The following is a 228759-nucleotide window of genomic DNA, read 5'->3' on the forward strand; positions in this document are numbered from 1 at the left end:
CGACTTCCTCCGGCTCGCCGATTCGGCCCAGCGGCGTGCGCAGCAGCACTTCGTCGAGGTAATCCGGATCGGCCAGCTTGTCCGACGTGCGGCGCGTGCGGATGTACCACGGCGCGACCGCGTTCACGCGGATGCCGTCCTCGGCCCATTCGACCGCGAGGTTGCGCGTCATCTGGTGCATCGCCGCCTTGCTCATGCCGTACGGCGCGCCGGTGCGCACGTGGGTCATGCCCGACACGCTGCCGACGTTGACGATGCTCGACGCGGCATGGCGGGTGAGCAGCGGATGCGCGTAACGCGAGAGTTCGAACGCCGAGAACAGGTTCACTTCGAACACCTGCCGCCACTCGTCCTCGGTGTAGTCGGTCGACGGCTTGCTCACGTTGCCGCCGGCGTTGTTGACGAGGATGTGCAGGCCTTCGCCGAAATCCTCCACCCAGTCGAGCAGTTCGCGGCGCTGTTCGTCATCGGCGACGTCGGCGACGAAGCCCTGCACCTCGCGGTCGGGGAAGTCCTCCAGCAGCTCGGTCCTCGCCGCGTCGAGCGCGGCCACGTCGCGCGCGGCCAGCAATACGTCGGCACCGAAGCCGAGCAGCTCGCGTGCGATCGCGCGGCCGATGCCGGCGCTGCCGCCGGTGACCAGGGCCAGCTGACCGTCCAGCCGCCAACGCTTGGGATCCATCGCAGCTCTCCGTCGAATGCATCCGTGATGCAGGGCACAGGGTCGTGTCGCCGCGCGCGTCGGCCGCGCTAGCATAGCCGCCGGACCCGCCGAGGATGCCTGGAATGTCGCGAATGCTGCGCTGTGTGATGCCGATGCTGGTCCTGATCCTGCTGGCGGGCTGCTCCGCCCCCAAGCCACCCGAGAAGGAGCGGCCGGTCGAACCGCAGGCGACGGAGCTGCGCGACGCGATCCAGCAGCCGATCGACCGCGCGAAGAAGGCAGGGGAACAGATCGAGGATGCGGCCCAGGCGCAGCGGGACGCGATCGAGGCGGCCGAGTCCGGCAACTGATGTTCCGGCGGCACCAACGAAAACGCCCGGCGCGAGCCGGGCGTCGTCGTGTGACCTTCGCTGATTCCGCCCGGGCTTACAGCCCGCAGAAGCAGTAGGCCAGCGTCTTCACCGGCACGCCGCGGGTCGGCGTGATCGTGCCTTCGATGAAGCGCAGGTCCGCCGCGGCCTGCGGCGAAGCCTTCGCCAACAGCCCGCGCGCGACGTCGGAGTGCTGCACCCACGACGCACCGATGCGGCTTTCCACCATGCCGGTGAAGAAGCGCTCGAACGGCGTGGCCTGCTTCTCGATGTAGCGCACCTGGTAGTCGCCGCGCTTGCCCAGCTTGGCGCGCGCGGCGACGAATTCGACCGCCTGCTGCATGCCGCCGAGTTCGTCGACCAGGCCGCGTTCCTTCGCCTGCGCGCCGGACCACACGCGACCGCGCGCGATCTCGTCGACCTGTTCGACGGGCTTGTTGCGCGCGGTGGCGACGCGACCGGTGAAGTCGCGGTAACCCTTGTCGATAACCGACTGGATGACCTGCCCCACTTCCGGCTGCAACGGACGGGTGATGTCGAACGCACCGGCGAAGCGCGTCGTCCCGACGCCGTCGCTGTGCACGCCGATCTTGTCGAGCGCGCGCGGGATCGTCGGAATCAGGCCGAAGATGCCGATCGAACCGGTGATGGTGGACGGATCGGCGTAGATGCGGTCGGCGTCCATCGAGATCCAATAACCGCCCGACGCGGCGAGGTCGCCCATCGACACCGACACCGGCTTGCCGGCCTTCTTCAGGCCGACGATTTCGCGGCGGATCTGCTCGGACGCGAACACTTCGCCGCCCGGCGAATCCACGCGCAGCACCACGGCCTGGACGTTCTCGTCCTCGCGCGCCTCGCGCAGCAGGGCCGCGGTCGATTCGCCGCCGACCGTGCCCGGCGGCTGCTCGCCGCCGCGGATTTCGCCCTCGGCCACGATCACCGCCACCTGCGGACGCGGATCGACCGCACGCAGGCCGTTGTCGAGGTGGGCGAGGTATTCGTCGAGCGACGCCTGGCGGAATCCGCCCTCGGCATCCTCGTCGGCGACGCCGCGCTTGAGCAGCAGGTCGTCCACTTCCTCGCGCGTCTTCAGGCCATCGACCAGCTTGTTCTGCAGCGCGAACCGGGCGAGGTCGCCCTGCGCGCCCTCGATGCCGGCCGGCATCTCGTCGATGCCCTTGGCCAGCGCGGCGGCGTCGAGCTTGCGCGCCTTCGCCACATCGCCCAGGTAGCGCTGCCACACGTCGTTCATCCAGAACAGGTCGGCTTCCTTCGCCTCCGGCGACGCCGCGTCGAGCACGTACGGCTCGGCCGCCGACTTGTACTCGCCGACCTTGAACAGGTGCACGTCGACGCCGAGCTTGTCCTGCAGGCCCTGGCGGTAATAGGTGCGGTAACGGCCCAGGCCCTCGAGCAGCATGCTGCCCATCGGGTCGAGGTAGACCTCGTTCGCCTGCGCGGCGAGCAGGTACTGCTTCTGGTCCATCGCCTCGCCGAACGCGACGACCTGCTTGCCGGCCGCCTTCACGCGCGCGACCGCCTCGGCGACTTCGCGCAGCGAGGCCATGCCGCCGCCTTCGAACTTGTCCAGGTCCAGCACGACGCGTTCGATGCGCTCGTCGCGTGCAGCCGCGTCCAGTGCGCGCAGCAGGTCGCGCAGCTGCACTTCGCCGCCACGTTCGCCCAGCGCCTTGCCCAGCGCGCGCGTCAGCGGATCGCTGCTGTACTGCTCGACGAGGTTGCCTTCCGGCGCGATGACCAGCGTGGTGCGGTCCAGGATCGGCGCGGTGCGCGGACCGGCGCCCAGGATCATCAGGAACACGAACAGCAGGAAGAAGAACAGCAGGTTGAGGATCAGCCTGCGGGTGAAGTTCATCGCATCCCACAGCCCGACGAAGAAGCGGGCGATGGGTCCACGACGCGGTGTGTCGTTCATAGGGACTCCAGGCTCAGGCTTCCAGCCTAAACGCTGACGGCTGCGGAATCACCCGCCATTCGTAACACGCACCTGTTTCTGTCCACGTGAGGAATTCTCAGGGTCCGCGCATCATCAGCCGGTCCGGGTGGCTGGAACGCACGAAACGCATGCACAGCAGGACCGCGGCGAAGGTCAGGCCGGCGATCAGGCCGACCCACATGCCCTTCGGACCCCAGCCCAGACCCAGGCCCAACCCGGCCCCCAGCGGCATGCCGACGCCCCAGTAGGCCACGGCCGCCAGCACCATCGGCACGCGCGTGTCCTTCAGTCCGCGCAGCGCGCCGGCCGACAGCACCTGCACGCCATCCGGGAACTGGAACGCCGCTGCGTACAGCAGCAACGACGCGGCCAGCGTCGCGACCGCCGCGTCGCGCGTGTAGAAACTCACCAGCAGGTCGTTGCCGGCCAGCAGGACGATGCCCGACAGCAACTGCGTACCCAGCACGATCGCGTAGCCAGCCTTGGCCGCGCGGCGCACGCCGTGGAAATCGCCGCGTCCGAGCGCATGGCCGACGCGCACCGTGGTCGCCTCGGCCAAGCCCATCGGCACCATGAAGCACAGTGCCGCCAGGTTGATCGCGATCTGGTGCGCGGCGGCCGGGATCTCGCCCAGCCGGCCCATCAGCAGCGCGGTGGTGATGAACAGGCCGCCCTCCATCAGCACGGTCACGCCGATCGGCAGGCCGGTCGCGAGCAGGCCGCGGATGGTCGGCCAGTGCGGCAGGTCGAAGCGTTCGAACAGCTTCAGGTCGGCGAACCGGCGCGAACGCTTGAGCACGATGTAGAACCCGATCGCCTGCGCCCACAGCATGATCGCCGAGGCGAAGCCGAGCCCGCCCGCGCCCATCTCCGGGAAGCCGAACTTGCCGAACGTCAGCGTGTAACCGATCGGCAGCAGGATCAGCAGCCCGCCCGCGCTGAGCAGCAGCGTCGGCAGCGTCCAGTGCAGGCCCTCGCTGAGGTAGCGCATGCAGAAGAACAGCGTCAGCGCCATCACGCCCCAACGGATGCCGTGCAGGAACGCGGTCGCGCCGGGGACGATCTCCGGCGCGATGCCCATCGGCAACAGCGCATGCGGGATGAAGGTGAGGAATGCGAACAGCAGCACGCCCAGTCCCGCCGCCAGCCACAGGGCCTGGCGGAACAGCGAACCGATGTCGCCGCGACGGCCCGCGCCATCGAGCTGCGACACCGACGGCGGCACCGACAGCAGCGTGCCGATCGGCACCATCATCGGCAGCCACCACAGCGCGGTGCCGATGGTGACCGAGGCCAGCGTGGTGGTGCTGTGGTGGCCCGCCAGCACGTTGTCGACGAAGCCGATCAGGCCGGTCGAGACATGGCCACCGACCAGCGGCGCGGCGAGCAGGGCGGTGGTGCGGACTTCGCCCAGCAGGCCGGAGCGGCCCGGGGCGGGAGCGGGAATCGGGGGAAGCGACATCGGATGCAACCAGACGCACGACTGCGGCCGCGCGACCGCATCCATTGTCGGGCGCTGGCGCCGGGTCGCGGCGGACGGCTATCTTACTGACCCGGCATGAACAGCCGGTTTGCCGCTTTCGCCGTCCGCCCTGTCGCGCCGCGACGGTCGGCATCCATCGAAGTTCCATCCGGCATCGCCGCACACGCGGGATTGCCGCTGCCGCGGCGCTCTGCCGCGGCCACCCGGGGAGAGGTTGCAGGACCGTGAGCACATCCGCTGGACATGCCGTTCCCACGCATTGCGAAAACTGCGGCGCCCCGCTGCAGGGCCACTACTGCCAGGACTGCGGGCAATCGGTGGTCAATCCGATCCGCGACACCGCGCACGCGGTGGAGGAAGTGTTCGAGGCCTTCTGGCATCTCGACGGACGCATCTTCCGCACCCTGCGCGACCTGCTGTCGCCGGGTCGCGTGGCGGTCAACTACCTCGCCGGCCAGCGCGCGCGCTACGTCGCGCCGCTGCGCCTGTTCGTGGTGCTGAGCGTGCTGACGTTCTTCGTCGCGCAGCTGGTGATCCACGTCGACAGCGACAGCGCGGCCAAGCCAATGGTCGAGCTGGAACAGGGCGTGTCGAGCAAGCCGCAGGGTTCGGCCAAGGAGAGCAAGCGCTTCGCCGAGGCCGACACCATCGCGCAGGTCGAGAAGCTGCGCCGCCGCGAGCTGGACGATCTGGCCGAGGCGCGCGACGCGATTCCCGCCGTGCTGCCGCACGCGCGCAAGGCGATCGACGTGGCCGCGAACGACGTCAACCTCGCCGCCGACCGTCGCGTCGACGTGCTGCGCATCGAAGGCGGCCTGACCGCGGCGCAGGTGCTCGAGCGCCAGCAGGAAGCGCGTGCGGAGTTCGAACACAAGGACGCGGAAACGCGTGCGATCCCGAGCATGGAGAAGGCCACCAGCCTGGCCGACCTCGAACGTCTGCGCGACGTGCGCCTGAAAGAGCAGCAGGCGAAGCTGGTCGCGATCCCACAGGCGCAGGCCGCGGCGCGCACGCGCCAGCTCGGCGAGATCCGCGAGACCAACCAGGCCGCGGGCTGCCGCGCCGCGCAGCTGCAGATCGCCGTCGCCACCGCGACCGAAGGCGGCCGCCACCGCAAGGCGACCGAGGACTCGCGCATCTACGGCGATATCGACTGCGACGGCCGCCTGACGCTGTTCGGCAGCGAGGAGCCGTGGGACGAGGAAACCAATCCGCTGACGTTCTCGTGGGCGCCGTCGTTCTTCAACCGCTGGGTCAACAAGCAGATCGCGCACGGCAAGGAGAACCTCTCGCGTGCGCAGAAGGACCCGAGCCTGTACGTGCGCGCGCTGCTCGGCGCGGTGCCGTCGGCGCTGTTCCTGCTGGTGCCGGTGTTCGCGCTGCTGCTGAAGATCGCGTACCTCGGTTCGGGCCGGCTGTACCTGGAACACCTGGTCGTGGCGCTCTACAGCCATGCCTACATGTGCCTGGCGATACTCACGCTCTTCCTGCTGATCGGGCTGGACGGCGCGATCACGCCGCACTGGTCCGCGTTCGGCTGGATCGCCGGCACGCTGGAAACCCTGCTGTGGCTGTGGCTGCCGGTGTATCTGTGGCTGATGCAGAAGCGCGTCTACCGCAACGGCTGGCTGCTGACCACGGTGCGTTACCTGGTGATCGGCAACCTGTACTTCATGCTGCTGGGCTTCGCCGCGGCGTTCCTCGCGCTGGCCAGCATCGTGCGGATGTGACGGAGCCGATATGAGCACGGGCGACGACGCGCGCGTGGTGTACGAGGTCAGCCTCGACCTGGATGCGTCGATCGCCGATGCGTACCGCGCGTGGCTCGACGCGCACGTGCGCGAGATCCTCGCGTTGCCGGGCTTCATCGATGGGCGCGTGTCGGAGGTGATCGATCCGGCCGCCGCCGAGGGCCGCGTCGGCTTGTGCGTGCATTACACGCTGCGCGACGCGGCCGTGCTCGACGACTACCTGCGCGAACACGCACCGCGCATGCGCGCCGAAGGCCAGGCGCGGTTCGGCGGGCGGTTCCTGGCGCAGCGACGGGTGATGCGCGTGGTGTCGGACGTCGGCGTGCGCTAAGCGCTGCCGTCGACCCGCGACCCGCCCGACGGGCCACCGTCATGTGTAGCCCGGGTAAGCGCAGCGCACCCGGGATCCAGTCGTGTCGAAGCCCCGGGTGCGGCCTGCGGCCTTACCCGGGCTACGGACCTGTCGGGTTCGCGACGCCGTGACGCAACGGCTCTGCGGCTAGTGCTGAAGCCGGTTCCAGAGCCAGTCGGCGCGATCGACCGGACTGACAGCGAGCAGTTCGCGTCGCAGCGCTTCGCGGCCGGTCGGCGGCGTGCGCTGTGCGAGCACGCCGAGTTCGCGTCGCTGCTGCGGCGTCATCGCACGCAGCGTCGCCAGCAACTTCGCGTGCTCGGCCTCGGGCACCTGTGCCAACAGCGGTTGCAGCAGCGCGTAGTCGGCGCCGAGCGCGGGACCGAGCAGCCAGCCGCGGCGTTCGCTGCGATCCAGCGCATCGAACTGCGCGCGCCAGGCGTTCTGCACGTCGGGTGGTAGCGCGGCGAACTGTGCGGCCGCGGCCTGCACCTGCACCTGTTCGGCGGCGGGCAGCGCGCGCCAGGCGAGATAACCCTCGCGCGTCGCATCGCGTTGCGCACGCGGCAGCGCATCCCACTGCGCGACACGTGCACGGAAGTCGGCCTGGCCGGTGGCGTTCCATCCCTGCCAGCGTTCGGCGTTGCGGCGCAGCTGCGACTGCGCGACGGGCGGCAGGCGTTCCAGCAGCTCGGCCAGTCCGGCCGGCGCGGCGACGGCGCCGGTCGCGCACAGCAGCGCCAGCAGCGTCATGCGGCGCAAGACATCACGGCACATCGGCGGTCTCCGCCCCGGTCTCGGGACCGGTTTCGGATGCGATCGGCGTCGGCGCCACCGTGTCCTGCACCGGCTGGTCCGCAGGCGGCGTCGGCTGGGTGACGCCCGCCGCCTGCTGCGCGGCGAACCAGCTCTCAAACGCGAGGTCGCGCGCCTGCGCCGCGCCTTCCGGATCGGCGATGAGTTCGAAATCGCGATGCGCGACCAGCGCCAGTTGCTCGTCGTAGCGCGCGGCGGGCGCGTCCTCGGCAGGCAGCGGCTCGACGCGGACCCGATGCGCGACCGAGAACCCCTCCGACGAGCCCCACGGCCAGAACGTCGCGGCCAGCCCGATCGCGCACGCCGCCAGCAGCACCCACAGCAGCGGCATCAGCCAGCGCGGGCGGGAGCGGGCCGGCGCAGCCTGTGCGGGCGCCGGCGCGGCCGTCCCGCCGCCACGCAGGACCGCTTCGCGCGCGTTGCTCAGCCGGACCAGGCGGTCGGGCGGAAGGGTCTTGATGCGGCGGTGGATCTGTTCGCGCAGCTGCTGCCAGGCGACCGGATCGGCGCGGCCGTCCTCGTGGTGCGGCAGGGCGCGCTGCAGGGCCAGCCGGTAGCTCGCCAGCGGCACGCCGAGCACCTGCGCCGCCTCGTCGTCCGACAGCCCCGCCGCGACCCGCAGGAGCAGCGCCGCGCGCGGACCGCCGCCGAGCTCGCCGAGGCGGTCGGTCGCTTCGATGGGGATCGCCACCTCGGTGCGCTGGCGCAGCTGCGGCTGGGCCAGCAGCCCGCTCCAGAAGCGCTCCGGCCAGGCGGCCATCGGGGTGGATTCGGCCGCTTCGCGGAACTCGCGCATGGCGGCGACCAGCGCGGCGTCGCCGGCCCGGTCATCGCCGGCCTGCAGCTCGGCCAGCACCGCGCCGCGTCGTTCGACACCACGAAGGAAGGCCGACAGCGCAGGCGGCGCGGGACGGACGGAAGGGGGGGAAACGCTCATCGCGACTGCATCACCATACGCCGCATCATAGCGATGCCTTCGCTCTGCAAAACCGCTTGACAAGGCGCGCGCAGCCGCTCCGTCAAGCGTGGCGCGGGCTGCACCGAAAAAGCGGTTGTGCACAGCAGTAACGGGACCGTCACGCAGCCCCGCCTGAATGGAGGGCGTGACCGAGTGACAACCATGTTTCACAGTCAACTCATTGATTCTGAAGCAAATATCAGCGTTGGCACTTTTTTCACCAACCTGTGCCGAAGGCTTGTTTCTGCGTGATCGCGCTGTTCTGCCGACACGCCATGCACAGATTTATCCACAAGCGATGTGGATAAGGACGTTTTTGCTTTGCCATCCGCAACTTGCGTGACTTTTGTCACAAACCCCAAAGCTATCGACGGCAAGTTTCCCTGGCACGTTCGCTGCCGGCCGGACGGTAGACTGCGCCGATGCCCGACCCCTCCTCGTCCCCGCCGCCGGTCTGGCGGCTGGCCCTGCCGGTGCCGCTGCCGCGGCTGTTCGACTACCGGCCACCGGACGGTGAGACAGCGGTCGCCGGCGATGTCGGCAGCCGGGTGCGGGTGCCGTTCGGGTCGCGCGAGCTCATCGGCGTGGTCGCCGAGGTCGGCGCACCCGAGGGCGGCACGGAGCTGCGCAGCGCGCTGGCCCGGCTCGACCCCGAGCCGCTGTTCCAGGGCGAACTGCTCGAGTCCCTGCATTGGCTGGCCCGCTATACCCACGCGCCGCTCGGGGAAGTCCTGGCGACCGCCCTGCCCGCCCCGCTCCGCCGCGGCGAGCCTCTGCCGGACACCCACGCCTGGGCCTGGCAGCTGACCGAGGCCGGCAAGACCGCACGGGAGCGCCTGCGCGCCGGCAAGCCGCGCCGTCTGGCCGATCGCCTGCATGACGGCCCCTGTGATGAGGACCGCCTCGACGACGAGCTCGACGACTGGCGTAGCGCCGCCCGTGCCCTCGCCAAGCGCGGCCTGGCCGAGCGCATCGCCGTGCCGGCCCTCACCCTTGCGCCGCGTGCGCAGCCCGGCCCTGCCCTGAACGCCGAACAGCAGGTCGCGGTGGACGCGATCCACGCCGCCCGCGACGGCTTCGCCGCGCTGCTGCTCGACGGCGTCACCGGCAGCGGCAAGACCGAGGTCTACCTGCACGCCATCGCCGACTGCCTGGCGCGCGGCAAACAAGCGCTGGTGCTGGTGCCGGAGATCGGCCTGACCCCGCAGACGCTGGCGCGCTTCCGCGCGCGTCTGGGCGTGCCGGTGCATGCGCTGCATTCCGGGCTGAGCGACGGCGAACGCGCGCGCACATGGACCGCGTTCGCGCGCGGCGAGGCGCGCGTGGTCGTGGGCACGCGCTCGGCGGTGTTCCTGCCGCTGCCGGAGGCCGGACTGATCGTCGTCGACGAGGAGCACGACGGCAGCTTCAAACAACTCGACGGCATCCGTTACCACGCGCGCGACTTCGCCCTCGTGCGCGGCAAGGCGCTGGGCGTGCCGGTGCTGCTCGGCAGCGCGACGCCCTCGCTGGAATCGCTGCGCAACGCGCTGACCGGGCGCTACACGCACCTGCGCCTGCAACAGCGCGCGGGCCAGGCGCAGCCACCGAGCGTGCGCATCTGCGACGTGCGCAAGCGCCCGCTCGAAGCCGGCCTGTCGCCGGAACTGTTCGATGCGGTCGCCCGTGCGCTCGATGCCGACGGCCAGGTGCTGGTATTCAAGAACCGTCGCGGCTACGCGCCGGTGCTGCTGTGCCACGACTGCGGCTGGAGCGCGCAATGCCAGCGCTGCGACGCGCCGATGACCGTGCACGGCGGCGGTCGACGCCTGCAATGCCACCATTGCGGCGCGCGCCGGCCTGTACCGGATGCCTGTCCCGACTGCGGCGGCCTCGCGTTGCAACCACAGGGCGCGGGCACCGAGCGCATCGAGGAAGTCCTCGCCGCGCGCTTTCCCGACGTCCCGGTGCTGCGCATCGACCGCGGCACCACGCAGCGGCGCGACGCGCTCGAACAACACCTCGCGGCGTTCGGCACGCAGCGCGGCATCCTCGTCGGCACGCAGATGCTCGCCAAGGGCCACGACCTGCCCAACCTGACGCTGGTCGCGGTGGTCGGCGTGGACGAGGGCCTGTTTTCCGCGGATTTCCGCGCGCCGGAGAAGCTGGCGCAGCTGCTGATCCAGGTCGCCGGCCGTGCCGGCCGCGCACAGCGCGCGGGCGAAGTGCTGCTGCAAACGCACCATCCCGGGCATCCGCTGCTGGCGACGCTGATCGCGGGCGGTTACCACGCGTTCGCCGACAGCGAACTGGAACAGCGCGAAATGGCGGGCTTCCCGCCGTTCGCGCACATGGCGATGCTGCGCGCCGAAGCGCAGCAGGTCGACGCCTGCGACGCCTTCCTGCGCAGCGCGCGCGACGCCTTGCGCGACACCGGTGCGCCGCTAGACGTTCACGGACCGCTGCCCGCGCCGATGCCGCGCCGCGCCGGCTTCCAGCGCATGCAACTGCTGCTGTCCGGCGCGGACCGGCGCAGCCTGCACGCTGCGCTCGACGCCGCGCTGCCCGCGATCTACGCCGCGCCCGAAGCGCGCCGCGTGCGCTGGTCGCTGGACGTGGATCCCGTCGACCTGTACTGAGCCGGCCACACCCACGCGGCGAACAGGTACAGCGCCAGCGCAAGCAGCAACGTCGCGCGCAGGCCGATGGCGATCGCAAGCAGCAGCGCGAGGATCGCCGCGATCACCGATGCACAACCGTTGAGGCCCCACGCCCACGGCACGAACGCCGGCGCGCTGCGCGCCAGCCGCGCCAGGCCGAGCGGGAACGGCATGCCCATCGCGAATGCCAGCGGCGCGAGACCGCACAGCCCCAGCAGAACGCGCAGTCCCACCGGCCACGCAGACGCGTAGGTGTACACCAGCGTGAACACGACGAACTGCCACAGCAGCCCGAACACTATCAGCCGCGTCGACCAGACGATGCGCCGCGCAATGCGCGCGTCGCCGCCGCCGTCGCGCGTGAGCCAACGTTGCGCCTGCAGGCTGCCGAGGCCCGCGAAAAGCAGTGTCGCTGCGAGTCCGACATTCGCAGCGAGCAGCGGATGCCCGGTCACCCAGGTCAGGCGCGACAGCATCGCGATTTCGATCAGCAGGAATGCGAGACCAAGTGCGAGGAAGTACAAGCCCGCGCGTAGCCGAGTTCCGGGTATCGCACCTGCTTCGTCTGCGCGCGGCAGCGCACGCAGCGGCATCAGCACCAGCAGAAGCGCCAGCGGAACCGCTTGCAGCAATGCCGCGACCAGCAGCAGGTAGCCCGAGTCCAGCAGCACCGCACTGCCCTGCGCGCGCAACCGCAGCAATTCCGGCAAGCTGCGCCAGCGGAAGAAGTGGCCGAAGTACGGGCGATCATCGGTGGTCGGCGCGATGTCGAAGCGGTAGTCGCGCAGGTAGCGGCGCGATTCCGGCGACAGCAGTGCGCGCACGCCGTCGAACAGGTACGGCGGATCGAGCTGGTGGAAACGTTCGTGTGCCGCACGCGCGCCCGGCGCCTGCACCACGTCGAAACCCTGTGCATCCGAGAAGCGTTGCAGCGACGTCACCGCGTGCGGCGTCAGCGGCGCGCGCGCGATCAGCCACGTGCTCGCATCCCAGTTTCGGATCGCGGCGAGTTGCCGTGCGGGATCCAGGACGCCGTCCTCGCGCAGCGCACGCACGGCGGTGGCGAACAGCTTGAGTTCGTCGCGCGGCGGCTGCTTGCTCCAGCGCGTGGCGACGATCGCACCGTCCGGCGTGAGTCGTGACAGGTACTCGCGCATCGCCTCGACCGTGAGCGCGTACTGCTCGCTCGCCGACTGCACGCCGGCACCACCGCTGGCGAAGGATTCGCCACCAGCGAGCACGATCAGGTCGTAGCGCTGCGGGCTGGCGCGAACGAAGGCGCGTGGCTCGGCGACGATCACGCGCACGCGGCGATCACGGAACAGGTCACCCGCATACCTCGCGTACGTGTCGCGCACCCATTGCATGCGTTGCGACGACAGCTCCACCGCATCCACCCGGCGTGCGCCCAGGCTCAACGCCTGCAGCACTTCCACGCCACCGCCCGCGCCGAGCACGAGCACCGAGTCGGGCACGCGCAGGCGATACGGCAACGCGGACGTACTCGCCTCCAGCCAGCGCCATTGCGCGCTTCCGTCCTCGCGGGCGATCACCGTCGGTGCGTCGCCGTCGGTGTAGACGGCGAGCTGTTCGGGCGGTTCATCGGTGTACGACAGGCTCAGCCCCGGCGCATGGCGCAGCGGCACGCGCGGACTTGCGACGACCGCGAGCCAGCCGTAGGGACCGGACTGCTCGGCGATCACCCGCGCCTGCGGCAGCAGCAGCGTCTTCGACAGATCCTTGAACTCGTTCGTCCGTGGCGCCATCAGCTGGGTCGGCCACAACGCGAGTACCGACACCAGCGCAAGCACGCCCGACCATCGCGCCGACGCGCGCGTCGCCAACGGCAGCACCGCGAGCACGCCGCACGCGGCGGCGAGCAGCAGCCCCCGCTGCACCGGCAGCCACGCCATCGCGAGCGCCGCCAACGCGCCAACGCCCGCGCCTGCGAGATCCGCGCCGTACAGCATCGGAATGCGCCCACCATGCCTCGCGAAGGCCAGACCGAAGCATGCGGCGGCGAAGAAGAACGGGACCGACAGCAAGAGGTACAGCGCGCTGAGCCACATCAGCTGGCGCGGATTCCACACCAGCTCCAGTCCGTTGAACGGAATCACGCGTGCGGCGATAGGCGCGAGGATCGCCGACGCCGCGAACATCAGCGCGCAGGCCACGAAGATCCGCTCGAAGTTCGCCGCCAGCGTCGCGCTTCCGTGGCGACGCAGCCACAAGCTCAGCCACGTACCGCTGGCGCCGTGTCCCAGCAGTGCGAGGCTGATGATCATCACCGCGAACGGATGCCAGTGCGCGATCGCGAGCCAGCGCATCAGCAGCAGCTGATACGCCAGCGCACCCGCGGAGACGAGTGCGATCGCCAGCGCCAGACGCAGCGGACGCACTGCGTCGCGCTCGACGTTCGCTGCGGTAGCGTGCACGGCGGCGGGCGTGGTCGCGGCCATCAGCCCGGTCCGCCCGTCAGTGGCACGAAGCGCACCGGCAGGACCTGGCGCGTGCGCACACGTCCCTGCGGGTCCTTGTGCACCAGCAACAGTGTCTGGGTGAAGAAGCTGCTGCCGACCGGGATCACCATGCGCCCGCCGGGGCACAGCTGTTCCAGCAGTGGCGGCGGGATCGAGGACGCGGCCGCGGTGACGACGATGGCGTCGAACGGGGCGTGTTCCTTCCAGCCGTAGTAGCCGTCGCCGGTGCGCGTGCCAACGTTGGGATAGCGCTTGAGTCGTTGCGCGGCCTGCGCCGCGAGCGGCGCGATGATCTCGATCGAGTACACCTGCGCACCGGACTCGGCGAGCACTGCCGCCTGGTACCCCGAACCTGTACCGACTTCGAGGATCTTCAGCCCTTTCTTCGGCGCCGCCAGCGATGTCATCAACGCGACGATGTAGGGCTGCGAGATGGTCTGTCCGTAGCCGATGGCGAGCGGGCGATTCTCGTAGGCATCGTCGCGCTCCGAGGCGGGCACGTACTCGTGGCGCGGCACGCGCGCGAGCAGGTCGAGCGCGGTCCGTTCGATGCGTGCGGCCGAACCTGCGTCCGCGCGTGCTTCGGCCTGCAGTTCGGCAATCAGCGCACGGCGCTGCGCAAGGTAAGGATCGGCTGGCTGGCCGAATGCGAAGCCGCCCGGCAGCAGCGTCAGCAGGATCGCCGCTCGGACCCGTCCCCTGGCGATGGCGACCTCGCCGGACATGGCGGCGAGTCTAGGACCGGCGGCGTTAGCGCCCCGGCAAGGGTCGCGGCCTCATTTCTTCGTCGCGGCGCGAGCGCGGCGCGGCTTGAAGCGCACCCACACGATCTGTTCGTCGCGCTTCACTTCGAACAGCCCGCTGGCCTCGATCAGGTCACTGAGCTTGCGGTAGCCGTAATTGCGCGAGTCGAACGACGCCTGGTTGCTGATCTGGTGCCCGACCGCGCCCAGGTGCGCCCAGCCATCGTCGCCTGCGGCCGAATCGACCGCGCTGCGCAGCATCTGCACCAGGCGCGTATCGCCCTTGAGTTCGCCCGCGCTGGCGGGCTTGGCCGCGACCGGCGCCGTCGTTTCGCTGCTGGCCTGCACCAGCGCTTCGAGGTAGGTGAACTTCGAGCACGCGTTCACGAACGGCAGCGGCGTCTTCTTTTCGCCGAAGCCATAGACCTTCACGCCGTCGGTGAGCAGACGCATCACCAGCGGGGTGAAGTCGGCGTCGCTGGAGACGATCGCGAAGCCGTCCAGGTTGCGCGCGTAGAGCAGGTCCATCGCGTCGATCACCATCGCCATGTCGGAGGCGTTCTTGCCGCTGCTGTAGGCGAACTGCTGGATCGGGCGGATGGCGTACTCGTGCAGGGTCGCTTCCCAGCCCTTCAGGTGCGGGCTCTTCCAGTTGCCGTAGGCGCGGCGCACGTTGGCCACGCCGTGGCGGGCGACCTCGGCGAGGATCACGTCGATCTTGCCCGGCGGTGCGTTGTCGGCGTCGATCAGCAGGGCGATGCGGCGTTCGGGTTCGGGCATGATGCGATCTCCTGTCCGGCAGCCGTCGGAGCCTAGCGCACGATCACGGACACGGGCATGACGGCGCGGGCGCAATCCCCCACAATGGGGTCGAACCCGACCCCCTATCGCCATGACCAGCCAGCTCGAACAACTCCGCACCCTGTCGGCGGTCGTCGCCGACACCGGCGACATCGACGCCATCGCCCGCTTCCATCCGCTCGACGCCACCACCAATCCGTCGCTGCTGCTCAAGGCGGCCTCGCTGCCGACGTATGCGCCGCTGATCGACTCGGCGATCTCGCAGGCACGCGGCACCGACCTGCCCGCGCGCGTGGCGGACGCCGCCGACCTGCTCGCGGTGACGGTGGGCGTGGAAATCCTCAAGCTGATCCCGGGCCGCGTCTCGACCGAAGTCGACGCACGCCACAGCTTCGACACGCAGGCCACGCTGGCGCAGGCGCGCAAGCTGGTCGCGCTGTACGAGCAGGTCGGCATCGGCCGCGAGCGGCTGCTGATCAAGATCGCCTCGACGTGGGAAGGCATCCGCGCCGGCGAGCAGCTCGAGCGCGAAGGCGTCAACTGCAACCTGACCCTGCTGTTCTCCTTCGCCCAGGCCGTGGCCTGCGCGGAAGCGGGCGTGTTCCTGATCTCGCCGTTCGTGGGCCGCATCCTCGACTGGCACATGTCCAACGGCGGCGAGAAGCCGGCCACGCCGCAGGACGATCCGGGCGTGCAGTCGGTGACGCGCATCTGGCACCACTACAAGCGCCACGGCTTCAACACGGTCGTCATGGGCGCGAGCTTCCGCAACACCGGACAGGTGCTGGCGCTGGCGGGCTGCGATCGCCTGACGATCTCGCCGGACCTGCTGGCCGACCTCGCCGCGAAGGAAGGCGGCGTCACGCGCGCACTGACGGACAGTGGCGAGCGCGCCGCGGCACTGCCGCGCCTGACCGAATCGGCGTTCCGCTGGGAACACAACGAGGACGCGATGGCGACCGACAAGCTCGCCGACGGCATCCGTCGTTTCGCTGCCGACCAGCGCAAGCTCGAGACCATGCTGGCGCAGCGACTGGCGGGCTGAAGCCCGGTCGCAGTCCGCATCGAAAGCCTGGCTCCGGCCGGGCTTTTTCGTTTTTGCAGGTGATCGTCGACTGCGACGACGCGCTGCTTCAGGCAAACTGGTGCGCATGGATGCCACCGTTCCGATGACACCCGCCCGCCGCCTGCGCAGCATCTTCAGCGGTTCGGTCGGCAACCTGGTGGAGTGGTACGACTGGTACGCGTATTCGGCGTTCGCCATCTACTTCGCACCGCACTTCTTTCCCAAGGGCGATTCGACCGCGCAGCTGCTCGACACGGCGGCGGTGTTCGCGGTCGGATTCCTCATGCGCCCGGTCGGCGGCTGGCTGATGGGCCTTTACGCCGACCGCCACGGACGCAAGGCCGCGCTGATGGCGTCGGTACTGCTGATGTGCGCCGGCTCGCTGATGATCGCGCTGGCTCCGGGTTACGAGCGCATCGGCCTGGCCGCGCCCGCGCTGTTGGTGTTCGCGCGCTTGCTGCAGGGACTGAGCGTCGGTGGCGAGTACGGCACCTCCGCGACGTATCTGAGCGAGATGGCCGACTCGCGGCGTCGCGGCTTCTGGTCGAGCTTCCAGTACGTAACGCTGGTGATGGGCCAGCTGCTCGCGCTGGCGCTGCTGGTGCTGCTGCAGCGCGCACTGCTCACCGAGGAGCAGCTGCACGATTGGGGCTGGCGCATTCCGTTCGTGGTCGGCGCTCTGTGCGCGGTTACCGCGCTGTACCTGCGCCGTGGCATGGAGGAAACCGAATCCTTCGCGGTGGCGCGTACGCGTGAGCGCCAGCAGCGCGGCAGCCTGCGCGTGCTGTTGCAACACCCGCGCGAAGTGCTGACGGTGATCGGCCTGACGATGGGCGGCACGCTGTCGTTCTATACCTTCACCACGTATCCGCAGAAGTTCCTGGTCAACACCGGCGGCTTCAGCAAGGCCGATGCGACGCTGGTGTCCGCGGCTTCGCTGCTGGTGTTCATGCTGCTGCAACCGCTGGTCGGCGCGCTGTCCGATCGCACGGGACGGCGTCCAATCCTGATCGCCTTCGGCGTGCTCGGCACGGCGTTCACGTACTCCATTCTCAGCGGGCTGGCCTCCGCATCCACCGTGGGCAGCGCGTTCGCATGGGTGATGGCGGGGTTGCTGATCGTCAGCGGTTACACCTCGATCAACGCTGTGGTGAAGGCGGAACTGTTCCCCGCGCATATCCGCGCGCTTGGCGTCGGCCTTCCATACGCAATGACCGTGTCGCTGTTCGGTGGGACGGCCGAGTACGTCGCGCTGTGGTTCAAGCAGATCGGACGCGAGTCCGACTTCTACCTGTACGTCACCGCCTGCGTCGGTGTGTCGCTGCTGGTGTACGTGTTCATGCGCGACACCAAGCACCACTCGCGCATCGACCGCGATCACGACATCGCCGACGACCGCGACGCCGACATCACCCTTCCGGACCGGACACCCATCGCATGAGTTCGCACGACGCACGCCCGCACGTGGTCATCGTCGGCGGCGGATTCGGCGGGCTGTGGGCCACGCGCGCGCTCGCCGGGCGCGCGGTGCGCATCACGCTCATCGACCGCCGCAACCACCACCTGTTCCAGCCGCTGCTGTACCAGGTCGCCACCGCAGGATTGTCCGCGCCCGACATCGCCGCACCACTGCGCCACATCCTGCGCAACCAGCGCAACGTCGAAGTGCGGCTTGGTGAAGTGGTCGGCCTGGACAAGCAGGCGCGCGCGGTGACGCTCGCCGACGGCGACGCGATTGCGTACGACTATCTGCTGATCGCCAGCGGCGCGACGCACGCATACTTCGGCCACGACGAATGGAGCGCCGACGCGCCGGGCCTGAAGACGCTCGACGATGCGCTCGCGATCCGGCGCCGGCTGCTGCTCGCATTCGAGCGTGCGGAAGCCTGCGACGATCCCGCTGAGCGCGCGGCATGGCTGAGTTTCGCGGTCGTCGGCGGCGGCCCGACCGGTGTCGAGCTGGCCGGGACGTTGGCGGAGATCGCGCGCCACACGCTGAAGCGCGAGTTCCGCAACATCGATCCCTCGCACGCGAAAGTGCGCCTGCTCGAAGCCGGCCCGCGCGTGCTTTCGTCATTCCCCGAGTCGCTTTCGGAGAAGGCGAAGCAGCAACTGGAACGTCTCGGTGTGGAGGTCGTCGCCGGCACGCCGGTCGGCGCGATCGACGAACGTGGCTACACGCTCGGCGACATCTTCGTTCCCGCGCGCACGGTGTTGTGGGCAGCGGGCGTGGCTGCGTCGCCACTGGGCGCGTTGCTCGATGCGCCGCGCGATCGTGCGGGACGCGTCGCGGTATCGCCGGACCTGAGCGTGCCCGGCCATCCGGAGATCTTCGTCGCCGGCGATCTGGCCAGCGTGCAGCAGGACGGCAAGCCGGTGCCCGGTGTCGCCCCGGCGGCCAAGCAGATGGGCGCGCATGTCGCGACGGCGATCGCGGCGCGGCTCGCCGGCAATCCCGCACCTGCGTTCCGTTATCGGGACTACGGCAACCTGGCCACCATCGGGCGCATGGCCGCGGTCGTGGACGTGCACGGATTCCGCTTGTCGGGACTCATCGCGTGGTGGTTCTGGCTCGCCGCGCACGTGTTCTTCCTGATCGGCTTCCGCAACCGCATCATCGTGCTGATCAACTGGGCCTGGGCGTACTGGAGTTACCAGCGGCACGCGCGGATCATCTTCGGCCCGCTCGATCGATGAAGACGGCAGCCGCGAGCGCGGCTGCCGTCGGATGCATCAGGTCCAGATGTCGATGTACTCGGCCGTCGCGGTGACGGTCTTGGTCGCGCCGGTGGCGACGTCCTGGATCGTCACGGTAACGGTGACCGGCTGCCCGCCGCTGGTGTCTTTGCGGATGGAACGGTTGCACCACGACGCGGTCGCGCCGCAGCCCGTGACCGACCACTGGAAGGTGTAGCTGCCCGGCGCGAGGCCGATCACCTCGAAGTGCGCCGTCGTCGGATTGGGCTGGCCCGGACGCCAGCCGCTGGAACAGAAACCGGACGTCAGCTGGTCGAACGCCGACGTGTCCACGTAGCACGCGAGCGTCGCATTGCTCACGTCTCCCGCCTTCGCCGCGGGCGCATACGTCCCCAGCATCGAACCGCACAGCACCAAAGCCGCCATCAGAAGCTTCGCACTCATCCTGAGTCTCCTTGCGTTGGGTTCACCCTTCCCTGTCACCGCACCGCGCGGTGGCGGAGGGCCCGCGCACGTTCCGGGGCGCGCGATGAAGACGATGTGAACTCGACCGCGTTGTCGGGAGTCCCAAACGAAAACGGCCCGGAAATCCGGGCCGTTTCGTGAGTCGTGCGGATGCGCTGGATTACGCCGCGAACAGCGCGCGCATCTTCTTCAGTGCGTTGGCTTCGACCTGGCGAATGCGTTCGGCGCTGACGCCGTACTCATCGGCCAGTTCCTGCAGCGTGACCTTGCTGTCGGCATCGAGCCAGCGACGCTTGATGATGTCGCGCGAACGCTGGTCGAGACCGGACAGACCTTCGCGCAGCAGCGCCAGGTGGCTGTCTTCCTCGTCCTCACGCTCGTACGCCTGCGACGGATCCTCGGCATCGGCGCGCAGGTACGCGGCCGGCGACGGCGGCGCGTTGTCGTCGTCGGCATCCGGTGCATCGAAACCGATGTCTCGGCCCGACAGGCGCGATTCCATCTCAAGCACTTCGCGCTCGGAGACGTTGAGGTCGCGGGCGACGGCGCTGACTTCCTCGGCGTTCATCCAGCCCAGACGGGTCTTGGACTTGCGCAGGTTGAAGAACAGCTTGCGCTGCGCCTTGGTCGTGGCGACCTTCACGATGCGCCAGTTCTTCAGGATGAACTCGTGCATCTCCGCACGGATCCAGTGCACGGCGAAGGACACCAGGCGCACGCCCTGTTCGGGATCGAAGCGCTTGACCGCCTTCATCAGGCCGATGTTGCCTTCCTGGATCAGGTCGCCCATCTGCAGGCCGTAGCCGTTGTAGCCACGAGCCACGTGGACGACGAAGCGCAGGTGCGAATGGACCAGCTCACGCGCGGCGTCGAGGTCTTCGCCGTCGCGGAAGCGACGCGCCAGGGCCTGTTCGTCCTCGGCCGTCAGCACCGGGATGCGGTGCACGGCATTGACGTAGGCATCCAGCGAACCGAGCGCGCTCGGGACCGGAAGGTTGTTCGGAACCAGGGGGAGATTGCGGCTGTTCTGGGTCATGGGCAGCATATTAGCAGTCGAAATGGTGGTCTGCTAAAGGTCGAAAGGGCCTCAGTGTTTCATGGATGGGACAAAGGCCGGTGCCCGGGAAATACCGCCGCCTGCGACTGAATCTTTACGAATCAACCACTTGGGCAGCCCTGGGCGGGCGACCATCGCAAATGCCGCCAGGATTGTGGCGGCCCTTCATAGACCGGCTCATGGGCCGAAAGTTCAGGGGCCCCGTTCAGGCCTGCAGCGAAGCCCGGGCGGGCAGCGACCAGTCGATCGGCGGCTGCCCGTGACGAGCGAGGTACTCGTTGGTCGCAGAGAAATGCCCGCAGCCCAGAAAGCCGCGGTGCGCCGACAACGGCGAAGGATGCGGCGCCTTCAGCACCCGGTGCCGACGCGGATCGATCACCTTGCCCTTGGCCTGCGCGTAGCTGCCCCAGAGCAGAAACACCAGACCGTCGCGTTCGCGGTTGAGGGTTTCGACGACGTGATCAGTGAAGCCTTCCCAGCCCTTGCCCTGATGTGCGCCGGCGCGGCCTTCTTCGACGGTGAGCACCGCGTTGAGCAGCAAGACACCACGACGCGCCCACGGCAGCAGGCAGCCGTGATCGGGACGCGGAATGCCGAGGTCGCGCTGGATCTCCTTGAAGATGTTGTCCAGCGACGGCGGCACCGGCACGCCGGGCAGCACCGAGAAGCACAGCCCATGCGCCTGCCCGGGCCCGTGGTACGGGTCCTGGCCGAGCACCACGACCTTTACGTCATCGAACGGCGTCGCGTCGAACGCGGCAAAGATGTTCTGCCCGGGCGGATAGATGCGCGCGCCGGCAGCCTTGCGGTCGCGCAGGAACGTCGACAGCGACTGCATGTCGGGTCGTTGCAGGTAGTCGCCGACCTTTTCCTTCCAGGACGCTTCGAGGCGGATGCGCTCCGGACTGGCCGCCGCGTCGTTCATGCGTCCAGCGTCGCCGGCTCCGCCAGCCGTGCCAGCCGCAGCTGGAACAGGGTCTTGGTGACCAGCAGGCGCTCCTCGATCGGCTTGAGCACCAGATCGTTCGCGCCCGCGCGCAGCAGCGCACTCTGGTTGTCGGCATTGCCGTCGCCGGTCATCACCAGCACCGGCAGGCGACGCTTGCCGTAGTTGAAATCCTCGCGCAGGCGCGCGAGCAGGTCGTTGCCGCTGAGCGCGCCCTTCAGATAAACGTCGGTGAGCACGAGGTCGCAACCGACATCGTCCTGGCCGCGATGCGTCTCCAGGTACTCCAGCGCTTCTTCCACGCCGACGAAATGCAGCACGGTGAGGCCGTGGCGTTCGAGCATGCGCTTGGTCGCCAGCGCGACGACCTTGCTGTCCTCCACGTACAGCACGCGGGCGCCGGGGATCGGCTGCGGCTGCACGTAGCCGCGGATGAACGCGGCCAGCGCGGTGTGGCCGAGCGCCTTGTCGAAGTAGTCGGTGACGTCCTCCGTGAAGCGGCGCGATTCCAGGTGCGACTGCGCATCGCCGGAGACGACGATGATCGGCACGTAGGCCTGCCCCGCGGATTCACGCACCGCGCGCGCAAGCGCGATGCCGTCGCCGTCGGGCAGCACCAGCGAGGTGGTCACCAGGTCGACCGCGCCGCTGGCGAGCGCATTGCGCGCCTCGGCGATATCGGCGCACGGCACGACCACGGCGTCGGACAGCTCGCGCTTGAGCACGTCGCCGATCAGCTTGCGCACCAGCTTGGAGCCGTCCACGACCATGATCCGCGGCGCGTTGCTGGCGAGATGGCGGAGATCCTGGCTCATGCGGTCGGTCGATTCTGTCGCAGATGATGGCCGGTGACGAAGCCCGCGCCGAGCCAGCCGAGCAGGCCCGACGCGACCGTGATCGCCACCGCGTACGGCAGGTCGAAACCCTGCAGCGAAAACTGGCTGCCGTAGCTGCGGGCGAGATCGTGCAGCGGCGCGCGCAGCGCGTGTTCGGCAGCGGTCAACAGCGCCAATGCCAGCGCGCCTGCGACAACACCGTAGCTCGCGCCCAGGTAGAGGAACGGCCGGCGGATGAAACCGTCGGTGGCGCCAAGCTGCTGCAGCACGGTGATTTCCTCGCGTCGCGACTGGATGTCCAGGCGCACGGTGTTGCCCACCACGAGCAGCGCACCGAGGCCGAGCAGCACGCCGAGCACCCACGCCAGGCGGATGCCGAACCGCAGCCAGCTGTCCAGGCGCTGGCGCCATGCGGCGTCGTGCTGGACGACGTCGACTTCGGGCAGGTGGCTCAGCGAATCGGCCAGCAGCGTTTCATCGCCCTTCGGCGACACGATCAGCAGGCTCGGCAGCGGATTGCCGTCGACGGCGGAAATCGCATCGCCCAGCCCGCTGCTGCGACGCAGTTCTTCCATGCCCTGCTCCGGCGTGCGCAGCTCGATCGCGGCCACGTCGGAACGGCCACGCAATTCTTCGGTCAGCGCGCGGGCGCGGGCGACGGCGACATCGGTCTTCAGGAACAGGCTGATCTGGCGCGACTCCTGCACCGTTCCGGTGAAGCGCTCGACGTTGCCCAGTGCCGCCCACAATCCCAGCGGGAGCGCGATCGCCACCGCCATCACGCCGATGGTCAGCGCGGTGGCCCAAGGCTTGCGCAGCATGCGGCCGACGCTCGCCACCAGACTGTAGACGTGGTGGTCGAACCAGGTACCCAGCCGCGAGCGCGAGCGGGCTGGCGCGGTGGACGCGCCCTGCGTCTGCGCGCTCATTGGGCCAGGTCCTCCGGCGAGATGTCGTCGACGAGCCGCCCCTGGTTGAGCACCAGCACGCGCTTCTTCATGCGCCTGACCAGTGCGAGGTCATGGCTGGCGACGAGCACGCTGGTGCCGCGCTCGGGCAGCGATTCGAACAACGCCATGATCTCCGCCGACAGGGTCGGATCGAGGTTGCCGGTCGGTTCGTCCGCGACCAGCAGGCGCGGCTCGCCGACGATGGCGCGGGCGATGCCCACGCGCTGCTGTTCGCCGGCCGATAGCTGCGACGGCAGCGCATTGGCGCGCGCGCCCAGGCCGACCTTGTCGAGCACGCTGCGCACGCGCTTGCCGATGTCGCCGCGGCGCATGCCGCGCAGGATCAGCGGCAGCGCGACGTTGTCGGAGACGCTGCGGTCGGCAAGCAGGCGGTGATCCTGGAAGACGATGCCGACTTCGCGCCGGTGCAGCGCGATACGGCGTCCGCGCACCTTCAGCAGGTTCTGCGAACCGAACAGCACCGTGCCACGGCTCGGGCGTTCGGACAGGTGGATGAGTCGGAGCAGGGTGCTCTTGCCGGCGCCCGAATGCCCGGTGACGAACAGCATTTCGCCCTGCGCGACTTCGAAGCTGACTTCGCTCAGCGCGTCGTGGCCGCCGCCGTACCGCTTGCTGACATTGTCGAAGCGCAGGACGCTCATCGCTCACCGTTGCTCACACGTGCCGCCAAGTATCGGCGGCGCGGGCAAGGAAGGCTAGGGCGAAAACCGCTGTCGCGCACATTCCGCGATGCGGTCCGACCGTCGGCGCGCGCAATCCCGCGCCGACGCGGTGCGGGATCAGTGCTGGCTGCGCGGCGAACGCGAGATCAGCGACTTCAGGCCGCGGCCGATGCGATGCAGCAGGCCGAGCTTGTCGCCATCGGCCTTGGCCGGCTTCTGGGCGTGCACCTGGGTCGGGTTGCGCGGCGTGGACGCGGCGGACGCGGCCTCGGGCGCACCTTCGATGCGGCGACCGCCACGACGGCGACGGCGCTTGCGTGGCGCGCGATCGGTATCGGTCTCCAGGCCCGCGATCGGCGCAGGCGCAGGCGTCGGTGCAGTGGCGACGGCATCGGCCGCCTGCGGCTGCGGGCGCGGCTTGCGTTCGCCGCGCGGCGCGCCATCGCGACCGCCTTCGCTGCGACGACCGTCGCGACGCTCGCCACGACCTTCGCCGCGACCACCACCGGAACGACCACCACTGCTGCGACCGCGACCACCGCCGCGACGCTCCTCGTCGGCGGCGCGCTGCTCGCGCGCTTCCTTGAAGATCGCGCCGATGCTCTCCTGCTCACCCTCGGCACCTTCCGGCACTTCGCGCGGCGCGCGCGGCAGCGCGACCAGCAGATCGGCTTCGACCGTCGCCACCGGCAGCTTCTGCTCGATGTAGGACTCGATGTCCGGCAGCGACATCGCATAGCGCTCGCAGGCGAAGCTGATCGCGTCGCCCTCGGCTCCGAGGCGCGCGGTGCGGCCGATGCGGTGGACGTAATCCTCCGCGTCGAACGGCAGGTCGTAGTTGTAGACGTGGCTAACGCCGTCGATGTGCAGGCCGCGCGCGGCCACGTCGGTGGCGACGAGGATCTCGAGCTGGCCCTTCTGGAACTTGTTCAGCAGCGTCTCGCGCTTCTTCTGCGGCACGTCGCCGGAGAGCACGCCGACGCGGTAGCCGCCCTTCTCCAGCGCGCGCGCGACGCGCTCGACGAAGGCCTTGGTGTTGACGAACACCATCGTGCGCGCGCCCTCGCTGCGCGAGAGCAGGCCCAGCAGCAGCGGGATCTTCTCGTCGTCGGCCGGGAAGTAGACCTTCTGGCGGACCTTGGCGGCGGTGATGAACTCGGTCTCGACGACCACCTTTTCCGGCTCGTTCATGTGCTCATAGGCCAGCTCCAGCACGCGGTGGCTGAGCGTGGCCGAGAACAGCAGGGTCTGCCGCTCGGTGCGGATCGGCATGCGCCGAAGCAGGAAACGGATGTCCTTGATGAAGCCCAGGTCGAACATGCGGTCGGCTTCGTCGAGCACGCAGATCTCGCAGGCGTGCAGCGACACGACCTTGTGCTGCTTGACGTAGTCGATCAGGCGGCCGGGCGTGGCGATGATGACGTCCGCACCCTTCTGCAGCAGCTCGCGCTGTTTGTCGTAGTCGACGCCGCCGTAGACCAGCGCGAACTTCAGGCCCAGGTCGGAGCCGAACTTCACCGCGTCCTTGTGGATCTGGATCGCGAGTTCGCGGGTCGGCGCCAGGATCAGCGCGCGCGGGTCTTCCGGTTTGCGCTCGGCGAGCGCCGGGCGCGTGAGGAGGCGGTTCATCACCGCGACCAGGAACGCCAGCGTCTTGCCGGTGCCGGTCTGCGCCTGGCCCGCGACATCGCGGCCCTGCAATGCGATCGGCAGCGTCAGCGCCTGGATTGGCGTGCAGCGCGTGAATCCGGCGGCTTCGAGGCCCGCCAACAGGCTCGGATGCAGGTCGAAGGAAGAAAAGGAAACGTCGGTTAGGGGCTTGTCGCTCATCTGCTGGAGTCGTCCGCGCGCGCCGTACAGTTGCGGCATGCAATGTTGCGTTGGCGCGCTTGCGTGGGTGGCGTCCGCCATCGCAGACTGCCGGGGCCGGTCCGGTCGTTCGCCGGCCCGGTCAGGGTGTCGGGCGGACTTGAAGTCGCCCCGAAACGCCCCAGTTTACCGTAACGCCCGATCCGGCAACGCCGGGGCCGGGCCAGAACCCCGTCGGGCGGGGGCGGCCTCCGCCCGGCCCGCGATCCAAATCCGCAGGAGATCCCCGTGAGCGAGAAAATTTTGCACGTCGGCGATGCCGATTTCGACGCCTCCGTGCTGCAGTCGTCCGAACCCGTGCTGGTCGATTTCTGGGCCGAATGGTGTGGCCCGTGCAAGATGATCGCCCCGGCCCTGGACGAGCTCGCCAAGGAATTCGAGGGCAAGGCCAAGATCGCCAAGGTCAACGTCGACCATAACCGGGCGACGGCCATGAAGTACCACGTGCGCTCGATCCCGATGCTGCTGCTGTTCAAGGACGGCCAGGTCCAGGCCACCCAGATCGGCGCCGTCGGCAAGGCGCAGATCAGCCAGATGATCGCCAAGGCGCTCTGACGCCTCCGGATCCGGCGCCTCGCCGGTCCATCGGCCGCGCCCGCCCTGCGGGCGCCGGCCCCGCGGGGCCGCCCCGGCCACGTGAACGCCCCATGTCCGGCCGCTTGCCGGCGCGCAAAGGCAGTGCTAGTTTCATCCCACCCGGCTTCCTTGACCGTCTGCGACATGCCGTCGAAAGACCCGTCCTGGGCCGCACCCCCTCTTGAAACCCGTCCCTGACGTTCCGCTCGCCGCATGCGAGCGCTCGCCGCTTAGCGAGGATTCCCTGCTTGTCCGATAACACCCCAGACGCTGGCGACACCGCCGAGAAGCGCGTGCGCAAGCCGCGCGTCAGCAAGGCCGCCGACAACGCGCCGGCCGCCGTCGCCACCGACAACGCGCCCCGCGCCGAGGCCACTGCGCCCGCGCCCGCGCCGGCCCCGGCCGGCGAACCGGCCGCTTCCGAACCCCGCGCCGACGGCGCCTCCGCCCAGGGTGGCGAGGGTGGCGGCCAGGCGTCGCGCGAGAACCGCGACAATCCCGATGGCCGCGGCAACCGACGCGACCGTTTCCGCAACCGCCGCGACCGTCAGCGCGAGCGCTACCGCGACCAGAGCGGCGGCATGCAGGACGACGGCGGTAACGGCGAGCAGTTCATCGCCCGCCCGCACCCGCAGGTGCCGGAAGGCTTCCCGCTGTACTCGCTGGGCGACCTCAAGCGCATGCCCACGCCGAAGCTGCTCGACGTCGCCGACCAGCTGCAGATCCAGGAAGGCGTCGCCCGCGCCCGCAAGCAGGACGTCATCTTCGCGGTCCTGAAGGTGCTGACCCGCCACGGCGAAGGCGTGGCCGCCGACGGCGTGCTGGAGATCCTGCCGGACGGCTTCGGCTTCCTGCGCGCCGCCGAGGCCAGCTACCTGGCCGGCCCGGACGACGTCTACATCTCGCCCAGCCAGATCCGCCGCTTCAACCTGCGTACCGGCGACCACCTGTCCGGCCGCATCCGCTGGCCGAAGGACGGTGAGCGCTACTTCGCCCTGGCCGTGGTCGACACGATCAACGGCGAGCCGCTGGAAGCGAGCAAGAACAAGGTCCTGTTCGAGAACCTCACCCCGCTGTTCCCGCGCCGCAAGTTCCGCCTGGAACGCGGCGACGGCTCGACCGAAGACATCACGGGCCGCATCCTCGACCTGATGGCGCCGCAGGGCAAAGGCCAGCGCGCGCTGATCGTCTCGCCGCCGAAGGCCGGCAAGACGATGATGATGCAGCAGGTGGCCACGGCCATCACGTCCAACCATCCGGACGTGCACCTGATCGTGCTGCTGGTCGACGAACGACCGGAAGAAGTGACCGAAATGCAGCGCACCGTGCGCGGCGAAGTGGTCTCCTCCACCTTCGACGAGCCCGCCGGCCGCCACGTGCAGGTCGCCGAAATGGTGATCGAGCGCGCCAAGCGCCTGGTCGAGCACAAGAAGGACGTCGTCATCCTGCTCGACTCCATCACCCGCCTGGCCCGCGCGTACAACAACGTCGTGCCGTCGTCGGGCAAGGTCCTGACCGGTGGTGTCGACGCCAACGCCCTGCATCGTCCGAAGCGTTTCTTCGGTGCCGCGCGCAACGTCGAGGAAGGCGGTTCGCTGACCATCATCGCCACCGCGCTGATCGACACCGGCAGCAAGATGGACGAGGTGATCTACGAAGAGTTCAAGGGCACCGGCAACTCGGAAGTGCACCTGGACCGCCGCATCGCCGAGAAGCGCGTCTACCCGGCCATCAACATCAACCGCTCGGGTACGCGTCGCGAAGACCTGCTGATCGAGCCGGAACTGCTGCAGAAGATCTGGATCCTGCGCAAGCTGCTGCACGGCATGGACGAGATCGGCGCGATGGAGTTCCTGCTGGACAAGATGAAGACGACCAAGTCCAACGACGAGTTCTTCAGCTCGATGAAGCGCTGAGTTTCGTTCGACTGGCAGCAACGAAAAACGCCCCGCACTGCGGGGCGTTCTTTTTGGGGCATGAAGATGCCCGCTCAGCGAGGGGAACAGGTCGTCGTGTGATCGACCGGTTTCGTGGCCACACCATCAGCATCGACAAGGGTCGTCCGCCACTTGAAAGTGGCCGCTGGCGTGGTCGACTGTGCTGTGCAATAGAAGTTGGAGGTCAACGGCGAAGGCACCACCCTGGCGTAACTGGTGGACTTGTTACTGCACGTCCACCCACTAGGACAACTTACATTGGTCGTCTTAAGCGTTACGGGGAATCTTGGGTAGCCCGTGAAGTAGTACTTCACCGGGAAGTCCTGGTAATACTTTCCGGGAGAGGAAGGAATACTGCTGATTGCAAATGGCGTACAGCCCGTCCTCCCTTCGGAGTTGAGTCGATAGCCTTTTTCAACCCCGCGCATCGCGGCAGACCGGAAAGTAGCGTTCTGAAGTGCGGCCGCATCGGTCGGATTGGTGTGGAATCCGACCTCGACTATTACGGACGGCATTGTGGCAAGCCGATTTTCGCCGTAGTTGTCGTACTGCGGCGCCGTTTGCACTGGGAATGCTGTGTACGCTGGAAGCGATTGAATCTGCTCTCTCATGTAACAAAGAATGCTCGCACCGAGCTGGGCATCCGCAATGCGCCCTTCTTGAATGAAAACTCGCGTCCCGCGCGCCAAAGGATCGCCAGCATTCGTATGGACGTGAATAAGGGTGCTAGCGCCGACATGATTCGCGAAGAGCGGCCTGCTGCGTATATCCTCATCCCGTTCTCGCAACCCGTCTGTCGATCCAGGCAACGAATGCCATATCTCTGGATTACCTGGATATTGCCCCTGCAAGCTATAGCGAGCGAGCGCCCATCTTCCACCACGACTGCCCGCTCGGCGAATGAAGGACCCCGCTGGTCGACCTTGGGTTCGCCACAACGACACCGCTCCTCGACGCGAGGAATGCCCCAAGCTCCGTGACGAATGTCGGCGTAATGAAGTCCTCCGTGACCCCATTACTGGGATCACGCTGTGGACGCCAATCGTTGAACCCATGATGGAAGTACACGCCATGACCGGCCGAGACAGCCACCTTCCTAGGTTGCACCGACAGTACGCGGGCGCGATGACTCGCGGGCGGCAATACATCTGGGATGTAGTACTCGATCGGCCGTCCATCGAACCGATACCTGACGCCGTCGATGGAAATGATGTCCCTCAGGAGCTCCAAAGCAGCCGTACTCAGTTCGTGCTGAAGATCCTCGAAGGCCGCTCCGTTGAACTTTGGAACGTAGCTCTTGCTCAGATTGATGATCAACGCTCGACTATTTGTGTCCAGCGTGACGTTGACCGACGCGTACTTCGCTTGCCCTTCGATGCGCTCTTGGCGATCCACGATTTTCTGAAGCTCGACGCTGAGCATCCTCTCGATCGCCACCCTGTTCTTAGCCGACAACGCCCTCGCCGGAACTTCGCTGGCCTTCACTTGGGGCAGAGCCGACATGCTGGCGGCGGCCAGCGCTACAGCAAGCACGATTGATCTGGCCAATATGCCCTTGAATGCTTCCATTCTTGCCTTCCCGTGCAGTAGGTGAGTGGTCTTTGCATACGGCCGTGGCGTGCAACTAATGAAGTCCGTGCACGGCAATGCCGCCTGCCGGACAACGCTGCCTTGGACCCCATCAAGGAGCCATAAGACAATTCCCCAATCGGCGCGCATAATTTCTACACGGAGGTTTGAATGCACGGCGGCGGTCTCGAACTGGCACTCGTTTTCCTGCTGGCCGCGGTGATCGCGGTGCCGGTGTTCAAGCGCTTTGGTCTCGGCGCGGTGTTGGGCTATCTCGTCGCGGGCGTGATCCTCGGACCGTACGGCCTGCGTTTCGTCACCAATGCCGACAAGGTGCTCGCCGCGGCCGAGATCGGCGTGGTGATGCTGCTGTTCGTCATCGGCCTGGAACTGTCGCCGGCGCGACTGCGCGTGATGCGCAAGCCGATTTTCGGCGCGGGCGGTGCGCAGGTGGTGTTGAGCACGCTCGTGCTGGGCGGCGCGGCGATGCTCGCGGGCATGACCTGGGAAGCGGCGCTGGCGGTCGGCATGGGTCTGGCGTTCTCGTCGACCGCGGTGTGCCTGCAGCTGTTGTCCGAGCGCAAGGCGATGACCAGCGACCACGGCCGCCTCGGCTTCGCGATCCTGCTGTTCCAGGACCTCGCGGCGATCCCGTTGCTCGCCGCCATTCCCCTGCTCGGTCGCGGCGCAGCGGTCGATACGGAACTTAGCTGGCAGGAAGTCGTCAAGGCGCTCGGCGCGATCGCGATCGTGGTCGTCGGCGGACGCGTCGTGCTGCGCCACATGTTCCGCGTGGTCGCGCGCGCGCAGATGCCGGAAGTGTTCACCGGCGCAGCGCTGCTGGTGGTGCTGGGCACCGCGTGGATCATGCAGGGCGCGGGGCTCTCGGCGGGCCTGGGCGCGTTCCTTGCCGGCGTACTGCTGGCCGATTCCGAATACCGGCACGAACTCGAATCGCAGATCGATCCATTCAAGGGCCTGCTGCTCGGCCTGTTCTTCATGGCCGTTGGCATGAGCATCGACCTGCAGCGCGTGCTCTCGGAGCCGTTGCTGATCGTCGGCCTCGTGCTCGCACTGGTGGTGGTGAAGTTCATCATCCTTTATGGCGTCGGCCGCGGTCCCGGCGGACTCGGCTCGCGCGAATCCCTGCGGCTCGGCGCGGTGCTCGCGCTCGGCGGCGAGTTCGCCTTCGTGATCTTCCACGAAGCGGTGAAGTCGGGGCTGATCGACGACCCCACGCGCGACCGCCTCGTCGCCGCGGTCGGCATGTCGATGGCGATCACGCCGTTGCTGGTGATCGCCGTCGCACGCATGCTGGCGAAGACGCGCGAAGAGGAAACGCGTCCGTTCGACACCATTCCCGATCATCAGCCCAAGGTGCTGATCGCCGGCTTCGGCCGCTTCGGCCAGATCGTCGCGCGACTGCTGGTCGCGCAGAAGACGCCCTTCATCGGCATCGAGCACAGCGCCGACCAGGTGGATTTCGTGCGCCGTTTCGGCAACCCCGTGTACTACGGCGATCCCGCGCGGCCCGACCTGCTGCGCTCGGCCGGCGCGGCCGGCGTGCGCGTGTTCGTGGTCGCGATCGACGGCGTCGAGGAAAGCCTGCACACCGTGCGCACCATCCGCCGCCTGTATCCGGACGCGACGGTGTTCGCGCGCGCACGCGATCGCCGGCATGCATGGGAGCTGATGGACCTCGGTGCGCGCGCGGTGCGCGAGACCTTCTACAGCAGCCTGAGGATGGGCGAGAAGGTGCTGGTGGAGCTGGGCATTCCGGAAGACGTCGCGCGCAACCACGCCGAAACGTTCCGCGACCACGACCAGCGCCTGCTGCGCGCGCAGTACCTGATCCGCGACGACGAGGATGCGCTGCTGCAATCCACACAGGATGCGCGGCGCGAACTGGAAGAACTGTTCAACGCCGACTTCGGCACGGGCGTTCTCGGCGAGATCGCCGATGCGGCGCGCAAGGAAGCGGTCGACGAAGAGGAATGACGCAGCGCCGGCCATCTGCCGGCACGCGATGCGTATTCACGGGTTGCGAAGGCACCGCGCCTGTCCGGCGCGGTGCGGTGCTCAGCGCGGATCGCGCAGGAAGCGCGCCATCGACACGTTCTGCCCCGGCGCCGGCGGCGCGAATTCCGCGGCGATGTCGATGAAACCACGCATGACCGCGATCTCGCGCGGCGTGCGGTTGAGCGAATCGCGCAGGTCCGGATCGGCGCCCGCGCGCAGCAGGAACTGCACCACGCGCAGCAGGCCGTGCAGCGCCGCCAGGTGCAGCGGGCCGAAGCCGCGCGGGTCCTTGGCGTCGAGCGAGGCTTCGTGGTCGATCAGCAACTGCAGGCCGGCGATCAGCACGTCCTCGTCGGCCGCGCTGCCGGGTTCGGCGCGCGCGCCGAGCAGCAGCAACAGCGGCGTCGCGCCGGCCGCGGGCTGGTCGGCATCGACGCCGGCCAGCAGCAGCGTGTCGAACAAAGCAACCAGACGCGAACGTTCGCGCGCGTTGAAGCCGTACATCGCCGCGCAATGCAGCGCCTGGCGTCCCTGCGAGTCGCAGGCCTGCACATCGGCACCTGCGGCGAGCAGGCGCGCGGCGAGGTCGGTGAGACCGAGCGCGCAAGCCACCATCAACACCGTGAGATCGCCCGGCAGTCGCTGTTCCAGCGGCGCGCCCGCGGCGATCAGGCGATCGACGATTTCGGCGTGGCGCATGCTCACCGCCGCCGACAGCGCGGTCGCACCGGAATGCGCGGCAAGTTCGGGATCGGCGCCGCGCGCGAGCAGCAGGTCGACCACGGCGCGATGACCGCCACCGGCCGCGCGCAGCAGCGCCGTGCAGCCCTGTGCGTCGACGGCATCGACCGGAAGGCCGAGGTCAAGCAGACGGCGCACCGCGTCCGCATCACCGACGATGGCAGCGGCCGGTACGTCCTGCGCGTGCAACGGACGCCGCGGCAGCGGCCAGCCGCGCCAGTCGAGCCAGTCGGCGAGATCGCGGCGACCCGATGCCAGCGCCACGCCGAGCGGGGTCTGGCCGTCCGCGGCGAGCAGGTCGGGCGCGGCGCCTTCCGCGACAAGACGCTTGAGCATGCCGTCGCGACCGAGCGCGGCGGCGAGATGGAGCGCGCTCATGCCGTGGCTGTCGCGTGCGTTGAGGTCGGAGCCGATCGCAAGCAGACGATCCATCACGCGCGTCCACGCCAGTCGCACCGACAGCGCCAGCGGCGGATCGCCCGCGGGCGAGCGTCCGAACGGATCGGCGCCGCGTTCGAGCAGCTCCACCGCGAGCGATTCGAGGTTCTCCACGTCGCGACCGCTGGCGTGACACGCGGCGAGGAAGCGCGCCAGACCGCCGGCACCGGCCGGCGAGACGCCGTGGCGCAGCAGCGCGCGCACCGACGGCTCGGCTTCGGGACCGCGCGCGAGCAGCGCCTGCATCGGCGTATCGCCTTCGCTGTCGCGCACTTCCGGGTCGGCGCCCTGCGCGAGCAGCCATTGCACGCGCTCGGCGGAGGCAACGGCGTCCTCGTCGTGCAGAAGCGCCCCGCGTTCGCGCGCGCTCAGCAGCTGGGCGAGTCCGCCGAGTTGTTCGGCGCGTCCGTCGCGCAGACCATCGCGCAGCAGCACGGTGGGTGCACGGTCGGGCAGCGGCGCGTCGTCCTCGACGTCCCCGCTCAGCGCGGCCGGCAGCGGATATGCGCGATCGAGCGCGGCGACCAGCGACCAGCGACCGGCCTCGGCGGCGCGATCGATGGCGCGCTTGCCTTCGACGTCGCGCTGCTCGGCATCGACGCCCAGGTCGATCAGGCGCTGCACCAGTTCCGGCGACGGCGCTTCGGACATGCACGCCAGCACCAGCGCATTGCGACTGCGCGCATCGGCGCTCGTCGCTGCTTCCGCGCCGCGGCGCGGGAGGTGCTCGAGTAGACGCTCGATCACCTCGAGGCGACCACCGCGCGCGGCTTCGAGGAACGGCGTGCGTCCGTCTTCGTCGCGGATGCCCGCGTCGGCACCGGCCGACAGCAGCGTCGTCACGACTTCGAGATGTCCGGCGAACGCAGCCTCATGCAGCGCGGTGCGACCGCGGCGATCGCGCGCATCGACCTTGGCCTTCTGCTTGAGCAGCAGGCCGACGCCGGCTGCATCGTCTTCCTCACCACCGGCGGCGGCGAGCAGCGCCGGCTGGCCGCCCGCGGGCTCGGGGCGCGCGCCGCGTTCCAGCAGGAATTTCGCCAGCCGCCAGTTGCCGACCGCGCAGGCCACGCCGAGCGGCGACTGGCCGTCGCGATTGAGCGGATCGAGGTCGGCCGCGGCATCGCGCAGCAGCGCGGCCACGCCGGGGTCGGAACTGCGCGCGGCGTGGTGCAGCGGCGTGTTGCCTTCCGCGTCGGTCAGGCGCGGGTCGGCGCCGTTGGCGAGCAGGGTCATCACCGCGTCCGGCCGGCCGTGCCAGCTGTCGCGGGTGGCGGCCAGCAGCGGCGTCACGCCGGCGTGGCTGGCATTGAGGTCGATGCCGTGCGCGATCAGCGCACGCAGCAGGCGCAGGTCGGGCAACACCGCGGCAAGTACGGCGAGATTGCGCTGGTCGCGGTCGTCCGCCGGCGGCGGTGCAGTCACGTCGGCGCCGAGTTCGATCAGCTCCATCGCGCGTTCGACGCGGCCGGCACGCGCGGCGGCATAGAGCGCCGGGGCCATCGGCTCGCCTTCGGCGACGGCGATCGCGGGCTCTTCGTCCTCGTCGTCGTCCTCGTCGTCATAGGCGAATCCGGGCAGCGGTTCGGCCGGTTCGGTCTGTTGCAGCAGCGCGTGCAGCGCGGGCGCGGCGAGCGCGAACAGCGCGGCGAGCGTCCAGCGCGCGCCGGTACCGAGCAGGCCCGGCCACGCCAGCAGCAGGACGACCAGCGCCGCGGCCAGCACGATCGCCGCCACGCCGAGTCCGCGCCACGCGCCGAGTTCGAGTTCACCGAGCGCGTGCCAGTGCTCGCGCAGCGGGCCGCCTTCGCGTTCCAGGCCCAGCCACAGCGGCCACACGCGCCACAGGCCGAGCAGGACCACGCCGACCACCGCGCTCAGGCCCAGGGCCGCGGCGAGCGAGCCGGTCCCAAGCAGCGACGACAGCGGCCATGCGACCACCGCGGCGAGCACGGCCGTGGCCGCGACCCAGGCCAGCAGCAGCGAACCGCCGTCGCGAAGGAGATCGCGGCGTGCGGGCAGGCCGCCGTCGCGCCAGGCGCGTACGCCGAGCGCGTTCAACGGTTGGGCTAGGACGGCAGCGACGGCCGCGACCGCACCGCCGAGACCGGCGAGCAGTCCGAGCACGACGCCGCCCGCAAGCAGCGCACCGGCGCGCATCGGCAAGGAAGCCGGCGCGCCCGGCCGGCGGGAGGACGTCGTCGGCTCAGGCATCGGTGCCCCAGTCCTCCTTCATCGGATCTTCCACGGTCGGCGGGAACTGCAGGTGGAACCCGCGTTCGACGAGGTTACCGCGGACCACGGTGGCGTCCTCGCGGGCGAGTCTGCGCTCCGGCGTGAGGGCGACCTCGAGCACGAACTGCAGCGTGCCCAGCTGCGTGCGCAGCGGTTCGGGCAGGCGAGCGAAGTCGTCGCGCGTGGCGAGATAGACGTAGGTGTCGGCCTTGCGGAGGCTCTTGTATACGTAGGCTTGCATCGGTCGGGGCAGCGGCGCGCTGGGGGAAGGCGCGGCGAAATGTTCGCCACAGCATACCCGCGCAACGAGCAGATTCGGCAACCGCGATTCGGCCTGCGTAAAGGCCGTGTCCGAGCACCCCGTCGCGGCCGCGCAGGGCGCGGCCGGATCGCGGGCGGGTTCAGTGATAACCGGCGTCGGGCGCGACCTTGCCCTTGAACACGCTGTACGACCAGTACGTGTAGCCCAGGATCGCCGGCAGCAGCACGATCAGGCCGACCAGCACGAAGCCCTGCGAGGACGGGTGCGAGGCCGCATCCCAGATGGTCAGGCCCGGCGGCACGATGTTCGGCCAGATGCCCAGCACCAGGCCGGCGAAGCCCAGCGCGAAGAAGCACAGCGTCAGCACGAACGGCGCCGCATCGCGGCCCTGGCGCATCGCCGCGCGCCACAGCGCGAACGCGTTGAACAACGCCAGCAGCGGCACCGGCGCCAGCCACCAGAAATTCGCGCCCTCGAACCAGCGCGCCATGATCCGCGAGTCGAGGAACGGCAGCCACGCGCTGACCAGCCCCATGAACGCGACCACCACCAGCACCAGCGGCCGCGTCAGTCCGCGCGCGATCTGCTGCATGCGCCCTTCGGTCTTCAGGATCAGCCAGGTCGAGCCGAGCAGCGCGTAGCCGAACACCACCGCCACGCCGGTCAGCATCGAGAACGGACTGAACCAGCCGAACGCGCCGGCCATGTACTTGCCGTCCTGCAGCGGCATGCCTTCCACCAGCGCGCCCAGGATCACGCCCTGCGCGAACGCGGCGAACATCGAACCCAGCGCGAACGCCGCGCCCCACGCCGGCTTGGCGCGCTGCGCCTTGAAGCGGAACTCGAACGCGACGCCGCGGAACACCAGCGCGATCAACATCAGCAGCACCGGCAGGTACAGCGCCGAGAGAACAACCGCGTACGCCTTGGGGAAGGCCGCGAGCAGGCCCGCGCCACCGAGCACCAGCCAGGTTTCGTTGCCGTCCCAGATCGGCGCGGCCGTGTTCATCATGTGGTCGAGCTGGTGCTCGTCCTCGGCGAACGGCGCGAGGATGCCCAGGCCGAGCACGAAGCCGTCGAGCACGACGTACATCAGCACGCCGAAGCCGATCACGCCGAACCAGATCACCGGCAGTACGGTCGCCATGTCCATCAGACGCCCTCCTCGAGGTTCTCGCCCGCGGCCGAGAGCGGACGCGCGGGTGTCTTCTCGCCGCCCGCGGTGTGCTGCGGCGGCTCGTGCGGCAGCGGGCCCTTCTTCACCAGACGCGTGAGGTACCAGATGCCGGCGCCGAACACGATCGCGTACACCACCGCGTACACGATCAGCGAGGTCAGCACGCTCGATGCGGCGAGGATCGGGCTGACCGCATCGGCGGTGCGCAGCAGTCCGTAGATCACGTACGGCTGGCGGCCGATCTCGGCGACGTACCAGCCCGAGAGGATCGCGACGAATCCACCCAGCGTCAGCAGGCGCCAGCCGTGCAACGCCACGCGCGATTGGTACAGCCGGCGTCGCCAGAACAGATACAGCGACCACAGCACGAGCACCAGCATCAGCGTGCCGACGCCGACCATCACGCGGAACGCGTAGAACACCGGCTTCACCGGCGGTCGCTCGCTCGCGGGCACGGACTTGAGCGGTGGGATCTCGCCGTCGAGCGTGTGCGTGAGGATCAGGCTGCCGACCTGCGGGATGGCGATTTCCAGATCGTTGCGCTCGGCCTTCTCGTTGGGCACGGCGAACAGGATCAGCGGAATACCCTCGCCCTTGGGCTGGTGTTCCCAGTGCCCTTCCATCGCCGCGACCTTGATCGGCTGGTACTCCAGCGCCTTCAGACCGTGCTGGTCGCCGACGAAGACCTGCGCCGGCACCGTGATCGCGGCGAAGATCACCGCCGCCTTGAGCATGCGTTTGCCCGCATCCACGTGCACGCCACGCAGCAGGTACGACGCACCGACGCCGCCGATCACGAAGCACGTGGTGATGAACGCCGCCAGCACCATGTGCGCCAGGCGCAGCGGGAACGACGGATTGAACACGATGTCCCACCAGCTGTCGGGCTGGAGCACGCCATCGACGATCGTGTAGCCCTGCGGCGTCTGCATCCAGCTGTTGGCGGAGATGATCCAGAACGTCGAGATCAGCGTGCCCAGTGCGACCATCAGTGTCGAGACGAAATGCATCTTCTCGCTCACGCGGCCCCAGCCGAACAGCATCACGCCGAGGAAGGTCGCTTCGAGGAAGAACGCGGTCAGCACTTCGTAGCTGAGCAGCGGACCGAGGATGTTGCCGGCCTGCTCGCTGAGCGTCGCCCAGTTCGTGCCGAACTGGAAACTCATGACGATGCCCGACACCACGCCCATGCCAAAGGACACGGCGAAGATCTTGATCCAGAAGAAGTAGAGGTCCCGCCAGAGGGTGTCGCGGGTGCGCAGCCAGCGCCATTCGGCGAAGGCCAGCCAGCTCGCCAGGCCGATGGTGAAGGCGGGGAACAGGATGTGGAACGAGATCACGAAACCGAACTGGATCCGCGACAACAGCAGGGCATCCACGGCGTTACTCCGGTGCTAACCACGCTGAGGCGGCATTGTGCGCCGCGTCATGTGAAGAGGAAAGGCCGACCATGACGCATGACCCGATCCGGCAAAGCTCGGGACTGATACGCTGCGCCGGTTTTGTCCAATCGTGCCGGTACGAACTCATGCCATCGCGTCCCATCCGTTTCGCTCCCGCCGCATCCGCCTTCGCGGTGTCCGCCCTCTTCCTGGCCTGCGCCGCGCATGCGCAGACGCCGGTCACCCTGACCGAAACGATGGCCGATCCGGACTGGATCGGTCCGCCGGTCGAACAGGCCTGGTGGGCTTGGGACGGTCAGCGCGTGCAGTACCAGCTCAAGCGCGAAGGCGCGGCGATCCGCGACACGTGGCAGCAGGGCATCGCCGGCGGCTCCGCGGCGAAGCTCGATGGTGCCGCACGCGCGGACCTCGACGCGCCGCGCGCGCAGATCGACGCCGCACGCACGCGCATGGCGTTCGTGCGCAACGGTGACGTGTTCGTACGCGACCTGCGCAACGGCGCGCTGACCCAGGTCACGCGCAGCAACGAGGACGAGGCGCAGCCGCTGTGGAGCAGCGACGGCAACCTCATCTTCCGCCGCGGCAACGACTGGTTCCAGTGGCGTGCCGGACAAGGCACGAGCGAAGCGGCGATCGTGAAGGCTTCGATGGATCCCAACACCGCGCCGAAGGCCGACGATCTGCGCGATCGCCAGCTGGCGATGGTGACCACGCTGAAGACCGACCGCGACCAGCGCGAGGCCGCGAAGAAGCAGCAGGAAGCATGGCGTCGCGCCGATCCCTCGCGTGCTCCGTCGCCGGTGTACCTCGGCGACGACGTGGCGATCGACGACAGCGCGCTTTCGCCCGACGGCAAGTGGCTGCTCGTGGTGACGACGACCAAGGGCGCCGACGCCGGCAAGGGCGGCAAGATGCCCAAGTACGTGACCGAGTCGGGTTACGAGGAATTCGAGGACGTGCGCACGCGCGTCGGCCGCAACGCGCCGCTGCCGCACAAGTTGTGGCTGGTCGATGTCGCCAACGCGAAGGCCAGCGAGGTCAAGTTCGATTCGCTGCCGGGCATCAAGGACGATCCGCTCGCGGCGATGCGCAAGGCGGCGAAGCAGGACCCGATCAAGGGCGACCGCGCGGTGCGCATCGAAAGCGACGGCGACGGTTCCGGCCCGGCGATCCACTGGAGCGCCGATTCCAGCCAGGTCGCGCTGCTGGTGCGCGCGATCGACAACAAGGACCGCTGGATCGCCGGCGTCGATCTCGCCAACGCGAAGCTGGTCACGCGAGATCGCCTCACCGACAACGCGTGGATCAACTGGGGTTTCAACGAGTTCGGATTCACCGGCGACAATGCGCTGTGGTTCCTGTCCGAACGCAGCGGCTACTCGCACCTGTACGTCAACGAAGGCGGCAAGTCGCGCGCGCTGACGTCGGGCAAGTGGGAAGTGTCGTCGCCGACGCTGTCGGCGGACGGCCGCACGTTCTACTTCACCTGCAACCGCAAGTGGCCGGGCGACTACGAAGTGTGCGCGGTCGACCGCAGTGGCGGCGACGTGCGTGAAGTCACCTCGCTCGACGGCGTGGAGGACTTCTCGCTCTCGCCGGACGGTTCGAAGGTGCTCGTGCGCCATTCGTCCAGCTACATGCCGCCGCAGCTGTCGGTGGTGAATGCCGCCGGTGGTGCCGCCACGCAGCTGACCGACACGCGCAAGCCCGAGTTCAAGGGCCGCGAATGGATCCAGCCCGAATACGTACAGGTGCCGAGCAAGCATGGCGCCGGCGTGGTGTGGGGCAAGTTCTACGGTCCGAAGAATTACGAGCCGGGGAAGAAGTATCCGATCGTGATGTTCGTGCACGGCGCGGGTTACCTGCAGAACGTGTCGGAGCGTTACCCGAACTACTTCCGCGAGCAGATGTTCCACAACCTGCTGGTGCAGCAGGGCTACGTCGTGCTCGACCTCGACTACCGTGCGTCCGAAGGTTACGGCCGCGACTGGCGCACGGCGATCTATCGCCAGATGGGTCATCCGGAACTCGAGGATTACCTGGACGGCCTGGACTGGCTGGTCGCCAACAAGCAGGGCGACAAGGATCACGCCGGCATCTACGGCGGTTCCTACGGCGGCTTCATGACCTTCATGGCGCTGTTCCGTTCGCCGGGCACGTTCAAGGCCGGCGCCGCGCTGCGCCCGGTGGCGGACTGGTCGCAGTACAACCACGAGTACACCAGCAACATCCTCAACACGCCTGAACTCGATCCGCAGGCCTACAAGGCGTCGTCGCCGATCGAGTACGCCGACAAGCTGCAGGACAACCTGCTGATCGCGCACGGCATGATCGACGACAACGTGTTCTTCAAGGATTCGGTCGTGCTGACCCAGCGCCTGATCGAACTGCGCAAGGACAAGTGGGAGATCGCGCCGTACCCGCTGGAACGCCACAGCTTCACGCGTTCGGACAGCTGGTACGACGAGTACCGTCGCATCCATGAGCTGTTCGAGCGGACGCTGAAGTAAGCGCTTGCTTCTCCCTCCAACGTTGCGCCGTCCCTCTCCCCTTGCGGGAGAGGGACAGACCGCCGAAGGCGGTCAGGGAGAGGGCTGCCGCACCGCCCTCCCCTCTCCCTCGGCCGCTTCGCGGCCTTTCCCTCTCCCGCAAGGGAAGAGGGATGTCAGTCAGGGCGTCGCCGCCGCTGTCGCCGTCGCCGGCGTCGCATCATCCTTCGCTTCAGTCCAGCTGCTGTCCGGATCGAACGACTTCATCGCCTTCGCCTGCGCTTCGCCGTTCGGACCGAGATCCTTCTCGAACACCTGTCCGTCGGTGCCGATCATGAAGCTCATCACGCCGGTGTCGTTGTACTTCGCCGGCCATGCGACGAGCGCGAATCCGCGCGTCATGCGGTTGCCGATGCGATAGTCGTGCGCGCCGCCGGGCGCGGACGCCCCCTGTGCGGTGAGGATGCGGTAGCGGTAGCCGAGGTAATCGCCCTTGGGCAGTTCGTCGCCGAACAGTGGCCCGAGCGGACTCACGTCGCTGCTGTCGTCGTCGGGCCAGTAGAGGCCATCGTGCTCGCCGTCGCTGCTGAGGATGCGCTGCGCGTATTCGAGGACGCCATCGCCATTGTGGTCGGTCTCGGCGTAGTCGAGCTGCGCATCGCGATAGGCCTGTACCGCCTGCAGCACAGCGAGCTCATTGCGACCAATGCGGCGCACGCGCATTTCCTCGCCGCCGGCCTTCGTGTCGAAGCGCCATCCCGCCTTGTCCTGCTTTAGCGGGATCGGCAGTGTCCATCCCTCGTTGCCGACCGCGACCTGCGCCTTCGCGCCGTCGGCGACGACCCGGTGCGACGCCTTCCACTGCGCGAGGAACGCATCGACGTCCTCGCGGTCGATGCCTTCGGTCGGGATGTAGTCGCGCCACGTGGCGCCCAGCACCTTCTTCATCGCCGCCTCGTCACGACTCTGCACCGCGGCGGTGAACGCGTCGGCGGCGGCTTCGGCGGTCGGAAACGCGTCCTGCGCGAAGGCGGACGCGACCGGCAGCAAGGCGAACAGGGCCAGCGTGATCTGGATCGGACGCTTCATCGACATTCCTCCTGATCTTCCGTCAACCGCGACGATGTCCGCCGCCGCCACGCGACTGCCGCTGCACCTGATGCCCGCCCGATCGCGAGGCCTGCGGACGCTGTGCAGACTGTCGACTGGCCTGCCCGCGGTTCGCCTGGGCGCGCGCTTGCTGCGGATGGCTCGCTCCAGCGAAGGCGTTGTTGCGCGAGACATCGTGAGCCCGTGGTTGCGCACGCTGTTGCTGCGGTCGCGGCGTGTGCGTCTGCGAACGCGGTTGCGCACGCGCCTGCTCTGCATGACGCGAGCGAGCCTGCTCGCGCGCCTGCGTGTTGGCGTGTGAGGTTCGTTGACCGCTGCCGGCCCGCGCGCCGTCGTGGCGCTGGCCCTGCGTGCGCGCGGCCGCCGTCTCGCGTGCGCGATCGCGCTGTCCCGCCTGCCCCTGCGTGCGGTTCTGAGCGACGTCGCGCGCGCGATCGCGCTGCGCCTGCGTGCCTGCACCGCCCTGTCCGGGACGCGAGTCGAGCCCGCCCGGACGTTCGCGTGCTTCGCGACCGGCTTCGCGCGCACGGTCCTGCGCCTGGCGGTTGCTCGCCGCCGGCGCCTCGAAGCCGCGCCGCTGCATTTCCTGGCGTGCACGTTCGCGATTGGCCTCGTGCGCGGCATCGTTGCCTCGGAACGCCTGTCGATTCTCGGCGCCGGGCATGCGCTGTTGCCCGAACTGCTCGCGACTGCGCGAATCGCGATATGGCGTGCCGCCACGGAAGTTGGAATCGTGCCGCCAGACGTTGCGGTCGGAACTGATCTGGCGATTGGTATTGATGTTGTTGTAGCGGTTCACGTCGATATCGACGTCGCCGCCGTGCCAGTCCCAGTCTCCCCACAGCGCGTCGGCGACCGCGACACCGGTACCGAAGGCCAGGCCGGCGACGATCGCGCTGCCCGGATACCACGCCGGCGACGGCGGGTAATACGGCGGCGGGTACGACGGATACGGCCAACTGCCGTAGACCGTGGTCGGGTTGTAGCTCGGCACGTAGACCACTTCGGGATTGGTCGGCGCGATCTCGATGATCGTGTCGCCGCCCGCGGGCGGCGGTGGCGGCGCGGCGCTTCCCTCGACTGGTGCAGGCGCGGGCGCGGCCTGCGCCGGTGCGACTGTCACCGTCTGCTGCGGCGTCGATTGCAGGTTGCCCGCAGCCTGTGCCGCGCGACGAAGGCGCTGCACGGCGTCCATCACGTCGCCCGGCTGTGCAAGGAATGCATCGCCCAGACGCTGCACCCAGCCCGGATCCTGGCCGAGCGTGTCGAGTACCTGCGGGAACGCCACGAGCGACTGCACGCTCGGATCCCAGGGCTGATCGGCGACGAGTTTCACCGCCGCGTCGCCCTTCGAGTCGGGATGCGCCTTCGCCCACGTCACCGCATCGGCGACATTGCCCGGATAGGTCGCCGCCATCAGCACCTGCGTCAGCAGCGGATCGGGATACAACGCGATCGGCGCGACCATCTGGTCGAGCTCTTCCTGCCCGAACACCTTCTGCGCCGCCGCCTGTGCTGCGGGCGCGGGGGCCGTCGCGGGCACCGTGGCCGGCGGTTTTGCCGGCGTGGCGGGCTCCGGCGTATCGCGCGAGCACGCGGACGCCAGCAGGATCGACACGGCACAGCACAGGCGAAGCATGCGCATGGGGCCTCTCCATTTGCCCGCGACGGCCGAAGCGACGGCCCCGAATGGGCGGCGGCTATGATGCGCGCCATCCCCGCTACGTTCCTGTGAACATGACCGAGCCTGTCCCCGGCTTCGATGCCGTCCGCGATTACCTCACCGGCCTGCAGGACCGCATCTGTGCGGCCATCGAAACGGCCGACGGCACTGCGCGCTTCCGCGAAGATCTCTGGGAGCGCGCCGAAGGCGGCGGCGGGCGCACCCGCGTGCTGCGCGATGGCGCGGTGTTCGAGCAGGCCGGCATCGGCTTCTCCGACGTTTCAGGCACGAAACTGCCGCCGTCGGCGACCGCGGCACGGCCGGAACTCGCCGGCGCTTCATGGCGCGCGGTCGGTGTCTCGCTGGTATTCCATCCGCGCAACCCCTACCTGCCGACGACGCACGCGAACGTGCGCCACTTCCGCGCGATCCGCGACGGCGAGACGGTGGCGTGGTGGTTCGGCGGTGGCTTCGACCTGACTCCGTTCTATCCCTTCGACGAGGACGTGCTGCACTGGCATCGCGTCGCGCGCGAACTGTGCGAACCGTTCGGCGGGCAGTCGCGCTACGACAAGCACAAGCAATGGTGCGACGAGTACTTCTTCCTCAAGCATCGCAACGAGACGCGCGGCGTCGGCGGACTGTTCTTCGACGACCTGCACGAGGACGCGACGCGGGACTTCGATTACCTGCGCGCAGTCGGCGACGGATTCCTCGACGCCTACCTGCCGATCGTCGAACGCCGCAAGCACACGCCTCACGGCGAGCGCGAGCGCGATTTCCAGCTCTACCGTCGTGGCCGCTATGTCGAGTTCAACCTGGTGTTCGACCGCGGCACGCTGTTCGGCCTGCAGTCGGGCGGACGCACCGAGTCGATCCTGATGAGCCTGCCGCCGCTGGTGCGCTGGGAGTACGGCTTCGCGCCGGAACCCGGCAGTGCCGAGTCGCGCCTGGCCGATTACCTGCGCCCGCGCGACTGGCTGGTCGAACTGCGCTGACCCGCGCGACTCACACGCGCTCGTCGTCCTTCGCCTCGTCGCGCACGACGATGGTGATGTGGCCGTTGGTTTCCAGCAGCGCGAGGTGGATGCGATCGACCTCGCTGCAACCGGCCTCGCGCATCGACTTGGCGAAATCGTCGCGGCTGACCAGCTCGCGCCGCAGCACTTCCTGGTAGACGTGGCCGTTGCGCGCGAGTACCACGGGCACGCCTTCGAGCAGTCGCTCGGCGCGCTTGTTGCGCGCGGTGACGAATCCGACGATCCAGTTCAGCACGATCAGTGTCGCGGCCAACAGCAGGCCGCCCGACATCGATGTGTCCTTGCCCAGCAGCGCGTTCTGCACCGCGTTGCCGAGCAGCACGATCAGCAGCATGTCGAACGCGGTGAACTGCCCCATCGTGCGCTTGCCCGACAACCGGATCATCGCCAGCAGCACCACGTACACGACCACCGCACGCAGCACGAACTCCCACCACGGCATCGACATCTCGAACATCGCACGCCTCGCCAGCTACGGTTTGGCAGACGCTAGCCGCTGGCGGGCGCATTGGTAAGCCCCGACGGCGATCGCGGTCGAAGATCGCGGGGGGAGAGGCGAAGCGCGCGCACCGAACCCGTCCGGAGCACCAGCCCCCTTGGTAAGGGGGCGCGGCGGCAGCCGCGGGGATCGGAAGCGCATAGTGGGGCCCGAAGTTTTGCGCAGCGAAACTTTGGGTTTTTATTGCCCTGCGTAAAACGCAGGCAATAAAAAGCCCCGCAGGCAGGGGGGGCCGGCGGGGCTGGGGAGCGGGACCTGGGGAGGGGTCTTCGCTCCGGGATCACTCCAGGGGAGGGAGAGATCAGCGACAGGCGTTGCACCTGTCGCGACCTATATGACCATTCCGCACATGGATGGTTCGTGAAGATAACCGTTAACAAAATGTTGGATTCAGGAAGGATTCATGCGTTTGGAAACGTTTTTTCCCGGGATTCCCGTTCAGACAGGAATGGCCCCGGTGATGGCATGAAACCTGTCGGACCTGAATCCGACGAACGGTAGGCGCAGGCGTCAGTGCGCCTCGTCCCAGTTGGCGCCCACGCCGCTGTCCACGACCAGCGGAACCCGCAGGCCGGCCGCGCTGGACATGCGCTCGCGCGCTTCGGCGACCAGTGTATCGACGAATCCGGCCTCGACCTCGAACACCAGTTCGTCGTGGACCTGCAGCACCATCAGCGCGCGATCAGCGTGGTCGGCCAGCCAGCCGTCGATTGAGATCATCGCACGCTTGATGATGTCGGCGGCCGTGCCCTGCATCGGCGCGTTGATCGCGGCGCGCTCGGCGCCCGCACGCAGGCCCGCGTTGCGCGCATGGATGTTGTCCAGGTACAGGCGGCGGCCGAACACGGTCTCGACGTAGCCCTGGTCGCGCGCCTGCTGGCGGGTGCGTTCCATGAAATCGCGCACGCCCGGATAACGGCTGAAGTACAGCGCGATGTAATCCTGCGCCTCGCCGCGCGCGATGCCGAGCTGGCGGGCCAGTCCGAACGCGCCCATGCCGTACATCAGCCCGAAGTTGATCGCCTTCGCGGCCCGACGTTCGTTGCTGCTCACGTCATCCATCGCCTTGCCGAACACTTCCGCCGCGGTCGCGCGGTGGATGTCCGCGCCCGACTCGAACGCGCGCAGCAGGCTCGGGTCCTCCGACAGGTGCGCCATGATGCGCAGCTCGATCTGCGAGTAGTCGCAGGCGACGATGCGGCGGCCTTGCGGCGCGACGAACGCCTGGCGGATGCGGCGACCGTCCTCGGTGCGGATCGGGATGTTCTGCAGGTTCGGATCGCTGGACGCCAGCCGTCCGGTCGCCGCGCCCGCCTGGTGGTAGCTGGTATGCACGCGACCGGTATCGCGATTGACCATCTCCGGCAACTTGTCGGTGTACGTACTGCGCAACTTCGACAGACCGCGGTACTCGAGGATCACGCGCGGCAGTTCGTGGTGCTCGGCGATCGCCTCCAGCGCTTCCTCGTTCGTCGACGGCGCACCGGACGGCGTCTTCACCAGTGCCGGCAGCTTCAGTTCATCGAACAGCAACTGGCCCAGCTGCTTGGGCGAATCCAGGTTGAAGGTGCGTCCGGCGAGTTCCGTCGCCTTCTGCTGTGCGGCGAGCATGCGCTTGCCGAGATCCGCCGACTGCCGGCGCAGTTCGTCGGCGTCGATGCGCACACCGTTGGCTTCCACGCGTTCGAGCACCGGCACCAGCGGCATCTCGATCTCGCGGTAGACGTGCGCCAGGCCGGATACCGCCTCCACCTTCGGCGACAACACGCGGTGCAGGCGCAACGTGATGTCCGCATCTTCCGCGGCGTAACGCGTGGCGTCCTCGATGGACACCTGCGAGAACGGAATCGACTTCGCGCCCTTGCCGGCGACGTCCTCGTACTTGACCGTCTCGTAGCCGAGATAGCGGCGAGCGAGCGAGTCCATGTCGTGGCGCGTGGCGGTGGCGTTGAAGACGAAGCTTTCCAGCATCGTGTCGTCGGCGTAGTTGCGCACCTCGATGCCGTTGCGACGCAGTACGTGCAGGTCGTACTTGCCGTGATGGCCCATCTTCTTGCGCGCCGGATCGGCGAGGAGCGGTGCGAGTGCGGCCAGCGCCTCGGTACGGTCGAGCTGCTTGGGCGCGCCCGGATAATCGTGCGCGAGCGGCAGGTAGGCGCCGCTACCCGGCTCGACCGCAAAGCTGATGCCGACCAGGCGCGCCTGCATCGGATCGAGCGAATCGGTTTCGGTGTCGAACGAGAACTCCTCTGCTGCGCGCAGGCGTTCGAGCCAGCGATCGAACTGTTCGCTGGTCAGCACGGTTTCGTATTCGCCCGGCGCGGACAGCGCGGGATCGGTCGCGTCGGCCGGTGCTGTGGCGCTGCGCGCATAGCCGGCCGCGGTGTTGCGCACACCGGACGGACTGCCGGGATGGTCTTCGACCACCGCGCCCGGGCCTTCCAGCTCGCGCAGCGCCTGCTTGAAGCCGTAGCGCGCGTACAGCGTGCGCAGCGCGTCGACGTGGCGCTCGCGCAATACAAGATCGGTCGGACCGCGGTCGAGTTCGACGTCGGTATGGATGGTCGTGAGCGTGCGATTGAGCGGCAGGCGCGGCAGCGCGGCGCGCAGGTTCTCGCCGATCTTGCCCTTGATGCCGTCGGCATGCGCGATGACGGCGTCGAGCGTGCCGTACTCGCCCAGCCACTTGGCGGCTGTCTTGGGCCCGCACTTGTCCACGCCCGGAATGTTGTCGACGCTGTCGCCCATCAGCGCCAGCAGATCGACGATCTGGTCCGGCCGCACGCCGAACTTCTCTATCACCGCCGCGTCGGAATCCAGACGACTACCGCTCATCGTGTTGACCAGCGCGATGCCGGGGCGCACCAGCTGGGCGAAATCCTTGTCGCCGGTGGAGATGGTGACGTCGATGCCCTCGCCCGCCGCGCGCAGGGCGAGCGTGCCGATCACATCGTCGGCCTCCACGCCGTCCACGCGCAGGATGGTCATGCCCAGCGCCTCGACGATCTCGCACATCGGCTGCACCTGCGCGCGCAGGTCGTCGGGCATCGCGGCACGGTTGGCCTTGTATTCGGGATACAGATCGTCGCGGAAGGTCTTGCCGGGCGCGTCGACCACGAAGGCGACGAACTCCGGTCGTTCCTTCAGTGTCGCGCGCAGCATGTTGACCACGCCGAACAGCGCGCCGGTCGGCTCGCCGGCATCGTTGGTCAACGGCGGCAGCGCGTGGAAGGCGCGGTAGAGGTAACTGGAACCGTCGATCAGGACGAGACGGCGCGGCGCGGTCGGGGCGGGATTGGACATGGCGGGATTCTACGACGCGATCCGCGCACGTCCGTCACCGCCGCGTCCACGGCAAGCGCGTATGCTGTGCGTGGGACCCCCACCGCTGCACCCTGGCCAGGAGATCGCCATGCGTCCGTTGCTCACCGCCCTGCTGCTCCCGCTGTTCCTGTACGGCTGCGCGACGATGGGCGGCGCGGACGACCCGACCGCGGGCCTGGTCAATCCCGAAGTCCGTTCGCGCACCGTGAGCGGCGGCGACGCGATCGACGAGTACTACGTCGCCGGCCAGCTGCGCGTGGTGAAGATCACGCCGGCGCGCGGCCCGGTCTACTACCTCGTGGACAACAACGCCGACGGCATCCTCGACAGCAGCAAGGGCGAGGGCCCGATTTCGCCGGTGCAGTACAAGCTGCTGACCTGGTGACGCCGCGCTGAGCGCGCGAAACCGCCGCACGATCCGGATATCGGGGATGCCTGCGCATCCCTAGAGTCGATCGCGTTGCTTCCACGGGAGAACGCGATGAACACCAATGGATCCGATCGTTTCGCGGCGCTGCGCTTCGCCATAGGCGAGAGCTCGCTCGGCCTGGTGCTGGTCGCCGAGGGCGAGCGCGGCATCCGCGCGATCCTGCTCGGCGACGACGCCGGCACGCTGGTCGAGCAGTTGCAGGCGCAGGCGTCGGATGAGCCGCTGTCGATCGATGCGGGCGGCGTGCAGGACACGCTCGCCGAGGTGATCGACTGCATCGAAGCGCCGCACCTGCCATTGGAGCGCCCACTCGACCTGCGCGGCACGCCGTTCCAGCAGGCGGTGTGGCAGGCGCTGCGGACGATACCGCCGGGCACGACGCTCAGCTACGGCGAACTTGCGCGACGCCTCGGCCTCCCGCGCGCGGCGCGCGCGGTGGCCGCGGCCTGCGCGGCGAACGTGCTCGCGGTGGCAGTGCCGTGCCATCGCGTGATCGCGGGCAACGGCGCACTGTCGGGCTATCGCTGGGGCGTCGCACGCAAGCGTGCGTTGCTCACCCGCGAGGCGCGCGCATGAACGCCGTGTTGCGCTCCTCGCGCGATGCGCTGCTGCAGCGCCTGGCGTGGTTCGACTGGGACGGCATCGCGCGCACGCTCGACCAGCAGGGCCATGCACGCCTGCCGTCGGTGCTCGAGGACCCGAATGCGCGCGGCTGGCCGCGCTCTACGATCGCGCCGATGGCTTCCGCAGCCGCGTGGTCATGGCACGACACGGGTTCGGTCGCGGCGAGTACCGCTACTTCGACTATCCACTGCCGGATACGATCGCGCTGCTGCGCGAGGCGGTCTATCCGCACCTGGTCGCGACCGCGAATCGCTGGAACGCGACGATGGGCATCGACATGCGCTACCCATCGACGCACGCGGCGTTCATCGCGCGGTGCCACGAGTCCGGACAGCGGCGACCGACACCGCTGCTGCTGCGCTACGACCGCGACGACTACAACTGTCTGCACCAGGACTTGTACGGCGAGCATGTCTTTCCGCTGCAGATGGCGATCCTGCTGTCGCAGCCGGAGCGCGATTTCGAAGGCGGCGAGTTCGTGCTGACCGAGCAGCGGCCGCGCATGCAGTCGCGCGCCGAGGTCGTGCCACTGCGCCAGGGCGATGCGGTGGTGTTCGCCGTGCATCACCGGCCGGTGCAGGGAACGCGCGGTGCGTATCGCGTGAACATGCGGCACGGCGTGAGCCGGATTCGTTCAGGTCGACGTCACACTTTGGGCATCGTCTTTCACGACGCACTGTAGTTGCGCGCCATAGTCTGGCGGCCAAACCCGCATTCGATGCGCGGCGCTCAAGTCAGGGCGCACGCATGCCGTTAACGGCATGCCGCGTCGCCTGCGACGCGCCCGCGACGAAAAGAGGAAGCCCTGGAGTGTCAGGCACAGAACGACGCAAGACCCAACCCACGCTGGACACCGAAACGCTGCGCAAGGGCCTGACCGAGCCGCAGCGTCGCACGCTGGACGAACTGGAACACTTCCAGTGGTCGCTGGAGTTCGTGCGCCGCCCGATGTTCCAGGATCCGGTGCCGGTGCTTTACGACCGCGAGCGCAAACGCTGCGTCGCGCTCTTGCCCGACGGAACCCTCGACGAGGCGCCTAAGCTGCGCAACGCAAAGGGCTGAGCGCACGCCCCTCTCCATTGGCGAACGAGGGGTTCCGGCAAGAAGCGGGAAGGTTTTCGCTTCCGTCTTAGCTGTCATCCCCGCGAAGGCGGGGATCCACCGTTCCGAACCAGTTCCGGCCTCCGGCGAGTGTGGTGCTCGCAAAGTTGGATTCCCGCCTTCGCGGGAATGACGAGCAGGAACGTCGGAGCACGTCTGGAGAGCGCACGTCCAAGCCAGCGAACTTGAACCGGCTTGTTCAAGCCGGCTGCAGGTTCGCATAAGCCAGCACCAGCCATTTGCTGCCGGCGTCGTCGAAGTTCACCTGCACGCGTGCGTGCGCGCCGCTGCCTTCGTAATCGGTGACGGTGCCCGTCCCGAACGAAGGATGGCGCACGGTCGAACCCAGCTTCACCGGCGGCGCTTCGATCGCCGCATGGCCCATGTCGCGTCGCGGTGCGCCCCCGGAGTACGGGCGCGATACCTGCACCTTCGGCCGCACCTCGTGCAGCAATGTCGCCGGAATCTCGCGCAGGAAGCGCGACGGCACGCCGTACATGTCCATGCCGTGGATGCGGCGCGTTTCCGCATACGCGAGGATCAACTTCTGCCGTGCACGGGTGATGCCGACGTAGGCGAGACGACGTTCTTCTTCGAGCCGCCCGGATTCCTCGGTCGACCGACCGCTCGGGAACACGCCCTCTTCCATGCCGACCAGGAACACCAGCGGGAATTCCAGGCCTTTGGCGCTGTGCAGCGTCATCAGCTGCACGCCTTCCTCGCCGGACTGCACCTGGCCTTCGCCCGCTTCCAGCGCGGCATAACTGAGGAAGGCCACCAGCTCCGGCATCGCCGCGGCGTCTTCCTCGTCGTTGTGCGTGAAGCGCGAGGCCACGGACACCAGCTCGTCGAGGTTGTCCACGCGCGAATCGAGCTGGCCGCGGGATTCGTTGAAGTAGTGGTCACGAAGACCCGAGCGGATCAACACGTGGTCGATCTTCTCCGGCAACGTCATCGTCCCCACTTCGTTGTCGACATCGTCGATCAACGCGAGGAAGCCGGCGACGGCGTTGCGTGCGCGCGCGGCGAGGCCGTTCTCGGCGACGACGCGACGCCCCGCTTCCCACAGCGAGACGCCGTCGGCACGTGCGCGGCGACGCACTTCATCGAGCGTGCGCTCACCGATGCCGCGCGCCGGCGTGTTGACCGCGCGCTCGAACGCCGCGTCGTCCAGGCGCGAGGCGATCAGGCGCAGGTAGGCCAGCGTGTCCTTGATCTCGGCGCGCTCGAAGAAGCGCTGACCGCCGTACACGCGGTACGGCACCTGTTCGGACAGCAGCGATTCTTCGATCGCGCGCGACTGCGCATTGCTGCGGTAGAGCACCGCGACCTCGCCGTAGCTGCCACCGTCGCGCACCCACTGGCGCAGGCGTTCGACCACGAAGCGCGCTTCGTCCATCTCGTTGTACGCGGCGTACAGGTCGATCGGATCGCCGTTGCCGCTGTCGGTCCACAGGTTCTTGCCCAGACGGTCCGGGTTGTGCGCGATGACAGCGTTGGCGGCTTCGAGGATGTTGGCGCTGGAGCGGTAATTCTGTTCCAGGCGGATCGTGCGCGTGTCCGGGAAATCCTTGAGGAAGCGCTGCATGTTCTCGACCTTGGCGCCGCGCCAGCCGTAGATCGACTGGTCGTCGTCGCCGACCACGAACACGTGCCCACTGTCGCCGGCCAGCACGCGCACGAAGGCGTACTGGATCGCGTTGGTGTCCTGGAACTCGTCGACCAGGATCTCGCGGAAGCGATGGCGGTAATGCGCCAGCAGCGCCGGGTTGTCGCGCAGCAGTTCGTGCGCGCGCAGCAGCAGCTCGGCGAAGTCCACGAGGCCGGCGCGCTCGCAGCGCTCCTGGTAGGCCTCGTACGACTTCAGCATCACGTCCGCCCACGGGTCGTTGCCCGCGGGCTGGATGTTGCCCGGGCGGCGACCTTCGTCCTTCTGTGCGTTGATCCACCAGGCGATCTGGCGCGGCGGGAAACGCGCTTCGTCGAGTTCCAGCGCCTGCACGACGCGCTTGACCAGTCGCAGCTGGTCGTCGGAGTCGAGCACCTGGAAGCCTTCGGGCAGCTTCGCTTCCTGCCAGTGCAGGCGCAGCAGGCGATGGGCGAGGCCGTGGAAGGTGCCGATCCACATGCCGCGCGCGCCGTAGCGCAGCTGCGCGTCCACGCGCGCGCGCATCTCGCCCGCGGCCTTGTTGGTGAAGGTCACGGCGAGGATGCCGTGGGTCGGCACGGCGTGGACCTCGTTCAGCCACGCGATGCGATGGGTGAGCACGCGGGTCTTGCCGGAGCCGGCGCCGGCGAGGACGAGGTAGTGACCGGGCGGGGCGCTGACGGCCTCGCGCTGCGCTGGATTCAGCGCGTCGAGCAGGTGGGAGACATCCATGCGGGTATTGTAGCGGCGGCGGTCTCAGGACCTGCTCCGCGACTGGACGAGGCTATGGCTGAATGCGCACGCTCGCGATCCGCTGCCGATGGTTGTGCCCGCTCGTGCTGGCGTTCGCCGGTCTCGCGCCCGCATGGGCACAGGACGAAGAGCGCACGCTGAGCGCGGGCGGCAACACGCTGGAGGTCACCGTCGTCGACGTGGACGATCCGGCCCGCCGCGCCGAGCTGCAGGGCTGGCTGGCGGAAGTCGCCGCCGCGACCCTCACCGCCTATGGCCGCTACCCGCTTGCGCAGGCGCGGGTGCGGATCATGCAGATCGACAGCGACGACGACAGCCCGGTGCCGTGGGGCCAGACTCGCCGGCGCGGCGATGCGGCGGTGCTGCTGTACGTGCGCCGCGACGCGAGCCTGTCCGAACTGCGCGCGGACTGGACCGCGATCCACGAACTCTCGCACCTGTTCCATCCCTACCTCGGCGACGACGGCCGTTGGCTGGCCGAAGGCCTGGCGAGCTACTACCAGAACGTGCTTCGCGCCCGCGCCGGACTGGTCGCGCAGGACGAAGCATGGCGCTTGCTGGAAGCGGGCTTCGCGCGCGGCCGGCGCGAATCCAGCGGCACGCCGCTGGTGGAACTGAGCCGTCGCCATCGCGGCACCATGCGCGTTTACTGGGCCGGCGCGGCGTTCTGGCTGGAAGCGGACATCGCGCTGCGTCGCGACCATCGCAGCAGCCTGGACCAGGTGCTCTCGCGCTACTCGACCTGTTGTCTGCGCGGCGTGGGCGAAGTGCCGCCGCAGGAATTCCTCGCGTCGCTGGACGAACTCTCGCGCAGCCGCGTGTTCTCGGAGTTGTACCGTCGCTACGCGGATTCGCGCGCGTTCCCGCCGCTGGAACACGCGTATCGCGCGCTCGCGATCGAGGAAGACGCGGACGGCAAGCTGGATTTCCGCGACGGCCGCGCGGCCGCGTTGCGGCGCTCGATCATGGCGCCGCCGGCGTCGAAGCCGACGGCGCCCTGACCACACGGGTCAATGGCCGTTCTTGTGCGCCTTGGCGACGCCCGCCATCAGGTGGTCGGTCCAGGCGATGCCGATGGCCGACAGGATGAAGACGCAATGGATGATGGTCTGCCACATCACGCCGGTCTGCGTGTAGGCGCTGTCGGGCGAGCCGAGGTTGCCGATCGCGATGAAGGTCTTGAGCAGGTGGATCGAGGAGATGCCGATGATCGCCATCGCCAGCTTCACCTTCAGCACGCTGGCGTTGACGTGGCTCAGCCATTCCGGCTGGTCCGGGTGGCCCTCCAGGCGCAGGCGCGAAACGAAGGTCTCATAGCCGCCGACGATCACCATCACCAGCAGGTTGGAGATCATCACCACGTCGATCAGACCGAGCACCGCGAGCATGATCAGCTGCTCGCTCAAGGTCGTGGCATGTGAGATCAGGTGCCACAGTTCCTTGATGAACAGCACCACGTACACGCCCTGCGCGACGATCAGGCCCAGGTACAGCGGCAGCTGCAGCCAGCGCGAGGAGAAGATCAGGGAGGGCAGCGGGTTGAGCGGGCTCGATCGGGTCTCGGACATGCGAAAAAGGCTCGGCGACGAAACGGCGGGCTAGGGTAGCGGGCCGCCCCCCGCGACCGCCACCGCGCGAGTCCGCCGGGTTGGGAATCCGCACGGCGGAAGGCCGGATCGGGCAAAGGGGTCCTGCCCTTACACTGGGCGCCCCCACCCCGCCGGAGCCGCGTCCATGATCGACCTGCATTACTGGCCCACACCCAATGGCCACAAGATCGCGATCTTCCTCGAGGAAGCGGGGCTGGACTACACGATCCATCCGGTCGACATCGGCGCCGGCGACCAGTTCAAGCCGGACTACCTGAAGATTTCCCCCAACAACAAGATGCCCGCCATCGTCGACCGCGATCCGGGCGACGGCGGCGCGCCGATCAGCGTGTTCGAATCGGGCGCGATCCTGGCCTACCTCGCCAACAAGACCGGCCGCTTCGTGCCGGCCGACCTGCGAGGCCGCACCCAGGTCAGTCAGTGGCTGCACTGGCAGATGGGCGGGCTGGGTCCGATGACCGGCCAGTACGGCCACTTCCACGTCTACGCGCCGGAAGACCTGCCCTACGCCAAGGACCGCTACCAGCGCGAAGTGCTGCGCCTGCTCGGCGTGCTCGACCGCCAGCTCGAAGGCCGCGAGTTCATCGCCGCCGACGTGTTCTCGATCGCCGACATGGCCGCGCATCCCTGGATCAATCCCTACACCAAGGCACCGTTCGACCTGACCCCGTTCGCCAACGTGCGCCGCTGGCACGCGGCCATCGCCGAACGTCCGGCGGTCAAGCGCGCCTACGCGCTGGCGGACAAGTACGGCGCCAAGCGCGAAATGACCCCCGAAATGCACAAGATCCTCTTCGGAACGCCAACCACCACCGCATGAACAAAACCACCCTTCGCGGCCTCGCCGCCTGCGTCTTCGCCATGTCGATCGCCACCACGTCCCTCCACGCCCAGCCGCCCGCCGCCGCACCGCAGAAGCTGACGCTCGAAGCGCTGGCCGGCGACGCGCCGCTGTCCGGCCCGAGCCTGATGAAGGCGAAGATCGCGCCCGACGGCAGCCGCGTGACCTTCCTGCGCGGCAAGGACAGCAACAAGAACCGCCTGGACCTGTGGGCCTACGACATCGCGACCGGGCAGACCGCGAAGCTGGTGGATTCGGACGACATCCTGCCGGGCGACGAAGTGCTCAGCGACGCCGAGAAGGCGCGCCGCGAACGCCAGCGCATCGCCGCGCTGAGCGGCATCGTCGATTACCAGTGGTCGCCGGACAGCCGGACGCTGCTGTTCCCGCTGGGCGGCGAGCTGTACATGTACGACCTGTCCAAGTCCGGCAAGGCCGCGGTGCGCAAGCTCACCAACGGCGGCGGCTTCGCGACCGACCCGAAGATCTCGCCGCGCGGCGGCTTCGTCAGCTTCGTGCGCGACCGCAACCTGTGGGTGATCGACCTGTCGGGCGGCCAGCAGGTCCAGCTGACCCGCGACGGCAGCGACACCATCGGCAACGGCGTGGCCGAATTCGTCGCCGACGAGGAAATGGACCGCCACACCGGTTACTGGTGGGCGCCGGACGATTCGGCCATCGCCTTCGCACGCATCGACGAAACCCCGGTGCCGGTGCAGAAGCGCTACGAGGTCTATCCGGACCGCACCGAAGTCGTCGAACAGCGTTACCCCGCCGCGGGCGACCGCAACGTGCTGGTCAAGCTGGGCGTGATCAAGCCCGCCGCGAACGCCGCGACGAAGTGGATCGACCTGGGCAGCAACCCGGACATCTACCTCGCGCGCGTGGACTGGCGTGATGCGCAGCGCCTGACGTTCCAGCGCCAGTCGCGCGACCAGCACACGCTCGAACTGGTCGAGACGCAGCTCGCCAACGGCAAGCAGCGCACGCTCGTCACCGAAACCAGCACCACGTGGGTGCCGCTGCACAACGACCTGCGCTTCCTCAAGGACGGTCGCATCCTGTGGAACAGCGAGCGTAGCGGTTTCGAGCACCTCTACCTGCTGTCGGAAGACGGTGGCAACGCGACCGCGCTGACCTCCGGCGCATGGCCGGTGGACGGCGTGCTCGCGGTGGATGAAGCCGCGGGCCAGGTGTACTTCGCCGCCGGCAAGGATTCGCCGCTGGATTCGCAGGTGTATCGCGTGCCGCTGGCCGGTGGCGCGATCGAACGCCTGTCGAAGACCGACGGCACGCACAGCGCCAGCTTCGCCAAGAACGCCAGCGTGTTCGTCGACAGCTGGTCCAACCCGGCCACGCCGCCGCAGCTGGAGCTGTTCCGCAACGACGGCACCCGGATCGCCCCGCTGCTGAAGAACGAGCTGTCCGATCCGCAGCATCCGTACGCGAAGTTCGCCGCCGCGCAGCAGCCGATCGAGTTCGGCACGCTCAAGGCCGCCGACGGTGCGACGACGCTGCACTACAGCGTGCTCAAGCCGGCCGGTTTCGATGCACGCAAACGCTACCCGGTGGTGGTGATGGTCTATGGCGGCCCGGCCTCGCAGACGGTCAAGCGCGCGTGGGCACCGGACTTCAACCAATACCTCGCGCAGCACGGTTACGTCGTGTTCTCGATCGACAACCGCGGCACGCCGCGTCGCGGCGCGGCATTCGGCGGCGCGCTGTACGGCAAGCAGGGCACGGTCGAAGTGGCCGACCAGCTCAAGGGCGTGGAATGGCTGAAGTCGCAGTCGTGGGTCGATGGAAACCGCATCGGCGTGTACGGCTGGTCCAACGGCGGCTACATGACGCTGATGCTGCTGGCCAAGGCCTCGAACCAGTACGCCTGCGGCGTCGCCGGCGCACCGGTCACCGACTGGGGCCTGTACGACACGCACTACACCGAGCGCTATATGGGCCTGCCGAACGCGAATGTCGACGGTTACCGCGAAGCGCGCGTGCTCGAGCACATCGACGGCCTGACGTCGAAGCTGCTGCTGATCCACGGCATGGCCGACGACAACGTGCTGTTCACCAACTCCACCGCGCTGATGAGCGCGTTGCAGAAGCGCGGCCAGCCGTTCGAGCTGATGACCTACCCGGGCGCGAAGCACGGCCTCAAGGGCGCGGACAACCTGCACCGCCTGCGCCTGACCGAGGACTTCTTCGCCCGCTGCCTGAAGCCCTGATCGCGCGCGTCATTGCGGGACGGAAAAAAAGCCCGGCGAAAGCCGGGCTTTTTCGTTGCCTCGCGATTCGCCGATCAGCGCCGCGAACGCACATACAGGCGCTTGGCCAGGTACAGGAACTTGCCGGCGAGACCACTGTCCTGCGCCTGCAGCAGTTTCGCGATCTCTTCCTGCTGGTCGCGGATGTAGGCATCGCGTTGTTGCAGCAGGCCCTGCAGTTCGTGGATGTCGTGCTCGCTCAGCGCGTGGCCGGCGTGCAGGTGCGCCGGCAACTGGCGCTTGACGTAGTGCGTGGTGTGGCGGCCGGCGGTCTGCTCGACCGGGCGGTCCTTGCTGTAGAAGTACAGCGCGACCGACTTGCGACTGAGGTCGCGCTTGTCTTCGGGCAGCTGGATCGGATCGAACGCGTGCCAGCTGTGCTCGGTGGTCTCGAAGATCACACAACGGTTGAACGCCGGCACCACCGACACTGACGGCGTGCGGTCGGCGTAGGGATCGCGGAACAGCTCCAGCGAACCGCCCCACTCGTGCTGCCATTCGTGGTTGAGGTAGACGATCAGGTTGAGCCGGCGATGCCAGCGCTCGCTGGGGTGGTAGTTGAAGTCGATGTGCGGATCGAGCGCCGCGCCATGACGGTTCTCGTGCGTGCCGCCACCGAGGTAGAACGGGTCGTAGATCAGCTCGGGGATGTCGGTGATGCGGCCGACCAGATCGAGGAACGGCCGATTCTGGATGGCGTCGTCGAGCGCCGCGAATTCCGGGCCGAGGCCGCGGATGCGGTCCAGCGTCGACTTGCCGCCGGGACGCCCGTCGTCGCCGATGTAATTGCCGCGCTCGAACGCCGGGAACGTGCGCAGCAGCGCCTGCGCGTAGTCGGCGTCGAAGAAGTCGTCGATCACCACATGGCGGAACGGCTGGGCGCTGGCGAAGCGCTCGCGCCAGGCTTCGGCCTGGGCGACGACGGCGGGATTGAGCAGGGCGAGCGAAGAAGGCACGGCGGACACGGGTACGGCGGACATCGGATCGTCCATGAAAGCGAAGCGGCGATTATGCGGCAGGCGCGGTGCGGGCCGGAATTCTTCCCGCGGCCGCGCGTCACGGATCGCGCGCGCCGATGCCGTTCCATGACCTTCGGCGCTGGCCGCGCGGGCCGCGGCGACGCAATGCTGGCGCACCTCCTCCGTGCCGGATCACTCGATGAAGCCTCTCGTCCTTGCCGTCGCCCTCGCGCTGGCCGCCCCGTTGCCCGCCCTCGCCGCCCACGCGGCCGCCAAGCCCGCCGCCGCCGCGGCGAAGCCCGCGCCGGCATGGGTGGCCACCAGCAACGAGTACGCGCAGATCCTGATCAAGGCCCAGGCCGAGTTCGCGCCGGAGCAAATGTCCTTCCTCGGCGTGCCCGGCTACGACGAGCGCATCGCCGACTTCAAGCCCGACAACAGCAAGCGATTCCGCGACGCCACCGCGAAGGCCAAGGCCGGACTGCAGGCCAAACTCGCCACAGAACGCGACCCGAACGTGCGCCAGGACCTGGAGATCATGATCCAGGCCGCCGACGACAGCATCGAGACCAGCGCGCTCAACGAGCGCCTGACCCTGCCGTGGAACGACGTGCCGCAGGTCATCTTCACCGGTCTGCGCGCGCTGCTGTCCGACCAGACGCCGCCGGAGCGCCGCGCATATGCGCTGGAACGCCTGAAGAACTACGTCGGCCAAGGCAAGGAAACCACGCCGATCACCGAGCTGGCGATGGCCCGCTACACCGAACGCGCGAAGGACGGCGCGCTGCTGCGTCCGACCAGGCTGGAGGTCGAACAGGCGCTGGGCAACATCGACACCTACGGCGCAGGCATCCGCAAGCTGTTCGCGCAGCACAAGGTGGCCGGTGCCGACGCCGCGCTGGCGGCGCTGGACGCGCAGCTGAAGGCGTACGGCCAGTGGGCGCGCACCACGGTCCTGCCGGAAGCGCGCACCGACACGAAGCTGCCGCCGGAGCTGTACGCCAACCAGCTCAAGCAGTTCGGCATCGACATCGATCCGGCGCTGCTGGTGCGCCGTGCGCAGGTCGAGTTCATGGAGACGCGCGCGGCGATGGCGCAGCTCGCTCCGCTGGTGGCGAAGGACAAGGGCCTGAAGGTCGCCGATCCGCACGATTACGTGGCCGTGATCCGCGCGCTCAAGCAGGACAACATGCCCAACGACCAGCTCGAGTCGCGCTACCGCACGGTGATCGACGCGATCGATCCGATCATCCGCAAGGAGCGCATCGTCGACGTGCCGAACCGCCCGATGGTGATGCGCCTGGGTACCGAAGCGGAGTCCGCCGCGCAGTCCGCGCCGCACTTCCTGCCGGCGCCGTTGGTCGGCAACACGGGCCAGCAGGGCCAGTTCGTGCTGCCGGTGTCAGTGCCGACCGCCGACGGCAAGGCGCTGCAGTACGACGACTTCAACTTCGACGCGGTGCGCTGGACGCTGTCCGCGCATGAAGGCCGTCCGGGCCACGAACTGCAGTTCACCGCGATGGTCGAGCGCGGCGTCTCGCTGGCGCGCACGATGTTCGCGTTCAACTCGGTCAACGTCGAAGGCTGGGCGCTGTACGCCGAAGCCGAGATGGTTCCGTACGAGCCGCTCGACGGCCAGCTGATCGCGCTGCAGTTCCGCCTGATGCGCGCCGCACGCGCGATGCTCGACCCGATGCTCAACCTGGGCCAGATCGATCGCGAGGCGGCCGGCCGCATCCTGCGCGACAAAGTCGGCCTGTCGGAGGCGATGACCAAGCAGGAGCTGGACCGCTATACGTTCAACGCCCCGGGCCAGGCCGGCAGCTACTTCTACGGCTACACCCGCATCCTCGAGCTGCGCATGGAGACGGAAGTCGCGCTGGGCGAGAAGTTCGACCGCCTCGCGTTCAACAACTTCCTGCTCGACCAGGGCCTGCTGCCGCCGGACCAGCTGGCCAAGGCCGTGCGCGAGACCTTCGTGCCGGCGCAGCGCAGCCGCAAGTAAGCGCACCACGGCCCTCTCCCGCGCGGGAGAGGGCTCCGCGGCGGCCCGCGCCCCTTCACCCCGCTCCGACACTTCCGGCCCCGGCCTGAACGATCCGGCCCGGGTTCCCGCACGGGAACCGGGGATCGGTAGGCGCTGGCTATACTTTCGCCGTTCGTCGAAAGAGAGTCCTGCGTGCCGTCCACGCTCAGTCCGTCCACTGTCGCGCCGATGGCGCCCCTCGCGATCCGTGCCAGCACCGCCACCAGCGCGGTCGGTGCCGGCCGCGACGCGCTCGCCGCGGCCCTTCGCGAATCCCGCAGCGGCCTGCGCCGCAACGACTTCGGCCGCGATCCGCTCGACTGCTGGATCGGCCGCGTCGACGGCCTCGAAGACGTGGTCCTGCCCGAATCGCTGCAGCCGTGGGATTCGCGCAATCACCGTCTGGCGTGGCTCGCACTGGGCCAGGACGGCCTGCGCACGGCCATCGACGACGTGGTCGAACGCTTCGGCGCGGACCGCGTCGCGGTGGTGGTCGGCACGTCGACGTCCAGTATCGGCAGCACCGAGGACGCCTACGCGAGCCTCGAAGACGGCGCGTTCCCGGATACGCACGCGCGCCAGCTCGTACACACGCCGCATTCGATCGGTGAGTTCGTGCAGTTGGCCACCGGCCTGCGCGGGCCCTGCATCACCGTCGCCACCGCGTGCTCTTCGAGCGCGAAGGTGTTCGCGCAGGCCGCGCGCCTGATCGCGGCGGGCCTCGCCGATGCGGCGCTGGTCGGCGGCGTCGACACGCTGTGCGGCAGCGTGCTGTTCGGCTTCAACTCGCTGCAGCTGGTCGCAAGCGAGCCGTGCCGCCCGTTCGACGCGGACCGAACCGGGCTCTCGCTCGGCGAGGCCGGCGGCTTCGCGCTGATCGAGCGCGCGCAGCCCGGCGATCGCGGCCTGCAGTTGCGCGGCTACGGCGAATCCAGCGATGCGCACCACATGTCCTCGCCGCATCCGGAAGGACTCGGCGCGCGCCTGGCGATGCGCGATGCGCTCGCGCGTGCCGGCATCGACGCGGCGGACGTGGGCTACCTCAACCTGCACGGCACCGCGACGCCGGCCAACGATTCGATCGAAGCCGCGGCGGTGGCTTCACTATTTCCGGACACGCTGCACGCCAGTTCCACCAAGGGTTGGACCGGCCACACGCTGGGCGCGGCGGGCATCGTGGAATCGGTGATCGCGCTGATCGCGCTCGAACGCGGCGAACTGCCCGGCACGCTCAACAGCGCCACGCCCGATCCGGCCTGCGGTCCGCAGATCCGTTTCGCGCCGCAGCGCAGCGACATCCGTTACGCGATGAACAACTCCTTCGGTTTCGGCGGCAACAACTGCTCGCTGGTGTTCGGTCTGGCATGAACGCATTGCAGGCGCGGATCGAGGGGATCGGTTTCTGGACGCGCGGCCTGCCCGGGTGGGCGGCGGCGCGCGATTACGCGCTCGCCGGCACCGCGCCGGGCGATGCGCCCGCGCGGCCTTCGCCGCAGTTGCTGCCCGCCAACGAGCGCCGGCGCGCACCGGAAACGGTCGCGGTCGCGCTCGACGTCGCCCTGGCTGCGTGCCACGACGCGGGACGCGATCCGGCCTCGCTGCCGTCGGTGTTCGCCTCGACGCATGGCGACCTGGCGATCACCGACTACATGTGCGCCACGCTGGCGCAGGAACCGCGCGCGCTGTCGCCGACGCGCTTCCACAATTCCGTGCACAACGCCGCGGCCGGCTACTGGACCATCGGCACCGGCGCGATGCAGCCCGCCAGCGCGATCAGCGCGCACCTGGCGAGCTTCGCGCAGGGATTGATCGATGCGCTCGCGCAGCTCGCCGACGGCGCCGAGGCCGTGCTGCTGGTCGCCTACGACGGCCCGGCGGTGGGTCCGCTGGCGCAGGTCGCGCCGAGCGACGGCCTGCTCGGCGGAGCGCTGGTGCTCGCGCGCGACGGCACCGGCCCGCGCCTGCACGCACGCATCGTGCCGCGCGAAGATCCCTCCGACGCGCCCGGCCCGCTCGCACGCTGGTCCGCCAGCAACGCGATGGCGCCGATGCTGCCGCTGTTCGATGCGCTCGCACGCGGCGAAGGTCGTGCGGTGCTGCCCGCCGGCCCCTTGCACGCGCTCATCGTGGAGGTGACCCGTGACTGAGACCCTGCGCGCCACGCGACCGCTCACCCGCGACGAGCTCGTGGTGGTGATCCCCGCACTCAACGAATCGCTGCGCATCCGCGACGTAGTGACCGGCGCGCTGGCCGAATGCCCGAACGTGGTGCTGGTCGACGACGGTTCCGACGACGGCACCGCCGAGTGCATCGCCGACCTGCCGGTCACGGTGCTGCGCCACGAACGGCGCATGGGCAAGGGCGCGAGCCTGCGCGACGGTTTCGCCGAAGCGCTGCGCATGGGCGCGCGCGCGATCGTCAGCATGGACGGCGACGGCCAGCACCTGCCGGCCGACATCCCGCGCCTGCTCGCCGCGGCCAACCGTCATCCCGACCACATCGTCATCGGCGCACGCCTGCGCCGGCGTTCGCAGCAACCGCTGTACCGACGGCTGGCCAATGAATTCGCCGACTGGGGCATTGCCTGGGGCACCGGCTATCAGCTCGCCGACAGCCAGAGCGGGCAACGCCTGTATCCGGCGGCGGTCGCGGCGCTGCAGGACGTGCCAGGCGAGGACTTCGTGTTCGAGGCGCAGATCCTGATCTCGGCCGCGCAGCAGCTGGGCACGCGCTGCGTATCGGTGCCGATCGAGTCGCGCTACAAGAGCGTGCACGAGGACGAATCCTTCCGTCCCAGCCATTTCAAGCCGCTGCGCGACTTCTCGCGCATCACCAGCCACGTGGTGTTCGGCGTACTGCGTCGCGGCGGCGTGCCGGAGATGTTCCGGCGCATCCGCGCCAACCCGACGCTCATCGACGACCCCAGCGGCGAGTTCGCACCGCCGCCGATGGTCGAGCCGCGCGCCTCGCGGATCAGTTGACCGGCTTGGGCGGCGCAGGTTGCGGTTGCGGCGGCATCGTCGACGCCGGCGGTAGCGGCATCGGCGGAGGATTGGTCACGTAGATCGCCACGCCGTGCGCGTACTTCTTGGTCGGGGTGATGTTCACGCCGATCCCGCCGGAGCTGAAGCTGCCGCCGCGGTAGCCACCGTAGCTGCCGCCACCCGCGCCCACGCCGATGCTGCTGCCGCCGTAGCTGTCCTCGGTGCCGACGAACAGCACGCCGTTGGCGCCGAGCTTGGCCGCCTCCATGCGCAGGTTGTTGAGCACGTTGTCGAGCTTGTTCTGCTCGCCGTAGGTGAAGCTGCCGCTCGCCGTTTGCAGGCGTGCGATTTCCTCGTATCCGCCCGGAGGCGCCGAGTAGTAGATGCGTACCTGGGCCGGATCGATCGGCGCGCGCGGCGTGCCGGTGACGAGCTGGGATGTCGAGGAACAGCCGGCCAGGACGGCCAAGGCCGATGCCAGGAGGAAGAGCGGGACGATGCGGCGCATGGCGGCACTTCCGGTGGGAGTCGCCGGCATCGTACGCCAGCGCGGGTCGAGCGGAAGCGAACGGCGTCGCCGACCGTTCAGCTCATGCCGCCGTCGATCCCGATGACCTGCCCGTTGATGTAGCCGGCGGCGTCCGAGCACAGGAATCCGATCAGCGCGGCGACCTCGTCCGGCCGGCCGGCGCGACCGGCGGGAACCAGCTGTTTGATCGCCTCGGTCGGGAACGCTGCGTCGGCCATGCGACCCTCGACCACGCCCGGCGCTACCACGTTGCAGGTGATGCCACGGCTGCCCATCTCGCGCGCCAGCGACTTTGTCGCGCCATGCAGCGCGGCCTTGGCCGCCGCGTAGTTGGCCTGGCCGCGGTTGCCCAGCACCGCCGCCACCGACGACACACTGACCACGCGACCCCAGCGCGTGCGCGCCATCGGCAGCAGCAGCGGCTGGGTGACGTGGAAGAAGCCGTGCAGCGACACGTCGATGACGCGCTTCCATTTCGTCTCGCTCATGCCGGCCATCGGGCCGTCGTCGTGGATGCCCGCGTTGTTGACCACGATCTGCACCGCCCCACCCTGCAGCAGGTCGGCGATGGCGGCCTGCGCCGCCGCGCCGTCCGCCACGTCGAACGCGACCGCGCTGGCGCGGCCACCGTCGGCCTGGATCTGCGCGACGACCTCCTGCGCACGTTCCAGGCGCTGGTTGGCGTGCACGATCACCTCGACGCCGTCGGCCGCGAGGCGACGGCTGATCGCGCTGCCGATGTCGCCGCTGCCGCCGGTGACCAGTGCGCGTCGGATGGCGGTGCTGCTCATGCGGATTCCTCTCCCGGTAGCGAATGCAGCACGGCGGCGCGGCCGTGGGCGAGGACGCGTCCCTCGCAGGTGATGCTGAAACGGTACTGGCTGCCGGCGTCGCCGGCGAGCAGCCGGTGGGCCTCCACTTCCAGAGCGTCCGACAGGTCGTCGATGCGCGCGACGGCGATTTCCACCGCGCGCAGCGCCACCAGCATGCCCGGTTTCATGGCCTCGCCCGCATCGCGCGCGAGCAGCCCGCCGTGCACGGCCATCGCCTGCGCGCCGTACTCGCACAGGTGCACGCCGTGCAGGCGGTCGCGATGACGCAGCGGATGCGCCGGATCTCGGTGGTTGTGCGCACGCAGGCGGATCGTGTCCGCGTCCCAGTCGACGACCTCGTCCCACAGGCACATCGCGCCCGCGTGCGGGACCAGCGACAGGATCGCATCACGCGACAGCATCGCGCGGCTCCCTCACCGGCGCGCGCACGATCAGCAGCGCGAGCACGAAATTGAACGCAACGCCGAGCGCCACCGTGCCGCCGATCGCGCGTAGCACCGGGATGCTGGACGCGGCGAGCAGCGCGAATACCAGCAGCGTGGTCAGGCTGCACACGATCACCGCGTGCAGCGTGCGCAGCTGTTCGGCGCGCTCGTCGCCGGCGTGGTCGAAGAACAGCGCGTAGTCGAGGCCGAGACCCGCGGCGAGGATCAGCGACACCAGATGGAACAGGTTCAGCTCCACGCCCAGCGCGCGCAGCACGGCGAGGATCAGCAGCGTGGTCAAGGTCATCGGCGCGAGCACCCGCAGCACGCGGCGCGGCGAGCGCAGCGCGAACCACACCGCCGCCGCGAGCAGCACCGCCGCCAGCGCCAGCGCCCACAGCACGCGTTCGCGATACTCGGCGACCAGCGATTCCGACGCCTGTTTCAGGTCGAGCAGCTGCGCGCCGTGCGCCTGCGCGACACGCGCGACCGCACCGGGATCCTGCAGGCCGCTCAGCGCAACCAGTGCGGTGGCGTGGCCTTCGCGCGCCAGCAGCAGGCCTTCGATGCTCGCCGCCAGCGGCGTGCCGGCGAGATCGCGCGGAGACAGTGGCGTGGCTTCGCGTGCGCGCGCCACGTCGGCGAGGAAGTCGTCGAAGGCGTCGTCGTTGAACGCACTGCCCTGCAAGGCCGTTCGCAACGCCGCCTGCAGTTCATCCGGTGCCGGCAGATGCGACTGGCGCGCACGCTGCGTGGCGATGCTGGGCAGGTAGCGCGCGGCGAGATCGAAGCCGTCCACGACACCTTCGTCGCGCAGTCGCTGCAAGGCGGGCAGCAGGCGCTCGGACGCCTGCAGCGCGTGCTCCGAGTCGTCGGCCTGCAATGCGATCACGTAACGCACATCCGGCGCGCCCAGTTCGCTGCGCAGCTGCGCATCGCGCGCGAGCGCGGCCGGTGGCACCGGGGTGAGTCGCGCCAGGTCGTTCTGCCAGAACGCGCCGGGCGCGAAAACCACGACCGCCAGTGCGAGCGCGGCGACCACGAGTCCTCCGCTTGCACCCAGTCGCGGCCAGCGCGCGAGGCGCTCCCATGCACGCGCCAGCCAGCGCGAATCGGCCGCATCGCGCGGTGCGGGATCGATCAGCGCGGGCAACAGGAAGCGCGTCGCCAGCGCCGCCGTCGCAAGACCGACCACGGTGAACACCGCCAGCTGTTGCAGGCCATCGACGCCGGAAACCAGGAACGTCGCGTAAGCAATACAGGTGGACGCGACACCAGTGCCCAGCGTCGGCCACAGTGCACGCGCACTGGCCCACGGCGACACACCCGCTCGCTGGTGGCTGAAGAGATGGATCGGATAGTCCTGCACCACGCCGATCAGGGTGAAGCCGAATGCGATGGTGATGCCGTGTACGCCGTCGAAGCACAGCGCGACCGCGCCGAGTCCGATCAGACCCGCGCTCGCGAGCGGCAGGCCGCCGAGCAGCGGCGCCTTCCAGCTGCGGTACGCGACCCACAGCAGCAACACGAACACCAGCGAATCGATCGTGCCGATCAGGCTCGCCTCGCGCGCGGTGCGACCGCCGATCTCGACCGAGAACGCGCCCGGCCCGGTCAGCGTGAGCCGGGACTTCGTGTCGCCTTTCACGGCGGCGAACGCGGCATTGATCGCATCCACGGCGGCCTGCTGACCTTCGGGATCGAAGCCCGCCGCGTGCGTCTCCACCGCCAGCAACGCTTCGCGGCCGGCGCGGTCGAACCACACGCCGTGCAGGCGTTGCGGTGCGTTGGCGGGTTGCCACGCTTCGGCGAGCTTCAGCGTTTCCAGCGTGGGATCGGACGGCAGCAGCGGTTCGATCATCGCCGCCGCGGGCGAGCCTAGATCCTGCACGCGCGCGTCGAGCTCGGCGCGAAATCGCTCCGCATCGAAACGCTGCGTGTCCAGCGTCGGCGACAGCAGGTAGCGATACGGACGCAGGTGCTCGGGAATCGCATCGAGCCCCAGGTCCGCGCCGTTGGCGACGAGCTTGAACGGGGTTTCGCCGGTTGCGGGTTTCGCGGTCAACCGCGCCTGCAGCGCCTGCGACTGTACGGCGAGCGTTTCCGCGGATTCGCCCGACAGCGCGAGCAGCAGCAGGCGCGAGCCCGGACCTTCGCCGAGTTCATCGATCAGCAGCTTCTGCGCCGGCGTCTGCGGCGCGGGCATGAACTTGCGCAGGTCGCCGCTGAGCTGCACGCGCGGCGCGATGAACGCGGCAAGCAGCGCGAGCGCTGCCAGCCACAGCAATGCGAGGACGAGACGCCGGCTGGCGCTCATCGGGCGGGATCGCCGTGGCAGAGCGCGGCCAGTCCCGCATCGGCAACCGAGGCGGCCTGCTGCGCGGCGCCGCCGAGCAGCGTGCGCTGCACATCGCCGCGCGTGCCCGCGCGCGTCTCGATGCAGCGCAGGTCGCCGTCGCGGCCGGTGAGCGCGATCGACTGCACCTTCGCGGCGAGCGCGGCGTCCTTCGGCGTCAGCGTCAGCGTCCAGCGCTCGCGCGTGCCATCGGCCTGCAGGCGGTAATGGCGCTGCAGCGACGCACTGTCTCCGGCGAGCAGTGCCCCGAAGCTGCTCTGCAGGCCGGCGAGTTCAGGCGCGCGAGACAACGCGAAGCGGCGCGGCGACTGGCCGGCGCGTTCGATCAGCGCCTCGCCCGCACGCAGCGTGGTCGTTTCCGCATACGGCGCGCGCACTTCGCGCACCAGCGTGTCGGCGTCGGGACGGCGGTACTCGCCGCTCAGGCGCAGCGGTGCCTTGAGCAGCCTCGATCCGCGCACCTCGACGAAGGCCGTGCGCGCCGGCACCGGCTGCGCGATGCGCGCGAGGATCCAGTCCGCGTCGAGGCCGCCGTCAGCCGGCGCGGCCTGCGTCGCGCTGGCCAGCAGCAGCGCCGGCAGCATCGCCCAGCGGAGGAAGATCGCTTTGGTGGTCCCGCGTCGCGTCGTCGGCATGCCAGAAATCGTAGAAGTTGAACCAGTTGAGGGGCGCGCGCAGCAGATGGTGCTGCAGCCGCGCGGCGTAACGTCCGACCAGCACAGCCACCGCGTCTCGACGATGCTGGCGCGGGATGTCCAGCCCGGAGCTGAATTCCTCGAACACCAGCTGGTAGCGGTTGCCGCCGCGGTACAGGCCGAAGGCGAGCACGACCGGCACTTTCAGCGTCGCCGCGAGCAGCCACGGCGTGGCGGGGAATGGCGCATCGCTTCCGAGCAGCGGAGCGGTCACGGGCGTGTCGCCGGGTGTGGCGCGATCGACCAGCAGCGCGACGAGTTCACCGCGCGCGAGCGCCTGCTGGATCTCCAGCACGATCGACACGCCGTCCCGGCCGGCATCGATGACATCGCGCGCGAACTGCGGGTTGAGCGCATCCAGCAGCCGGGTCACGGCCGGGTTGTGGCCGATGTCGAGCACTACGCGCACGCGCAGCTGCGGCCGCGTCAGCGCGAGCACGCGCAGCGCATCGAAACTGCCCAGGTGCGAACCGAACACCAGCACGCCTTCGCCACGATCGACGCGCTCGGCCAATGCGGGCAACCCATCGACGCGGATATCGAAGCGCGACAGTTCGCCGGTCAGCAGGAACACGCGGTCGAGGATGGTCGCGGCGAAGGTATGGATGTGGCGCGCGACGTCCCACAGCGATGCACGACGTCCGAATGCACGCGTCAGGAACGCACGCGAGGCGCGACGCTCGGGGCCGCGCACGATCAGGAAATACAGGGTGATCGGGTACAGGCACGCGCGCGCGACGCCACGACCGCCGTAACGCGCGATGCTGCGGATCAGCCACAGCGCGAACACGCCGCCGCCCTCGGGGCGCTGCTTCCATTGCGCGCTCATGCCGTCGCCTGCCCCGCGTCGGCGACGATCTCGCCGCTCGCCAGCACAATGCCGTCGCGCAGCACGCGGAAGCGCCAGCGCGGCGGTGCGCCGTCGAGTTCGATCGTTGCTTCCTCGTCCGGCAGCAGCGGTCGCAGGAACTTCACCTGCGGCAGGCGCAGGCCCGCGACCGGTCCGTGCGCGGCTTCGATGGCCTCGACCACGCGCTCCAGCAGGACCACGCCGGGCACCAGCGGCCGACCCGGGAAATGGCCGGGCAGGCAGGGGTGGTCGGCGGAAATCGCGAAGGGCATGCGTGGCGGCGGCGTCGCACGGAGGGCGGTCAGGATAAGCCACCGGCGCCGGCCGGAAGATGTCGGCGGGCGGTCAGTCGAACAGGCCCCGCCAGAAGCGCGGGCCGAGCGCGGCCATCTGCCGCAGGAAGTCGAAGAAGTGCCGGTACGGGCGGTGCGGGAACAGGTGGCGGCGCATCGCGTATTCGCCGACGAAGAAGCCGCCGACGATGCCGTAGTTCAGCAGGTTGGCGAACAGCGACCACGCCTCCTGGCCGATGCTCACCGGCGGGGTGTGGCCGAGCCGGGCGAGCACGCCGTCGGGCACGGCGATCATCGCCAGCGCGCCGTTGGCGAGCGCGAGCACCGCCAGCAGGATCGCCCACGACGCGGTCAGGCGTCGCGAATAGCGGTACAGCTCGCGCGGCAATTCGGCCGGTTCGCAGCGCTCCATCGCAGCCACGATCCGGGTGATCAGCGCCTCGCGCGGCGCTCGCAGGCTGCGCGCGAACATCCACGCGACCAGGCCTACGAACAGCATCGGCGGCGCCAGCAGCAGCATCTGCGCGAACGGCGTCTGCGCCACCCATACCAGGGCCGCCGCCGACACGGACGCCAGCGCCCAGGCCCAGACCTGTCCGTGCAGCATCGGCGCGACCAGCACCAGCGCCATCAGGTCGGCCATCGCGATCGCCGCCGGCACGCCGCCGCCGTCGTGGCTGGCCCAGTGCGCGAGCAGCGGATAGGCCACCGCCAGCACGATGGCGAGCACGGGTGCCGCGGCGTTGCGCGGGGCGGAAGCGTTCACGCGGGGGCCTCGACGACTCAGGCGGCTCAGGCGGCGCGGCGTTGCTCGATGTGCGCGGCCAGGGCGCGCAGCGAGGCGAAGATGCGGCGGTTCTCGTCGCTGTCGGAGCGCAGCTGGAAGCCGTACTTGCCGGAGATGGCCAGGGCCAGCTCCAGGGCGTCGATCGAGTCCAGACCCAGGCCTTCGCCGAACAGCGCCGCCTCGGGGTCGATCTGCTCGGGCGTCACGTCCTCGAGGTTGAGGCTCGACACCAGCAGCTGCGCCAGTTCGCGTTCGACGGGGCTTTGTTCAGACATCGGGGAATCCAGGACGGTACTTCGAGAGGACGCAACGATCCGGCAAAGGGCGGCCCGGTGCAACCGGGTCCGCGCGGCCGTGCCCGGAGCTGGGGCGCCACGGAGCCTCGCCGGCCCTTCCCTTATCATTCGCGGCATGACCGAATCCGCTTCTGCGACCGGGCCGGCCCGAACCCCGGCCGAGCTGAACACGCCCCCGGCCGAACCCGCCCACCTCGACACCGACGTGCTCGTGGTCGGCGGCGGCCCCGCCGGCACCACCGCCGCCACCCTGCTCGCCCGCAAGGGCTGGAAGGTGTTGCTGCTGGAGAAGGACGCGCATCCGCGCTTCCACATCGGCGAATCGCTGTTGCCGATGAACCTGCCGATCCTCGAACGCCTCGGCGTGCTGGAACAGGTGAAGGAGATCGGCACGTTCAAGCCCGGCGCCGAATTCCCGATCGTCGACGAGCACGGCATGCCCGCCACCGGCGACGACTACAACACCTTCCGCTTCGACCGCGCGCTCAACCCGCGCTTCGGCTACGCCTACCAGGTCAAGCGCGAGGAGTACGACCAGCTGCTGTTCCGCAACGCGCAGGCCAGTGGCGTGGATGCGCGCGAGCGGCACAAGGTAGAGCGCGTCGATTTCGGCGCCGACGGGTGGCCGTCGATCGTGCACGCGCGCGATGCGGATGGCGTCGCCCTCACGGTGCGTGCGCGCTACATCGTCGACGCCAGCGGTCGCGACACGTTGTTCGGCAACCAGCTCAAGCTCAAGAAGAAGAACACGCTGCACCAGTCGGCGGCGATCTTCAGTCACTTCACCGGCGTGGAGCGCCGCGCCGGCGAGGACGCGGGCAACATCACCGTGCAGCGCTTCGCGCACGGCTGGATGTGGCTGATCCCGCTGCGCGAGGGCGTGATGAGCGTGGGCGCGGTGTGTTTCCCCGAGTACCTCAAGACGCGCCGCGGCGAGAACGAAGCGTTCCTGATGAAGACGCTCGAATCCGAACCGCAAGTGCGCAAGCGCATGCAGGAGGCGCAGCGCGTGGCACCGGTGCACGTCACCGGCAATTACTCCTACACCTGCACGCGCATGCACGGCCCGGGCTGGGTGATGGTGGGCGACGCGTACGCGTTCGTCGATCCGGTGTTCTCCTCCGGCGTGTACCTGGGCATGAACAGCGCCGAGCAGGCCGCGCAGGTCGTCGATGGCGCGCTGCGCGATCCGTCCAGCGAATCGCGCCTGCAACGCGAAATGGACACGCGCCTGCGTCGTGGCCTCAAGCATTTCCAGTGGTTCATCTACCGCTTCACCACGCCGGTGATGCGCCACCTGTTCAACCATCCGCGCAACGTGTGGCAGGTCGAGCAGGCGGTGATCTCCATGCTCGCTGGCGACGTGTTCGACAATCCGGCAGTGCTGCGCCGTCTGCGCCTGTTCCGCTTCATCTACACGATGACCGCGATCAGCATGGCGCCGCAGGCGCTGCGCGGCTGGCTGCGCCGTCGTCGCCAGGTGGGCGTGGATGTCGGCCTCGCCGGCAACGCCGACACGCTGCAGCCGGGCCCGGAGACGCGCTCGTGAGCGCGGTTCATCCGCTGCCGCTGGCGCCGCGCTGGACGGTGGACTACGTCGACACGACGCCCGAAGCAGCGCTCGCCAGCGAGGACACGCTCGCGGTGATCGGCTTCGGCCGCAACGCGCCCGTGCACGACGATCCGCGCTACCTGCGCGTCGCGCTGGAACCGTTTGGCCCGGCGCCGCTGGAAGTCTGGCGCGGCAGCGGTCCGGTCGCGCGCGGCCGAGATGGCGACCTCGCCTGGGCCGAGGACGGCGCGCTGCAGTTCGGCGCGATCGAACTCGACGAGCGCGAAGGCGAAGACGGCGGCAGCGACATCGAGGCGACGGCCGATCGCCTGTACCGCCGCTTGTCGGACGTACTCGCGCAGCGCGGTTACCCGCACCTGCTGCGCGTGTGGAACTACCTCGACGGCATCACCCTCGGCGAAGGCGATGAAGAGCGCTATCGCCAGTTCTGCGTCGGCCGTGCGCGCGGACTCGGTTTGGTCGACACGCAGACGCTGCCGGCCGCGACCGCGATCGGCCGCGTCGACGACGCTCGCCGCCTGCAGGTGTACTGGCTCGCCTCGCGCGCGCCGGGCACGCCGCTGGAGAATCCGCGCCAGATCAGCGCCTACCGTTATCCGCGCCAGTACGGCCCACAGCCGCCGAGCTTCGCCCGCGCGATGCTGCCCCCGGTCGGCAGCGCGATGCCGCTGATGATCTCCGGCACCGCGGCCATCGTCGGCCACGAATCGCAGCACGCCGGATCGGTGCTCACCCAGCTCGGCGAAACGCTGGCGAATTTCGACAGCCTGCTCGCCGCGGCGCGCGCGCAGTGGCCGTCGCTGCCGGCGCAGTTCGGCCCGCAGTCGCACCTGAAGGTGTACGTGCGCCACGTCGATGAGATCGAGGCGGTCGCGCGCGAACTCGACGCGCGCTTCGGCCCCGACGTCCCGCGTGTGCTCCTGCATGCCGCCGTGTGTCGCCGCGAACTGCGCGTGGAGATCGACGGCGCGCACGCGTGACTTGAGCCGCTCTCCTTCGGGAGAGCGCGTGGCGCGTCCTACAGCCCGCCCGACACGTCCACCAGGCTGCCGGTCATGTACGAAGCCTCGTCCGAGAGCAGCCACACGATCGCGCGTGCGATCTCGTCCACTTCGCCGCCGCGCTGCATCGGGATGCGCGCTTTCACCCGGTCCACGCGCCCGGGCTCGCCGCCGCTGGCGTGGATCTCGGTGTAGATGGACCCGGGACGCACCGCGTTGACGCGGATGCCCTCGGCGGCGACTTCCTTCGCCAGGCCCAGCGTCAGGGTGTCGATCGCCGCTTTCGACGCGGCGTAGTCGACGTACTCGTTCGGCGATCCCAGCCGCGACGCGACCGAAGACACATTGACGATCGCGCCGCCGTGGCCGCCATAGCGCGTGGACATGCGCCGCACCGCCTCGCGCGCGCATAGGAAACTGCCGACGACGTTGGCGTTGAACACGCGCGTGAGGCGCTCGGCGTCCATCTCCTCCACCCGCATCTGCCGTTCGAGGATGCCGGCATTGTTGACCAGCGCGGTGACTTCGCCGAAACGGCGATCGACGAATTCGAACAGCCGCAGCACGTCGGCCTCACGCCCGACGTCGGCCTGCACCGCCATCGCCTCGCCGCCTTCGCGCTCGATCTCCTGCACGACGGCATCGGCCGCATCCTGTCGGTTGAGGTAGGCGACGCAGACGCGATAGCCGCTGCGCGCCGCGCACAACGCGGTCGCCGCGCCGATGCCGCGACTGCCGCCGGTAACGATCACGATCCTGTCCATGCGGGCCTTCCTTCGCGCAGGAATGTCGCGTTACAGCCGCTTTCGGTAGACGTGCTGGGTCTTGGTGCGGGTGAAGCCCGCGCCTTCGTAGAACGGATGCGATTCGGTGCGGACGATGTTCGAACGCACCATCACGTCGGCCACGCCGAGTTCGCGCGCCCAGTCCTCGGCCGCGCGCACCAGCGCCTGGCCGATGCCGCGACGGCGCGCGCGATCGTCCACGACCAGTCCGACGATTTCCACGCGTTCGCCGAGTTCGAGCATCAGGCGATGCTCGATCGCGACGAACCCCAGCAGCGTGCGATCGTCGTCGGTCGCGACGATCACCGGATGGTCGGCGGAGACGAGCAGGCGGCGCAGGCGCGATGCGAAGGTCGTCTCCTGCTGTGGATAGCCCAACTGCGCCGACAGACGCGCGAGTTCGGCGGCATCGTCCAGCCGCGCGCGACGCAGCGTCGCCGCCGCGTCGTGCCGTCGCGCATCGCCGGTCATCGGCTTATGCGCCTTCGCGCAACCAGCGCGCTGCGTCGAGTGCGTAGTAGGTCAGAACGCCGTCGGCGCCGGCGCGCTTGAACGCGAGCAATGCTTCCATCGCGGTCATGCGCTCGTCGAGCCAGCCATTCTGCGCGGCGGCCTTGAGCATCGCGTACTCGCCCGACACCTGGTACACGTACGTCGGCACGCGGAACTCGTCCTTCACGCGACGCACGATATCCAGGTACGGCATGCCCGGCTTCACCATCACCATGTCGGCGCCTTCGTCGAGGTCGAGCGCGACTTCCGTCAACGCTTCGTCCGAGTTGGCCGGGTCCATCTGGTAGGTGTACTTGTTGCCCTTGCCCAGCGCCGCGGCGGAACCCACCGCGCTGCGGAACGGACCGTAGAACGCGCTGGCGTACTTGGCGCTGTAGGCGAGGATGCGCGTGTTGATCAGTCCTGCTTCTTCCAGCGCGCCGCGGATCGCGCCGATGCGGCCATCCATCATGTCGCTGGGCGCGACCACGTCGGCACCGGCCTGCGCGTGCGAGAGCGCCTGCTTCACCAGCGCGTCGACGGTGATGTCGTTGAGGATGTAACCCGTGTCGTCGATCAGGCCATCCTGGCCGTGCGTGGTGTACGGATCGAGCGCGACGTCGGTGATGACGCCCAGCTCGGGGAAGCGCTGCTTGAGCGCACGCACCGCGCGCTGGACGATGCCGTCTTCGCGCCATGCGATCGCGCCGTCGGCGGTCTTGCCGTCGCCGGGCACGCCGAACAGCGTCAGCGCCGGTACGCGCAGCTCGCTGGCCTGTTCGGCCACGCGCAGCAGTTCGTCGATCGACAGGCGCTCCACGCCTGGCATCGAAGCGACCGGTTCGCGGCCATCGCGCTCATGCACGAAGACGGGATAGATCAGGTCGTTGGTGGTGAGGACGGACTCGCGCATCAGCCGGCGCGAGAACTCGTCGCGGCGCATCCGCCGCGGGCGTGCGTGGGGGTAGCTGCTCATGGCGCGACATTGTACGCCCGCACCCTCTCCCTGGCCGCCTGCGGCGGCCTGTCCCTCTCCCGCAAGGGGAGAGGGAACACGTTCCACCTCTCCCCTTGTGGGAGAGGTCGACGCGCATCGCGCGTCGGGAGAGGGGTGCTTACGCCGAATACACCCGATACCGCAAAGGTTCCAACCCCAACACGCTGCCCGGCGCGGGCGTGGTCAGACCCGGCGTGGCGACGGAGTCCAGCTCGACCGGCCGCGACTGCCCCGCCACCGCCAGCTCCAGCGTGATGCGGTCGGCCAAGCGGTGGGCGGCGACCACGCGCGCATCGATGCCCGATCCCGCCTCGCCCAGCGCGAAGTCGTGCGGACGCACGAACAGACGCGCCGGACCATCGGCGACATCCTCGGCCGGCAATGCCAACGCGTGGCCGTCGAGCACGAAGCGCCCGCCCTCCACGCGCCCGTCGAGCACGTTCGCGCGGCCGATGAAGTCGAACACGTAGGACGACGCCGGCGCGCTGTAGATCTCATCCGGTGTGCCGACCTGTTCGATGCGCCCTTCGCGCAGGACGACGATACGGTCGGCGAGCTCCAGCGCTTCTTCCTGGTCGTGGGTGACGAACAGCGTCGTCTGTCCGGTGCGCTCATGCAGTTCGCGCAGCCAGCGGCGCAGTTCGACGCGCACCTTCGCATCGAGAGCACCGAAGGGTTCGTCGAGCAGCAGCACGGTCGGATCGATCGCCAGCGCGCGCGCCAATGCGACGCGCTGCTTCTGTCCGCCCGAAAGCTGCTCGGGATAACGGCCGCCGAACTCGGGAAGCTGGATCAGGCCGAGCAGTTCTTCGACGCGTCGCGCGATCGTCGCCTTGTCCGGACGCCGACGACGCGGACGGCTGCGCAGGCCGAAGGCGATGTTCTCGGCCACGGTCATGTGCTTGAACAATGCGTAGTGCTGGAACACGAATCCGACGTTGCGTTCGCGCAGGCTCAGGCGCGTGGCGTCGTCGCGGCCGAACAGCACCTGGCCGGCGTCGGGATGCAGCAGGCCCGCGATCACGCGCAGCAGCGTGGTCTTGCCCGAACCCGAGGGGCCGAGCAACGCGACCAGTTCGCCCGCGGCGACGTCGAGGTTCACGCCATCGAGCGCGGCGACGCCCGAGTAGCGCTTGCTCAGCTGGCGCAGGTGCAGGTCCATGCCGCTCCGGGTCGGATGCCGCACGGTGGCGGCGGACGCGCCGAGGGTGCCAGAGTCCTGCGACGCGGTCGAATGCGGCGCCGTCACGGCGCTGCGATCGGTGCGTCGCGGGCGTTCGGCAATGCCGGCGGTGAAGGACGGGTCAATGCCGACGGTGGGATTTCGCAAGGGCGTCGCCATGACGTGCCTCCAGCCAGAACTTCAGGATCAGGGTGATCAGCGCGAGTCCGGTCAGCAGCGACGCCGCAGCGAATGCGGCCGTGCTGTCGAACTCGTTGTAGAGGATCTCGATATGCAGCGGCAGCGTGTTGGTCAGGCCGCGGATGTGGCCAGACACCACGGACACCGCGCCGAACTCGCCCATCGCGCGCGCCGAGCACAACAGCACGCCGTACAGCAGGCCCCACTTGATGTTCGGCAGCGTCACGCGCCGGAACATCGTCCACGCGCCGGCACCGAGCGAACGCGCGGCGAGCTCTTCGTCCGCGCCCTGCTGCTGCATCAGCGGGATCAGTTCGCGCACCACGAACGGGAACGTGATGAACAACGTCGCCAGCACGATGCCGGGTCGCGCGAACAGGATCTTGACGTCGTGTTCCTGCAGTAGCGATGCGAACCATCCGCTGGAACCGAACAGCAGCACCAGGCACAGACCCGCGACCACCGGCGACACCGCGAACGGCAGGTCGATCAGCGACAGCAGCAGTTGCTTGCCGCGGAACTCGAAGCGCGTCACCGCCCACGCGGTGAACATGCCGAACACCGCATTGACCGGCACCACTATCGCGACGGTGAACAACGTGAGCTTCAACGCCGCCACCGCGTCGGGCTGCGTCAGCGCTTCCAGCCATGCCTTGAAACCATCGCCGAACGCCGCGCCGAGCACCATCAGCAGCGGCATCACCACCAGCGCGGCCATCACCAGCATCGCCAGACCGATCAGCGTCCAGCGCAGCCATGCGGGTTCCTGCAGGTCGCTGCGCGCGCTCATGTGGATACCTCGTGACGTGCGAACTCACGCATCGCGGCGCGCTCCCTTGCGTTCGTGCGCGAACAGCGACGGGATCGCGTTGATCGCGAGCAGGCACACGAACGACGCGGCCAGCAGCAAGGCCGCGATGGCGATGGCGCCGGCGTAGTCGTATTCCTCCAGGCGGATGGTGATCAGCAGTGGCGCGATCTCGGTCTTGTAGGGCAGGTTGCCGGCGATGAAGATCACCGAGCCGTACTCGCCGAGCGCGCGCGCGAATGCGAGCGAAAAGCCCGTGAGCAGCGCGGGCAGCAGTTCGGGCAATACCACGCGACGCAGCGTGGTCAGGCGCGAGGCGCCGAGCGAGGCAGCCGCTTCCTCCTGCTCGTGGCCGAGCGCTTCCAGCACCGGTTGCACCGTGCGCACCGCGAACGGCAGGCCGATGAAGATCAGCGCGATGACGATGCCGATGGGCGTGTAGGCGATCTTGATGCCCATCGGTTCCAGCCAGCGACCGACCCAACCATTGGCCGAGTAAATCGCGGTCAGCGCGATGCCGGCCACCGCGGTCGGCAATGCGAAAGGCAGATCGACGAGCGCGTCGAGCAGGCGTCGTCCCGGGAAGCGATAGCGCACGATCACCCACGCCACCAGCGCGCCGGCCAGCGATGCCACCAGTGCCGCGACCAGCGATGCGCTGAAGCTGAGCTTCAGCGACGCCTGCACGCGCGGGTCCTGGATCGCGCGCAGCCAGCCGTCCATGCCCAGTCCCGCCGCGCGGATCGCCAGCGCCGCCAGCGGCAACAGCACGACCACGCTCAGCCATGCCAGGCCGAGGCCGAGGCTCAGGCCGAAGCCCGGCAGCGGCCGGCGGCCCCGGCGCGCGAGTGGGAGCGGGAGGGAGAGGGTCGACATTTCAGTGCGCGTGGACGATGAGGTTGTGTGGCCAGGCCGCTGTCATTCCCGCGAAGGCGGGAATCCAGGCTTCCGGCGCATCACACCGTCCGGAAGCCGGAGTGTCGCCGGGCCGTTGGATCCCCGCCTTCGCGGGGATGACAGCATTGCGACGAACGTGCACCGCCATCACCGCGGTCGGTAGATCTTGTCGAAGAAGCCGCCGTCGGCGAAGTGCTCCGCCTGCGCCTTCTTCCAGCCGCCGAATGCGGTGTCGATCGTCACCTGCTTCACCTGCGGAAAGCGGGCGAGTTCCGCGGCCGGCACCTTGTCGGGCTCGGACGGGCGATAGCCGTGCTTCGCGGCCAGGCGCTGTCCTTCCGGCGAGTACAGGAACTGCAGGTAGGCCTCGGCCTGCTTGCGCGTTCCGTGGCGGTCGATGTTCTTGTCGACCCATGCCACCGGCGGCTCGGCCTTGATGCTCAGGCTCGGCACGACGATCTCGTACTTCGCGCGCGTGTCGGCGTCGGACAAGGTGAGCAGCGCTTCGTTCTCCCACGCCAGAAGCACGTCGCCGATGCCGCGTTCGACGAAGGTCGTGGTCGCGCCACGCGCGCCGGTGTCGAGCACGGGCACGTTCTTGAACAGGCGCGTGAGGAAATCGACCACCTTGTCGCCGTCGCGGTATTCCTGCGAGGCCCAGGCCCATGCGGCGAGGTAGTTCCAGCGCGCGCCGCCGGAGGTCTTCGGGTTCGGCGTGATCACCGCCACGCCCGGCTTCACCAGGTCGCCCCAGTCGCGGATCTGCTTCGGGTTGCCCTTGCGCACCAGGAACACGATGGTCGAGGTGTAAGGCGAGCTGTTGTGCGGCAGGCGCTTCTGCCAGTCCGTCGGCAACAGCTTGCCGTTGGTGGCGATGGCGTCGATGTCGGCGGCCAGCGCGAGCGTGACCACGTCGGCCTCGAGGCCGTCGATCACCGCGCGCGCCTGCTTGCCCGAACCGCCGTGCGAGGCGCGGATGTTGAGCGTCTCGCCGCTCTGCTGCTTCCACTGCGCGGCGAAACGCTGGTTGACGTCGGCGTAGAACTCGCGCGTGGGATCGTACGAAACGTTGAGCAGCTCCACGTCCTTGGCCGATGCCGCGCCCGCGGCGAGCGCGAGCGTGAGGCCGAGCAGCACGTTGCGAAGATGGGTTTTCATGGCGCTTCCCTGGGGTCGGAATCGGAAGGGTCAGAACGAGAACTGGGCGCGCGTGAAGAACGCCTTCTCGTCTTCGCGGTCCGCGCCGGCCGGCGCGCCACCGTCGAATTCGGTCTGCGTGAAATTGGCGACGAGCTTGAAATTGGCGTTGAGGTACCAGTTCACGCCCAGGCCCCAGGATGTCGCGTTGCGCGCGACCGCGTTCGGGTCGGCGAACACGGGGAAGGCGTCGTCGTCGATGTCCAGCTCTCCGTACCTCGCAACCAGTTCCCACGCCCCCCAGCCTGCACTGCCGACCGTAAAAGGATGGTTAGGCCGCGCCACGCCGCGGTATCCGGCGTCTTCGCCGGTGAGCACGTAGCCGGCCACGAGCTGCCAGGCGCGATGATCGAGCGATTCGCGCGCGCCGCTGGCAGGCAGCAGTACTTCCTGGCGCGAGCTGATGTATTCGCCGATCACACCGAACGCGTTGCGGTACCAGTAGGCCTGCGGCGACCAGCGTGTGTGTTCGCCGTCGGCAAGCACTGCGCTGCGGTAGTTGAAGAACTGCACCTGTCCCGGCGTGCGGTAGCGCGGCAGGAAGTTGTTGCCGGTGCCTTCCTTGTCGCCGCTGCTGCCGGCGATGCCGAAGCCCAGGCCGGAGAATGCGTTGGAGTCGTTCTTCCACGGCTCGACGAACACGCGTCCGGCGAATTCGAAATTGTTGTCGGGATTGGTCGTCACCGCATCGCGGCCATCGACCGTGCCGTTGTAGACGCCGAGTGCATAGTTGACCGTCGAGCCGGCGAATTCGCCCTGCAGTTGCAGGCCGATGTCGCGGCCGGGCGCGAGTTCGCCGGGCAGGCCCAGCTCGATCAGTTCGGTCGCGCCACTGGCCTGCAGGCGCTCCAGTCCGACCGGGCTCTTGGTCTTGCCGATGCGCAGCGTCGCGCGCGGATCGAACTTCACGTCGATCCATGCATCGAGCAGCGTCACGCTGTCGCCGGCGAGTTCCGGCGTGAGGCGGAACGCGAGCAGCGGGCCCCAGTTGCCTTCGAGGTTGAGCTGGGCGCGACGCCACAGGAAAGTGTCGTTCTGCGGTACCGCGTCGTCGTCGATGTAGAAGCGACCATCGGCCTGCACCAGACCACGCAGGCGCAGCTCCACGTCGCCCGGCGGCGGCGATTTCACCGCCAGGCCCTTGCTCGCGCTCAGGCTCACGGTCGGCGTGCTGGCGGCCTTGGCCTCGGCTTCCTCGGCCTGCAGTTCGAGTCGGCGTTCGATCACGCGCAGGCGCTGGTCGAGATCGGCCAGTCCGTTGGCGTCGGCGGGCGCCGGGGTCGCCGAGGCGGTGCCAAGGCGCTGTTCGATCGCCTGCAGGCGGCGCGCGAGCTCCTCCACCGTCGGCGGTGCGGACTGCGCCTGCACCGGGCCCGCCAGCGCGCAGGCGAGCGCGCTTCCGGCCAGCAGGGGGACGGACGATCTTCGCGTTCGGTCATTGCGCATGGGTGGGGCTCCGTTGGGGGGAGGATCAGCCTCCGGGAATCCGGCGGCACGCGGCGAATGTCGCCGCCGCCCGCCGTGAACGGAAAGGCGGGCGCGTCATGCGCTCATGCCGAAGCGGCATGAGCGCGGGGCGAAGCGAAAGATTTCGTGAAGCCAGGGGCGAAGATGGCAGCGCCCGCGGACCCGCGCCTTGCCGTGGGTCAAGAAAAGACCGGCGCCTTGCGGCGCCGGTCCGAGTGGAACGCACAACGATGCGGTTACGGCTTCAGGTTGGTCGCCGTGCACACCAGGATCGCCGCGCCCTGCAACGGATGGATCAGCTTCGCGTTGCGCAGGCGGTGCTGCAGATCGACCATGCACTGCACGTACTTGCCCGGGTTCTTGGCCGAGACCTTGCACAGGTTGTTCCAGGCCTGCACGTTGGCGCCGACGATGAAGCCACCCGGTTCGAGCAGATCGACCGTGGTGTTGCACTTGCCGATCTTCGCCGCGCCGTTGTTCACCTTCCAGCCCATGTCGCGGTACAGCGCCGGCGTCAGGTCGACGTTGTACTGCGCCTGCACCGTCGGCGTGTCGAACGGCTCCATCAGCGCGTTCGGCGCGAGTGCGGTGTCGTAGTGCGAGAAGGTGGAGCCCGGTGCGACGACGCTGGGCGCATACAGACGCACGCGACCGGTGTCGTCGGCACCCTGCAACAGCACCGGATCGACCTCGAACGTCACGTTCACCGGCAGGTTTGCCTTGAACGTGTTGCCGTCGGCCAGGGTGATGCGGATCGCCGGGATGGTGATGTTCGGATCGCTGCCGCCCAGATCCGGCGGTGGCGAACCGGCCACGTTGTCGGCCACGACCATGCCGATGCCACCGGCGGCCTGCACGTTCGCGGCCTTGATCACGAAGCCGCAGGTGCCGCGATCGACCAGCACGAACTTGCCGGCCACGGCCGCCGCATTCGTCAGCGCCGAGCACGCGTCGGTAGTGCTCGGACCGGCCGCATCGGCGGCATCGGCTCCCAGCACGACCTGCCCGGTGAAGTTGGCCGGCGATACCGGCGGGCCGAAGCTCGCGGTGCCGTACAGGTAACGCCCGGCGATGCCGGCGGGCGCGGTCACGGTGAGGTACTGGCGGTTGTCGAGCACCAGCGCCGCTTCGTTCTTCACCCGATTGCCCGACCACACCAGTCGTCCGGCAGTCCGCATGGCGAGTGCGCGCTGTGCCGGCGTGCTGGCTGCGTTGTTGAAGCCGATGTTGGTGACGTTGTCGAACGCGTTCTGCGTGTATGCATCCGAACGCGGACCGGTGCCGTCGAAATCGAGGAACTGGCCGGTGGACTTGTCGAGGAAGCCCTGGAAGCCAAGGCCGTGCCCGATTTCGTGCATCACCACGTTGAGGAAGTTGATCCCGCCCGTCGGTGTCTTGCCGTCGAGACCGTAGTACCACGTGGTCCCCGCGAGGCAGTCGGGCTTGCCGAGATCGCCGTTGAAGCGCGAGATGATGTCGGCCGGATCGGCCGGATCGGGATCGAGGTCGACGCCGGCCAGCGAATCGGCAAGCGCGGCGTTGTACCAGATGCCCGCGATCGGCGCGTTCGGGAAGTCGCGATCGACCCAGTTCGCGCCGGCCGAGCCGAGCGTGGCGCCGGTGGCCGTGCAGTTGAGGCGCTGGAACGTGGCGCCGACCTTGATCGGCACGTCGCTCTTGAGCACCGAACCCCACAGGTCCATCGCGAAGCGGTAGACGATCTGACGCTGTTGGCCGACCGTCGTGCCGGGGTTGAGCCCGACCGGCGTGGCCGGCGTCGGATCGTCGAGACCGAGTCCGGTACCGGCATCGCCGTTGAGGAGCACGAGCTGCGCCGCGTTGGCGCTGAAGGTGAGTGCACCGGCCACGGCCAGCGCGCAAGCGAGAAGGTGCTTTCTCATTTCAGCAGCTCCTCGTTGTTGGCGGTGTCGTGGCTGGTGTCGTCGGCATGCGCTTCGCCGACGTGTTCGACGACGATCTGTCCCGAGGCATCGCGATGCGCGACGACCGAAGTCATCTGCGACTCGGGCACCTTCACCGACACGCCGCCGTGCGCATTACGACGCGCGGTCGCACGCGCCGCGGCCGCATCGGTCGGCGCACTGAACGTCTTCGCCATCGCTGGCGCGACCCTGGCGTGCTGCCCCTGGGTGAGCGCCTGGTCGAGCTGCGCGCTCTCGCTCGCCGTGAGCGGGCGCAACTGCCCTGTCTCGGCGTCGATGCCGACCTTGACGCCGGCGTAAGTCACTTGATGCGTAGCGGACTGTGCATCGGCGGCGTGGGCGTTGAAGCAGAGCCCAAGCGCGATGCCTGACAACCAAAGCGCGGATCCGATCCTTTTCATGGGTCAAGTCCCGATCTGAAGGTGATGGAACACCCCCGCGATTGACCATCGCGATGATTCGACCGTGGGGATGCAATCTGGGCTTCCCCCTTCAGCCCGCGTCGAGTGTGCGCCCGCGTGCGCGCACGCCACAAGCCCGCGCTGCAACATCGCGCGGCGCTACGTATTCAGGCGAAAAAAGCGGTCACGCGCATGCGGCGCGTGACGACGGCGTTCACATGGCCGGCTTCAGATGATGCCGCCGCCGATGCCGAGCCGCACGATGCCGACGATGATCACGATGCCGTTGAGCACCAGGCCGGTCTTGGCGCGACCACGATTGCCCGCGCTGGTGAAGAGGATGCCGATCGCGGCGATGATCGCGCCGACCGCAGCGAAGGGAATCAACAGCCAGTTGCCCCAACCCAGCAGCGGAATCAGGGCGATCACCATCCAGATCATGGCGACGATGCCCCAGAGCAGGCTGATCAGACCCATTGCGAGTTCCTCGTGAGTGGCCGGCCAGGTGGACGGCTTCGACTGCCGAGATTAGTGATCGCGACGGCGCGCGAACAGGGCGCTCCGACGAAACGCCCGAATCCGCCCCCGAATCGGCGATCCGGGTTGCCGGACGGCACCCAGCCCGACTCACCCCGCGCAACCGCCCTTCCCTTGCGCTGCCGGTGCCTTCATCCGGTAGAGGTCCATCTTCCCCGCACGCGGCGCCTTGGCCGAGCCGCTGACGAGCAGTTCGCCGGGCTTGTTCCAGTCCAGCGCCGGACCGAGCGTGGTGCCGTCCTCGATGTTGAACGACAGCGCCAGCGGACCCGCCTCGTCGTAACGCGCGCCGTCGCAATGGGCGACGAACAAACGCACCGGTTTCGTCGCCGGGTCCTGCGAGCGCGCGAACACCAGCGTGCGCCCATCGCCAAGCCATGCGGCGTCGAATTCGTCCGCCTTCGTGTTGATACCCGCAAGCGGCTGCGGATCGACGAAGGCCTTGCCGTCCCAGCGCGCCGAGAGCAGATCGTGTCCGCCCTTGCCGCCGTGTCCATCGCTGGCGAACAACAGGCGCTGGCCGTCGCGGCTCGGCGTCGGCGCCCATTCGTCGCCGCGCGTGTTGACGCCGCGACCGAGGTTCTCGACCGCGCCGAAGCCGTCGGCCTTCACCGACGCACGGTAGAGGTCGTCGCCGCCCATGCCGCCGGAGCGGTTGGAGAAGAAGTAGAGCCACTTTCCATCCGCGCTGAACAGCGGATCGAAATCGTTGGCCGGCGAGTTGATCGACAGCGGCTTCGCGTCCTGCCAGCGGCCATCCTTCAGCCGCGCCTGCCACAGGTCCCAGCCACCGGCACCGCCTTCACGGTCGGTACTGCCCCAGACGATATGCTGTCCGTCCGGACTGACGCTGCCGCGGATCTCGCTGGCCCTGGTCGATACCACGCCCATGCCTTCGATGCCGAACTCGGACAGGAAGGCCGACGCAGGCCCGGACAACACGACGACACCGACGACGCCCGCCGCCAGTACTACACTCGGAACCAAGGCCGACTTGCGTCGCATCGTGCGTCTCCTGTCTTTGTGATCCCCAGTCTATGCGAGGGCCCACCGTGTCCAACTTCGCTTCCGTCGCAAATCCGGCCGTCGTGAAACGCTTCGCCGTCATCGGCCATCCGGTGGCGCACTCGCTGTCGCCGCGCATCCACGCCGCGTTCGGACGGCAGACCGGGATCGCCCTGGAATACACCGCGATGGACGCGACGCCGGAGCTGTTCGACGCGATCCTGGCGGAGTTCGCGGCCGAAGGCGGTGTCGGCGCCAACGTCACGCTGCCACACAAGGGCCGCGCCGCCGCGTCGTGCACGACGCTGAGCGAACGCGCGCGTCGCGCGGGCGCGGTGAACACGCTGGTACGCACCGCGACCGGCTGGGAAGGCGACAACACCGATGGCGTCGGCCTGGTGCGCGATCTCACCGAACGCCACGGACTGGACCTGCGCGCGCGCCGCACCCTGCTGATCGGCGCCGGCGGCGCGGCGCGCGGCGTCGCGCCGGCGCTGCTCGATGCCGGCATCGGCGACCTGTTCATCGTCAACCGCACGCCCGAGCGCGCCGACGCGCTGGCCGACGCACTGTCGATGCCGGGCCGCGTGCATCCGCGCTACCTGCGCGACATCGGTTCGCTCGGCACCTTCGACCTGATCGTCAACGCCACCTCCGCCGCGCGTGCGGACGGCCTGCCCGCATTGCCGATGGCATTGGCCAACCCACGCACCGCCGCCGTGGACCTGAGCTATGGCGAAGTGGCGATTCCGTTCCTCGCCTGGGCGCGCGCCGCCGGTTCGCGCGACTGCATCGACGGACTGGGCATGCTGGTCGAACAGGCGGCCGAGAGTTTCCAGCGCTGGCACGGCGTGCGCCCGGAAACCGACGAGGTCTTCGAGGAACTGCGCGAACACCGCGCGGAACTCGTCACCGCCGACTGAAACGACGCTTCGTCATGGACTGCCGCGCCCACTGCGGCGCGTGTTGCATCGCGCCTTCGATCACCTCGCCGATTCCCGGCATGCCGCACGGCAAACCGGCAGGAATGCCGTGCGTGCAACTCGACGACGACTATCGCTGCCGGTTGTTCGGCCGTCCGGAGCGCCCCGCGTTCTGCGCGTCGCTGCGGCCGTCGATGGAGATGTGCGGCCCCTCGCGCGAGGCCGCACTGGAATCGTTGGACCGGCTGGAACGACTGACGCAGCCGATCCCGGCGTAGCTCAGGACTCCGGCACCCACACGAAGTTATCGCCGTCCTTCTTCACGTGGCCGATTCCAGGGAACGGGAAGTGCACCGCGTACACGCGCACGTTGCCATCGGCCGCACGCTGCAGCAGCGCACGACGGCTGGCCTGCGCGACCGGCGCTTGCTGGTCCCACTGCACGGTCCACTCCGGACGTTGCACCGAGATCACGTGGTGGTGTGCGGTGTCGCCGATGTAGAGCAGGCGTTCGTTGCCCGAAGCGATCTCGTACGCGCTGTGGCCCGGCGTGTGGCCATCGACGGCGACCGCCTTCACCACGCCCGGGACGATCTCCGCGTTCGGCGCGAACGTCGCGACCTTCGGGGTGATCGCCGCGACCAGCTTCGCGGCGCCGGCATCGACCTTCAGCGCGTCCCACTCCGGCTGGGAGACGTGGATGGCGGCGTTCGGGAATGCGAGCGTGCCTTCGCGCGTGAGCAGTCCGCCCGTGTGGTCGGGATGCGCATGCGATAGGAAGATGTCGGTGACCTGCGCGGGTTCGACGCCAGCGGCGCGCAGCGCATCGGCCAGATGTCCGGCACGCGCGAACGAAGCGTCGCCCGCGCCGGTGTCGAACAGCAGCACGCGCGCGTCGCTGCGCACCAGCAGCGGCTGGATGCTCAGGTGCATGGCGTCGGTCGGCTGGCCGGCGGCGGTCAGCAACGCGTTCACGTCGGCAGCCGGCTGGCCGATGGCGAACGTCTTGCCGTCGTTGGCGACGTCGATCGTGCCGTCCTTCAGCGCGACGGCATCGAGCGTGCCGATGCGGAAGCGGAACAGGTCGGACGCACTCGCGGGCGCGGGTGCGCTCGTCGTGGTCGTTGGCGGGGCCGTGGTTGCCGACGCGTCGGTGGCGGCGGGCGGGCGATCGGAACAGGCGGACAGCGTCGCGCCGGCGATCACGGCGGCGACCAGAACGGAAAGGCGGTTGCGGATCATCGTGACGATGCCTTGTATGGAAAGGATGGGGGTCCGCTCCGCGCGACGCGCGGTCGGCGACGTCATGCTGCGCCCTCCGCGTCCGCGCGCCAAGGGCGCGGACGCACCGGAATCACAACAGACCGTCGCGCTTCACCGACAGGTATTTCTCGACCAGCGACGCGGCGAGCTCGTCGCAAGACACGTCGAGGACCATCACACCGTGGCCGCGCAGCGCTTCGTGCGCGGCATTGCGCTGTTCGAGGTACTGCGCGGTGGCGCCGGCACGGATCGCTCCATGCAGATCCTGCACCGGCTCGGCGAGCGCGCCATCGAGCGCGGCCTCGCGCAGGCTCGCTACGCACACGAGGTGTCGCTTGCGCAGCATGCGCACGGCGGCGAGCACGTCGTCCATGTCCTCGTCGCGCAGGTTGGTCACCAGCATCACCAGCGAACGGCGGCGCTGGCGCAGCGTGAGTTCGGTGGCGGCGGCGAGGAAATCCGTCGCGACCGGGCGCGGCTGCAATGCATAGCTCGCGCGCAGCAGTTCGTCGATCGCGCCGACACCGCGACGCGGCGGCACCCACGCGCTTTCGCCACCGCTGGCGAGCAGGCCGACCGCGTCGCCCTGGCGCAGCGCGAGGTAGGCCACCACCAGCGCCGCATCGAGCACGTGGTCGAAATGCGCGAGTTCGCCATCGCGGGCGAGCAGGCGGCGGCCGGTGTCGAGCAGCAGAACGAGCTGCTGGTTCTTCTCGTCCTGGTATTCGCGCGAGATCAACCGACGCGCGCGCGCCGTCGCCTTCCAGTCGATCTGGCGCAGGCTGTCGCCAATGCGGTATTCGCGCATCTGGTGGAAATCGGTGCCTTCGCCGCGACGACGACGCAGATGGGCACCGACCAGGCGCGAGGCCTGCTCGGCACTGAACATGGCGAAGCGTGCCAGCGGGGCGAAGTTCGGGAACACGCGCACCTGCTGCGGTGCGCCGGCCACGCGCGACTGCCACCACAGGCGCAGCGGCGAATGCAGGCGAAGCTGCACTCCGTCGAACCGGAAATCGCCGCGCGCATTGGCACGCAGGTGGTAATCGAACGACGCGACCTCACCGGCGCGCAGGCGCACGCGTCGCGGCAGGCCCTGCATGGGCCAACCGCCGGGATGCAGGTCGAACACGTCCACGCGCTGACCGTTCGCGGCCTCAAGATCCAGCGTGACGGCGCGCTCGATGCCGACCGGCCAGGTTTCCGGGATGCGCCGCGCGACCTGCGGCGTGGCGCGGCGTACGACCGCCGCCGCATCGGCCAGCAACATCAGCGCCAGGCCCGCGCCGGCCGCGTACCAGGCCCACGATTCGATGCGTTCGAACACCACCGCAAGGCCAAGCAGCGACCACAGCACGAGCAACGCCAGCGTCGCCGGCGCGGGGCGCGGCCAGCGGCGTGGCGAGGCGAGCCCGTCTTGCGGCGCGCTCACTGGCGCGGCGCCTCCACCTTCGACAACAGCGCGTGCAGCACGTCGTCGGGCGACTGGCCTTCGATCTGCAGTTCCGGCGCGAGCGCGATGCGGTGGCGCAGTGCCGGCTTGGCGATCTCGCGCACATCGTCGGGCGTGACGAAATCGCGACCCGACAGCACCGCTTGCGCGCGCGCCGCGCGGATCAGCGCGAGGCTGCCGCGCGGGCCTGCACCAAGCGCGATGCCGGCCCAGTCGCGCGTGGTGGCGACGATGCGCACGGCGTAGTCGATCACGGCCTCGTCCACCGCGGTCTGCGCGGTGCCGGCCTGCATCGCCACGATGTCCTGCGGGCCGATCACGCGCGCGACCTGCGACAGGTCGAAGTCGGACGCGCTGCGGCCCTGGCTCACCGCCGTGACCATGCGCTTCTCGTCGGCGCGCGAGGGATAACCGATCAGCACCTTCAGCAGGAAGCGGTCGAGTTGCGCTTCCGGCAGCGGATACGTGCCTTCCTGCTCGACCGGGTTCTGCGTGGCGAGCGTCAGGAACGGCGGCGAGAGCTGGAAGCTGTGGCCTTCGATGGTGACCTGCAGTTCCTGCATGGCCTCCAGCAGCGCGGACTGCGTCTTGGCCGGCGCGCGGTTGATCTCGTCGGCGAGCAGCAGGTTGGTGAACACCGGGCCGCGACGGATGTTGAACGTCTCGGTCTTCGGGTTCCACACCGCGTGGCCGCTGATGTCGCTGGGCATCAGGTCGGGCGTGAACTGCACGCGCGCGAAGCCGCAATCGAGCGCGCGCGACAGTGCGCGCACCAGCAGCGTCTTGCCGAGTCCGGGCACGCCTTCGATCAGCACGTGGCCGCCGGCGAGCAGCGCGATCAGGATCTGGTCGAGTACGTCGGCCTGACCGATGAAGGCCTTGCCGACTTCCTCGCGCACGGCGGCGGCGCGTTCGGCCAGCGCATCGCCGGTGATCGGGACCAGGGGCACAACGGTGTCAGCGTTCATGGCGAAGACTCTGGGTTGCTGGGTCGAAGGGAGTTGCGCATGCGCACCAGCAGCGCGATGCGCTGGCGGAATGCGGTGCGGTCGCGCGGGTCCGGCGTGGACAGCGCATCGCGGATGTCATTGGCGTTCAGGCCGAAGCGTTCGGCGAGCATCGCTGCCTGCACGTCGCCGCCCTGGGCCGCGGCCTGCGGATCGCGCCGGCGCAGGCGTGCGAGGAACGCGGTGCGCGCGGCCTCGTACAGTACGTCGCCATAACCGTAACGGTGGATGTGCTCGCCGCTGGCGACGATGTGCTCGATCAGCGAGCGCCGCTCCGCTGGCGGCGACGGCAGCAGCGGGCCGAAGCGCAGTGCGCGCCGCCACAGCCATGCGAACAGTGCAAGCAGCAGCGGCAGCCACACCATCCAGCTCTGGCGCAGCAGCGTCGACCAGAACGACGGCATGTCCGCCGCGTAGATCAGGTGCACGGTGCCATTGCCGTAATTGGGTGCGAGCAACTGCCGCGTCAGCGCGATGTGCGGCACGTCCTTGAGCTTGTCGTTGGTCAGGAAGTCGAATCCCGACACGACGTCGATCACGCCCTGCCCGTGCTTCATGCGCGCGAAGACGTAGTCGCCGGCCTCGTTGACCCATGCGCGCAGCGGTTCTTCGCCGTCGAGGGTGAACGCGCGCGCCTGGCAGAACTCGACGTGCCGGTCCTCGCCTTCGACCTGCAGGCCGACGCATTGGGGCGCGGCCTTGGCCGGCGTGATGCCCAGCGACGACAGCACCGGCACGCGTTCCTTGCCGGCGCCACTCGCCGGCACGCGCACCAGCAGGTGTCCGCCGGTGGCGACCCACTCCATCAGCGCGTCCGCGTCGGCCGTCGGCAGCGTGCGCGGATCGCTGTAGAGCAGCACGGTGTCGCTTCGGCCGAGGGTGAAACGGTCGCGCTGCAGGCGCTGGCGCGCTTCGGCTTTCACGCCGTCGGCGCGCAACGCGAGCTTGAGCACGTACAGCGGATTGGTGCGCGCCTCGCCGGTACGCGGGATGTCGACGAATTCCTCCGTGCGCACGTAGGTGCGGTTCCACCACCACACGGCGAGTGCGACGGCCGCAGCGAGCGCGAGCACGCCGAGTCCGATCAGCAGATTGCGACGCGTGTTGGTCATGGCGTCGCTCCGCGCGGCATCGCCGTGGACCAGGCGAAGCGTTCGGCCAGTTCGTGCAGCAGGCGTTCGAAGTCCTCCGCGCCCGGGAATCGCTGCGCGTACGCGGCGTATTGCCACGCACGCACGGCGCGCGCGAAGGCGTCGCGCTCCTCGGCCAGCGGCAGGCGGCGCGACACTCGCAGGACTTCCGCCTCGGTCGCACCGGGCACCAGCACGGCCTGCGTGCGGGTGGCCATCGACTCGACACTGGCGCGGTACATGAGCGCCAGCGCCTCGCGCTGCCGTCCTTCACGCCAGAGCCGGCGGATCGCCGTGGGCACATCGTCCGGCAACGGCGCCTGCGGCTCGTCCGCATCGCTGCGCCGCACTTCATCCGACTCCCGCGGCGCGCGCGTCAGTCCGCGACGGAACCAGCGCAGCCAGCGCGGCGAGGTGAGCAGCAGGATCAGCACGATCACGCCCACCACCGCCCACAAGCCGTACTCGCTGACGAGCGCGATGAACGCGCCAAGGCCGGCGAGCGGCGGGACCTTCGGCTTCTGCGGCGGCTTCTTGGGTTCCTCGGCGCGTGCCTTCCAGGTCACGATCTTGCGCTTGGGCGTCACCGTGGGATCGGCATAGGCGCGCTTGACCGCATTGCGCAGACCGCGATCGTCGGCGAGGCCGGTGCCGTTCCGCGCGGTGCGCGTGCCGGTGGACGCATTGCCGGCCGTGCCGGCGGTGGCCGTCGTCTCGACCGGCGGCTCAGCAGGCTGCGTCTTCTGCGCATCGATGCCGTCGCGCAGGCCGCTGTCGTCCTCGACCGTGCCGAAGATGTCGTGCAGCGTCGCCGCAGGGATGTCGTCTTCTTCGTCTTCGTCTTCCGCCTCGTCGGCGGCGGTGCCCGACTGCTCCGCACCTTGCGCCGGCTGCGGCGGTTCCTGCGCGCGCGCTGGCAACGCCAGGGCGATCGCCAGCAGCAGCACCAGCGGCGCGGCCGCCTGCAGCAGGCGTGTGCGCATGCGGCGCAGCGCGAGTTCGATGTCCCAAGCTTCGATCTCGGTACGGCGGTTGAGGTACAGGCCGAAACCCGCGCCGACGTAGAACGGGCTGATCAGCGCCCATGCCATCCATGCCAGCAGGTTGGACAGCAGCGTGATCCAGACCGGCGCTTCCTGCAGCAGTTTCCACACGCGGTTGCCGAACTGTTCGAGATATTCGTTCGGCACGAACATCACCGCGATGCCGGCGAATCCCAGGTACAGCGCGAGTTCGAAGTGCACGCACACCAGCGTCAGCAGCGTGCCCACGCCGTGCACGGGCGAACCCAGCGCGCGGCGGCGCTGCCGCGCCTGCGCGCCTTGCGCGCCTTCGAGCAGATCGACCGGCAGGTACAGCGAGCGTACCGGGCTGAGGCGACGCCACGTCAGGTAGGCCGGCATCCAGCGCAGCCCCCAGCGCAGCTGCGCGTGCAGTGTCTGCCGCGTCGTCGGCACTTCGCCGAAGACCGCGCGAGAGAGCACGAACAGCGGGATGCGGTCGAACAGCGGCTTCAACCACCACACCACCAGACCGGCGAGCCACAGCACGTCGAACGACCACGCCAGCAGGTTGACCAGCGCGAACATCGGCAAGCTCAGCAGCAGCCACGGTTTCCAGATCGCAGCCGCATGGCGGCGCGTAAGCGCGGTGCCGAGTTCGACCGCTTCCCAGGCCGAGCGCGGACGCAGTGCGACGGTGAGCGCTTCGATCTTCATGCGCTCGCGTCCTCGTGCGCGCGGTCGCGTCCGCCCAGCAGCAGCCACGCCGCGGTCAGCGTCCACAGCACGCCGCCGACGGTGTACTTGATCCACGCCGGCATCCACGCGATCGACGACCAGAACGCTTCGACGAACGCGGCGAACACGAGCATCGCCAGCACGCCCACGCACAGCAGCGCACCGCGCCGGCCGCCCTCGAGCAGCGAATCGATCCGCCGCTTCTGCCCCGGCGCGACCAACGACAGGCCCAGGCGCAGGCCCGCGCCACCGGCAATCACTATTGCGGTCAGTTCCGGCGCCGAATGCCCGGCGACGAAACGCCAGAACGGATCGCCGTGGCCGACCGCCTGCAGGTGCCCGGCGATGCCGCCGATCATGATGCCGTTGGTGATCAGCACGACGATCGCGCCGACGCCGGCGATCAGGCCGCTGGCGAAGGTCCGGAAACCGATGCTGACGTTGTTCCAGACGTAGTGGCCGAACATCGCCAGGTCGGTGCCGCTGTCGCGGCCGAGCTTGCGCGCCGGATCGGCCGGGTCGTACATGTGCTCGAACTCGCGCAGCTGCATCGGTTCGAACAGCGACGAGGACAGGTCAGGCGTCCACACGATGGCCGCGAACACGACCAGCAGCGGCAGCCAGAACAGCACGAACGAAGCGAGCATGCAGCCGCGTTCGGCACGCACCAGGCGCGGGAATCCGGCGACGAGGAATTCCACCGCGCGACGCCAGCGCGGTGCGGGCGTGCGATAGAGCAGGCCGTGGCCGCGCTGCATCAGGTCCTGCAATCGCTCGGTCACGACCGGGCTGTAACCGCGCCGGCGCGCGAGCGCGAGCTGCTGGCAGAGGCGGCGATAGCGCGCGGGCATGTCGGCGTCGGCCAGTCCGTGCCAGCCGCGCCGCGACTTGCGCGCCTCACGCGCACTCGCGCCACGCTCGTCGAGCCACTGCTCGAAGGCGTTCCATTCCGGCTGGTGGCGCTGGACGAACAGTTCCTGCTTCATGTCAGCGTCGCCCCAGCAGCCAGTTGGCGATGCCGTACAGGCGCGTGACCGCGGCCGTCCCGCGTGCGCCGGTCAGCGGCTCGGCGAGGTCGGCGAGTTCAGCCTGGCGTGCTTCGGTGAGATGCGGCCCGCGTTCGCCGAACGCGACCAGCGCGGCCTGTTCGTACGGCCGCAGCGCCACCGATGGCGCCAGCGCGTGCTTGACCGGCGCAGGCGACGGTTCGTGCGGACGCGCGTCGTGCACGACCAGCGTGCCGGCGACCATGTCGCCCAGGCGCCGTCCCCACGGATCGAGCAGTCCCGCCACCAGTCCGGTGGCGTAACCGAACGGCAGCATGTCGACCACGCGCAACAGGTTGCGCGAGAACGCCGCCAGCCAGCCCACCGGCGCGCCATTGTTGGCGATCACGCGCAGCCCGAGCGCGCGCTTGCCGGGCGTGCGGCCGTTCCACATCGCCTCGAAGAGCACCGGATAGAACCAGTACACCAGGAACACCATCACCGCCTGGAAGCCGAATCCGCCGCGCCCGAGCAGGCCGAACACGATGCCGGAAACGAACACCATCGCCATGCGGATGAGGAAGTCGATCACCCACGCCAGCGCACGCGGCACGGGGCCGGCGGCGGGCAGGTGCAGGGCGACGCCCTCGGGCGTCACGACTTCCCGGTACGTGTCGAGCATCAGGCGTCCGTGCCGCTGGATGCCGGCGCATGCGCAATGCGGTCCTCGAAGCCTTCCATGTCCCCCGTTCCCGATCGTGTGCGGCCCGCGACCCCCTGTCGCGACTCGCGTACTACCCGGCCATGCCGAGGTAGCGGTCCTTCAATCGTACATAGTGCTCGGCACTGTAATGCAACTGCTCGATCTCGCGCTCGCCCAGGCGGCGCACGAAGCGCGCCGGGTTGCCGACCCACAGTTCGCCCTCGCCGACTTCCTTGCCCGGCGCGATCACCGCGCCGGCGCCGACGAAGCCGTGGCGATGCACGCGCGCGCCGTCGAGCACCTTCGCGCCCATTCCGATCAGGCAGAAGTCGTCCAGCGTGCAGGCGTGCAGGATCACGCCGTGACCGATGGTCACGTCGTTGCCGACCACCGTGGGCAAGCCGCCCGGTCGCGTGAACGGACCTTCGTGGGTGACGTGGATGATCGTGCCGTCCTGCACGTTGGTGCGCGCACCGATGTGGATGCTGTTGACGTCGCCGCGGATCACGCAGCCCGGCCAGATCGACGCGTCGTCGCCGATCGTGACCGCGCCGATCACCACCGCCGAGGGATCGATGTAGACCCGCTCGCCGTGGACGGGGAAGGTGTCGAGGTAGGGACGCATCGTCATGCCTCGATTTTACCGCGCCGCCGCGCGCAGCCGTCGCCGCAGGGCGCGAGGACGCGCTGGAGGCCCGTCCGCGACGCCCCCCGTCGCCGCCGTTTTCGCCCCTGCGTGGCGCGACGCGACGGGTCTACACTCCGCCGTATGGACATCACCGCCGACACCCCGCTGGACGAACTGGCCGCCACCCGCGAGCAGCTGCGCCGCGCCTGGCAGGCCCGCAAGCCCGACTTCGCACAGCGCCGCGCCGACCTGGAGCGCCTGCGCGAGGTGTTCCGCGCGCGTATCGGCTCGATGGACGAAGCGATCCGCGCCGATTTCGGCCATCGCAGCCAGCACGAGAACCTGCTGTCGGAAGCGATGATCGTGCTGGCGGAGCTCGACCACGCGCTGTCGCACCTGCGCCGCTGGATGCGGCCGCGCCGCGCCGCGGTGGGCTGGCGCTTCTGGCCGGCCAGTGCGCGGATCCGGCCGGAGCCGGTCGGCGTGGTCGGCATCCTCTCGCCCTGGAACTACCCGGTGAACCTGGCGCTGGTGCCGGTGGTGTCGGCCATCGCGGCGGGCAACCACGTCTACCTGAAGCCGTCGGAACACACCCCGCGCACCAGCCGCTGGCTGCGCGAACTGCTGTCGGAGGTCTTCCCGGCCGACCGTGTCGCCGTGGCGCTGGGCGGACCGGAAGTCGGCGCGGCGTTCGCGGCACTCCCGTTCGACCACCTGCTGTTCACCGGCTCCACCGCGGTCGGCCGCAAGGTCATGGCCGCGGCCGCGCCGAACCTGACGCCGGTGACGCTGGAACTGGGCGGCAAGGCGCCGGCCGTCGTGTGCCCCGACTATCCGCTCGAACGCGCCGCCGCGCGCATCGCCACCGGCAAGTGGTTCAACGCCGGGCAAACCTGCATCGGCGTGGACTACGTGCTGATCGACGCGCCGCGTCGCGATGCCTTCGTCGAAGCGCTGCGCCGCGAACTGCATGCGCGCTATGGCGACTTCAGTGCGCCGCACGACTACACCCGCATCATCAACGACGGCCAGTACGCACGACTGCGCCATTACGTCGACGACGCGCGCGCACGCGGCGCGACCGTCATCGAGCCGCTCACCGGCGACGCTCCCGACGATGCGCGCTCGCGCATGGCGCAGGACCGCATCTTCCCGCCGACCCTGGTGCTGGACCCGCCGATGGACTCGGAAGTGATGCGCAACGAGATCTTCGGCCCGATCCTGCCGGTGGTGTCGTACCGCACGCTCGACGACGCGCTCGCGCGCATCCACTCGATGGACCGCCCGCTGGCGCTGTATCCCTTCAGCGATGACGGGCGCAGCGTCGAGAAGATCGTCTCCGGCACGCTCGCCGGCGGCGTCACGGTCAACGACACGCTGCTGCATTTCGGCGCGCACGACCTGCCGTTCGGCGGCATCGGCCCGAGCGGCATCGGCGCGATCCACGGCCGCACCGGCTTCGACACCTTCAGCAAGCTGCTGCCGGTGTTCCGCCAGCGTCGCTGGGCCGGCAGCGACCTGCTCAAGCCGCCGTACCGCGGTTTCGTCGATCGCATGGTGCGCCTGCTGGCGCGCTGAACCGGCGCTCGAAACCCATCGCCACGTAGCGATTGCCACGCCATCCACGGCGGGGTTGCACTGCATCCAGAAAAAGTCTGATTGAGCCGGACGCACCGCGCGTCCTAAAAGCTCTGTGGTCGAGCCTGCTCGACATCCGCAGGGCCGATCCGCACAGCCAGTCCAGACGATTGCCATTCCCTGGCGACGGTGGCGACGCCTTGTCCACACACTCCAGGGACCTTCCATGCACCAGAAGCGACTCGCGACGGCGATATGCCTCGCACTGCTCTGCACCGCCACTGCCGCCCACGCGACCGATGACGATGTCACCGCGATCGACACGGTCACCGTGACCGGCACGCGCATCTCCAACCCCAACGTCGTTTCGCCCACGCCGATCAGCGTACTGACCGCCGAGGACATCAAGGCCGTCGGCGCGGTCAACATCGGCGACCTGCTGACCACCATGCCGCAGCTCGCCACCACCTTCACGATGGGCAATTCCGGCCGCTTCATCGGTACCGCCGGCGTGGCGATGCAGGACCTGCGCAACCTCGGCACCGCGCGCACGCTGGTGCTGGTCAATGGCCGCCGCTTCGTGGGTTCGTCGGCGGGTTCCAGCGCGGTGGACACCAACCTGATCCCGGCCGACTGGGTCGAGCGCGTGGAGATCATCACTGGCGGCGCGTCAGCCGTGTACGGCGCGGACGCGGTCAGCGGCGTGGTCAATTTCATCCTCAAGCGCGAATACGAAGGCCTGAACCTGCACGCGCAGCTCGGGACGAGTTCGAGTGGCTTCGACAAGCAGCTGCTGTCGGTCACCGCCGGCACGCCGTTCGCGGACGGCCGCGGCCACTTCGCTGCCTCGCTCGAACACAGTCGCCAGGACGCGCTGGAGTTCCGCGACCGTTTCGGCCACCAGGCCTGGCGCGAGATCCGCACGCCCGGCTACAGCACCGACAAGGTGTTGATGCCCGACGCGGGCAGCTACCTGATCACCTATGGCGGCACGTTCGCGCTCGGCCCGAGCACCGACATCACACGGCGCTATGTCTTCGATCCGGACGGCAGCGTGCGCAAGCAGCGCTTCGACGGCATACGCGATACCGCCGGTGGCTGCACCGATTGCGACCGTTCCGACAGCAATCGCACGCTGCAACTGCAGCCGAAGTACCAGCGCACGTCCGTGAGCAGCGTCGCCAGCTTCGACCTCGACGCGGAGCATCGCCTGTACTTCGAAGGCACCTGGAGCCAGGTCGATTCGAAGACGCAGTCCTCACCGGCGTTCGGCAGCGCGACCACCGGCTCGCCCTACATCGTGATGCCCGACAACGCCTACATCCGTCCGGATCTCGCGGCGGTGATGAAGGGCAAGTCGATCAAGGTCTCGCGCAGCGATCTCGACGCCGGGCGCCGCGGCGAGGACACGGAGCGCCGTACATGGCGCACGGTGTTCGGTTCCGACGGCATGCTGTGGTCGGACTGGCAGTACGACGTCTCGGCGGTGTACGGGCGCACGGACGAGGCGCGCGACAACCTCAACAATCGAATCAACGAGCGCTTCTACGCCGGCCTCGACGCGGTGCGCGATCCGGCCAACGGCAACGTCGTGTGTCGTTCGCGGATCGCTCTGGGCTCGGTCAACCAGAACCTCCTCGCCTACACCGACAGTCCGGACGGCATCGTGTCGCCGGACGTGGCGCAGGGCTGCATTCCCTTCAGCATCTTCGGCGAAGGCGCGATCGATCCGTCCGCGGCGCACTGGTTCAACACGACGACGCGTACGACCTCGCGTCTCACCCAGTTCGTCGCCAACGCGTCGCTGACCAACAACCACCTGATCGAGCTGCCGGGCGGCTCCGCCAGCTTTGCGACCGGCGTGGAATACCGCCGCGAGACGAGCCGGCAGGACACCGATCCGCTCGACGTGTCGGGCCAGACCTTCCTCAACGCGATCCCGAGTTCGCACGGTGCGTACGACGTCGGCGAGCTGTTCGCCGAAATCGCCCTGCCGCTGGTCTCCAGCGACGCGTTCGGATCGCTCTCGTTCGATGCGGCGGCGCGCGTGTCCGACTACAGCACTGTCGGCCACACCACCGCGTGGCGCTACGGACTGGACTGGGCCGTCAACAAGAGCCTGCGCCTGCGCGGCACGATGTCCAGCGCGGTGCGCGCGCCGAACATCGACGAGCTGTTCGGCGGGCAATCGCAGAACTTCTTCTCGGTGACCGATCCGTGTTCGGTCGTGGAACTGAAGAACGGCAAGAACCCCGCGCTGCGCGCCGCCAACTGCGCCGCGCTGGGCGTGCCGAACGGCTTCGTCGCGCAGAACATCGGCACGATCGAAGGACTGTCGGGCAGCAATCCGGACCTGGATCCCGAGACCGGCCGCAGCTGGACGGCGGGCTTCGTGTTCACGCCGGATTTCCTCGAGGGCTTTGGCCTGAACGTGGATTACTGGAACATCAAGCTCTCCGACGCCATCACCTCGGTCTCGGGCAGCGCCACCGCGCAGCGCTGCGTCGACTCGCCCAGCGGTATCGACAACGTCTATTGCACCAACGCCACGCGCGATCCGGTCACGCATGAGCTGACGTTCATCCGCACGCTGCAGCAGAACATCGCCGCGACGAACACTGACGGCGTCGACATTGGCGCGAGCTACGCGCATGACCTCGGCGCGGGCCGGCTGAAGCTGGACCTCAATGCGACCCGCGTCCTGCACTACACCGACTTCCCCTTCCAGGAAGATGCGGACGAGTCGGTCGAGCAGAACCGCACGCTCGGCTTCCCGGAATGGAAGGCGACGCTGCGCGTGGGCTACGCGCTGGCGGGATGGAACTTCGACTGGAGCACGCGCTACGTGTCGGAAAGCCTGCGCGTGAGCAACGACAGCTACCACTCCAACCCGACCTCGACCGCGCCGATCTGGGCGGGCTCGGGCGTGTTCCACGACCTGCGTGGCAGCTACCGATTCGACGGCGGCTGGCAGGTGTACGCGGGCATCACCAACGTGTTCGACTCCGATCCGCCGGTGAACCTGTTCGGTACCGGTTTCGGCTCGGGTCTGTACGACGCGATGGGACGCTCGTACTACGCGGGGTTCAACTACAGGTTCTGAGGCGGAAAGCGACGGGGCCTGCGGGCCCCGTCGTCCGCGCGGCGCATCACAGCATGCGCCGCAGCGTGTCGTCGCGACGGACGTAATGGTGGTACAGCGCGGCGACCACGTGCAGGCCGATGACCCAGTAGAAGAACTCGCCGATGCTGCCGTGCAGGTCCTCGAGCCGTTCGGCGAGGGCCGGATCCGGCGCCATGAGCGCGGGCAACGCGATCTGCGAGAACGGCACGTACAGCACCTTGCCGTCCGTCCATGCCGTCAGCAGTCCGAGTACAGGCATCGCGATCAGGAACGCGTAAAGCAGCAGGTGCAACAGGCCTGCCGGCAACGCCTGCCACAAGGGCAACGCCGGATGGATCGGCGGCGCGCCGTGGCGCACGCGCAACGCGAGGCGCCACGCCACCAGCACGAATACGGACAAGCCCAGCCAGAAATGCGTCTGCATCATCGCGGCGCGTTCCGGCGAACCGCGCTGGAACAGGCCGCGCTGTTCGATCGCCACGTAGACCAGGAGGATCAGCACCGCCATCAGCCAGTGCAGCCTGCGCAGGCCGGGGGTGTAACGACGGACCTTGCCGAACATGGTGTCTGCTCCCGGAATGGTGCGGCTTTATCGCGTACCGGCGCGCCCGCGCCTTTGATCCTGATCAGACCGCACGGCTCAGCCGACGGACGCGAAGGCCCGCAAGGCCTGGACCGTGCGCGCGGCGCCTTCGTCGTCGATGTCGAGGTGGGTGACCAGGCGGATCGCCGGTGTGTAGCCGATCGAGACGCGGATGAAGGCTTCGTCCATCGCGCGACGCAGCGCGTCATGGCGTTCCACCGGCACGTCGATGAACACCATGTTGGTGTGCTGGGCGACGACGGTGAGGCCATCGAGCCCCTGCAACTGCGCCGCGATGCGTGCGGCACGGGCGTGATCGTCCGCAAGCCGCGCGACGTGGTGGTCGAGCGCATGGGAAGCGCCGGCGGCCAGCAGTCCTGCCTGGCGCATGCCGCCGCCGACCACCTTGCGCCAGCGCGTGGCGGTGGAGATCAGCGCGCGCGTGCCGAGCAGCACCGAGCCGACGGGCGCACCGAGGCCCTTCGACAGACACACCGAAACGCTGTCGAAATTCTTCGCGATCTCGCGCGGTGCCACGCCCAGCGCGATCGCGGCGTTGTACATGCGCGCGCCGTCCAGGTGCAGCGACAGCCCACGTCGGTCGCACAGCGCGCGGGCGGCAGCCAGGTAGTCGAGCGGCATCGACCGGCCATGCCAGGTGTTCTCCAGGCACAGCAGGCGCGTGCGCGCGAAGTGCGGATCGATCGGCTTGATCGCGCGTTCCACCGCATCCAGCGGCAGCGAGCCATCGGCGGCGTGCACGATCGGCTGCGGCTGGATCGAGCCGAGCACCGCCGCGCCGCCGCCTTCGTACTTGTAGGTGTGCGCGTCCATGCCGACGATGTATTCGTCGCCACGCTCGCAATGGGCCATCAGACCAAGCAGGTTGGACTGCGTGCCGCTGGGCACGAACAGCCCCGCCTCGAAGCCCAGGTCGTTGGCGAGCCGCTGCTGCAGCGCGTTGACCGACGGATCCTCGCCGTACACGTCGTCGCCGACCGGCGCACGCATCATCGCCTCGCGCATGGCGGCGGTGGGCTGGGTCACGGTGTCGCTGCGCAGGTCGATCCAGTGCATGGGAGGCGTCGTGGTTGCGTCGCTCCCGAGTATGCCAGCGAGGCACGGCGGGCTGGCAGGGCCATGAGGGACGGCTACACTGCGCGGCATGAAGATCGCCAGCTGGAACGTCAACTCGCTCAACGTCCGCCTGCCGCACCTGGAACAGTGGCTGGCGCAGGCCGCGCCGGACATCGTCGCGCTGCAGGAAACCAAGCTGGAGGACGAGCGGTTCCCCGACGACCCGTTGCTCGCCGCGGGCTATCGCAGCGTGTTCGCCGGACAGAAGACCTACAACGGCGTGGCCGTGCTCTCGCGCGAATCCGCGCGCGACGTGCAGATCGGCGTGCCGGGCTTCGAGGACGAGCAGAAGCGCGTGATCGCGGCCACCGTCGGCGACCTGCGCATCGTCAACCTGTACGTGGTCAACGGCCAGGACGTGGGCACCGACAAGTACGCCTACAAGCTGCGCTGGCTCGGCGCGGTGCACGACTGGCTCGAGCAGGAGCTGCGCGCGCATCCGCGCATGATCGTGCTGGGCGATTTCAACATCGCGCCGGACGAGCGCGACGTGCACGATCCGGTGGTCTGGAACGACGACCACATCCTCACCTCGCGCGCCGAACGCGAAGCGCTGCAGAAGCTGTATTCGCTCGGCCTGCACGACGCGTGGCGCGCGCTCAATCCGGACGAACGCCAGTTCAGCTGGTGGGATTACCGGCAGGCGGGTTTCCGCCGCAACCTCGGCCTGCGCATCGACCTCACCCTGGTGTCGGACGCGTTGCGACCGCACTGCGTGGCTTCGGGCATCGACCGCGAGCCGCGCAGCTGGGATCGTCCGAGCGACCACGCGCCGGCGTGGGTCGAGCTAGCGTGATCTGAACGCGATCGCGCGTCGCGGGATCGCCGCGCGCGATCAGGCGTGCGCGGCGTGCAAGAGGTCGTGCAGCGCCTGGCGCGGCAACTTGCCGGTCTCGTTGCGCGGCAATGCGGCCACTCGTCGCAACGGGCGCGGCAGGAACACCGGATCGAGCTGCTCGCGCAGCGCCTGCAGGATCGCGTTCTCTTCCAGGCCCGGCGCGACCACCAGCGCGGCGATGCGGCGCACGCCGATCGCGTCCGCCTCGTCGAGCTGGAACACCACCCCGTCTTCGACGCCCGGCACCGCGAGCAGCTTGCGGGTCAGGTCGCCCAGCGACGCGCGCTTGCCGGCGATGTCGAGCAGGTCGGCGTTGCGGCCTCGCAGTTCGAAGCGGCCGTCGGCGTGCACGTCCATCAGGTCGGCGAGCACGACCGGCTCGGACAGGTGCGGCGCATGCACTGCGGTGCCGTCTGGCTGGGGCGCCAGGCGCACGCCCGGCAGCGGCGTCCACGCGGCGTCGCGGGCGGTGCGGCGACGTGCGAACACGCAGGTTTCGGTCGAACCGAACACCTCGCGCACTTCGCAGCCGAAGCGCGTTTCGGCCTCGGCGGCCAGTTCAGGCGGCAACGGCGCGGTGGCCGAGACGATTCCCGCCAGTGGCGGCAGTTCGAGCCCGGCAGCGACCAGCGCACGCAGGTGCACCGGCGTGGTGATCAGCAATGGCGGCGTGGGCGAGTCGTGCAGCGCACGCGCCACGTCGGCCGGGAACAGCGGTCGCGCCGAATGCACGGCGACCGGGCCGAGCAGCGGCAGCAGCACGGTCATCTCCATGCCGTACATGTGCTGCGGCGGCACGGTCGCGACCACGCGGGTCACGTCATGGTCGGCGATCAGGCCGGCGAACGCGGCGAGGTTCTGCGCGGTGGAGGTACGGAAACTCTGCCAGGTCTTGGCATAGGCACGCGGCTGGCCGGTGCTGCCGGAGGTGAAGCCGATCGCTGCCAGTGCGTCCTCGTCGATCTGCAGCGGGCCGCCGTCGAGCTCGTGCAATTCCGCCGGCAACTGCACGCAGTGCGGCGGTGCGGGCGACAGCGCGACGTCGGTGAGGCAATAGCTGTCGCGGTAGTGCGCCTGCACGTGCTCGATCTCGGCCGGCGCGCGCGAGGACGGCATCAACGTGGTCTGCCCGCGCACCGCCGCCGCGCAGAAGGCGACGAGATAGCGGTAACGGTCCTCGCACAGGTTGATCGCATACCGCGACGGCGGCAGCGATTCGGCCAGCGCGCGCACCTGCCGCTCGAAACGGGCCAGGTCGATGGTCTGCGCCGCATCGAAAGCGATGGCGCGCGCCCGATCCCCGCACGTGAGCGGCACGGGCACGGCATGGACGATGAGGCTTTCGACGACCGCGGACATGGATTCCAGTGTGTACTGCGGCTTCGCCGCTTCCCCTGCCACTAGCTTACGCTGGGCGCCGTTCACGAGCCCACACGACTGATTCATGTCCCTGTCCGCTGGCCAAACCGTGCCGCCCGGCGACCTGCCGCCCGGCGCTGTGCGCTGGTCCTGGCAGCCGCACGCCCCACGGGTCCCGGCCGAGCCGCTGGCGCGGGCGTGGCTGGCGCAGGCGCTGGACCTGCCGCCACAGTCGGTCCCGCTGGAACGCGACGCCCGCGGCCGGCCGCGTCTGGGCGGCGCGTACGCCGGCTGGGACTGCAACTGGAGCCACAGCGGCAACGGCCTGCTGGTCGCCATCGGCCGCGACGTGCGGGTCGGGATCGATCTGGAACGCGTGCGCCCGCGCGGACGCGCGCTCGAACTGGCGGCCCGGTTCTTTACCGCGCCCGAGCTGGTCTGGCTGCATGCGGCGCCGTCCACGGCGGTGCGCGACCACGGCTTCCTGCGCCTGTGGTGTGCGAAGGAGGCGGTATTGAAGGCGCATGGCCACGGCATTTCCTTCGGCTTGCACCGGCTGCGCTTCGCCGACCTCGACGGCAGATTGCAGCTGGTCGAGTGCGACCCCGAGCTCGGCGCGCCATCTGACTGGCGGCTCGACGAACTGCAGCCGGAGCCGGACTACCTCGGCGCCCTCGCCTGGCGGCCCACGTAGGGTTCACGCGGCTGATCGGCATCCCGACATCGGCGATACTGCGCGCCGCATGAATACCCCCGCTCCCCTCGATCCGTCGCTGCGGCAAGCGCTTACCGACGGCCTGCGCGCGCTGGCGCTGGACCCGGCCGTGGCCACGCCGCTGCTGGATTACCTGGCGCTGCTGCTGCGCTGGAACCGCACCTACAACCTCACCGCCGTGCGCGATCCGCACGAGATGGTGACCAAACACCTGCTCGATTCGCTGGCGATGCATCCGTTCGTGGACGAGCTGGCCGCGCGCGGCGGGCGCCTGGCGGATCTCGGAACGGGTCCTGGGCTTCCCGGGATTCCGCTGGCGATCGTCAAGCCCGGGCTGAAGGTGACGCTGGTCGAGAGCAACGGCAAGAAGGCGCGCTTCATGCGCGAGGCGATCCGCCAGCTCGGGCTGAAGGATGCGCGCGTCGCCGAATCGCGGATCGAGGCGCTGGACGAACCCGGCGCCTACGACGCCATCACTGCGCGCGCACTGGCCACGCTGCCGCTGATCCTGGAACTGGGCGGGCACCTGCTCGGCCCCGACGGTCGCCTGCTGGCGATGAAGGGCGTGTACCCGGCCGACGAGATCGCCGCCCTCCCCGCGGGCTGGGGCGTGCAGGCGTCCCATCCGCTGCGGGTGCCCGGGCTGGACGCCGAGCGCCACCTGGTCGTGATCGGCCGCACGGCTTCGTAAACCGATCGGAACCGTCCGTCCGGACGGCAACCCCGCAAGTGATTGATCCGCCGCCCGCTGGCGGCAATGGCGGCATGGGATCGCCCAGACAGGTAACGGCGAGGGCGCGCGCGTCTTTGCATCCGGGCATAATCCACGGTCCGGCCCCACGCCGGCCTCATTCCGCTTACAGCCAGGACGAGCCGCATGGCCCGCATCATCGCCGTCGCCAATCAGAAAGGCGGGGTCGGCAAGACCACCACCGCCGTCAACCTGGCAGCCGCCCTCGCGCGTACGCCCAAGCGCGTGCTCCTGGTCGACCTCGACCCGCAGGGCAACGCGACGATGGGCAGCGGCATCGACAAGCGTGAGATCGAGAATTCGATCTGCGACGTTTTGCTCGGCGAAACCGATGCCGCTTCGATCCTCAAGCGCACCGCCGAGGATTTCGACCTGCTGCCGGCCAACATCGAGCTGACCGCGGCCGAAATCAGCCTGATGAGCGAGTCGGGCCGCGAGCAGCGCCTCAAGACCGCGCTCGCACCGCTGCGCGCCAATTACGACTACATCCTGATCGACTGCCCGCCGGCTCTGTCGCTACTGACGCTCAACGCGCTGACCGCCGCCGATTCGATCGTGGTGCCGATGCAGTGCGAGTACTACGCGCTGGAAGGCATAAGCGCGCTGCTCGACACCATCGACGCGCTCAAGGCCAACCTCAATCCCGCGCTGGAGATCGAAGGCGTGCTGCGCACCATGTTCGACGTGCGCAACAACCTCGCCAACGCGGTGTCGGCGGAACTGACCAAGCACTTCGGCGATCGCGTGTTCCGCACCATCGTGCCGCGCAACGTGCGCCTGGCCGAGGCGCCCAGCTATGGCCAGAGCATCGTCGGTTACGACCGCGCCAGCCGTGGCGGCATCGCCTACATGGGCCTTGCCGGCGAAGTGCTGCGCCGCCAGCGCGAGCGCGAGCAGGCCGCCAAGGCCGCGCGCACGGGCGAAGTGAAGGAGACCACGGCATGAGCGTAGCCAAGAAGCGCGGCCTGGGCCGCGGCCTTGAGGCATTGCTGGGCCCGAAAGCGGCCGCGGAAGCGCCCGCGCTGGAAGCGGTCGAAGGTGACGTGCTGCGCCACCTTCCCGTGGACGCGCTGACCCCGGGCAAGTACCAGCCGCGCAAGCACTGGGACCAGGAAAAGCTGGCCGAACTGGCCGAGTCGATCAAGGCGCAGGGCGTGATCCAGCCCATCGTCGTGCGCGACCTGGGCGGCAAGCGCTACGAGATCATCGCCGGCGAACGCCGCTGGCGCGCCTCGCAGCTGGCCGGGCTGAGCCAGATCCCGGTGGTGATCCGCGAAGTCGACGACCGCACCGTGGTCGCGATGGCGCTGATCGAGAACATCCAGCGCGAAGACCTCAATCCGCTGGAAGAAGCCAACGCGCTGCAGCGGCTGATCGACGAATTCGACCTGACCCACGCGCAGGCCGCCGAAGCGGTCGGCCGTTCGCGTGCGGCGGTGTCCAACCTGCTGCGCCTGCTGGAACTGCCGGCCGAGATCCGCGTGCTGCTGGAAACCCACTCGCTGGAGATGGGCCACGCGCGTGCGCTACTCGCGCTGACGCCGCAGGCGGCGATCGCGCTGGCGCGCCAGGCCGCCGAACACGGCTGGTCCGTGCGCGAGGTCGAACACCGCGTGCAGCAGCTGTCGGCGGGCCAGATCCCGACCAGCGCCGCCGCCCGGGCCAAGCCGGCCAAGGTCAAGCCGCAGGCCGACATCGTCGCCCTGGAGCGCGAGCTGTCCGAGTCGCTCAACACCAAGGTCAACGTCCTGCACGGTCGCGGCGGCAAGGGCCGCCTGGTGATCCACTACACCGACGTCGACTCGCTCGAGGGCGTGCTCGAAAAGCTGCGCGGTACCGTCACCGAGTAACCGGGGCGCGGCCGGCATGAACCCGTACCGTTATCGCGTCACGCTGCGCGCCATCCATCCGCGCGACGATATCCGCCCGCTGTTCGACCAGCTGGGCCTGACACCCGAACGCGCCTGGCGCGCGGGCGAGCCACGCCGCACGCCCAAGGGCACGCCGCTGGACGGTCAGTACCGGGAAAGTTACGCCTACACAAATCTGACATCCGGTTCGCGAAACTGGTCGGATGAGGATTTGCAGGACTACCTGCGTGGCGTGCAGCAACGGCTGGCCATGCATCGCGAGACTCTGCAAACATTCTTCGTCCGCGGCGGCCGCTGCGGGTTGGTCATCGGTCTTTCTGGCGAGAGCAACTTCGGGTTCGAACTCGACCCGTCGCTCAGCGCCGGCCTGGCCGACCTCAAACTGACACTGGGCTTCGATATCAATCCGGGCCCGGACTGATCCCACATCACACAAGACAACCGATGGCTGAACCCTCCCCCGGCACCATCCTCGTCACCGGCGCCGCCGGCTTCATCGGCGCATACACCTGCCGCGCGCTCCGTACGCGGGGCGCGCGCGTCGTCGGCCTCGACAACTACAACGACTACTACGACCCGCGCATCAAGCGCGACCGCGTCGCCGCGCTGTGCCCGGACGTGGACATCCGCGCGCTCGACCTCACCGACCGCGACGGTCTGGCCGCCCTGTTCGACGAGGTGCAGCCCACCCACGTGATCCACCTGGCCGCGCAGGCCGGCGTGCGCTATTCGCTGACCCATCCGCACGCTTACGTCGACAGCAACCTCACCGGTTTCGTGAACATGCTCGAGCTGTGCCGCCATCGCGGCGTGCAGCATCTGGTGTACGCGAGCTCTTCGTCGGTGTACGGCGATTCGGCGACGCCGCCGTTCTCGGAAGACCAGCGCATCGACCGGCCGCGCTCGCTGTACGCAGCGACCAAGGCCGCGAACGAGCTGATGGCGCACACCTACGCGCACCTCTACGGCCTGCGTTCGACCGGCCTGCGTTTCTTCACTGTGTACGGCCCGTGGGGCCGGCCCGACATGGCGCCGCTGCTGTTCTCGCGCGCCGTGCTGGCGGGACGTCCGATCGAGGTGTTCAACCACGGCAAGATGCGCCGCGACTTCACCTTCGTCGACGACATCGTCAACGGCGTGCTCGGCGCGCTCGACCATCCGCCATCGGCCGACGTGGCGCCGCCCGCGGTGCCGCACCGCGTGTTCAACCTGGGCAATCACACGCCGGTGGAGCTGGAGCGCTTCATCGCGGTGATCGAACAGGCGGCCGGCGTGACGGCGCAGAAGGTGTACAAGCCGATGCAGCCGGGCGACATGGTCGAAACGATGGCCGACACCCAACGCGCACACGACGCGTTCGGCTTCGAGCCGGCGACGTCCATCGAAAGCGGCCTGCCGCAGGTCGTGGCCTGGTGCCGCGAGTACTTCGGCGACAGGGCGTGAGCGCCGACATGAGCGCGACCCCACAGATCTCGGTCGTCGTTCCGGTGTTCAACGAGCGCGACAACATCGCGCCGCTGGTGCACGAGATCACCGCTGCGCTGCGCGACGTGGCGGAGTTCGAGATCGTCTACGTCGACGATCATTCGCGCGACGACACGCTCGCCGTGCTCACCGCGCTCAAGTCGCAGGTGCCCGAGCTTCGCGTGATCCAACACCTGAGGCAGAGCGGCCAGAGCACCGCGATCCGCACCGGCGTGAAGGCCGCGCGCGCGCCGTGGATCGCCACGCTCGATGGCGACGGCCAGAACGATCCGGCCGACATCCCCAAACTCATCGCACAGCGCGCGAACGGCGACGACAGCATCAAGCTGTTCGCGGGGTGGCGCGTGAACCGGCGCGATAGTGGCAGCAAGCGCTGGGCATCGAAGTGGGCGAACGCGATCCGTGCGCGCATGCTGCGCGACGACACGCCCGATACCGGTTGCGGCATCAAGCTGTTCGAGCGCGCGGCGTTCCTCGACCTGCCCTACTTCGACCACATGCACCGCTACCTGCCCGCGCTGATGCAGCGCGCCGGTTGGAAGACGGTGAGCGTGCCGGTCAACCACCGCCCGCGTTCGACCGGCGTATCCAAGTACAACAACCTCAACCGCGCACTGGTCGGCATCAACGACCTGCGCGGCGTGTCCTGGCTGATCCGTCGCAACAAGATCACCGGCACACGCGAGGTCTGAACCCACCGTCGGCCTTGCTACCCGGCCGTCACACCCGCAGGGCACCGGCCCATCGGATCGCGTCATGGAATACGACTTCATGAACCACCCCATCGCCTGGCTCGAATGGACCGGGCTGCACATGTCGCCGTGGAAGATCATCGGCCTGACGGGCGCCATCATGTTCGGCGGGCGCTGGCTGGTGCAGTTCCTCGCCTCGCGCAAGTACGGACGGCCGGTCATCCCGCGCCTGTTCTGGTACATGAGCCTGCTGGGCAGCGCGATGACGCTGAGCTACTTCGTGTTCTCGCAGAAGCAGGACTCGGTGGGCGTGATCCAGAACCTGTTCCCGGCTTTCACCGCCGCCTACAGCCTGTACCTGGACATCAGGCACCGCGGCTGGAAACGCGATCGCGCCAGCCATTGAACCGGACGCCGGCGTATGCCCCGCCGGTCGGCCCGGGGCTGTGACGCGGCCCCACCAAACTGTCTTATCAGCCAACCACGGCATGGTCCGGGATGCGAAGATCGGCGCTTCGTCACCCAGGTTCCCGCCGTGAAACGACTGCTCCTCACCGCCGCGCTGTCCGCCCAGCTCGCCCTGATCTCCACCACGGCCTTCGCCGGCCCGGTCGACGATCGGTTCCAGGCCATCTACACCAAGGAATGGCAGTGGCGGCAGGACGAGATGGGGATGTCCGACGAGGACAACGACGGCTCGGGCAATCGCCATAACCTGCCGTCGGTCGACGCCGCCACGCAGAAGGCGCGGTTGAAGGTGTGGGACGACGTGCTGCGCCAGCTCGACGGCATCGACGCCACGAAGCTCGATGAGCAGAACAAGGTGAACTTCGCCGTCTATCGCGCGCAGGTCGAGAACCTCGCCGCCGAGGTGCGCCTGCGCGGCTACGAGATGCCGTTCAATTCCGACTCGTCGTTCTGGTCGAACCTGGGCTTCATGGCGCGTCGCCCGCTGCGCACCAGCGAGGACTACCGCGCCTATATCGACCGCCTGCGCGACGTGCCGCGCTACTTCGACCAGAACATCGCGAACATGCGCGCCGGCCTGTCGCGCGGCTTCAGCGTGCCGCGCGCGGTGCTCGACGGACGCGACGGCTCGATCAGCGCGGTGGCGGACCTGAAGGATCCGCAGGAATCGAAGTTCTACGATCCGTTCAAGCGCATGCCGGCGACGATTCCCGCCGACGAGCAGGCCAAGCTGCGTGCCGACGCGACCGACGCGATCCGCGACAAGGTCATTCCCTCCTACGCGAACCTGCTGACATTCTTCCGCAAGGAATACGTGCCGAAGGCGCGCACCACGCTCGGCGCCGAGCAGATGCCCGACGGCGAGGCGTTCTACCGCCAGCAGATCCGCGAATACACCACGCTGGACCTGGATCCGGAGCAGATCCACCAGATCGGCCTGGACGAAGTCGCGCGCATCCAGGCCGAGATGGACAAGATCATCCAGCAGGTCGGCTTCAAGGGCAGCTTCGCGGACTTCCTGAAGTTCCTGCGCACCGACAAGCAGTTCTATGCGACCACGCCGCAGCAGCTGCTCGATCGCGCGGCCTGGATTTCCAAGCGCGTGGACGGCGAGATCGGCAAGTACATCGGTACGCTGCCGCGCGGCCGCTTCACGATCGTCCCGGTGCCGCCGGACATCGCGCCGTTCTGGACCAGCGGCCGCGGCGGCGCGGGCACGTACTGGGTCAACACCTACGACCTGCCCTCGCGCCCGCTCTACAACCTGCCCGCGCTGACCCTGCACGAGTCGGCCCCCGGCCATGCGCTGCAGGGTTCGCTGGCCAAGGAACAGGGCGAACTGCCCGCGTTCCGCCGCGAGACGTACATCTCCGCCTACGGTGAAGGCTGGGGTCTGTACAGCGAGAAGCTCGGCGTGGAGATGGGCATCTACGAGACGCCGTACGAGGACTTCGGCCGCCTGACCTACGAAATGTGGCGCGCTTGCCGCCTGGTCATCGACACCGGCGTGCATCACAAGGGCTGGACCCGCGACCAGGCGCTGGCCTACCTGCGCGACCGGACCGCGCTCAGCGAGCATGAAGTCTCCACCGAGGTCGACCGCTACATCTCCTGGCCGGCCCAGGCGCTGAGCTACAAGCTGGGCGAGATCACCATCGTCCGGCTGCGCGCTGAGGCCGAGAAGGCGCTGGGATCGAAGTTCGACGTGAAGGCCTTCCACGATGCCCTGCTCAGCGAGGGCTCGGTGCCGCTGCCCGTGCTGGAGGAGCAGGTCCGCGCCTTCATCCGCAAGTCGGCGACCGCGACGGCCAAGGCGGACTGAGCCCGAGGCCGGCGCCGGGCCCTCGCCCGGTCCGGCACTGTGGATAAGTGCTTGCCCGGGGCCGGGTTGCGCGGCATAATTGCCGGCTCGCTGCGTCCGGTCTGCCCTTCGGGACACGACCGGGCGGGGTCCGGAAGCACGATTCCGTCCCGCCACCGGCAGCCAGGTTTCCACACCCGTATCGTGCGCCGCCTCCGGAGGTCCGGAAGCGGAGGGGCCGCCGCCTCCCTGGCCAAGGGAGACACCATTTACCTTTCGAGGTGCGTATGGCCCGTGTATGCCAAGTAACCGGCAAGCGAACGACGACCGGCAACAACGTCTCGCATGCCATGAACAAGACCCGCCGCCGTTTCCTTCCCAACCTCCACGAGCGCCGCTTCTGGGTCGCTTCGGAAAACCGTTGGGTGAAGCTGCGTGTTTCCAGCGCCGCCCTGCGCACCATCGACAAGAACGGTATCGATGCCGTCCTCGCCGAGCTGCGTGCCCGCGGCGAGAAGATCTGAGGAGAACTGACCCATGGCTTCCAAGCGCGACAAGATCCGCCTGATCTCCTCGGCCGGCACCGGCCACTTCTACACCACCGACAAGAACAAGAAGAACACGCCGAACAAGATGGAGGTCAAGAAGTACGACCCCGTCGTTCGCAAGCACGTGACCTACAAGGAAGGCAAGATCAAGTAAGCCGCCTTCCGGCTTGTCGGATGCAATACCGGAAACCCCGCCGAAAGGCGGGGTTTTTGTTTGTGCGTACGTGAGTCGCCGTGCCCGTGTTTGCGGATGACGATCCTGCAAAACACTACGGCCCCGAAGGGCCGTAGTGGGTGTTGCGACTTGCATGCAGCCGATCAGAAGCGCTGCTGGTACTTCAGGTAGTAGAAGCGACCAATATCGAAACCACCGTAGTAGTCGAAGTCGCTGTTCGGATCGCCGTAAGTGACCGGCCCCTCATGCCCGAACACATTGTTCGCGCCAAGCGAAACCGTGGCATTCCACGGCGTGCTATAGCGGAACTGCATATCGTGGAACGTGTTGGACCCGCGCTGATGGGAAGGTTGTTCCAGCGTGTACGCAGAGACGAAGTCCGGCATGTTGCATTCCGAACCACCCTCCAAATCGTACGCACACGCTTCCTTCATGCCCGAGTAGTAACGCGCCGTCCACGAAGCCCCGAAGTCACCCTTGGACCAGTCAAGCGTCAGATTCGAGCGGATACGGAAGTTCGAATCCCACCCAGTGTACTGGTTGATCGGCGTGACCTCTTCGTTGTCACGCTTGTACTCGAGGTAGTCGATATAGGTCGACTTCCAGTCGAATCTGAACTGACCGAAGGCCGTTTCCGGGAGCTTGTATCCAACGTTGAAGTCGTAGCCGGCCGTTTCCTGGTAACCACCATTGACCAGAATGCGGGTGGCGTCCACCACCTGACCGCTCACCGCATCACGCTCGAAGCGGCCGCAGGCACCATCGATGCCCTGCACATAGCACTGATTCAGGATCGAAGTCACCGTTTCCGAAGCAATGACATCGTCGATCCGGATCTTCCACCAGTCGAGACTGACATCCAGCCCTTCGGCCCAACTCGGGCTGTAAACGAAGCCAAAGGTGTAGGACTTGGAAGTCTCCGGGGTCAGGTGCGAATTGGAGCCCGACAGGTACGTGTAATTCGACTGGGCACCCGGTCCGCTTGCCGGAGAGCCGCCCGACGCCTCCTGACGGAAGCCAGCGGGCACATCACCGGTGCAGCGCGCTGCAACGCCTGCATTGCGAATTGCAGTGCCGAACATCGTGTCGCACGGATCGGTGTAGTTGTCGAACGTCTCGCTCGTGCCACCGTACAGATCGGCCACAGTCGGCGCACGGAAGCCAGTGGCGATGGTTCCGCGCACGAGCAGATCTTCAATCGGACGCCACTTCAGACCGAACTTACCGTTCACCGTATCGCCGAAGGTGTTGTAGTCGGAATAGCGGCCGGCAATGTCGAAGGAGAGTTCCTTTGCACCGGGGACGTCAGCAAGAACCGGCACGCTGAACTCGAGGAAGAGTTCGTTCAGCGAGTAACCGCCTGCCGTCGGACCACCCGACAGATCCGTCGAGAGACCCGACTGGTTCAACGCGTCCGGGTCGTAGTGTGCTTGCTCACGGCGGTGCTCATAACCGACCGCCATGCCCAGGTCGCCGGCCGGCAGGTTGGCGAGGACGCCACTCAGGTTGGCGCTGTAAACCGTCGTGGAAGTCTCAGAGGTGTCATGGCTGGGCAGGAACAGGTACGCCTGCAACGCCGGATCCGAGAGATTGCCCGGGTCGTTTGCGCCGTACGGCGAAAGCGGATTCCACGGTATGCAATCTTCGATGGGCTTGCTCGAAGTACCGCACTTGACCACTCCATCGGTGTCGAGGAACGAGGGACCGACCGCACTACGCACATTCGGAATGAACAGGTTGCCCGTTCCGGTCTTGACGCCCTTGTTCTCGTTGTAAACGTAGCCGACATCCCAGTCCCACGGCTTGTCGGCGATGTCGAACGTGCCCTCAAAACCGCCACTGAAGCGATACGTGGTCAGTTCGGAAAGGGTCTGACGCGGAACTTCCCAGGTGCGGCGCTGGAAGGTGATGCTCTTGTCCAGCGGATTGAAGTAGCTGGTTGCGGAAAGCGGGGTGGCGTAGGCCGAAGAACGGTAGGGGTAGCCCGCGATCTGCTGCAGCGTCTCACGATGCGTGTACAGCGCGTCAGCCGTGAAGCGCACGTTATCCGTGAGGTCAAAGCTTCCATTGGCAAACACCGAGCGACGCTCGATGCCCGTCTGCAGAAGCATCTGCTGGTTCGAGTTGGCGAAGTCGCCCGCGTTGGTGGGGTGATAGTCCGCAAAGTTGGTCGGGTCACCACCGGCATCCACCGTCCAGCTCCGGCCAAGCCCCTCGCCACAGAAATCCTCCGTGGTCGGGCTCATCAAACCACCTCCGCAAGGGCCGTTCGAGATCACACCCCGCTGCGAAATGCCGCTCCACCCATTGGAGGCGACGGAGCTGCTGGTCAGGTCATAGGGAGCCGGGTGATACGGGCCCTGTCCGGTAGCGCTGAACGGACGGTCCTTCGCGTAAACCGGATCTTCTTTGGTGTACTCAACGCCCAGCGCGACCGAACTGCGATCTCCGGTACTGCCAATGAGGAAGTTGTAGATCTGCTTGGTGCCATCGCCCTGGCCATACTGGCCGATGTAGGCACCCGCCTCCGCGCCATCGAAGCCCTTGCGGGTGATGATGTTGACCACGCCAGCAATCGCGTCCGAACCATAGAGCGCCGAGGCGCCATCGGTCAGAACTTCGATGCGCTCGACAACGGAAGTCGGGATCGAGGCAAGGTCGGAATAGCCGCCCGAGCTGATACCCATGCGCTTGCCGTCGATCAGCACCAGGGTGCGCTCCGGACCAAGGTTGCGCAGATCGATGTACTGACCGCCGACTTCCTCACCCGACGCCAGCGCATCAGCGCGGCTGATGGACGGCGAGCCCGCAGCGCTGATGTTCTGGAGGATGTCAGCGACGCTGGTGAAACCCTGCTTCTGGATGTCAGCACGACTCAGGCTGATGACCGGCTGTGCGGTTTCCAGGCTGACCTGACGAATCCTCGACCCCGTCACCTCGATCCGGTCCAGCGTCGTGGCGTCCTTCTCCCCGGATTCCGCCGCGCTGGCGACCACCGGCGACAGTGCGGCCGCGATGCCGAGCGGCAGCATGCCGATGCGCACGACGGCGCGCTTGTTGCGTTGTTTCATCTTTCTCTCCCGCCACGTTATGGGCGCGTTAAACGTCCAGTCACGTTAGAGTTGGAGAGGGAAACAGCGTTTTCCCCGGTGTATCGGAGCGCATCGCGTACACCGGCGATGTGGTTTGCGCGCGAGGTTCCGCAGGTTTGCGAAATCAGTCGTGGCTGGCCGGAGCTGCGGAAGTCGCTCGCGGTCATGCCAAAGCGCGCACGGAAACTGCGGGCAAGCTGCAGTTGTTGTCGAAGCCGCTTGCGACGCCGACTTCGCCGATCGTCATCGGCGTGGATACGAGCAGGTTCGCCGCGTGCTCCAGCCGCAGCACTGCGGATGCGGACTGGGGGCTTTGTCCGTAGAGGCGGTGGAATACCTTCGAGAAGTACCAGACCGAGAACTGCGTGCGTTCGGCGAGCTCGCCGACACGGACCATGCGATCGCAATGGCCTTCCATGTACAGGCGCGCGCGCTGCATGCGCTCGAAGACCTGGCGCTTGCGTCCGTGCGACGGACCGGGGCAGCGCTGCAGGGCCGTGCGATATTCGCGCTGCATGCCTTCAAGGTTCAGCATCAGCGAGCGCAGGTTGGCATCCATGCGCGCCGATTGCGGCAGCGCCAGCGAACGTGCGAGCCGATGCCACAGCTTCACGTTGTTGCGAAGTTCGGGCAGCGTCAGTCGTCCCCGGCCCACGTATAGGCCGAATTCGGAGAACTGCGCCATCGCCTTCACCGCGTCCTCGGCGATGCTCAGGCCCAGGCAGAGGCCGCGCGCATCCGCCTGCACGACGGGGTGCGAATCCTTGGCGAAGGCGACCCAGTCGCCCGGGCGCAGATAGAACCGTCCTTCCTTCGCTTCGATCCAGGCGTGACCGCGGACCTGCACCCACACCGAGAGCTCCGGCGCGGTCGACGCGACGCTGCCCAATCGCGACACCGCCAGACATCGCGCCCACGGACCGTTCGGAACCGGCCCCTCGTGCAACTGGCGCTCACCGTCGGCCCACGTCCACTTCGCCTGTTTCATAAACATTTCGTTTGAGTTGGAAAGAGGACAGAGGCTCGCTTCGGTGTAGGAACGAATCCATAAGACGACTCTCAATTCTTGGCGCCACGTGGCAATCAGGCATGCGGCGGCCGCCCGTGTCCCTTCGCCACGTGCTCCAATGCAGGCATGCCCGACGACCTGAGTCCCGGCTATTGGTTGTTCCTGCTGGACTGGCTGATCCGGCTGGCGGCGCTCGCGTGGATTCCGGTGCGCAGCGCGCCCGCGGCCGCGCGCAGCTGGCTGTTGCTGGTGGGATTCGTGCCGTTGCTCGGGTTGCCGTTGTATCTGGTGCTCGGCCACCCGTGGCTCGCGCGCATCCGTCGCGAACGGCAGGCGCGTGCGTCGCAGCTGATCCGTGAACGCCAGGTCGGCCTAGGCGAGCTGCGCTGGACGCCGCCGGAATCCGGACCCGTGCCCGATGTCGCGCGCCTGGCCGAACGCCTCGGCGATTTCATGCCAATGCACGGGAACGAAATCGTCCTGCTCGACGATTACGACGCCTCCATCGCCGCGCTCGTCGCCGACATCGACAGTGCGCGCGAGGAAGTCCATCTCCTGTACTACCTGATGTTCGATGACGAGATCGGTCGCTCCATCGCCGATGCATTGGCGCGCGCGGTCGCGCGCGGCGTGCGGTGTCGATTACTGCTCGATGCGGTCGGCGCCAAACCCGGGCTGCGCGCGTTCGCGAAGCCGTTGCGCAAGGCCGGGGTGGAGGTCCACGCGATGCTGTCCGGCGGTCTCGCCTGGCGCAGCCTCTCGCGCATGGACCTGCGCAACCATCGCAAGCTCGCGCTGATCGACCGTCACTGCGGCTACATCGGTTCGCAGAACCTTGCCGATGCGGCATTCGTGCCGGATCGACCAAACCGCGAGCTCGTGGCGCGCGTGCACGGGCCGGTGGTGCGGCAGATCGCGGCGCTGTTCGCCAGCGACTGGTTCATCGAGACGGGCGAGATCCTCACGCTGGACACGTCCATCGATAGCGTTGCCGGCGACATGGCCGCACAGGTGCTGCCCAGCGGGCCTGCGTATCCGTTCGAGAACGCGCGCAACGTCGTCGTCGCGCTGGTTCAGCGCGCGCGTCGAAAGGTAGTGCTGGCGACGCCCTACTTCGTGCCGGACGACATGACGTTGGGCGCGCTGCGCGTCGCGGCGCTGTCAGGCGTGGAAGTGCAGCTGATCCTCTCGCTGAGCAACAACCAGCGACTGACGCGCTGGGCGCAGCGTTCGTACTACGACGAACTGTTGCAGGCGGGCGTGCGCATCGCGCTGTATCGTCCGCACTTCCTCCACGCGAAGCACCTGAGCGTGGACGACGACATCGCGTTGATTGGCTCGATCAATCTCGACATCCGTTCCTTCGCGCTCAACGCCGAAGCCGGCCTGCTGTGCTACGACCGCTCGGTGGTGGCTCGGCTGCATGCCATCGAGGCCGACTATCTGGCCGACGCGGAGATCCTCCAGCTGTCGGGCTGGCGCGGCCGGCCGCGCTGGCGGCGCAGCGTCGAGGGCATCGCACGGCTGGCGGATTCACTGATCTGACCTTTCCGGCCCGGGCCGGCCGAGCCCATCGGCCGCCATCGTTCTACACTCGGACATGGATCCGAACGAGGACGACCACCGGTGATTCCGGGCTGGATTCTTCTGCTGGTGTCGGCGGGCTACGTCGGCGTGCTGTTCGTGGTCGCCTACTACGGCGACCAGCGCGAGACCACGCCGAAAGCGCGCTGGATGCGTCCGGCCGTGTATTCGTTGGCGCTGGCCGTGTACTGCTCGTCGTGGACGTTCTACGGCGCGGTCGGCACGGCGGCGCGCACCGGGCTGGGCTTCCTGCCGATCTACCTCGGCCCTTTGCTGATGCTCGCCTTCGGCTGGCGCATCCTCGAACGTCTGGTGCTGATCTCCGGTGAGGCACGCATCGTCTCGATCGCCGACTTCCTGTCCTCGCGCTACGGTCGCGCGCCGGGCCTGGCGGCGCTGGTGGCGGCGGTCGCGCTGACCGCGGCGGTGCCGTACGTGGCCCTGCAGTTCAAGGCGGTCGCGATGAGCGTGGAAGTGCTGGCCGACGTGCCCAGCGACGCCGGCCTGCTGTCCGATCCCGCCTTCTACGTCGCCCTGCTGCTGGCGGTGTTCGCGATCCTGTTCGGCACGCGCCAGATCGACGCGACCGAACACCATCGCGGCATGGTGCTGGCGGTCGCGCTGGAATCATTGGTGAAGCTGCTCGCGTTCGTCGCCATCGGCGTGTTCGCACTGATGCACCTGCCCGGGACCGGCAACCTCGTCGAACGCATGATCCAGGCCGCGCCGGTGGTGACTGCGCCGGGCCTGCCGGCGGGCTTCGTCGCGCAGACACTGCTCGCCTTCACCGCGATCGTCTGCCTGCCGCGCCAGTTCCACGTGGCGGTGGTGGAATGCCAGGACCCGTCCGACCTGCGCTCCGCGCGCTGGCTGTTCGGCACGTACCTGGTGCTCATCTCATTGCTGGTCGTGCCGATCACGCTGGCTGGACAGAGCCTGCTCGCCGGCAGCGGCGCATCGCCGGACACCTTCGTGCTCGCCCTGCCGCTGGCGCTGCAGCAGGAAACACTCGCGCTGATCGTCTACATCGGCGGCTTTTCGGCCGCGACCGGCATGGTGATCGTGGCCAGCGTGGCGCTGTCGACGATGGTCAGCAACGACCTGATCATGCCGCTGCTGCTGCGCTCCGGTGCGCTGCGCGAGAGCCAGGGCATCGACAAGCAGGTGCTGTGGGTACGCCGCGCGACGATCTTCGGCCTGGCGATGATGGCCTATGGCTATCACCGCGGCTCTGCCTATTACGGTGCGGGCGAGGACACGCTGGCACAGCATGGCCTGCTCGCCTTCGCGGCGGTCGCGCAGTTCGCCCCGGCGCTGATCGGCGGCCTGTACTGGCGCGGCGCGAGTCGCTCGGGCGCGTTCGCCGGGCTGTTCGCTGGCACCGTGCTGTGGCTGTACACGCTGCTGTTGCCGGCGCTGGCACGCGGCGGCTGGTTCGCCACCGGGTGGATCGAGCAGGGCCCGCTCGGCGTCGACTGGCTACGGCCGGAGCAGTTGTTCGGCCTGCACGGCTGGGATCCACTCACGCACGGCACGTTCTGGTCGCTGCTGTTCAACGTCGGCGTGTTCCTGTTCGTGTCGGTGCGACAGCGCCCGCGACTGCAGGAGCAACTGCTCGCCGCGCCCTTCCTCGATCCCTACGTGCAGCGTCCGGCGCTCGGTCCCGGCGGCTGGGCCGGCAGCGTGCGCGGCGGTGAGCTGCTCGCGCTGGCCGAGCGCATTGTCGGCGAACGCCATGCGCGTCGTGCGTTCGAGGAATACGCGCAACAGCAGGGCCGCGCATGGCAACCCGAACAACCCGCGGATCGCGCGCTCGCGCAGTTCACCGAACGCCTGCTCGCGTCGGCGATCGGCGCAGCGTCGGCGCGACTCACCCTGACCAGCGCATTGCGCGGCTCTGGCATGGAGCTGGGCGAAGTCGTTGCGCTCCTGGACGAAGCGAACCAGGAGCTGCGCTTCAACCGGCAGATCCTCTCGACCACACTGGAGAACATCAGCCAGGGCGTGAGCGTGGTCGACGCGGAGATGCGCCTGGTCGCATGGAACCGCCGCTATCAGGAACTGTTCGACTACCCCGACGGCATGCTCTACGTCGGCCGACCGGTCAGCGACCTGATCCGCTGGAACGCCGAGCGCGGCGAGATGGGTCCGGGCGACATCGAAGGCCAGGTGCGCCGTCGCCTCAGGCATTTGCGCGCCGGCGCGCCGCACGTATTCGAGCGCGTGCGCGCGAACGGACAGGTGATCGAGATGCGCGGCCGTCCGCTGCCTGGCGGCTACGTCACCACCTACAGCGACGTGACGGATTACAAGCGCGCCGAGCAAGGCCTGCGCGAAGTCAATGAAACCCTGGAACAGCGTGTCGAACTGCGCACGCGCGAGGCGGAGGCTGCACAGCAGTCGAAGACGCGCTTCCTCGCGGCGATCAGCCACGACGTGCTGCAGCCGCTCAACGCGGCGCGGTTGTTCGCGAGTGCGTTGCGCGAAGCCGGTGATACCGGCGAGCAGGCGCGGCTGGCCGAGCGCGTGGACGCGTCGCTGCGCGCGGCCGAGGATCTGCTCGACGGACTGCTCGACATCTCGCGCCTCGACGCGGGCGCGTTGCGCGTGGACATCACCGACTTCGACGTGAACGAGCTGCTGCGCGAACTCGTTGCGCAGTACGCGCCGGTCGCGGCCGGTCGCGGCCTGCAGTTGCGTGTGCGTGCGCCGGATCGTCCACGTCCCGTGCGCAGCGACCGTCGCCTGTTGCGCCGCGCGTTGCAGAACTTCCTCGCCAATGCGCTGCGTTACACGCGCGAGGGCGGCGTACTGATCGCTGCGCGCGTGCGCGAAGGTGCGATCGAGTTGCAGGTGTGGGACACCGGGCCCGGCATCTCGGAGCACCACCTCGCGCAGATCTTCGACGAGTTCCGTCGCTTCGATCAGCCCGGCATCGGCGGCGAGCGTGGACTTGGTCTCGGGCTGTCCATCTGTCAACGCATCGCGCGCACGCTCGAACACCCGCTGCGCGTGCGTTCGCGCATCGGCGTGGGCAGCGTGTTCTCGATCACTGTGCCGTTCGGCCGCGCGATGTATGCCGCGCCGCTTCCCGAACCGCATCTCGTGGTCGGCGGCGATTCGCTGGCCGGCCTGCGCGTGCTGTGTGTGGACAACGATCGCGAGATCCTCGATGGCATGCGCAGCCTGCTGCAACGGTGGGGCGTGGTCGCGTTCACCGCGGCCAACGCGGACGAAGCGCTGGCGTTGCTGTCGCAGCAGCCCGACGTCGCGCTGGTCGACTACCACCTGCACGATCGCCTCGATGGCCTTGGCGTGATCGACGCGTTGCGCGCGCAATGCGGCCGGATGCTGCCAGCGGCGTTGCTCACCGGCGATGGCAGCGATGCGCTGAAGCTCGCCGCGCGCGAGCACGGATGCCGCGTGTTGACCAAGCCGGTACGGCCGGCATCGTTGCGTGCCTTCCTCGCCGCGCAGCGGCAGGCCGTGCAGGCCTAGCGCGTCGCCACCGCAGGTGCGCCGGCGACCCGCCAGACGGTGTTGCCGACGTCGTCTGCCACGAGCAGCGCGCCGTCGCGCGCGATCGCGACGCCGACCGGTCGGCCGCGCGCGTTCTGCTGTCCATCGATGAAACCGGTGAGTACGTCGACCATCGCACCTTCGGGCTTGCCATCGTGGAACGGCACGAACACCACCTTGTAGCCGTTGAGCGGATCGCGGTTCCACGAACCGTGCAGGCCGATGAACGCGCCTTCCGCGAACGCGCGGCCGAGCCGATTGCCCTGCGCGAATGTCAGGCCGAGTGGCGCAACGTGCGAGCCCAGCGCGTAGTCCGGGATACGCGCGGATGCGGCGCGATCGGGCTGCGCCGGAGTCACGCGCGTATCGACGTGCGCGCCCCAGTACGACCACGGCCAGCCATAGAACGCACCCTCGTCGACACGCGTGAGGTAGTCGGGCACCAGGTCGTTGCCCAGTTCGTCGCGCTCGTTGACCACGACCCACAGGCGTGAGCTTCGCGGCTCCCACGCCAATCCGACCGGGTTGCGCAGACCGCTCGCGAAGATGCGACGCGTGCCGGCGGCAGGATCGATCTGCAACACGTTCGCGCGCTCGACTTCCGCTTCCAGTCCGTTCTCGGCGATGTTGCTGTTGGAGCCCACTCCGACGTAGAGACGCGTTCCGTCGGGCGAGGCGACCAGGCTCTTGGTCCAGTGATGGTTGAGCTGGTCGCCGCCACCGGGAAGATCGACGACCTTCTGCGGCGCGCCCCCGGCCTGCTGCTGTCCCGCCGCATACGCAACGCGCACGAGCGCATCGGCGTTGGCGATGTAGAGCGTGTCGCCGACCAGCGCCATGCCGAACGGCGAAGTGAGCCCACTGGCGAACACGCTGCGCGTCTCCGCGACCCCGTCGCCATCGGCATCGCGCAGCAGGGTGATGCGGTTCGCGCTTGGCGCACCAGAGCCGGCCTTCTTCATCACCGACCCCATGATCTTGCCCTTGATCCCACCGATGCCGCGCTTGCCCGGCGGCGCGTTGCTCTCGGCCACGAGCACGTCGCCGTTCGGCAGCACGTAAAGCCAGCGCGGATGGTCGAGGCCAGTGGCGAACGTGCCGACCGACAACCCCCTCGCGGGCGTCGGCTTCTCGCCCTTCGCCCAGCCTTTCGCCGGTGCGATGTTGAGCGTGGGGATGGCCGAGGTCTGCGGCGACGCGATCACCGGCGATGGTCCGGTGTCCTCACCGGCGCGCAGACGGGCTTCGCCTCCGCAGCCGCCGAGCGCGACAAGAACGGCGGCGACGCACAGCGCCGTCGCCGCTCCCGACATGCCTTCTCGACGTGTCCCGCTCATGCAACCACCAAGTACGACACGCGCCGTGCAACGCACGTGATCGACGCAAGGCGACGTCGAATCCGCGTGATGCCGGCGTGATCGATCAGCAGGGGCCGTCCGGCGAAGCGGTCAGCGTGGCGAAGCGGCGCTGCATTTCCGCGGCGTCGACCTCCTCGATGCTGTGTCCGATGTTCCATCGATGGCCGGCTGGATCGCGCACGACGCCGGAGCGTTCGCCGTAGAACTGGTCGCGTGGCGGCATCACCAGCGTCGCGCCCGCATCGAGTGCGCGCTTAATCGTCGCATCCGCATCGTCGACGTGGACGTGAATGGTGACATTCGTTGTGGACGTCGGATCGGGCGGAACGATGCCGTACTCCGGATACGGTTCGCACAGCATCAGCGTGGTGCCTGCGATCGACACCTCCGCATGACCGATGCGACCGCCCGCCTCGACCAGGCGCAGCGTCTCCTGGGCGTCGAAGACATCGCGGTAGAAGGTCATCGCAGCCTGCGCATCGGGCACGCACAGGTAGGCGAACAGTTCTCGGGTGGACATGGGCGGCCTCGCGGTGTGGGACGTGGACGCAGCCTATGCCGGTGCGCCGGACCGGTCTTGAACGAAATTGACCGCGGCCACGTGCACCTGGGCACGCGCGCCGGCGCGTCGGTACTCGCGTGGCGTCATGCCACACATCGCGCGGAACTCGCGCTGCAGGTGCGCCTGGTCGGCATAGCCTGCATCCAGCGCGACATCGCCGAGTGCGTGTCCCTGCGACAGGCCACGCAGTGCGCGGCGCAGACGCCGCACGCGTGCGTACTCCTTCGGCGCCAGACCCGTCGCAGCACGAAATCGCGCGATGAAATGGCGATGGCTGCACCCGCTTACGGCGACGGCAGTGCGGACCGCCTCGCCTTCGCCCAGCGACTGCAAGGCCTGCGCGATCGCGGGGTGCATCGCGTGGATCGGTCGAAGACGCGCGAGCAGGGCCGACTGCAGCACGTCGATGCGAGCCGACGCGTCCGCGGCTTCGCTCAGGCGTTCCTGCAGGCGTTCAACTTCGCCCGCACTCCAGATATCGCACAGCGCGACATGCCGGCCGGCGAGCACGTCCGCGTCGCAACCGAGCAGGGCCCGGGCTGCGCCAGCGCGCAGCATCACGCCGACCGACGCCGTCGGTTGCGCGAGCTTGGTGTAGAACCGTGTGCGCGCACCGGCGACAACCGCCGCGGCGAGGCGTTCGCCGATGGCGTCATCGTCGTTGCGATACAACCGCAACGACGTCGCATCGAGACGGATCGCCAGGTGCATCGTTCCGCAAGGCAGCACGTGTTCGCGCGTCGCAGGCGACGGCGCGCCATCGCTCGCCCACAGGGCTTCGACGAAGGGACGCAGTGCGGCGACGGGCCGATGCAGGCTCATGCGCGGAGCCTACACCCGTGGACGGGACGGTGCTGTTACTCGGCTTCTTCCGGCGGCGGCACGATCGCGCTCGGGTCGAGCGCGAGGCGGCCGGCGATCAGCACGGCCTGGGTGCGGTTGCTGGCGCCTAGCTTGCGCAGGATCGCGGTCACGTGCGCCTTCACCGTCGCTTCCGACACGCCGAGTTCGTAACCGATCTGCTTGTTCAGCAGCCCCGCGCCGAGCATCTGCAGCACGCGGAACTGCTGCGGCGTGAGGTCGCGCAGGCGCTGCGCGGCGTCGTGTTCGTCTGCGTGGGCTGCCGGCGCGGACAAGGCGACCGATGGCGCCCAGCGGTCGCCGTCGAGCACGCGCGTGATCGCCTCGCCCAGCGTCGCCGCATCGGCGGATTTGGGGATGAAGCCGACCGCGCCGTGATCGAGCGCGCGCCGCATCACAGTGGGCTCTTCGCGCGCGGACACCACCACGATCGGCAGCTGCGGATGCAACGCGCGCAGGTGCACCAGCGCGCTGAAACCCTGTGCGCCGGGCATGTTGAGGTCGAGCAGCAGCAGGTCGGCGTCCGGCTCGGCCTCGACCAGCGTGTACAGCGCCTCGACACTGTCGGCCTCGCGCAATTGCGCCTGCGGCAACACGCGCGCGACCGCGCCGCGCAGTGCTTCGCGGAACAGCGGATGGTCGTCGGCGATGAGGAGTGTGGGCATGGGGTTATGTCGTCATTCCCGCGAAGGCGGGAACCCAAGTGTCCGATACATTCCGCCTTCCGGCGAGCATGATTCGTTCAAAGTTGGATCCCCGCCTTCGCGGGGATGACATCGGTAGAGCGGAACAGCTGCGGGGTCTGCTACGCCGCACGGCGCTGCCGCACCGGAACTCGCCCAGCCCGGGTTGGGCGCGCATCACGGAACGCGACGTTCCTTGACCAGCGAATCCACCACGCTAGGATCGGCCAGCGTGCTGGTGTCGCCGAGCTGGTCCGGCGCGTTCTCGGCGATCTTGCGCAGGATGCGGCGCATGATCTTGCCCGAACGCGTCTTCGGCAGGCCCGGCGCCCATTGCAGGTGGTCGGGCGTGGCGATCGGCCCGATTTCCTGGCGCACGTGCGCGACCAGCTCCTTCAGCAGTGCGTCGGTCGGCGCTTCGCCGGCGATCAGAGTGACGTAGGCGTAGATGCCCTGGCCCTTGATGTCATGCGGGAAACCGACCACCGCGGCCTCGGCCACCTTCGGATGCGACACCAGCGCGCTCTCGACCTCGGCGGTGCCGATGCGATGGCCGCTGACGTTGATGACGTCGTCGACGCGGCCGGTGATCCAGTAGTAGCCGTCGGCGTCGCGACGGCAGCCGTCGCCGGTGAAGTAGTTGCCCGGGTACGTGCGGAAGTACGTATCGATGAAGCGCTGGTCGTCGCCGTAGACGGTGCGCATCTGACCCGGCCACGAGTCGCGCAGCACGAGGTTGCCTTCGGCCTCGCCTTCGAGGACGTTGCCGTTGGCGTCGACCAGTGCGGGCTGCACGCCGAAGAACGGCTTCGTCGCGGAACCGGGCTTGAGGTCGATCGCCCCCGCCAGCGGCGTGATCAGGATGCCGCCGGTCTCGGTCTGCCACCACGTATCGACGATCGGGCAACGCGCGTCGCCGACCACGTCGTAGTACCAGCGCCACGCTTCGGGATTGATCGGTTCGCCAACCGAGCCCAACAGGCGCAGCGAGGCGCGCGAGGTCTTCTTCACCGGCTCGTCACCGTCGCGCATCAGCGCGCGGATGGCGGTCGGCGCGGTGTAGAAGATCGTGACCTTGTGCTTGTCGATCACTTCCCAGAAGCGCGACACGTTCGGGTAATTCGGCACGCCCTCGAACACCAGCGCGGTCGCGCCGTTGGCGAGCGGGCCGTAGACGATATAGCTGTGGCCGGTGACCCAGCCCACGTCGGCAGTGCACCAGTAGATGTCGTCGTCGCGCAGGTCAAACACCATCTCGTGCGTGTAGCTGGCATACACCAGGTAACCGCCGGTGGTGTGCAGCACGCCCTTCGGCTTTCCGGTGGAACCGGAGGTGTAGAGGATGAACAGCGGATCTTCCGCGTTCATGCGCTCGGGTGCGCATTCGGTCGGTTGTTCATCGACGACGGCGTCGTACCAGCGGTCGCGCGGCATCTGCATGTCGACCGCGCTGCCGGTATGGCGCACGACCAGCACCGTTTCCACGGTGTTGGTGCCGGGCATCTTCAGCGCCGCATCGACGTTGGCCTTGAGCGGGACCTTCTTGCCGCCACGCAGGCCTTCGTCGGCGGTGATGATGAGCTTGCTCTGGCAGTCGGCGACGCGGTCTGAGATGGAGTTGGGCGCGAAGCCGCCGAACACCACCGAGTGGATCGCACCGACGCGCGCGCAGGCGAGCATCGCGACCACCGCCTCCGGGATCATCGGCAAGTAGATGGTGATGCGGTCGCCCTTGCGAACGCCGAGCGAGCGCAGTGCATTGGCGAGCTTGCACACGCGTGCGTGCAGTTCGCGGTAGGTGATGTGCTGCGCCGGCTTCGACGGATCATCCTGCTCGAAGATCAGCGCGGTCTTGTCGCCGCGCGTGGCGAGGTGACGGTCGAGGCAGTTGACGCTGGCGTTGAGTTCGCCGTCCTCGTACCAGCGGATGTGGAAATCCTCGAGCGCGTAGCTGACGTCCTTGATCTTCGTCGGCTTGCGGAACCAGTCCAGGCGATCGGCGACCTTGCCCCAGAAACCGTCCGGATCCTTCACCGACTCGGCGTACTGGCGTTCGTACGACTCGCGCGTGATCCGGGCCTTGGCGGCGAACTCCGGATCGATCGGATAGACGGTGGCGGGATGGTTCATGGCGTGCTCCGGGACTGCGTCGGTCAAGGGCGTACCGGCCGCGAAGGGGCCGGCAGGCCAGTGTGCCGCATTCACCGGCGCGCCTCATCCGGGCCGGTGTAGACGTTAGTCGTAAATGCCCTGTCGCAGGCTCTCGACTACGACCAATGGGGAATGGTTGTGCAGTGCGGTGGCCCAGCAGGCTGGGTCGAGCCGAGCATGGGGCCCGGCGTTCCTTTGGGAGGGAATCATGTCCGCAAGCATTGCCTCGATGTCGAGCGCACCGGCGGCTCCGCGTCGCCGTCCGCTCGCCGCCGCATTGCTGGTCGCGCTGGCGTTGCCGGGGATGGCCTTCGCGCAAACCGCGAAAGAGAAAGAGCTGGAAGCGCGCGTCGCCCAGCTCGAAGCCATGGTCAAGCAACTGGTGTCGCAACAGCAGCAGCAACAGACCCAGATCAGCGAGGTGAAGACCGCGCAGACCACGGCTCCAGCGGCACCCGCCGCGGCGGCGCCTGGCACACCGGCCAAGCCGACCATCCAGAGCGCTCCGATCATGGCCACGGCCAACCCGGGCACGCGCTTCAGCTATGGCGGCTTCATCAAGCTGGATGCGTCCGTCACCGACACCAACGACGGCGACATCCCCGACGGCACCGTCGGCCGCCTGTTCTACGTGCCCAAGGCGATTCCCGTTGGCGGCGGCCGCACTGCCGAGGGCGGCACCGACACCGACATGGGCGTGAATTTCTCGCGCTTCTGGTTCGGCGCCGATACCGACCTCGACAGCGGCGACAAGCTGAAGGCGTACCTGGAGTTCGATCTGTTCGGCGGCGGCAGCACGGCCTTCACCGGCAACGAGATCGCCACCAACACCTACGCGCTGACCCTGCGCCAGGCCTACGTGCAGTGGAACAACTGGCTCGCCGGCCAGACCTGGACCAACTTCCAGGACACCGCCGCGCTGCCCGACACGGTCGACTTCCTCGGCCCAACGGAAGGCACGGTGTTCGTGCGTCAGGCGCAGTTGCGCTACACCAACGGTCCGTGGTCGTTCTCGATGGAGAACCCGGAGACGGTGTACACGCCGTTCAACGGCAACATGGCGCAGGTCGCTGGCGACGACGGCCCGTCGCCGGACTTCACCGGCCGCTATACCGCCAAGGGCGACTGGGGCCACTTCGGCATCGCCGGCCTCGTGCGGCAGCTGAAGTACCAGAACGGTCCGCTCAACCAGGACAACGAGAGCACCGGCTACGGCCTGAGCGTCTCGGGCAAGTTCAACCTCGGCAAGAGCGACGACATCCGCTACATGGTCACCGGCGGCAGCGGCATCGGCCGTTACATCGGCCTGGCGCTCAACAACGACGCCGTGCTCGATTCGACGGGCGACCTGGACAACATCGACGTCATCGCCGGCTTCGTCGGCTGGCGCCATGTGTTCTCGCCGAAGCTGCGCACGAACCTGTTCTATTCGCGCGCGGATTACGACCAGGACACCGATCTCACCGGCCTTGGCATCACCAAGGGCGCGCAGTCCGCACACGTCAACCTCATCTACACCCCGTTGCCGAAGCTCGACCTCGGCGCGGAGCTGATCTGGGGCCAGCGTGAACTCGAGAACGGCGACCGCGGCGAACTCAATCGCCTGCAGACGCACGTCAAGTACAACTTCTGAGGACGACGACCGTGTCCACCATCACCGCAAACACCCCGAAAGAGGGGACCCTGAGCCAGGGGCACAAGAAGGTCATCTTCGCCTCCAGCCTCGGCACCGTGTTCGAGTGGTACGACTTCTACCTGTACGGCTCGCTCGCGGCGATCATCGCCAAGCAGTTTTTCAGCGGCCTCAACGAGACCAGCGCCTTCATCTTCGCCCTGCTCGCTTTCGCCGCCGGCTTCGCCGTGCGTCCGTTCGGCGCGATCGTGTTCGGCCGCCTGGGCGACATGATCGGACGCAAGTACACGTTCCTCGTCACGATCGTGATCATGGGCATCTCGACGTTCCTCGTCGGCATCCTGCCCAACTACGCCTCGATCGGCTTCGCCGCACCGGCCATCCTGATCATCCTGCGATTGCTGCAGGGCCTGGCACTGGGCGGTGAGTACGGCGGCGCGGCGACGTACGTGGCCGAGCATGCGCCGCACGGCAAGCGTGGCCTGTACACCAGCTTCATCCAGACCACCGCGACGATCGGCCTGTTCCTGTCGCTGCTGGTGATCCTGGGCGTGCGTACGTACCTGGGCACCGAGGCGTTCGAGGCATGGGGCTGGCGCATTCCGTTCCTGCTGTCGATCATCCTGCTCGGCGTGTCCGTGTGGATCCGCATGCAGCTCAACGAATCGCCGCTGTTCCAGCAGATGAAGGCCGAGGGCAAGCAGTCCAAGGCGCCGATCACCGAAAGCTTCTTCTCCCGCAACGGCAAGATCGTGCTGCTCGCGCTGCTCGGCGCCACCGCCGGCCAGGCCGTGGTGTGGTACGCGGGCCAGTTCTACGCGATGTACTTCCTGACCCAGTCGTTGAAGGTCGATCCCACCACGACGTGGCTGCTCATCGCCGCGGCGCTCGCGATCGGCACGCCGTTCTTCGTTGTGTTCGGCTGGCTCAGCGACAAGATCGGCCGCAAGAAGATCATCATGGCCGGCTGCCTCATCGCCGCGCTGACGTACTTCCCGCTGTTCAAGGCACTGACCCACTACGCCAACCCGGCGATCGAGGAAGCACGCACCAACTCGCCGGCCGTCGTGCACGCCGATCCGTCGACCTGTTCGTTCCAGTTCGACCCGGTGGGCAAGAAGGTCTTCACCAACTCGTGCGACATCGCGACCGCGGCGCTGGCCAAGGCCGGTGTTCCGTACACGATCCAGCCGGCTGCTCCGGGCACCGTCGCACGCGTCACCGTCGGCACCACCGAGGTGGCGAGCTATGAGGGCGCGGGTCTGGCGAAGGAAGACGGCAAGGCCAAGGCCGATGCGTTCGGCGGCGAGCTGAAGGCGGCGCTGACTGCCGGCGGCTATCCGGAGAAGGCCGATCCGGCGCGCATCAACAAGCCGATGGTGCTGGTGGTGCTGACGATCCTCGTGATCTACGTGACGATGGTGTACGGCCCGATCGCGGCCTGGCTGGTCGAGCTGTTCCCGACCCGTATCCGCTACACCTCGATGTCGCTGCCGTACCACATCGGCAACGGTTGGTTCGGCGGCTTCCTGCCGACCATCGCGTTCGCCCTGGTCGCGGCCACCGGCAACATGTACTACGGCCTGTGGTACCCGATCATCATCGCCTTGATGACCTTCGTGATCGGCTCGCTGTTCCTGCGCGAGACGAAGGACGTGGACATCACCAAGATCTGACGAATCCCGCGTCGTGAAGTGCAGCAACGCCGGCCTCGTGCCGGCGTTGTTGTTCTAGGCGGTGCAGTTCGTCGCCGCGCTGCGACGACGGATGTGGGATCAGTCCTTCTTCGCCTTCGCGAACGCCGCCGCCAGTGCGTTGTTCATCGGCGGCGGGGGCGTGACGCCACGGTTGCCGGTGTTGCGCGAATCGCGCCCGCCATCCCGACGCGGTGCACCGCCACGCGAATCACGTTCCTCGCGCGGACCACGCGGTGCAGGCGCGCTGTCGTCGAGGCGACGCGTCAACGCGATGCGCTTGCGTGCGACATCGACCTCCAGCACCTTCACCTTGACGATGTCGCCCGCCTTCACCACTTCGCGCGGATCCTTCACGTACTTGTCCGACAGCGCGGAGATGTGGATCAGGCCATCCTGGTGCACGCCGATGTCGACGAACGCGCCGAATGCGGCGACGTTGCTGACCACGCCTTCCAGCACCATGCCTTCGCGCAGGTCCTTGATGTCTTCCACGCCGTCGGCGAAGCGCGCCGCCTTGAACTCCGGACGCGGGTCGCGGCCCGGCTTTTCCAGCTCCTTGAGGATGTCGCGGATCGTCGGCACGCCGAACGTGTCGTCGACGAACTGCTCCGGCTTCAGCGTGCGCAGCAGCGAGGCATCGCCGATCAGTTGCTTCACCTCGCGTCCGCACTGTTTGAGGATGCGCTCGACCACCGGGTATGCCTCCGGATGCACGGAGGAGGTATCCAGCGGCTGGTCGCCGTCGGCGATGCGCAGGAAGCCCGCGCACTGCTCGAACGTCTTGTCGCCAAGACGCGGCACCTTCAACAGTTCCTTGCGCGACTTGAACGCACCGTTGGCATCGCGGTAGACGACGATGTTCTCCGCCACCGTCGAAGACAGGCCGGATACGCGCGTCAGCAGCGCGGCGGACGCGGTGTTCACGTCGACGCCGACCGCGTTCACGCAGTCCTCGACCTTCGCGTCCAGCGCGCGCGCCAGCTTGAACTGGTCGACGTCGTGCTGGTACTGGCCGACACCGATCGCCTTCGGTTCGATCTTCACCAGCTCGGCGAGCGGATCCTGCAGGCGTCGCGCGATGGACACCGCGCCGCGGATCGACACGTCGAGGTTCGGGAATTCCTTCGCCGCGAATTCCGACGCCGAGTACACCGATGCGCCGGCTTCGCTGACGACGACCTTCTGCATCTTCGACTCGGGCGCGAGCTTGATGAGATCGCCGGCTAGCTTGTCGGTCTCGCGCGAGGCGGTGCCGTTGCCGATGGCGATCAGTTCGACCGAGTGCTTCGCGCACAGCGCGCGCAGGATCATCAGCGACTGGTCCCACTGGCGCTTGGGTTCGTGCGGATAGATCGTCGCGGTGTCGACCAGCTTGCCGGTGCGATCGACCACGGCGACCTTCACGCCGGTGCGCAGGCCGGGATCGAGGCCGAGGACGGCCTTCGGGCCGGCCGGCGCGGCCAGCAGCAGATCCTTGAGGTTGTCGCCGAACACGTCGATCGCTTCGCCCTCGGCCTTCTCGCGCGCCTGCGCGAACAGGTCGAGCGTGAGATGCAGATGCAGCTTGGCCTTCCACGTGAGGCGGCAGCAGTCGATCAGCCACTTGTCGGCGGCACGGCCCTGCGCCTTGATGCCCGCGTGGAACGCGACGCGGCCTTCGGCCTGCAGATGGCCCGCCTCGGCTTCGTTGCCCGGATCGAGATCGATGAACAGGAATTCCTCGCGACGACCGCGGAACAGCGCCAGCAGGCGATGCGACGGAATCTTCGACAGCGGTTCGGCGTGGTCGAAGTAGTCGCGGAACTTCTCGCCGGCGACTTCCTTGCCTTCGGCCACGCGCGAACGGATTACGCCGACTTCGCCCAGCCACGTGCGCAGCTCGCCGACCAGCGCGGCGTCCTCGCCCCAGCGCTCCATCAGGATCGCGCGTGCGCCGTCCAGCGCGGCCTTGGTGTCGGCCACGCCCTTCTCCGCATCGACGAAGCCCGCCGCGAATTCCTCCGGTACGAGCGCCGGATCGGCGACCAGTCCGTCGGCGAGCGGTTCCAGCCCGGCTTCACGCGCGATCTGCGCACGCGTGCGGCGCTTGGGCTTGTACGGCAGGTACAGGTCTTCCAGGCGCGCCTTGCTGTCGGCCGATTCGATATCGGCGCGCAGCTCGTCGGTCATCTTGCCCTGCTCCTCGATGCTCGCCAGCACCGCGATACGACGGTCCTCGAGTTCGCGCAGGTAGGACAGGCGCGTTTCCAGGTTGCGCAGCTGGGTGTCGTCGAGGCCGCCGGTCACTTCCTTGCGGTAGCGCGCGATGAACGGAACGGTCGCGCCTTCATCGAGCAGGCCGATCGCGGCCTGCGCCTGCTGCGGCTGGGCGCCGATTTCCTCGGCGATGAGACGGGCGATCTTCGCGGCGATCTTCACGCCAAACTGCTTGGAGTCCTGCATTGCTTCCAATCGTGTAGCCCCGGCGAATTCCGGGAGAACGTCGATTGTCGCAACGCGCGCGGCGGTGCGGTACCCGTTGACATTCGGCGCGCCCGCGACGCGGCGGTCGCGCTCAGTCGACCAGATCGAGCACCGGCAGGCCGAGGCGTTGGCAATGGTCGCGGTACGCCTGCAGTTGCGTCGCGGCCGACGCGCGCGAGCGGACGGCGCCCGCGGCATCGATGAACTCGACCTCGCCCATCACCACCACCAGCGCGATCATTTCCTCATCGCCAGTGACCTTCCACCAGTCGGCATTGCCGGGCGGCTCGTAGACATAGTCGCCGGGACCGATGACCTCACCCGTGCACAGCGTCCGCGTGCCTGTGAGGTTGTAGGCGTGGATCTCACCAGTGTGTCGGTGCAGCGGCATCAGCGCACCGGGCGACATCCGCAGCAGCTCGACAAAGCCGCGCCCATCGGCGAAGAAGCGCAGCGGCTTCCAGGACTTCTCCGCGTTCATGGGAATCCACGGCGTGGCCGAGGCCGGGGCGACGCGGCCGGGGAGGAAGTCCTGCACGAAGGGACGGGCTACGGTCATGTCGGTTCCAGGCGGCTTGGTGGTCCGTGGGCGATACCGTAGGCTGGCGACTGGCCCCTTGGTCGGACCAGTTGCGATGACTTCGCGGGAACCAGTTTTCGAATTTCCCCTCAACCTTGGCGCGGGCGAAGGTCGCACCCGGCAGCTGCACGAGCAGCTCCGTGCGGCGATCCTCGACCACCGGCTTCGCGCCGGCAGCCAACTGCCGTCCACCCGCCGTGTCGCCGATGCGTACGGGCTCGCCCGCAACACGGTGAACGCGGCCTACGACCTGCTGGTCGCCGAGGGTTACGTCGTCACCCGGACCGGCGCGCGTGCCGTGGTCGCCGATGTCGCCGCGCGTCCGGCCTCGCGACCGCCACGATTCGATGACGGTCGCCTGCGTGGTGCGTGGACACCGCCGACATGGAGCAGTGCGGTGGCGACGGGCGATGCGTGGGCGTCGACGTTCCGCCTCGGCGTTCCCGACCATCGGCAAATACCTTTCGAAGTGTGGCGCCGGCTGCTGTCGCGGGCGTTCCACCCACGCCACGGCGCGGCATTCGGCTACCAGCCACCGCATGGACGACCGCGCCTGCGCGAGGCGATCGCCGGGCACGTGTCGTTCGCCCGCGCGGTTGCCGCACGCGCGGACGACGTGATCGTCACGGCCGGCGCGCGCCAGGCGTTCGATCTGCTCGCACGCTTGCTGGTCGAGCCAGGCAAGACCACGGTCGCGGTGGAGGATCCCGGTTATCCGACCGTGCGCGATGCCTTCATCGGCGCGGGTGCGCGTGTGGTCGCGGTGCCGGTCGACGATGAAGGACTGTGCGTGGATGTGCTGCCCGACGATGCGCGCATCGTCTATGTGACGCCTTCGCACCAGTACCCGACCGGCGTGGTGATGTCGATGGCGCGTCGTCGCGCGCTGCTCGCGTTCGCGCACGAGCGCGACGCGCTGGTGATCGAGGACGATTACGACGGCGAGTTCCGCTACGGCACGCGCCCGCTCGATGCGCTGCAGACGCTCGACCGCGCCGGTCGCGTGGTTTACGTCGGTACGTTCTCCAAGAGCCTGTTCCCGTCGCTGCGCATCGGCTACGTCGTCGCCCCGGCATGGCTGCACGGCGCGCTGGCCGCGGCGAAGGAGCATGCGGACACCTGCGGCAATGCGCAGCTGCAGGACGCGCTGGCTGATTTCATCCTCGAAGGCCATCTCGCGCGACATGTCAGACGCATGCGCAAGGTCTACGCGGGGCGTCGCGACACCTTGATCGCGATGCTGGACGGACCATTGTCGCGCTGGCTGCAACCTGTCGCGGCCGAAGCAGGCATCCACGTGGCCGCACGATTCCACGATGCCGATGCGATGGCCGCGCTGATGCCACGCCTGCGCGAGCATGCCGACGGCGTCATCCCGCTGCGCGCACTGGCGCAGCGCGAGGACGCGATCGACGGCATCGCATTCGGCCTGGGCTGCATCGACGAGGACGGCATCCGTACGCGACTGCAATCGCTCGCTCGAGCGATGCAGCGCTGACTACGCCGCAACTGCGGCGAGATGACGGTCGAACGACGCATCCACTGCCGCACGACCGCCACCGAGGATGTTGCGCCCCCAGGTGTAGCCATACACATCGTCGTACTCGAAGCCGCGCAGACGATCGCGCATTGCGTGCACGTCGGCGGTCTTCATGGGAATGTAGTTCGGATAGCTGTACATGAAGGTGACATGGCGACGATCCAGCACCACCTGCAGCGCGTCGCCAGGAAACAGTGCGCCACCTGCACGCGGTCCGTCGCTCCAGTGCAGCGCGGTGCTGCCTGTGAAGTGTCCACCTGCACGAATGAGGACGACGTCGTCCGACAGCCGCAGCGTGTCGCCGCGCCAGTGCTCGATGCGCGGCGACGGGCGCATCACCCATTCGCGGTCGGCCTCGTGCAACAGGATCGGCACGCCGCCGAGCGCTTCGCTCCATTCGACCATCGCGCTGTAGAAATGCGGATGCGAGATGACGATGCGATCCACTCCGCCGCGCGCGTTCAATGCGGCGATGGCTTCATCGGTGACCAGGCTGACGCATTCCCACATCAGGTTGCCCGCGCCGGTCGGCAGCAGCAGCGCGCGTTGCGGGATCGCGAATTCACCCGCGATGCCTATGCCGAGCAGGCCCGCGTCGTCCTCGATGCGCAGGCGATGGTCCTGCGCGAGTTGCGTGTGCGTGGTCCACGACTGGCCATTCCAGCCGACATATTGGCGTTCGTCCTCGCAGATGGGACACCGCGAAGGCGCTGTCGCGCTTTCGGCGTACTGGGTGCCGCAGGTCTCGCAGAGGAAGCAGGGCATGGTGGCGCTCCGGCGGGGCGATGGCCCCGGACGACACCAGCGTAGGAAGGGTCGGTATCGCGCGGCGGAACCAGTCTGCGCGGATCCACGGGATCCAGTTCGATTACTGCGGCGGGGCCTGCAGTTCGCGCGCGTCGAGGAAACCGTCGCGGTTGCGGTCCTGGCGGACGAAGCGTTCGGCCAGGGTCTGTCGATGTTCGGCCAGGCTCACCGGCTGGCCGCGTCCGCCGGGGAGTTCGTCGGCCGACAACACGCCGTCGCGGTTGGCGTCCATGCGAGTGAAGGCGTAGCTCAGCCAGTCCTGGTATTCGACCGGCGAGATGCGGCCGTCGCGATCGGCGTCCATTCGCGCGAGGTAATCGGAGCCGGCCTCCACCGCGGGACGTTCCTCCGGCGGCGATTCCGGCGCGGCCGTCGCGGGCGTGCGGGTGGACAGGTGCATGGGGATCGATTGCGCGGTGGCGCTCGCGCTCCACATCAGCGCGATGCACAAAACGAAGCCCGCGCGTTGCGGCGCGGGCTTGCGTGTACGCGTGCGATCCATCGCGGTCGAACGGATCAGGCGGCGCGCGCCGGCGCCAGGGCGTAGCCCTTCAGGCGCGCGGAGAACGCCTGCAGCGCCTGGATGCCGCTGGCTTCCGCCTCGGTGCACCACGCGTGCAGTTTCGACAGCGTGGCCTGCGCGTCGTGCGAACGGTCGTCGAGCACGTGCGCGAGGCGCTGGCGGAAATCGGCCAGCGTGGCCATCTTCGGCCGCTCGGCCAGCCACGCCTGCAGCTTGGCGCGCTTGTCGTCGTCGAGCCAGCGACCGCCATCGGCGAGTCCGTGTCGCATCTTGCGCGGCAGCTTGAACTTGGCCTCGCGCAGCGCCGGCAGCGTGACGCTGCGGTAATAGTCGGTCATCGCCTGGAACCGGATCGCCAGCAGCGCCTTCAGCGTCTCGCCGTCGGGCATGGCGATGTTGGGGCGCACATCGAGCGTCGGCGCCACGCGCAGCACCTTCGCCAGGCGCACCTTTTCCAGCAGCTTGATCGCACTCCAGCCGATGTCGAACTCCCACTTGCGCAGGGCGAACTTCGCCGACGACGGGAACGCGTGGTGGTTGTTGTGCAGCTCTTCGCCGCCGATCCAGAAACCCCACGGGGTGAGGTTGGTCGCGGTGTCGGTGGTTTCGAAATTGCGGTAGCCCCACCAGTGGCCGAGGCCGTTGACGACACCGGCGGCCCAGAACGGGATCCACACCATCTGGATCGCCCACGCGGCCACGCCCATGAAACCGAACAGCGCGAAGCTGATCGCCAGCATCAGCACCGGACCCATCGTCGCGTGCGGCGTGTACAGGTGACGCTCGATCCAGTCTTCCGGGCAGCCCTTGCCGTACTTCTCGATGTCCTCGCGCTGGCCGCGCGCTTCACGGTAGAGCTCGACGCCGCGCCACATGACGGTATCGATGCCCTTGAACTGCGGGCTGTGCGGATCTTCCTCGGTCTCGCACTTGGCGTGGTGCTTGCGATGGATCGCCGCCCACTCGCGCGTGATCATCGAGGTGGTCAGCCAGGTCCAGAAGCGGAAGAAGTGGGCGAGCACCGGATGGAAGTCCACGGCGCGATGCGCCTGCGAACGATGCAGGTAGAGCGTGACGGAGAAGATCGTCAACTGGGTGACGACCAGCAGCCAGACCAGCAGTTCGCCCCAGCTGGCCTGGAGCAGGCCACCGGCGAGGAAATCGAGGAGGGAAGCAGACATTCGTGACTCCGGGGGGAAACGGGCCGGGCGCATCGCGCACGGTCCATCGGCAGATCATGCCAGCCACGCAGCACCGTTCGCGCCGGTATGGCCTTGATTTGTGATGGGGTCGTTCAGTCCATCCTGCAAGGCCGATCTTCACGAAACCGAACGACCGGCGATGCGCCTTCGCAGGCGTCCCAGCGCCGCATCGGCGTACTTCTTCAAGGCTTTCCGATCGACATTGCTGAATGGGGAATCCTCACCACAGTGCGCCAGCAGCAGGCTCAGGTCCTGCGCCTCGCCCAGGCGTTCGGCGGTGCGCTTGTCGAACGCATCCGGCGCGTCGTGCACCGGCAGGCCGATGGCCGTGAGCGCATGGCGTTGTTGCGAGGCTCGACGCGCGCGGCGTCGCCAGCGGTGCCAGTCGCGGTCGTCGCCGGTGCGCTGCGCGCGTTCGCGCGCCTTGTGCACGCGGACGTCGGCGTCGGCGATGGCCATGCGCATGGCGCTCGCACTGACGCGCTCCCACGCGAGCGCGGGCAGCGCCGCGCGCACCACCGCGATCAGCGACCGACGTCGCTCCATCGCCGGATCCACCAACAGCGCCGCCGCGCCGGTCGCGTCGCGCGCGGCGACCGCGGCGGCGTGCGCGCGTTCGAGCAGTTCGCCGCTGGCCTGCGAACGCTTGCGCTTGCGCAGGCGTTCGATGGTTTCGACCAGCGCATGCGCGTCGCGCAGCGCGGACATGCCTTCATTGAGCCGGCGCAGTTCGCGGTCGAGCAGCGCTTCGCCGGGACCGAGGATGCCGTCGCCCAGTGCGAGCATCGAACGCACGCGGCGCAGCGACTTGCGGGCACGGTGCACGCCCTCGTGCAGGTCGGCATCGGCCAGCGCGGTGCTGGCGGCGTCGAGTTCGTCCAGCGCATGCAGGCCCAGCGCCGCGCCGGGCGAGATGCCCGTCACGGGGTCGGTCGCTGCGGCCTCGGCGGGCTTGCCCATCGTGGGTGGCGATCCCATCTGGTGCGGACGATCGAATAGTACGCTGGCCCCCATGCCCGAGCTGCCCGAAGTCGAAACCACCCGTCGCGGCCTGGCGCCGCACGTCGAAGGCCGCCGCGTGATCGGGGTGACTCTGCGCCGGCCCGACCTGCGCTGGCCGATCCCGGAGGAGATCACCCGCGACCTGCCCGGCCAGCGGATCGACGCCGTCCGGCGGCGGGCGAAGTACCTCCTCCTGGACACCGCCGTCGGCAGCGCCCTGCTCCACCTGGGCATGTCGGGCAGCCTGCGGGTGATCCCGGCCGACACGCCGCTGCGCGCACACGACCACGTCGATATCGCCCTGGAAGGCGGCGGCAAGGCCGGACGCGTGCTGCGCTTCAACGACCCGCGCCGGTTCGGCTGCCTGCTGTGGCAGGCACCGGGGGAAACCCACGAGCTGCTCGCCGACCTCGGCCCGGAACCGCTGGCGGACGACTTCGACGGCGACTATCTGTTCGCGATGAGCCGCGGTCGCAGCGCGCCGGTGAAGACGTTCCTGATGGACCAGCGCGTGGTGGTCGGGGTGGGCAACATCTACGTGGCCGAGGCGCTGTTCGCGGCCGGAGTATCGCCGTTGCGGGCGGCGGGCAAGGTCTCGCGTGAGCGCTACCGCCAGCTGGCACAGGAGATCCGCCGCATCCTCGGTCACGCGATCCAGCGTGGCGGCACCACGCTGCGCGACTTCATCGCTCCGGACGGGGCGCCGGGGTATTTCGAGCAGGAACTGTCGGCCTACGGGCGGGGCGGCGAACCCTGCCCCCGTTGCGGTCGGCCGCTGAAGCAGGCGTCGATCGGCCAGCGCACCACGGTCTGGTGCGGGCATTGCCAGCGGTAAATGTCAGAAATTTCTGAAGCTCGTACGCGTTGCTTTCCGATGCGCCTTTTTCGGGGTTGACGTCACAAAAGCGGTATAGTCCCGACCACTGCGCATGGGGTCGCCAATGTCCGAAACCGCGGATATCACCTTGCTGCTCGACGCCGCACGCGACGGAGATCGCGGTGCGCTCGACCGCGTGCTCGCCACGCTGTACCAGGAGCTGCACACGATGGCGCGGCGCCAGCTGGCCGGCCAGCATGGGCAGACCCTGGACGCCACCGCGCTGGTGCACGAGGCCTACCTCAAGCTGATCGGACGGCGCGAAGCGCAGTTCGACGATCGCGCGCACTTCTTCGCCTACGCCGCCTCGGCGATGCGCAGCGTCGTGGTCGACTACGCGCGCCAGCGCCTGGCGCAGAAGCGCGGCGGCGACTTGCACCGCGTCACCGAATTGCCCGACGACGTCGAAGGCGGCCTGCGCCTGGACGAGGACACGCTCGGCCTGGACACGGCGCTGACCAAGCTCGCCGCGGTCGATCCGCGCCTGGCCCAGGTGGTGGAGCTGCGCTATTTCGCCGGATTGTCGGAGCTGGAGATCGCCGCCCTGTTGGAGCGTTCCGAGCGCAGCATCCGCCGCGACTGGCAGAAGGCGCGGCTGTTCCTGCTGGCCTCGCTGAAGGAGTGAGCGCAGGGAAGTGAGAGGTGAGCGATGACAGGCTCACGTCCGCCCGGCTCGCTTCCCACTCTTTCCTACGCACTCCTGCCACATGGATCCCGAGCGCTGGCAACGACTCTCTCCACTGCTCGACTCGCTGTTCGAGCTGGAGCCTGACGCCCGCGCACACCGGTTGCAGCAGTTGCGCGACGAGGATCCCGTCCTTGCCGACGAACTGCAGACGCTGATCACCCTCGACGAAAGTCACGAGGATTTCCTTTCCGAACCGCTGGTCGCGCCGCTGGCCGGCCTGCGCGCGGGCGCGGAGGTCGGACCGTACCGGCTCGAGCGCCTGCTCGGCGAAGGCGGCATGGGCCAGGTATGGCTGGCCGCGCGCGCCGATGGCCTGTACCAGCGCCGCGTCGCGCTGAAACTGCTGCGCCCCGGCCTGGCCGACAGCAACCTGCGCATTCGCTTCTCGCGCGAGCGGCAGATCCTCGCGCGCCTGGCGCACCCGCATATCGCGCGCCTGCTCGACGCGGGCATCAGCAGCGACGGTTTGCCGTACCTCGCGCTGGAGTTCGTCGAAGGCGAGCCGATCACCGACTACTGCCGCAACCACCAGCTACCGCTGGAACAGCGGCTGCGGATGTTCCACCAGATCTGCGACGCGGTCAGCCACGCGCATGCGAACCTGATCGTGCATCGCGACCTGAAGCCGTCGAACATCCTGGTCACGCCGAGCGGCGACGTGCGCCTGCTCGATTTCGGCATCGCCAAGCTGCTCGATTCCGAAGCGCCGATGGTCGAACAGACGCGCACCGGCGTGCGCGCGTTCACCCTGCACTACGCCGCGCCGGAACAGGTACGCGGCGAGCCGGTCACGACGATGACCGACGTCTATTCGCTCGGCGTGGTCCTGTTCGAACTGCTCACCGACACCAAGCCGTACCGGCTCAAGCGCCAGACCGATGCGGAGTGGGAAGAAGCGATCCTCGCCGCCGATCCGCAGCGCCCTTCGCAGACGGTCCTGCGCCGCACCGAGGACAGCGGCGCCGAGGTTCATGCACTGCGCCGACAAGCGCGGCAACTCGCGGGCGATCTCGACAACATCGTGCTGAAGACGTTGTCGAAGCGGCCGGAGCATCGTTATCCGTCGGTCGAAGCGCTTGCACTCGACCTCACTCGGTACGAGGCCGGACGCCCCGTGCAAGCGCGCCCGCAAAGCGTGGGTTACCGCTTCGGCAAGTACCTGCGCCGGCATCGCTGGTCGCTCGCCACCGGTGCTCTGGTGGCGGTGGTGCTGAGTACGTCGCTGACGATCGTCGCCTGGCAGGCACGGCAGGCGGTGGCCGAAGCCGGCCGCGCGCAGGCGATGCAGGACTTCATGGTCGGCGTGTTCGAAAGCGCGCGTGGCACGCCGGAAGGACAGGCGCTGGACCTGCGCGGCCTGCTCGACGGCTCGCTCGAACGCGGCAACCGCGAACTCGCGCGGCAGCCGCGTGCGCGTGCGGAGCTGTTCGGCGTGATCGCGCGCCTGCGCATCGGCCTTGGCGATTACCGCGAGGCGCTCGGCCTGCTCAACCGGCAGGCGGCGATCCTCGCCAGCACCGACGAAGTGCCGGTGAGCCTGGAACTGGAATCGCTGACCCAGCGCGGCCAGGTGTTGCGCCTGCTCGGCGCGTCGCGCGATTGCATCGCGCTGATGCAGCCGGCGCTCGCCACCGCGCGACGCGAACAGGCGCAGCTGCCGCCTCAGGTCAGCGAGTTCTACTCGCAACTCGGCCGCTGCCGTCGCGATAACGGCGAACGGCAGGGCGCACGCCAGTTGTTCGAGCGTTCGCTCGGGTTGCGCCGCGACGATCGCGACGAAGTCGGCACGGTCGAGAACCTCATTGATCTCGCCAACCTGCAGGCCGACGCCGGCCAATCCGGTGCGGCGTTGCAGGGCTATGCGCAGGCGCGCGACCAGCTGCGGCAGAAGGTCGGCGAACGACATGCGCTGCAGGTGGAGATCGGTTCGCGCGTGGCCTCGCTTCGGCAGGGACTGAACCAGACCGACGCGGCCGAGCGCGAGGCCAGCGATGCGTTCGCGCTCGCGCTGGAAATTTACGGCGCGCAGCATCCGGCCACGCTGTCGCTGCGGCGCCAGCTCGCACTGCTGCACATCGACCAGGGCCGTTATGCGCAGGCCGAGAAGGAACTGCGCGAGGCGATCGCGATGCAGCAGCGGCGCGTATCGATCGGCGATGGCGATCCCGCCGAGATCGCGCGCGGCACGCGCGACCTGGGCCAGTTGCAGCGCCGGCTCGCGATGGTCGCGTGGGAGCGTGGCGACAACGCCAGCGCGATCGCGGCGATGCAGCGCGCGGTGACGCTGGCGCGCAAGCAGGAGGATCGCGCACAGCTGGCCGACGCCCTGTTCGAGCAGGCGCGCCTGTTGCACGCGACCGGTCGCGACCGCGCCGCGCTCAAGGCGATCGATGAATCGCGTGAGCTGCGTTTGGACCTGCTCGGCCCGCGCCATCCGCTGATGGGCGATACCGATCGCGTGCTCGGCCTGGTCGAACTGTCGCTCGGCGACCACGACCGTGGCATGGCCCACCTCGCCCAGGCGGTCACGCTGACACGCAATGGCTACGGCAGCACGCATCCGAACACGCGCGAAGCCGAACTCACGCTGGCGCGACAACAGGCACTGGACGGCGACGACACCGCACTGACGCGACTGGATGCCCTGGCCGGCTTGTCGCAGACCGACCTGGAGCTGCGCCGTACCGCATGGCGCGCGACCGCGTACGCCGCGCAGCTGCGCTGCCACGGACCGGATCGCGATCCCGCGTTGGCGCGGTTGGCGATCTTGCAGGAACAGCTGCTCGCGACCCAGCCCGACGGCGGCGCGATCCCGCGCGAGGTCGGCTCGATCGTGCGCGGTTGCGGTTAACCCAGCGGGAGCGGCGGCTGCGAGGGTTCGATGGTGCCTTCGCCGCGCATGACCTTCTTGTATTCGGCGCGCGATACCGAGACGTAACGGTCGTTGCCGCCGATCTCGACCTGCGGGCCTTCACGCACGGCGCGGCCCTGCTCGTCCACGCGCACCACCATCGTCGCCTTCTTGCCGGTGTGGCAGATGGTCTTGATCTCGCTGAGTTCGTCCGCCCACGCCAGCAGGTACTGGCTGCCTTCGAACAGTTCGCCGCGGAAATCGGTGCGCAGGCCGTAGCACAGCACCGGGATGCGCAACGAATCGACCACTTCACTCAGCTGCCACACCTGCGCTTTCGTCAGGAACTGCGCTTCGTCGACCAGCACGCAGTTCAGCGCGCCGCTGCGCGCGATGTCGCGGTGGACGATCGCTTCCAGGTCGTCCTCGCGTTCGAAGGCGATGCCGTCGGCGCGCAGGCCGATGCGCGAGGCGACGGTGCCCGAGCCGGCGCGATCGTCCAGGCGCGGGGTCAGGATCGCCACGCGCATGCCGCGCTCGCGATAGTTGTGCGCCGACTGCAACAGCGTCGTGGTCTTGCCGGCGTTCATCGCCGAATAATAGAAATAGAGCTTTGCCATGCGCCCAGTTTAAACGGTCGCGGCGCGCTCGCTGCCTTGCGCGATGCGTTGCGCGCGGGCTTTCGCCGCCGTGGCCCAGCGCTGCGCCATCGCCGGCGAGGTTATGCACACCGCGTCGAAAGTCACCGTGGTGACGGCGCGTTCGAGCAACTGGATGTCGGCTTCGTGCTGGCGCGCGACATGCGGGTCCTCGAAGAAGATCGCGCGCTGGCACTGGCGCTCCAGCACCAGGTCGGCGATCTGCGCATCGCCACCCATCGGGCCGCTCTCGAAACGATGGGCCCAGGCCTGCCCCTGTGGCCAGCCGCGGCTCCAGGCCAGCTCGTTGAGGCGCAGGCCGGTGGTGCCGGTAGCGACGCGGCGCGAAAAGCGCGAGAGCAGGTCGAAATGCTCGGCGGCGTAGGCCAGCATCTGCGGCTTCATCGCGTCGTGCGCGATCAGCGCCAGCGTCTGCGATTCGAAGGCGTGCAGTACGTCCACGCCCGGGTCCGGTGCGAGCCCTGCGTGGATGCGTTCGACCTCGATCCAGTCGCGTGCCGAAGCGACGGTCGAAATGAACGGCTTGCCGTGGATCACGCACTGGCGCTTGAGTGCCACCGCTTCCGGAAACACCGAAGACGGATCGACCGGATCGATCAGATAGATCGCGCCATCGAGCGTGCGCTCCGCGCTGCCCAGGCCGACGACTTCGGCGACCAGCTTCATCAGTCCGCCCTCGCGTCCGTACGGATAGCGGCGCAGGCCGGTGTAGCCGGCCAGCATGCCGGCCGCGGCGATCGCATCGAACGTGCGTCCGACGGTGTGCAGCTCGATGCCCAGCTCGCGGATGCCGGGTTCGCAGGCGCGCAGCCAGCGGAACAGCGCGGCGTCCTGGCTCAGGTGGTGCAGTCGGTTGGCGGCCAGGCCCAGGCGCATGGCGGATCCCGTGGGAGGTGAAGGCGCAGTCTAACCGCGCCGGCGCGCCCGGCTGGATCGTGCGTCAGTCGTCCGCGTCGGTCTTCGTCGCCGGCCCGACCTCGACGTTGCCGTGCTTCCAGATCGCGTCCTCGACGGCCCAGTAATGCTTGGGGTTCAGTCGCCACGACGCATATATCGCGCTCATCTCGACCTGGTCCGCGTCCCCGCCCATGCCGCCGGGACCGACGCTCGGCGCGTAGACCTGCAGGCGTCCGTCGTCGTAACCCGTGCGGCTGCCGGTCATGCGGGTACGCGTGTGCAGCATCGCGTCCGCCAGACGCGGCTTGGCGACCTTGTCGCCGTACTCCGCGTACAGCGCCACGCCGATGCCCTGCGCGCGCTCACGCTGTGCATCGTCGAGTTCGAGCCACATCTTCTCGCGCAGGATCACGAAGGTCGGATAGGCGCGCTCGGCGGCGAGGTCGGCCCATGCATAGGCCGTCGCCGGATCGCGCTCCACGCCGACGCCGTGCCAGTACATCAGGCTGAGTCGATGCTGAGAGTACTTGTCCGCATAACGCGCAGCCTTGCGGAACTGGCGCAGCGCATCGCCCCAGTTGCCATTCACGGCGCTCTGCGCGGCGTACAGGCGATAGCGCTCGTTGGGCAGCTCGTTGGACTGGCGCGTGCGCTGGTCGAACGAGCGCAGGGTCATGTGGTCGGTGTCGGCGAGCACCGCCTGGACGGCCTCGGGCGAGGGTTCTTCGGGGCCCGGGCCCGCGGCGAGCGCGGCGGCAAGGGCGAACGTGGCTAGCAGTTCCATATCGTCTCCCTTCGATGTCGAACCGGGCGGACAAGCCTGCTCCGGTGCCTGGCGCGGTCTGGTCGCGCGTCGCCGCGAGAATGACCGCGCGCAACACCACGGCGCCAATCCCTTGCCGTGGTTACGGCACAATACCCGGCCGCCTCCGCGGCAGCAATCGACGCATGCACGGTCTCAATCCTCCCCAACGCGCCGCCGTCCTCCACACCGAGGGCCCCCTGCTCGTGCTCGCTGGCGCGGGCAGCGGCAAGACGCGCGTGATCGTGGAGAAGATCGCGCACCTGATCGCCTCCGGCCGCATGCCGGCGCGCCGCATCGCCGCCATCACCTTCACCAACAAGTCGGCGAAGGAAATGAAGGAGCGCGTCGCCAAGCGCATCAAGGGCGATGCCGCCGAAGGCCTGACCGTGTGCACCTTCCACGCGCTGGGCCTGAAGTTCCTGCAGATCGACCACGCCAAGGCCGGGTTGCGGCGCGGCTTCTCGGTGTTCGACAGCGACGACAGTACTTCGCAGATCAAGGACCTGATGCCGCCCGGCAGCAAGCCCGACGCCATCGACGACATGCGCAACCTCATCTCGCGGGCGAAGAACGCGGGCCTGTCGCCGGAGGAAGCGCTGGCCGTGTCGAAGAGCCCGCGCGAGATGGAAGCGGCGGTGATGTACCAGCGCTACCAGGCGCGGCTGTCGACCTTCAACGCCGTGGACTTCGACGACCTGATCCGCCTACCGGTGCAGATGCTCGAAGCCGACGAAGGCATGCGCCTGGCGTGGCGCGAGCGCATCGGTTATCTGCTGGTCGACGAGTGCCAGGACACCAACGACGCGCAGTACCGCCTGCTCAAGGCGCTGGCCGGCGACAAGGGCCTGTTCACCTGCGTGGGCGACGACGACCAGTCGATCTACGCCTGGCGCGGCGCCAATCCGGACAACCTGCTCAATCTCGGCAAGGACTATCCGAAGCTCGAGATCATCAAGCTCGAACAGAACTACCGCTGCTCCAACCGCGTGCTGCGCACCGCCAACGCGCTGATCGCGCACAACCCGCACGAGCACCCCAAGACGCTGTGGAGCGACCAGGCCGACGGCGAGCGCATCCGCGTGTGGGAATGCCGCGACGGTGCGCACGAGGCGGAGAAGGTCGCGGCCGAGATCCATTTCCTCGCCGCTGCCAAGCAGGCGCCGTGGAGCGATTTCTGCATCCTGTTCCGCGGCAACCACCAGAGTCGCGCGCTGGAGAAGGCGCTGCAGTTGCTGCGTGTGCCGTACCACCTGAGCGGCGGGACCGCGTTCCTGGAACGCGGCGAAGTGAAGGATGCGCTGTCGTGGCTTCGCCTGATCGCCAATCCCGACGACGACGCGGCGTTCCTGCGCGCGGTGCAGTCGCCCAAGCGTGAAGTCGGCGCGACCACGCTCGCCAAGCTCGCCGAGCTGGCGCAGCACGCACACATGCCGATGTCGCGCGCGGCCGAACAGATCGGCGTACTCAAGCAACTCGCGCCGCGTGCGGCCAATGCGCTGGACGGCTTCGTCAACATCGTGCGCCACCTGCGCGGCGAAGCCTTCAAGATCAGTCCGGCCGAACTGGTGCGCGTGCTCGCCGATAAGAGCGGGCTGCTCGCTTCGATCCGTGCGCAGTGCAAGGACGACGCGACCTTCAAGCGCCGCAAGGAGAACCTGGAGGAACTCGCCGACTGGTTCGACGGCGGCAAGGGCTCGGGCCCGGGCGAACTGGCCGCGCAGCTCGCGCTGCTCTCGCACGCGGACAAGGGCGATGCCGGCAACCAGGTGCGGCTGATGTCGCTGCACGCGGCCAAGGGCCTGGAGTTCCGCTACGTCTTCATCGTCGGCATGGAAGACGGCACGCTGCCGCACGAGATGGCGCTGGAAGAAGGTTCGCTCGAGGAAGAACGCCGCCTGCTCTACGTCGGCATTACCCGTGCGAAGGAACAGCTGTGGCTGTCGCATTCGCGCGAGGCACAGAAGTGGGGCGACAAGCTGCGCCTGCAGCCGAGCCGGTTCTTCGACGAACTACCCGTCGCGGAGATCCAGCGCGACGGCGCCGATCCGGTCGCCGACGCTGCGCGCAAGCAGGAACGCGCTGCCGCGGGCTTCGCTGCGATCAAGGCGCTGCTTGGCGAGTGAAGCAGGCACGGCTGCGCCTGCCTCCTGACGTCATCCCCGCGAAGGCGGGGATCCATCACTCCAACGTGTCACGCGATACGAAAGATTGATGCGCCTGACAGTTGGATCCCCGCCTTCGCGGGGATGATCGCCTCGAAGCGACGCCCACTTGAACCGGCGTGCATCGAATGGAGAATGCAACGATGAACCTCCAGCGCATCCACCACGTCGCGATCATCGCGTCCGACTACGAACGATCGAAGCGGTTCTACACGCAGGTGCTCGGCCTGCGCGTCGTCGCGGAGGTGTATCGGGAGACGCGCGATTCGTGGAAGCTCGACCTCGCGCTGCCGGACGGCACGCAGCTGGAGCTGTTCTCGTTCCCCTCGGCGCCGCCGCGGCCGTCGTATCCGGAAGCCTGCGGCCTGCGCCACCTCGCGTTCGAAGTCGCCGATGTGGTTGCGTCGGCGCGCGAACTGGAAGCGCAGGGCATCGCGGTGGAACCGGTGCGCATCGACGAGTACACCGGCCGGCGCTTCACCTTCTTCGCCGATCCAGACGATCTGCCGATCGAATTCTACGAGGCGCCATGAGCTTCGCCCTCCATCCCGCGCAGGCCGGCGACCACGCGCGCATCCTCGCGCTCAACCTCGAATCGGAAGAGATGCTGAGCCCGATGGACGCAGCGCGACTGCGCGAACTCGATGCGCAGTCCGCGTACCACCGCGTCGTCGTCGAAGGCGATGAGGTGGTGGCGTTCCTGCTCGCGTTCCGCGAAGGCGCGGCTTACGACAGCCCCAATTACGTGTGGTTCGCGCAGCGCTATCCGCGCTTCCTCTACATCGACCGCGTGGTGGTCGCGTCCACGCACCAGGGCCGCAAGCTCGGTGCGATGCTCTACCGCGACCTGTTCGATTTCGCGCGTGCGCACGGTGTCGGCGTGGTGACGTGCGAGTACTACACGCAGCCGCCGAACGAGGCCTCGCGCCGTTTCCATGCGGGGTTCGGTTTCCGCGAAGTCGGCTCGCAATGGGTCGCGGACGGTCGCAAGCAGGTGTCGCTGCAGGTGGCCGACGCCTGACAGCGCAGCGCGCGCGGCGCAACGGAAGTGCCATCGACGTGGGCTAAACTCACGCGTCTTCCTGCCGCCCGTGGATCGCAATGCAACGTCGCGCCCTCACCTTCTCCGTACTCGCCTGCGCGCTCGCGCTCGGCGCCTGCCAGCGGGCCGGTGCGCCCGCGTCCGACGCCAAGACCACCGGCACGACGGCGGCGACACCCGCGCCGGCGAAGGCGACGGTCGTGGCCGACGACAACCTCAACGCGGTGCTGTGGGTGCAGGCTTCGGCCGAGTACCAGGCCGCGACGACCACGGTCTACCGTGCCGCCGCCGACAAGCTCGACGTCGCGCTGAAGCAGAAGAACTGGGACGCGCTGGTCACCGACGAACGCGGCAACGCCGCGACCGGCCTTTCGCCCGCCGTGGTGATGGACGTCGACGAGACCGTGCTCGACAACTCGCCCTATCAGGCGCGCCTGGTACGCGACGGCAAGGAGTTCGACGAGGTCACGTGGGATGGATGGGTCGCCGAGAAGAAGGCCAAGGCCGTGCCGGGCGTCGTCGAGTTCGCCAAGGCGGCATCGGCGAAGGGTGTGACCATCCTGTACCTGTCCAATCGCGCCGTGCACCTGAAGGAAGCCACGCTCGCCAACCTGCGCGCGGTCGGCATGCCGGTGAAGGACGACAGCGTATTCCTTGGATTGGGCACGGTCGTCGAGGGCTGCGAGCAGAACGGCAGCGAGAAGAATTGCCGCCGCCGCCTCGCCGGCCAGAAGTACCGCGTGCTGATGCAGTTCGGCGACCAGCTCGGCGATTTCGTCCAGGTCGTCGCCAATACGCGCGAAGGCCGCGCGCAGTTGCTCGACGAGTACGGCGACTGGTTCGGCGAGCGCTGGTGGATGCTGCCCAACCCGACCTACGGGAGCTGGGAACCGGCGCTGTTCAACAACGAATGGGGTCAGCCGCGCGACGCGCGACGCGAGGCCAAGCGCGCGGCGCTGGATGTCGCGCCCTGAGTGGCGCGATATCGACTTAATTAAATCAATGAGATAGATCGTATAACTTGAGGTGTTGCATCAGGTTCGCAGGGCGGGTAGTCTCCCTGCGTCCGGCGCGAGCCGGAGCCATGCCACAACTCGAAGTCCTCCGGCCCCGGCCGGGTTTGAAGGAGGCCCCGCGCCTCCTTTTTCTTTGCGCGATGTCGCGCGTGCGATCAGTACTCGACGGTCGCGGTCACCGTGTCGGTGTACGAGCCCGCGGTGAAGGTCGGCGTGGCCGGTACGCGGCCGTAGACCGTGTGCGCGGTCGGCGTCCCCTGGCCTGCGCCGGTGCCGGCGCCGATCACGGTGCTCGTGCCGCTGGCACCATCGCCCCAGATCGTGTTGCGCGCGGCGGTCGTGTAGAGGTTGTAGTTGATCGTCTGCGGTCCGGTGCCGTTGAGCGCCATCCGGCGATTGGGCAGCGTGCCGTTCAAGCCGGCGTTCAACTTCACCGTGTAGGCGGTGCCATTGGTGCAGGTGACCGTCAGGTTGGCCTGCGCATCGCGCGCGGTGGCGAGCGAGGTGTGCGTGCCGAAGTCCAGGTTCTGCGCAGCGATCAGGCAACTGCCCTGCAGCACCGCGCGCGAGGTGAAGCTGTAATTCGGCGTGGCCGGCGCGACGTTGTTCGCGCAGTTCGCGTTGGTGGCGGTCGAGTAGCCCCACACCGCGCTGATCGGCTCGTTGTACGTACCCGGCGTGGGATTGTTGGGCTGGGTCGCAGCCAGCCGTCCGTACAGCGGGATGATCCGCGTCACTGGCGTGTTGCGCGAGGCGATGGTCAGCGTTGCCGACGCGTTGTAGGTGTAGTTGGCCGGCTGGGTGTAGGTGCTGTCGGTGTAGATCTGGTAGTCGAGCGTGCGCACCGGTGCGGCGGTGCGGTCCATCTGGCGCGGGTTGCCGCCATCGTTGGTGCCGATGCAGACCAGCACGGAGTCGCCTACATCGTTGTTGTTGTTGCCACGGCAGGACACGGTCACGTTGAGCGTGCTGGTGACTGCGCCGACCGGCAGCGTCAACGTGCCGAAATTCAGGTCGCTGGCGTTGTCGACCGTGCAGGTGATCGCGGCGGACGCGGCGCGCGGGAACAGCAGCGCGGCCAGGGCCAACAGGGCGGCGACGGCGAGGTGGCGCATCAGGGTTGCTCCTTGTTCCGGCATTGCGCAGGCGCGACGGCGCCCGGTTCGGCAGCGCGCGCCAGCACCGGCGCGACGGTGGTGCATTCCACGCCGGCACGGGTCCAGGTCAGCGTTTCGCCGTCCACGTAGTTGTCCAGCCACAGCTCGCCATCGAAACCGACGATGGACTCGCGACCATCGGCGCGATGCACGCGCATGCCGGCCTCGACGAACTTACCGTCGGCCGCCCGCAGGGCGATGGTGGCGGTGCGCACTTCGCGGATCACGAACGGAACATGCACGCCGCTGCGATCCGGCGGCGTGACGAGGCGTTCGACCGACGGCACTTCCACCGACGAGGACAGCCCGTCCGGATCGATCGCGATGCGGTTGCGCTGCCAGCCGCGCAGTTCCGGCAGCAGCAAATAACCCTTGGCGTTGGTGCGGCCGGCGACGCGGTTCTCGTACAGGATCGGCACGTCGGCCACGCCGTTGGTGGAAACCACGGCGAAGGAGTCGGTAATGGTGCGGCTGGTGAAGGTCGAACCGCCCATCCACACGAAGCTGCCGGCAGCCTGCGCGTACGCGCCTTCCTCGCCGCCGATGCGGTCGATGCCGCCCCAGACGTCGGCCGAACGGCCGCGCCAGCCCACGCCGAGTGCGCCGTCGCCATCGTCGCGCGCCTGCACTTCCCAGCCCACGCCGCCGGCATAGGGCAGCGGCTTGCGCAGCGAGGCACCGAAGTCGGTCTCGCCGTCCTGGCGGTCGGCCCACGCCGACGCGTCGATGTCGCCCAGCGGGACGCTCACCGACAGCGACGCACCGTGGCCGGCGCGATCGTCGTCGAACGCGCTGAAGGTCCACGAGAAGCGGCGGTAACTCTGGTTGAAGCCCAGGCCGAGCGTGCGGCTGACCGGCGACTCGCGGTCCTCGTAGCGGATCCACGACAGCGACACCGAGCCGCGCGGGATCGACAGCCACGCCGAAGCGCGGTCCTGCTGCAGCAGCGGCAGGCTGCCGTCGTGCAGCGTGCCGATGTCGCGAAAGCCGCGGCTGGCGCGCTGACTGTAGAGATCGAAGCCCACGCGCTGGCCGAACCACTGGTAGCCACCGCCGTACTGATCGCCCTCGTGGCGGCCGGTGCTGCGGGCGAAGTTGCCGGTGAACACGCCGAAGCGACCCAGCGGCGACCACGCGAAGCCGGCGCCGGTGAGGCGAACGTCGTTGGAATACTCGCCGTGCAGTTCGCTGGTGAAGTTGTCGGTGATGCCGTGGCGCCAGCTGCCGGTGGCGACGCGCGAGCTGGCGTAATCGTTGGAATGCACGCCGTAGTTCAGGCGCAGCACGCCGGCTTCGATCGAGAAATCGTCGAGGCCTTGCGCCAGTCGCTGGTAGTCGACGTACAGCGGTACGGTGGTCTGGGTGGTGCGGCCCATCGCATCGGTGACGACGACGGTGGCCTGGCCCGCGCCGGCCAGGCGCGGGAAGTCGCTCAGCACGAACGGGCCGGGATCGACCTCGGTGCTGTACTGGCGCACGTTGTTGACGTACAGGTCCACCGACGACGGCACGGTGGCGTCGGCGCTGAACTGCGGGATCGGGTAGATGATCAGGTCCGGGCGCACGCTGAAGTTGCGGCGGTACTGCACGCCGCCCATGCGCACCGGGCGCGTCCACGACATGCCGCCGGAGATCAGGTCGCCGACGGTCCACGTCGCCATGCGCTGCGGATCGGAGATCGTCCAGCGCGTGTCCAGTCGCAGGTAGCCGCTTTCCTGGTCGCCGGCGCGGCTGACGCCGATGTTCTGCAGGCTGCCGAACGCACCGAACCAGCGAATGCCGGTGCCGAGCGAGGCGGTGTCGCTGTCGTCGTAGTGGCGCGCGTAGACGTCCCAGTCCAGCACGAGCCCCTGGTCGCGGTTGACGCTGATCGGCGCCGGCGAGCGGTAACCGATGCGGTTGGCGCGGCGCAGCGCCGCGGCCGGCGTCAGTGCGACCTGCTGCAGCGACGCGTCGTAGCGGTAGCTCAGCCCGGTGATCGCGTCGAGCGCGATGCGGCCGTTAGGATCGGCGGTCACGTTGTCCGGCAACAGCAGGCCGATCGCATCGAGGTCGGCTGCATCGACCGACAGGCGTTCGCCGACTTTCTCGAAGCGCACCAGCGGACGCACGATCTGGCCGTCCATGACGATGTCGAGGTACAGCGACTGCGGCGCCTGCAGCAGCGACTGCTGTTCGGCACCGGAAAGATTGCGCTCGCCCAGGGTGGCGTCGAGCCCGGCCGTGGCATGCGCCGACAGCGCGGCCGCCATGAGGATGGCCGCGACGGCGCAGGCGAGACGGGTGGGTTCAGCGCGCGGGCGACAGTTCAAGGACCGCCGGCTGACCGTTCAGCCGGACCTCGAGCTGTTTCCACTGTGCGGCCGAACCGAGCTTGGCGGCGTCCAGGGGAAAGCGACGGGAACTGCCCGCCAGCACGTAACCCAGCAGACCTTCGATGATCTGCACGTCGTGGCCGTCCTGGCCGATGAGGCGGCTGGCGCCGAGCTGGGCGGCCACGCCTCCGCGGTTGCTGCAGGTCAGTTCCGCCGCGCCGAGGCGGCATTCCAGCGCCACGGGCGCCGGATCGGCGGCCCGGACGAATACGGGAATCAGGTACCGCATGCGTACCGTGACGGCGCTGCCCTGGTTGGCAGCGGGATCGCCCGGCAGCTCGTCCACGACCACGCGATAGGTTTCCTCGCGGGCCGGTGCGGCGTCTGTATTGCGCACGATGCGCACGAGCTGGTCTGCGCCACCGGCGATTTCCACCACCGGCGGGCTGACCGTCAGCGCGTTGCTGGGTTCCAGGACGTCGTCGTTGCCGTCCTGGGTCCAGCGGTACACGCGGATCTGCGCCGCCACCGGGCTGTCGCCGGCGTTGCCGAGCATCAGCCTGCCGCCCCGGACGCCGGGGATCAGGTCGACGCTGGTCTGGCGGGCCTGGAGCTGGCCGCGTGCGTGCGCGACCCCGCCCACCAGGGCGAGGACAAGCAGGACGGCGGCGAGCGGGCGGCGCAGTTTCATCAGAACGAGACCGTCGCGGTCACGGTGTCGGAGTAGTCACCGGTCGCCTTCGGATTCTGCGCGCCGAACACGCGGCCGTACACCGTGAAGCTGGTGGCGCCGGCGGCCGAACCGGCCAGGGTCACGTTGCCGCTGGTGCCGTCGCCGATCACGTTCGTGCGGCCGGTTTCGGCGTACAGCGAGTAGTTGATCGTGTCGGTCAGGGTGGCGTGGGTCATCTTGCGGCTGGCGAACGTGGCGCCCGTGCCGCCGCCGGCGCTGATACCGACCTTGTACGGACCCGCCGAGACGCAGGTGACCGTCAGCGTGGTCTGGGCGTCGATGTTGTTCAGCAGGGTGCTCTGGGTGTTGAAGTTCAGCGGATTGGTGGTGATCGAGCAGCTGTTGTCGAGCTTGATCGACACCTGGAAGTTGGCGCTGGCGGTGCCGGCGGCCATCGCGGCCGGGGCAGCGGCGAACAGGGCAGTAGCGAGCAGGGCAGTCTTGAAGAGCTTCATTTCGGTCATCTCCGCGCGTGGTTGGCGCATGCAACCGGCGCAACGCCGGGGGTCAGATGCCTAGGAAGCAGAAAGTGTGCCAAAGGTCTCAAAACCGCTTCGAGTCCGTGAAACTGCCGTGAAGGACGGGCAAACCGGGCAAAGCTGAACGAGATTTCCATCACACTTTCGACACAAAAGGTCCGGAATGACGACTTGCGTCACATTTGGCCCTAAAGGTTTTCCAATTCCTGCCGATACTTCCGCGCCCTTTTGAATCCGCGACTTCCTTGGCTTGCCCCACCCGGGCCCGGCCGCCAAGATGCAGCCAGCGACTTGGGGAGAGCCGCATCCAATGCCTTCGATTGCCCGCGCCACTGCTGCGCTGATGCTGGTTGCCGCGCTCGCGGCGACGGGCTGCCAGCCTGCGCCCGCGCCCGTGGTCGAGCCGACTCCGACCGAACCGGCCCAGGCCGTCGAACAGCTGGTCCGCGACCTGCGCCGCAACGACCTGGTGGGCTACGCCCGCCACGCCGTCCCGCCGGCCCTGCATGCCCGGCTCGATCAGGCCTGGCGCGAGGGCCGGACCCGCTGGCCGCTGACCGAACTTCCCCTCGACGACCGCCTGCCCGCCTTCGTCACATCACTGTCCGCGCCGGACGCCGAGAAGCAGCTGCTGACGGTTTATCGGCGTCAATTTTCCGGCGCGAACGCCGAACTCCGCTCCGCTGCGGCAACGCTGGGACTGTTCGCTACCCAGTACCTGCGCAGCGAAGGCGACTACAGCTCCGACGAGCGCGCCCATTACGTGCAGCTGGTGGGCGCGATCAGCCGGTGGGGCCAACGGGCCCCGCTGGGTGACCTGCAACGGGCGCGCCAGTCGATCCCGCAGCTGGTCGCCGCCGCACGGCAGACCGGCCTGGCGGGCGGACCGGACCGCTTCCGCGATCTGGGCATGGAACACAGCCTGGAGCGCATGGGCCCGTTCTTCGCGCGCCTCAAGCAGGTCCTGCAGCGGTACCAGCTGGACCTCGACGCCGACCTCGGCACGGTCCGCGCCGCGCTGATCGAGCAGGACGGCGACCGTGCCCGCGTGAGCCTGCACTACACCCTCGCCGGCCAGGCCATCACGGCGGAACTGGCGGTGGAACGCATCGACGGCCACTGGTACCTCAGCGACGCTCTGCGCCATGCACAGACCGAGGCCGCGCGTCCGGCCGTCGCGGCGGCCGTTCCGCCGGGCTGAACGCGGCCGTTGCCGCGAAAGGCATAATGCCCGCGATGCCGAAACAGACTCCCTTGCCTTTCCCGGACGCCAAGCAGGACGCGCCGGCCGCCGATACCGCCGCGGCCCGCGAGGATGCCGACGCGCCCGCGATGCCGTCCGAGGACGGCGTCGGGCCTGCCGACGCGCGCGATCCCGCCCAGACGGAACTGCCGATCGGCGCCCCGGATCCCGGTCCGCGTCGCCGCCGCGTCGCCGCGCCCCGTCGCCCGTGGTGGGCCAAGCTGCTCGGCCGGATGATGGCGCCGTGGGTGCAGCTGACCATCGAGCCGCGCAATCCCGCCGCCGAGATCCCCGAGGAATGGAGCGGCCGTCCGGTCTGCTACGTGCTCGAGGACTACGGCCTGAGCAACGCGCTGATCCTGGAACGCGCCTGCCGCGAAGCCGGCCTGCCCTCGCCGCTGCAACCGCTGCCCGGCGATCCGCTGCGCCGCAAGCGCGCCTACCTCGCGCTGTCCCGCCGCAACGTCAACACACTGACCCAGCTGCAACAGTCGCTGGGCAACGCGCCGGCCTCGCCGAAAACGCACTCGGGCTCGCTCGCCCGACTGCTCGACGCGCACCGCGCCGATCCCACGCTGGACGTGCAGCTGGTGCCGGTCTCGATCTTCGTCGGCCGCGCGCCGGACAAGAGCAGCGGCTGGTTCTCGGTGCTGTTCTCGGAAAACTGGACGCTGGTCGGCCGCTTCCGCCGCCTGCTCGCGATCGCCCTCAACGGCCGCGACACGCTGGTGCGTTTCGCGCCACCGGTCGGGTTGCGCACGATCGTCGACGAAGGCCTGCCGGCCGAACGCACGGTGCGCAAGCTCTCGCGCGTCCTGCGCACGCACTTCCACCGCATCCGCGAGGCGGTGATCGGCCCGGACCTGTCGACCCGCCGCCTGCTGGTCGACCAGGTGCTGGCCGCGCCGAGCGTGAAGGAAGCCATCTCCGACCAGGCCGCACGCGACAAGACCTCGCTCGCCGATGCGTGGAAGAAGGCGCACGCCTTCGCCTACGAGATCGCCGCCGACTATTCGCACCCCGTGGTGCGTTCGGTGAGCTTCCTGCTCACGCCGGTGTGGAACCGCATCTATCGCGGCGTGCTGGTGCACCACCTGGACAAGCTCAAGGACGACGCGCCTGGCCATGAAGTGGTCTATGTGCCCTGCCATCGCAGCCACATGGACTACCTGCTGCTGAGCTACCTGCTCTACACCAAGGGCATCGTGCCGCCGCACATCGTCGCCGGCATCAACCTCAACCTGCCGGTGGTCGGCACGCTGCTGCGCAAGGGCGGCGCGTTCTTCATCCGCCGCAGCATCCGTGGCAGCGCGCTGTATTCGGCGGTGCTGAGCGAGTACGTCGCGCAGCTGGTCTCGGGCGGTTATTCGATCGAGTACTTCGTCGAAGGCGGACGTTCGCGCACCGGTCGCCTGCTGCCGCCCAAGGGCGGCATGGTCGCGATGACGCTGCGCGCGTTCCTGCGCCAGCCCACGCGCCCGGTGCTGTTCCAGCCGGTGTACATCGGCTACGAGAAGCTGATGGAAGGCAACAGCTACCTCGACGAACTCTCCGGCAAGCCCAAGGAGAAGGAATCGATCTGGCAGCTGCTGATGGGCATTCCCAAGGTGCTGCGCAGCAACTACGGCCAGGTGGTGGTGAACTTCGGCGAGCCGATCCGCCTCAACGACGTGCTGGCCGAGCACGCACCGGACTGGAACGGCCAGCCGGTGGGCGAGGACGAGAAGCCGGGCTGGTTCTCGGACACTGTCGATGCGCTCGCGCAGCGGATCCAGGTCAACGTCAACCGCGCCGCCGACGTCAATCCGATCAACCTGCTCGCGCTGGCGCTGCTGTCCACGCCCAAGCACGCGATGGGCGAATCCGACCTGCTCACCCAGATCGCGCTGAGCAAGACGCTGCTGGCCGAGCTGCCCTACTCCGATCGCGTCACCGTCACCCCGCATTCGCCGCAGGAGATCGTCGCCCACGGCGAGGAGATCAACGTGCTCGCGCGCATCACGCATCCGCTGGGCGACGTGCTCGGCGTGAGCGGCGACAAGGCGGTGCTGCTGAGCTACTTCCGCAACAACGTGCTGCACCTGTTCACGGCGGCGTCGTGGATCGCGTGCTGCTTCCAGAACAACCGCCGCATGAGCCTCAACGGCGTGCAGCGCCTGGGCCGCAGCGTGTACCCGTTCCTGCAGGAAGAGCTGTTCCTGCCGTGGACGGAGGACGAATTCGCCGATCGCCTCAACCGCACGGTCGAAGTGTTCATCCGCGAAGGCCTGCTGGAGAAGATCAGCGACGACGAAGGCGGCATCCTCGCGCGCAATGCCGGCCAGACCGACGAGGTGTTCCGCCTGCGCGCGATCGGCCACTCGCTGCAGCAGGCGTTCGAGCGCTATTACATCGCCATCTCGGTGCTGGTGAAGAACGGCCCGGGCACGCTCACCGCGTCCGAACTGGAGGGCCTGTGCCAGCTCGCCGCGCAGCGCCTGTCGCTGCTGTACGCGCCGGCCGCGCCGGAGTTCTTCGACAAGACGCTGTTCCGCGGCTTCATCCAGAAACTGCGCGAAATGAAGCTGGTGTGGCCCGACGAGAACGGCAAGCTCGCGTTCGACTCGCGCCTGGACGTGTGGGCCAAGGACGCCAAGTTCATCCTCGGCCGCGAACTGCGCCACACGATCGAGAAGATCAGCCCGGAGTCGGCCAAGCCGGCGCCCGCGGAACCGACCGCGGCGTGAGCCCTTGAGCCCCTCTCCATGCGGGAGAGGGGTTGGGGTGAGGGGCAACGAAGAGAACATGCCGAGCCGCCGGTGCAGTACTGCACTGCGGCTCAGGACCTGATGCTCCTCCACCCCTCATCCGCCCTTCGGGCACCTTCTCCCGCAGGGAGAAGGGAAACAGCAGCGCGGGTTCTGCCTACGCCGGCTCGTCCGGGATCAGCGCGCTTTCCAGCCGCGCGATGCAGTCCTTCAGCCACAGCTTGCGCTTCTTCAGGCGCTTGACCGTCAGCTCGTCCGCGTCCGGCGCAAGGGCCAGGCGTTCGATCGCCGCGTCCAGGTCGCGGTGTTCCAGCCGGAGTTCGGCCAGCTGGCGCGCGAGCACGGCGGGATCGTCACTTTCGATCATGCGCGAAGCTTAACGCGCCGCCGCGGCCAGCGTCACCGCGGGCCGGCCGGTAGAATGGTCGGTCCATGAGTACCGTCCTGCCGCTCCTCGAACCCCAGCCGCACGCGCGCTCCGGCACGCGGCGCGCGCACGAGAACAACAAGCTCGCCAAGCGCCTGCGCCACCAGGTGGGTCGCGCGATCGCCGACTTCGGCATGATCGAGGACGGCGACAAGGTGATGGTGTGCCTGTCCGGTGGCAAGGACAGCTACACGATGCTCGACATCCTCCTGCAACTGCAGCAGAAGGCGCCGGTGAAGTTCGAGCTGGTCGCGGTGAACCTGGACCAGAAGCAGCCGGATTTCCCCGAGCACGTGCTGCCCGAGTACCTCGAGTCGATCGGGGTGCCGTACCACATCATCGAGCAGGACACCTATTCGGTCGTCACGCGCGTGGTGCCGGAAGGCAAGACGATGTGTTCGCTGTGCTCGCGCCTGCGTCGCGGTGCGCTGTACACGTACGCCGAAGAGAATGGCTTCAACAAGATCGCGCTCGGACATCACCGCGACGACCTGGTGGCGACGTTCTTCCTCAACCTGTTCTTCCACGCGAAGCTGTCGGGCATGCCGCCCAAGCTGCTCAGCGACGATGGCAAGCACGTGGTGATCCGTCCGCTCGCCTACGTGCGCGAGGACGACATCACCGCGTACGCCGAAGCCAGGGCGTTCCCGATCATCCCGTGCAACCTGTGCGGCTCGCAGGAAAACCTGCAGCGCAAGCAGGTCAAGAAGATGATGGACGCGTGGGAACGCGAGACGCCCGGCCGCATCGAGACCATCGCGCGTTCGCTCGGCGACATCCGCCCTTCGCAGCTGAGCGATCCGAAGCTGTTCGATTTCCTCGCGCTGGGCCGCCACGGCGACGCGCCGCTGCCGGACGCGCATGCGTGGCTGGCGGGCGAGCCGCATGAGACGCGGGATTCGGGAGTGGAGATTCGGGATACGTAGAAGCCTGTCCGTCGCCGCATCCTGCCTGTCCGCATCTCTCATCCGAATCACGAATCACGGCCACTGAATGTTCTTTCGCAACCTGACGCTGTTCCGCTTCCCCACCACCACCAAGTTCGACAGCCTCGAAAGCGGCTTGGGCGAATGCCAGCTCAAGCCGGTCGGTCCGCTGGAACTGTCCAGCCGCGGCTTCATCTCGCCGTTCGGCCGCGATGCCGATGCGATGTCGCACAGCCAGGGCGATGCCACGTGGCTGGCCGTCGGCGGCGAGGACAAGATCCTGCCGGGCTCGGTCGTCAACGACATGCTCAACAAGAAGCTTGCGGACATCGAGGCGAAGGAAGGCCGTCGTCCCGGCGGACGCACGCGCAAGCGCCTGAAGGACGAGCTCATCACCGACCTGCTGCCGCGTGCGTTCGTGAAGCCCAGCCGCACCGATGCGCTGATCGACCTCGGCCACGGCGTGGTCGCGGTCGATACGTCCAGCCGCAAGACCGGCGAGAACGTGGTCAGCGAGATCCGCCGTGCGATGGGCAGCTTCCCGGCGCTGCCGCTGAACGCGGAAGTCGCGCCGCGCTCGGTGCTGACCGGCTGGGTCGCGGGCGAACCGCTGCCGGAAGGCCTGTCGCTGGGCGACGAGTGCGAGCTGCGCGATCCCATCGACCAGGGCGCGGTGGTGAAGGTGCAGCGCATGGAGCTGCAGAGCGACGAGATCACCAAGCACCTGGAATCGGGCAAGCAGGTAACGCGCCTGGCGCTGAACCTCGACGACCATGTCTCGTTCGTGCTCGGCGAAGATCTCGTCGTGCGCAAGTTCAAGCTGCTCGACGGTGCGGTGGACGAGCTGGAATCGACCGATCGCGACGACCTGCGCGCCGAACTGGACGCGCGTTTCGTGCTGATGGCGGGCGAGTTCCGTCGCCTGTTCACGGTCCTGGAGGGCGCGCTGAAGCTGTCGAAGGCGGAAGCCTGATAGCGCTTCGGCATTCACGCGGCGTCGCCTGCGACAAGCGCAACGCGACGCCGTTATGATCGGCCCATGCCCTCGCCGCTCCGTCCGCTCGCACGCCTGTTCGCGCCTACGCCGCGCACGGTCGAACGCGAGGTGCTCGATGTCGAACTACCTGACGGTCGTCGTGTAGCCCTGCAGCGCGTGCGCGATCCCCGTGCGCGCCGGCTGAAGCTCTCCGTCGACGAACGCGGCGCGCGCCTGACCGTGCCGATGCGCGCCAGCGTCGCCGCGGCCGATCGCTTCCTCGCCGAACACCGCGACTGGCTGGCTGCGCAGCTGGCGCGCTACACCCTCGACGACATGCCCGCGCTCGCGCCCGGCGCGACGCTGGAATTGCCGTTGCGCGGCGCGATGCACGCGCTGCGCTGGCAGGCCGGACGCTTCACCCGGCTCGACCACGCGGACGATGGCAGCGGCGATCTGGTGTTCACCCACCCGGCGCGTGCCGGTGAGGCCGCGATGCGCCGCGCCGTGCGCGACTTCTACGAAGCGCAGGCGCGTTCCGACGTCGGCCGCTGGCTGCCGCGCTACCTGCCGTCGCTGCCGCGGCCACCGCGACGCACGCTGTTCAAGATGATGTCGTCGCAGTGGGGTTCGCTCGCACCCGACGGGTCGATGGCGCTCGACCTGTCGCTGGTGCTGGCGCGTCCCGGTGCGTTCGAGTACGTGCTGGTGCACGAGCTTTGCCACCTGATCCACGCCGACCACTCGCGCGCGTTCTGGCGCGAGGTCGAAGCGCGCTACCCGCACTGGCGCGAAGAGCGCGAGTACTTCCACGCCGAAGGCCGGCGCTTGAAGGCGACGCTGCGCGCGTTGTGCGGGAAGCCCGCCTGACGCTCAGCGCGTGAAGAAATCGCCGATCGTAGCGGCCAGCGTTTCCGGTTGTTCCATGTGCAGGTGGTGGCCGCCTTCCATCACGATCAGCTCGCCCCGCGGCAGCAGGCCGGCACGTTCGCGGCGCAGCGGGTCGGGAAGGTAGGGCTGCGCAGGCTCGGCGAAGATCACTCGCGTCGGGCATTCGATGCCGGCGACCAGATCGCGGATCTGCGGCTCGGTCATGCGCTGCATCGTCGGCAGCGTCAGGCGCGGATCGCTCGACCAGGTGAAGCCGCCTTCCACCGGCACCACACCGCGCTCGACCAGCAACCGCGCCGCCGGTTCGGCCAGTCGGCTGCCGACCTGCAGGCCCGCGCTCATGCGCGCGCGCACCGCGACGGCGACATCGGGGAACACGCGCAGCGACTTGCCGCGTAGCGCACGCGTCGCGGCGATCGCGTCACGCATCCGGCTGACCGTGTGTTCCGGCACTTCGGCCAATGCACCGAGCGCCTCGATCGCGATCAGCCGCTCGACGCGTTGGGGACACGCCGCGGCGACCAGGCTGGAAATGCCCGCGCCCATCGAATGGCCGAGCAGCGCGAAACGGTCCCAGCCGAGCGCATCGGCGATGTCGAGCACCGCGTTCACCGCGGCGGCGAACGAGTAGTCCGCACCGGGCGGCAGGTGTGCGCTCGCACCGTGGCCGGGAAGATCAGGCGCGACCAGGTCGATGCCGTGCAGGTGCTTCGCCAGCGGCACGAAGCTCGCCGCATTGTCGAGCCAGCCGTGCAGCGCCAGCACGCGCGGCGCACCGGCATCGCCTGCGCGCAGTCCGGCAATGCGGCCGACGGGTGTGTCGAGGGTGAATTCGTGCAGGCCGCGCGAAGGCATCAGATCCAGTCCTTGAGCGCGCGACGCGCGATGTCCGCCAGCGCGCGCGCATGCGGCCGGCTGTCGTTGAGGCAGGGAATGTAGCGCAGCGTGCCGCCGTGCTCGGCGAATTTCTCCGACAGCATCATCGCCACTTCTTCCAGCGTCTCGATGCAATCGACCGCGAAGCCGGGCGCAACCACGTCGACACTGCGCACGCCGCGCGCGGCCAGCGCATGCAGCGTCGCCTCGGTGCTGGGTTCGAGCCACTTGTCGCGGCCGAAACGGGACTGGTAGGTCAACGTCCACTCGTCGCGCGCGAGGCCGAGCCGCTGCGCGATCGCCTCGGCGCCGGCTTCGCACTGGCTCGCATACGGATCGCCTGCGTCCACGAGGCGCTGCGGCAGACCGTGGAAGGAGAACAGCAGATGCCCGCTTTCGCCGTACGCGGCGCGATGCGCGCGGATCGAATCGGCCACTGCGTCGAGCCAACCGGCGTCGATGTGATAGTCATCGACCATGCGCGTCGGCAATGCGCGCTCGCGTTCGAGCACGTCGCCCACCGACGCGGTGGTGGTCGTCGAATACTGCGGATACAGCGGCAGCACCAGCGCGCGGCGCACGCCCGCGTCGCGAAGTTCGCGAAGGCGCGCGGACAGCGCGGGCGTGCCGTAGCGCATCGCATCGATGACGCGCAGCGACGGCATCTCCTCCTGCACCGCGCGCGCGAGCCGGCGCGTGTACGCCGCGAGCGGTGAACCGCCATCGGCACCGTCGAACCAGATGCTCGCGTACTTCTTCGCCACCGGCGCCGAACGCGAAGGCAATACCGCCAGATGCAGCAAAGGCAGCCACAGCCAGCGCGGCAGGCCGACAACGCGGCGGTCGCCGAGGAATTCCGCGAGGTAACGGCGCACGGCCGGCGCCGTCGACGCATCGGGAGTGCCGAGGTTCACCAGGACGAGGGCGGTGTCCGGCGCGGGGCCGGTGGATGACGTGGACGCGCCGTCGGCGACGGCGTCGTGGCTGGCGTGAGCGGGCATGCCGCATAGGATGACAGCTGCGCTCGTCCGCGCGCACCCGTGCGGGTATCCGTGCACCCGACCATGCGCGTGCGGGGCGATCGGTACGGCGTCGTTCTTGCTATCCACGACGCGGTTGGATGCGATCGCAGCACAGGATTGATCAGCTTATGCGAGCTTCATCCACTTCTGGCGCTTGACGCCGGCGCTGGTTGGGTGACGATTCATTGCCGAATCACTAGCCTGAACCGACTGCCCTGCCAGCGGTCGAACATCGACTTTCCCCTGGAGTCCGCCATGTCACGTCTGCCGCGCCTCACCGTCCTCATGATCAGCCTGGGTATCGCCACCGCCGCCGTGGCGGGTCCGCAGGAGGACGAGCGCGCGCGCCAGTCCGTGCGGGTGCTGACCGACATCCAGCAGATCCCCGAGTCGTCGATCCCCGACAAACTGCTCGACGAGGCACGCGGCATTGTCGTGGTGCCCGATTCGCTCAAGGTCGGCCTGGTCCTCGGCGGCCGTCGCGGCCACGGCCTGCTGTCGGTGAAGAATCCGGACGGCACCTGGTCGAACCCGAGCTTCGTCAAGCTCACCGGCGGCAGCATAGGCTTCCAGGCGGGCGTGCAGTCGGCCGACATCGTGCTGGTGTTCCGCAGCGACCGCGGTCTGGATTCGATCGTCAACGGCAAGGTCACCCTCGGCGCGGACGCCGGCGTGGCCGCCGGTCCGGTCGGCCGCAATGCCGCCACCGCCACCGACGGCCAGCTCAAGGCCGAGATCTGGTCGTGGTCGCGCGCGCGTGGCCTGTTCGCCGGCATCGCCCTGGACGGCGCGGTGCTGTCGATCGACGACGCCGCCAACGAGGCCGTGTACGGCCGCGACACCACGCCGCGCATGATCTTCGAGGGTCGCGCGCACGGCCAGCCGTCGACCGTGGTGGTGGATTTCCGCGACCGACTGGAAGAAGCCAGCGCCATCGCCCGCAACGCACGCGCGCACAACGACGCCGACGCCCGCGCGCGCAGCGGCGCGACGCGCCCGGTGACGCCGTCCGGCGGCACCACCACGGCCTCCCGCGCGCCGGCGCCCGCTCCAGCCCAGCCCGCCCAGGCCCAGCCGACGCCGTTCGAGACCGTGGAAAGCCCGGTTCAGGCCGAACCGCTCCCCTGATCTGCGTCAAACATCGGCGTTCTTAACTCCTTACACTCACCGGCATGACAGCGCGTGTCATGCCGGTGCGGTATTCTGAACATCCATTTTTCCGCGGACATTTCCTATGGGCGGTTTGAGTCTTTGGCACTGGCTGATCGTGCTCGTGATCGTGGTGCTGGTCTTCGGCACCAAGCGCCTGGGCAGCGTCGGCAAGGATCTGGGCGAAGCGGTTAAGGGCTTCAAGAAGGGCATGCGCGACGAGGACGACAAGCCGTCGGCCCAGCTGCGCGACGAGCGCGGCAACGAGCGCGAGTCCAGCGAAAGCAAGCAGGACGAGCGCACTCCGCGCTGACGCGGCGCGGGCGCGCTTTACCGGACGCCGGCCATGTTCGACATCGGGTTCTCCGAGATCTTCGTCATTGCGATCGTGGCCCTGCTGGTGCTGGGCCCCGAGCGCCTGCCCAAGGCCGCGCGCTTCGCCGGCCTGTGGGTGCGCCGTGCGCGCGCGCAGTGGTACTCGGTGAAGTCCGAGCTGGAGAACGAGCTGGCGGCGGATGAGCTCAAGCGCAGCCTGCGCGAGACCGGCGACTCGCTGCGCGAGGCCCGCGACGACCTCAACGCCGGCATCGACGAGGCGCGCAATCGCCTGATGCGCGAGCAGCAGGAGCTGCAGCGCGAACTCGATGCGCTCGACGCGCGCGTGCGCGATACGCAGGTCGACGAGCCGGCGCCCGAATCCGCGACGGACGAACCGGCTGCGCTCGAAGCGCCCGCTCGAACGCCCGCCGAAGCGCCCAACGTTTCCCACGCAGAACCCGACACCGAACCCACGCCTGTTGCGGCCGACGACGGAATGCAGCGCCGATGAGCCGCGACACCGAGCCTTCGCACGCCGACGCGGACAGCGCCGCGGAACCACGGCTGATCGACCATCTCATCGAGTTGCGTGCGCGCCTGCTGCGCGCGGTGGTCGGCCTGCTGGTGGTGTTCCTGGCGCTGATGCCGTTCGCCGCCGAGATCTACGGCGCCCTCGCCCAGCCCTTGCTGAGCAAGCTTCCCGCCACCGGCCGGCTGGTCGCGGTGGACCCGGCGGGCGGCTTCTTCGTACCAGTCAAGCTGGCCTTCTTCGCGGCATTCCTGATCACCGTGCCGTGGCTGCTGTACCAGGCGTGGGCGTTCGTCGCACCGGGCCTGTACAAGCGTGAGAAGCGCCTGGCGCTACCGCTGCTGGTGTCGGCGGTGGCGCTGTTCTACGCCGGCTGCGCGTTCGCGTTCTTCCTGGTGTTGCCGACGGTGTTCGGCTTCCTCGCCAAGTTCACGCCCGACGTCGTGGCGATGACGCCCGACATCGGCAAGTACCTGGACTTCGTGCTGGTGATCTTCCTCGCCTTCGGCGCCAGCTTCGAGCTGCCGGTGGCGCTGGTGATCCTGGTCGCGCTGGGCTGGGTCACGCCGCAGCAGCTCAAGGACGCGCGCGGCTACGCCATCGTCGGCGTGTTCGTGATCGCGGCGGTGATCACGCCGCCGGACGTGGTTTCGCAGCTGATGCTGGCGATCCCGATGTGCCTGCTCTACGAGCTGGGCATCGTGGCCGCACGCTGGGTGCGGCCTGTCGAACGCAGCAAGGCCTGATCAGACCTCGATGCCGCCTGCGGCCGGATTGGCCGGCAACGGCGACGGTGCCTCGCCGAGCATGTCGCGCCAGGCGTAGTAGATCGTGCCGCCCATCACCGGCAGCAGCACCGCCATCATCAGCAGCTGGCCGAAGAAGAAAGCCGCGTTCTGGCCGATCGCGAACGCCAGCACCACCACGGCGATATTGATGACGATGCTCACCGCGAACAACGCGATGAACAGCAGCACGATCATCACGATCAATGCAACGAGGTTGCGCACGCAGGCGCGGAAGCTGATCCCCATCGCCGCGAAGGCGCGACGCTCGGTGAACATCACGTCGGGAATGGCGATGAAGGTGAAGAAGCCGGCGACCACGCCGACCACCAGCGCCGCAACCATCCAGCCGAAGATGCGGCCGGTCGGCAGCGTCTTGGCCAGTTCCGGATCGGGATTGGTCTGCAGCTGCTCCATCACCTTCACCATGTGCTGGAGCTGCTCGCCGCCGATCATCGCGACCAGCAGCACCGCCAGCACCAGCAGCGCCGCGAACTGCGGCAACAGCATCGCCAGCAGGCGCGGCATGCGACCGCCCTGCAGGCCCTGCAACAGGTGCGCCGGTTGCGCGCTGCGGCCCGAATCGACTTCGCGCGCGGCATGGATCACGCCGCCGAAGAGGATCGGCCCGAACAGCGCGACCAGGAAGCTCAGCCACAATTGCCCCGTTGCCGTGGCAAGCGCGGACAGGCCGCCCCAGATCACGCCGAGCAGGCCCAGCGCGAGCGGCGCCTTGCGCAACAGGGCGAAGCCGCCCAGCACCCATTCCGCGCCGGCACTGAACGGCACTTTGCGAATCTGCGTCATCACATTCCCCAACTGGATCTCATGGTCGTCCGCACGCGGCGGCTCAATGTCCGTGCAGGCCGCGCGCATGGCGCACGAACCGGCGCAGTACACGACGCGCATGCGGCGTCGCGCTGACCGAACGCGCCAGCGACTTGGCGCAACGGCCCTCGTTGTGCAGCGCTTCGCTGCGCGCTTGCACGTAGCCACGCATGTGCGTGGCGCTGAATTCGGGATGGAACTGCACGCCCCAGGCGCGCTCGCCCCAGCGGAAGGCATGGCAGCCGTCCTGCGAGGAGCGCGCCAGCACGGTCGCGCCGTCCGGCGCGCGCAGCACCGTCTGCAGGTGGGTCGCCTGCGCCGCGAACTGCGCCGGCAGGCCGCGGAACAGCGGATCCGCGTGCGCGTGGTCGTGCAGCTCCAGGTCGATGGTGCCCATCTCGCGACCGGTGGGGTTGTCGCCGACCTCGCCGCCCAGCGCGTGCGCGAGCAGCTGGTGGCCGTAGCAGATGCCGAACAGCGGCATGCCCGCCTGCGCGGCGTCGCGCAGCCAGCCGGCGCTGCGTTCGCTCCAGTCGCGACGCTCGGTGACCATCGCGGCCGAGCCGGTGATGATCGTGCCGGCGAAACCCGCGCGATCCGGCAACGCATCGCCGCCTTCCACGTTCACGACCACGGCCTCGTCGGCGTCGAGCCCGGCGGCCACGCGGATCCAGTGCGGGAAGCCGCGGTGGCGGCGCATCGATGCGACAGGCTGGCCGGTCTCGAGGATGAGGAAAGGCCGGGGATGACGAGGGTTCACGGCAATGACGGATGACGGCGGTGGATCTGCTCCCCCGCGCTGCGGAGGGGTCGGGCGGGCTTTGCGCGGCGGCATCCGCGGCGCGGAAAACCCAGCGGCATCAAGGCCCGTGGCTATACTAGCGCGCTTTGCAGCACCCCCACTGAGACGATGGCCGCACCTACCTTCCAGGAACTGATCCAGCGCCTGAACGCCTTCTGGGCGGATCAGGGCTGCGTGCTGATCCAGCCGCTCGACCTGGAGGTCGGTGCGGGCACCTTCCATCCGGCCACCTTCCTGCGTTCGCTCGGACCGGAGCCGTGGAACGCCGCCTACGTGCAGCCCTGCCGCCGTCCCACCGACGGCCGCTACGGCGAGAACCCCAACCGCCTGCAGCGCTACTACCAGTACCAGGTGGCGATGAAGCCCAGCCCCGACAACATCGTGGAGCTGTACTTCGACTCGCTCAAGGCGCTCGGCGTGGACCCGCTGGTGCACGACCTGCGCCTGGTCGAGGACAACTGGGAATCGCCGACGCTCGGCGCATGGGGCCTGGGCTGGGAGGTCTGGCTCAACGGCATGGAGGTCACCCAGTTCACCTACTTCCAGCAGGCCGGTGGCCTGGAGTGCCGCCCGGTGCTGGGCGAGATCACCTACGGTCTCGAACGCCTGTGCATGTACCTGCAGAACGTCGACAACGTGTACGACCTGGTCTGGACGCACGGTCCCGACGGCTCGCCGATCACCTACGGCGACGTCTACCACCAGAACGAGGTCGAGCAGTCGGCCTACAACTTCGAGCACGCCGACGTGGCCGAACTGTTCCACCGTTTCGATGCCTGCGAACGCGAGGCCCAGAAGCTCATCGAACTGGGCCTGCCGCTGCCGGCCTACGACCAGGTCTGCAAGGCGAGCCACAGCTTCAACCTGCTCGACGCGCGTCGCGCGATCAGCGTGACCGAACGCCAGCGCTACATCTTGCGCGTGCGCCGCATCGCCCAGGGCGTGGCCGAAGCGTATTTCGCCCAGCGCGAGAAACTCGGCTTCCCTGGCCTGAAGAAGGCCGCCGGCCAGGAGGTGGCGTGATGGCCATGCGTCCGCTCCTGATCGAACTGGGCACCGAAGAGCTGCCGGTCAAGGCGCTGCCCGGACTGGCGCAGGCATTCTTCGACGGCGTGCTCGACGGTCTGTCGAAGCGCGGCATCGCGTTCGCGCGCGGTGAGGCCAAGCCTCTGTACACGCCGCGCCGCCTCGCGGTGAAGCTGCCGGGCGTGGAAACCGAACAGCCCGAACAGAAATCGGAAGTGCTAGGTCCGTACCTCAACATCGCGCTCGACGCCGACGGCCAGCCGACCAAGGCCCTGCAGGGCTTCGCCGCGAAGGCCGGCATCGACTGGACGCAGCTGGAGAAGACCACCGACAACAAGGGCGAGCGCTTCGTCCATCGCGCGGTCAAGCCGGGCGCGCAAACGCGCGAACTGCTGCCGGAGATCCTGCGCGAGGCCATCGCCGCGATGCCGATCCCCAAGCCGATGCGCTGGGGCGACCACGATTACGGTTTCGCGCGTCCGGTGCACTGGCTGGTGGTGCTGCACGGCAAGGACGTGGTCGAGGCGGACCTGCTCGGCGTGCGCAGCGACCGCATGAGCCGCGGCCACCGCTTCATGCACGACAAGCCGGTGTGGTTCAGCACGCCCGACGACTACGTCGAATCGCTGCGCGCCGCATGCGTGCTGGTCGATCCGGACGAGCGTCGCGAGCGCATCGTGCAGGAAGTCGACCACGCCGCGAAGGCCGCCGGCGGCAGCGCGCGCATCGACACGGGCATCCTCGAGGAGGTCAACGGCCTCACCGAGTGGCCGAAGGCCGTCGCCTGCAGCTTCGAGCGCGAGTTCCTCGCCGTGCCGCAGGAAGCGCTGATCGCGACGATGGAAGCGAACCAGAAGTTCTTCCCGGTGCTCGATGCGGAAGGCAAGCTCAGCGAGCACTTCGTCGGCATCGCCAACATCGAATCGAAGGACGAGGTCGAGGTCCGCAAGGGCTACGAGCGCGTGATCCGCCCGCGTTTCGCCGACGCCAAGTTCTTCTTCGTGGAAGACATGAAGCAGGGCCTGTCCTCGATGAACGAAGGTCTGGCTTCGGTGAAGTACCAGGACAAGCTCGGCACCATCGCCGACAAGGTCGCGCGCGTGGCCGCGCTGGCCGAAGCGGTGGCGGCGCAGGTTGGCGTGGATCCCGCGCTGGCGCGCCGCGCCGCGGAGCTGTCCAAGGCCGACCTGCAGTCGCGCCTCGTCGGCGAATTCCCGGAATTGCAGGGCATCGCCGGCCGTTACTACGCAGCGGTCGAGAACCAGCCGCTGGATGTCGCGCACGCCATCGACGAGGCCTACATGCCGCGTTTCGCGGGCGACGCGATCGCGCCGTCGAAGCTCGGCCAGGTGCTCGCCATCGCCGAGCGCCTGGACACGCTGGCCGGCGGTTTCGCCGCGGGCCTGAAGCCGACCGGCAACAAGGATCCGTTCGCGCTGCGCCGCAATGCGCTGGGTCTGGCGCGCACGCTGCTGGAAGGCGGGCACGACGTGCTGCTGCACGACCTGATCGAACGCGCCGTCGCATTACAGCCGACCACGGCGGCCGACATCGGCAGCTACGACGTCACCCGCTTCGTCTACGACCGCCTGCGCGGCTACTACGCCGATCGCGGCGTGGCGTCGGTGCAGTTCGATGCGGTCGAGAACGTGCCGCACGATTCGCTGCCCGACTTCGACCATCGCCTCAACGCGATCGGCGAGTTCGCGAAGCTGCCCGAGGCCGAGGCGCTGGCCGCGGCCAACAAGCGCATCCGCAACATCCTCAAGAAGGTCGAAGGCGAGGTGACGTCGAAGGTCGACGCCGCGCTGTTCGCGGAGAACGCGGAGCGCGAGCTGGCCGACGCGGTCGACGGCGCGATCGCCGACACCGATCCGATGCTGGCGAAGCGCGACTACGTGGCCGCGCTCGGACGCCTCGCGCGCCTGCGTCCGCAGGTCGATGCGTTCTTCGACGGCGTGATGGTCAACGTCGACGACGCGACCGTGCGCAACAACCGCCTCGCCCTGCTCAAGCGACTGTCGGACCGACTCGGCAGCGTCGCGGCGATCGAGCATCTGTCGATCTGATCCCGCATCGCGGGCCTGCCTCGTGCGGGCCCGCAGGCGCCATCGCGGGGCCGTTGCGCGCGACCTGCGCGCGACGGCCTACACCGACCGTTAACCAGCCTCGCCGCACGCCCCGGTTATCCTGCCACGCATGCCGACCTTCCCCCGCGTCCTGGCCATCGCTGCGTTGTCGCTCGCCGCAGCCGGCACCGCGCAGGCGGCGAAGGTCGTTCAGGTGGACATCCGCGGGCTGGACGAAACCAAGACCCTCAACGTGCGCGGCGCGCTGTCGCTGGTCGATTCCGTCGGCAAGGACGTGCCCGGCCGCCGCCTGTCCTACCTGATCCGCGAGGCCGAGGACGAGACGCGCGAAGCGCTGGAGCCGTTCGGCTACTACTCGCCGACGATCAAGATCGAACGCAGCGGCAGCGGCGACACTGGCGTGACGGTCACCATCGACGTGACCCTCGATGAACCCGTGCGCGTGCGCCGTGCCGACATCGCGATCATCGGCGAGGGCAGCGAGGACCGTTACCTGCAGCAGGACCTCGCCGCGTTCCGTCCGCAGGTCGACGACGTGTTCGACCACGCGCTGTACGAGGCCAGCAAGACCAAGATCACGCGCCGCCTCGCCGAGCGCGGTTACTTCGACGCGGACTTCAGCTCGCGTCGCGTCGAAGTCACGCGCGCCGAGCGCGCCGCCGACATCGACCTGGTGTGGAGCAGCGGTGGCCGCTACGACATGGGCCCGATCACCATCGAGCAGGTGCCGGACGAGATCATCCGCAAGAGCCTGCTCGACAAGCTGATCTATTGGGAACAGGGCAGCTACTACCACCAGGGCAAGCTCGACCGCTTCCGCGAATCGCTGGCGCGGCTGGACTACTTCTCCAGCATCGAGATCGAGCCAAAACCCGAAGAAGCCGTCGACAACGAAGTGCCGGTCACCGTCACGCTGACGCCGGCCAAGCGCACGGTCTACACCGCCGGTGCCAGCTACGGCACCGATAGTGGTCCCGGCGTGCGCCTGGGCATGGAGCGCCGCTACGTCAACGACCGCGGCCACAAGGCGCTGGGCCAGATCGACTGGGCGACCAAGCGCAAGACCGCGACTGCGCAGTACCGCATCCCCGCGTTCGCGTGGCTCGACGGCTGGTACACCTTCAGCGCGCAGTACTACGACGAACAGACCGACTACATGGACACGCGCAAGGTCGAGATCGTCGCCAGCCGCAGCGGCCAGGTCAGCCGTCGCCTCACCGTCATCGCCGCGCTGCATGCATTGCGCGAACGCTGGGCGTACGCGGCGTTCGAAGGCGGCGCGGACGGTCCGGATCCCGGCACCGACGAAGCCAACGACGCCGAAGAGAGCGACGAGCTCGTCACCACCGGGTACAACTACGCGACGTTCCTGTATCCGTCGCTGCGCGCCGAGTACATCGACACCGACGACCGCATCTTCCCCAGGCACGGCATCGGCGTCACCGTGGAAGTGCGCGGCGGCCTGGAAAGCGTCGGTTCCGATGCCGACTTCGCGCAGGCCTGGGGCCAGGCGCGCTGGTACCAGGGCATCGGCGCGGCCAATCGTCTGATCCTGCGCGCCGAAGCCGGCGGCACGTTCACCAATGCGCTGGTCAACATGCCACCGAGCCTGCGGTTCTTCGCCGGCGGCGACAACAGCATCCGCGGCTACGGATTCCGCGAAGTCGGCCCGAATACCATCGGCATGGACGGCAAGAAGTACGCGATTGGCGGCAAGTACGTCGTTACCGCGTCGGCCGAGTTCGAGCATTACTTCAACAACGGCCCGTGGGGTGCGGCGGCCTTCGTCGACACCGGCGACGCATTCAACAAGTTCGGCGGCGAAGTGTCCGATCCCACCGACCGCGACCAGAATTTCGACCTGCACACCGGCGTTGGCGTCGGCGTACGCTGGCGCTCGCCGGTGGGCCCCGTGCGCCTGGACATCGCGCGCGGCCTGAACGATCCGGATTCGGATTACGAGATCTACCTGAACATCGGTGCGTCCTGGTGAGGCGTCCATGAGCGAGCCCACTCCCGCCAACGAAATCCCGCAGGACCCGCACGAACAGCGGATCGCGGACCTGCGCAAGCGCCGCTTCGCGCGGCTGCGCTGGCTGGCCGTGCGCGCGGCGATCGTGTCGGTCGCGCTGGCGCTGATCGCGGGCGTGTTCCTGTACTGGCTGCTCACCAGCATCGGCGGCCGCGACCTGCTGATGGCGCAGATCGTCGCTCGCCTGCCGGAAAACGCGACGCTGTCGTGGCGTTCACTCGAGGGTCCGCTGTCGGGACCGCTCACGCTCAACGGCGTTCGCTTCACCTACGACCGCATCGTGTTCACCGCCGACCGCGTGCACATCGATCCGGCGATCCGCCCGCTGATCCGCCGCCGACTGCGCCTGGATGCACTGCAGATCGCCAACGCGACGCTGGAACTGCCCAAGAGCGACGAGCCGTTCGAGCTGCCGCAGTGGCCCGACGTGCTGCCCGAGATCGCGCCGCCCCTGGAACTGCAGGCCGACGACGTGCGCGTCGACGGCTTCGTGCTCACGCAGGAGCGCGAGAAGCTGATCGACATCCGCACGCTGCGCGGCGGACTCGATGCGCGGCAAGGACAGCTGCATGTCGAGCACGTGTTCGTGGACAGCGATCGCGGACGCTTCAACCTGCACGGCGACTACGTGCCGCGCGACGATTACCGCACCGATGTCACCGCGAGCGCGGTGCTGCCCGCGGCGGAAGGACGCACGCCCGCGCGCGTCGGCCTGGTCGCACGCGGCGATCTGTCGCGCATGAGCGTCGCCATCGCCGGCCACACGCCGTCGCCGCTGCACGCGAGCAGCGTGCTGCGCGGTCGCGACCAGCCGCGCTGGCGGCTGGATGCGGATTCCGAAGGACTCGACATCGGCCTGGTCACGGGCGCCGAAGCCAGCGACGACGACCAGCCGCTGATCTTCAGTTTCAGCGCCGACGGCGTGGGCGGATCGGCCGACCTGCGCGGCGAACTGCGCCAGGGCGATCTGGTCGCGACGGTGCTGCCATCGAAGGTGCGCGTGGAGAACCAGGTGCTCGACGTGCAGCCGCTGTCGCTGCGCATCTTCGACGGCACCGCGACGCTGCGCGGCACGGCGGATTTCAAGGATCCGGAGAATGCGCGCTTCCGTTTCGCCGCGAACGCGCGCGACCTGACCTTCGGCGGACAGACCACTGTCCCCGCACCTACGACGAATCCACCGGCGAGCGTGAGTGCGGCCAAGCTGCAGAAGGTCACGACGCAGGCCGCACCGGGCGAGCAGACCGTGCCGGTGGCGATCCAGGCCGACGCCGACCTGGGCTTCGCAGGCACGATGAAATCATGGGCCGCGATCGGCAATGCCACGCTGCGTCGCGACGGCGAGGAAGCGACGGTGCGGTTCGACGGTCGCGGCAACGACGAGCGCATGGTGCTCAAGACGCTGCAGGCGCGCATGCCCAGCGGCACGCTCGATGGCAGCGGCACGGTCGCGTGGGCGCCGTCGCTGGGCTGGGACATCAACGCCACGCTGGCCGGTTTCGATCCGGGCTACTTCGCCGCGGACTGGAAGGGTTCGGTCAACGGCAAGCTCGCCACGAAGGGCAGCACGCGCGACGACGGCGGACTGGAAATCGCCGCGGATGCGACCAGTCTCGGCGGCCGTCTGCGCAACCGTCCGCTCGGCGGACGCGCGCGTTTCGCGATGCACGGCGCCGGCAACGCGGGCGGCGAAACCGCCTACGACGGCGACGTCGCGCTCACGCTCGGCACCAGCCGCATCGACGCGAAGGGCAAGGTCGCCAGCGCGCTCGACATCGACGCGAAGTTCTCGCCGCTGGTACTCAGCGACCTGCTGCCCGGCGGCGCCGGCACGCTGCGCGGATCGCTGCAGTTGAAGGGTCCGCGTACCGCGCCTGACGTCGTCGCCGACCTCACCGGCAGCGGCCTGAAGTACGGCGACTACCGCGCCGATTCGTTGAGCGCGAAGGGTCGCCTGCCGTGGCAGCGCGGCGACGGTGCGATCGCGATCCGCGCGAGCGGACTCGAAGCCGGACTGCCGTTCTCGTCGCTGAGCGTCGATGCGCGCGGCGCGGTCGAATCGCTGCAGCTCCAGGGCGAGGCACGCGGCGACATCGGCGTGCTGACGCTGGCGGGCAACGCGAACAAGCGCGGCAACACGTGGCAGGGCGCGCTGTCGGCGTTCCAGCTCGCACCGGTGCGCGGCGCGTCATGGCGACTGCAACAGGCGGCGCGCTTCAGCTGGGACGGTCGCAACGGTTCGCTCAGCAACAGCTGCTTCGTCTCGAGCGGCGGCGGCTCGCTGTGCGCGAACGCGGACTGGCCGCGTCGCGGGCTCGCCGTGCGCGGCGAAGCGCTGCCGTTGAGCCTGCTGGTGCCGTACTTGCCCGAGCGCGAAGAAGGCCGTCCGTGGATCCTGCGCGGCGAGATCTCGCTGGATGGGCAGCTGCGCCCGGTCGGCAACGCGTGGCGTGGACAGGTGAATGTGCGCTCGGCCGGCGGCGGTCTCAAGAACAGCGCGCGTTCGCGTCGCGAAGTATTGAGTTACGACAACCTTGCGCTCAACGCGACCTTCGACCCGCGCCGCATCAACGGCGAGCTCACCACCGCGTTCAACAGCGGCGGCCGCATCGATGCGCGCATCGCCACCGGCTGGGACGACTTCGCGCCGATCGCAGGCGAGGTCGCGATCAACACCGACGAGCTGGTATGGCTGGAACTGTTCTCGCCCGACATCATGGAACCGAAGGGCCGCCTCGACGCGCGCATCACGCTTGCGGGCACGCGTGCGCGGCCGCAGCTCGGCGGACAGGCACGGCTGTCGCAGTTCAGCACCGAGATCCCGTCGCTGGCGATCGTGCTGGAGAACGGCGACGTGCGCGTGGACGCGCTGCCCGACGGCACCGCGCGCATCGACGGTTCGATCCGTTCCGGCGAAGGCACGCTCAACGTCGACGGCTCGCTCAACTGGCAGAACACCAGCGCGCCGCTGCTGCTGACCGTGACCGGCCAGAACGTGCTGGTCTCCGACACGCGCGACCTGCACGCGATCGCCAGTCCCGACGTGCAGGTGCGCTACGCCGCGGGCCAGCCGATCACCGTGACCGGCACCGTGACCGTGCCGTCAGCGCGCATCGATCTGGAGCGCCTGGACCAGGGCGTGTCCGCATCGCCGGACGTGGTCGTGCTCGATCCGGAAGATCCGGAGGAAACCGGCGCGTCGCCGCTCGATCTCGACCTGACGCTGGCGCTCGGCGACGACGTGAAGCTCAACGGCTTCGGCCTGGAAGGCGGTCTTGGCGGCAAGATGCGCGTGCGCTCGCATCCGGGCCGCGAGATGACCGCGAGCGGCCAGTTGCAGGTGCACGGCCAGTACAAGGCCTACGGACAGGAACTCAGCATTACGCGCGGCGAGCTGTCGTGGTCGGGCGGCCCGGTGTCCGACCCGATCCTCAACGTGCGCGCCGAGCGCGTGGTCGGCGATGTCACCGCCGGCGTCGACATCCGCGGCCGCGCCAGTGCGCCGACCGCGGAGGTCTGGTCCGATCCGGCCAGTTCGCAGTCCGAAGCGCTGGCCTATCTCACCCTCGGTCGCCCGCTGGCAAGCGCGAACAGCGACGAGAGCAAGCAGGTCAACGCCGCCAGCGCGGCGCTGTCGGCCGGCGGCAGCCTGATCGCCTCGCAGCTCGGCGCCAAGCTCGGCCTGGACGATGCCGGCGTCAGCGACAGCCGCGCACTCGGCGGCAGCGTGCTCGGCATCGGCAAGCACATCTCGCCGCGACTGTACGTCGGCTACGGCGTATCGCTGCTCGGCACCGGCCAGGTGCTGATGCTCAAGTACCTGCTGCGCAAGGGCTTCGACGTGCAGATCGAGTCGAGCACGATCGAGAACCGCGCGTCGATCAACTGGCGCAAGGAGAAGTAGGCGCGTGCCGACCTGCGGTCCTCTCCTGCAGGGACGCGGGATGCGCGCGATGGTGCTGTCGGCGGCGCTGGCGATCCTGCCGGGCTGTTCGGTCGTGGACGCGACGCTGTCCGCGCTGTTCGAACCGCGCGCCTCGTTCGCGCTGGACGTTCCTGGAACGGTGACCACCGCGCAGGTGTTCGACTGCGTATCGGACAGCGTGGCCGCTCGCCCGGGACGGCGTGGCTGGATGAACACGAACGTGACCCGCATCGACAGCGCGCGTGGCGTGATCGAGACGGGCGATTACGCACGCGACAACATCGTCGGCCTGCGCAGCCGCACCGAGTTCTCACCTCCGGCAGGAAGGATCGTCACGCGGATCCGCGGCGGCGGCCCGTATTTCGCCGATCTCGGCATCGACGGGGCGGCACTGGACCTCAAGACGCGGTTGCGCGATTGTCTTGGTCCGCACAGCCGCGCCAACACGATGCGATGAGCGAGTCGCCCCACAAACCGCAGGTCTTCTACAACAGCGCCTGCCCGGTCTGCAAAGCCGGCGTCGATGCGCAGCGCGCGGACATGCAGGCGTGCGGGCTCGATGTCGAGTGGATCGACGTGCATGCGCAGCCCGAGTCCGTCGCGCAGGTCGGCGCATCGCTGGAGGACGTGCGCGAGCGGCTTTACGTCAAGGACGAACAAGGTCAGCTGCATATCGGCGCGGACGCCTTCACCGAATTGTGGCAGCGCACGCCGAAGCAGCGCTGGCTGGCGCGCATCACGCGCGCACCGTTGCTGCGGCCGCTATCGCATTGGCTCTACAACGCATTCGCCCGCCAGCTGTATCGCTGGAACCGGCGCAAAGGACACTGGTAGCACATGCAGATCATCGAAACCGAACGCCTGCGGCTGCGCGAGATCGTCGAGAACGACGCTCCCTTCATCCTGGAGCTGCTGACCGACCCGTCGTTCCTGGAAAACATCGGCGACCGCGGTGTCAGCGACCTCGCCAGTGCCGTGCATTACGTCCGTAACGGCCCGCGTGCGAGTTACGCGCGCCACGGCTACGGCCTGTGGCTGGTCGAACTCAAGGAAACCGGCGAAGCACTCGGCATGAGCGGGCTGGTGCGGCGCGACACGCTGCCCGCACCGGACATCGGCTACGCGTTCCTGCCGCGTTACTGGTCGAAGGGCTATGCGGTGGAAGCGTGTACGGCGGTGCGCGACCACGCGATTCGCACGCTCGGGTTGCCGCGCCTGCTCGCGATCGTTTCGCCGGGCAACGAGGCGTCGGTGAAAGTGCTCGCCCGCATCGGCCTGCACTTCCAGGCCATCGTGAACCTGGGCGAGGAAGACCTGCAGTTGTTCGCGCTGGATGCGTGAACGTCAGTCGTCGACGTGGACGATCTTCATGTCGGCGAACCACAGCTGCGACCAGCGTTCCATCTTTTCCGTGGCCGCGAGTTTCTGCGGCGAGGCCGGTTGTTCACCGGCGAGGCGATCCGCATCATCGAGCGTGCGCGCGTTGATGGCCGCGTACGTCATGCCGGCCACTTCGGCCGTCACCATCACCAGCACGGCGCAATGCGGGCAGGCGAGGAACTCCGCCTGTCCCGAGCCCTGTCGATAAAACAGCGCATCGCCACGCAGGCGCAGGACCAGCGAACCGCCGGCATCCGACAGCCACGCCGCACCATGCTTGCGGCAGAAGCCACAGTCGCAGGCGCGCGGCGTGTAGTCCGTCAGCGGCTTCGCGAAGCGCGCCTCGTAGGCGAGCCGACCGCAATGGCAACCGCCGTGCCGCGCGTTCATCGCGACACCGCGTAGCGCGCGCCGCGCAACTGCGGTCGCTTGTCCAGGACATCGGTCCAGACCACGTACGCATCGCCGTCGACGACCAGTTTGGCGAATCCGGTTCCGCGTCCACGGCCGTGAAGTTTCGCCACTTCGCCGCGTTGCAGTTCGCGCGACAGGTCCGGCGCGAAACGCGCGAACTGCAGCGACTGGCCGTTCGCATCCTCGCGCGTCCACACGGCCCACGCGCCGGCATGGTCGAGCGCGACATCGATGCGACCCTGCACCTGCGGGCCGCTGTCGAGCGTGAGCGGTGCAGCGAACGCGTCGCCCGCGTCATCGCTGCGCGCCAGCTTCACCGCCGGCATGTCGCCGACGGCGGTGTACCAGCCGACGAGGACATCGCGACCGGTCGATGCGATCGCCGGGCCGTTCACCGGGCAGGCCGGCATCTTCCAGCCGTCGGCATGGACCTGTTTGGACTGCGCGCCGGGCTGCAGGCGGACGGCACTGATGTCGCGGATTTCTTCCGGCGTGCGGTCGCGGTAGACCAGCAATGCACCGTTCGCGGTGTTGGCGATGTCGGTCTGGCAGCAATCGCAGGTCATCGCGTCGAGTTCGCGTTCTTCGCTGCGTTGCAGCCCGGCGTCGAACAGCGCGGTGCGCATCGTCATCGCGCCGCCATGTCCCTCGTGGCCTCCGTGCCCGCCGCCGCTGTTGCGCCCGTCCAGCCAGGCCACGCCGATGCGATCGTCGGCCGCAGGCCAGAGCGAGACGAACCCGTGTTCGGTCGGCGTGCCGTCGTCGTTCACGGGAAGCGGCTTCGACCAGGTCGCGCCGCCGTCGCCGGAGCGTGCCAGCACCACGTCGTATGCGTATTTCGCACTCGCGGACTTGCGCAGCCAGTGCGCCCACAACGCGCCATCGGCGGTCTGCGCGATGTGCGGCGTGTCGGCCCAGTTGACGAACCAGTCGTCGCCGCGCGCGATCTCGCGCACATCACTCCACGCGCTGTTCGCGAAACGCGCGAACTTCAGCGAATGCCCCTCGCCCTGCGGTTCGATCCACGACAGCAGCAGGCTGCCGTCGGGTGCACGCACGAGGTCGGGCTGCGCGGCGTCGTGCGATGCCGGCAAGGGCCAGTCGGCCGCGACGATGCGGGTGGGCCGCTCCTGTGCGGCGGGCGTCTCGACGGCCACGGGCGGTGCGCGATCGCAGGCCGCGCACAGCAGCAGGACAGCGGGCAGAAGCAGTCGGCTCGGCGTCATGCGCGCAGCTTAGCGCGAAACCCTCGCGGCTCCGGCGATGGCGGGATTGAGCCGGATCAACACGGTCGACGCGATGCGCGCGGATGATCGGACCTCTCCCCCGACACGATCAGGCCATGCGCACACGCATCGATCTCCCGGCCAGCGCGGACAACACGCTCCGCCACCAGCAACCGCTGCACGACACGCTCAGCCGGCAGATCGCGGAGTTCGAGGCGCGCGGCGGAACGGTGGAACAGCTGCCGCACGGCGTTTTCGGACAACCGGACCGCTCGTACTACAACGGCCGCATGGTCGGACCGAGGCGAACCGGGCCGGTGAAGACGCGCTGAAGGCGTGCCAGGCGCGACGCAGCCCGTGAGCCGTATCAGGCCACGCGCTCGCGCCGCGCGCGGGTGAGGTGCACGAGCAGCAGCGAGATCGCGGCGGGGGTCATGCCCGGAATGCGCTGCGCCTGGCCGACGGTCTGCGGGCGCACGCGCTCGAGCTTCTGCTGCACCTCGGCCGACAATCCGCGCACGGAGGCGTAGTCGAACGCGTCGGGAATCGCCGTGTGTTCGTGCCGCTGCTGGCGCGCGATCTCCTCGCGCTGGCGATCGAGGTAGCCGGCGTACTTCACGCCGATCTCGACCTGTTCGGCGACTTCCGCATCGCTCACGGCCGGTCCCAGCGATGGCACGGTCATCAGCGCGGCGTAGTCGAGTTCGGGACGCTTGAGCAGGTCGAGCGCGCTGGTCTCGCGGCTGATCTCGATACCCAGCGTGTCCATCGCCTCGCGGCCGAGCGCGTTCCCCGGCGCGGTCCACAGGCCGCCCAGGCGTGACGACTCGCGCGCGATCGCCTCGCGCTTGGCCTCGAAGCGCGCGAAACGCGCATCGTCGACGAGGCCGAGTTCGCGACCGGTCGGCGTGAGCCGCAGGTCCGCGTTGTCTTCACGCAGCTGCAGGCGGTATTCGGCGCGCGAGGTGAACATGCGATAGGGCTCGCGCGTGCCGTGGGTGATCAAGTCGTCCACGAGCACGCCGAGGTAGGCCTCGTCGCGGCGCGGGCTCCAGCCGTCCACGCCCCGCACGAAACGCGCGGCGTTGACGCCGGCGAGCAGACCCTGCGCGGCGGCCTCCTCGTAACCGGTGGTGCCGTTGATCTGGCCGGCGAAGAACAGGCCGTCGACGCCCTTCGTCTCCAGCGTTCTCTTCAGTCCGCGCGGATCGAAGAAATCGTATTCGATCGCATAGCCCGGACGCGTGATGTGCGCGTGCTCGAAACCGCGGATCGAACGCACCAGTTCCAGCTGCACGTCGAACGGCAGCGAGGTGGAGATGCCGTTGGGGTAGATCTCGGCGACGTCGAGGCCTTCAGGCTCGACGAAGATCTGGTGGCTGGCCTTCTCGGCGAAGCGCACCACCTTGTCCTCGATCGACGGGCAGTAACGCGGACCGATGCCCTCGATCTGGCCGGTGTACAGCGGAGAGCGGTCGAGCGCGCCGCGGATGATCTCGTGGGTGCGCTCGCTGGTGTGGGTGATCCAGCACGACACCTGGCGCGGCTGGTCGGCATGCGAGCCCATGAAGGACATGATCGGGCGCGGATCGTCGCCGGGTTGCTCCTCCATCACCGAGTAGTCGAGGGTGCGGCCGTCGATGCGCGGCGGCGTGCCGGTCTTGAGGCGATCGACCACGAACGGGCCTTCGCGCAGTTTGTGCGCCAGCGCGACCGCGGGCGGATCGCCGGCGCGACCGGCAGCGTAGGTGGTCTGGCCGACGTGGACCTTGCCGGCGAGGAAGGTGCCGGCGGTCAGCACCACCGCGCCCGCGTCGAAGCGCAGGCCGGTCTGGGTCACCACGGCGGTCGCACGGCCACCTTCGAAGACGATGTCGTCGACCGCGGCCTGGAACAGGGTCAGGTTCGGCTGGTTCTCCACCGCGCGGCGGATGAAGGCGCGGTAGAGCGAGCGGTCGGCCTGGCAGCGCGTGGCGCGCACGGCCGGGCCCTTGCTCGCGTTGAGGCGACGCCACTGGATGCCGGCGGCGTCGGCGGCGCGCGCCATGACGCCACCGAGGGCGTCGATCTCCTTGACCAGATGGCCCTTGCCGATGCCGCCGATGGCCGGGTTGCAGCTCATCGCACCGACCGTCTCCACCGAGTGCGTGAGCAGCAGGGTGCGGGCACCCGCGCGCGCCGACGCCAGCGCGGCCTCGGTGCCGGCATGGCCGCCGCCGACCACGATCACGTCGTATTGGTAGAAGTTCTGGCTCATTCGTCTGGAAAAGGAAGGCTGGATCGGGACACGCGGGTGCGTTCACCGGTGTGCGAATTCTAGGTCACCCGGGTCGCGGTCGCCGGCGAGGATGAACGGAAGGTGAAAGTTGGCACGGTTCCTGCGACATATTCCATGCACCCAGCGGGGCAGGCGCTTAGCGCCGGCCGGAATTGGAACAGGGGCTGGCCAAGCGCTCGCGGGGGAAGCCGGGGGGCCGAATGTCGGGGGACGTTCGGCCCCCTTTTTTATCCAGCGGCGGGAGCCGCAAACACGAAAGGCGCCGGAGACGGCGCCTTTCGCGTTTCTGGCCGGCGGTAACGCCTGGCCGGTTTGGGCGCCGACGCCCGATGGGGACGGAACAGGGGGGATCCGTGGTTCCTCATCGGGCGCCGACATGGAGCCGGTCGCTTTCCGAATTACGTCCAAAAGCGACGCAATCGGTCAATGACCGCAGATTGCCGTCAGTCGCCCGTCGACGCAAGAGGCAAAATGTGACTGCGCCCGAGCTTGCGACCGGCGGTCAGCGCTCCTGCTCCTGGATGCCCGGCATCCTCGAACGTCCGCTCGACCCCTCGCGCGGACCCTCGCTGCGCGGTGCGCCCATGTTGCGCGGCGGCTGCGTCCGGGCCGGGGTCGGCTGGTTGCGCGGCATCGGCATGGCACCGGAGGACGGCGGCCGCTGCGACTGGTTGATCCGACGCTGCAGGTCTTCCACACCGGTCCACGGACCGTTGCCGCCCCGGTTCGGTTGCGAGCCGCGATAGTCGCCGCGATGACCGCCGCCGTGGTTGTAGTTGTAGCCGTGGCCGTGGCGGTACGGGTAGCGGTAGTACGGATAGCGCGGGTACGCCGGATAGCCGTAGTACGGATAGCCGTGATAGCCGTAGGCACCGTAGCGGTACGGATAACCCCAGGCACCGTAGCCGGGATAGCCGTAGTACCCGCCGCCGTATCCACCGTAGTAGCGGTAGTCGACGGTCGGTCGGCCGTAGTAGTAGTCGCCACCGCCGTTGGCGCGGTAGGTGTAGTCGGTCACGCAGCCGGCCAGAAGCGTGGCGGCGAGCGCAGGCAAGAGCAGTTTGCGGAACATTGGTGCGGACCCCCCAGGGTGTTGGCGCCAGCTTCCGGCCGGAGTATTGAATCCGGCCTTAATTTTTCCGGGGTCCGCGAAGGCGCACGAACGGCGTTCAGTCGGACGGCGGTGGATCGGCGGAAGTTCGGGCGTCGCCGAACATTGTCGCGCGCGGCCCGTGGTGCCAGCATGCCACGCCCTGCCCGACGGACGCGTCCATGACCCTGCACCGAGCCTCCGGCAACTGGCGCCTGGGGCTGCTGTTGACCCTGATCACCGCCGCCTGCTGGGCGACGCTGCCGATCGCCCTGAAGCTGGTCCTGCAGGCACTGGACCCGATCACCCTGACCTGGTTCCGCTTCGTGGTCGCTGCGTTGTTCACCGGCGCATGGCTGGGCCTGCGCGGCCGGCTCGGCGGCTATCGCGCGCTCGACGGTCGCGGCTGGGCGATGCTCGGCGTGGCCGCGCTGATGCTGGTCGGCAACTACGTCTTCTACCTGCTCGGTGTGCAGCACACCACGCCGGCCAATGCGCAGCTGCTGATCCAGCTCGCGCCGCTGCTGATGGCTCTGGGCGGGATCTGGGTGTTCGGCGAACGCTTCCGCGCCGCGCAATGGCTGGGCCTGTTGCTGCTGTTCGCCGGCATGGGGCTGTTCTTCGCCGACCAGCTCGCGGCCAGCGCGCGGGCGCCGGGCTACGTGCTCGGATCCTCGCTGGTGGTCGTCGGCGCGATCGTCTGGGCGCTGTACGCGCTGCTGCAGAAGCAGTTGCTGGTGCGCCTGGGCTCGATGCAGATCCTGCTCTTCATCTACGTGTTCGCGAGCATCGCGCTGCTGCCGTTCGCGCACCCCGCGTCGCTGCTGAAGCTCGACGGACTGCATTGGGCGCTGCTGGCGTACTGCGCGTTCAACACGATCGGCGCGTACGGCGCGTTCGCCGAGGCGCTCGCGCACTGGGAGGCTTCGCGCGTGTCGGCGATCCTCGCCACCACGCCGCTCCTGTGCATCGCCGCGGCGTGGGCGGTGCACGCCCTGTGGCCGCAATGGCTGGCGCCCGAGCGAATCACCCTGACCGGCTGGATCGGCGCGGCGCTGGTGGTCGTCGGCTCGGCCGCGGTCAGCCTGCTCAACGCGCGGCGATAGGCCTACCATCCGGACATGAACGACACCGCCCGCACCCGCACCGCCCTTCCCGTATTCGACGACGTTCTCGCCGCGGCGGCGCGCATCGCCCCGCACGCGCACGTCACGCCGGTCCTGCGCTCGCACAGCATTGACGCCATCGCGGGCTGCGAACTGCACTTCAAGGCCGAACACCTGCAGCGCGCCGGTGCCTTCAAGTTCCGCGGCGCGTGCAACGCGGTGTGGTCGCTCAGCGACGAGGACGCCGCGCGCGGGGTGGTCACGCATTCGTCTGGCAATCACGGCGCGGCACTGGCACTGGCGGCGCGCACGCGCGGCATCGCCTGCCACGTGGTCGTGCCCGAAGGCGCGGTCGCGGCCAAGCTCGCGGCGATCGAAGCCTACGGCGCCACCCTGCACCGCTGCGCGCCGACCATCGCCGCGCGCGAGATCCGCTGCGCGCAGCTGCAAGCGGAGACCGGCGCCGAGCTGGTCCATCCCTACACCGACCCGCGGGTGATCGCCGGCCAAGGGACGGCGGCGCTGGAACTGCTCAGCGATGCGACACCGTTCGACGCGCTGGTCGTGCCGGTCGGTGGCGGCGGACTGGCCTCGGGCACGGCGCTCGCGGTGGCCGCATGCTCGCCGCGCACCCGCCTGCACCTGGCCGAGCCCAGCGGCGCGGCCGAGACCTGGGCTTCGATGCAGCGCGGCGAACGCGTCACCGAATTCACCCCCGACACCATCTGCGACGGCCTGCGCGGCACCCTGGGCGAGCCCAACTTCGCGTTGCTGCATGCGCACGGCGCACGGGTGCTGAAGGTGGACGACGCCGATACCGTCGCGGCCATGCGGCTGTTCTGGCAGCGCACCAAGCAGATCGTCGAGCCGTCCTCGGCGGTGGCGCTGGCTGCGGTGCTGGGCAACCGCGAGACCTTCGACGGCCAGCGGGTTGGCATCGTGCTGTCGGGTGGCAACGTCGATCCGGACGCCCTGCCCGAGTTGTTCGCGCGCGGCTGAATGCGCGGCGATTCGCGCCGCCATTGCTTTTTGTGTGACCGTGCTAACAATACCTTGCCGATTCTGGCGTGAATGACGCCGCGATCGCGTCGCCGCAAGGCGGCACCGGGTGGGGACCCGGGATCGCGGACCGTACGCGCCGCGGTGCATTTCTGGAATGACACTCAGGCCCCTGGGGAGGTGGCTGATGGTGGATGTCGAGTTTCGCGTCGTCTCCGACCGACGCGAAGGATTGCTGTTGGCGCTCGGCCAGACGGTGATCGCCAATGGCTTCACGCTGCTTCGCCAGCGCATGGCCGGCGACAGCGATGGCGTGGTGCTGACGATGCTCGTGCGCGGTCCGCGCACGAGCCTGCCGCCGCTGGAAGAATGCCTGGGCACGCACCCGCTGGTGCGCAGCTTCGAGGCGTCGCGCCCCGACGACACGCAGCCGGTGGTCGAAGCGCCGCCTGAAGTCACCGAAGCATCGCCGCGTCGTACCAACACGCTGCCCACGCTCGCCGACTCGCGCCTGATCGAAGCGCTGCTGCCGCAGCTCGCGCGCGACTATCCGAACATCTTCATCCCGCTGCTCGCACTGGAACGCGAACTCTCCCCGGATCAGCGCGAACCCGCGCTGCGCTATGTCGGCCAGCGCGTGGGCGCGTGGGTCTACAAGCGCGACTTCGCACTCGGCGGACACCTGCAACTGGGCGATGCGGTCCGTCACATCGCGCTGCCCGCCCTGCGTCAGATCGTGCAGGCCGAACTGCACGGCGACAGCCTGCGCGTGCCCAACAGCCCGTTCTGCCACCGCGGCCAGCACGGCACGTGCTGCCATTTCCTGCGCGGCATGCTCGGCGGCCTGCTCGGTGCGCCGCACGGAACGCATGGCCTGCGCGTCATCGAAACCCATTGCCGGAACACCGGCGCGGAGATCTGCAGCTTCGAATTCAGAGCCTGAGCCACACTGACAAGGGAGGTCCGCAATGCCGCACGATCACGTCGTCCAATGCGTCCACGATCCACTGCTGGTCGTTCTCTCGTACCTCGTTTCGGTCCTGGGTTCCTTCACCGCGCTGCAGCTGGCGATCGGCATTCCCGGCGCGCGCACGTTCGGCCAGCGCGTGGGCGCGATCTTCTTCTCCGGCGCGACGATGGGCGGCGGCGCGATCTGGGCGATGCACTTCATCGCGATGCTTGCCTGCCGCATGGACATCCCGGTGTCGTACGACCTGCAGCTGACCACGCAGTCCGCGGGCATCGCGATCGCGTCGTGCATGATCGGCCTGGCCATCGCGGGTTCGGGCGTTTTCGGCTGGGGCAAGCTGATCGTCGCCGGTTTGTTCATGGGCGCCGGCGTCGCCGGCATGCACTACACCGGCATGGCCGCGATGCGGATGCCGGCGACGATCCGATACGACATGGCGATGGTCGGCGCATCCGCGGCGATCGCCGTGGTCGCGTCGATAGCCGCGCTGTGGCTCGCATTCAACCTGCGCGGCCGGATGCGGATGCTCGGCAGCGCGCTGATGATGGGCGCGGCGGTGTGCGGCATGCATTACACCGGCATGCATGCGGCGACCTTCGTCCCCGATGCGAACGCGGTCGCGACCGTCGGCCTGAGCGGCGAACGCCTCGGCACGGGGCTGTTCGCGGTGACCTCGGCGATGCTCGCCGTGGTGCTGGTCACCAGCCTGGTGCGGCAGCGCCAGCGGGCGACGATGCGGATCTGAGGAGCGCTTCCCTTCTCCCCTCGCGGCGACCGAAGGGAGTGCAGAGCTGAGAAGGTGCCCGAAGGGCGGAAGAGGGGACCGCGTAGCGCGTGCTCTTAGCCCGAACCGGCGCCACCCCTCTCCCTGGCGCTTCGCGCCTGTCCCTCTCCCGCAAGGGGAGAGGGACGACTGTGGTGTCGATCACGTTCGCGCCGCCGGGCGCGGCCGCTATCATCGTGGACCGCGCCGGCATCCAGCCCGGCGAGCTTGCCCGCAAGGACTCGCGATGATGAAGATCGACGGCACCCGCACCCACGACCGCGCCACCGAACTGATCCTGGCCTACTACGCTGCGTTCAACCGCGGCGACTGGGACGGCATGCTGGCCCTGCTCGGCGACGACATCGTCCACGACCTCAACCAGGGCCCGCGCGAAACCGGCCGCGACGCGTTCGCCGCTTTCCTGCAGCGCATGGCGCGCAGTTATCGCGAACAGCTGCACGACATCGTGGTGATGGTCTCGCCCGACGGTGGACGTGCGGCGGCCGAGTACATCGTGCATGGCGAATACCTGTCCGACGACACCGGCCTGCCGCCCGCGCGCGGACAGAAGTACATGCTCCCCGGCGGTGCATTCTTCGAAGTGCGCGACGGCCGCATCCAGCGCGTCAGCAACTACTACAACCTCGAAGACTGGATCGCCCAGGTCGGCTGACCGGTCGGTCGCTCCGACCGTTTTCTAACGGACCAGCCGCGACAATCCGCCTGCGCCGAACCGGCGGAGGCGACATGCCTGCAGTCGTGCGTTCCCCCGCGTTGTGGATCGCCGTCCTGGCGGCGACGCTTGGATTCGTTTTCCTCGGCGCGCGCGGGATCTGGGATCCCGACGAAGGCCGCTACACCAATGTCGCCCTCAACATGCTCGCCAGCGGCGACTGGCTGACCCCGCACCGCAGCCACGAAGTCGGACACTGGACCAAGCCACCGCTTACCTATTGGGCGATCGCCGCAAGCCTGTGGACGTTCGGCCCTCATCCGTGGTCGGCGCGCTTACCGGCGGCGCTGGCTTACCTGCTGTGCGTGGGATTCGCGTTCCGTGCGGCCGCACGCCTGTCGCCCGGCAGTGAACGCGTCGCCGCACTGGCGTACGCGACGATGCTGCTTCCGGTCGGCGCATCGCAGTTCATCACCACCGACTTCGTACTGGCCGCCTGCATGAACCTGGCGATGTGGGCCTTCATCGAGGCACGCTTTGGCCCGCAGGCCCACGCAGGGCGCTGGCTGACACTGATGTGGGGCGGCCTCGCACTGGCCTTCATCGCCAAAGGTCCGCCGGGGCTGATCGTGCTGCCGGTCATGCTGCTGTTCGATGCACTCCATCCGGATCGACGCGGCAGCAGCGCCCTGCAATGGACCGGCATCGCGCTGTTCGTCGTGCTTGCGCTCCCGTGGTACCTGGCGGTCTTCCACGGCAACCCGGGGCTGTTCGCGTACTTCGTTGGCGACGAGGTCGTGCGGCGCGTGCTGACGGATGAGTTCGGCCGTCACGGCGAGTGGTACGGCTGGATCCAGATCTACGTGCCGACGCTGCTGGTCGGCACGCTACCGTGGACGCCGGCATTGCTGCGCTGGACGCGCGGACTGCCCGCGCAGGTTCGCGCATGGATACACGATCCGGTCCAACGCGCGAACGATGCATCCTGGTTGTTGCTCAGTCTCTGGTTGCTGCTGCCGCTGCTTGTCTTCTGCTTCGCGCGCTCGCGCCTGCCGCTCTACCTGCTGCCGTTGTTCGTGGCGATGGCGGTGATCGTGGCGATGCAGCGGCAGCGCGAAGGGCGCTCCCCGCCGCGATGGCGCTGGCTGCTGGCGTGGGCGGCGCTGCTCCTGGCGATGAAGCTGGTCGCGGCGGTGTGGCCGACGCACAAGGACGCATCGGAATGGGCGCGCGCGATCCGCGCACGCGCGCCGGGCACGATCAGCGAGGTCGTGTTCGTCGAGGACATGGCCCGGTATGGGCTGCACCTGTACCTGGGCACCGGCACGCAGATCGAGAAAATCTCGCTGAGCGCCTTCGACCAGCCGCGCTTCAACCCTCCCTACGACGAGCCTTTGGCCGTCGAGCTCGCCGAGGGCGAGAAGAACGTGGTCTGGATCTGCAGGCAGTCGCAATGGCCGCAGGTGGAAGCGCGAATCGTCACAGCCGGCTATCGCGTACGCCGGCTTGGAAGCCCCTATCGCGAGCGCGTCATGTTCGTCGTCGAACCCTCGAAGTGAGGTTCAGCGCGGCAGCGCGCGCGCCAGTGCGAGGTAATCCAGCCCCTGGCTCAATAGCAACCGCATCACCGATGCGCGTTCGGCCGCCGGCCGCGACTGCAGCGAGTCCAGCAGCCAGCCAACGGATCGGCAGCGCGCGGTGTGATCGGTTCCGTTGAGTCCGGCGACGAATCCGTCATTGAGCAGCGCCGCGCGCACGCCCGCGGCTTTCAACGCCTGTTGCGCGAACGCAGCGTCGTAGGGCTGGCGCGGACTCTGTGCGGCGGCGAGGAAGAATTCCGTCGCGGCATCGGCAAAGCGGATGCGACTGTCCTCGCTCAGTTGCGCGGCAAGGCCGTTGTAGCCTTCCAGGCTGCGTTCGGCGGAGGGATCGAACAACTCGCACAGCACGCGCGAATCCTGCGGCGAACGCGCGCTGGCGTGCACCGCCTGGAACAGACCATCGACGCTGGCATCGGGCGCACGCAGCAGCAGTTCGCGTCCGTCGCCCATCAGCGCGCCGGGATCGAAACCCCAGTCCGACAACGACGACTGCGCGAACACGGGTGTGGCCAGTGCGAACGACAACAACGGAACAGCCAGTCGAAGCAGGGCGGATCGGGCCATCGGTGGATGCGTGAGTCGCGGATGATGGGCCGACTCTACGGCGGCGCGGCTGAACGCCGCGCGTCGCCTAGGCGCCGCGGTCGCTTTCCATTTCCTCGACCGTGCGCCGGTCGTGCGCGGCGGCGCGCGTGGCCACGATGCTGAACACCACGATGCCGACCACCACCAGCACCGCACCGCCGAGCGCGCGCCCCTGCGGCCACGCCTCCCCCAGCCACATCACGCCGATCAGCGTCGCGAACAGGATTTCGGCGGCCTGCATCGCCTCCGCCGCGGCGAGCGCGGTCGGGTTGTTCCGCACCATGCCGGTGGCCTGGAAGAACAGCACGGTCGCGACCACGCCCGCGCCCAGCGCGACGCCCGCGGCGAATGTCACCTGTCCGAGCGGCGGCGGGCCGATGGTGGCGAACGTCACGGCGGCGATGGCCCACCACATCGGCTGGCTCGCCAGCGTCATGCCGAACACGCGCTGGGTGGCGTTGAGCTCGACGCCCGCGCGCTCCAGATGCAGCATCAGTCCGCGATTGCCCAGCGGATACGCGAACGCGGACACCGCGACCAGCAGCAGCGCGATCCAGCCGTGACTGTCGAGCGCACCGCCGCGATGGCCGAACTGCAGCAGCAGCACGCCGGCCACCACCAGCAGGCCGGTCGCGAGCGCGGGCCACGGGATGCGCGCGCGTTCGTCGCGATAGAGGAACGGCGCACACAGCATCCCCGCGATCACGGTGAGCTGGAACGTGCCTGCGATCAGCCACGACGGACCGCTCGACGCGGCGTAGCTCAGGCACACGTAGAACAGCACGAAGCCGATGCCGCTCCACAACAGCCACGGACCCGGATGCGCGCGGATCGCGCGCCATACCGGCGCGACGCCGCCCTGCCACGGCATTACCGGCAGCAGCAGCGGCAACGTGATCAGGTAACGCAGCGCCGCCGTCCACGCCCAGTGGCCGCCCTCGACCGCGGCCGCGCGGTTGAGCACGTACGTGCAGGTGAAGAAGAACGCCGAGGCGAGCGCGATCGCGACCGACGCGAGCGCGATGCGTCGTGCGTTCACGAACGCTTCCTGATGCGGATACCGCTTACCGGCACGTGCACTTCGTCGACACCGCCGACGCGGATCGGCTGGCCGGGCGGCGGTCCCCACGCGTGCGCGTAGATCACTTCCCACGTCGCAGGCAGGCGGCCGTCGCGACGCCACGGCTCGTACGCTTCCGCCGCGCGTGCGAAACGCGCACGGCCGGTGAGGCTGCGACGGCGATCGACCATCGCATTGGTCGCACCGAGCGTGCGCAGTTCGCGCATCAGCCCGCCGAGATCGTCGTGCGCGAGTACGAACTCGTCGCGATCGAGCACCGGATTCTTGAAGCCGGCCGCGATCAGCGCATCGCCGAACTGCGCGATCGACGCGAACGGACTCACGTGCGGGGCGTTGTCGGCCTCCGCGAACGCGCCGCGCAGTTCGTGCAGCGTGTCCGGGCCAAAGGTCGACACCAGCAGCAGGCCCTCGGGCTTGAGCACGCGGCGGAAGCCGGCGAACACCGCCGGCAGGTCCTCGATCCACTGCAGGCACAGGTTGGAGTACAGGATGTCGACGCTGCCGTCGCGAATCGGCAGCGCGCGCGCGTCGGCGCACACCGCGTCCGGACGACGCGCGAACGGCCGCCAGCCGCCGGCGTTGTGGCGTGCCTCGCGCAGCATCGGCAGGGCGAGGTCGAGCTCGATCACGTGCGCCTTCGGCCAGCGCTTCTGCATGGCGATGGCCGCATGGCCGGGGCCGCTGCCGATATCGACCACCACCTCGGGCGGCGCGCGTTTCAGTGCGGGATCGTCGAGGTAGTCCAGCTGTTCCATCAGGCGCGAGGCCACTTCGCGCTGCAGCGCGGCGGCATCGTCGTAGCCGTGCGCGGCGCGGGAGAAGGCGCGGCGGACCTGGCGGTGGTCGAAGGTGTCGGTCATCGGGGGAATGTTGCGGTCTGCCTTCCGTTACCAGAAGGGGGACGGTGTGAGGATGAATCGCAGGGAATGGATCGCGATGAAGGCGCCGGCATCAGGCCGGCGCGGTCACCGCGCGCATGAAGGCGTCGATCTGCGTCGCCACTTCGTCGGCGGCGCCGAGGAACGGCGCATGGCCGGCGCCGGCGATCACCACGCTGCGCGCGTTCGGCGCCATCGCCGCGGCGGCGGGCATCGCGCCGGCGGGAATCAGGCGATCGCGACGCCCGGAGATCCACAGGCTCGGCACGCGCAGGCGCGGCAGTTCGCCGCGCAGGTCGAGACGATCCAGCAGCACCAGCCCTTCCTGCAGCGCGCGCTCGGACGGCTCGCCGCGCTCGAAGGCCTGCGCCTTGAGGCTGCGCAGTTCGTCCTGCGCGTAGCTCGAACCCAGCGCCTCCAGTGCGAGGAAGCCTTCCAGCGTGCCGCGGAAATCACGCCCCAGCGCCTCGCCGAAATCACGGAACAGTTGCGGCGAAACCCCATGCGACCAGCCTTCGTCGGTCACGAAGCGTGGCGAGGACGCGACCATCACCACGCCGCGCACTTCCTCCGGGAAATCCAGGGCGCAGCGCAGCGCGAACTGGCCGCCCAGCGACCAGCCCAGCCAGACGGCGTCGGGAATGCGCGCGACCAGCTCCGGCGCCAGCGCCTCGGGAGACAGCGGCGCGGCGTCCTCGCGTGCATGGCCGTGCCCGGGCAGGTCGACCAGGTGCAGCGTGTAGCGGTCGGACAGGCGATCCACCAGCGGCGCGAACAGCCCGCCGTGCATGGCCCAGCCGTGGATCAGTGCCAGCGCGGGACCCTGCCCGCGCGTTTCGATGTACATGGGGCGTCGATGGCTCTTGCGTTGCCGTCCGCAGCGGAAGGCAAAGGGGGGAATGTCAGGTGCGGCTGCCCTGCGAGAGGGCCGCCAGCACCGCCAGCGCGTCGTCGCGGCGTGCGGCCGCGACCAGCAGATGATCGTGGTGGAAGCCGGCCAGCACATTGCACGGTATGCCGTGTCGGGCCAGCGCGTCGGCGACGGCGGCGGTCAGGCCGACCGCGTCCAGCGCCGAATGCACGCCCAGGGTCAGCCAGGCGGCGCGGAAATCGTAAGCCAGCCCGTGCGCGTCGGCGACCTCGCACGGGACGACGTAGGTGACGCCCTCGGCCTCGCACACGCTGGCCAGCGCCTCGGCGGCCAGCGCGGCGTCGGTGGCGGGTCGGGACACGAAGGCGTATTCGCCTTCACGCGCGCTCGCCTCCAGCGTGGCGAGCAGGCGCGCGAGGTCGCGCTGCGCGGTCATCGCGCCAGGACGGTCTTCTCGCGCACGTCTGCGCCGGTCAGTCCGAGGCGGGCGCGATCGCGCGCCTTGGCGATGGCGTCGACCAGCCCGTCCACGTCGGCCACGCCGTGCAGTGCGGACAGGGTGACGCGCAGGCGGGCACGGCCTTCGGGCACGGTCGGCGGACGGATCGCCGCGACCCAGTAGCCGGACTGCTCCAGCCACTGCGACATCGCCAGCGCGCCGGCGTCGTCGCCGCACAGCACGGGCTGGATCGGGGTCTGCGAATCCATCAGCTCCAGCCCGGCGCGCTGGGCGCGCTCGCGGAAGCGGCCGATGAGTTCCTCGAGCTTGCCGCGCCGCCAGTGTTCGGTGCGCGCCAGCTTGACCGCGGCCAGCGTCGCCGCGGCCTGCGCGGGCGGAAGCGCGGTGGTGTAGACGTAGCTGCGCGCGGTCTCGGAAAGATGGCCGATCAGGTCCTCGTCGCCCAGCACCGCCGCGCCATAACCGCCCAGGGCCTTGCCCAGGGTGGCGAGCTGCAACGGCACGTCGTTCACGCCGAGCTTGGAGGCCGCGACGCTGCCGCGACCGTCCGGGCCGACCACGCCGACGCCATGCGCGTCGTCGACGTAGAGCAGCGCCTTCTGCACGCGTGCCACCAGGGCCAGTTCGCGCAGCGGCGCGATGTCGCCGTCCATGCTGAACACGCCGTCGGTGGCGATCAGCGCCGCACCGTCGGGCATGCTCCGCAGCTGGCGGATCGCGCCTTCGGCATCGCCGTGCGGATAGCGGCGCAGGCGGCAGCCGGCCAGGCGCGCGGCATCGATCAGGCTGGCGTGGTTGAGCCGGTCCTGCACGCACACGTCGTCGTCGCCGAGCAGCGCCTGCACCACGGCCAGGTTGGCCAGGTAGCCGCTGCCAAACAGCAGCGCGCGCGGCGCGCCGAGCCAGTCGGCGAGTTCGCGCTCGAGCGCGTCGTGGAGTTGGTGGTGGCCGCAGACCAGGTGCGAGCCGACACCGCCGGCGCCTTCGCGCGAGGCGGCGTCCTGCAGTGCGCCGACCACGGCGAAATGCTGGGACAGGCCGAGGTAGTCGTTGCCGCAGAAATTCAGCAGCGAACGCCCTTCGACCAGGCATCGGGCGCCGTCGCGCAGGCTGACCGTGCGCCGAACGCGCACACGGGAGGTGGCCTCGCGCTCCGCGCGTGCCGCTGCGATCCGCTCACGCCAGCCCGTGCGTCCCATGACTCAGGCCGCGCAGCTCGAGTGGGCGCAGCAGTCGGAAGCTGCGTCGGTGGCGACGATATCGGCGTGCACGGTGGTCCCCTGTTCGACGGCCTGCATCGGTTTCAGGCCAAGTCGTGCAAACAATGCCATATCGCGTTCGGTGTCGGGATTACCGGTCGTCAGCAATTTCTCGCCGTAGAAGATGGAATTCGCCCCGGCGAGGAAGCAAAGCGCCTGCAACTCGTCGCTCATCGACTCGCGGCCGGCGGACAGACGGACCATCGAACGCGGCATCAACAGCCGTGCAACTGCGATGGTGCGCACAAATTCGAAGGGGTCCAGCTCGGCCGTGCCGGCCAGCGGCGTGCCTTCGACCTGCACCAGCCGGTTGATCGGCACCGAATCCGGGTGTGCCGGCAGGTTCGCCAGCGTCTGCAGCAGGCCGGCGCGCTGGTCGCGGCTCTCGCCCATGCCGACGATGCCGCCGCAGCAGGTCTTCATGCCGGCGTCGCGCACGTGCGACAGCGTGTCCAGCCGGTCCTGCACCTCGCGGGTGTGGATGATCTGGTTGTAGAACTCCGGGGCGGTGTCGAGGTTGTGGTTGTAGTAGTCCAGCCCGGCCTCGCGCAGCGCGCGCGCCTGGTCGCCCGAGAGCATGCCCAGGGTCGCGCATGTCTCCAGGCCCAGCGCCTTAACTTCCGAGATCATCGCTGCGACCTTCGGGATGTCGCGGTCCTTCGGCGAGCGCCACGCCGCGCCCATGCAGAAGCGCGACGCACCGGCGGCCTTGGCCTGGCGGGCCTTCTCCAGCACGTCGTCGGTGCTCATCAGCTTGGTCGCCTCCACGCCCGTGTGGTAGCGCGCGGCCTGCGGACAGTAGCCGCAATCCTCGGGGCAGCCGCCGGTCTTGATCGACAGCAGCGTGCTGACCTGGACTTCGGACGGATCGAAGTGGGCGCGGTGGACCTCGCCGGCGCGGTGCAGCAGCACGGGGAAGGGCAGATCGAACAGGGCGCGGACTTCGACGCGCGACCAGTCGTGGCGCGACTCGGTGGCGGGGGTCTGGCTGACAGCAGTCATGGGGGATTTCCGACGTTTGCGGCGGGACAGGCCGGGCAGTCTGGAAACCATGCCCGACCCTGTCAACCAAACACCTACGCATGGAGTTGACAGCAGCCGGGGCCGCTGGCTGACGCGGTTGCTGCCCTGCCATTGCCTGATCTGCGGCGAACGTGGCGACAACGCCATCGATCTGTGCGCTACCTGCCACCACGGTCTGCCATTCCTGCGCAACGCCTGCCTTCGTTGCGCCCTGCCGCTACCGGCGGCGGCAATCGCCTGCGGCGAATGCCTGCGCCGCCCACCCCCGCAGGTCGCGACACGGGCCGCCTTCGTCTACCGCGCGCCGCTGGATCGCCTGCTGCCGCGCGCCAAGTTCCACGGCGACCTCGCCGGCCTGCGCCTGCTGGGCACGCTGATGGCGACGGCTCTGGCCGATGCGGATCGACCGCAGGCGCTGCTCCCGTTGCCGCTGCATCGCGCGCGCCTGCGCCGGCGCGGCTACGACCAGGCGCTGGAGCTGGCCCGCGTGCTCGCGCGCGACCTCTCCCTGCCGCTGCGCGACGACCTCCTGCACCGCGTGCGCCATACCGCGCCGCAGTCGCGGCTCGACGCAGCCGCCCGGCGGCGCAACCTGCGCGGCGCGTTCGCGGTGCGCGCCGCGGTCGAACTGCCCGCGCACGTCGCCATCGTCGACGACGTCATGACCACCGGCGCGACCCTGCAGGCCGCCGCGACGACACTGCGCCGGGCCGGCGTGGCGCGCGTGGACGCATGGGTCTGCGCGCGCGTGCCATGAACGCGATCAGGGCTGGCGCGGCGGCGGCGCCGGAATGTCTGCGCGCGGACGCGCACCGGAGCCGATCACCGCTTCGGCGCGGATTTCCATCGGCGCGTCCTTGGAGAACAGCGCCGTGGTACCGACGGCCGTCCACGCCGGATAGTGATCCTTGAAGAATTCCCGATGCACCTTCAGCACCGGTTCCACGCGACGTCGGAACTCATCGTGGTCCTGCGCGACATGGAAGCTCTGCAGCTCGACCACATCGGCCATCGTCGCGCCGGCCTTTTCCAGGTGCGCCTGCATCTGCTGGAAGGCCCAGCGGATCTTTTCCTCATCGGTCTTGCCTTCGATGGCGGGGATGCCGGAGACGATCACGCGGTCGCCGACGCGCAGCACCGGCGTGTAGTGGATGCCGTGGTACGAGCCTTCCCACCCCTTCGGTGCGAAATGTTCTCGGGTGGGCGGCGTGTCCTGGGCATGGACAGCGGCAGCGGCGCAGAGCAGGACGAGCGACAGGCAGGAACGACGCATGGCGGTTCTCCGACGCGGATCAGCGCGCGATTGCAGCACGCCGGGCGTGATCGGACCCGTGCGGTTGGTCGGGGGTGCTTCCTCCACCTCGCCTTCACGTCGCGGCGACCGGCGCGTCTCCACCCTGCGCTTGCAGCGTTCATCGAGCCAGGGAGGTTGCCGTGCGCACGGGTCTGTTCGCGAGTCTGGGACGAAGCTGGTGGGTGCTGGTCCTCTACGGCGTGGTCGCGGTGCTGTTCGCGCTCATCGCGTTCGTCGCGCCCGCCCGGACAGCGGTGGCGCTGGCCTGGGCCTTCGGCGTGATGGCACTGGCCGAGGGCATCCTCAGCGCGATCGCGCTGTTCCGCAGCGACATCGCGGTGTCGAAAGGATGGCTGGCACTGTATGCCTTCGCTTCGATCGCCTTCGGCATCCTCGCCGTGACCAATCCGCTCGCGACGGCAGGCTTCCTGCTGCTGTTCCTCGCCGCGTGGCTGATCGTCGCCGGCATCTACCGCATCGTGCTGGCGATCCGCATCCGCAAGGAAATCACCGGCGAATGGATGATCGCGCTGAGCGGCGCGCTGGCGATCGCGCTGGGCGTGCTGTTCGTGATGTCACCGGCCGCGGGCCTGGTGACGGTGGCGCTATGGGTCGGCCTGGGTGCGCTGTTTTACGGCGTGCTGCAGATCGTCGCCGGCTTCCGCCTGCGCCGGCTGGCGAAGGCGATGTAGCCGTCGCGACGAAGCAGGGCTACGCGACCGCCACCTGCGGACGCATCGCCAGGTCCACGGCGATGCCCGCGAACACCACCAGCCCGACCCAGTGGTTGTGCAGGAATGCGCGGAAGCAGGCCGCGCGGTCGCGTCCGCGCGCAATGACGAATTCGTACGCCACCAGCACCGCCGCCACGCCCAGCCCGGCCCAGTAGTACGCGCCCATGTCCGCACGTTGGCCGACCAGCACCAGCGCGACGAAGAACAGCGCGTAGAGCACGCCCTGCGCGATGAGGTCCATCTCGCCGAACAGGATCGCGGTGGACTTGCTGCCCATGCGCAGGTCGTCCTCGCGGTCGACCATCGCGTACCAGGTGTCGTAGGCGGTGGACCAGACGATGTTGGCCGCGTACAGCAGCCACGCGATCGCCGGAACCTCACCGCGCACCGCCGCGAACGCCATCGGGATGCCCCAGCCGAAAGCCAGGCCCAGGTAGACCTGCGGCAGATGCGTGTAGCGCTTGAGGTACGGATAGCTGGCCGCCAGCACGACGCCGATGAAGCTCATCAGTACGGTCAGCCGGTTGAGCGTGAGCACCAGCGCGAAAGCCGCCAGCATCAGCACACCGAACAGGACCAGCGCTTCGCGTCCGCGCACCGCGCCGGTGGCGAGCGGGCGGCCCTTGGTACGCTCGACGTGCGGATCGAGCCAGCGGTCGGCGTAGTCGTTGATCACGCAGCCGGCCGAGCGCGTCAGCCACACGCCCGCGGAAAACACGAACAGCGTCCACAGCGGCGGCATGCCCTCCGCGGCCAGCCACAGACCCCACCAGGTCGGCCACAGCAGCAGCAGCCAGCCGATCGGCCGGTCGCCGCGCGCGAGCTGCCAATACAGGGCCAATCGCGCCTTCCACGGTGCGGCCACGGGGGTTTCGAAACGTTCGTAACTCATGTCGCAAGGAACTCGGTCGGCCGGCGCCGCGGGGGGATTCGACAAGGGGCGGCATCACGCCGCCGGGCATTTGCCGCTAGAATGCCAGCCCCGCGCGATGCGGCGTGATCGCAAGATCAGGCCGTAACGACGGGATCTCAGCCAGGCGCCCGTAGCTCAGCCGGATAGAGTAGTGGCTTCCGAAGCCATTGGTCGGGGGTTCGAATCCCTCCGGGCGCGCCATTCCCGCACCCCTGGGGCGGGATTGGACCCTTATACTGGCGCGCGATCGTCGTTGGGCGGTCGTTTGTCGATGGCTTCGCGTGCCCCTGCGGGTGCGCCATAGGTGGGTTTGTGCGCAATTACGACCTTGAATTCCTGAAGAAATTCTCGATGGTGATCGGCTTCCTGATGCTGGTCACCGTCGGCCTGATCGTCGCGGCGATCTACGTGCACGGCCAGTTGCCGGCCGAGGTCAATCCGACCGCCGCGCGACTCACCCAGGAGCGCATCGCTCCGGTCGGTGCGGTCTACGCCGGCAGCACCGGCGCCGCCGCCCAGCAGGCCGCTTCGGCCGCCGCTGCCGCGAAGGCCGCCTCGCAGGTCGCCTACGGCGGCACCACCGACGGCTCGGTGATCTTCAACAACCTGTGCACCGGCTGCCACACCTCCGGCGCCGGCGGCGCTCCCACGCTGGACAAGGCCCACTGGGCCGACCGCCTGCCCAAGGGCACCGAGACCCTGCACAAGCACGCCATCGAAGGCTTCACCGGCACTGCCGGCGTGATGCCCGCGAAGGGCGGCAACCCGGCCCTGACCGATGAGCAGGTCATCGCCACGGTCGACTGGATGCTGGCCAACCTGAAGTAAGGCCCGCAGTCCTGCCGCATCGCGACGCCGCCTCCGGGCGGCGTCGTCGTTTCCGGTCGTTGTTTCCGGGTTCCGGAACACCGGGCCGTGACAGGCGGATGCCATCGTCGCCCGTGATAATGCGCGCCTTTCCCAAGGCGACCGCGCGATGACCCGTCTTCTGCGAACCGCATCCCTGCTCGCGCCCTGCCTGCTGCTCGGCTGCGCCTCGCTGCGGCCTGCCGACACCGTGACCTCGATCGGCAACGTGCAGGGTCGCGATGCGCGCAGCGCGATGGTCGGCAATGCCGTGACCGTCGAAGGCATCGTCACTGCACGCGTCGCCGACGGCTGGTTCGTGCAGGACGCCGGCGACGGCGATCCCGCCACGTCCGATGCGCTGTTCGTGCGCGATGCCGCATTGTCCGCGCAGGTCGGCGAACGCGTCCGCGTGCATGGCACCGTCGCCGAACTCGACGCCGGTCGCGGGACGCGCACCTCGCTGGAGCAGCCGCAGGTCCGACGCCTCGGCGACGCGACGCCGACGGCGGTCGGGCTCGACAGCGCACCGGCCGACTGGGAACGTCTGGAAAACATGCAGGTGCGCATCGACGCACCGGTGTGGCTCGCGGACAACGGGGATCTCGCCAAACATGCCCGCGTGATGACCAGTCTCGGCGAACGCGCGTGGCAGCCGAGCGAGCGCGCCACGCCAGGCAGCGGCGAAGCCAAGGCCATCGCCGCCACCAATGCACAGCGCACGCTGTGGCTCGAAGCCTCGGACACAATGCCCTGGCCCGACGCCATCGCGCATGCACGCAGCGGCAGTCGCCTCGACGGCGCGACCGGCGTGGTCGATCCCGACGCCGCGCAACGTCGCCTGTTGCTGACCGCGCAGCCGACACTGCAGCCCGCCACGCGCCCCACACCGCCGCAGGTCGCCGGCGATCTGCGCATCGCCGCACTCAACCTGGAAAACCTGTTCAACGGCGACGGTCGCGGTGGTGGATTCCCCACGCTGCGCGGCGCACGCACGCCCGCGGAACTGGCCGCGCAGCTCGCCAAGCACGTCGCCACGATCCGCGCGCTCGATGCCGACGTGGTCTCGCTGATGGAGATCGAGAACGACGGCTACGGCCCGCAGTCCAGCGTCGCCACGCTGGTCGCGGCGCTCAACGACGGCGGCGGTCGCTGGCGCTTCGTCGATGCGGGCCAGGGTCCGGGCGACAACGCGATCCGGGTCGGCCTGATCTATCGCGACGATCGCGTGCTCGCGCAGGGCAAGCCGGCGACGCTGGAACAGGCACCGTTCGGTCCGCACAGCCGCGTACCGCTGGCGCAGGCGTTCGTGCCGATCCGCGACGGACGCAACGACGGTGCGGCCTTCGTCGTCGTCGCCAACCACTTCAAGTCGAAGGGCTGCACCGGCGCGGAAGGCGCGGACCGCGACCAGCGCGACGGCGCTTCGTGCTGGAACGCCACGCGCGTGGAATCGGCGCGACTGCTCGACCGCTGGGCGCGGACGCTGCAGCGCGGCGACGCGCGCGTGCTGATCGTCGGCGACCTCAACGCCTACGCGCACGAAGCGCCGGTGCGGACGCTGGTCGAGGCGGGTTGGCGCGACGCGTTCGTGGCGGCGGGCATCGAAACGCCCTACAGCTATGTCTACGACGGCCAGCTCGGCCGGCTCGACCACGCCCTGCTCAGCCCGGCCCTGGCGGCGCGCCTGCGCGGTGCGGCCGAATGGCACAGCAACGCCGACGAACCCGAGTCCTCCGGCTATCGCGCTGGCGGCGAGGGCCCGTGGCGCAGCTCGGACCATGATCCGCTGGTGCTCGGCTTCGACCTGCGCGGGCGCTGAGCGCGGTGAATCCGCAACGAACGCGCGAATTACCCGGCCTGAATCCGCCGGCCCGTATCATGGCCGCATGAACAGCCCCGCCTTCCCCACCGAACCCACCGCCGCGCTGATGCTCGACGGACCGGCCGGCAAGCTGGAGACGATCGTCGAAGCCGCCGAGGCGCCGGTCCGCAACGCGGTCGCGATCGTCTGCCATCCGCTGCCGACCGACGGCGGCACCATGCACAACAAGGTCGTGACGATGGCCGCGCGCGCGCTGCGCGAGTCGGGCATCGCGACGGTGCGCTTCAACTTCCGCGGCACCGGCGAATCCAGCGGCAGCTTCGACCACGGCCGCGGCGAAGCCGACGACCTGCGCGCGGTCGCGGCGTGGGTGCGACGCGAACGTCCCGGCGCGAAGCTGTGGCTGGCCGGTTTCAGCTTCGGCTCGTACATCACGCTCAAGTGCGCACCGGAACTGCATCCGGCGATGCTGATCTCGATCGCGCCGCCCGCGGCGGGCCGTAACTGGGACTTCAGCACCATCGCCGCGCCCGAATGCCCGTGGCTGGTGATCCAGGGCGAGGCCGACGAGATCGTCGACCCGCAGGCCGTGTACGCATGGCTCGACAGCCTCAAGGACCTGCGCCAGCCGCCTGAGCTGGTGAAGATGCCCGACACCAGCCACTTCTTCCATCGCCGCCTGATGGACCTGCGCGGCGCGATCAAGAACGGCGTGAAGCCGTACCTGCCGCCCGAGATCGCGCAAGACGCATGAGTGCTCCGCGCGAACCCACATCCGGCGTTTCCACGCAAGACGCTCCGTCCGCGCGGTACGCCGCCGGCGTCGCGCGCGGCGACTGGAACGAAGATCCCGCGCAACGCCCCGCGCTGCGCGAGCTCGACCGCATCCACGCGGCGCTGCTCGATCCGCCGCGCCGTGGCCTGTTCGACGGCCTGTTCGGGAAGAAGCCGCAGGCGCCGCTGGGCCTGTACCTGTGGGGCGGCGTCGGTCGCGGCAAGACGTTCCTGATCGATCTGTTCTACGACGCGCTTCCCATGCAAGATGTTGCGACGGCAGGTCGCAGCGATGGAGAACCGGCGCTTGTCGCCGGTGGCAAGCGCCGCACGCACTTCCACCGCTTCATGCGCGAAGTGCATGCGCAGCTGCGTGCGCACGCCGGGCAGAGCGATCCGCTGGCGACGATCGCGCGCGAGTGGGGCAGCACGTTGCGCGTGCTGGTGCTCGACGAGTTCTTCGTCAACGACATCGGCGATGCGATGCTGCTGGGCCGCTTGATGGAACGCCTGTTCGCCGAAGGCGTGGTGCTGGTCACCACCTCCAACACCGAGCCGAAGAACCTCTACAAGGACGGCCTGCAGCGCGCCGGCTTCCTGCCGGCGATCGGGCAGATCGAGAAGCATTGCAAGGTGCTGTACCTCGACAGTGTGCAGGACTACCGCCTGCGCGCGCTGACGCGTTCGCCCGTGTACCGCACGCCACTCGACGCCGGTTCCGATGCATGGTTGTCCGAACGCTGGCACGAACTCACCGCGACCTGCCCGCGCGAGGCAGGCCCGCTGGTCATCGACGGTCGCGAGATCCCGGTGCGCGCGCTCGCCGAAGGCCATGCGTGGTTCGATTTCGCTGCACTGTGCGAAGGCCCGCGCGCGGCCAGCGACTACATCGAGATCGCCACCGAATGCCACACCGTGCTGGTCGGCGGCATTCCGTTCTTCGACGGCGGCAACGACGATCCCGCGCGGCGCTTCGTGCACCTGATCGACGAACTCTACGATCGCCACGTCAACCTGGTCTGCACCGCCGCCGCCGCGCCGCCGCAGCTGTACACCGGCAAGAAGCTCGCGCATGCGTTCGAGCGCACCGCTTCACGCCTGATCGAGATGCAGTCGGCCGAGTACCTGGCGCTCGAACACCGGGGCTGACCGCGCCTGCCCCTTCGCGGTATCGTCGAGGCTTCGCACGAACCTTGAGGGGGCAAGGTCATGTCGGAGAATCCGTACCAGGCGCCGCAATCCACGCGTGGCGGCCTGCAACTGGGCGACGAACCGCTGGTGTTCGCGCAGTCGCCGCAAGAACGCAACGCGGGACCGGAGGGGATCGGCGGCTGGCTGATCCTGATGACCATCGGGCTGGTGGTGACGGTCCTGTCCAACCTGCTGATCGTGGCCACGACGACCCGCATGCTCGGCAACGGCAACTGGGATGCGTTCACCACGCCGGGCGCCGCGTACTACCACCCGTTGATGGGGCCGCTGCTGATGTTCGAGCTGATCGGCAACAGCGCCTTTGCGCTGTCCGCGCTGGTGATGCTGGTGTTGTTGTTCACCAAGTCGCGCTGGTTCCCGCGCGGCATGATCGCCCTGTACGTGGCCAGCGTGCTCTTCCTGGGAACCGACCTGCTGATCGGCATGCAGGTTCCGGTGGTGGCCCAGGAAATAGGCCCTTCCGTCACCGCGCTGGTCCGCGCCATCTTCGCGGCCGCGATCTGGATTCCGTACCTGCTGGTGTCCAAGCGCGTGCGCAACACTTTCGTCGGCCAACGCGCGGTCGAACGACGGGCGACCGGGCGCCTTGAACCACGCTGGGATGCCGCACCCGCAGCCGACGACGCCGCGTCCTGATCACACCACCGAACGTCGCGCGCTGCGTCCGCGTAGCGCCGCGAGCACGGCGTAGATCACGACCAGCGCGGTCAGCGACAGCGCGATGGCAAGCCACTGCTGCACGTTGAGCGTGGCCAGGATGGCGGCCATCGTCGCGATCGCCAGCAGCGGCACGAGCGGCCCGCCCGGCAGCACCAGCGGATCGCCGTGGCCGCGCAGGTCCATGCGCTGCGTGCGCCACGCCGCGGCGGCGACGGCGGCGAACACCAGGCAGATCGCGCCGCCGGAGATCAGCGCCATCGTCTCGAAACTGCCCACCACCGCGAGCGCCAGCGCGATGCCGGCGTGCGCGAACAGGCCCAGCATCGGCACGCGGTGACGCGCATCGACCACACCGAACGCCCGCGGAAGGAATCCGTCGCGCCCCAACGCGAACAGCAGGCGCGAGGACGAGAACAGGTTGCCCATCAGGAATCCGAGCATCGACACGCACGCCGTCGCCAGCAGCAGCGTGCGTCCCGGCGCCCAGGCCGTGTCTGCCGCATCGGCCAGCGGCGTGGCGCTGTCGGCGAGGTCCGCGCCGAGGGTTCCCTGACACACCGCCTGGATGCCGACGTAGAGCAGCACCACGATCAGGATCGCGCCGAGGGTCGCGCGCGGCACATGGCGCGCGGGATCGCGCACTTCGCCCGAAGGCACCAGCGCGGTTTCCATGCCCGCGTACGCGAACACCACCAGCACCAGCGATGCGCCCAGCGCATCCCACGACGGCACCGCGCGCCAGTCGAAACTCACCTGCGTCCAGTCGACGAAGAACAACCCCAGCGTGGCGAGCAGGAACAACGGCGTGAGCTTGAGCGCGGCCAGCGCGACGATCGCGCGCGCGCCGAGCTTCACGCCGAACGCATTGAGCGCGAACAGCGCGCCGTACGCCGTTGCGATCAGCAGTGCGCGTGCGGTCGGCGACGCGAGCGCGGGAAACGCCTGCGCGAGCTGCCCGGCCAGCGCCGCGGCCACGCCCGCGCTGGAGGTGACGTTGCAGACCCACATCAACGCGCCGGTGAGGAATCCGGCGAACGGGCCGAATCCCGCGCCGACATAGGTATACGGACCACCGGTCGCCGCAGCGCGACTGCCGACCGCGGCGAAGCACAGCGCGATCGGCACGATCGCGACCGCGCCTGCGATGAACGCCAGCGGTGCGCTGGGCCCCATGCGCGCGGCCAGCAGCGCCGGCAGCATGAAGATGCCGGCGCCGACGATGATGTTGACGATCGACGCACCAAGCTGGAACGGCCCCAGCGCGCGCACCAGCGCCGCATCTCCCCGCAACGGACGATCGGTGGCGCTGCGGTCGTCCCTCATGGGCGTGTCGTCGTGGCGGCGGTGATGCGGCGAGGTTCGCATATCGCCGCCCGCGCTGTCTAAGCTGTGCGCCCGCCCGACACACGAGACCCCATGAACCTGGCCTTGTTCGATTTCGACGGCACCATCACCACGCGCGAGACCTTCCCCGATTTCGTCCGCGCCGCGGTGTCGCCGCAGCGGATGACCCGTGGCCGGCTCGTTCTGGCGCCGTGGGTCGTCGGCTATCGGCTCGGCTGGGTCAGTGGCGTGACGGTGCGCGCGCGCATCTCCGACTTCGTGTTCCGCGGGCGTTCCGAACGCGAGGTGGCGGCAATCGGCGAACGATTCGCGACGGAGATCCTGCCCGGGCTGCTTCGACCGGAAGCAATGGAACGCATCGCATGGCATCGCGCACGCGGCGACACCGTCGTGGTCGTGTCGGGCGGCTTCGACGCGTACCTGCGGCACTGGTGCGCGCAGCACGGGCTGGACCTGCTGTGTTCATCGCTGGAAGCGCGCGACGGCGTGCTCACCGGGCGCTATCGTGGCGCGCAGTGCGTCGGCGCCGAGAAGGCGCGTCTGGTGCGCGAGCGTTACGACCTCTCGCGTTTCGCGGCGATCCACGCCTACGGCGACACGCCGGAAGATCGCGAGCTGCTCGAACTCGCACACCATCGCGTTTACCGCTGGCAGGTCGCCGCGTGAATCAGACGGGACGTCCGGTGCTGCGCATCAACTGATCGAAGCGCACCCAGTTGAGCTTGCGCCGGTAGACCTTGTTGGTCGGCCGCCACTCGATAGCGCCTTTCGACACCAGCAGCGTGCCGAAGCGGCGTCCATCGCGCTCGACGACGAATTCGATGTCCTCGCGACCCAGCTCGCGCCGGGGCAGGTGGAAGATGACCTTGTGTGCCATGCGCGTCGCCTCGTGCGGCCGGAAGGGCACGCCGACTCTAGCGCCGCGGCGTCAACGCGGCGTCGCCCCGCGCCGCCACACCAGGCTGCGGTTGTTGGCGGGCATTTCGATGTCGTCCACCCGCGTGAGTCCGATCGAAGCGGCCAGGCGGTCCACGGCTTCGAAGTCGCGGATCGCGGATCGTGGATCGCGCGCCTTCAGCCAGCCGTCGAAGTCGCGGTTGCTGTCGCTGGTATACGCACCGCCGTAGTTGAACGGGCCGTACACGACGAGTGTCGCGTCGTCGGCCAGCACGCCATCGAGTCCGGCGAAGAACAACTCCACTTCGGCCCAGCCCATGATGTGCAGCGTGTTGGCGCTGAATACCGCATCGAAGCGCCCGTCCGCCGTCGACGAGCGCGGCCACGGCCCTTGCGCGACATCGAGCGCGACCGGTGTCGGCGTGTTGTCGAGCGCGGCGGCGTCGAGCCACGCGCGGATGCCCGGCAGCGACTCGGCGCGATCGCTGCATTGCCAGCGCAGCCACGGCATCGCAGCGGCGAAGTGGATGGCGTGCTGTCCGGTTCCGCTGCCGACTTCGAGCACCTCGCGACGATCCGCGAAATGGCGTTTCAACACGGCGAGGATGGGATCGCGGTTGCGGTCGCAGGACGGCGAGTACGGGCGCTCTTGCATGGCGCGACTGTAGCGCAGGCGATGGTTTCACTCATGGCTTGATCGCGGTCGTCGCCGATGACGACAGGTCGGGATTCGCCAGTGGCCGACACATTGTCCGCCACCACCTTCCGGTATCCTCGCGCCGACCTTTACGCCCCACACACGGCCGCGGGCGCACGGTGCCCCCGTCCACGAACAGGAGTTCCCCCATGATCCGTCGCCTCTGCTTCGCCGCCCTCGCCGTCTCGCTCGCCGCCTGCACCACCACGCCGCCGGCCGCGGGCGGACCGCAGGCGCCGAGCGGCGTGTGCAATGCCGAAGGCGCTCGCTGGGCGATCGGCTCGGCGGTCAACGACGACGTCGTCAACCGCGTCCTGCGCGATACCGGCAGCCGCGACGCGCGCGTGCTGCGTCCGGGCCAGGCCGCGACGATGGATTTCCGCCAGGACCGCGTCAACGTCGACGTCAACGACCGCGGCGCGATCACCGGCATCCGTTGCGGCTGATCCTCGATATGAGTCCTTACTCCGGATAACGCCATGCGCCGTCGCCACCTCGGACTGATCGCGGTCGTCGTCCTGCTCGGCCTGTGGCTGTGGACGAAGCGTTCGGGCGACGGCGAACTGCACGAGCCGCCGGTGCCCGTCGCGAGCGAGTCCGCGCGCGCACCGGCATCGGCGTATCCGGCCTTCCTGCCAGTCGAAGCGCACGACGTGCTCGACCGCATCGCCAGCGGCGCGGCGCATCCGTACCGGCAGGACGGCAGCGTGTTCCAGAACCGCGAAGGCCGCCTGCCGCCGCAGGCGCGCGGTTACTACCGCGAATACACCGTGCCCACGCCGGGATCGGGCGATCGCGGCCCGCGTCGCATCGTCATCGGCGGCGATCCACCGGTGGAGTACTGGTACACGTCCGATCACTACGCGAGCTTCCGCCGCTTCGACGTGCCATCCACGCAGGCACGCCGATGAACGCCGCGGACCTGCGTTCGATCCTCGCCGACGCCGAACACAGCGGTGCGTACTTCATCGACGAGCGCGACACCGGCGCGATGGCGGAAACCGCGGGCGCGCTCGATTACGCGATCGTGCGCGTGGACCTCACCGGCTGCGACGACAAGGCCGGTCTGATGCAGCGCATCGCCACGGCCGGACGATTCCCGGAATGGTTCGGCGGCAACTGGGACGCGCTCGCCGACACGCTGCGCGACCTGTCGTGGTGGCCGGCGCCGGGTTACCTGTTCCTCATCGAGAACGCCGCGCAGTGGCGCGGCGCGAACGGCGGCGACTTCGACACGCTGCTCGACATCCTCAACGAAGCAGCGTTCGAGTGGGCGCGCCAGAACGTGGCGTTCTGGGCGCTGCTGCCCTTCCCCGGCGACCAGCTGACCGCGCTGGAGGACTGAGCGGCACGTCGCCTTCTCCCATCGGGAAAAGGCTGCGCTTACCTCGCCTCTGCCGCACCCACCGGTGCCTCGGCCTGCGGCGCGCGCGCGAACCGCCACGCGATGCCCACCGCCACCGCGAGCAGTACGCCCGCGATCAGGAACGGCGCACCCGGCAGGTGCACCGGCGCGCGCGGGTCGATGAAGTAGCCGAAGCTGCCGGCGAACACCACCGGGCCGATGATGCCGGCCAGACTCACCAGGCTCATCAGCGCGCCCTGGATGCGGCCCTGCACTTCCGGTCCGACCTGGCGCGTGATCAGCGCCTGCGTCGACGGCGCGGCCAGGCCCCAGACCGCGGAAACCGGCAGGCCGATCAGGAACATCCAGCCCACGTCGGCGAAACCGTAGATCGCGAAACCGACCGCGCCGCAGGACAGGCCGAGGATCAACGCGCGGCGCTCGCCCAGCGCATGCACGACGCGACCGACCAGCCCCGCCTGCACGATCACGTTGAGCACACCGACGATCGCCAGCACGTAGCTGACCTCGCGCGGGCCCCACTGGTACTGGTAGTCGGCGAACAGCACGAACACGCTCGGATACACGTAATGCGCGAGGTTGGCGATGAACACCACCGCCGCCAGCCCGAACACTTGCGGGTAGCGCTTGAGCAGCACCAGCGAACCCAGCGGATTGGCATGCGACCAGTCGAAGCGCGGGCTGCGGCGTTCCTTCGGCAGCGACTCAGGCAGCACGAACCAGCCATAGCAGAAGTTCACCAGCGCCAGTCCGGCGGCGAACCAGAACGGAAGGCGCAGGTCGATCTCGCCGAGCTGTCCGCCGATCAGTGGACCGATGATGAAGCCCACGCCGAACGCCGCGCCGAGCAAGCCGTAGCTCTTGGCGCGCTTGTCGGCCGGGGTGACGTCGGCGACATAGGCGTTGGCGGTGGTGAAGCTGGCCGAGGTGATGCCCGAAATGATGCGGCCCACCAGCAGCCACGCCAGCGACGGCGCAAGCGCCATGAACACGAAGTCCAGGCCCAGGCCCAGGCACGAGATCAGGATCACCGGCCGGCGTCCGAAACGGTCGGACAGCGCACCCTGGATCGGCGAGGTGACGAACTGGATGCCCGCGAACAGGAAACCGAACGCCGCCACCCAGTACGCCGCATGCGCGGTGTCGCCGCCGGCGAACTGTTCGATCAGGTGCGGCAGCACCGGGATGATCAGTCCGAACGACAGCACGTCGATCAGGATGGTGACGAAGATGAAAGCGAGCGCGGCGCGGCGGCGCGCACCCGTGGCGGGAGCGTTATCGGTCACGGAAGACCCGGTGCGATCGGGAAGACGGCAAGTTTAGCGCCCCGTACCTGCCCTGCCGCTTCCGTGGCCGCTACCGCTGACAGCCTCATGGCAGGAGAGTCGCACTGGGACCGGGTCGCGCCTTCGCGACTGGATGCGCGCTCCGCCCAACGTCATCCCCCAAGGCGGGGATCCAACTTCGTCGTCATCACGTTCCCCGGAGGCCGGCGTCATGCCCGCGCGCTGACTCCCGCCATCGCGGGAATGACAGGCAAACGTGGCCCATGTCTCCCCGCGCATGGTCGGGAAAGCCCATCCGCGCACCCATCGCGCCGATGGTTTCAGACGTTACCAAACGCCCGCGCATGGCGACTGATTTACCTAGTCTCATCAGACACTTAGGCGCACACAGCCGGCGGTGTGCCCGCATGATGGCCCGCAAATTGCCGCAGCGCACAAAGTGTGATTTATTCGGTGGAACCAGGTGGTGAGGCAGGCCGGACCGCGCAAGCGGACCGTCTTTGCCGTCGCCGTGATTCCCTGGAAAGCCAGGTTCGTTGTCCTTCATTGCACGACAAACCCAGCGGTGAATCCGCGACGGAGTAACGATGGAGCAGCAGTACCGCCCCCGCCCTGTCGGCCTGTACGACCCCCGCGACGAGCGGGATGCGTGCGGCTTCGGCCTGATCGCCCAGCTCGACGATGCGCCCAGCCGCGCCATCGTCGATCGCGCGATCGAAGCGCTGGTACGGATGACCCATCGCGGCGGCATCGCCGCCGACGGCCTGAGCGGCGACGGCTGCGGCCTGCTGATCCGCCAGCCCGACGGTTTCCTGCGCGCACTCGCGCGCGAAGCCGGCATCGCACTCGGCGCGCATTACGCCTCCGGCCTGGTGTTCCTGCCGCACGACGATGGCGAGGCGGCGCGTGCGCGCGATGCACTCGGCGCGCAGCTGCAACGCGAACGAGTCGATGTCGCCGGCTGGCGCGAGGTGCCGGTGGACACCACCGCCTGCGGTGAGCTGGCGAAGAAGACGATGCCGCGCATCGAGCAGATCTTCGTCAAGCCGGGCGGTGCGTTCGACGCGGCCAGCTTCCAGCGTTCGCTGTTCCTCGCGCGCCGTCGCGCGGAACAACAGCTGCGCGACCTGCCCGACTTCTACGTCGTCAGCCTGTCGATGGCGAGCATCGGCTACAAGGGCATGGTGCTGCCGGACCGCCTGGCGCAGCTGTATCCCGACCTGCAGCGCGCGGACCTCGCCGCGAGCGTGGTGGTGTTCCACCAGCGCTTCTCCACCAACACCACGCCGCGCTGGCCGCTGGCGCAGCCGTTCCGCCTGCTCGCGCACAACGGCGAGATCAACACCATCTCCGGCAACCGCGCCTGGGCGCAGGCGCGCGCGCACGTGTGGCGCACGCCGAACCTGGACCTGACCGAGTTCGATCCGGTCATCACGCTGGACGGTTCGGATTCGCAATCGCTCGACAACATGCTCGAACTGCTGCAGGCAGGCGGCATGGACCTGCTCAAGGCGATGCGCATCCTGATCCCGCCGGCGACGCAGTCGCTGGAATACAAGGACGCCGACCTCGCCGCGTTCTACGAGTACTACGCGCTCAACACCGAGCCGTGGGACGGCCCGGCCGGCATCGTCACCGTGGACGGTCGCTATGCGGCGTGCACGCTCGATCGCAACGGCCTGCGTCCGGCGCGCTGGATGCGCACGCGCGACCGCCATTTCCTGATCGCCTCCGAAGCCGGCGTGTGGGAACGCCCGGCCGAAGAGATCGAAGCCAAGGGCAAGCTCGGCCCGGGCGAAATGATCGCGGTCGACCTGTACCTGGGCGAAGTGCTCGACAGCGACGGCATCGATCGCATCAATCGCGCGCGCGCACCGTACAAGCGCTGGCTCAAGCAGGGCGTGACCTACCTGCAGACCGAACTGATCGATCCGGCGCTGGCCGCCGAACCGTTCGATGCGGAAACACTGACGCGCTTCCAGAAACTGTTCCAGCTGACCCGCGAGGAACGCGAACAGGTGCTGCGCCCGCTCGCGGAGACCGAGCAGGAAGCGGTCGGTTCGATGGGCGACGACGTGCCGATGGCGGTGCTGAGCCAGCAGGTGCGTCCGCTGTACGACCAGTTCCGTCAGGCGTTCGCGCAGGTGACCAACCCGCCGATCGATCCGCTGCGCGAAGACTGCGTCATGTCGCTGGCGACGCAGCTCGGCCGCGAAGGCAACGTCTTCGTCGACGGTCCCGCCAACGTCAGCCACATCCACCTCAACTCGCCGGTGCTGTCGCAACGCAAGCTGCGGCAGATGCTGGCGATGTCGCCGTACGACCACTCGCACGAACTCATCCACCTGCATTACGCGCCGGAAGAAGGGCTGAAGTCGGCGATCGAACGCATCTGCGCGCAAGCCGAAGCCGCCACGCGCGCCGGCAAGGTGCTGCTGGTGCTCAGCGACCGCTATCCGGAACAGGGCCGGTTGATGGTGCATGCGCTGCTCGCCACGGGCGCGGTGCACCAGCATCTCGTGCGCACCGGACTGCGCTGCGATTCCAACCTGATCATCGAGACCGGCACCGCGCGCGATCCGCACCACTTCGCTTGTCTGCTCGGCTTCGGCGCGACCGCGGTGTATCCGTACCTCGCCTACCAGACGCTGCACGACCTGGGCGTGCGCGGCATCCTCAAGACCAAGCACGGCCAGGTCGCGGAGATCGGCCGCAGCTATCGGCGCGGCATCAAGAAGGGCCTGCTCAAGATCATCTCGAAGATGGGCATCAGCACCATCGGCAGCTACCGCGGCGCGCAGCTGTTCGAGATCGTCGGCCTCGACCGCGAAGTCGTGGAGCTGTGCTTCGCCGGCACGCCCTCGCGGATCGGCGGCGCGGGTTTCGACGATCTGCACGAGGACGCGTGCGAGCTGGCCGGGCACGCCTGGAATGCCAACGCCCTGCCCGCCATCGGTGGCCTGCTCAAGTACACGCCGGGCGGCGAGTACCACCTGTTCAATCCCGACGTCGTCATGAACCTCCAGCGCGCGGTGAACACCGGCGAGTGGAGCGACTGGCTGCGTTACGCGCAAGCGGTGAACGAACGCCCCACCGCCGCGCTGCGCGACCTGCTCGCGCTCGATGCGACGGCCACGCCGATCCCGCTCGACGACGTCGAACCGGTCGAATCGATCGTGCGCCGTTTCGACTCGGCCGCGATGAGCCTGGGCGCGCTGTCGCCGGAAGCGCACGAAGCGCTCGCCATCGCGATGAACCGGCTCGGCGGGCGCAGCAATTCCGGCGAAGGCGGCGAGGATCCAGCGCGCTATGGCACCGACAAGGTGTCGAAGATCAAGCAGATCGCCTCGGGCCGGTTTGGCGTCACGCCGGAATACCTGGTCAACGCCGAAGTGCTGCAGATCAAGATCGCGCAGGGCGCCAAGCCCGGCGAAGGCGGACAGCTGCCGGGCCACAAGGTCAACGAACTGATCGCGCGCCTGCGCTACGCGATGCCGGGCATCGGCCTGATCTCGCCGCCGCCGCACCATGACATCTATTCGATCGAAGACCTCGCGCAGCTGATCTTCGACCTCAAGCAGGTCAATCCGCAGGCGCTGGTGTCGGTGAAGCTGGTCTCGCACGCGGGCGTGGGTACGATCGCGACCGGCGTGGCGAAGGCGGGCGCCGACCTGATCACCGTCTCCGGCCACGACGGCGGCACCGGCGCGAGTCCGATCTCCTCGATCCGCTACGCCGGCACGCCGTGGGAACTCGGGTTGTCCGAAGCGCGCCAGGCGCTGGTCGCCAACGACCTGCGCGATCGGGTGATCCTTCAGACCGATGGCGGCCTGAAGAGCGGGCTCGACGTGGTGAAAGCCGCGCTGCTCGGCGCGGAGAGCTTCGGTTTCGGCACCGCGCCGATGATCGCGCTGGGCTGCAAGTACCTGCGCATCTGCCACCTCAACAACTGCGCGACCGGCGTGGCCACGCAGGACGACTCGCTGCGTCGCGATCATTTCACCGGATTGCCAGAGCGCGTGGAGAACTTCCTGCGCCTGCTCGCGGAGGAAGTGCGCCACCTGCTCGCGCAGCTGGGCGTGCGCACGCTCGGCGAGATCGTCGGACGCACCGACCTTCTGCGCCAGCTCGACGGCGACGGTGAGCGCCAGCACGGACTGGACCTGTCGCCACTGCTCGCCGGCAGCGGGCTCGCGCACGGCGGTCACTGCGGCGCGCCGCAGCCCGCGGCCGATCCGACCGGACTGGCCGCGCGACTCGACGTCGAGCTCGCCGAGGTCATCGCCGACAAGCGCGGCGGCGCGTACACGCATGCGATCCGCAACACCGACCGCAGCATCGGCGCGCGCCTGTCGGGCCGCATCGCGCGACTGCACGGCGATCGCGGCATGAACGACGCACCGATCTCGCTTCGCTTCGACGGCACGGCGGGACAGAGTTTCGGCGCGTTCAATGCCGGTGGCCTGCACTTCGAACTGCATGGCGAGGCGAACGACTACGTCGGCAAGGGCATGGCCGGCGGCCGCATCGTGATCCGTCCGCCGGCGGGCGCGCGTTACACCGCACACGAGACGCCGATCATCGGCAACACCTGCCTGTACGGCGCCACTGGCGGTGAACTCTATGCGGCCGGCCGTGCGGGCGAACGCTTCGGCGTGCGCAACTCGGGCGCGACCGCGGTGGTCGAAGGCGCGGGCGATCACTGCTGCGAGTACATGACCGGCGGCGTGGTCGCTGTACTCGGCCGCACCGGACTCAACTTCGGCGCGGGCTTCACCGGCGGCATGGCGTACGTACTCGACACCGAGCGCGATTTCGTCGATCGCTACAACCACGAGCTCATCGACATCCTGCGCATCGCCTCGGACGGCTTCGAGAACCACCGCTCGCACCTGCGCGAGCTGCTCGAAACGCACGTGCAGCTGACCGGCAGCGTGTGGGCGAAGAAGATCCTCGACGAGATGCGCGACTTCCTCGGCAAGTTCTGGCTGGTGAAGCCGAAGGCGGCGAGCCTGGAGTCGCTGGCGGAGAATCTTCGGAGGGCCGCGTGAGCAAGATGGACAGCAAGAAGCCCGTGTTCGCTTTCCGCGAGACGCCCCGGCAGATGCCGACGCGCATCCCGCTGGAACTGCGCCAGGGCGGCGACTGGGGCGAACTCTACGGCCGCTTCGGCGAGGCCGAGGCGAAGCACCAGGCGAGCCGTTGCCTGGATTGCGGCAATCCGTATTGCGCGTGGAAGTGCCCGCTGCACAACTACATTCCGAACTGGCTGGAGCTGGCGCGCGAAGGACGGCTGCACGAAGCCGCGGCGCTCGCGCACGAAACCAATCCGCTGCCGGAAATCTGCGGCCGCGTGTGCCCGCAGGATCGCCTGTGCGAAGGCAGCTGCACGCTCAACGACGGCTTCGGCGCGGTCACCATCGGCGCGGTCGAGAAGTACATCGCCGACCGTGCGCTCGGCGAAGGCTGGCGCCCCGACCTGTCGAAGGTGACGGCAACCGGCAAGCGCGTGGCGGTGATCGGCGCGGGCCCGGCGGGCCTGTCGTGTGCTGACCGGCTCGCGCGCGCGGGGATCGAGGCGGTCGTGTTCGACCGTTACGAACAGATCGGCGGCCTGCTGCACTTCGGCATCCCCAGCTTCAAGCTGGAGAAGTCGGTGCTGGCCACGCGCCGCGACGTGCTCGAAGGCATGGGCGTGCAATTCCGCCTCGGCGTGGAGATCGGCCGCGACATGGGGCTGGGCGAACTGCTGGACCAGTTCGATGCGGTGTTCCTTGGCCTGGGCAGTTACCGCTACACCGACGGCGGCTTGCCGGGACAGGACCTCGCCGGCGTGCTGCCAGCCTTGCCGTTCCTCGTCCACAACGGACGACTGGTGCACGGCGACGACGACGCACAGGGCAAGCCCATCGCCGGCTGGGAAGACCGCGTCGCCCTGCCCGACCTGCACGGCAAGCGCGTGGTGGTGCTCGGCGGCGGCGACACCGGCATGGACTGCGTGCGCAGCGCGGTGCGCCTGGGCGCGACGCGCGTGAGCTGCGCCTATCGTCGCGACGAAGCCAACATGCCCGGCTCGGCGCGCGAAGTCGCGAACGCGCGCGAGGAAGGCGTGCAGTTCCTGTTCAACCGCCAGCCGCTCGCACTGCTCGGCGAGGACGACCGCGTGACCGGTGTGCGCGTGGCCGAAACGCGCCTGGGCGAACCCGATGCACGCGGTCGCCAGAACGCCGAAATCGTGCCGGGCAGTGAGTCGGTGCTGGCCGCGGACGTGGTGATCATCGCCTTCGGTTTCCAGCCCGATCCGCCGCAATGGCTGTCGGCGCACGGCATCGAGCTGGAGGGCAACGGGCGGATTCGCGTGGCGAATTCAGGCGGATGTGCGTCGCGCCGTTCGAACGCGACGGCGCTTCCGTTCCAGACGACGAATCCGCGGGTGTTCGCCGGCGGCGATGGCGTGCGCGGGGCGGACCTGGTGGTCACTGCCGCTTACGAAGGGCGCGAGGCTGCGGCCGGGATCGTGCGGTTGCTGTTGGGGTGAGGGTTCCCCTCTCCCTGGCGCTTCGCGCCTGTCCCTCTCCCCCAAGGGGAGAGGGCTCATGAGAGTTGCTTCAGTGTGACCGACATGCAGGCGACCACAGATCGCATCAGCAACTGACGCGATAGCGCGCAGAAATCCGACTGTGGCGAGTTCGAACTACCCGTAGTTTTCCACCTCTCCCCTTGCGGGAGAGGTCGACGCGCGTAACGCGTCGGGAGAGGGGTACGCGAGCGAAGCTCGCGCGCACTGCGTCAGGACGACCCATGCATGCAAGAACGCTCGCGCACGCCAAGCGCATGCGGCATCAGCCAACGTATGCCGAAGCGGCACTCTGGCGCGAGCTCAGGGCGCATCGCTTCGCCGGCTTCAAGTTCAAGCGGCAACAACCGCTGGGACCGTACATCGTCGACTTCGTCTGCTTCGGGCGGCATGTGATCGTCGAACTCGACGGCAGCCAGCATCTCGATACGCAGTTGTACGACGAGGGGCGCACGACGTGGTTGAACGCGCGCGGCTTCAGCGTACTGCGGTTCTGGAATGACGACGTGCTGGCACGGACGTCGTTCGTTCTGGAGGCGATCTGGTTGGCGCTGCAGGAGCGGTAACCCCTCTCCCTGGCGCTTCGCGCCTGTCCCTCTCCCGCAAGGGGAGGGGGAACACCGGGGGAGCGATCGCGCCGCGGGATACCGGAGGCCCGAGAACCCAATGGCGCTCCTTCACCTCACCAAAAGACTATGTCCACCCTCTCCCCTTGCGGGAGAGGGTCGGTCGCCGAAGGCGACCGGGGAGAGGGGTGTGGAGAAGCGCGCGCGCTCTACCGCCCCGGCCCCACATCGATGAACTGCAGGAACTCCGCTCGCGTACGCGCGTCCTCGCGGAAACTGCCGAGCATCTTCGAAGTGATCATGCTCACGCCGCGCTTGTGCACGCCGCGCGTGGTCATACATTCGTGTGAGCCCTCGATGACCACGCCGACGCCGCGCGGCTGCAGCACGTCCTGGATCACCTGCGCGATCTGCGCGGTCATCTTCTCCTGCACCTGCAGGCGGCGGGCGTAGGTCTCGACCACGCGCGCGAGCTTGCTGATGCCGACCACCTTGCCATCGGGCAGGTAGCCGACGTGGGCCTTGCCGATGATCGGGGCCATGTGGTGCTCGCAGTGGCTTTCGAACTCGATGTCGCGCAGCACGATCATCTCGTCGTAGCCCTCGACTTCCTCGAAGGTGCGCTTGAGGTAGTCGGCCGGGTCTTCGCCGTAGCCGCTGAACCAGTCCTTGTAGGCCTTGGCCACCCGCTTGGGCGTGTCGAGCAAGCCTTCGCGCGCCGGATCGTCGCCGGCCCAGCGCAGCAGCGTGCGCACGGCGGCCTCGGCCTGGTCGCGGGTGGGCATGTCGTCATGTGCCATAACACGGCCTCCTGTGGGGGACGGGAATGCTACTCCACCCGGCCTTTCGTGGAAAAAAAAGACGCCGCAAGGAGGGATGAAGCCCTGCGGCGCGAAAGGCGGCTGCTGGCAGCCTGCCGGAGTGATCGGATGAAGGACCGGTCAGCCGGCGACGACACGCTGAGGGGAGGGAGTGCGTATCGCCGCCGGTGCCGGCAGGGGAGCGGTGCGGTCAGCGCGAAGCGACTTCCTCGCGCAGCGGCACCCGGGTCGGCCAGCCGCCGGCCAGCGCCTTGTACAGCGCGACCGCGGAACTGGCGCTGCGCGTGCGGCCGTCGGCGAAGGCTTCCTGCGCGACCAGTTGCGTGCGTTCGGCGTCGAGCACCTCGAACAGGTCCGCCGCGCCCGCTTCGTAACGAACCCGGGCCAGGCGCGCGGCAGTGGCGCTGTCGAGCGCGGCCTGTTCCAGGTGCTGGTCTTCCACGCGTGAACGCGCGTAACGCACCAGCGCGTTCTCGGTGTCTTCCAGCGCCAGCAGCACCGACTGCTGGTAGCGCGCCAGCTCGCCGGAGGCATTGGCATCAGCGGCGGCGATGCGCGCACGTACGCGGCCGATGTCGAGGAACGACCAGTCGATGCCGAGCGCGACGAAGCGCGTCTCGCTGCCGCGTTCGAACAGCGCACTGGTGTCCACGGCCTGGCTGCCGATCAGCCCGCCCAGGGTGAAGCGCGGGAACAGGTCGGCGGTGGCGACACCGATGCGTGCGGTGGCCGCGTGCAGGCGATGCTCGGCGGCGATCACGTCGGGACGATGGCGCAGCAGTTCGCCGGGCGAACCCGGATCCAGCCGCGACGGCAGCGCGGGCAGCGGCTGCTGCGGACTGAGTTCGGCGACCAGCGCATCGGGCGTCTGCCCGGTGAGCACGGCGAGGCGATGCATGGTCACCGCGACCTGCGCTTCCAGTGCCGGCACGCGCGAACGCGTGGTTTCGAGCTGGGCGCGGGCGCGCGAGGTATCGAACTCGGTGCCGCGACCGGCGTCGAAGCGGGCCTGCACCAGGCGCAGCGTCTCTTCCTGGTTGACCGCGTTGTCGCGCGCCACGCGCAGGCGTTCCTGCAGTCCGCGCAGCTCGACGTAGCTGCGCGCGACCTCGCCGACGATGGCGACCTGCAGCGCGTCCAGGTCGGACGCGGTGGCCCAGGCTTCGGCACGCTGCGATTCGACATTGCGGCGCACGCGGCCGAACAGATCGAGTTCCCAGCTCACGTCGGCCTGCACGCTGTAGCTCTCGCCGTCGCGGTCGGCACGCGGCACGCCGGGCGCCTGGTCCGCGCTGGCGCGCGAATCGCTGGCGGTGGCACTGGCGGTGACCGTGGGATAGCGATCGAGCTTGGCGTTGCGCAGCAGCGCATTGGCGCGGTCGTAGCTGGCCAGTGCGATGCGCAGGTCGTGGTTCGCGGTCAGCGCTTCCTCGACCAGCCGCGTCAGCAGCGGATCGTTGAAGCTGCGCCAGAACTCCGCGTCGACCTGCGGCTGCGCGGTTTCGGTCGCGACGCTTTCGCCGGCCTGCGCCGAGGTCGTGGTGGTGATGGTCGGATCGTCGCTGACGAACCGCTCCTGCGTCGGAGCGTTCGGACGGACGTAGTCGGGACCGACGGCGCACGCGGCGAGCAACGCCGCGGCGACGCCGAGGGTGAGCGTGCGGATCACCATGGCAGGGTTTCTCCGAGGTAGACGAAGCCGCCGCTCGCGCCGTCGGCGCCAAGCAGGGCCATGTCGACGCTGGTCTTGGCGCCGGTCGGGATGTCGATCTCGCCTTCGCCGGCGTTCATGTCCGTCTTCACGTAGCCCGGATGCACGGCGTTGACCTTGATCGGCGTGTCGCGCAGTTCATAGGCCAGGTGCACGGTCCACGAATTCAGCGCGCTCTTGGACGCGTTGTAGGCGGGGATGATCTTGAAGTCGTAGATCGGCGATGTCGGCTCGCTGTGCGCGGCGAGCGAAGCGAGCAGGCTGGACACGTTGACCACGCGCGCGGCCGGCGCCTGTTGCAGCAGCGGCAGCAGCGCCTTGGTCGTTTCGATCACGCCGAACACGTTGGTGTCGAACGTCTCTCGCCACGCGGCGAGCGACTGCTGCGACGGCTTCGTCAGGCTGCGGTCCTCGGCGATGATGCCGGCGTTGTTGACGAGGATGTCGAGCCTGCCGTGCTTGCGTTCGATCTCCTTCGCGGCGGCATCGATGCTGGCCGCGTCGGTGACGTCGAGAACGATCGCCTCGACCGGCAGGCCTTCGGCCTGCAGCTTCAGCGCGGCGTCGACGGCCTTGGCGCGATCGCGACCGGCCAGCAGCGTGTGCACGCCGGCCTGGGCGAGCTGGCGCACGGTCTCCAGACCGATACCGCGCGTGCCGCCGGTGACGAGGGCGACCTTGGAACCGTTGGAAATGGACATCTGCAACTCCTGTGGGGGAGCGCGGCCTTCGCCGCGCGGAACTCGATGGGGTGGCCGTTCCGGTGCGGAGGGATCGCACCGGAACGGCGGGTCCCGTCACGCCTGCTGGGTAGCGGCGTGCGGGCCGTGGCTGGTGACCGTGGAGGGGCCGTGGCTGACCAGCGGGCGGTTGGCCAGCTTGCGCAGCGCGACGTAGAACACCGGCGTCAGGAACAGGCCGAACAGTGTCACGCCGATCATTCCGGAGAACACGGTGATGCCCGTGGCCTGGCGGACCTCGGCGCCGGCGCCGTGCGAGAGCACCAGCGGCACGGTGCCGGCGATGAACGCGATCGACGTCATCACGATCGGACGCAGACGCAGGCGGCACGCTTCAAGCGCTGCTTCGACGATGCCCTTGCCCTGCATTTCCAGCTCTCGGGCGAACTCGACGATCAGGATCGCGTTCTTGCACGCCAAGCCCATCAGCACCACCAGGCCCACCTGCACGAACACATTGTTGTCGCCGGTCAGGTAGACGCCGAGCAGCGCGGACAGCATGCACATCGGCACGATCAGGATCACCGCCAGCGGCAGCGTCCAGCTTTCGTACAGCGCGGCCAGCACCAGGAACGCGAGCAGCACGGCGAGCGGGAAGACCACCAGCGCGGCCTTGCCCTGCGTCGCCTGCTGGTAGCTCAGGTCGGTCCACTCGATGTCCATGCCGTTGGGCAGGACCTGCTGCGCCAGCTCTTCCAGCTTCTCCATCGCCTGCGCGGAGGAAAGCTGGTTGACGTCCGCCTCGCCGAGGATGTCGGCGGCCGGATAGCCGTTGTAGCGGATCACCGGATCGGGGCCGAAGGTTTCCTTCACCTTCACCATCGAACCGATCGGCACCATTTCGCCGCGATCGTTGCGGGTACGCAGGTTGGCGATGTCCTCGACGCTGTCGCGGAACGGGCCGTCGGCCTGCGCGACGACCTGCCAGGTGCGGCCGAACATGTTGAAGTCGTTGACGTACGCCGAACCCAGGTAGGTCTGCAGCGTGTCGAACAGCTCCGTCAGCGGCACGCCCTGCGCCTTGGCCTTGACGCGATCGACCTCGGCGTCGAGCTGCGGCACGTTGGCCTGGTAGCTCGAGTTCGGGAAGCCCAGGCCGGGCGTCTGCGCACCCGCGCCCTGGAACGCCTGCACCGCACTCTGCAGCGCACCGTAGCCCAGGTTGCCGCGGTCCTCGATGTACAGCGAGTAGCCCGAACCGTTACCCAGTCCCTGGATCGGCGGCGGCTGCAGCGAGAACGCGAAACCGTCCTGGATGCCGGCGATCTTGGCGCTGAGTTCGGCGTTGATCTCCTCGGCGCTGCGCGTGCGCTGGCCGAACGGCTTGAGGTTGATGAAGGTCACGCCGTAGTTCGGGGTGTTGCTGAACTGCAGCGGGTTCAGGCCGGGGAACGCGACGTCGTTCTGCACGCCCTCGATGTTCATCGCGATCTCGCCGATCTTCTTCAGCGCGGCGTCGGTGCGTTCGATCGAGGAACCTTCAGGCATCTTGATGCCGGCGATCAGGTAGCTCTTGTCCTGCACCGGCACGAAGCCGCGCGGCACGACCTGGAACATCAGGCCCGTGGCCAACAGCAAGCCCGCGTACACCACGAACACCGCACCGCGACGACCCAGCACCTTGCCCACGCTGTTCTGGTAGCGCTCGGCGGCGGTGCCGAAGAAGCGGTTGAACGAACGGAACAGCCAGCCGAACCCACGATCGATGCCGCGGGTCAGTGCGTCCTTCGGTGCGTCGTGCGGCTTGAGCAGGCGCGCGGCCAGCGCCGGCGACAGGGTCAGCGAGTTGATCGCCGAGATCACCGTCGAGATGGCGATGGTCACCGCGAACTGCTTGTAGAACTGGCCGGTCACGCCCGACAGGAACGCCATCGGCACGAACACCGCGCACAGCACCAGCGCGATCGCGATGATCGGGCCGGATACTTCCTTCATCGCCAGGTGCGCCGCTTCGAGCGGCGTGGCGCCTTCCTCGATGTGGCGCTCGACGTTCTCCACGACCACGATCGCGTCGTCGACCACGATGCCGATCGCCAGCACCAGGCCGAACAGGGTCAACGTGTTGATCGAGAAGCCCAGCAGGTACAGCGCGGCGAACGTACCGACCACCGACACCGGCACCGCGATCAGCGGGATGATCGACGCGCGCCAGGTCTGCAGGAACAGGATCACCACCAGCACCACCAGCAGCGTGGCTTCCAGCAGCGTGGTTACGACCGACTTGATCGAGTCGCGCACGAAGATCGTGGTGTCGTAGATCGACTTGTACTCGATGCCCGGCGGGAAGCGCTTGGCCGCTTCGTCCATGCGGCGGATGACTTCATCGCGGATCTGCAGCGCGTTCGCGCCCGGCGCCTGGAAGATGCCGATCGCAGCGGCGTTCTGGCCGTCCAGTCGCGCACGCATGGTGTAGTCGCCCGCGGCCAGCTCGATGCGGGCCACGTCGGACAGACGAACGACTTCGCCGTCCTGCCCGCCCTTGAGCACGATGTTGCCGAATTCCTCCGGCTTCTCCAGGCGACCGCGCGCGTTGATGAGGGTCAGGAACTCCGACTTGTTCGGCATCGGCTCGGCGCCGAGCTGGCCGGCGGACACCTGGATGTTCTGCTCGCGCACGGCGCGCAGGACGTCGCTGGCGGTCATGCCGCGCGCGGCGACCTTGTCCGGATCGAGCCAGATGCGCATCGCGTAGTCGCCGCCGCCGAACGGCTGCGCTTCGCCCACACCGGGGATGCTCGCGAGCTGGTCCTTGACGTGCAGGCGGAGGTAGTTACGCAGGTACAGCGTGTCGTACTTGCCGCTCGGCGAGGTCAGGTGCACGACCATCAGGAACACGGGCGACTGCTTCTGCGTCGTCACACCCTGCCGTCGCACGTCTTCGGGCAGGCGCGCGAGCGCCTGGCTGACTCGGTTCTGCACGCGCACCGTGGCCTCGTCCGCGTTCACTTCGGGACGGAAGGTGACGGTGATGGACAGCACGCCGTCGGAGCTGGCGACCGACTTCACGTACATCAGGCCTTCGACACCGCGGATGGATTCCTCCAGCGGCGTGGCGACGGTTTCTGCGATGACCTTCGGGTTCGCGCCCGGATACACCGTGCGCACCACCACCGACGGCGGCACCACTTCCGGGTACTCGCCGACCGGCAGCAACGGGATCGAGATCAGGCCAGCGGCGAAGATCACGATCGACAGCACTGCGGCGAAGATCGGTCTGTCGATGAAGAACTTTGAAAAGTCCATGAGGGGTTCCTTGTGCGGCTTTGATTGACGGCGTCGGGCCGCAACGGTCCTGGGCGATGCGCGAGCGCACCGCCTGCTTCGGTTCGGTTGTTCCCTCCCCCGCGGACGGGGAAGGGTCGGGTTCACATCACCCGCTTACTTCATCGCCACCTGCGGCGACGGTGCCGGTGCGCCCATCGCGATCGGCTTCGGCGCCACCGGCATGCCCGGGAAGAACACCTTCTGCACGCCGTGGACGATCACCTTGTCCTGCGGCGCCAGGCCGGAATTCACCACGCGCAGTCCATCCACGACCGGGCCGAGCACGACGTCCTTGCGGGTCGCCGCGTTCTTCTCGCCGAGCACGTAGACGTACTTGCGATCCTGGTCGGTGAGCACGGCTTTGTCGTCGATCAGCATCGCCTTGAAGCGGCCGCTGCCTTCCAGCTGCACGCGTGCGTACAGGCCCGGCGTGAAGATGCGGTCCGGATTGCGCAGCACGGCGCGCGCGCGGATGGTGCCGGTGCTCGGATCGACCTGGTTGTCGACGAAATCGACCGTGCCTTCGTGCGGGTAGCCGTCCTCGCTGGCGAGACCGACGCGCACCGGGTTCTGGGTCGCGGCGCGCTCGCCCTTGCGCGCCAGTTCCTGGTAACGCAGGAAGCTCTGCTCGTCGCTTTCGAAATACACGAACACCGGATCCTGCGAAACGACCGTGGTCAGCAGCGTGTTGTCGGCCGAAGCGAGATTGCCTTCGGTGACCAGCGCGCGGCCGGCGCGGCCGTCGATCGGCGAACGCACCTGGGTGAACTGCAGGTCCAGGCGCGCGTTGTCGAGCGCGGCTTCGGCAGCGCGCACGGCGGCGTTGCCCTGCGTGCTGGCGGCGCGACGGGTCTCGAACTCCTCGCGCGAGATCGCCTTCGCCTCGACCAGCGTCTGCGCACGCACGTCCTGCATCTGCGCGAGACGGGCTTCGGCGCGGGCACGCTCGAGGTCGGCTTCGGCCTGCGACAGGCGCGCGCGGTACGGACGCGGATCGATGACGAAGAGCAGGTCGCCCTTCTTCACTTCCTGGCCTTCCTTGTACGCGACCTGCTGCACGTAGCCGGCCACGCGCGGGCGCAGCTCGACCGTCTCGATCGCGGTGACGCGACCAGTGAACTCGTCCCAGCGGCGGACTTCCTTGTTGAGCACCTGCGCGACGCTGACTTCCGGCGGCGGCGGCATGCCGGCGCCCGGTTCGGCCTGGCTGCTGCAGGCGGTCGCCGCGATCGCCATCAGCAAACCTGTGGCCAGCGCGAGGTAGGGGATCCCGGAATGCGACCGGGCCAATGCTTTGCGGGGGGTCATGACGAGCGTTCCTGGTTGTTGTGGTTATCTGAAGGGATCAGGCTCCTGAGCAGCGTGCGCGCATCCTGCAGACAGCGTGATGGCAGCAGTCCGCCCGGTTCCGCGCATTGCGCGTCGCCGGCCTGCCCGGGCTCTTGTAATGAAGTCGAACCAGAAGACGTGGAATCGACATCGCGCGTGACATCGGCGAGCGAAATGTCGATTGGCGCAATGTCGGCATAGCGCACGACCGCTTCGGCCGGCTGCGCGCCACCCGGCTCGACCAGCGCCAACGCGCGCTGTCCCACCGCGAGCGCGCTGGGCCATTGTTCGCACGCGTGCGCGCGATTGAGTTCGGTGCTGACCGGGCTTTCGATCGCGAGCAGCTGCACGCGCACACCAATCGTGCGTGCCTCTTCGTGCAGCACGCGCGCGAGCATGCGCAGCGCGGCGGTGGCGATGGAACGATGGCCGTAACCGGCCCACGGGCGATCCGCGCCGGGGCCGCCAATCAATACATAGGTACCGCCACGGTCGGCTTCGGCCAGCAACGGCAGCAGATGACGGGCCGCGGCGAGATGGGGGAGGAGGTCTTCGTCGAGGCGCTGGCGCAGGAACGCGGCGGGATGATCGAGCAGCCGGCCGCGCGCAGGACCGCCGCACACCGCCGCGATCACGCCGCCGATGGGCCGGCCGAGCTTGCGCAGCGCGCGGGCGAGGCGTTCGCCCTCCGCGTCGCTGCTGACCGAACCGGCGATGATGCTCAGGTCCGCATCGGGATGCTTGCCACGCAGGCACTGCAGGCCGGCCTTGTCGCGGGCGACCGCGATCACCGGCCGGCCGGCCGCGAGGGCGGCTTCGACCACGCCACGCCCCACGCCGCCGGTCGCGCCCAGGACGACGACGGGCGCCCGGGCGATCAACGGCTTATGGGTGGAGGCCTTGGCGGCAAGCGGCTTCATTAGCGGCTCCACTGTCCCGTCGTCGGGATGGTTTCTCCCGCCATCGGGACGGTCTCGCGGCGAGTCAGGGAACTCATCAGGGCGCTGACGACCGGCAGGAGCAGCATCGCGCCCGGCAGGGCGAGGACGAAGGCCAGCACCCAGGCCAGCATCCAGAACTCGTCCGGACCCGCCGCCAGCCCCTGCTGGACGACGACCAGGGCGACCCCGACCAGGGCCGACATGGCGGCCAGCATCACCGGGAGGAACACGTAGCGGGCTTGGCGGGGGGTCAACATGGCGGCGGGCCTTGGGGGAGGTTGCGGCACAGACTAGGCCTCCAAATGGCACTTGATTAGTCCGACTTCGAGGGAATAATTGTCCCGTCATCGGTCCAAAAGGCCTTTCCCCCCGTCGAGCCAACAGGAGCCCCCACTCATGGCCCGCGATCTCAACGACACCCTGATCTTCGTCAAGGTGGTCGAGCACGGCAGTTTCATCTCCGCCGCCCGCGCCCTGCAGCTGCCCAAGACCACGGTCAGCCGCAAGGTGCAGGAACTGGAAACCCGGCTCGGTGCGCAGTTGTTGCACCGGACCACGCGCAAGCTCGGTCTGACCGAAGCCGGCAACATCTACTTCGAACATTGCCAACGCATCTCGCGCGAACTCGACGAGGCCGAGAGCGCCGTCGGCCAGCTACAGGGCGGCCCGCGCGGATGGCTGCGCTTCACCGCGCCCTACTCCGTCGGCATCACCTGGATCGCGCCGCTGCTGGGCGAGTTCCACGCGCGCCATCCCGAAGTGCGCGTGGAAATGGTGCTCACCAACGAACCGCTCGACATCATCGACAAGGAACTCGACGTCGCGCTGCGCGTGGGCAACCTGCCCGACTCCAACCTGATCGCGCGTCGCCTCGCCACGTTCCGCACGCAGGTCTACGCCAGCCCCAGCTACATCGCGCGCCACGGCGAACCGCTGCATCCCGACGACCTGCAGCACCACCGCACCGTCGCGATGGCGAAGGCGCGTCGCAACGGCCAGTTCTACTGGACGCTCAACGACGGCCAGCGCATGGTCGATTACCGCGTCGACCCGGTACTCGTCGCCAACGATCCGGGTCCGCTGTGCGGCGCGTTGCTGTGCGGCGAAGGCCTGATGCTCGCCGCCGACGTGACGGTGAAGGCCTACGCCGAGCAGGGCTACGTGCAGCGCGTGCTGGCCGGCTGGACCGGCCCGGAGTACGAGTTCAACGCGGTGTTCCCGCGCGGTCGCGTGCAGTCGCCGAAAGTGCGCGCGTTCGTCGACTTCCTGGTCGAACGCCTCAACTTCGACGCCGACTACATGCAGGTGCTCTGCCCCAACGTGCGCGCGCGCTACAAGGCCGCCGAGCAGGCGTCCGCCGACGCGATCAACGCCGAGCTGGCGAAGGTCGCCAAGCAGCCGGAGGCGAAGGCCAAGCGCAAGCCGAAGGCATCCGAGCCCGTCGTGGCCGACGCGCCCGAGGGCGAGGGTCCGGCACTGGTGTGAGCCGCGTACTCAGCCGCGCCCCAAACGCGCGGCGGGTACGAGCCGGCGCAACGCGATACCCAGTGCGATGCGATAGCCGGAGGCGAGATCGCCGTTGATCACGATCGTGGCCAACGGCATCGCGTCGGGACGCAGCGACAGGTCCAGCACGCCAGCGCTGCGGTCGTGCACTTCGACATAGGGCACCCGCAACGCTTCGAGCGCATCGCGCAGCTCGGCCGGATCGGCAGTCGCAGCGACATCGGCGGGATCGACCAGCACGAACCCGTCGCGCGCATCGACCCCCTGCCGCAGCGACGCGGCGAATGCCGACGCGGATGCGCTCGCGCGGAAACTCAGCACCTGGCCCGCCGCGCGCGCGATGCGCCACAGCGCACAGGCTGTTTCGATGCCGAGGCGGTGTGGGGCCGAAGCCGGCCCCTGCAGGACCAGGATCGCCACGACGTCAGTCCAGCCGGTGGATCGCACGCACGCGCACTTCCCCCGGACGCACGCCGTGCGTGTCGGCCGCCTGCTTCTGGATACGCGCCAGCACGTCGGCGGGATCGAGCTCGGCCTCTTCGGGCAACGCATGCACGAGCGTCGCCTGTCCCCACACGCGCAGGCGATCGCCCATCTGGATCTCGTAGTCGGCGAAGTAGCAGTACCGCATGACGGGCTCAGGTACCGACGTGGATGTCGTTCTCGCACTGCGCGCAGCCGAGATGTTCCAGCGCGATGGACAATGCGAGCACGTAGCCCTGCGCACCGTAACCGTCGATCACGCTGAGCGGGTGCGCCATCGCCGGTCGCGCCATCGGCGCGGCGACGTCGGCGTGCACTTCGATGTAAGGCACGCCGGCGCGATCGAGCCACTCGTCGAGCTCACCGTTGGCGGCCGCACGTGTGCCCGGATCGAGCAGCAGGAACTCGGTACCGCTGCCGCGCGCGCGACGCACGCACTCGATCACGTCCGCGACGTCGCGGCAGCCGCAGACCGCGACCGTGCGTCCGGCGCGCGAGGCGCGCTCGACCAGCTGGGACACGACTTCGCGCGGCAGCCCGTTGGCGTGGCGCTGCGGTGCCTGCGACGCGGTGATGATGGCGATGGACATGACGTCCTCCGTGGAAACCGGCGTGCAGTCTCCAGCGCGAGGGCGTAAAGGCTCAATTCGTTGCGGTAGGAGTGGCGTAATTTGTGCGTAAAGGCACGCGCTGCGCGCGTCCCCTCTTCCGCCCTTCGGGCACCTTCTCCCGCGAGGGGAGAAGGGACACAGTTCCCGTTATGCCTGCACGCGTTCCCTCTCCCCTTGCGGGAGAGGGACAGGCGCGAAGCGCCAGGGAGAGGGGTGTCGCAGTTACTTGTGCCGCGCCGCCTCAGCCCGATCGATGAACCCGTCCGAGTTCGCATCCATCACCGCGAAATCGCCGGTGCTGAACGCCGCGATCTCCAGCGCGGTCAGGAAACCATCCTTGTCCGCATCGATACGGTCGAACTTGGACGGATCGCGCGCACCGGCCACTTCGCTGCGCGAAAGGCGATCGTCGTGGTCGGCGTCGTGCAGCAGCACGAGCTCCTCGACGAAGCCGTCGTATTCGGTGCGGTCCACTTTGCCGTCCTTGTTGGTATCGGCGACGTCGAAGCGCTCGGGCGCCGCGTCGGGCTTCACCTGCGCCGCGGCCGGCAATGCCACGGCAAGGAAGAGGATGGTGCCAAGGGCCAGCCTGATCATGATTTCGCTCCGTGTCTCAGCCGATGTCCCACTGGCCTTTGGCCTTCATGCACGCGGTGCCGGTGGTTTCGTCCACCTGCTCGCCGCCGACGGTCAAACCGCGCTTGAAGTCGCGGCAGACGCGGCCGTCGCTCATGCGCTTGGTGTTGAGCGGAGTGAAGTAGCCCGATTCCTTCGTGCGCGGATCGGACCAGGTCACCTTCTGGCCCGAGGCCGCGTTGTTGAGCGCGCGCTGCGCCGCGTCCTTCTCAAACTCGGACTTCGCGGTCTTCTTGAAGATGTGGTTGCCGAGGAAGCCACCGCCGATCGCGCCAGCCGCGGTCAGCAGCGCGCGGCCGGTACCGCCGCCGAACTGATTGCCGACCAGGCCACCGATCACCGCGCCGGCCACGACCGACGCACTCTGCTTCTCGGTCGTCCGGGTCGCCGGATCCGTCGAACAGGCCGCGAGACTCAACGCGGCCGCCAGCACGAAGACCTGTTTCATCGCTCCCTCCCGTCGGGATCGGAACCGCGTCCATGCGCGGTCGCGCCATATTCTCCCGGCGCCGTGAAGTCAGCGTGAGACCGGCCTTTCCCGCCCTACCCTCGCAGTCGCCATGCCAGTCCGGACGCACGCGACGCATGCCGCGCGAGTGCCGCGCGCAGCACCGGGTCGGATACGCACAAGTGCAGTTCGCGGCGCGCGCGAGTGATGCCGGTGTAGAGCAGTTCGCGTGACAGCGCACGCGCATCCTGTCGCGGCAGCACCAGCCAGACCGAGTCG

General features: G+C 68.6%; 205 protein-coding genes, 1 tRNA gene and 1 pseudogene (2 of these 207 running past the window's edge). 92 read left to right on the forward strand and 115 right to left on the reverse strand.

What is annotated here, in order from left to right; translation table 11 throughout:
- A protein-coding gene (locus FOF45_RS05735) for an SDR family oxidoreductase (RefSeq protein WP_158983026.1) crosses the window boundary here: on the reverse strand, positions 1-682 show its 5' portion. It extends 95 nt beyond the left edge of the window; only the first 682 of its 777 coding nucleotides appear in the window; its start codon is at positions 680-682; its stop codon lies beyond the left edge, outside the window.
- Positions 683-786: 104 nt separating this feature from the next.
- On the opposite strand from FOF45_RS05735, the gene FOF45_RS05740 reads away from it, so the two are divergent.
- Entirely contained in the window at positions 787-1014 is a 228-nt protein-coding gene (locus FOF45_RS05740; protein WP_158983027.1) for a hypothetical protein, read from the forward strand.
- Positions 1015-1090: 76 nt separating this feature from the next.
- Here FOF45_RS05740 and sppA read toward each other — a convergent pair whose 3' ends face one another.
- Both sppA and FOF45_RS05750 read right to left on the reverse strand, forming a co-directional pair.
- Positions 1091-2974 (reverse strand): signal peptide peptidase SppA, encoded by a 1884-nt coding sequence (gene sppA / locus FOF45_RS05745; RefSeq protein ID WP_158983028.1) that lies wholly within the window; start codon positions 2972-2974, stop codon positions 1091-1093.
- Positions 2975-3071: 97 nt separating this feature from the next.
- On the reverse strand, positions 3072-4457 hold the full coding sequence (locus FOF45_RS05750; protein WP_158983029.1) for an MATE family efflux transporter: 1386 nt from the start codon (positions 4455-4457) through the stop codon (positions 3072-3074).
- Between the two features lie 245 nt (positions 4458-4702).
- Here FOF45_RS05750 and FOF45_RS18140 point away from each other — a divergent pair, with 245 nt between their 5' ends.
- Positions 4703-6208: a DUF3667 domain-containing protein gene (locus FOF45_RS18140; protein WP_199244441.1), complete on the forward strand. Its 1506-nt coding sequence runs from the start codon at positions 4703-4705 to the stop codon at positions 6206-6208.
- A gap of 10 nt (positions 6209-6218) precedes the next feature.
- Positions 6219-6560 carry a DUF4286 family protein gene (locus FOF45_RS05760; RefSeq protein ID WP_158983030.1) on the forward strand — a complete coding sequence of 114 codons (342 nt, stop codon included), beginning with the start codon at positions 6219-6221 and terminating at the stop codon, positions 6558-6560.
- A 168-nt stretch (positions 6561-6728) separates the two neighbouring features.
- On the opposite strand, the gene FOF45_RS05765 is transcribed toward FOF45_RS05760, so the two are convergent.
- Positions 6729-7358 (reverse strand): DUF3106 domain-containing protein, encoded by a 630-nt coding sequence (locus FOF45_RS05765; RefSeq protein WP_199244442.1) that lies wholly within the window; start codon positions 7356-7358, stop codon positions 6729-6731.
- A complete protein-coding gene (locus FOF45_RS05770; RefSeq protein WP_158983031.1) occupies positions 7348-8334 on the reverse strand; it encodes an RNA polymerase sigma factor sigma-70 region 4 domain-containing protein in 987 nt (328 codons plus the stop codon). The genes FOF45_RS05765 and FOF45_RS05770 overlap by 11 nt, the downstream gene beginning before the upstream one ends.
- A gap of 443 nt (positions 8335-8777) precedes the next feature.
- Here FOF45_RS05770 and FOF45_RS05775 point away from each other — a divergent pair, with 443 nt between their 5' ends.
- A complete protein-coding gene (locus tag FOF45_RS05775; protein WP_158983032.1) occupies positions 8778-10973 on the forward strand; it encodes a primosomal protein N' in 2196 nt (731 codons plus the stop codon).
- On the opposite strand, the gene FOF45_RS05780 is transcribed toward FOF45_RS05775, so the two are convergent.
- The 3 genes from FOF45_RS05780 to FOF45_RS05790 are packed head-to-tail and all read right to left on the reverse strand — an operon-like array spanning position 10907 to position 14997.
- Positions 10907-13453 (reverse strand): class I SAM-dependent methyltransferase, encoded by a 2547-nt coding sequence (locus tag FOF45_RS05780; RefSeq protein WP_158983033.1) that lies wholly within the window; start codon positions 13451-13453, stop codon positions 10907-10909. The genes FOF45_RS05775 and FOF45_RS05780 overlap by 67 nt on opposite strands.
- The gene (locus FOF45_RS05785) at positions 13453-14199 is read right to left on the reverse strand and encodes a protein-L-isoaspartate(D-aspartate) O-methyltransferase (protein WP_158983034.1); all 747 of its coding nucleotides are present in this window, start codon (positions 14197-14199) and stop codon (positions 13453-13455) included. Before FOF45_RS05785 ends, FOF45_RS05780 begins: the two co-directional genes overlap by 1 nt.
- A gap of 51 nt (positions 14200-14250) precedes the next feature.
- Entirely contained in the window at positions 14251-14997 is a 747-nt protein-coding gene (locus FOF45_RS05790) for an NYN domain-containing protein (RefSeq protein WP_199244443.1), read from the reverse strand.
- Between the two features lie 112 nt (positions 14998-15109).
- Between FOF45_RS05790 and tal the strand changes: the two genes are divergently transcribed.
- From tal to FOF45_RS05805, 3 genes are all read left to right on the forward strand, one after another.
- Positions 15110-16063 (forward strand): transaldolase, encoded by a 954-nt coding sequence (gene tal, locus FOF45_RS05795; protein WP_158983035.1) that lies wholly within the window; start codon positions 15110-15112, stop codon positions 16061-16063.
- Between the two features lie 106 nt (positions 16064-16169).
- Positions 16170-17525 (forward strand): MFS transporter, encoded by a 1356-nt coding sequence (locus FOF45_RS05800; protein WP_158983036.1) that lies wholly within the window; start codon positions 16170-16172, stop codon positions 17523-17525.
- Complete coding sequence (locus FOF45_RS05805; protein ID WP_158983037.1) at positions 17522-18781, forward strand: NAD(P)/FAD-dependent oxidoreductase; 1260 nt, start codon at positions 17522-17524, stop codon at positions 18779-18781. The genes FOF45_RS05800 and FOF45_RS05805 overlap by 4 nt, the downstream gene beginning before the upstream one ends.
- 36 nt (positions 18782-18817) lie before the next feature.
- On the opposite strand, the gene FOF45_RS05810 is transcribed toward FOF45_RS05805, so the two are convergent.
- From FOF45_RS05810 to rhlB, 7 genes are all read right to left on the reverse strand, one after another.
- Positions 18818-19225: a hypothetical protein gene (locus FOF45_RS05810; RefSeq protein ID WP_158983038.1), complete on the reverse strand. Its 408-nt coding sequence runs from the start codon at positions 19223-19225 to the stop codon at positions 18818-18820.
- Positions 19226-19406: 181 nt separating this feature from the next.
- Positions 19407-20282 (reverse strand): RNA polymerase sigma factor RpoH, encoded by an 876-nt coding sequence (gene rpoH / locus FOF45_RS05815; protein ID WP_158983039.1) that lies wholly within the window; start codon positions 20280-20282, stop codon positions 19407-19409.
- Between the two features lie 226 nt (positions 20283-20508).
- Positions 20509-21228 (reverse strand): uracil-DNA glycosylase, encoded by a 720-nt coding sequence (gene ung, locus FOF45_RS05820; protein ID WP_158983040.1) that lies wholly within the window; start codon positions 21226-21228, stop codon positions 20509-20511.
- Positions 21225-22064 (reverse strand): response regulator, encoded by an 840-nt coding sequence (locus FOF45_RS05825; RefSeq protein WP_158983041.1) that lies wholly within the window; start codon positions 22062-22064, stop codon positions 21225-21227. The genes ung and FOF45_RS05825 overlap by 4 nt, the downstream gene beginning before the upstream one ends.
- Complete coding sequence (ftsX, locus tag FOF45_RS05830) at positions 22061-23014, reverse strand: permease-like cell division protein FtsX (RefSeq protein WP_158983042.1); 954 nt, start codon at positions 23012-23014, stop codon at positions 22061-22063. The genes FOF45_RS05825 and ftsX overlap by 4 nt, the downstream gene beginning before the upstream one ends.
- On the reverse strand, positions 23011-23697 hold the full coding sequence (gene ftsE, locus FOF45_RS05835; protein ID WP_158983043.1) for a cell division ATP-binding protein FtsE: 687 nt from the start codon (positions 23695-23697) through the stop codon (positions 23011-23013). Before ftsE ends, ftsX begins: the two co-directional genes overlap by 4 nt.
- A 138-nt stretch (positions 23698-23835) precedes the next feature.
- On the reverse strand, positions 23836-25548 hold the full coding sequence (gene rhlB / locus FOF45_RS05840; RefSeq protein WP_158987258.1) for an ATP-dependent RNA helicase RhlB: 1713 nt from the start codon (positions 25546-25548) through the stop codon (positions 23836-23838).
- A gap of 267 nt (positions 25549-25815) precedes the next feature.
- Between rhlB and trxA the strand changes: the two genes are divergently transcribed.
- Together trxA and rho are read left to right on the forward strand one after the other, a co-directional pair.
- Positions 25816-26142: a thioredoxin TrxA gene (trxA, locus tag FOF45_RS05845; protein WP_158983044.1), complete on the forward strand. Its 327-nt coding sequence runs from the start codon at positions 25816-25818 to the stop codon at positions 26140-26142.
- Positions 26143-26411: 269 nt separating this feature from the next.
- A complete protein-coding gene (gene rho, locus FOF45_RS05850) occupies positions 26412-28079 on the forward strand; it encodes a transcription termination factor Rho (RefSeq protein ID WP_158983045.1) in 1668 nt (555 codons plus the stop codon).
- A 74-nt stretch (positions 28080-28153) separates the two neighbouring features.
- Here the strand turns inward: rho and FOF45_RS18505 are convergent, their stop codons facing one another.
- On the reverse strand, positions 28154-29044 hold the full coding sequence (locus FOF45_RS18505; RefSeq protein ID WP_425481894.1) for an N-acetylmuramoyl-L-alanine amidase: 891 nt from the start codon (positions 29042-29044) through the stop codon (positions 28154-28156).
- Positions 28953-29669 (reverse strand): hypothetical protein, encoded by a 717-nt coding sequence (locus FOF45_RS05860; RefSeq protein WP_158983047.1) that lies wholly within the window; start codon positions 29667-29669, stop codon positions 28953-28955. The genes FOF45_RS18505 and FOF45_RS05860 overlap by 92 nt, the downstream gene beginning before the upstream one ends.
- A 171-nt stretch (positions 29670-29840) precedes the next feature.
- On the opposite strand from FOF45_RS05860, the gene FOF45_RS05865 reads away from it, so the two are divergent.
- Positions 29841-31667, forward strand: coding sequence for a monovalent cation:proton antiporter-2 (CPA2) family protein (locus FOF45_RS05865; RefSeq protein WP_158983048.1), 1827 nt, complete (start codon positions 29841-29843; stop codon positions 31665-31667).
- A gap of 81 nt (positions 31668-31748) precedes the next feature.
- Here the strand turns inward: FOF45_RS05865 and FOF45_RS05870 are convergent, their stop codons facing one another.
- From FOF45_RS05870 to FOF45_RS05885, 4 genes are all read right to left on the reverse strand, one after another.
- A complete protein-coding gene (locus tag FOF45_RS05870; RefSeq protein ID WP_425481895.1) occupies positions 31749-35081 on the reverse strand; it encodes an ankyrin repeat domain-containing protein in 3333 nt (1110 codons plus the stop codon).
- The gene (locus tag FOF45_RS05875; protein WP_158983049.1) at positions 35074-35343 is read right to left on the reverse strand and encodes a YcgL domain-containing protein; all 270 of its coding nucleotides are present in this window, start codon (positions 35341-35343) and stop codon (positions 35074-35076) included. The genes FOF45_RS05870 and FOF45_RS05875 overlap by 8 nt, the downstream gene beginning before the upstream one ends.
- Positions 35344-35503: 160 nt before the next feature.
- Entirely contained in the window at positions 35504-36517 is a 1014-nt protein-coding gene (cydB, locus tag FOF45_RS05880; RefSeq protein ID WP_158983050.1) for a cytochrome d ubiquinol oxidase subunit II, read from the reverse strand.
- Complete coding sequence (locus FOF45_RS05885) at positions 36517-37920, reverse strand: cytochrome ubiquinol oxidase subunit I (protein ID WP_158983051.1); 1404 nt, start codon at positions 37918-37920, stop codon at positions 36517-36519. Before FOF45_RS05885 ends, cydB begins: the two co-directional genes overlap by 1 nt.
- A gap of 149 nt (positions 37921-38069) precedes the next feature.
- On the opposite strand from FOF45_RS05885, the gene FOF45_RS05890 reads away from it, so the two are divergent.
- Positions 38070-40454 (forward strand): S9 family peptidase, encoded by a 2385-nt coding sequence (locus FOF45_RS05890; RefSeq protein WP_158983052.1) that lies wholly within the window; start codon positions 38070-38072, stop codon positions 40452-40454.
- Between the two features lie 159 nt (positions 40455-40613).
- Here FOF45_RS05890 and FOF45_RS05895 read toward each other — a convergent pair whose 3' ends face one another.
- Positions 40614-41522 (reverse strand): DUF2950 domain-containing protein, encoded by a 909-nt coding sequence (locus tag FOF45_RS05895; RefSeq protein ID WP_158983053.1) that lies wholly within the window; start codon positions 41520-41522, stop codon positions 40614-40616.
- Positions 41523-41544: 22 nt separating this feature from the next.
- Positions 41545-43188, reverse strand: coding sequence for a DUF3300 domain-containing protein (locus FOF45_RS05900; RefSeq protein ID WP_158983054.1), 1644 nt, complete (start codon positions 43186-43188; stop codon positions 41545-41547).
- A gap of 92 nt (positions 43189-43280) precedes the next feature.
- Between FOF45_RS05900 and hemF the strand changes: the two genes are divergently transcribed.
- Positions 43281-44204 (forward strand): oxygen-dependent coproporphyrinogen oxidase, encoded by a 924-nt coding sequence (gene hemF / locus FOF45_RS05905; RefSeq protein WP_158983055.1) that lies wholly within the window; start codon positions 43281-43283, stop codon positions 44202-44204.
- A gap of 10 nt (positions 44205-44214) precedes the next feature.
- On the opposite strand, the gene FOF45_RS05910 is transcribed toward hemF, so the two are convergent.
- On the reverse strand, positions 44215-44703 hold the full coding sequence (locus tag FOF45_RS05910) for a DUF421 domain-containing protein (protein ID WP_158983056.1): 489 nt from the start codon (positions 44701-44703) through the stop codon (positions 44215-44217).
- A 552-nt stretch (positions 44704-45255) separates the two neighbouring features.
- The gene (gene polA / locus FOF45_RS05915; protein ID WP_158983057.1) at positions 45256-48048 is read right to left on the reverse strand and encodes a DNA polymerase I; all 2793 of its coding nucleotides are present in this window, start codon (positions 48046-48048) and stop codon (positions 45256-45258) included.
- A 109-nt stretch (positions 48049-48157) separates the two neighbouring features.
- On the opposite strand from polA, the gene FOF45_RS05920 reads away from it, so the two are divergent.
- From FOF45_RS05920 to FOF45_RS05935, 4 genes and pseudogenes are all read left to right on the forward strand, one after another.
- A complete protein-coding gene (locus FOF45_RS05920; RefSeq protein WP_158983058.1) occupies positions 48158-48454 on the forward strand; it encodes a DUF2782 domain-containing protein in 297 nt (98 codons plus the stop codon).
- A 135-nt stretch (positions 48455-48589) separates the two neighbouring features.
- Positions 48590-49075: pseudogene (locus FOF45_RS18465) on the forward strand (methylated-DNA--[protein]-cysteine S-methyltransferase); the annotation flags it as partial.
- 184 nt (positions 49076-49259) lie between these two features.
- Positions 49260-49805, forward strand: a complete 546-nt coding sequence (locus FOF45_RS05930) for a 2OG-Fe(II) oxygenase (protein WP_233264061.1) — start codon at positions 49260-49262, stop codon at positions 49803-49805.
- 128 nt (positions 49806-49933) lie between these two features.
- Positions 49934-50185, forward strand: a complete 252-nt coding sequence (locus FOF45_RS05935) for a hypothetical protein (protein WP_233264062.1) — start codon at positions 49934-49936, stop codon at positions 50183-50185.
- Positions 50186-50423: 238 nt separating this feature from the next.
- On the opposite strand, the gene uvrD is transcribed toward FOF45_RS05935, so the two are convergent.
- Positions 50424-52604, reverse strand: a complete 2181-nt coding sequence (gene uvrD, locus FOF45_RS05940; protein ID WP_158983060.1) for a DNA helicase II — start codon at positions 52602-52604, stop codon at positions 50424-50426.
- 62 nt (positions 52605-52666) lie between these two features.
- Here uvrD and FOF45_RS05945 point away from each other — a divergent pair, with 62 nt between their 5' ends.
- On the forward strand, positions 52667-53626 hold the full coding sequence (locus FOF45_RS05945) for a M61 family metallopeptidase (protein WP_158983061.1): 960 nt from the start codon (positions 52667-52669) through the stop codon (positions 53624-53626).
- A gap of 9 nt (positions 53627-53635) precedes the next feature.
- On the opposite strand, the gene FOF45_RS05950 is transcribed toward FOF45_RS05945, so the two are convergent.
- Positions 53636-54193, reverse strand: a complete 558-nt coding sequence (locus tag FOF45_RS05950) for a TIGR00645 family protein (RefSeq protein WP_158983062.1) — start codon at positions 54191-54193, stop codon at positions 53636-53638.
- 166 nt (positions 54194-54359) lie between these two features.
- Between FOF45_RS05950 and FOF45_RS05955 the strand changes: the two genes are divergently transcribed.
- Both FOF45_RS05955 and FOF45_RS05960 read left to right on the forward strand, forming a co-directional pair.
- Entirely contained in the window at positions 54360-55055 is a 696-nt protein-coding gene (locus FOF45_RS05955; RefSeq protein WP_158983063.1) for a glutathione S-transferase N-terminal domain-containing protein, read from the forward strand.
- 41 nt (positions 55056-55096) lie between these two features.
- Positions 55097-57304 (forward strand): S9 family peptidase, encoded by a 2208-nt coding sequence (locus FOF45_RS05960; RefSeq protein WP_199244543.1) that lies wholly within the window; start codon positions 55097-55099, stop codon positions 57302-57304.
- 74 nt (positions 57305-57378) lie between these two features.
- Here FOF45_RS05960 and FOF45_RS05965 read toward each other — a convergent pair whose 3' ends face one another.
- Positions 57379-58323 (reverse strand): 2OG-Fe(II) oxygenase, encoded by a 945-nt coding sequence (locus FOF45_RS05965; protein WP_158983065.1) that lies wholly within the window; start codon positions 58321-58323, stop codon positions 57379-57381.
- Between the two features lie 178 nt (positions 58324-58501).
- Here FOF45_RS05965 and FOF45_RS05970 point away from each other — a divergent pair, with 178 nt between their 5' ends.
- The 4 genes from FOF45_RS05970 to FOF45_RS05985 all read left to right on the forward strand — a co-directional run bounded on the left by FOF45_RS05970 (position 58502) and on the right by FOF45_RS05985 (position 63310).
- Positions 58502-60307, forward strand: coding sequence for a DUF885 domain-containing protein (locus FOF45_RS05970; RefSeq protein ID WP_158983066.1), 1806 nt, complete (start codon positions 58502-58504; stop codon positions 60305-60307).
- Positions 60308-60517: 210 nt separating this feature from the next.
- A complete protein-coding gene (locus FOF45_RS05975) occupies positions 60518-61696 on the forward strand; it encodes a beta-ketoacyl-[acyl-carrier-protein] synthase family protein (RefSeq protein ID WP_158987265.1) in 1179 nt (392 codons plus the stop codon).
- A complete protein-coding gene (locus FOF45_RS05980; protein WP_158983067.1) occupies positions 61693-62475 on the forward strand; it encodes a beta-ketoacyl synthase chain length factor in 783 nt (260 codons plus the stop codon). The genes FOF45_RS05975 and FOF45_RS05980 overlap by 4 nt, the downstream gene beginning before the upstream one ends.
- Positions 62468-63310, forward strand: a complete 843-nt coding sequence (locus FOF45_RS05985; RefSeq protein ID WP_233264063.1) for a glycosyltransferase family 2 protein — start codon at positions 62468-62470, stop codon at positions 63308-63310. Before FOF45_RS05980 ends, FOF45_RS05985 begins: the two co-directional genes overlap by 8 nt.
- Here FOF45_RS05985 and FOF45_RS05990 read toward each other — a convergent pair.
- The 9 genes from FOF45_RS05990 to FOF45_RS06030 form a co-directional block, all read right to left on the reverse strand.
- Complete coding sequence (locus FOF45_RS05990; protein WP_158983068.1) at positions 63303-63821, reverse strand: DUF4156 domain-containing protein; 519 nt, start codon at positions 63819-63821, stop codon at positions 63303-63305. The two genes, FOF45_RS05985 and FOF45_RS05990, sit on opposite strands and share 8 nt — an antisense overlap.
- A 77-nt stretch (positions 63822-63898) precedes the next feature.
- Positions 63899-64633, reverse strand: a complete 735-nt coding sequence (fabG, locus tag FOF45_RS05995; protein WP_158983069.1) for a 3-oxoacyl-ACP reductase FabG — start codon at positions 64631-64633, stop codon at positions 63899-63901.
- On the reverse strand, positions 64630-65076 hold the full coding sequence (locus FOF45_RS06000) for a hotdog family protein (protein ID WP_158983070.1): 447 nt from the start codon (positions 65074-65076) through the stop codon (positions 64630-64632). The genes fabG and FOF45_RS06000 overlap by 4 nt, the downstream gene beginning before the upstream one ends.
- The gene (locus tag FOF45_RS06005) at positions 65063-67417 is read right to left on the reverse strand and encodes an MMPL family transporter (RefSeq protein ID WP_158983071.1); all 2355 of its coding nucleotides are present in this window, start codon (positions 67415-67417) and stop codon (positions 65063-65065) included. The genes FOF45_RS06000 and FOF45_RS06005 overlap by 14 nt, the downstream gene beginning before the upstream one ends.
- Complete coding sequence (locus FOF45_RS06010; protein WP_158983072.1) at positions 67414-68040, reverse strand: LolA-related protein; 627 nt, start codon at positions 68038-68040, stop codon at positions 67414-67416. The genes FOF45_RS06005 and FOF45_RS06010 overlap by 4 nt, the downstream gene beginning before the upstream one ends.
- On the reverse strand, positions 67991-68980 hold the full coding sequence (locus FOF45_RS06015; RefSeq protein ID WP_158983073.1) for a lysophospholipid acyltransferase family protein: 990 nt from the start codon (positions 68978-68980) through the stop codon (positions 67991-67993). The genes FOF45_RS06010 and FOF45_RS06015 overlap by 50 nt, the downstream gene beginning before the upstream one ends.
- Positions 68977-69273, reverse strand: a complete 297-nt coding sequence (locus tag FOF45_RS06020) for an ApeI family dehydratase (RefSeq protein ID WP_158983074.1) — start codon at positions 69271-69273, stop codon at positions 68977-68979. Before FOF45_RS06020 ends, FOF45_RS06015 begins: the two co-directional genes overlap by 4 nt.
- Before the next feature lie 73 nt (positions 69274-69346).
- Complete coding sequence (locus FOF45_RS06025) at positions 69347-70060, reverse strand: COG4648 family protein (RefSeq protein WP_158983075.1); 714 nt, start codon at positions 70058-70060, stop codon at positions 69347-69349.
- A gap of 26 nt (positions 70061-70086) precedes the next feature.
- Positions 70087-70356: a phosphopantetheine-binding protein gene (locus tag FOF45_RS06030; RefSeq protein WP_158983076.1), complete on the reverse strand. Its 270-nt coding sequence runs from the start codon at positions 70354-70356 to the stop codon at positions 70087-70089.
- A 136-nt stretch (positions 70357-70492) separates the two neighbouring features.
- Between FOF45_RS06030 and FOF45_RS06035 the strand changes: the two genes are divergently transcribed.
- Positions 70493-71926 carry an NAD(P)/FAD-dependent oxidoreductase gene (locus tag FOF45_RS06035; protein ID WP_158983077.1) on the forward strand — a complete coding sequence of 478 codons (1434 nt, stop codon included), beginning with the start codon at positions 70493-70495 and terminating at the stop codon, positions 71924-71926.
- Positions 71923-72930, forward strand: coding sequence for a chorismate transformation FkbO/Hyg5 family protein (locus FOF45_RS06040; RefSeq protein ID WP_425481896.1), 1008 nt, complete (start codon positions 71923-71925; stop codon positions 72928-72930). Before FOF45_RS06035 ends, FOF45_RS06040 begins: the two co-directional genes overlap by 4 nt.
- Before the next feature lie 38 nt (positions 72931-72968).
- Here the strand turns inward: FOF45_RS06040 and FOF45_RS06045 are convergent, their stop codons facing one another.
- From FOF45_RS06045 to FOF45_RS06100, 12 genes are all read right to left on the reverse strand, one after another.
- The gene (locus tag FOF45_RS06045) at positions 72969-73715 is read right to left on the reverse strand and encodes an SDR family oxidoreductase (RefSeq protein ID WP_158983078.1); all 747 of its coding nucleotides are present in this window, start codon (positions 73713-73715) and stop codon (positions 72969-72971) included.
- 30 nt (positions 73716-73745) lie between these two features.
- On the reverse strand, positions 73746-74207 hold the full coding sequence (locus tag FOF45_RS06050; protein ID WP_158983079.1) for a GNAT family N-acetyltransferase: 462 nt from the start codon (positions 74205-74207) through the stop codon (positions 73746-73748).
- 4 nt (positions 74208-74211) lie between these two features.
- Positions 74212-75204 (reverse strand): porphobilinogen synthase, encoded by a 993-nt coding sequence (gene hemB, locus FOF45_RS06055; protein WP_158983080.1) that lies wholly within the window; start codon positions 75202-75204, stop codon positions 74212-74214.
- 139 nt (positions 75205-75343) lie between these two features.
- Complete coding sequence (locus tag FOF45_RS06060; RefSeq protein ID WP_158987271.1) at positions 75344-76387, reverse strand: sulfate/molybdate ABC transporter ATP-binding protein; 1044 nt, start codon at positions 76385-76387, stop codon at positions 75344-75346.
- 142 nt (positions 76388-76529) lie between these two features.
- Positions 76530-77378, reverse strand: a complete 849-nt coding sequence (gene cysW / locus FOF45_RS06065; protein WP_158983081.1) for a sulfate ABC transporter permease subunit CysW — start codon at positions 77376-77378, stop codon at positions 76530-76532.
- A gap of 24 nt (positions 77379-77402) precedes the next feature.
- The gene (gene cysT, locus FOF45_RS06070; RefSeq protein WP_158983082.1) at positions 77403-78272 is read right to left on the reverse strand and encodes a sulfate ABC transporter permease subunit CysT; all 870 of its coding nucleotides are present in this window, start codon (positions 78270-78272) and stop codon (positions 77403-77405) included.
- A gap of 168 nt (positions 78273-78440) precedes the next feature.
- The gene (locus FOF45_RS06075; protein WP_158983083.1) at positions 78441-79451 is read right to left on the reverse strand and encodes a sulfate ABC transporter substrate-binding protein; all 1011 of its coding nucleotides are present in this window, start codon (positions 79449-79451) and stop codon (positions 78441-78443) included.
- 30 nt (positions 79452-79481) lie between these two features.
- Positions 79482-80936, reverse strand: a complete 1455-nt coding sequence (locus FOF45_RS06080; protein WP_158983084.1) for an OprO/OprP family phosphate-selective porin — start codon at positions 80934-80936, stop codon at positions 79482-79484.
- Positions 80937-81193: 257 nt separating this feature from the next.
- Complete coding sequence (locus tag FOF45_RS06085; protein WP_158983085.1) at positions 81194-82858, reverse strand: PA domain-containing protein; 1665 nt, start codon at positions 82856-82858, stop codon at positions 81194-81196.
- Positions 82855-83205, reverse strand: a complete 351-nt coding sequence (locus tag FOF45_RS06090; protein WP_233264064.1) for a post-PEP-CTERM-1 domain-containing protein — start codon at positions 83203-83205, stop codon at positions 82855-82857. The genes FOF45_RS06085 and FOF45_RS06090 overlap by 4 nt, the downstream gene beginning before the upstream one ends.
- 324 nt (positions 83206-83529) lie before the next feature.
- A complete protein-coding gene (locus tag FOF45_RS06095; RefSeq protein WP_158983087.1) occupies positions 83530-83778 on the reverse strand; it encodes a hypothetical protein in 249 nt (82 codons plus the stop codon).
- A 150-nt stretch (positions 83779-83928) separates the two neighbouring features.
- Entirely contained in the window at positions 83929-84843 is a 915-nt protein-coding gene (locus FOF45_RS06100) for a TolB family protein (protein WP_158983088.1), read from the reverse strand.
- Between the two features lie 32 nt (positions 84844-84875).
- Here FOF45_RS06100 and aroE point away from each other — a divergent pair, with 32 nt between their 5' ends.
- Together aroE and FOF45_RS06110 are read left to right on the forward strand one after the other, a co-directional pair.
- Positions 84876-85766, forward strand: a complete 891-nt coding sequence (gene aroE / locus FOF45_RS06105) for a shikimate dehydrogenase (protein ID WP_158983089.1) — start codon at positions 84876-84878, stop codon at positions 85764-85766.
- A 14-nt stretch (positions 85767-85780) separates the two neighbouring features.
- Entirely contained in the window at positions 85781-86044 is a 264-nt protein-coding gene (locus FOF45_RS06110) for a YkgJ family cysteine cluster protein (protein WP_158983090.1), read from the forward strand.
- 1 nt (position 86045) lies between these two features.
- On the opposite strand, the gene FOF45_RS06115 is transcribed toward FOF45_RS06110, so the two are convergent.
- The 8 genes from FOF45_RS06115 to FOF45_RS06150 all read right to left on the reverse strand — a co-directional run bounded on the left by FOF45_RS06115 (position 86046) and on the right by FOF45_RS06150 (position 94678).
- Positions 86046-87074, reverse strand: a complete 1029-nt coding sequence (locus FOF45_RS06115) for an MBL fold metallo-hydrolase (protein ID WP_199244444.1) — start codon at positions 87072-87074, stop codon at positions 86046-86048.
- Positions 87075-87120: 46 nt separating this feature from the next.
- Entirely contained in the window at positions 87121-88461 is a 1341-nt protein-coding gene (locus FOF45_RS06120) for a DUF58 domain-containing protein (protein WP_233264065.1), read from the reverse strand.
- On the reverse strand, positions 88458-89450 hold the full coding sequence (locus FOF45_RS06125) for an AAA family ATPase (protein WP_158983091.1): 993 nt from the start codon (positions 89448-89450) through the stop codon (positions 88458-88460). Before FOF45_RS06125 ends, FOF45_RS06120 begins: the two co-directional genes overlap by 4 nt.
- A complete protein-coding gene (locus tag FOF45_RS06130; RefSeq protein ID WP_158983092.1) occupies positions 89447-90601 on the reverse strand; it encodes a DUF4350 domain-containing protein in 1155 nt (384 codons plus the stop codon). Before FOF45_RS06130 ends, FOF45_RS06125 begins: the two co-directional genes overlap by 4 nt.
- Complete coding sequence (locus tag FOF45_RS06135) at positions 90598-92337, reverse strand: DUF4129 domain-containing protein (RefSeq protein ID WP_158983093.1); 1740 nt, start codon at positions 92335-92337, stop codon at positions 90598-90600. Before FOF45_RS06135 ends, FOF45_RS06130 begins: the two co-directional genes overlap by 4 nt.
- Positions 92334-93344: a stage II sporulation protein M gene (locus FOF45_RS06140; protein WP_158983094.1), complete on the reverse strand. Its 1011-nt coding sequence runs from the start codon at positions 93342-93344 to the stop codon at positions 92334-92336. The genes FOF45_RS06135 and FOF45_RS06140 overlap by 4 nt, the downstream gene beginning before the upstream one ends.
- 1 nt (position 93345) lies before the next feature.
- Positions 93346-94026 carry an RDD family protein gene (locus FOF45_RS06145; protein ID WP_158983095.1) on the reverse strand — a complete coding sequence of 227 codons (681 nt, stop codon included), beginning with the start codon at positions 94024-94026 and terminating at the stop codon, positions 93346-93348.
- Positions 94027-94138: 112 nt separating this feature from the next.
- Entirely contained in the window at positions 94139-94678 is a 540-nt protein-coding gene (locus tag FOF45_RS06150; RefSeq protein WP_158983096.1) for a gamma carbonic anhydrase family protein, read from the reverse strand.
- A 138-nt stretch (positions 94679-94816) separates the two neighbouring features.
- Here FOF45_RS06150 and FOF45_RS06155 point away from each other — a divergent pair, with 138 nt between their 5' ends.
- Together FOF45_RS06155 and FOF45_RS06160 are read left to right on the forward strand one after the other, a co-directional pair.
- Complete coding sequence (locus tag FOF45_RS06155) at positions 94817-96253, forward strand: coniferyl aldehyde dehydrogenase (protein WP_158983097.1); 1437 nt, start codon at positions 94817-94819, stop codon at positions 96251-96253.
- A gap of 226 nt (positions 96254-96479) precedes the next feature.
- Positions 96480-99356, forward strand: a complete 2877-nt coding sequence (locus FOF45_RS06160; RefSeq protein ID WP_158983098.1) for a TonB-dependent receptor domain-containing protein — start codon at positions 96480-96482, stop codon at positions 99354-99356.
- A 46-nt stretch (positions 99357-99402) separates the two neighbouring features.
- Here the strand turns inward: FOF45_RS06160 and FOF45_RS06165 are convergent, their stop codons facing one another.
- Positions 99403-99939, reverse strand: a complete 537-nt coding sequence (locus FOF45_RS06165) for a cytochrome b (RefSeq protein WP_158983099.1) — start codon at positions 99937-99939, stop codon at positions 99403-99405.
- Between the two features lie 78 nt (positions 99940-100017).
- A complete protein-coding gene (gene ltaE, locus FOF45_RS06170; RefSeq protein ID WP_158983100.1) occupies positions 100018-101037 on the reverse strand; it encodes a low-specificity L-threonine aldolase in 1020 nt (339 codons plus the stop codon).
- Positions 101038-101125: 88 nt separating this feature from the next.
- On the opposite strand from ltaE, the gene xth reads away from it, so the two are divergent.
- Positions 101126-101893, forward strand: a complete 768-nt coding sequence (gene xth, locus FOF45_RS06175; protein WP_158983101.1) for an exodeoxyribonuclease III — start codon at positions 101126-101128, stop codon at positions 101891-101893.
- A gap of 39 nt (positions 101894-101932) precedes the next feature.
- On the opposite strand, the gene FOF45_RS06180 is transcribed toward xth, so the two are convergent.
- The gene (locus tag FOF45_RS06180) at positions 101933-103294 is read right to left on the reverse strand and encodes an AMP-binding protein (protein WP_158983102.1); all 1362 of its coding nucleotides are present in this window, start codon (positions 103292-103294) and stop codon (positions 101933-101935) included.
- 85 nt (positions 103295-103379) lie between these two features.
- Between FOF45_RS06180 and FOF45_RS06185 the strand changes: the two genes are divergently transcribed.
- From FOF45_RS06185 to rpmG, 11 genes are all read left to right on the forward strand, one after another.
- The gene (locus tag FOF45_RS06185) at positions 103380-103988 is read left to right on the forward strand and encodes a 4'-phosphopantetheinyl transferase family protein (RefSeq protein ID WP_158983103.1); all 609 of its coding nucleotides are present in this window, start codon (positions 103380-103382) and stop codon (positions 103986-103988) included.
- A gap of 49 nt (positions 103989-104037) precedes the next feature.
- Complete coding sequence (rsmG, locus tag FOF45_RS06190; RefSeq protein ID WP_158983104.1) at positions 104038-104700, forward strand: 16S rRNA (guanine(527)-N(7))-methyltransferase RsmG; 663 nt, start codon at positions 104038-104040, stop codon at positions 104698-104700.
- 186 nt (positions 104701-104886) lie between these two features.
- Positions 104887-105705, forward strand: coding sequence for a ParA family protein (locus FOF45_RS06195; protein ID WP_158983105.1), 819 nt, complete (start codon positions 104887-104889; stop codon positions 105703-105705).
- Positions 105702-106610 carry a ParB/RepB/Spo0J family partition protein gene (locus FOF45_RS06200; RefSeq protein ID WP_158983106.1) on the forward strand — a complete coding sequence of 303 codons (909 nt, stop codon included), beginning with the start codon at positions 105702-105704 and terminating at the stop codon, positions 106608-106610. Before FOF45_RS06195 ends, FOF45_RS06200 begins: the two co-directional genes overlap by 4 nt.
- Before the next feature lie 16 nt (positions 106611-106626).
- Entirely contained in the window at positions 106627-107052 is a 426-nt protein-coding gene (locus FOF45_RS06205; protein WP_158983107.1) for a hypothetical protein, read from the forward strand.
- Between the two features lie 23 nt (positions 107053-107075).
- Positions 107076-108074, forward strand: coding sequence for an SDR family NAD(P)-dependent oxidoreductase (locus tag FOF45_RS06210; RefSeq protein ID WP_158983108.1), 999 nt, complete (start codon positions 107076-107078; stop codon positions 108072-108074).
- A gap of 8 nt (positions 108075-108082) precedes the next feature.
- A complete protein-coding gene (locus FOF45_RS06215) occupies positions 108083-108808 on the forward strand; it encodes a glycosyltransferase family 2 protein (RefSeq protein ID WP_158983109.1) in 726 nt (241 codons plus the stop codon).
- A 64-nt stretch (positions 108809-108872) separates the two neighbouring features.
- On the forward strand, positions 108873-109214 hold the full coding sequence (locus FOF45_RS06220) for a lipid-A-disaccharide synthase N-terminal domain-containing protein (RefSeq protein WP_158983110.1): 342 nt from the start codon (positions 108873-108875) through the stop codon (positions 109212-109214).
- 129 nt (positions 109215-109343) lie between these two features.
- Positions 109344-111098: a DUF885 domain-containing protein gene (locus FOF45_RS06225; protein ID WP_425481897.1), complete on the forward strand. Its 1755-nt coding sequence runs from the start codon at positions 109344-109346 to the stop codon at positions 111096-111098.
- Between the two features lie 266 nt (positions 111099-111364).
- On the forward strand, positions 111365-111601 hold the full coding sequence (gene rpmB / locus FOF45_RS06230; RefSeq protein ID WP_137832985.1) for a 50S ribosomal protein L28: 237 nt from the start codon (positions 111365-111367) through the stop codon (positions 111599-111601).
- Positions 111602-111614: 13 nt separating this feature from the next.
- Positions 111615-111779 (forward strand): 50S ribosomal protein L33, encoded by a 165-nt coding sequence (gene rpmG / locus FOF45_RS06235; RefSeq protein WP_158983112.1) that lies wholly within the window; start codon positions 111615-111617, stop codon positions 111777-111779.
- 164 nt (positions 111780-111943) lie between these two features.
- Here rpmG and FOF45_RS06240 read toward each other — a convergent pair whose 3' ends face one another.
- Positions 111944-114871, reverse strand: coding sequence for a TonB-dependent receptor plug domain-containing protein (locus FOF45_RS06240; protein WP_233264066.1), 2928 nt, complete (start codon positions 114869-114871; stop codon positions 111944-111946).
- Between the two features lie 184 nt (positions 114872-115055).
- Entirely contained in the window at positions 115056-115880 is an 825-nt protein-coding gene (locus FOF45_RS06245; protein WP_158983113.1) for a helix-turn-helix domain-containing protein, read from the reverse strand.
- A gap of 147 nt (positions 115881-116027) precedes the next feature.
- Here FOF45_RS06245 and cls point away from each other — a divergent pair, with 147 nt between their 5' ends.
- Positions 116028-117446 (forward strand): cardiolipin synthase, encoded by a 1419-nt coding sequence (gene cls / locus FOF45_RS06250; protein WP_158983114.1) that lies wholly within the window; start codon positions 116028-116030, stop codon positions 117444-117446.
- A gap of 81 nt (positions 117447-117527) precedes the next feature.
- Positions 117528-120983 (forward strand): PAS domain-containing hybrid sensor histidine kinase/response regulator, encoded by a 3456-nt coding sequence (locus FOF45_RS06255; RefSeq protein WP_158983115.1) that lies wholly within the window; start codon positions 117528-117530, stop codon positions 120981-120983.
- On the opposite strand, the gene FOF45_RS06260 is transcribed toward FOF45_RS06255, so the two are convergent.
- The 5 genes from FOF45_RS06260 to acs all read right to left on the reverse strand — a co-directional run bounded on the left by FOF45_RS06260 (position 120980) and on the right by acs (position 126598).
- Positions 120980-122317 (reverse strand): PQQ-dependent sugar dehydrogenase, encoded by a 1338-nt coding sequence (locus tag FOF45_RS06260; RefSeq protein ID WP_158987279.1) that lies wholly within the window; start codon positions 122315-122317, stop codon positions 120980-120982. The two genes, FOF45_RS06255 and FOF45_RS06260, sit on opposite strands and share 4 nt — an antisense overlap.
- 109 nt (positions 122318-122426) lie before the next feature.
- Positions 122427-122882: a VOC family protein gene (locus FOF45_RS06265; RefSeq protein ID WP_158983116.1), complete on the reverse strand. Its 456-nt coding sequence runs from the start codon at positions 122880-122882 to the stop codon at positions 122427-122429.
- A gap of 33 nt (positions 122883-122915) precedes the next feature.
- Complete coding sequence (locus tag FOF45_RS06270; protein WP_158983117.1) at positions 122916-123746, reverse strand: helix-turn-helix domain-containing protein; 831 nt, start codon at positions 123744-123746, stop codon at positions 122916-122918.
- Between the two features lie 35 nt (positions 123747-123781).
- Positions 123782-124450 (reverse strand): response regulator transcription factor, encoded by a 669-nt coding sequence (locus FOF45_RS06275; RefSeq protein WP_158983118.1) that lies wholly within the window; start codon positions 124448-124450, stop codon positions 123782-123784.
- A gap of 195 nt (positions 124451-124645) precedes the next feature.
- Positions 124646-126598: an acetate--CoA ligase gene (acs, locus tag FOF45_RS06280; RefSeq protein ID WP_158983119.1), complete on the reverse strand. Its 1953-nt coding sequence runs from the start codon at positions 126596-126598 to the stop codon at positions 124646-124648.
- Positions 126599-126827: 229 nt separating this feature from the next.
- On the opposite strand from acs, the gene FOF45_RS06285 reads away from it, so the two are divergent.
- Both FOF45_RS06285 and FOF45_RS06290 read left to right on the forward strand, forming a co-directional pair.
- The gene (locus tag FOF45_RS06285) at positions 126828-128252 is read left to right on the forward strand and encodes a DcaP family trimeric outer membrane transporter (RefSeq protein WP_233264067.1); all 1425 of its coding nucleotides are present in this window, start codon (positions 126828-126830) and stop codon (positions 128250-128252) included.
- An 11-nt stretch (positions 128253-128263) separates the two neighbouring features.
- Positions 128264-129928: an MFS transporter gene (locus FOF45_RS06290; RefSeq protein ID WP_199244445.1), complete on the forward strand. Its 1665-nt coding sequence runs from the start codon at positions 128264-128266 to the stop codon at positions 129926-129928.
- A gap of 99 nt (positions 129929-130027) precedes the next feature.
- On the opposite strand, the gene FOF45_RS06295 is transcribed toward FOF45_RS06290, so the two are convergent.
- Positions 130028-132391, reverse strand: coding sequence for a Tex family protein (locus FOF45_RS06295; RefSeq protein WP_158983120.1), 2364 nt, complete (start codon positions 132389-132391; stop codon positions 130028-130030).
- Positions 132392-132503: 112 nt separating this feature from the next.
- A complete protein-coding gene (locus FOF45_RS06300) occupies positions 132504-132971 on the reverse strand; it encodes a cupin domain-containing protein (RefSeq protein WP_158983121.1) in 468 nt (155 codons plus the stop codon).
- A 76-nt stretch (positions 132972-133047) separates the two neighbouring features.
- Between FOF45_RS06300 and pdxR the strand changes: the two genes are divergently transcribed.
- Complete coding sequence (gene pdxR, locus FOF45_RS06305) at positions 133048-134490, forward strand: MocR-like pyridoxine biosynthesis transcription factor PdxR (protein ID WP_158983122.1); 1443 nt, start codon at positions 133048-133050, stop codon at positions 134488-134490.
- On the opposite strand, the gene FOF45_RS06310 is transcribed toward pdxR, so the two are convergent.
- The 4 genes from FOF45_RS06310 to FOF45_RS06325 form a co-directional block, all read right to left on the reverse strand.
- A complete protein-coding gene (locus tag FOF45_RS06310) occupies positions 134491-135297 on the reverse strand; it encodes an MBL fold metallo-hydrolase (RefSeq protein ID WP_158983123.1) in 807 nt (268 codons plus the stop codon).
- Positions 135298-135400: 103 nt separating this feature from the next.
- Complete coding sequence (locus FOF45_RS18510) at positions 135401-135841, reverse strand: EF-hand domain-containing protein (RefSeq protein WP_425481898.1); 441 nt, start codon at positions 135839-135841, stop codon at positions 135401-135403.
- A 14-nt stretch (positions 135842-135855) separates the two neighbouring features.
- Positions 135856-137043 carry a DesA family fatty acid desaturase gene (locus tag FOF45_RS06320; protein ID WP_158983124.1) on the reverse strand — a complete coding sequence of 396 codons (1188 nt, stop codon included), beginning with the start codon at positions 137041-137043 and terminating at the stop codon, positions 135856-135858.
- A gap of 138 nt (positions 137044-137181) precedes the next feature.
- Positions 137182-138024, reverse strand: a complete 843-nt coding sequence (locus tag FOF45_RS06325) for a CHAD domain-containing protein (protein WP_158983125.1) — start codon at positions 138022-138024, stop codon at positions 137182-137184.
- Positions 138025-138076: 52 nt separating this feature from the next.
- Between FOF45_RS06325 and mutM the strand changes: the two genes are divergently transcribed.
- From mutM to FOF45_RS06340, 3 genes are all read left to right on the forward strand, one after another.
- Positions 138077-138901: a bifunctional DNA-formamidopyrimidine glycosylase/DNA-(apurinic or apyrimidinic site) lyase gene (mutM, locus tag FOF45_RS06330; RefSeq protein WP_158983126.1), complete on the forward strand. Its 825-nt coding sequence runs from the start codon at positions 138077-138079 to the stop codon at positions 138899-138901.
- A 106-nt stretch (positions 138902-139007) separates the two neighbouring features.
- Positions 139008-139568 (forward strand): ECF-type sigma factor, encoded by a 561-nt coding sequence (locus FOF45_RS06335; RefSeq protein ID WP_158983127.1) that lies wholly within the window; start codon positions 139008-139010, stop codon positions 139566-139568.
- 82 nt (positions 139569-139650) lie between these two features.
- Positions 139651-142482 carry a serine/threonine-protein kinase gene (locus FOF45_RS06340; protein WP_158983128.1) on the forward strand — a complete coding sequence of 944 codons (2832 nt, stop codon included), beginning with the start codon at positions 139651-139653 and terminating at the stop codon, positions 142480-142482.
- On the opposite strand, the gene FOF45_RS06345 is transcribed toward FOF45_RS06340, so the two are convergent.
- From FOF45_RS06345 to FOF45_RS06355, 3 genes are all read right to left on the reverse strand, one after another.
- Positions 142479-143102, reverse strand: a complete 624-nt coding sequence (locus FOF45_RS06345) for a thymidine kinase (protein WP_158983130.1) — start codon at positions 143100-143102, stop codon at positions 142479-142481. The two genes, FOF45_RS06340 and FOF45_RS06345, sit on opposite strands and share 4 nt — an antisense overlap.
- Positions 143103-143111: 9 nt before the next feature.
- Positions 143112-144017: a methylglyoxal synthase gene (locus tag FOF45_RS06350; protein WP_158983131.1), complete on the reverse strand. Its 906-nt coding sequence runs from the start codon at positions 144015-144017 to the stop codon at positions 143112-143114.
- 64 nt (positions 144018-144081) lie between these two features.
- Positions 144082-144822, reverse strand: a complete 741-nt coding sequence (locus FOF45_RS06355) for an SEL1-like repeat protein (protein ID WP_158983133.1) — start codon at positions 144820-144822, stop codon at positions 144082-144084.
- A 164-nt stretch (positions 144823-144986) separates the two neighbouring features.
- Between FOF45_RS06355 and FOF45_RS06360 the strand changes: the two genes are divergently transcribed.
- The 4 genes from FOF45_RS06360 to FOF45_RS06375 all read left to right on the forward strand — a co-directional run bounded on the left by FOF45_RS06360 (position 144987) and on the right by FOF45_RS06375 (position 149021).
- The gene (locus FOF45_RS06360; protein ID WP_158983134.1) at positions 144987-146966 is read left to right on the forward strand and encodes a UvrD-helicase domain-containing protein; all 1980 of its coding nucleotides are present in this window, start codon (positions 144987-144989) and stop codon (positions 146964-146966) included.
- 182 nt (positions 146967-147148) lie between these two features.
- Positions 147149-147538, forward strand: coding sequence for an SMU1112c/YaeR family gloxylase I-like metalloprotein (gene gloA2 / locus FOF45_RS06365; protein ID WP_158983136.1), 390 nt, complete (start codon positions 147149-147151; stop codon positions 147536-147538).
- Positions 147535-148026 (forward strand): GNAT family N-acetyltransferase, encoded by a 492-nt coding sequence (locus FOF45_RS06370; protein WP_158983137.1) that lies wholly within the window; start codon positions 147535-147537, stop codon positions 148024-148026. Before gloA2 ends, FOF45_RS06370 begins: the two co-directional genes overlap by 4 nt.
- 80 nt (positions 148027-148106) lie before the next feature.
- The gene (locus FOF45_RS06375) at positions 148107-149021 is read left to right on the forward strand and encodes a 5'-nucleotidase, lipoprotein e(P4) family (RefSeq protein ID WP_158983139.1); all 915 of its coding nucleotides are present in this window, start codon (positions 148107-148109) and stop codon (positions 149019-149021) included.
- Positions 149022-149218: 197 nt separating this feature from the next.
- Here the strand turns inward: FOF45_RS06375 and FOF45_RS06380 are convergent, their stop codons facing one another.
- Genes FOF45_RS06380 through FOF45_RS06395 form a run of 4 tightly spaced genes read right to left on the reverse strand, consistent with a single transcriptional unit; the run spans position 149219 to position 153723 of the window.
- Positions 149219-150178, reverse strand: coding sequence for a Csu type fimbrial protein (locus FOF45_RS06380; RefSeq protein WP_158983141.1), 960 nt, complete (start codon positions 150176-150178; stop codon positions 149219-149221).
- The gene (locus FOF45_RS06385; RefSeq protein ID WP_158983143.1) at positions 150178-152472 is read right to left on the reverse strand and encodes a fimbria/pilus outer membrane usher protein; all 2295 of its coding nucleotides are present in this window, start codon (positions 152470-152472) and stop codon (positions 150178-150180) included. Before FOF45_RS06385 ends, FOF45_RS06380 begins: the two co-directional genes overlap by 1 nt.
- Before the next feature lie 37 nt (positions 152473-152509).
- Positions 152510-153226, reverse strand: a complete 717-nt coding sequence (locus FOF45_RS06390) for a fimbrial biogenesis chaperone (RefSeq protein ID WP_158983145.1) — start codon at positions 153224-153226, stop codon at positions 152510-152512.
- Positions 153226-153723 (reverse strand): Csu type fimbrial protein, encoded by a 498-nt coding sequence (locus tag FOF45_RS06395; RefSeq protein WP_158983146.1) that lies wholly within the window; start codon positions 153721-153723, stop codon positions 153226-153228. Before FOF45_RS06395 ends, FOF45_RS06390 begins: the two co-directional genes overlap by 1 nt.
- A gap of 334 nt (positions 153724-154057) precedes the next feature.
- Here FOF45_RS06395 and FOF45_RS06400 point away from each other — a divergent pair, with 334 nt between their 5' ends.
- A complete protein-coding gene (locus FOF45_RS06400) occupies positions 154058-154948 on the forward strand; it encodes a hypothetical protein (RefSeq protein ID WP_158983148.1) in 891 nt (296 codons plus the stop codon).
- A gap of 26 nt (positions 154949-154974) precedes the next feature.
- Positions 154975-157716 carry a glycerol-3-phosphate 1-O-acyltransferase PlsB gene (gene plsB / locus FOF45_RS06405; RefSeq protein WP_158983150.1) on the forward strand — a complete coding sequence of 914 codons (2742 nt, stop codon included), beginning with the start codon at positions 154975-154977 and terminating at the stop codon, positions 157714-157716.
- Between the two features lie 178 nt (positions 157717-157894).
- On the opposite strand, the gene FOF45_RS06410 is transcribed toward plsB, so the two are convergent.
- Entirely contained in the window at positions 157895-158104 is a 210-nt protein-coding gene (locus FOF45_RS06410; RefSeq protein ID WP_158983152.1) for a YdcH family protein, read from the reverse strand.
- 65 nt (positions 158105-158169) lie between these two features.
- Between FOF45_RS06410 and ttcA the strand changes: the two genes are divergently transcribed.
- The 3 genes from ttcA to FOF45_RS06425 all read left to right on the forward strand — a co-directional run bounded on the left by ttcA (position 158170) and on the right by FOF45_RS06425 (position 160936).
- Positions 158170-159090 carry a tRNA 2-thiocytidine(32) synthetase TtcA gene (ttcA, locus tag FOF45_RS06415; RefSeq protein WP_158983154.1) on the forward strand — a complete coding sequence of 307 codons (921 nt, stop codon included), beginning with the start codon at positions 158170-158172 and terminating at the stop codon, positions 159088-159090.
- A gap of 67 nt (positions 159091-159157) precedes the next feature.
- A complete protein-coding gene (locus FOF45_RS06420) occupies positions 159158-160063 on the forward strand; it encodes a recombination-associated protein RdgC (RefSeq protein WP_158983156.1) in 906 nt (301 codons plus the stop codon).
- 66 nt (positions 160064-160129) lie between these two features.
- Entirely contained in the window at positions 160130-160936 is an 807-nt protein-coding gene (locus FOF45_RS06425; protein WP_158983158.1) for a YgjP family zinc-dependent metalloprotease, read from the forward strand.
- A gap of 3 nt (positions 160937-160939) precedes the next feature.
- Here FOF45_RS06425 and FOF45_RS06430 read toward each other — a convergent pair whose 3' ends face one another.
- A complete protein-coding gene (locus tag FOF45_RS06430) occupies positions 160940-161797 on the reverse strand; it encodes an alpha/beta fold hydrolase (protein WP_425481952.1) in 858 nt (285 codons plus the stop codon).
- A gap of 14 nt (positions 161798-161811) precedes the next feature.
- A complete protein-coding gene (gene hemH, locus FOF45_RS06435; protein WP_158983162.1) occupies positions 161812-162834 on the reverse strand; it encodes a ferrochelatase in 1023 nt (340 codons plus the stop codon).
- 276 nt (positions 162835-163110) lie between these two features.
- Here hemH and FOF45_RS06440 point away from each other — a divergent pair, with 276 nt between their 5' ends.
- The 4 genes from FOF45_RS06440 to tatC all read left to right on the forward strand — a co-directional run bounded on the left by FOF45_RS06440 (position 163111) and on the right by tatC (position 165597).
- Positions 163111-163983, forward strand: coding sequence for a lipid-binding SYLF domain-containing protein (locus FOF45_RS06440; RefSeq protein WP_158983164.1), 873 nt, complete (start codon positions 163111-163113; stop codon positions 163981-163983).
- A 106-nt stretch (positions 163984-164089) separates the two neighbouring features.
- Positions 164090-164317 (forward strand): Sec-independent protein translocase subunit TatA, encoded by a 228-nt coding sequence (gene tatA, locus FOF45_RS06445; protein ID WP_158983165.1) that lies wholly within the window; start codon positions 164090-164092, stop codon positions 164315-164317.
- Positions 164318-164350: 33 nt separating this feature from the next.
- Entirely contained in the window at positions 164351-164833 is a 483-nt protein-coding gene (tatB, locus tag FOF45_RS06450) for a Sec-independent protein translocase protein TatB (RefSeq protein WP_158983167.1), read from the forward strand.
- Positions 164830-165597 (forward strand): twin-arginine translocase subunit TatC, encoded by a 768-nt coding sequence (tatC, locus tag FOF45_RS06455; protein ID WP_158983169.1) that lies wholly within the window; start codon positions 164830-164832, stop codon positions 165595-165597. Before tatB ends, tatC begins: the two co-directional genes overlap by 4 nt.
- Here tatC and FOF45_RS06460 read toward each other — a convergent pair whose 3' ends face one another.
- Positions 165598-166443: a BPSS1780 family membrane protein gene (locus tag FOF45_RS06460; protein WP_158983171.1), complete on the reverse strand. Its 846-nt coding sequence runs from the start codon at positions 166441-166443 to the stop codon at positions 165598-165600.
- A gap of 43 nt (positions 166444-166486) precedes the next feature.
- The gene (locus FOF45_RS06465) at positions 166487-167224 is read right to left on the reverse strand and encodes a glutamine amidotransferase (protein WP_267902648.1); all 738 of its coding nucleotides are present in this window, start codon (positions 167222-167224) and stop codon (positions 166487-166489) included.
- Between the two features lie 150 nt (positions 167225-167374).
- On the opposite strand from FOF45_RS06465, the gene glyQ reads away from it, so the two are divergent.
- The 7 genes from glyQ to FOF45_RS06500 all read left to right on the forward strand — a co-directional run bounded on the left by glyQ (position 167375) and on the right by FOF45_RS06500 (position 177680).
- On the forward strand, positions 167375-168289 hold the full coding sequence (gene glyQ, locus FOF45_RS06470) for a glycine--tRNA ligase subunit alpha (protein ID WP_158983175.1): 915 nt from the start codon (positions 167375-167377) through the stop codon (positions 168287-168289).
- A complete protein-coding gene (gene glyS, locus FOF45_RS06475) occupies positions 168289-170361 on the forward strand; it encodes a glycine--tRNA ligase subunit beta (protein WP_158983177.1) in 2073 nt (690 codons plus the stop codon). Before glyQ ends, glyS begins: the two co-directional genes overlap by 1 nt.
- 130 nt (positions 170362-170491) lie before the next feature.
- Entirely contained in the window at positions 170492-172375 is a 1884-nt protein-coding gene (locus FOF45_RS06480) for an autotransporter assembly complex protein TamA (RefSeq protein ID WP_158983179.1), read from the forward strand.
- Positions 172376-172382: 7 nt separating this feature from the next.
- A complete protein-coding gene (locus FOF45_RS06485) occupies positions 172383-176318 on the forward strand; it encodes a translocation/assembly module TamB domain-containing protein (RefSeq protein ID WP_158983181.1) in 3936 nt (1311 codons plus the stop codon).
- Positions 176319-176358: 40 nt separating this feature from the next.
- Positions 176359-176796, forward strand: a complete 438-nt coding sequence (locus FOF45_RS06490; RefSeq protein ID WP_158983183.1) for a hypothetical protein — start codon at positions 176359-176361, stop codon at positions 176794-176796.
- Positions 176793-177173, forward strand: a complete 381-nt coding sequence (locus FOF45_RS06495) for a thiol-disulfide oxidoreductase DCC family protein (protein ID WP_158983184.1) — start codon at positions 176793-176795, stop codon at positions 177171-177173. The genes FOF45_RS06490 and FOF45_RS06495 overlap by 4 nt, the downstream gene beginning before the upstream one ends.
- Before the next feature lie 3 nt (positions 177174-177176).
- Positions 177177-177680 (forward strand): GNAT family N-acetyltransferase, encoded by a 504-nt coding sequence (locus FOF45_RS06500; RefSeq protein WP_158983186.1) that lies wholly within the window; start codon positions 177177-177179, stop codon positions 177678-177680.
- A 3-nt stretch (positions 177681-177683) separates the two neighbouring features.
- On the opposite strand, the gene FOF45_RS06505 is transcribed toward FOF45_RS06500, so the two are convergent.
- Both FOF45_RS06505 and FOF45_RS06510 read right to left on the reverse strand, forming a co-directional pair.
- On the reverse strand, positions 177684-178109 hold the full coding sequence (locus tag FOF45_RS06505; protein WP_158983188.1) for a GFA family protein: 426 nt from the start codon (positions 178107-178109) through the stop codon (positions 177684-177686).
- Positions 178106-179359 (reverse strand): sialidase family protein, encoded by a 1254-nt coding sequence (locus tag FOF45_RS06510; RefSeq protein ID WP_158983190.1) that lies wholly within the window; start codon positions 179357-179359, stop codon positions 178106-178108. The genes FOF45_RS06505 and FOF45_RS06510 overlap by 4 nt, the downstream gene beginning before the upstream one ends.
- Positions 179360-179475: 116 nt before the next feature.
- On the opposite strand from FOF45_RS06510, the gene FOF45_RS06515 reads away from it, so the two are divergent.
- Positions 179476-179691 carry a hypothetical protein gene (locus FOF45_RS06515; protein ID WP_158983191.1) on the forward strand — a complete coding sequence of 72 codons (216 nt, stop codon included), beginning with the start codon at positions 179476-179478 and terminating at the stop codon, positions 179689-179691.
- Positions 179692-179726: 35 nt separating this feature from the next.
- Here the strand turns inward: FOF45_RS06515 and mnmG are convergent, their stop codons facing one another.
- Together mnmG and FOF45_RS06525 are read right to left on the reverse strand one after the other, a co-directional pair.
- Positions 179727-181616, reverse strand: coding sequence for a tRNA uridine-5-carboxymethylaminomethyl(34) synthesis enzyme MnmG (mnmG, locus tag FOF45_RS06520; protein ID WP_158983193.1), 1890 nt, complete (start codon positions 181614-181616; stop codon positions 179727-179729).
- A gap of 523 nt (positions 181617-182139) precedes the next feature.
- Positions 182140-182709, reverse strand: coding sequence for a hypothetical protein (locus FOF45_RS06525; protein WP_158983195.1), 570 nt, complete (start codon positions 182707-182709; stop codon positions 182140-182142).
- A gap of 200 nt (positions 182710-182909) precedes the next feature.
- Between FOF45_RS06525 and FOF45_RS06530 the strand changes: the two genes are divergently transcribed.
- From FOF45_RS06530 to FOF45_RS06555, 6 genes are all read left to right on the forward strand, one after another.
- Positions 182910-183833, forward strand: coding sequence for a DMT family transporter (locus tag FOF45_RS06530; RefSeq protein WP_199244446.1), 924 nt, complete (start codon positions 182910-182912; stop codon positions 183831-183833).
- A gap of 15 nt (positions 183834-183848) precedes the next feature.
- Positions 183849-184832, forward strand: a complete 984-nt coding sequence (locus FOF45_RS06535) for a threonine ammonia-lyase (protein ID WP_158983197.1) — start codon at positions 183849-183851, stop codon at positions 184830-184832.
- Positions 184833-184989: 157 nt separating this feature from the next.
- Positions 184990-185775, forward strand: coding sequence for a hypothetical protein (locus tag FOF45_RS06540; protein WP_158983199.1), 786 nt, complete (start codon positions 184990-184992; stop codon positions 185773-185775).
- Between the two features lie 25 nt (positions 185776-185800).
- The gene (locus FOF45_RS06545) at positions 185801-186547 is read left to right on the forward strand and encodes an MHYT domain-containing protein (protein ID WP_158983201.1); all 747 of its coding nucleotides are present in this window, start codon (positions 185801-185803) and stop codon (positions 186545-186547) included.
- 268 nt (positions 186548-186815) lie between these two features.
- On the forward strand, positions 186816-187241 hold the full coding sequence (locus FOF45_RS06550) for a ketosteroid isomerase-related protein (protein WP_158983203.1): 426 nt from the start codon (positions 186816-186818) through the stop codon (positions 187239-187241).
- Between the two features lie 74 nt (positions 187242-187315).
- Complete coding sequence (locus tag FOF45_RS06555; protein WP_158983205.1) at positions 187316-188800, forward strand: ArnT family glycosyltransferase; 1485 nt, start codon at positions 187316-187318, stop codon at positions 188798-188800.
- A gap of 3 nt (positions 188801-188803) precedes the next feature.
- On the opposite strand, the gene FOF45_RS06560 is transcribed toward FOF45_RS06555, so the two are convergent.
- The 7 genes from FOF45_RS06560 to bioB all read right to left on the reverse strand — a co-directional run bounded on the left by FOF45_RS06560 (position 188804) and on the right by bioB (position 194978).
- The gene (locus FOF45_RS06560; RefSeq protein WP_158983206.1) at positions 188804-189406 is read right to left on the reverse strand and encodes a hypothetical protein; all 603 of its coding nucleotides are present in this window, start codon (positions 189404-189406) and stop codon (positions 188804-188806) included.
- Between the two features lie 67 nt (positions 189407-189473).
- Positions 189474-190466 carry a multidrug resistance efflux transporter family protein gene (locus FOF45_RS06565; RefSeq protein ID WP_233264069.1) on the reverse strand — a complete coding sequence of 331 codons (993 nt, stop codon included), beginning with the start codon at positions 190464-190466 and terminating at the stop codon, positions 189474-189476.
- The gene (gene bioC / locus FOF45_RS06570) at positions 190463-191368 is read right to left on the reverse strand and encodes a malonyl-ACP O-methyltransferase BioC (RefSeq protein ID WP_158983208.1); all 906 of its coding nucleotides are present in this window, start codon (positions 191366-191368) and stop codon (positions 190463-190465) included. Before bioC ends, FOF45_RS06565 begins: the two co-directional genes overlap by 4 nt.
- 91 nt (positions 191369-191459) lie before the next feature.
- Positions 191460-192233 (reverse strand): pimeloyl-ACP methyl ester esterase BioH, encoded by a 774-nt coding sequence (gene bioH, locus FOF45_RS06575; protein ID WP_158983210.1) that lies wholly within the window; start codon positions 192231-192233, stop codon positions 191460-191462.
- Between the two features lie 55 nt (positions 192234-192288).
- On the reverse strand, positions 192289-192693 hold the full coding sequence (locus tag FOF45_RS06580; protein WP_158983212.1) for an ACT domain-containing protein: 405 nt from the start codon (positions 192691-192693) through the stop codon (positions 192289-192291).
- On the reverse strand, positions 192690-193916 hold the full coding sequence (gene bioF, locus FOF45_RS06585; protein ID WP_158983214.1) for an 8-amino-7-oxononanoate synthase: 1227 nt from the start codon (positions 193914-193916) through the stop codon (positions 192690-192692). The genes FOF45_RS06580 and bioF overlap by 4 nt, the downstream gene beginning before the upstream one ends.
- 3 nt (positions 193917-193919) lie before the next feature.
- A complete protein-coding gene (gene bioB / locus FOF45_RS06590) occupies positions 193920-194978 on the reverse strand; it encodes a biotin synthase BioB (protein WP_158983216.1) in 1059 nt (352 codons plus the stop codon).
- A gap of 49 nt (positions 194979-195027) precedes the next feature.
- Between bioB and FOF45_RS06595 the strand changes: the two genes are divergently transcribed.
- On the forward strand, positions 195028-195756 hold the full coding sequence (locus tag FOF45_RS06595; RefSeq protein WP_158983217.1) for a ComF family protein: 729 nt from the start codon (positions 195028-195030) through the stop codon (positions 195754-195756).
- Positions 195757-195762: 6 nt separating this feature from the next.
- On the opposite strand, the gene FOF45_RS06600 is transcribed toward FOF45_RS06595, so the two are convergent.
- The gene (locus tag FOF45_RS06600) at positions 195763-196272 is read right to left on the reverse strand and encodes a Rid family hydrolase (protein WP_158983219.1); all 510 of its coding nucleotides are present in this window, start codon (positions 196270-196272) and stop codon (positions 195763-195765) included.
- A 161-nt stretch (positions 196273-196433) separates the two neighbouring features.
- On the opposite strand from FOF45_RS06600, the gene FOF45_RS06605 reads away from it, so the two are divergent.
- A complete protein-coding gene (locus FOF45_RS06605; protein WP_233264070.1) occupies positions 196434-196985 on the forward strand; it encodes an HdeD family acid-resistance protein in 552 nt (183 codons plus the stop codon).
- Between the two features lie 19 nt (positions 196986-197004).
- Here the strand turns inward: FOF45_RS06605 and ubiA are convergent, their stop codons facing one another.
- Positions 197005-197919, reverse strand: a complete 915-nt coding sequence (gene ubiA, locus FOF45_RS06610; RefSeq protein ID WP_158983221.1) for a 4-hydroxybenzoate octaprenyltransferase — start codon at positions 197917-197919, stop codon at positions 197005-197007.
- A 145-nt stretch (positions 197920-198064) separates the two neighbouring features.
- Here ubiA and FOF45_RS06615 point away from each other — a divergent pair.
- From FOF45_RS06615 to FOF45_RS06640, 6 genes are all read left to right on the forward strand, one after another.
- Positions 198065-198141 (forward strand) — tRNA-Arg (locus FOF45_RS06615).
- A 111-nt stretch (positions 198142-198252) separates the two neighbouring features.
- A complete protein-coding gene (locus FOF45_RS06620) occupies positions 198253-198768 on the forward strand; it encodes a c-type cytochrome (protein WP_158983223.1) in 516 nt (171 codons plus the stop codon).
- Positions 198769-198916: 148 nt separating this feature from the next.
- Positions 198917-200608, forward strand: a complete 1692-nt coding sequence (locus tag FOF45_RS06625; protein ID WP_233264071.1) for an ExeM/NucH family extracellular endonuclease — start codon at positions 198917-198919, stop codon at positions 200606-200608.
- A gap of 67 nt (positions 200609-200675) precedes the next feature.
- The gene (locus FOF45_RS06630; protein WP_158983225.1) at positions 200676-201365 is read left to right on the forward strand and encodes an alpha/beta hydrolase; all 690 of its coding nucleotides are present in this window, start codon (positions 200676-200678) and stop codon (positions 201363-201365) included.
- On the forward strand, positions 201362-202534 hold the full coding sequence (gene zapE, locus FOF45_RS06635) for a cell division protein ZapE (RefSeq protein WP_158983226.1): 1173 nt from the start codon (positions 201362-201364) through the stop codon (positions 202532-202534). The genes FOF45_RS06630 and zapE overlap by 4 nt, the downstream gene beginning before the upstream one ends.
- A gap of 60 nt (positions 202535-202594) precedes the next feature.
- Positions 202595-203233 (forward strand): DUF2569 domain-containing protein, encoded by a 639-nt coding sequence (locus FOF45_RS06640; protein WP_158983228.1) that lies wholly within the window; start codon positions 202595-202597, stop codon positions 203231-203233.
- Here the strand turns inward: FOF45_RS06640 and FOF45_RS06645 are convergent, their stop codons facing one another.
- Positions 203234-204580, reverse strand: a complete 1347-nt coding sequence (locus FOF45_RS06645; RefSeq protein ID WP_158983230.1) for an APC family permease — start codon at positions 204578-204580, stop codon at positions 203234-203236. It lies immediately after the preceding gene.
- 93 nt (positions 204581-204673) lie between these two features.
- On the opposite strand from FOF45_RS06645, the gene FOF45_RS06650 reads away from it, so the two are divergent.
- Positions 204674-205267 carry an HAD family hydrolase gene (locus FOF45_RS06650; RefSeq protein WP_158983231.1) on the forward strand — a complete coding sequence of 198 codons (594 nt, stop codon included), beginning with the start codon at positions 204674-204676 and terminating at the stop codon, positions 205265-205267.
- A gap of 1 nt (position 205268) precedes the next feature.
- Here FOF45_RS06650 and FOF45_RS06655 read toward each other — a convergent pair whose 3' ends face one another.
- Both FOF45_RS06655 and FOF45_RS06660 read right to left on the reverse strand, forming a co-directional pair.
- Positions 205269-205478: a hypothetical protein gene (locus FOF45_RS06655; protein ID WP_158983233.1), complete on the reverse strand. Its 210-nt coding sequence runs from the start codon at positions 205476-205478 to the stop codon at positions 205269-205271.
- 51 nt (positions 205479-205529) lie between these two features.
- Positions 205530-206153, reverse strand: coding sequence for a DUF938 domain-containing protein (locus FOF45_RS06660; protein WP_158983234.1), 624 nt, complete (start codon positions 206151-206153; stop codon positions 205530-205532).
- A gap of 191 nt (positions 206154-206344) precedes the next feature.
- Between FOF45_RS06660 and FOF45_RS06665 the strand changes: the two genes are divergently transcribed.
- Genes FOF45_RS06665 through FOF45_RS06675 form a run of 3 tightly spaced genes read left to right on the forward strand, consistent with a single transcriptional unit; the run spans position 206345 to position 207540 of the window.
- On the forward strand, positions 206345-206641 hold the full coding sequence (locus FOF45_RS06665) for an I78 family peptidase inhibitor (RefSeq protein ID WP_158983236.1): 297 nt from the start codon (positions 206345-206347) through the stop codon (positions 206639-206641).
- 33 nt (positions 206642-206674) lie between these two features.
- Complete coding sequence (locus FOF45_RS06670; RefSeq protein ID WP_158983238.1) at positions 206675-207106, forward strand: guanyl-specific ribonuclease; 432 nt, start codon at positions 206675-206677, stop codon at positions 207104-207106.
- A complete protein-coding gene (locus tag FOF45_RS06675) occupies positions 207103-207540 on the forward strand; it encodes a barstar family protein (RefSeq protein WP_158983240.1) in 438 nt (145 codons plus the stop codon). The genes FOF45_RS06670 and FOF45_RS06675 overlap by 4 nt, the downstream gene beginning before the upstream one ends.
- A 38-nt stretch (positions 207541-207578) precedes the next feature.
- On the opposite strand, the gene FOF45_RS06680 is transcribed toward FOF45_RS06675, so the two are convergent.
- Positions 207579-208847: a TCR/Tet family MFS transporter gene (locus FOF45_RS06680; protein WP_158983242.1), complete on the reverse strand. Its 1269-nt coding sequence runs from the start codon at positions 208845-208847 to the stop codon at positions 207579-207581.
- A 587-nt stretch (positions 208848-209434) separates the two neighbouring features.
- On the opposite strand from FOF45_RS06680, the gene gltB reads away from it, so the two are divergent.
- The 3 genes from gltB to FOF45_RS06695 all read left to right on the forward strand — a co-directional run bounded on the left by gltB (position 209435) and on the right by FOF45_RS06695 (position 215990).
- Positions 209435-213898 carry a glutamate synthase large subunit gene (gltB, locus tag FOF45_RS06685; protein ID WP_158983244.1) on the forward strand — a complete coding sequence of 1488 codons (4464 nt, stop codon included), beginning with the start codon at positions 209435-209437 and terminating at the stop codon, positions 213896-213898.
- Between the two features lie 5 nt (positions 213899-213903).
- Positions 213904-215385 (forward strand): FAD-dependent oxidoreductase, encoded by a 1482-nt coding sequence (locus FOF45_RS06690; protein WP_158987295.1) that lies wholly within the window; start codon positions 213904-213906, stop codon positions 215383-215385.
- A gap of 263 nt (positions 215386-215648) precedes the next feature.
- Positions 215649-215990 carry an endonuclease domain-containing protein gene (locus tag FOF45_RS06695; protein ID WP_158983246.1) on the forward strand — a complete coding sequence of 114 codons (342 nt, stop codon included), beginning with the start codon at positions 215649-215651 and terminating at the stop codon, positions 215988-215990.
- A 209-nt stretch (positions 215991-216199) separates the two neighbouring features.
- Here FOF45_RS06695 and folE read toward each other — a convergent pair whose 3' ends face one another.
- The 7 genes from folE to FOF45_RS06730 form a co-directional block, all read right to left on the reverse strand.
- Complete coding sequence (gene folE, locus FOF45_RS06700; RefSeq protein ID WP_158983247.1) at positions 216200-216790, reverse strand: GTP cyclohydrolase I FolE; 591 nt, start codon at positions 216788-216790, stop codon at positions 216200-216202.
- A 211-nt stretch (positions 216791-217001) separates the two neighbouring features.
- The gene (locus FOF45_RS06705) at positions 217002-218483 is read right to left on the reverse strand and encodes an efflux transporter outer membrane subunit (RefSeq protein ID WP_158983249.1); all 1482 of its coding nucleotides are present in this window, start codon (positions 218481-218483) and stop codon (positions 217002-217004) included.
- Entirely contained in the window at positions 218477-219223 is a 747-nt protein-coding gene (locus FOF45_RS06710; protein WP_158983251.1) for an SDR family oxidoreductase, read from the reverse strand. Before FOF45_RS06710 ends, FOF45_RS06705 begins: the two co-directional genes overlap by 7 nt.
- 96 nt (positions 219224-219319) lie before the next feature.
- Positions 219320-222505 (reverse strand): efflux RND transporter permease subunit, encoded by a 3186-nt coding sequence (locus FOF45_RS06715; protein WP_158983252.1) that lies wholly within the window; start codon positions 222503-222505, stop codon positions 219320-219322.
- Positions 222506-222640: 135 nt separating this feature from the next.
- Entirely contained in the window at positions 222641-223834 is a 1194-nt protein-coding gene (locus FOF45_RS06720; protein ID WP_425481899.1) for an efflux RND transporter periplasmic adaptor subunit, read from the reverse strand.
- Complete coding sequence (locus FOF45_RS06725; RefSeq protein ID WP_158983254.1) at positions 223831-224775, reverse strand: SDR family NAD(P)-dependent oxidoreductase; 945 nt, start codon at positions 224773-224775, stop codon at positions 223831-223833. The genes FOF45_RS06720 and FOF45_RS06725 overlap by 4 nt, the downstream gene beginning before the upstream one ends.
- On the reverse strand, positions 224775-225053 hold the full coding sequence (locus tag FOF45_RS06730; protein ID WP_158983256.1) for a DUF2798 domain-containing protein: 279 nt from the start codon (positions 225051-225053) through the stop codon (positions 224775-224777). Before FOF45_RS06730 ends, FOF45_RS06725 begins: the two co-directional genes overlap by 1 nt.
- 139 nt (positions 225054-225192) lie before the next feature.
- On the opposite strand from FOF45_RS06730, the gene FOF45_RS06735 reads away from it, so the two are divergent.
- On the forward strand, positions 225193-226281 hold the full coding sequence (locus FOF45_RS06735; RefSeq protein WP_158983258.1) for a LysR family transcriptional regulator: 1089 nt from the start codon (positions 225193-225195) through the stop codon (positions 226279-226281).
- A 9-nt stretch (positions 226282-226290) separates the two neighbouring features.
- Here FOF45_RS06735 and FOF45_RS06740 read toward each other — a convergent pair whose 3' ends face one another.
- From FOF45_RS06740 to recD, 6 genes are all read right to left on the reverse strand, one after another.
- Positions 226291-226722, reverse strand: coding sequence for a hypothetical protein (locus tag FOF45_RS06740; protein ID WP_158983260.1), 432 nt, complete (start codon positions 226720-226722; stop codon positions 226291-226293).
- A 4-nt stretch (positions 226723-226726) separates the two neighbouring features.
- On the reverse strand, positions 226727-226933 hold the full coding sequence (locus tag FOF45_RS06745) for a hypothetical protein (RefSeq protein ID WP_158983262.1): 207 nt from the start codon (positions 226931-226933) through the stop codon (positions 226727-226729).
- Between the two features lie 7 nt (positions 226934-226940).
- Positions 226941-227375 (reverse strand): 3-dehydroquinate dehydratase, encoded by a 435-nt coding sequence (locus tag FOF45_RS06750; RefSeq protein WP_158983263.1) that lies wholly within the window; start codon positions 227373-227375, stop codon positions 226941-226943.
- A 243-nt stretch (positions 227376-227618) separates the two neighbouring features.
- A complete protein-coding gene (locus FOF45_RS06755) occupies positions 227619-227993 on the reverse strand; it encodes an EF-hand domain-containing protein (protein ID WP_158983265.1) in 375 nt (124 codons plus the stop codon).
- A 16-nt stretch (positions 227994-228009) separates the two neighbouring features.
- Positions 228010-228480, reverse strand: coding sequence for an RT0821/Lpp0805 family surface protein (locus tag FOF45_RS18430; RefSeq protein ID WP_158983267.1), 471 nt, complete (start codon positions 228478-228480; stop codon positions 228010-228012).
- Between the two features lie 95 nt (positions 228481-228575).
- Positions 228576-228759 carry the 3' end of an exodeoxyribonuclease V subunit alpha gene (gene recD / locus FOF45_RS06765; RefSeq protein ID WP_158983269.1) on the reverse strand. It continues 1637 nt past the right edge of the window, so 184 of the gene's 1821 nt are visible here — the last part of the coding sequence; its start codon lies beyond the right edge, outside the window; its stop codon occupies positions 228576-228578.

The sequence above is a fragment of the Lysobacter panacisoli genome (assembly GCF_009765165.1).
GTDB lineage: Bacteria > Pseudomonadota > Gammaproteobacteria > Xanthomonadales > Xanthomonadaceae > Lysobacter_J > Lysobacter_J panacisoli.

Bases quoted from the DNA above. Each gene is read 5' to 3' on its own strand.
- FOF45_RS05965 (WP_158983065.1), bottom strand. From the start codon at position 58,323: ATGTCCGCCGTACCCGTGTCCGCCGTGCCTTCTTCGCTCGCCCTGCTC.
- FOF45_RS05900 (WP_158983054.1), bottom strand. From the start codon at position 43,188: ATGCGCATGCTTCGCCTGTGCTGTGCCGTGTCGATCCTGCTGGCGTCC.
- FOF45_RS06360 (WP_158983134.1), top strand. From the start codon at position 144,987: ATGCACGGTCTCAATCCTCCCCAACGCGCCGCCGTCCTCCACACCGAG.
- FOF45_RS05775 (WP_158983032.1), top strand. From the start codon at position 8,778: ATGCCCGACCCCTCCTCGTCCCCGCCGCCGGTCTGGCGGCTGGCCCTG.
- bioB (WP_158983216.1), bottom strand. From the start codon at position 194,978: ATGACTGCTGTCAGCCAGACCCCCGCCACCGAGTCGCGCCACGACTGG.
- hemB (WP_158983080.1), bottom strand. From the start codon at position 75,204: ATGAGCAGCTACCCCCACGCACGCCCGCGGCGGATGCGCCGCGACGAG.
- FOF45_RS06205 (WP_158983107.1), top strand. From the start codon at position 106,627: ATGAACCCGTACCGTTATCGCGTCACGCTGCGCGCCATCCATCCGCGC.
- zapE (WP_158983226.1), top strand. From the start codon at position 201,362: ATGAGTGCTCCGCGCGAACCCACATCCGGCGTTTCCACGCAAGACGCT.
- FOF45_RS06755 (WP_158983265.1), bottom strand. From the start codon at position 227,993: ATGATCAGGCTGGCCCTTGGCACCATCCTCTTCCTTGCCGTGGCATTG.
- FOF45_RS06645 (WP_158983230.1), bottom strand. From the start codon at position 204,580: ATGAGGGACGACCGCAGCGCCACCGATCGTCCGTTGCGGGGAGATGCG.
- FOF45_RS06180 (WP_158983102.1), bottom strand. From the start codon at position 103,294: ATGTCCGCGGTCGTCGAAAGCCTCATCGTCCATGCCGTGCCCGTGCCG.
- tatA (WP_158983165.1), top strand. From the start codon at position 164,090: ATGGGCGGTTTGAGTCTTTGGCACTGGCTGATCGTGCTCGTGATCGTG.
- FOF45_RS06440 (WP_158983164.1), top strand. From the start codon at position 163,111: ATGTCACGTCTGCCGCGCCTCACCGTCCTCATGATCAGCCTGGGTATC.
- FOF45_RS05825 (WP_158983041.1), bottom strand. From the start codon at position 22,064: ATGAGCCAGGATCTCCGCCATCTCGCCAGCAACGCGCCGCGGATCATG.
- FOF45_RS06555 (WP_158983205.1), top strand. From the start codon at position 187,316: ATGCCTGCAGTCGTGCGTTCCCCCGCGTTGTGGATCGCCGTCCTGGCG.
- FOF45_RS06340 (WP_158983128.1), top strand. From the start codon at position 139,651: ATGGATCCCGAGCGCTGGCAACGACTCTCTCCACTGCTCGACTCGCTG.
- FOF45_RS06665 (WP_158983236.1), top strand. From the start codon at position 206,345: ATGATCCGTCGCCTCTGCTTCGCCGCCCTCGCCGTCTCGCTCGCCGCC.
- FOF45_RS06525 (WP_158983195.1), bottom strand. From the start codon at position 182,709: ATGTTCCGCAAACTGCTCTTGCCTGCGCTCGCCGCCACGCTTCTGGCC.
- FOF45_RS05875 (WP_158983049.1), bottom strand. From the start codon at position 35,343: ATGCAAGCCTACGTATACAAGAGCCTCCGCAAGGCCGACACCTACGTC.
- rhlB (WP_158987258.1), bottom strand. From the start codon at position 25,548: ATGAGCGACAAGCCCCTAACCGACGTTTCCTTTTCTTCCTTCGACCTG.
- FOF45_RS06160 (WP_158983098.1), top strand. From the start codon at position 96,480: ATGCACCAGAAGCGACTCGCGACGGCGATATGCCTCGCACTGCTCTGC.
- FOF45_RS06110 (WP_158983090.1), top strand. From the start codon at position 85,781: ATGGACTGCCGCGCCCACTGCGGCGCGTGTTGCATCGCGCCTTCGATC.
- FOF45_RS05790 (WP_199244443.1), bottom strand. From the start codon at position 14,997: ATGCCCGAACCCGAACGCCGCATCGCCCTGCTGATCGACGCCGACAAC.
- FOF45_RS06150 (WP_158983096.1), bottom strand. From the start codon at position 94,678: ATGACGATGCGTCCCTACCTCGACACCTTCCCCGTCCACGGCGAGCGG.
- FOF45_RS06495 (WP_158983184.1), top strand. From the start codon at position 176,793: ATGAGCGAGTCGCCCCACAAACCGCAGGTCTTCTACAACAGCGCCTGC.
- tatB (WP_158983167.1), top strand. From the start codon at position 164,351: ATGTTCGACATCGGGTTCTCCGAGATCTTCGTCATTGCGATCGTGGCC.
- FOF45_RS06530 (WP_199244446.1), top strand. From the start codon at position 182,910: ATGACCCTGCACCGAGCCTCCGGCAACTGGCGCCTGGGGCTGCTGTTG.
- FOF45_RS05810 (WP_158983038.1), bottom strand. From the start codon at position 19,225: ATGAGTGCGAAGCTTCTGATGGCGGCTTTGGTGCTGTGCGGTTCGATG.
- FOF45_RS05870 (WP_425481895.1), bottom strand. From the start codon at position 35,081: ATGCCTGAGCCGACGACGTCCTCCCGCCGGCCGGGCGCGCCGGCTTCC.
- FOF45_RS06390 (WP_158983145.1), bottom strand. From the start codon at position 153,226: ATGAAACTGCGCCGCCCGCTCGCCGCCGTCCTGCTTGTCCTCGCCCTG.
- FOF45_RS06730 (WP_158983256.1), bottom strand. From the start codon at position 225,053: ATGTTGACCCCCCGCCAAGCCCGCTACGTGTTCCTCCCGGTGATGCTG.
- FOF45_RS06400 (WP_158983148.1), top strand. From the start codon at position 154,058: ATGCCTTCGATTGCCCGCGCCACTGCTGCGCTGATGCTGGTTGCCGCG.
- FOF45_RS06075 (WP_158983083.1), bottom strand. From the start codon at position 79,451: ATGAAAACCCATCTTCGCAACGTGCTGCTCGGCCTCACGCTCGCGCTC.
- FOF45_RS05895 (WP_158983053.1), bottom strand. From the start codon at position 41,522: ATGAAGCGTCCGATCCAGATCACGCTGGCCCTGTTCGCCTTGCTGCCG.
- FOF45_RS05750 (WP_158983029.1), bottom strand. From the start codon at position 4,457: ATGTCGCTTCCCCCGATTCCCGCTCCCGCCCCGGGCCGCTCCGGCCTG.
- folE (WP_158983247.1), bottom strand. From the start codon at position 216,790: ATGGCACATGACGACATGCCCACCCGCGACCAGGCCGAGGCCGCCGTG.
- FOF45_RS06355 (WP_158983133.1), bottom strand. From the start codon at position 144,822: ATGGAACTGCTAGCCACGTTCGCCCTTGCCGCCGCGCTCGCCGCGGGC.
- FOF45_RS06580 (WP_158983212.1), bottom strand. From the start codon at position 192,693: ATGACCGCGCAGCGCGACCTCGCGCGCCTGCTCGCCACGCTGGAGGCG.
- FOF45_RS06350 (WP_158983131.1), bottom strand. From the start codon at position 144,017: ATGCGCCTGGGCCTGGCCGCCAACCGACTGCACCACCTGAGCCAGGAC.
- FOF45_RS06310 (WP_158983123.1), bottom strand. From the start codon at position 135,297: ATGCCCTGCTTCCTCTGCGAGACCTGCGGCACCCAGTACGCCGAAAGC.
- FOF45_RS06375 (WP_158983139.1), top strand. From the start codon at position 148,107: ATGCAACGTCGCGCCCTCACCTTCTCCGTACTCGCCTGCGCGCTCGCG.
- FOF45_RS06705 (WP_158983249.1), bottom strand. From the start codon at position 218,483: ATGGTGATCCGCACGCTCACCCTCGGCGTCGCCGCGGCGTTGCTCGCC.
- FOF45_RS06005 (WP_158983071.1), bottom strand. From the start codon at position 67,417: ATGAGCGCCAGCCGGCGTCTCGTCCTCGCATTGCTGTGGCTGGCAGCG.
- FOF45_RS06535 (WP_158983197.1), top strand. From the start codon at position 183,849: ATGAACGACACCGCCCGCACCCGCACCGCCCTTCCCGTATTCGACGAC.
- FOF45_RS06500 (WP_158983186.1), top strand. From the start codon at position 177,177: ATGCAGATCATCGAAACCGAACGCCTGCGGCTGCGCGAGATCGTCGAG.
- cydB (WP_158983050.1), bottom strand. From the start codon at position 36,517: ATGGACATGGCGACCGTACTGCCGGTGATCTGGTTCGGCGTGATCGGC.
- FOF45_RS06410 (WP_158983152.1), bottom strand. From the start codon at position 158,104: ATGATCGAAAGTGACGATCCCGCCGTGCTCGCGCGCCAGCTGGCCGAA.
- FOF45_RS05770 (WP_158983031.1), bottom strand. From the start codon at position 8,334: ATGAGCGTTTCCCCCCCTTCCGTCCGTCCCGCGCCGCCTGCGCTGTCG.
- FOF45_RS06215 (WP_158983109.1), top strand. From the start codon at position 108,083: ATGAGCGCGACCCCACAGATCTCGGTCGTCGTTCCGGTGTTCAACGAG.
- FOF45_RS05785 (WP_158983034.1), bottom strand. From the start codon at position 14,199: ATGTCCGGCGAGGTCGCCATCGCCAGGGGACGGGTCCGAGCGGCGATC.
- FOF45_RS06595 (WP_158983217.1), top strand. From the start codon at position 195,028: ATGCCCGACCCTGTCAACCAAACACCTACGCATGGAGTTGACAGCAGC.
- mutM (WP_158983126.1), top strand. From the start codon at position 138,077: ATGCCCGAGCTGCCCGAAGTCGAAACCACCCGTCGCGGCCTGGCGCCG.
- FOF45_RS06270 (WP_158983117.1), bottom strand. From the start codon at position 123,746: ATGAGCCTGCATCGGCCCGTCGCCGCACTGCGTCCCTTCGTCGAAGCC.
- FOF45_RS06145 (WP_158983095.1), bottom strand. From the start codon at position 94,026: ATGCTCGACACGTACCGGGAAGTCGTGACGCCCGAGGGCGTCGCCCTG.
- FOF45_RS05960 (WP_199244543.1), top strand. From the start codon at position 55,097: ATGTCGATCGCCACCACGTCCCTCCACGCCCAGCCGCCCGCCGCCGCA.
- FOF45_RS06600 (WP_158983219.1), bottom strand. From the start codon at position 196,272: ATGCGTCGTTCCTGCCTGTCGCTCGTCCTGCTCTGCGCCGCTGCCGCT.
- ttcA (WP_158983154.1), top strand. From the start codon at position 158,170: ATGAGTACCGTCCTGCCGCTCCTCGAACCCCAGCCGCACGCGCGCTCC.
- FOF45_RS06710 (WP_158983251.1), bottom strand. From the start codon at position 219,223: ATGTCCATTTCCAACGGTTCCAAGGTCGCCCTCGTCACCGGCGGCACG.
- ltaE (WP_158983100.1), bottom strand. From the start codon at position 101,037: ATGCACTGGATCGACCTGCGCAGCGACACCGTGACCCAGCCCACCGCC.
- FOF45_RS06245 (WP_158983113.1), bottom strand. From the start codon at position 115,880: ATGAAACAGGCGAAGTGGACGTGGGCCGACGGTGAGCGCCAGTTGCAC.
- acs (WP_158983119.1), bottom strand. From the start codon at position 126,598: ATGAACCATCCCGCCACCGTCTATCCGATCGATCCGGAGTTCGCCGCC.
- FOF45_RS06490 (WP_158983183.1), top strand. From the start codon at position 176,359: ATGCGCGCGATGGTGCTGTCGGCGGCGCTGGCGATCCTGCCGGGCTGT.
- FOF45_RS06295 (WP_158983120.1), bottom strand. From the start codon at position 132,391: ATGCAGGACTCCAAGCAGTTTGGCGTGAAGATCGCCGCGAAGATCGCC.
- FOF45_RS06285 (WP_233264067.1), top strand. From the start codon at position 126,828: ATGTCCGCAAGCATTGCCTCGATGTCGAGCGCACCGGCGGCTCCGCGT.
- FOF45_RS05975 (WP_158987265.1), top strand. From the start codon at position 60,518: ATGGCGCCCCTCGCGATCCGTGCCAGCACCGCCACCAGCGCGGTCGGT.
- FOF45_RS06735 (WP_158983258.1), top strand. From the start codon at position 225,193: ATGGCCCGCGATCTCAACGACACCCTGATCTTCGTCAAGGTGGTCGAG.
- ftsX (WP_158983042.1), bottom strand. From the start codon at position 23,014: ATGAGCGCGCAGACGCAGGGCGCGTCCACCGCGCCAGCCCGCTCGCGC.
- bioC (WP_158983208.1), bottom strand. From the start codon at position 191,368: ATGACCGACACCTTCGACCACCGCCAGGTCCGCCGCGCCTTCTCCCGC.
- FOF45_RS06630 (WP_158983225.1), top strand. From the start codon at position 200,676: ATGAACAGCCCCGCCTTCCCCACCGAACCCACCGCCGCGCTGATGCTC.
- ftsE (WP_158983043.1), bottom strand. From the start codon at position 23,697: ATGAGCGTCCTGCGCTTCGACAATGTCAGCAAGCGGTACGGCGGCGGC.
- FOF45_RS05780 (WP_158983033.1), bottom strand. From the start codon at position 13,453: ATGGCCGCGACCACGCCCGCCGCCGTGCACGCTACCGCAGCGAACGTC.
- FOF45_RS06540 (WP_158983199.1), top strand. From the start codon at position 184,990: ATGACACTCAGGCCCCTGGGGAGGTGGCTGATGGTGGATGTCGAGTTT.
- FOF45_RS05920 (WP_158983058.1), top strand. From the start codon at position 48,158: ATGCGTCCGTTGCTCACCGCCCTGCTGCTCCCGCTGTTCCTGTACGGC.
- FOF45_RS06510 (WP_158983190.1), bottom strand. From the start codon at position 179,359: ATGACGCCGAGCCGACTGCTTCTGCCCGCTGTCCTGCTGCTGTGCGCG.
- FOF45_RS06480 (WP_158983179.1), top strand. From the start codon at position 170,492: ATGCCGACCTTCCCCCGCGTCCTGGCCATCGCTGCGTTGTCGCTCGCC.
- FOF45_RS06460 (WP_158983171.1), bottom strand. From the start codon at position 166,443: ATGACGCAGATTCGCAAAGTGCCGTTCAGTGCCGGCGCGGAATGGGTG.
- FOF45_RS06640 (WP_158983228.1), top strand. From the start codon at position 202,595: ATGTCGGAGAATCCGTACCAGGCGCCGCAATCCACGCGTGGCGGCCTG.
- cls (WP_158983114.1), top strand. From the start codon at position 116,028: ATGCCCGACGACCTGAGTCCCGGCTATTGGTTGTTCCTGCTGGACTGG.
- FOF45_RS06275 (WP_158983118.1), bottom strand. From the start codon at position 124,450: ATGCCCACACTCCTCATCGCCGACGACCATCCGCTGTTCCGCGAAGCA.
- FOF45_RS05865 (WP_158983048.1), top strand. From the start codon at position 29,841: ATGCACGGCGGCGGTCTCGAACTGGCACTCGTTTTCCTGCTGGCCGCG.
- rpmG (WP_158983112.1), top strand. From the start codon at position 111,615: ATGGCTTCCAAGCGCGACAAGATCCGCCTGATCTCCTCGGCCGGCACC.
- bioF (WP_158983214.1), bottom strand. From the start codon at position 193,916: ATGGGACGCACGGGCTGGCGTGAGCGGATCGCAGCGGCACGCGCGGAG.
- xth (WP_158983101.1), top strand. From the start codon at position 101,126: ATGAAGATCGCCAGCTGGAACGTCAACTCGCTCAACGTCCGCCTGCCG.
- FOF45_RS06695 (WP_158983246.1), top strand. From the start codon at position 215,649: ATGCATGCAAGAACGCTCGCGCACGCCAAGCGCATGCGGCATCAGCCA.
- FOF45_RS06130 (WP_158983092.1), bottom strand. From the start codon at position 90,601: ATGACCAACACGCGTCGCAATCTGCTGATCGGACTCGGCGTGCTCGCG.
- FOF45_RS06660 (WP_158983234.1), bottom strand. From the start codon at position 206,153: ATGCAAGAGCGCCCGTACTCGCCGTCCTGCGACCGCAACCGCGATCCC.
- hemF (WP_158983055.1), top strand. From the start codon at position 43,281: ATGACCGAGCCTGTCCCCGGCTTCGATGCCGTCCGCGATTACCTCACC.
- FOF45_RS18430 (WP_158983267.1), bottom strand. From the start codon at position 228,480: ATGAAACAGGTCTTCGTGCTGGCGGCCGCGTTGAGTCTCGCGGCCTGT.
- FOF45_RS06140 (WP_158983094.1), bottom strand. From the start codon at position 93,344: ATGAAGCAGGAACTGTTCGTCCAGCGCCACCAGCCGGAATGGAACGCC.
- FOF45_RS06750 (WP_158983263.1), bottom strand. From the start codon at position 227,375: ATGTCCATCGCCATCATCACCGCGTCGCAGGCACCGCAGCGCCACGCC.
- FOF45_RS06010 (WP_158983072.1), bottom strand. From the start codon at position 68,040: ATGCTGCCGGCGCTGCTGCTGGCCAGCGCGACGCAGGCCGCGCCGGCT.
- FOF45_RS06080 (WP_158983084.1), bottom strand. From the start codon at position 80,936: ATGCGCAATGACCGAACGCGAAGATCGTCCGTCCCCCTGCTGGCCGGA.
- FOF45_RS06675 (WP_158983240.1), top strand. From the start codon at position 207,103: ATGAACGCCGCGGACCTGCGTTCGATCCTCGCCGACGCCGAACACAGC.
- FOF45_RS06265 (WP_158983116.1), bottom strand. From the start codon at position 122,882: ATGTCCACCCGAGAACTGTTCGCCTACCTGTGCGTGCCCGATGCGCAG.
- FOF45_RS06300 (WP_158983121.1), bottom strand. From the start codon at position 132,971: ATGACCGTAGCCCGTCCCTTCGTGCAGGACTTCCTCCCCGGCCGCGTC.
- FOF45_RS06395 (WP_158983146.1), bottom strand. From the start codon at position 153,723: ATGAAGCTCTTCAAGACTGCCCTGCTCGCTACTGCCCTGTTCGCCGCT.
- FOF45_RS05805 (WP_158983037.1), top strand. From the start codon at position 17,522: ATGAGTTCGCACGACGCACGCCCGCACGTGGTCATCGTCGGCGGCGGA.
- FOF45_RS06670 (WP_158983238.1), top strand. From the start codon at position 206,675: ATGCGCCGTCGCCACCTCGGACTGATCGCGGTCGTCGTCCTGCTCGGC.
- cysW (WP_158983081.1), bottom strand. From the start codon at position 77,378: ATGAGCGCGCGCAGCGACCTGCAGGAACCCGCATGGCTGCGCTGGACG.
- FOF45_RS06100 (WP_158983088.1), bottom strand. From the start codon at position 84,843: ATGCGACGCAAGTCGGCCTTGGTTCCGAGTGTAGTACTGGCGGCGGGC.
- FOF45_RS06745 (WP_158983262.1), bottom strand. From the start codon at position 226,933: ATGCGGTACTGCTACTTCGCCGACTACGAGATCCAGATGGGCGATCGC.
- aroE (WP_158983089.1), top strand. From the start codon at position 84,876: ATGCGAGGGCCCACCGTGTCCAACTTCGCTTCCGTCGCAAATCCGGCC.
- FOF45_RS06335 (WP_158983127.1), top strand. From the start codon at position 139,008: ATGTCCGAAACCGCGGATATCACCTTGCTGCTCGACGCCGCACGCGAC.
- tal (WP_158983035.1), top strand. From the start codon at position 15,110: ATGACCAGCCAGCTCGAACAACTCCGCACCCTGTCGGCGGTCGTCGCC.
- FOF45_RS06515 (WP_158983191.1), top strand. From the start codon at position 179,476: ATGCGCACACGCATCGATCTCCCGGCCAGCGCGGACAACACGCTCCGC.
- FOF45_RS06200 (WP_158983106.1), top strand. From the start codon at position 105,702: ATGAGCGTAGCCAAGAAGCGCGGCCTGGGCCGCGGCCTTGAGGCATTG.
- FOF45_RS06085 (WP_158983085.1), bottom strand. From the start codon at position 82,858: ATGAGAAAGCACCTTCTCGCTTGCGCGCTGGCCGTGGCCGGTGCACTC.
- FOF45_RS05910 (WP_158983056.1), bottom strand. From the start codon at position 44,703: ATGTTCGAGATGTCGATGCCGTGGTGGGAGTTCGTGCTGCGTGCGGTG.
- FOF45_RS06550 (WP_158983203.1), top strand. From the start codon at position 186,816: ATGAAGATCGACGGCACCCGCACCCACGACCGCGCCACCGAACTGATC.
- rpmB (WP_137832985.1), top strand. From the start codon at position 111,365: ATGGCCCGTGTATGCCAAGTAACCGGCAAGCGAACGACGACCGGCAAC.
- FOF45_RS06095 (WP_158983087.1), bottom strand. From the start codon at position 83,778: ATGGGTCTGATCAGCCTGCTCTGGGGCATCGTCGCCATGATCTGGATG.
- FOF45_RS06690 (WP_158987295.1), top strand. From the start codon at position 213,904: ATGGACAGCAAGAAGCCCGTGTTCGCTTTCCGCGAGACGCCCCGGCAG.
- cysT (WP_158983082.1), bottom strand. From the start codon at position 78,272: ATGTCGACCCTCTCCCTCCCGCTCCCACTCGCGCGCCGGGGCCGCCGG.
- FOF45_RS06165 (WP_158983099.1), bottom strand. From the start codon at position 99,939: ATGTTCGGCAAGGTCCGTCGTTACACCCCCGGCCTGCGCAGGCTGCAC.
- FOF45_RS05945 (WP_158983061.1), top strand. From the start codon at position 52,667: ATGCGCACGCTCGCGATCCGCTGCCGATGGTTGTGCCCGCTCGTGCTG.
- FOF45_RS06345 (WP_158983130.1), bottom strand. From the start codon at position 143,102: ATGGCAAAGCTCTATTTCTATTATTCGGCGATGAACGCCGGCAAGACC.
- FOF45_RS05955 (WP_158983063.1), top strand. From the start codon at position 54,360: ATGATCGACCTGCATTACTGGCCCACACCCAATGGCCACAAGATCGCG.
- FOF45_RS06240 (WP_233264066.1), bottom strand. From the start codon at position 114,871: ATGAAACAACGCAACAAGCGCGCCGTCGTGCGCATCGGCATGCTGCCG.
- FOF45_RS06015 (WP_158983073.1), bottom strand. From the start codon at position 68,980: ATGAGCGCGCAATGGAAGCAGCGCCCCGAGGGCGGCGGCGTGTTCGCG.
- FOF45_RS06320 (WP_158983124.1), bottom strand. From the start codon at position 137,043: ATGTCTGCTTCCCTCCTCGATTTCCTCGCCGGTGGCCTGCTCCAGGCC.
- gloA2 (WP_158983136.1), top strand. From the start codon at position 147,149: ATGAACCTCCAGCGCATCCACCACGTCGCGATCATCGCGTCCGACTAC.
- FOF45_RS06380 (WP_158983141.1), bottom strand. From the start codon at position 150,178: ATGCGCCACCTCGCCGTCGCCGCCCTGTTGGCCCTGGCCGCGCTGCTG.
- FOF45_RS06185 (WP_158983103.1), top strand. From the start codon at position 103,380: ATGTCCCTGTCCGCTGGCCAAACCGTGCCGCCCGGCGACCTGCCGCCC.
- bioH (WP_158983210.1), bottom strand. From the start codon at position 192,233: ATGTACATCGAAACGCGCGGGCAGGGTCCCGCGCTGGCACTGATCCAC.
- FOF45_RS06325 (WP_158983125.1), bottom strand. From the start codon at position 138,024: ATGGGCAAGCCCGCCGAGGCCGCAGCGACCGACCCCGTGACGGGCATC.
- rpoH (WP_158983039.1), bottom strand. From the start codon at position 20,282: ATGACCCAGAACAGCCGCAATCTCCCCCTGGTTCCGAACAACCTTCCG.
- hemH (WP_158983162.1), bottom strand. From the start codon at position 162,834: ATGCCCGCTCACGCCAGCCACGACGCCGTCGCCGACGGCGCGTCCACG.
- FOF45_RS06260 (WP_158987279.1), bottom strand. From the start codon at position 122,317: ATGTCGGGAGCGGCGACGGCGCTGTGCGTCGCCGCCGTTCTTGTCGCG.
- FOF45_RS06060 (WP_158987271.1), bottom strand. From the start codon at position 76,387: ATGGACCTGCACCTGCGCCAGCTGAGCAAGCGCTACTCGGGCGTCGCC.
- FOF45_RS06220 (WP_158983110.1), top strand. From the start codon at position 108,873: ATGGAATACGACTTCATGAACCACCCCATCGCCTGGCTCGAATGGACC.
- tatC (WP_158983169.1), top strand. From the start codon at position 164,830: ATGAGCCGCGACACCGAGCCTTCGCACGCCGACGCGGACAGCGCCGCG.
- FOF45_RS06655 (WP_158983233.1), bottom strand. From the start codon at position 205,478: ATGGCACACAAGGTCATCTTCCACCTGCCCCGGCGCGAGCTGGGTCGC.
- FOF45_RS06195 (WP_158983105.1), top strand. From the start codon at position 104,887: ATGGCCCGCATCATCGCCGTCGCCAATCAGAAAGGCGGGGTCGGCAAG.
- FOF45_RS06420 (WP_158983156.1), top strand. From the start codon at position 159,158: ATGTTCTTTCGCAACCTGACGCTGTTCCGCTTCCCCACCACCACCAAG.
- glyS (WP_158983177.1), top strand. From the start codon at position 168,289: ATGGCCATGCGTCCGCTCCTGATCGAACTGGGCACCGAAGAGCTGCCG.
- FOF45_RS06035 (WP_158983077.1), top strand. From the start codon at position 70,493: ATGACCGAATCCGCTTCTGCGACCGGGCCGGCCCGAACCCCGGCCGAG.
- FOF45_RS05740 (WP_158983027.1), top strand. From the start codon at position 787: ATGTCGCGAATGCTGCGCTGTGTGATGCCGATGCTGGTCCTGATCCTG.
- FOF45_RS06625 (WP_233264071.1), top strand. From the start codon at position 198,917: ATGACCCGTCTTCTGCGAACCGCATCCCTGCTCGCGCCCTGCCTGCTG.
- FOF45_RS06210 (WP_158983108.1), top strand. From the start codon at position 107,076: ATGGCTGAACCCTCCCCCGGCACCATCCTCGTCACCGGCGCCGCCGGC.
- FOF45_RS06000 (WP_158983070.1), bottom strand. From the start codon at position 65,076: ATGCTGTCGCGTGATGCGATCCTGTCGCTGGTCCCGCACGCGGGCGCG.
- polA (WP_158983057.1), bottom strand. From the start codon at position 48,048: ATGTCCAATCCCGCCCCGACCGCGCCGCGCCGTCTCGTCCTGATCGAC.
- ubiA (WP_158983221.1), bottom strand. From the start codon at position 197,919: ATGAGTTACGAACGTTTCGAAACCCCCGTGGCCGCACCGTGGAAGGCG.
- FOF45_RS05950 (WP_158983062.1), bottom strand. From the start codon at position 54,193: ATGTCCGAGACCCGATCGAGCCCGCTCAACCCGCTGCCCTCCCTGATC.
- FOF45_RS05800 (WP_158983036.1), top strand. From the start codon at position 16,170: ATGGATGCCACCGTTCCGATGACACCCGCCCGCCGCCTGCGCAGCATC.
- FOF45_RS06560 (WP_158983206.1), bottom strand. From the start codon at position 189,406: ATGGCCCGATCCGCCCTGCTTCGACTGGCTGTTCCGTTGTTGTCGTTC.
- rsmG (WP_158983104.1), top strand. From the start codon at position 104,038: ATGAATACCCCCGCTCCCCTCGATCCGTCGCTGCGGCAAGCGCTTACC.
- FOF45_RS05990 (WP_158983068.1), bottom strand. From the start codon at position 63,821: ATGCGCCGCATCGTCCCGCTCTTCCTCCTGGCATCGGCCTTGGCCGTC.
- FOF45_RS18510 (WP_425481898.1), bottom strand. From the start codon at position 135,841: ATGGATCGCACGCGTACACGCAAGCCCGCGCCGCAACGCGCGGGCTTC.
- FOF45_RS05765 (WP_199244442.1), bottom strand. From the start codon at position 7,358: ATGTGCCGTGATGTCTTGCGCCGCATGACGCTGCTGGCGCTGCTGTGC.
- plsB (WP_158983150.1), top strand. From the start codon at position 154,975: ATGCCCGCGATGCCGAAACAGACTCCCTTGCCTTTCCCGGACGCCAAG.
- FOF45_RS06385 (WP_158983143.1), bottom strand. From the start codon at position 152,472: ATGGCGGCCGCGCTGTCGGCGCATGCCACGGCCGGGCTCGACGCCACC.
- FOF45_RS06425 (WP_158983158.1), top strand. From the start codon at position 160,130: ATGCCCTCGCCGCTCCGTCCGCTCGCACGCCTGTTCGCGCCTACGCCG.
- FOF45_RS06505 (WP_158983188.1), bottom strand. From the start codon at position 178,109: ATGAACGCGCGGCACGGCGGTTGCCATTGCGGTCGGCTCGCCTACGAG.
- FOF45_RS06050 (WP_158983079.1), bottom strand. From the start codon at position 74,207: ATGACCGGCGATGCGCGACGGCACGACGCGGCGGCGACGCTGCGTCGC.
- FOF45_RS05760 (WP_158983030.1), top strand. From the start codon at position 6,219: ATGAGCACGGGCGACGACGCGCGCGTGGTGTACGAGGTCAGCCTCGAC.
- FOF45_RS06545 (WP_158983201.1), top strand. From the start codon at position 185,801: ATGCCGCACGATCACGTCGTCCAATGCGTCCACGATCCACTGCTGGTC.
- sppA (WP_158983028.1), bottom strand. From the start codon at position 2,974: ATGAACGACACACCGCGTCGTGGACCCATCGCCCGCTTCTTCGTCGGG.
- FOF45_RS06135 (WP_158983093.1), bottom strand. From the start codon at position 92,337: ATGAAGATCGAAGCGCTCACCGTCGCACTGCGTCCGCGCTCGGCCTGG.
- fabG (WP_158983069.1), bottom strand. From the start codon at position 64,633: ATGAGCAGCACCGCCATCCGACGCGCACTGGTCACCGGCGGCAGCGGC.
- FOF45_RS05970 (WP_158983066.1), top strand. From the start codon at position 58,502: ATGAAGCCTCTCGTCCTTGCCGTCGCCCTCGCGCTGGCCGCCCCGTTG.
- FOF45_RS06370 (WP_158983137.1), top strand. From the start codon at position 147,535: ATGAGCTTCGCCCTCCATCCCGCGCAGGCCGGCGACCACGCGCGCATC.
- FOF45_RS06725 (WP_158983254.1), bottom strand. From the start codon at position 224,775: ATGAAGCCGCTTGCCGCCAAGGCCTCCACCCATAAGCCGTTGATCGCC.
- FOF45_RS06485 (WP_158983181.1), top strand. From the start codon at position 172,383: ATGAGCGAGCCCACTCCCGCCAACGAAATCCCGCAGGACCCGCACGAA.
- FOF45_RS05860 (WP_158983047.1), bottom strand. From the start codon at position 29,669: ATGGAAGCATTCAAGGGCATATTGGCCAGATCAATCGTGCTTGCTGTA.
- FOF45_RS06155 (WP_158983097.1), top strand. From the start codon at position 94,817: ATGGACATCACCGCCGACACCCCGCTGGACGAACTGGCCGCCACCCGC.
- pdxR (WP_158983122.1), top strand. From the start codon at position 133,048: ATGACTTCGCGGGAACCAGTTTTCGAATTTCCCCTCAACCTTGGCGCG.
- FOF45_RS06720 (WP_425481899.1), bottom strand. From the start codon at position 223,834: ATGACCCCCCGCAAAGCATTGGCCCGGTCGCATTCCGGGATCCCCTAC.
- uvrD (WP_158983060.1), bottom strand. From the start codon at position 52,604: ATGGATGTCTCCCACCTGCTCGACGCGCTGAATCCAGCGCAGCGCGAG.
- FOF45_RS06650 (WP_158983231.1), top strand. From the start codon at position 204,674: ATGAACCTGGCCTTGTTCGATTTCGACGGCACCATCACCACGCGCGAG.
- glyQ (WP_158983175.1), top strand. From the start codon at position 167,375: ATGGCCGCACCTACCTTCCAGGAACTGATCCAGCGCCTGAACGCCTTC.
- FOF45_RS05980 (WP_158983067.1), top strand. From the start codon at position 61,693: ATGAACGCATTGCAGGCGCGGATCGAGGGGATCGGTTTCTGGACGCGC.
- FOF45_RS06030 (WP_158983076.1), bottom strand. From the start codon at position 70,356: ATGTCTGAACAAAGCCCCGTCGAACGCGAACTGGCGCAGCTGCTGGTG.
- FOF45_RS06020 (WP_158983074.1), bottom strand. From the start codon at position 69,273: ATGCCCTTCGCGATTTCCGCCGACCACCCCTGCCTGCCCGGCCATTTC.
- mnmG (WP_158983193.1), bottom strand. From the start codon at position 181,616: ATGAGCCAGAACTTCTACCAATACGACGTGATCGTGGTCGGCGGCGGC.
- FOF45_RS06115 (WP_199244444.1), bottom strand. From the start codon at position 87,074: ATGACGTCGCCGACCGCGCGTCGCGCGGAGCGGACCCCCATCCTTTCC.
- FOF45_RS05890 (WP_158983052.1), top strand. From the start codon at position 38,070: ATGCCATCGCGTCCCATCCGTTTCGCTCCCGCCGCATCCGCCTTCGCG.
- FOF45_RS06045 (WP_158983078.1), bottom strand. From the start codon at position 73,715: ATGGACAGGATCGTGATCGTTACCGGCGGCAGTCGCGGCATCGGCGCG.
- FOF45_RS05930 (WP_233264061.1), top strand. From the start codon at position 49,260: ATGGCACGACACGGGTTCGGTCGCGGCGAGTACCGCTACTTCGACTAT.
- FOF45_RS06715 (WP_158983252.1), bottom strand. From the start codon at position 222,505: ATGGACTTTTCAAAGTTCTTCATCGACAGACCGATCTTCGCCGCAGTG.
- FOF45_RS06125 (WP_158983091.1), bottom strand. From the start codon at position 89,450: ATGAACGCTGACACCGTTGTGCCCCTGGTCCCGATCACCGGCGATGCG.
- gltB (WP_158983244.1), top strand. From the start codon at position 209,435: ATGGAGCAGCAGTACCGCCCCCGCCCTGTCGGCCTGTACGACCCCCGC.
- ung (WP_158983040.1), bottom strand. From the start codon at position 21,228: ATGAACGACGCGGCGGCCAGTCCGGAGCGCATCCGCCTCGAAGCGTCC.